The organism is Sunxiuqinia sp. A32 (assembly GCF_052690465.1).
Window position 1 is genome coordinate 173,014 of the sequence record NZ_JBQYLI010000002.1, and the last position, 190,013, is coordinate 363,026.

The 190,013-nt window shown below is 37.5% G+C and carries 131 protein-coding genes and 2 tRNA genes (1 of these 133 running past the window's edge); 44 read left to right on the forward strand and 89 right to left on the reverse strand.

Translation table 11 applies throughout. The annotated features are described in order from the left end of the window. The 7 genes from ACUNWD_RS02675 to ACUNWD_RS02705 form a co-directional block, all read left to right on the forward strand. Positions 1-1,027 carry the 3' portion of an N-acetylmuramoyl-L-alanine amidase family protein gene (locus tag ACUNWD_RS02675; RefSeq protein ID WP_445586218.1) on the forward strand. 110 nt of this gene lie to the left of the window's left edge, so only the last 1,027 of its 1,137 coding nucleotides appear in the window; the start codon falls outside the window, past its left edge; its stop codon occupies positions 1,025-1,027. A gap of 78 nt (positions 1,028-1,105) precedes the next feature. Further along, a complete protein-coding gene (locus tag ACUNWD_RS02680) occupies positions 1,106-2,374 on the forward strand; it encodes an MlaD family protein (RefSeq protein WP_445586219.1) in 1,269 nt (422 codons plus the stop codon). Between the two features lie 269 nt (positions 2,375-2,643). Then, positions 2,644-4,074 (forward strand): chromosomal replication initiator protein DnaA, encoded by a 1,431-nt coding sequence (gene dnaA, locus ACUNWD_RS02685; RefSeq protein ID WP_445586220.1) that lies wholly within the window; start codon positions 2,644-2,646, stop codon positions 4,072-4,074. A 41-nt stretch (positions 4,075-4,115) separates the two neighbouring features. Then, positions 4,116-4,718, forward strand: a complete 603-nt coding sequence (locus tag ACUNWD_RS02690) for a YigZ family protein (RefSeq protein WP_445586221.1) — start codon at positions 4,116-4,118, stop codon at positions 4,716-4,718. A gap of 303 nt (positions 4,719-5,021) precedes the next feature. Then, complete coding sequence (pyrB, locus tag ACUNWD_RS02695) at positions 5,022-5,933, forward strand: aspartate carbamoyltransferase (protein ID WP_445586222.1); 912 nt, start codon at positions 5,022-5,024, stop codon at positions 5,931-5,933. A gap of 6 nt (positions 5,934-5,939) precedes the next feature. Continuing rightward, positions 5,940-6,410, forward strand: coding sequence for an aspartate carbamoyltransferase regulatory subunit (gene pyrI / locus ACUNWD_RS02700; protein ID WP_445586223.1), 471 nt, complete (start codon positions 5,940-5,942; stop codon positions 6,408-6,410). Positions 6,411-6,472: 62 nt separating this feature from the next. Further along, positions 6,473-6,922: a GAF domain-containing protein gene (locus ACUNWD_RS02705; RefSeq protein WP_445586224.1), complete on the forward strand. Its 450-nt coding sequence runs from the start codon at positions 6,473-6,475 to the stop codon at positions 6,920-6,922. Between the two features lie 64 nt (positions 6,923-6,986). Here ACUNWD_RS02705 and ACUNWD_RS02710 read toward each other — a convergent pair whose 3' ends face one another. From ACUNWD_RS02710 to ACUNWD_RS02730, 5 genes are all read right to left on the reverse strand, one after another. Next, positions 6,987-7,271, reverse strand: a complete 285-nt coding sequence (locus ACUNWD_RS02710; RefSeq protein ID WP_445586225.1) for an RNA recognition motif domain-containing protein — start codon at positions 7,269-7,271, stop codon at positions 6,987-6,989. 291 nt (positions 7,272-7,562) lie between these two features. Beyond that, positions 7,563-8,756 (reverse strand): class I SAM-dependent rRNA methyltransferase, encoded by a 1,194-nt coding sequence (locus ACUNWD_RS02715; protein ID WP_445586226.1) that lies wholly within the window; start codon positions 8,754-8,756, stop codon positions 7,563-7,565. Next, complete coding sequence (locus tag ACUNWD_RS02720; protein WP_445586227.1) at positions 8,753-9,328, reverse strand: 3'-5' exonuclease; 576 nt, start codon at positions 9,326-9,328, stop codon at positions 8,753-8,755. The genes ACUNWD_RS02715 and ACUNWD_RS02720 overlap by 4 nt, the downstream gene beginning before the upstream one ends. A 7-nt stretch (positions 9,329-9,335) precedes the next feature. Next, the gene (locus tag ACUNWD_RS02725) at positions 9,336-9,959 is read right to left on the reverse strand and encodes a DUF5063 domain-containing protein (RefSeq protein WP_445586228.1); all 624 of its coding nucleotides are present in this window, start codon (positions 9,957-9,959) and stop codon (positions 9,336-9,338) included. A 67-nt stretch (positions 9,960-10,026) separates the two neighbouring features. Further along, the gene (locus tag ACUNWD_RS02730) at positions 10,027-11,934 is read right to left on the reverse strand and encodes a RecQ family ATP-dependent DNA helicase (RefSeq protein ID WP_445586229.1); all 1,908 of its coding nucleotides are present in this window, start codon (positions 11,932-11,934) and stop codon (positions 10,027-10,029) included. A 159-nt stretch (positions 11,935-12,093) separates the two neighbouring features. Here ACUNWD_RS02730 and guaB point away from each other — a divergent pair, with 159 nt between their 5' ends. The 6 genes from guaB (at position 12,094) to ACUNWD_RS02760 (ending at position 20,360) form a co-directional block, all read left to right on the forward strand. Beyond that, positions 12,094-13,566 (forward strand): IMP dehydrogenase, encoded by a 1,473-nt coding sequence (guaB, locus tag ACUNWD_RS02735; RefSeq protein WP_445586230.1) that lies wholly within the window; start codon positions 12,094-12,096, stop codon positions 13,564-13,566. Between the two features lie 42 nt (positions 13,567-13,608). Beyond that, complete coding sequence (locus tag ACUNWD_RS02740; protein ID WP_445586231.1) at positions 13,609-15,537, forward strand: peptidylprolyl isomerase; 1,929 nt, start codon at positions 13,609-13,611, stop codon at positions 15,535-15,537. After that, entirely contained in the window at positions 15,537-16,388 is an 852-nt protein-coding gene (locus ACUNWD_RS02745; protein WP_445586232.1) for a hypothetical protein, read from the forward strand. Before ACUNWD_RS02740 ends, ACUNWD_RS02745 begins: the two co-directional genes overlap by 1 nt. A 6-nt stretch (positions 16,389-16,394) precedes the next feature. Further along, positions 16,395-17,744 (forward strand): peptidylprolyl isomerase, encoded by a 1,350-nt coding sequence (locus ACUNWD_RS02750; protein WP_445586233.1) that lies wholly within the window; start codon positions 16,395-16,397, stop codon positions 17,742-17,744. 69 nt (positions 17,745-17,813) lie between these two features. Next, a complete protein-coding gene (locus tag ACUNWD_RS02755; protein WP_445586234.1) occupies positions 17,814-18,776 on the forward strand; it encodes an AAA family ATPase in 963 nt (320 codons plus the stop codon). A gap of 9 nt (positions 18,777-18,785) precedes the next feature. Next, a complete protein-coding gene (locus ACUNWD_RS02760) occupies positions 18,786-20,360 on the forward strand; it encodes an OstA-like protein (protein WP_445586235.1) in 1,575 nt (524 codons plus the stop codon). On the opposite strand, the gene ACUNWD_RS02765 is transcribed toward ACUNWD_RS02760, so the two are convergent. The 4 genes from ACUNWD_RS02765 to ACUNWD_RS02780 all read right to left on the reverse strand — a co-directional run bounded on the left by ACUNWD_RS02765 (position 20,346) and on the right by ACUNWD_RS02780 (position 23,580). Next, complete coding sequence (locus ACUNWD_RS02765; protein ID WP_445586236.1) at positions 20,346-21,407, reverse strand: NUDIX domain-containing protein; 1,062 nt, start codon at positions 21,405-21,407, stop codon at positions 20,346-20,348. The genes ACUNWD_RS02760 and ACUNWD_RS02765 overlap by 15 nt on opposite strands. 33 nt (positions 21,408-21,440) lie before the next feature. Then, complete coding sequence (locus ACUNWD_RS02770) at positions 21,441-21,959, reverse strand: FKBP-type peptidyl-prolyl cis-trans isomerase (protein ID WP_445586237.1); 519 nt, start codon at positions 21,957-21,959, stop codon at positions 21,441-21,443. Positions 21,960-22,023: 64 nt separating this feature from the next. Continuing rightward, the gene (locus tag ACUNWD_RS02775) at positions 22,024-22,536 is read right to left on the reverse strand and encodes an FKBP-type peptidyl-prolyl cis-trans isomerase (RefSeq protein ID WP_445586238.1); all 513 of its coding nucleotides are present in this window, start codon (positions 22,534-22,536) and stop codon (positions 22,024-22,026) included. Between the two features lie 3 nt (positions 22,537-22,539). After that, positions 22,540-23,580: a DHH family phosphoesterase gene (locus ACUNWD_RS02780; RefSeq protein WP_445586239.1), complete on the reverse strand. Its 1,041-nt coding sequence runs from the start codon at positions 23,578-23,580 to the stop codon at positions 22,540-22,542. 115 nt (positions 23,581-23,695) lie between these two features. Here ACUNWD_RS02780 and ndk point away from each other — a divergent pair, with 115 nt between their 5' ends. Further along, positions 23,696-24,115 (forward strand): nucleoside-diphosphate kinase, encoded by a 420-nt coding sequence (ndk, locus tag ACUNWD_RS02785; protein WP_445586240.1) that lies wholly within the window; start codon positions 23,696-23,698, stop codon positions 24,113-24,115. Between the two features lie 4 nt (positions 24,116-24,119). On the opposite strand, the gene ACUNWD_RS02790 is transcribed toward ndk, so the two are convergent. Both ACUNWD_RS02790 and recF read right to left on the reverse strand, forming a co-directional pair. Beyond that, on the reverse strand, positions 24,120-24,410 hold the full coding sequence (locus ACUNWD_RS02790) for a DUF721 domain-containing protein (RefSeq protein WP_445586241.1): 291 nt from the start codon (positions 24,408-24,410) through the stop codon (positions 24,120-24,122). Continuing rightward, the gene (gene recF / locus ACUNWD_RS02795) at positions 24,397-25,515 is read right to left on the reverse strand and encodes a DNA replication/repair protein RecF (protein ID WP_445586242.1); all 1,119 of its coding nucleotides are present in this window, start codon (positions 25,513-25,515) and stop codon (positions 24,397-24,399) included. Before recF ends, ACUNWD_RS02790 begins: the two co-directional genes overlap by 14 nt. A gap of 186 nt (positions 25,516-25,701) precedes the next feature. Between recF and ACUNWD_RS02800 the strand changes: the two genes are divergently transcribed. The 3 genes from ACUNWD_RS02800 (at position 25,702) to ACUNWD_RS02810 (ending at position 28,544) form a co-directional block, all read left to right on the forward strand. Next, positions 25,702-26,394 carry a tetratricopeptide repeat protein gene (locus tag ACUNWD_RS02800; RefSeq protein ID WP_445586243.1) on the forward strand — a complete coding sequence of 231 codons (693 nt, stop codon included), beginning with the start codon at positions 25,702-25,704 and terminating at the stop codon, positions 26,392-26,394. Between the two features lie 71 nt (positions 26,395-26,465). Further along, positions 26,466-26,954: a 6,7-dimethyl-8-ribityllumazine synthase gene (gene ribH, locus ACUNWD_RS02805; protein WP_445586244.1), complete on the forward strand. Its 489-nt coding sequence runs from the start codon at positions 26,466-26,468 to the stop codon at positions 26,952-26,954. A 360-nt stretch (positions 26,955-27,314) separates the two neighbouring features. Further along, positions 27,315-28,544 carry a hypothetical protein gene (locus ACUNWD_RS02810; protein ID WP_445586245.1) on the forward strand — a complete coding sequence of 410 codons (1,230 nt, stop codon included), beginning with the start codon at positions 27,315-27,317 and terminating at the stop codon, positions 28,542-28,544. Between the two features lie 32 nt (positions 28,545-28,576). On the opposite strand, the gene ACUNWD_RS02815 is transcribed toward ACUNWD_RS02810, so the two are convergent. The 9 genes from ACUNWD_RS02815 to ACUNWD_RS02855 all read right to left on the reverse strand — a co-directional run bounded on the left by ACUNWD_RS02815 (position 28,577) and on the right by ACUNWD_RS02855 (position 42,132). Next, positions 28,577-32,356, reverse strand: coding sequence for a hydantoinase B/oxoprolinase family protein (locus tag ACUNWD_RS02815; protein WP_445586246.1), 3,780 nt, complete (start codon positions 32,354-32,356; stop codon positions 28,577-28,579). A gap of 103 nt (positions 32,357-32,459) precedes the next feature. Continuing rightward, on the reverse strand, positions 32,460-33,176 hold the full coding sequence (locus tag ACUNWD_RS02820; protein WP_445586247.1) for a 7-carboxy-7-deazaguanine synthase QueE: 717 nt from the start codon (positions 33,174-33,176) through the stop codon (positions 32,460-32,462). A 195-nt stretch (positions 33,177-33,371) separates the two neighbouring features. Continuing rightward, positions 33,372-34,763, reverse strand: a complete 1,392-nt coding sequence (locus tag ACUNWD_RS02825; protein WP_445586248.1) for an FAD-binding oxidoreductase — start codon at positions 34,761-34,763, stop codon at positions 33,372-33,374. Positions 34,764-34,789: 26 nt separating this feature from the next. Further along, the gene (locus ACUNWD_RS02830) at positions 34,790-35,164 is read right to left on the reverse strand and encodes a group I truncated hemoglobin (protein WP_445586249.1); all 375 of its coding nucleotides are present in this window, start codon (positions 35,162-35,164) and stop codon (positions 34,790-34,792) included. 205 nt (positions 35,165-35,369) lie between these two features. Further along, positions 35,370-36,479, reverse strand: a complete 1,110-nt coding sequence (locus tag ACUNWD_RS02835; RefSeq protein ID WP_445586250.1) for a nickel-binding protein — start codon at positions 36,477-36,479, stop codon at positions 35,370-35,372. 261 nt (positions 36,480-36,740) lie between these two features. Next, entirely contained in the window at positions 36,741-38,354 is a 1,614-nt protein-coding gene (locus ACUNWD_RS02840) for an ABC-F family ATP-binding cassette domain-containing protein (protein WP_445586251.1), read from the reverse strand. Between the two features lie 152 nt (positions 38,355-38,506). Beyond that, on the reverse strand, positions 38,507-39,862 hold the full coding sequence (locus tag ACUNWD_RS02845) for a GntP family permease (RefSeq protein ID WP_445586252.1): 1,356 nt from the start codon (positions 39,860-39,862) through the stop codon (positions 38,507-38,509). An 83-nt stretch (positions 39,863-39,945) separates the two neighbouring features. Next, a complete protein-coding gene (locus ACUNWD_RS02850; protein ID WP_445586253.1) occupies positions 39,946-41,076 on the reverse strand; it encodes a Gfo/Idh/MocA family protein in 1,131 nt (376 codons plus the stop codon). Positions 41,077-41,100: 24 nt separating this feature from the next. Then, complete coding sequence (locus ACUNWD_RS02855) at positions 41,101-42,132, reverse strand: galactitol-1-phosphate 5-dehydrogenase (protein ID WP_445586254.1); 1,032 nt, start codon at positions 42,130-42,132, stop codon at positions 41,101-41,103. A gap of 111 nt (positions 42,133-42,243) precedes the next feature. On the opposite strand from ACUNWD_RS02855, the gene ACUNWD_RS02860 reads away from it, so the two are divergent. Continuing rightward, positions 42,244-43,116 carry a DUF72 domain-containing protein gene (locus ACUNWD_RS02860; protein WP_445586255.1) on the forward strand — a complete coding sequence of 291 codons (873 nt, stop codon included), beginning with the start codon at positions 42,244-42,246 and terminating at the stop codon, positions 43,114-43,116. A gap of 13 nt (positions 43,117-43,129) precedes the next feature. Here ACUNWD_RS02860 and ACUNWD_RS02865 read toward each other — a convergent pair whose 3' ends face one another. Continuing rightward, positions 43,130-44,290, reverse strand: coding sequence for a hypothetical protein (locus ACUNWD_RS02865; protein WP_445586256.1), 1,161 nt, complete (start codon positions 44,288-44,290; stop codon positions 43,130-43,132). Between the two features lie 87 nt (positions 44,291-44,377). Here ACUNWD_RS02865 and ACUNWD_RS02870 point away from each other — a divergent pair, with 87 nt between their 5' ends. Together ACUNWD_RS02870 and ACUNWD_RS02875 are read left to right on the forward strand one after the other, a co-directional pair. Beyond that, positions 44,378-44,710 (forward strand): hypothetical protein, encoded by a 333-nt coding sequence (locus ACUNWD_RS02870; RefSeq protein ID WP_445586257.1) that lies wholly within the window; start codon positions 44,378-44,380, stop codon positions 44,708-44,710. Between the two features lie 67 nt (positions 44,711-44,777). Next, a tRNA-Leu gene (locus ACUNWD_RS02875) sits at positions 44,778-44,861 on the forward strand. A gap of 139 nt (positions 44,862-45,000) precedes the next feature. Here ACUNWD_RS02875 and ACUNWD_RS02880 read toward each other — a convergent pair. From ACUNWD_RS02880 to ACUNWD_RS02930, 11 genes are all read right to left on the reverse strand, one after another. Continuing rightward, on the reverse strand, positions 45,001-45,561 hold the full coding sequence (locus ACUNWD_RS02880; RefSeq protein ID WP_445586258.1) for an RNA polymerase sigma factor: 561 nt from the start codon (positions 45,559-45,561) through the stop codon (positions 45,001-45,003). 98 nt (positions 45,562-45,659) lie between these two features. Next, positions 45,660-47,735 (reverse strand): arylsulfatase, encoded by a 2,076-nt coding sequence (locus tag ACUNWD_RS02885; RefSeq protein ID WP_445586259.1) that lies wholly within the window; start codon positions 47,733-47,735, stop codon positions 45,660-45,662. Between the two features lie 22 nt (positions 47,736-47,757). Further along, positions 47,758-49,182, reverse strand: a complete 1,425-nt coding sequence (locus ACUNWD_RS02890; protein WP_445586260.1) for a sulfatase — start codon at positions 49,180-49,182, stop codon at positions 47,758-47,760. 42 nt (positions 49,183-49,224) lie between these two features. Continuing rightward, entirely contained in the window at positions 49,225-51,459 is a 2,235-nt protein-coding gene (locus tag ACUNWD_RS02895) for a sugar-binding domain-containing protein (protein WP_445586261.1), read from the reverse strand. Between the two features lie 48 nt (positions 51,460-51,507). Further along, positions 51,508-52,413, reverse strand: a complete 906-nt coding sequence (locus ACUNWD_RS02900; protein ID WP_445586262.1) for a BT_3987 domain-containing protein — start codon at positions 52,411-52,413, stop codon at positions 51,508-51,510. A gap of 24 nt (positions 52,414-52,437) precedes the next feature. Further along, on the reverse strand, positions 52,438-54,207 hold the full coding sequence (locus ACUNWD_RS02905) for a RagB/SusD family nutrient uptake outer membrane protein (RefSeq protein ID WP_445586263.1): 1,770 nt from the start codon (positions 54,205-54,207) through the stop codon (positions 52,438-52,440). Between the two features lie 27 nt (positions 54,208-54,234). Then, the gene (locus ACUNWD_RS02910) at positions 54,235-57,276 is read right to left on the reverse strand and encodes a SusC/RagA family TonB-linked outer membrane protein (RefSeq protein ID WP_445586264.1); all 3,042 of its coding nucleotides are present in this window, start codon (positions 57,274-57,276) and stop codon (positions 54,235-54,237) included. 27 nt (positions 57,277-57,303) lie between these two features. Next, positions 57,304-59,052 (reverse strand): RagB/SusD family nutrient uptake outer membrane protein, encoded by a 1,749-nt coding sequence (locus ACUNWD_RS02915; protein WP_445586265.1) that lies wholly within the window; start codon positions 59,050-59,052, stop codon positions 57,304-57,306. Positions 59,053-59,072: 20 nt separating this feature from the next. Further along, on the reverse strand, positions 59,073-62,201 hold the full coding sequence (locus ACUNWD_RS02920) for a SusC/RagA family TonB-linked outer membrane protein (protein ID WP_445586266.1): 3,129 nt from the start codon (positions 62,199-62,201) through the stop codon (positions 59,073-59,075). 522 nt (positions 62,202-62,723) lie between these two features. Next, a complete protein-coding gene (locus ACUNWD_RS02925) occupies positions 62,724-64,133 on the reverse strand; it encodes a sulfatase family protein (protein WP_445586267.1) in 1,410 nt (469 codons plus the stop codon). A gap of 17 nt (positions 64,134-64,150) precedes the next feature. Then, positions 64,151-65,581, reverse strand: coding sequence for a sulfatase-like hydrolase/transferase (locus ACUNWD_RS02930; RefSeq protein ID WP_445586268.1), 1,431 nt, complete (start codon positions 65,579-65,581; stop codon positions 64,151-64,153). Between the two features lie 270 nt (positions 65,582-65,851). Between ACUNWD_RS02930 and ACUNWD_RS02935 the strand changes: the two genes are divergently transcribed. Further along, positions 65,852-69,913 carry a hybrid sensor histidine kinase/response regulator transcription factor gene (locus tag ACUNWD_RS02935; protein WP_445586269.1) on the forward strand — a complete coding sequence of 1,354 codons (4,062 nt, stop codon included), beginning with the start codon at positions 65,852-65,854 and terminating at the stop codon, positions 69,911-69,913. Between the two features lie 131 nt (positions 69,914-70,044). After that, complete coding sequence (locus ACUNWD_RS02940) at positions 70,045-71,448, forward strand: sulfatase-like hydrolase/transferase (protein WP_445586270.1); 1,404 nt, start codon at positions 70,045-70,047, stop codon at positions 71,446-71,448. A gap of 130 nt (positions 71,449-71,578) precedes the next feature. On the opposite strand, the gene ACUNWD_RS02945 is transcribed toward ACUNWD_RS02940, so the two are convergent. From ACUNWD_RS02945 to ACUNWD_RS02965, 5 genes are all read right to left on the reverse strand, one after another. Beyond that, positions 71,579-73,111: an alpha-L-arabinofuranosidase C-terminal domain-containing protein gene (locus tag ACUNWD_RS02945; RefSeq protein ID WP_445586271.1), complete on the reverse strand. Its 1,533-nt coding sequence runs from the start codon at positions 73,109-73,111 to the stop codon at positions 71,579-71,581. Positions 73,112-73,320: 209 nt separating this feature from the next. Further along, the gene (locus ACUNWD_RS02950; protein WP_445586272.1) at positions 73,321-74,052 is read right to left on the reverse strand and encodes a 3-keto-disaccharide hydrolase; all 732 of its coding nucleotides are present in this window, start codon (positions 74,050-74,052) and stop codon (positions 73,321-73,323) included. Positions 74,053-74,191: 139 nt separating this feature from the next. Then, positions 74,192-76,696 (reverse strand): DUF3604 domain-containing protein, encoded by a 2,505-nt coding sequence (locus ACUNWD_RS02955; protein ID WP_445586273.1) that lies wholly within the window; start codon positions 76,694-76,696, stop codon positions 74,192-74,194. Positions 76,697-76,890: 194 nt separating this feature from the next. Beyond that, positions 76,891-79,248 (reverse strand): GH92 family glycosyl hydrolase, encoded by a 2,358-nt coding sequence (locus ACUNWD_RS02960; RefSeq protein WP_445586274.1) that lies wholly within the window; start codon positions 79,246-79,248, stop codon positions 76,891-76,893. A 34-nt stretch (positions 79,249-79,282) separates the two neighbouring features. Further along, complete coding sequence (locus tag ACUNWD_RS02965; RefSeq protein ID WP_445586275.1) at positions 79,283-82,414, reverse strand: GH92 family glycosyl hydrolase; 3,132 nt, start codon at positions 82,412-82,414, stop codon at positions 79,283-79,285. 359 nt (positions 82,415-82,773) lie between these two features. Here ACUNWD_RS02965 and nspC point away from each other — a divergent pair, with 359 nt between their 5' ends. From nspC to ACUNWD_RS02980, 3 genes are all read left to right on the forward strand, one after another. After that, the gene (gene nspC / locus ACUNWD_RS02970) at positions 82,774-83,919 is read left to right on the forward strand and encodes a carboxynorspermidine decarboxylase (protein ID WP_445586276.1); all 1,146 of its coding nucleotides are present in this window, start codon (positions 82,774-82,776) and stop codon (positions 83,917-83,919) included. A 170-nt stretch (positions 83,920-84,089) separates the two neighbouring features. Continuing rightward, complete coding sequence (locus ACUNWD_RS02975; protein ID WP_445586277.1) at positions 84,090-85,865, forward strand: ABC transporter ATP-binding protein; 1,776 nt, start codon at positions 84,090-84,092, stop codon at positions 85,863-85,865. 443 nt (positions 85,866-86,308) lie between these two features. Further along, positions 86,309-86,809 carry a hypothetical protein gene (locus ACUNWD_RS02980; protein ID WP_445586278.1) on the forward strand — a complete coding sequence of 167 codons (501 nt, stop codon included), beginning with the start codon at positions 86,309-86,311 and terminating at the stop codon, positions 86,807-86,809. Between the two features lie 55 nt (positions 86,810-86,864). On the opposite strand, the gene ACUNWD_RS02985 is transcribed toward ACUNWD_RS02980, so the two are convergent. Both ACUNWD_RS02985 and truA read right to left on the reverse strand, forming a co-directional pair. Continuing rightward, positions 86,865-87,704, reverse strand: coding sequence for a class I SAM-dependent methyltransferase (locus tag ACUNWD_RS02985; RefSeq protein ID WP_445586279.1), 840 nt, complete (start codon positions 87,702-87,704; stop codon positions 86,865-86,867). Between the two features lie 258 nt (positions 87,705-87,962). After that, entirely contained in the window at positions 87,963-88,733 is a 771-nt protein-coding gene (gene truA, locus ACUNWD_RS02990) for a tRNA pseudouridine(38-40) synthase TruA (protein ID WP_445586280.1), read from the reverse strand. 183 nt (positions 88,734-88,916) lie between these two features. Between truA and ACUNWD_RS02995 the strand changes: the two genes are divergently transcribed. From ACUNWD_RS02995 to ACUNWD_RS03035, 9 genes are all read left to right on the forward strand, one after another. Further along, a complete protein-coding gene (locus ACUNWD_RS02995; protein WP_445586281.1) occupies positions 88,917-89,912 on the forward strand; it encodes an AAA family ATPase in 996 nt (331 codons plus the stop codon). Between the two features lie 109 nt (positions 89,913-90,021). Then, complete coding sequence (locus ACUNWD_RS03000) at positions 90,022-90,903, forward strand: DUF58 domain-containing protein (protein ID WP_445586282.1); 882 nt, start codon at positions 90,022-90,024, stop codon at positions 90,901-90,903. A 2-nt stretch (positions 90,904-90,905) separates the two neighbouring features. Beyond that, a complete protein-coding gene (locus tag ACUNWD_RS03005; protein WP_445586283.1) occupies positions 90,906-91,901 on the forward strand; it encodes a hypothetical protein in 996 nt (331 codons plus the stop codon). Between the two features lie 7 nt (positions 91,902-91,908). Next, complete coding sequence (locus tag ACUNWD_RS03010; RefSeq protein ID WP_445586284.1) at positions 91,909-92,901, forward strand: vWA domain-containing protein; 993 nt, start codon at positions 91,909-91,911, stop codon at positions 92,899-92,901. Between the two features lie 12 nt (positions 92,902-92,913). After that, on the forward strand, positions 92,914-93,948 hold the full coding sequence (locus tag ACUNWD_RS03015) for a vWA domain-containing protein (protein ID WP_445586285.1): 1,035 nt from the start codon (positions 92,914-92,916) through the stop codon (positions 93,946-93,948). Beyond that, complete coding sequence (locus tag ACUNWD_RS03020; protein ID WP_445586286.1) at positions 93,945-94,766, forward strand: tetratricopeptide repeat protein; 822 nt, start codon at positions 93,945-93,947, stop codon at positions 94,764-94,766. Before ACUNWD_RS03015 ends, ACUNWD_RS03020 begins: the two co-directional genes overlap by 4 nt. Before the next feature lie 106 nt (positions 94,767-94,872). Further along, a complete protein-coding gene (locus ACUNWD_RS03025) occupies positions 94,873-96,684 on the forward strand; it encodes a BatD family protein (RefSeq protein WP_445586287.1) in 1,812 nt (603 codons plus the stop codon). A 17-nt stretch (positions 96,685-96,701) separates the two neighbouring features. Further along, positions 96,702-97,451, forward strand: coding sequence for a tetratricopeptide repeat protein (locus tag ACUNWD_RS03030; RefSeq protein ID WP_445586288.1), 750 nt, complete (start codon positions 96,702-96,704; stop codon positions 97,449-97,451). Positions 97,452-97,545: 94 nt separating this feature from the next. Then, on the forward strand, positions 97,546-98,421 hold the full coding sequence (locus tag ACUNWD_RS03035) for an enoyl-ACP reductase FabI (RefSeq protein WP_445586289.1): 876 nt from the start codon (positions 97,546-97,548) through the stop codon (positions 98,419-98,421). Positions 98,422-98,504: 83 nt separating this feature from the next. Here ACUNWD_RS03035 and rplT read toward each other — a convergent pair whose 3' ends face one another. The 5 genes from rplT to ACUNWD_RS03060 all read right to left on the reverse strand — a co-directional run bounded on the left by rplT (position 98,505) and on the right by ACUNWD_RS03060 (position 102,931). Beyond that, positions 98,505-98,849 carry a 50S ribosomal protein L20 gene (gene rplT, locus ACUNWD_RS03040; protein ID WP_445586290.1) on the reverse strand — a complete coding sequence of 115 codons (345 nt, stop codon included), beginning with the start codon at positions 98,847-98,849 and terminating at the stop codon, positions 98,505-98,507. A gap of 105 nt (positions 98,850-98,954) precedes the next feature. After that, positions 98,955-99,152, reverse strand: coding sequence for a 50S ribosomal protein L35 (gene rpmI, locus ACUNWD_RS03045; protein WP_445586291.1), 198 nt, complete (start codon positions 99,150-99,152; stop codon positions 98,955-98,957). Between the two features lie 28 nt (positions 99,153-99,180). After that, a complete protein-coding gene (infC, locus tag ACUNWD_RS03050) occupies positions 99,181-99,738 on the reverse strand; it encodes a translation initiation factor IF-3 (protein ID WP_445586350.1) in 558 nt (185 codons plus the stop codon). Between the two features lie 21 nt (positions 99,739-99,759). Then, positions 99,760-101,709, reverse strand: coding sequence for a threonine--tRNA ligase (thrS, locus tag ACUNWD_RS03055; protein ID WP_445586292.1), 1,950 nt, complete (start codon positions 101,707-101,709; stop codon positions 99,760-99,762). A 154-nt stretch (positions 101,710-101,863) separates the two neighbouring features. Beyond that, positions 101,864-102,931, reverse strand: coding sequence for a DUF6588 family protein (locus tag ACUNWD_RS03060; RefSeq protein WP_445586293.1), 1,068 nt, complete (start codon positions 102,929-102,931; stop codon positions 101,864-101,866). A gap of 215 nt (positions 102,932-103,146) precedes the next feature. Between ACUNWD_RS03060 and ACUNWD_RS03065 the strand changes: the two genes are divergently transcribed. Then, on the forward strand, positions 103,147-105,339 hold the full coding sequence (locus ACUNWD_RS03065) for a S9 family peptidase (RefSeq protein ID WP_445586294.1): 2,193 nt from the start codon (positions 103,147-103,149) through the stop codon (positions 105,337-105,339). 16 nt (positions 105,340-105,355) lie between these two features. On the opposite strand, the gene ACUNWD_RS03070 is transcribed toward ACUNWD_RS03065, so the two are convergent. After that, positions 105,356-106,624 (reverse strand): class 1 isoprenoid biosynthesis enzyme, encoded by a 1,269-nt coding sequence (locus tag ACUNWD_RS03070; protein ID WP_445586295.1) that lies wholly within the window; start codon positions 106,622-106,624, stop codon positions 105,356-105,358. Positions 106,625-106,870: 246 nt separating this feature from the next. On the opposite strand from ACUNWD_RS03070, the gene ACUNWD_RS03075 reads away from it, so the two are divergent. Continuing rightward, positions 106,871-106,956: transfer RNA gene (locus ACUNWD_RS03075), tRNA-Leu, on the forward strand. A gap of 569 nt (positions 106,957-107,525) precedes the next feature. Here ACUNWD_RS03075 and ACUNWD_RS03080 read toward each other — a convergent pair. From ACUNWD_RS03080 to ACUNWD_RS03205, 26 genes are all read right to left on the reverse strand, one after another. Beyond that, positions 107,526-110,684, reverse strand: coding sequence for a carbohydrate-binding protein (locus ACUNWD_RS03080; protein WP_445586296.1), 3,159 nt, complete (start codon positions 110,682-110,684; stop codon positions 107,526-107,528). 51 nt (positions 110,685-110,735) lie between these two features. Further along, positions 110,736-111,953 (reverse strand): AGE family epimerase/isomerase, encoded by a 1,218-nt coding sequence (locus ACUNWD_RS03085; RefSeq protein WP_445586297.1) that lies wholly within the window; start codon positions 111,951-111,953, stop codon positions 110,736-110,738. After that, on the reverse strand, positions 111,953-113,329 hold the full coding sequence (locus ACUNWD_RS03090; RefSeq protein ID WP_445586298.1) for an MFS transporter: 1,377 nt from the start codon (positions 113,327-113,329) through the stop codon (positions 111,953-111,955). The genes ACUNWD_RS03085 and ACUNWD_RS03090 overlap by 1 nt, the downstream gene beginning before the upstream one ends. Before the next feature lie 68 nt (positions 113,330-113,397). Further along, positions 113,398-114,582, reverse strand: a complete 1,185-nt coding sequence (locus ACUNWD_RS03095) for a glycoside hydrolase family 130 protein (protein ID WP_445586299.1) — start codon at positions 114,580-114,582, stop codon at positions 113,398-113,400. A 232-nt stretch (positions 114,583-114,814) separates the two neighbouring features. Then, positions 114,815-117,604, reverse strand: coding sequence for a glycoside hydrolase family 2 protein (locus tag ACUNWD_RS03100; protein WP_445586300.1), 2,790 nt, complete (start codon positions 117,602-117,604; stop codon positions 114,815-114,817). A gap of 69 nt (positions 117,605-117,673) precedes the next feature. After that, on the reverse strand, positions 117,674-119,326 hold the full coding sequence (locus tag ACUNWD_RS03105) for a DUF5060 domain-containing protein (protein WP_445586301.1): 1,653 nt from the start codon (positions 119,324-119,326) through the stop codon (positions 117,674-117,676). A gap of 161 nt (positions 119,327-119,487) precedes the next feature. Then, positions 119,488-120,033, reverse strand: coding sequence for a hypothetical protein (locus ACUNWD_RS03110; RefSeq protein ID WP_445586302.1), 546 nt, complete (start codon positions 120,031-120,033; stop codon positions 119,488-119,490). A gap of 24 nt (positions 120,034-120,057) precedes the next feature. Beyond that, a complete protein-coding gene (locus tag ACUNWD_RS03115; protein ID WP_445586303.1) occupies positions 120,058-121,731 on the reverse strand; it encodes a RagB/SusD family nutrient uptake outer membrane protein in 1,674 nt (557 codons plus the stop codon). 20 nt (positions 121,732-121,751) lie between these two features. Then, positions 121,752-124,622 (reverse strand): SusC/RagA family TonB-linked outer membrane protein, encoded by a 2,871-nt coding sequence (locus tag ACUNWD_RS03120; RefSeq protein WP_445586304.1) that lies wholly within the window; start codon positions 124,620-124,622, stop codon positions 121,752-121,754. A gap of 41 nt (positions 124,623-124,663) precedes the next feature. Next, complete coding sequence (locus ACUNWD_RS03125; protein WP_445586305.1) at positions 124,664-126,499, reverse strand: RagB/SusD family nutrient uptake outer membrane protein; 1,836 nt, start codon at positions 126,497-126,499, stop codon at positions 124,664-124,666. A 28-nt stretch (positions 126,500-126,527) separates the two neighbouring features. Continuing rightward, positions 126,528-129,812: a SusC/RagA family TonB-linked outer membrane protein gene (locus ACUNWD_RS03130; protein WP_445586306.1), complete on the reverse strand. Its 3,285-nt coding sequence runs from the start codon at positions 129,810-129,812 to the stop codon at positions 126,528-126,530. A gap of 264 nt (positions 129,813-130,076) precedes the next feature. After that, positions 130,077-131,036 carry a hypothetical protein gene (locus tag ACUNWD_RS03135; RefSeq protein WP_445586307.1) on the reverse strand — a complete coding sequence of 320 codons (960 nt, stop codon included), beginning with the start codon at positions 131,034-131,036 and terminating at the stop codon, positions 130,077-130,079. 555 nt (positions 131,037-131,591) lie between these two features. Next, positions 131,592-133,145, reverse strand: a complete 1,554-nt coding sequence (locus tag ACUNWD_RS03140) for a DoxX family membrane protein (RefSeq protein ID WP_445586308.1) — start codon at positions 133,143-133,145, stop codon at positions 131,592-131,594. Between the two features lie 26 nt (positions 133,146-133,171). After that, positions 133,172-133,909, reverse strand: a complete 738-nt coding sequence (locus ACUNWD_RS03145) for a ThuA domain-containing protein (protein WP_445586309.1) — start codon at positions 133,907-133,909, stop codon at positions 133,172-133,174. Positions 133,910-133,933: 24 nt separating this feature from the next. Next, positions 133,934-135,184, reverse strand: a complete 1,251-nt coding sequence (locus ACUNWD_RS03150; protein WP_445586310.1) for an aldo/keto reductase — start codon at positions 135,182-135,184, stop codon at positions 133,934-133,936. 38 nt (positions 135,185-135,222) lie between these two features. Beyond that, positions 135,223-136,401 (reverse strand): glycoside hydrolase family 5 protein, encoded by a 1,179-nt coding sequence (locus ACUNWD_RS03155; RefSeq protein ID WP_445586311.1) that lies wholly within the window; start codon positions 136,399-136,401, stop codon positions 135,223-135,225. A gap of 10 nt (positions 136,402-136,411) precedes the next feature. After that, positions 136,412-137,557, reverse strand: a complete 1,146-nt coding sequence (locus ACUNWD_RS03160; RefSeq protein ID WP_445586312.1) for a glycosyl hydrolase — start codon at positions 137,555-137,557, stop codon at positions 136,412-136,414. 14 nt (positions 137,558-137,571) lie between these two features. Next, complete coding sequence (locus tag ACUNWD_RS03165) at positions 137,572-139,761, reverse strand: glycosyl hydrolase (protein WP_445586313.1); 2,190 nt, start codon at positions 139,759-139,761, stop codon at positions 137,572-137,574. 29 nt (positions 139,762-139,790) lie between these two features. Beyond that, a complete protein-coding gene (locus ACUNWD_RS03170) occupies positions 139,791-141,281 on the reverse strand; it encodes a glycoside hydrolase family 30 protein (protein ID WP_445586314.1) in 1,491 nt (496 codons plus the stop codon). A gap of 19 nt (positions 141,282-141,300) precedes the next feature. Next, positions 141,301-142,962, reverse strand: coding sequence for a carboxylesterase/lipase family protein (locus tag ACUNWD_RS03175; RefSeq protein ID WP_445586315.1), 1,662 nt, complete (start codon positions 142,960-142,962; stop codon positions 141,301-141,303). A gap of 336 nt (positions 142,963-143,298) precedes the next feature. Further along, positions 143,299-144,492, reverse strand: a complete 1,194-nt coding sequence (locus ACUNWD_RS03180) for a hypothetical protein (protein WP_445586316.1) — start codon at positions 144,490-144,492, stop codon at positions 143,299-143,301. 10 nt (positions 144,493-144,502) lie between these two features. Then, the gene (locus tag ACUNWD_RS03185) at positions 144,503-146,146 is read right to left on the reverse strand and encodes a RagB/SusD family nutrient uptake outer membrane protein (protein WP_445586317.1); all 1,644 of its coding nucleotides are present in this window, start codon (positions 146,144-146,146) and stop codon (positions 144,503-144,505) included. 11 nt (positions 146,147-146,157) lie between these two features. Beyond that, a complete protein-coding gene (locus ACUNWD_RS03190) occupies positions 146,158-149,553 on the reverse strand; it encodes a SusC/RagA family TonB-linked outer membrane protein (protein ID WP_445586318.1) in 3,396 nt (1,131 codons plus the stop codon). Between the two features lie 101 nt (positions 149,554-149,654). Next, positions 149,655-150,674 carry a FecR family protein gene (locus ACUNWD_RS03195; RefSeq protein ID WP_445586319.1) on the reverse strand — a complete coding sequence of 340 codons (1,020 nt, stop codon included), beginning with the start codon at positions 150,672-150,674 and terminating at the stop codon, positions 149,655-149,657. Positions 150,675-150,732: 58 nt separating this feature from the next. Next, complete coding sequence (locus ACUNWD_RS03200) at positions 150,733-151,335, reverse strand: RNA polymerase sigma factor (RefSeq protein ID WP_445586320.1); 603 nt, start codon at positions 151,333-151,335, stop codon at positions 150,733-150,735. 234 nt (positions 151,336-151,569) lie between these two features. Continuing rightward, positions 151,570-152,559 carry a glycoside hydrolase family 26 protein gene (locus tag ACUNWD_RS03205; protein ID WP_445586321.1) on the reverse strand — a complete coding sequence of 330 codons (990 nt, stop codon included), beginning with the start codon at positions 152,557-152,559 and terminating at the stop codon, positions 151,570-151,572. A gap of 395 nt (positions 152,560-152,954) precedes the next feature. On the opposite strand from ACUNWD_RS03205, the gene ACUNWD_RS03210 reads away from it, so the two are divergent. After that, complete coding sequence (locus ACUNWD_RS03210) at positions 152,955-153,827, forward strand: AraC family transcriptional regulator (RefSeq protein ID WP_445586322.1); 873 nt, start codon at positions 152,955-152,957, stop codon at positions 153,825-153,827. Positions 153,828-154,143: 316 nt separating this feature from the next. Here ACUNWD_RS03210 and ACUNWD_RS03215 read toward each other — a convergent pair whose 3' ends face one another. Then, positions 154,144-155,223 (reverse strand): uroporphyrinogen decarboxylase family protein, encoded by a 1,080-nt coding sequence (locus tag ACUNWD_RS03215; RefSeq protein WP_445586323.1) that lies wholly within the window; start codon positions 155,221-155,223, stop codon positions 154,144-154,146. A 186-nt stretch (positions 155,224-155,409) separates the two neighbouring features. On the opposite strand from ACUNWD_RS03215, the gene ACUNWD_RS03220 reads away from it, so the two are divergent. Continuing rightward, positions 155,410-156,303 (forward strand): helix-turn-helix domain-containing protein, encoded by an 894-nt coding sequence (locus ACUNWD_RS03220; RefSeq protein WP_445586324.1) that lies wholly within the window; start codon positions 155,410-155,412, stop codon positions 156,301-156,303. A 53-nt stretch (positions 156,304-156,356) separates the two neighbouring features. Here the strand turns inward: ACUNWD_RS03220 and ACUNWD_RS03225 are convergent, their stop codons facing one another. From ACUNWD_RS03225 to ACUNWD_RS03270, 10 genes are all read right to left on the reverse strand, one after another. Further along, positions 156,357-158,804 carry a family 78 glycoside hydrolase catalytic domain gene (locus tag ACUNWD_RS03225; protein WP_445586325.1) on the reverse strand — a complete coding sequence of 816 codons (2,448 nt, stop codon included), beginning with the start codon at positions 158,802-158,804 and terminating at the stop codon, positions 156,357-156,359. 114 nt (positions 158,805-158,918) lie between these two features. Then, complete coding sequence (locus ACUNWD_RS03230; protein ID WP_445586326.1) at positions 158,919-159,737, reverse strand: hypothetical protein; 819 nt, start codon at positions 159,735-159,737, stop codon at positions 158,919-158,921. Positions 159,738-159,750: 13 nt separating this feature from the next. Next, positions 159,751-160,317 (reverse strand): hypothetical protein, encoded by a 567-nt coding sequence (locus tag ACUNWD_RS03235; protein WP_445586327.1) that lies wholly within the window; start codon positions 160,315-160,317, stop codon positions 159,751-159,753. A 69-nt stretch (positions 160,318-160,386) separates the two neighbouring features. Next, positions 160,387-161,301, reverse strand: coding sequence for a hypothetical protein (locus ACUNWD_RS03240; protein WP_445586328.1), 915 nt, complete (start codon positions 161,299-161,301; stop codon positions 160,387-160,389). A gap of 119 nt (positions 161,302-161,420) precedes the next feature. Then, a complete protein-coding gene (locus ACUNWD_RS03245; RefSeq protein ID WP_445586329.1) occupies positions 161,421-164,261 on the reverse strand; it encodes a glycosyl hydrolase in 2,841 nt (946 codons plus the stop codon). A gap of 364 nt (positions 164,262-164,625) precedes the next feature. Then, positions 164,626-167,730 carry a glycosyl hydrolase gene (locus ACUNWD_RS03250; protein WP_445586330.1) on the reverse strand — a complete coding sequence of 1,035 codons (3,105 nt, stop codon included), beginning with the start codon at positions 167,728-167,730 and terminating at the stop codon, positions 164,626-164,628. A gap of 268 nt (positions 167,731-167,998) precedes the next feature. After that, on the reverse strand, positions 167,999-169,777 hold the full coding sequence (locus ACUNWD_RS03255; protein ID WP_445586331.1) for a RagB/SusD family nutrient uptake outer membrane protein: 1,779 nt from the start codon (positions 169,775-169,777) through the stop codon (positions 167,999-168,001). Positions 169,778-169,787: 10 nt separating this feature from the next. Then, positions 169,788-173,147, reverse strand: a complete 3,360-nt coding sequence (locus ACUNWD_RS03260) for a TonB-dependent receptor (RefSeq protein ID WP_445586332.1) — start codon at positions 173,145-173,147, stop codon at positions 169,788-169,790. A 221-nt stretch (positions 173,148-173,368) separates the two neighbouring features. After that, complete coding sequence (locus tag ACUNWD_RS03265; protein WP_445586333.1) at positions 173,369-174,355, reverse strand: FecR family protein; 987 nt, start codon at positions 174,353-174,355, stop codon at positions 173,369-173,371. Positions 174,356-174,490: 135 nt separating this feature from the next. After that, positions 174,491-175,072, reverse strand: a complete 582-nt coding sequence (locus tag ACUNWD_RS03270; protein ID WP_445586334.1) for an RNA polymerase sigma-70 factor — start codon at positions 175,070-175,072, stop codon at positions 174,491-174,493. A gap of 1,108 nt (positions 175,073-176,180) precedes the next feature. Between ACUNWD_RS03270 and trhA the strand changes: the two genes are divergently transcribed. Next, positions 176,181-176,825, forward strand: coding sequence for a PAQR family membrane homeostasis protein TrhA (gene trhA / locus ACUNWD_RS03275; RefSeq protein ID WP_445586335.1), 645 nt, complete (start codon positions 176,181-176,183; stop codon positions 176,823-176,825). Here the strand turns inward: trhA and ACUNWD_RS03280 are convergent. Then, entirely contained in the window at positions 176,818-177,507 is a 690-nt protein-coding gene (locus tag ACUNWD_RS03280) for an RluA family pseudouridine synthase (protein ID WP_445586336.1), read from the reverse strand. The genes trhA and ACUNWD_RS03280 overlap by 8 nt on opposite strands. A gap of 151 nt (positions 177,508-177,658) precedes the next feature. Between ACUNWD_RS03280 and ACUNWD_RS03285 the strand changes: the two genes are divergently transcribed. Beyond that, on the forward strand, positions 177,659-178,024 hold the full coding sequence (locus ACUNWD_RS03285; RefSeq protein ID WP_445586337.1) for a methionine-R-sulfoxide reductase: 366 nt from the start codon (positions 177,659-177,661) through the stop codon (positions 178,022-178,024). A 21-nt stretch (positions 178,025-178,045) separates the two neighbouring features. Here ACUNWD_RS03285 and ACUNWD_RS03290 read toward each other — a convergent pair whose 3' ends face one another. Beyond that, a complete protein-coding gene (locus ACUNWD_RS03290) occupies positions 178,046-178,606 on the reverse strand; it encodes a hypothetical protein (protein ID WP_445586338.1) in 561 nt (186 codons plus the stop codon). Between the two features lie 15 nt (positions 178,607-178,621). Further along, positions 178,622-179,176, reverse strand: coding sequence for a PepSY-associated TM helix domain-containing protein (locus tag ACUNWD_RS03295; RefSeq protein ID WP_445586339.1), 555 nt, complete (start codon positions 179,174-179,176; stop codon positions 178,622-178,624). 86 nt (positions 179,177-179,262) lie between these two features. Here ACUNWD_RS03295 and ACUNWD_RS03300 point away from each other — a divergent pair, with 86 nt between their 5' ends. Beyond that, complete coding sequence (locus ACUNWD_RS03300) at positions 179,263-179,622, forward strand: NifB/NifX family molybdenum-iron cluster-binding protein (RefSeq protein WP_445586340.1); 360 nt, start codon at positions 179,263-179,265, stop codon at positions 179,620-179,622. Here ACUNWD_RS03300 and ACUNWD_RS03305 read toward each other — a convergent pair. The 4 genes from ACUNWD_RS03305 to ACUNWD_RS03320 form a co-directional block, all read right to left on the reverse strand. Next, complete coding sequence (locus ACUNWD_RS03305) at positions 179,619-180,623, reverse strand: tRNA dihydrouridine synthase (protein WP_445586341.1); 1,005 nt, start codon at positions 180,621-180,623, stop codon at positions 179,619-179,621. The genes ACUNWD_RS03300 and ACUNWD_RS03305 overlap by 4 nt on opposite strands. Further along, positions 180,623-181,672 carry an oxygen-dependent tRNA uridine(34) hydroxylase TrhO gene (gene trhO / locus ACUNWD_RS03310; protein WP_445586342.1) on the reverse strand — a complete coding sequence of 350 codons (1,050 nt, stop codon included), beginning with the start codon at positions 181,670-181,672 and terminating at the stop codon, positions 180,623-180,625. The genes ACUNWD_RS03305 and trhO overlap by 1 nt, the downstream gene beginning before the upstream one ends. A gap of 421 nt (positions 181,673-182,093) precedes the next feature. Further along, positions 182,094-183,431: an MATE family efflux transporter gene (locus tag ACUNWD_RS03315; protein ID WP_445586343.1), complete on the reverse strand. Its 1,338-nt coding sequence runs from the start codon at positions 183,429-183,431 to the stop codon at positions 182,094-182,096. Between the two features lie 99 nt (positions 183,432-183,530). Beyond that, a complete protein-coding gene (locus ACUNWD_RS03320) occupies positions 183,531-186,152 on the reverse strand; it encodes a DUF5916 domain-containing protein (RefSeq protein ID WP_445586344.1) in 2,622 nt (873 codons plus the stop codon). Between the two features lie 198 nt (positions 186,153-186,350). Between ACUNWD_RS03320 and accC the strand changes: the two genes are divergently transcribed. From accC to ACUNWD_RS03335, 3 genes are read left to right on the forward strand one after another with little or no spacing between them, the layout of a single operon-like run. After that, positions 186,351-187,865: an acetyl-CoA carboxylase biotin carboxylase subunit gene (gene accC / locus ACUNWD_RS03325; protein ID WP_445586345.1), complete on the forward strand. Its 1,515-nt coding sequence runs from the start codon at positions 186,351-186,353 to the stop codon at positions 187,863-187,865. An 11-nt stretch (positions 187,866-187,876) separates the two neighbouring features. Beyond that, on the forward strand, positions 187,877-188,386 hold the full coding sequence (locus tag ACUNWD_RS03330; RefSeq protein WP_445586346.1) for an acetyl-CoA carboxylase biotin carboxyl carrier protein subunit: 510 nt from the start codon (positions 187,877-187,879) through the stop codon (positions 188,384-188,386). Between the two features lie 12 nt (positions 188,387-188,398). After that, positions 188,399-189,934 carry an acyl-CoA carboxylase subunit beta gene (locus ACUNWD_RS03335; RefSeq protein ID WP_445586347.1) on the forward strand — a complete coding sequence of 512 codons (1,536 nt, stop codon included), beginning with the start codon at positions 188,399-188,401 and terminating at the stop codon, positions 189,932-189,934. Positions 189,935-190,013 lie beyond the last annotated feature (79 nt).

The window sequence follows — 190,013 nt, forward strand, 5'->3', positions numbered from 1 at the left end:
CCCGGGACATGGAGGGAAAGATCCTGGAGCAGTTTTTAAAAATATTCGAGAAAAAGATGTCGTTTTAAGCATCGGATTGAAACTGGGAAGCTATATAAAGCAAAATATTCCGGATGCGAACATAATTTTCACGCGTCAATCAGATGTATTTGTCCCGTTGCATGAACGTGCTGAAATTGCCAATAAAAATAAAGCTGATTTATTTATTTCGCTGCATGCAAATTATTGCGGAACACCATCGATTACCGGAACAGAAACATTTGTTCTTGGACTGCACCGTTCGGAGGAAAACCTGGAAGTCGCAAAAAAAGAGAATGCGGTTATTTTATTGGAAGACGACTACAACAATCGATACGAAGGTTTTGATCCAAACTCACCTGAATCATATATCATGTTCGAAATTGTTCAGGATGATTATATAGAGCAGAGTATTAATCTGGCATCATCCATTCAAGATCAATTCAAAAACAGGGCTGGAAGAAAAGATCGAAGTGTAAAGCAAGCAGGTTTTTTGGTTTTAAGAAGAACCAGTATGCCAAGTGTACTTGTTGAAGCTGGATTTTTGAGCAATGCAACTGAAGCAAAATACATGGATAGTGAAAATGGGCAAGCTATTCTGGCATCAGCGATCTATCGGGCTGTTAAAGATTACAAGTTAGGGATCGATGCCAAAAGCGATTATAAAATCACAAACACAATCAGCAATGAAACTGTGGAAGAAGTTGCTTCTCCCGCACCAAAGCCGAAACAACCAGTACAGGAATCAAAAAGGATTCATTTTAGCATTCAGGTAGCGGCATCATCAACATTAATCGATCTTAATCCTGCTAATTTTGGAGGATTAAGCCCATTATTCATTCAATCAACAGGGAAAACTCACAAATACCTTTTTGGAAAAGAATATACTTTAGAGAAAATTCAGGCCTTAAAAGCGAAAGCGCAAAAAATCTACCCCGATGCATTTATCGTTGCATTTGAAAATGGGGAGCAAATAGCTTTAAAAAAGGCAATTAAAAAATTGGAATAACAGAATGGCCTTTATAGCTTGCTTTGTAACGGAATGCTTCTTAATATTGCAAAAGAAAGCGTAACGAAAACATCACCTATGAAACTGTCCAGATATACCAAATTAGGAATACTCGTTGTTTTAAGCATTGCCATCTTTATATGGGGGCTTAACTACTTAAAGGGCATAGACTTTTTCAACAACAACACTAGTTATGTAGTCGTGTACGATCATGTTGACGGTTTGTTGGAATCAAGTGCAGTAACATTGAATGGCTATCAGGTAGGACAAGTGAAAGATATTGATTTCTCTGAAAAAAAAGACGGCAGCCTTGCTGTTGTATTTTCACTTGAGGGAGATTTTAGAATTCCGAGAGGAAGTACCGCTAGAATTGTTTCCAGTGATATCATGGGGACAAAATCAATCAAATTACAAATTGAACAGTCAGACCAATACTATGAATCATATGACACCATACCTGGAAGTATTGAAAGTGACTTAAAGGAACAAGTGAGCATGCAGGTTTTACCGCTAAAAAATAAAGCGGAACAATTATTGGCATCACTCGACTCAGCAATTACTGTTGTTACCTATGTTTTCAATGCTGAAGCACGTAAAAATCTCTCGGAAAGTTTTGAACGTATTAATAATACCATCTTAAATTTAGAATTGACCTCCAATGAACTCAAAGATATCTTGAGCTCCGAAAATGGCAATATCAAATCAACGATTGGTAATTTAAATGCCATTACAACTAACCTCGCTGATAATTCAGATGAAATATCAACGGTAATTGAAAACTTTGCATCCGTTAGTGACAGCATTGCCGCCATCAATTTTAAAACGATGTTGGAACAAATTGCAGAGTCTGCTGAAGGCATGAATAACATTATTACAAAACTCACCAATGGTGAAGGTTCTGCAGGTTTATTGCTCAATGACGAAGAATTGTATAATAATTTAAATAGTCTTAGCGCCAGTTTAGATAACCTGATGAAAGATATCAGACAGAATCCAAAGAGATATGTGCAGTTTTCGGCATTTGACCTTGGAAAAGATATCTATATTACCTCTCGGGAACCAGTGGCACCATCAAAAGATGATCAATACAAATTCAAAGTGCATCTAATCTCAAGTCCTACTCGCCTTGATACTTCAAATATCATTTTTGACGGATTGGATGAAATTGAAGAAGTATCCGTTGGTGGACTATATAATTATATGGTTGGTAGCACTTCAGACTTTCAAGAGATAACAAAAATTCATAGCGTCGCAAAATTGAAATTTCCTGAAGCAAGCATCGTAGCTTTCAAAAATGACAGAAAGATTAAGCTGGAAAAGGCTTTGAGAAGAATTTCAAATAATTAGACACTATAATAATATTATTGATCAACAATCTCAATTAGCTTTGTTTTCGGGGGTTACAGCCGCTCTGTATTTCATCTATCTGATTTACAAGTAATTACACAACACAAAAAAATATATTTTTTTAATGTCCTGACTTCTAAATACGTTAGAATTATTTTTAAAAAGTCAATAGCATTTCAATTTTTTTTATACTTTTTTTTTCGACAAATTTGTTTTCGGGAAAAAAAATAAGGGAAATTTTTGTCGAATATATAATCCTACTTGTCAAAATGAGTAATAGTCATCTTGCTGTATGGAACCGCTGTCTTTCTGTGATAAAGGATAACGTTCCTACGATAAGTTTTAAAACCTGGTTTGAACCAATTGTACCACTAAGAATTGAAGAGCAAGTGCTAACTATTCAGGTACCAAGTCCGTTTTTTTACGAGTACCTGGAAGAACAATACATTGATTTATTAAGGAAAACACTTCGGAAAGAAGTTGGTGTGGAAGCAAAACTGGAGTATGTTGTTGTAATGGGAAACAACCAAAACAACTCACAACCTTACACCGTTAAGTATCCAACCAACAACAATGGCAAATTGCAAAATAAGCCATTAAATATTCCATTAAAAACAGAGGCTAAGGCAAGTATTAAAAACCCTTTCATTATTCCAGGGATTCAAAAGCTTCAGGTTGATCCACAGCTTAAAGCGGATAATACGTTTGAAAACTTTGTTGAAGGTGAATGTAACCGTCTGGCTCGCAGCGCTGGTTATGCTGTGGCGCAAAATCCTGGAGGAACGGCATTTAATCCTTTGATGATTTACGGAAACTCCGGGTTAGGAAAAACACATTTAGCTCACGCTATCGGCATCGAGGTAAAGGAAAAATTTCCGGACAAGATTGTCCTCTATGTCAATGCTAATAAATTTCAGACTCAATATACCGAGGCGATAAGAAATAATAACCGGAATGACTTTTTGCATTTCTACCAAATGATTGATGTCTTAATTCTGGATGATGTTCATGAGTTTGCTGGCAAAGAAAAAACACAGGAAACATTCTTCCACATTTTCAATCACTTACACCAAAGCGGAAAGCAACTGATTTTAACATCAGATAAGCCACCTATCGAATTGAAAGGAATGGAGCAACGCTTACTTTCCCGCTTTAAATGGGGACTTACAGCTGATCTTCAAGTACCTGATTTCGAAACCAGAATGGAAATTCTGAAAAGAAAGACTTACAAAGATGGTATTGAAATTAGCAACGAAGTTCTTGAATATATTGCTTCGCACATTGGTAATAATGTAAGAGAGCTTGAAGGCGCATTGGTCTCCTTGCTTGCTCAATCTACATTGAACCGTAAAGAAGTCACACTGGAGCTGGCGAGCGACATGGTCAACAAATTGGTAAAAAGCGCTCGTCGTGAATTATCTATTGACTACATTTCAAAAGTAGTTTGTGATTACTTCAACATGCCTGTTGATTCACTACAGGCAAAAACACGGAAACGTGAAATAGTACAGGCACGCCAGTTAGCGATGTATTTTTCCAAAAGCTTGACAAAATCATCACTAGCATCGATTGGAGCACAAATAGGTAACAAGGATCACGCAACTGTGCTACACGCTTGCAAAACGGTTAATAATTTGAAAGATACCGATAAAAATTTCCGCCATTTTGTGGATGAAATAGAAAAAAAATTAAAAATGTAATATTGAAAAGCAGGTCATACGATCTGCTTTTTTATTGACCTATGAATGATTCTTATCTAACCATTGTAAATCCGGTAGAAGGCCTCTTTAAGGACAAAGGCAGTAAATTTATTGCTTATGCATTTCCTGTTTCCAATGAAGAAGAAATCAAAGAACACATTCAACTTTTAAAAAAAGAACATTACTCCGCACGCCATCACTGCTATGCGTGGCGGTTGGGAGCCAGCAAAGACCGTTTCCGTGCAAATGATGATGGAGAGCCCTCCTCCACTGCAGGAAAACCAATTCTTGGGCAAATTCAAAAATTTGATCTCACCAATGTTTTAATTGTTGTTGTTCGATATTTTGGTGGAACGTTATTGGGAGTTAGTGGATTAATCAATGCTTACCGGGAGGCAGCAGCAGATAGTATTGCTAATGCCACCATTGTTGAACGATTAGTTGAAACAACCTTTTGGGTAGAGTATGAATATGCACTAATGAACGATGTAATGAAACTTTTCAAAGACAATGAGCTTCCTCAATTGGAAACTCATTTCGACTTGAATTGCAAAATAAAAACTGCAATCAGACTAACTGATAGCGAACGAATAATTAGCTCTTTTAAAGAAATAGAAGGTTTAAAGATCGTAATTGTTGAATAGTGACTATTCTTGTTAATAAGTAGCTAATAAAACATGTATTATATCATAAGATACGCATTCAAAGAACTATTAACTTTGTATTTTGATGAGACGTTTTACCGTTCTATATTACTTTTCGGATGGTGACCAGGTTCACCCGACAAAATTTTTCCCAAAGATTGAATGTTTCATCAAACAATTAAAAAATAATATTCACTCTTTATTTTTTAACCGGTATTTATTCCGGATAAAAAGGCCAACAGAAAATACAATTCCTGTTGGCTTTTTTTTGCAAACTATTGAATTCAAAAACAACGCATACCTATGAAAAAGAAAGATCTTATCTCCATTATGGATTATTCGAAGGAAGAATACCTCCGAATAATGGATTTGGCAGCTGACTTTGAAAAGAATCCCAACCAAAAGCTGCTGGAGGGAAAAGTTGTAGCTTCGCTTTTCTTTGAGCCTTCCACCAGGACCCGGTTAAGTTTTGAAACAGCAATTAATCGTATGGGAGGACGCATTATTGGTTTTTCTGATGCTGGATCTTCGAGTGTTACCAAAGGCGAAACCTTACACGACACAATTAGGATGGTCTCTCAGTATGCTGATTTGATTGTTATGAGACACCCACTGGAAGGAAGTGCCCGGTATGCCGCTGAAGTATCAAACGTTCCGATAATCAATGCCGGCGATGGTGCAAATCAACATCCAACTCAGACATTGCTTGACATGTACTCAATTATAAAGACACAAAAATCTTTTGACGACCTAAATATTTTCATGGTTGGAGACTTGAAATATGGACGGACGGTGCATTCCCTTCTCATGGCTATGTCTCAATTTAATAACCCCATCTTCAATTTTATTGCACCTGAAGATCTCCAAATGCCCGAAGAGTATAAAATCTATCTCCGCGAAAAAGGCATCCGCTACTTCGAACATGATGAATTTACTGATATTATCTCAGAGGCGGACATCGTTTATATGACCCGTGTTCAAAAAGAACGCTTTTCTGATCCGATTGAATACGAGCGGGTGAAAAACGTCTATATTTTGCGAAATAGCATGCTAAAAAATACGAAAGACAACATGCGCATCCTACACCCTCTTCCAAGAGTAAATGAGATCCATACTGATGTTGATAAAAATGAGAAAGCATATTACTTTACGCAAGCTTTAAATGGAGTATTTGCCCGTGAAGCAATTATTGCCCATACATTAAATTTAAAATAAGACACCATGAGTGACTCGATAAAAAAGAAATTAAAACTAAAAGTTAGTGCCATTAGTGAAGGTACTGTAATCGACCATATTCCATCTGAGAATCTATTTAATGTCATTTCGATCCTAGAACTTGATAAAGTCACTGAAATGATCACGTTTGGTGCAAACCTAGACAGCGGGAAGCTGGGGAGCAAAGCGATCATAAAAATTTCGAAGCACTTTTTTGAAAATGATGATATTAATCGAATTGCACTAATTGCACCACACGCAAAGCTCAATATTATTCGCGATTATGAAGTGGTTGAAAAGAAAGTTGTTGAAGTTCCTGACAATGTAGTTGGAATTGTAAAGTGTTTCAATCCCAAATGCATAACCAATAACGAAGCAATAACGACAAAATTCGCGGTTATTTCAAAAGAGCCCATTACTTTAAAATGCCAATATTGCGAGAAAATAACCAGCGAAGAGCAGATGGTTATAAAATAAGTTGGAACACCTGTAACTGATTTACTTGCTATATTTGAATAAATTTTTCAAACATATACTGAATGATGAAGCCAGATTATGAAGGACTGCTGATTGAGTTGAATCAACTAATTGAAAAGAATGAAGATGATGTTCTTCTAAAGATTTGTCAGTTTTTAAAGGAACAAGTCTATCATTACGACTGGGTTGGATTTTATATTTTCAAAAACGATCAGCTCGAATTAGGCCCTTACATAGGGAAACATACAGATCACACTCAGATAGCCATTGGAAAGGGTGTTTGCGGACAAGTTGCAGAGAGTGGTAAAACGATCGTAGTTCAGGATGTAAGTCAAGAAGACAACTACATTGCATGTAGCCTCGATGTGCAGTCAGAAATAGTAGTCCCTGTACTAAAGGAAGGTAAGTTTATCGCTGAACTGGATATTGATAGTCATTCTCCAGCCCCATTCACGAATGAAGACATCAAATTTCTGGAAAAAATTTGCAACTCAATCATTCATCTTTTCTAAAAAAAAATGGTTCGCCCGAGAATTCAGACGAACCAGTCCTGTAATCAGTTATCGGCTTTACTTCTTAATGACGATCCCTGCTTTGAAATCTTCGGTCCGGTCTTTCAGGTCTTGGACGGGCTTTGTTAACTTTCATGTTGCGGCCACGAACCTCTGCTCCATCAAGTTCTTCAACAGCAGTTTCGCCTTCATTATCATTTGCCATTTCAACAAAAGCAAATCCTTTTGCTCTTCCAGTCTCTCTGTCTTTTACGATTTTAACGGAAACTACTTCTCCGTATTCACTGAAAACCTCATTTAACTCTGCCTCAGTAAGATTGTAATCTAAATTACCTACGTAAATGTTCATAATAAAAAGATAAAAATTAAAATTAAAAACACACCTGGCAGGATGCCAAAAAATACGGACCGGAAAAATTACTCAGGAAATGAAATAATCTCAGAAATCTATAAACCTAGCCCCTACCGAATAAAACATTAAATTCAAAGAATAGTGACCCGAAAATGATTTCACATGAAAGGTAGGTTTCTCAACGTGAAAAAGTTTTACAGATCAACACTATACAAAAATAAGTATTGTTTTGAATCTGCAAATTAATTAATGATTTTTTTTGTGTGAAGAAAACGTGCTCAGCGTCTGTTAATCAACATATAAGACCAACCCTTTCAAATACTCTCCCTCTGGATGATATATATCTATAGGATGATCTGCTGGCTGCGTGAGTTGATGCAGAATCTTAACCTGCCTTCCGGAAATAGCAGCTCCAGAAAAGACAGCCTCTCTGAATTGATCTTTACTCACCACCTGTGAACAGCTGAAAGTAAACACGATACCTCCTGAACGTATCTGCTCAAAAGCCTTTGCATTCAACCTTTTATACGCTTGCAAAGCTGGTCTTAACGCACCTCGATGTTTTGCGAAGGCTGGCGGATCCAATATAATTAGATCATAGCGATTTTTAATATCCCGCATAAAATCAAATGCATCAGCAACATATGCTTCGTGCCTCGAATCATTTTTAAAATTGAGCTCTACATTTTGTCGGGTTAACTCAATTGCTTTGGATGATGCATCAACCGAGTGTACTAATCGTGCATTTCCCTGCATAGCGCAAAAAGAAAATCCACCGCTGTAACAAAACATGTTTAAAACATCCCGATTATTGGAAAAATCGCTTACAAGCTTTCTGTTCTCTCGCTGATCAACAAAGAAACCAGTTTTTTGACCTTCAACCCAATCAACCTTAAATTGATTGCCATGCTCTCGAACAACTTTCTCAATGGATTTTCCCCACAGATATCCATTCTGAGGTTCAATATCAGCCTTAAAAGGCAGTGTTTTATCACTTTTATCGTAAACAGCTACTAATCCTTTTCCAAGAACATCATGCAGTAATCTTGCTAATTTCTCGCGAATTAGATACATGCCAATTGAATGGGCCTGATAAACAGCCGTTCCATTGTAATAATCGATGATTAATCCGGGCAATCCATCTCCTTCTCCGTGCACCAGACGATAGACATTCGTTTGAGGATCATCCAACAAACCAATATTTTTTCGCAAAATAACTGCCGATTGAAGCTTCCTGAACCAGAAATCATCATCAATCTCAATATCTTGAAAGGATACAATCCTTATTGCAATAGAGCCAATCTGAAAATGTCCTATTCCTAAAAATTCATTTTGCGATGAAATAACTCTAACTAACTCCCCTTCCTCAGGTTCCTTGTCAAATGAATGTATGGCACCGGAAAACACCCAGGGATGGAATCGTTTTAACGACTGTTCCTTTTTAGGCTTCAGCCAGACAATTGGAAATAGTTGATTGTTCATGATTGTGCAGCCACTAATGATTGATAAATTTCAAGAGCTACCCAGGCATCTGTTGCTGCATAATTTTGTTGGGCTTCCGAAAGAGTAGCTTCCCAGTTTGTCAGACGCTGTGATTTCGATATTCTCACACCCAAAACGATACCGGCCATTTTTTTCAAACTGAAATTTTGAATACCAAAGTCTTTAACTTCATCTTGTAATTCAACAAAACCTCCAGCTTCAAAATAATTCAGTTTTTGCAATGCTTTAACATCATCGCGAATGGCAACGCCAACTTTCTGAATGGAAGAATCAACCATCAATTCTTTTAGTTCATTTGGCAAACCAAGCTTTTTAAGCCTAAACAAAAAGGCTTTATCATTAGTAGAGAGTTGCAACAATGCTACCTGGTTAACTTGCCCCCGCTTAAACGATGGTTTTGTTTCTGTATCAAAACCAATCGCTGAAAAAGTTCTTAAATACTTCACAGCGTCCATCATTACATCGTAATCTTCAACTAAAATGATCTCTCCCTCAAAAGAACTCAATGGTAGTTCTGCTAAATCTTCTTTACTAATATTTTCTTTAAACATCTTTAAATCAGTCGTCCTCGTTATTAAATAAATGTGTCAACCAATCTGGCTTATTACTTTGGATTTCATCATCTTTTATGTCCTCTAAATTCACTTGATCTTCAAAATCAATATCACTAAAGACTAAAGAATGTACAGCACGCAAACAATTTACAAGTTTCTGTCCCCAAAAGCTTTTAAAGTTATTTATACATTCCCACAAGGCTTCCTGCATAATCAACTCATTGCCAATTTGGTATGACATTATAAAATCTTTCAAATCCTGGTAGATATCCGCTAAACCTTCTGATATACTTTCAGTTAATGGTTGCTCACTAAACTGCATTCCTTGATCGAACACTTCTTTATAATCGTCATGCTCACCCAGTAAATTTCTTATTTTTTCTTGCAAAAAATTGTAATCAACCTCACTAACATATTTCTCAAGTGTCATCTCTTCCTCACTATCAAACTCAGGAAGTACGCTTGTCTTAAGATACAAAAGTGGAAGTATCTTTTGAGTTTTTGCCAAAAAATCACGAGTAGCTTCTCCCCCTGCAGTTTCAACAAACCGACAAAACTCATTGGCAACGGTAACAAACTCAATGGTATTTTTTGAAAAAACAATCGGATTTATTTGCTCCTCTTCCATCGTTATAAAAAGATTTTGATGCAAAAGTAATAAGATTTTTGTTTATGAATAATTTGAGAGGCATTGATTACTTTCCATCTGCCCATTCGAGACGGTTGTCTATGCGGTAGATAATTTTATGGTTGTCAATTAACCATCGAATAACTTTCATTTTGTCATCTTCCGGAGCATCAACCTTTTCAACCAGTTCTTCCAGGAAACAAGGCTCCAGTAATTCGTCCTTTATCTGACTGGCAACCTGATCAAATTCCAACTTGCTCAAAGCCAATTCATTTCGTTCAATACAAACATCGCATTTTCCACAACGCACTGGTTCTTTTTCACCAAAGTATTGCAATAGCGACTGACTTCTGCATTTCAAATTATTAGTGGTATAATGAATCATTGCATCAATTCGCTCCTGATATTCCTTTTTGCGATCTCCATAGTTTTCCTTCGTTATCTTCAATCGCTCAATTTCAACTCGTTCTCTCGTAAAAATTACGTAGGGAGCTTTTTTTCTGGGAATATAGTGAATGACCTTAAAGGAATTCAAATGATTTAAAAAGCGATAAACGACTTCGATATTCACCCCTGCACGATTGGCCAGCATTTCTTCATCAATTCCAATATAGTTGGTGAATAAGCCGGAATACGAACGAAGCAGTAATTTGATAAATCCATCAAAAGATGAGTTCGCAACTTGAAAGCGATACAATTCATCTCTTTTTACAATAAAATGAACCCGTGATGGATTATCTACTTCTTCAGTCAACTCCAAATACCCTTCTCGCTGCAGAATCTTTAAACTGTTAAAAACGGTTGTGATTGCTATTTTATACTTTGATGCAAAATCGCCAATATGAAAATCATAACTTTGATTCTTACCATATCCAATAGCCAACTGAAGCGAGTTGCAAAGTGCCTGGTAAACTCTTTTTATCACATCTACGGTTGGAAATGATTTTTCCACCTGATTTTTTAAAGCAAGAACGTCTGCCTTGGAATAGATCAAAACGGCAAAAGCTTTTTTCTCATCCCTGCCGGCCCGGCCCGCCTCCTGAAAATATGCTTCCGGAGAATCGGGTATTCCAAAGTGAACAACAAATCGAACATCAGACTTGTCAATCCCCATTCCAAAAGCATTTGTTGAAACAATCACCCTTGTTTTTCCCTGCTTCCAATCTTCCTGCTTTTTCGATCGGTTCACTCCACTTAATCCTGCATGATAGTAATCAGCAGATATTTTATTCTTTCTTAAAAAATCGCACAATTCACGGGTCTTCTTTCTACTGCGCACATATATTATTCCACTACCTTTCACCTTTTGCACCGACTGCAATAAATAATTAAGCTTGTCTTCCCGCTCTCGAACAACATAGACCAGGTTATCCCGATAAAAACTCTTTTGGATAACATTTTCCTTCTTGAATTGAAGTCTTTGCTGGATATCTTTTACAACTTTTGTCGTTGCTGTAGCTGTGAGTGCAAGCAATGGCACATCAGGTAAAAGTTCCCTTAACTCAACAATTCGCAAATACGATGGACGGAAATCATATCCCCATTGAGAAATACAGTGAGCTTCATCGATGGCAATTAAATTAATATTCATTTGCAGCAAACGCTCCCGAAAACGTTCAGTTGCTATGCGTTCAGGTGAAATATATAAAAATTTGTAGTCACCCCAGGTTGCACTATTAAATGTGACATTTACTTCCTGCATGGTCATTCCTGAGTGAATTGCTAACGCTTTAATTCCTTTCCTTGAAAGATTTTCAACCTGGTCTTTCATCAATGAAATGAGTGGAGTAATTACTATACACATCCCCGGCTTGGAAAGAGAATAAACTTGAAAAGTAATTGACTTGCCACCACCAGTTGGCATCAATCCAAGTGTGTCATTCCCTTCTGCAACAGAATTAATGATTTCCTCCTGCATCGATCGAAATTCAGGATATCCCCAGTATCTGGTCAATATGGATTTAAATTCACTCAAATCATCAATAAAACTTAGACATTAAACTATCAGATTCAACTTAACAAATTTTAATGAAAATTATATTTTTTAATGGAGACTTGCAATGCAAAAGTAAAACCTTAATCCGGTTATTTTTTGTAGTTTTGGCATTTAAGTAATTGAATAAATACATCTGCAATGAGTTTTTATCATGACAAGGTAGTATCTGAAGGTTTGACATTTGACGATGTCCTTCTAATCCCTTCTTATTCAGAAGTATTGCCACGCAGTGTGGATCTCAGCTCCTATTTCACCCGAAATATTAAAATAAATACGCCAGTTGTTACTGCCGCAATGGATACAGTTACCGAATCCACGATGGCAATTGCAATAGCCAGGGAAGGTGGCATTGGAGTTATTCACAAAAATATGTCCATCGAAGAACAGGCCAAGCAAGTTACGATGGTAAAAAGGGCTGAAAATGGAATGATATACGATCCAATTACGATTCTGAGAGAAAAAAATGTTGGTGATGCCCTTGAAATTATGCAGAGTTACAAAATTGGTGGAATCCCTGTCGTAGATGACAATCGGAAGTTAGTGGGAATCGTAACAAACCGGGATCTACGTTTTGAGCACAATATGGACAAACCAATTTCGGAAGTGATGACTTCTGAAAATCTCGTGTATACCACAGAATCAACCAATTTAGAAAAAGCAGCCGAAATATTACAAATTCACAAAATAGAGAAACTTCCAGTGGTTGACAAATTCAATCAACTAATTGGATTGGTTACTTATAAGGACATCACTAAGGCAAAAGATAAGCCACACGCCTGTAAAGATGAAAAAGGACGATTACGCGTTGCTGCGGGAGTTGGCGTCTCTTCTGATACGTTCGACAGAATTGATGAACTTGTAAAAGCACAAGTCGATGCAATTGTTATTGATACGGCCCATGGACACTCAAAAGGAGTTCTGGAAACCTTGAGAAAAGCAAAATCCAAATATCCTGAAATGGAATTTGTGGTTGGTAATATTGCAACTGCTGAAGCAGCAACAGACCTAGTATTAGCAGGTGCTGATGCTGTAAAAGTAGGTATCGGCCCAGGTTCTATATGTACAACTCGAGTTGTGGCAGGAGTAGGAATTCCTCAATTATCTGCCATCTATGCTGTTGCAAAAGCATTGAAAGACTCAGACGTACCAATAATTGCTGATGGTGGAATCCGTTACTCAGGAGACATTGTAAAAGCGATCGCAGCAGGAGCAAATTCAATTATGGCAGGTTCACTTTTTGCCGGAGTTGAAGAATCGCCGGGAGAAACGATCATCTTTCAGGGAAGAAAATTCAAGTCTTACAGAGGAATGGGTTCTGTAGAAGCGATGCAAGCTGGATCTAAAGACCGATATTTCCAGGATATTGAAGATGATATTAAAAAGTTGGTTCCGGAAGGTATCGCAGCTCGTGTTCCATATAAAGGAAGTCTTTATGAAGTACTCTATCAAATGATTGGAGGACTGCGAGCCGGAATGGGATATTGCGGAGCAAAAAACATAGAAGAATTAATGCATGCCAAGTTTACCCGCATAACAGCATCCGGGGTCCAGGAAAGCCATCCTCATGATGTTTCCATAACCCGTGAGGCGCCAAACTACAGCACACGTTAAATCGATTTTTATTTTTTAAACAGATTATTGAGCTATAGAGATATGTTTCGAAGTGCTATTTTATTGCTGGTAACAGCTATTTCATTAAATACATATAGTCAGAACAAAAACGAAGTTGTTGCTTCGATTGATGGCAACAAGATTCTTATGGACGAATTCGTTCGACTGTATCAAAAAAACAATCAAAACTTATTAAATGAAGATGAGAAAAAAACTCCTCTTGAGTATATTGATCTTTTTATAAACTACAAATTGAAAGTTCATGAAGCTGAGCAATTGGGACTTGACACCGTTGCCTCATTTGTGAATGAACTAAAAACATACCGACAAGAATTAGCCCGTCCTTATCTTACAGATGTGCAATTTTCTGATCAAATGGTAAAAGAAGCTTATGAACGCACAAAAATAGAAGTTAAGGCAAGTCACATATTGCTTAGATTGAATGAAAATGCCAGCCCTGCTGATACATTGGCAAGATATAATGAAATACTAAAATTGAGAGACCAGGTACTGCAAGGTGCCAACTTTGAAGATTTAGCTTTTCAATATTCAGAAGATCCATCAGCTAAAAACAATAAAGGAGTGTTGGGATATTTTACGGCTTTTCAAATGGTTTTTCCTTTCGAGAATGCTGCATACAAAATTCCGGTTGGCGAAGTCTCAATGCCTGTCCGAACACGCTTTGGTTACCATTTAATTCATGTAATGGATAAACGCCCAGCCTCGGGTCAAATTAAAGTTGCCCACATCATGAAAAGAATACCGGCCAATGCAAGCGAAGAGACCGCCAGTCAACTAAAACAGCAAATGGACAGTATTGCCGAATTGATAAAAAAAGGCGGTGATTTTGCAAAACTCGCTAAAGAATTTTCGGATGACAGGCGCTCCGCTGCGCAAGGAGGTGAAATGCCTTGGTTCTCGTCTGCGGGGATGCTCCCAGAGTTTGCACAACCTGCTTTTGATTTAAAAAATAATGGTGATTACTCGCCAGTAATAAAAACGCCCTATGGATGGCATATTATTAAGCGAATTGCGTTTAAACCAATTCCAACTTTTGACGAGATTGAACAACAGCTAATCGATAAAATCAGGAAGAACCCGGAGATTAGCAAACATAGCAAACAGCAATTCATTAAAAAGCTAAAAGACGAGTATCACTTCAAACTCAATGAAGAAGCACTTAGTAAATATTTCAATTTCATTTCCGAAAATGATCAGGATCAAATAAATGCCAATTCAGAAGTATGCCTTTTTAATTATGCGGAAAATGAAGTAACATTTAGTGATTTTAATAAGTATCTGCAAAAAGTAACAACAGATAAGCATAATCTTAAAAATTCATTAGAGACTCATTTTCAAGATTTTGTTGAACAGACACTTGTGAATTACGAGGACAGCCAATTGGAGCAAAAACATCCGGATTTTAAATATTTAATGAAAGAATACCATGATGGTATCTTGCTTTTCAATATTTCGGAGGATAAAATATGGTCTGCTGCCTCAAATGACACCCTTGGACTGGAAGCATTTTATCAAAAAAATAAGGGCAAATACCTTTGGGAAGACAGATTTAAAGGGTGGGTTATTAAATGTCCAAATCAAGAGATAAAAGATTTTGTTGACGAAATTTTATCAGCTGACAGCCAAATTTCTATTGAAGAGCTGACAGATCAAATTTCTCAGCATTCGGAAGATCGCATTCAAGTGGAGAAAGGAGCTTTTGAACAAGGAGACAATCCGCTCGTGGATTATCTGGTATGGAATGATATTGAACCCAAAGGCTATAAAGATGGCTTACATTTTGTTCGGGGAAATAAAATAGCTCCTGAAGCAAAAACGCTGGAGGAAGCTCGTGGTCTTTACATTTCAGACTATCAAAATTATCTGGAAGAATTGTGGATAAAAGATCTTCGAAAAAAATACAAAGTGAAAATCAATAAGAAACTTATAAAATCAGTCGACCCGGTTTAATGCATAAAAACGCATTCTATATTGTCATTTTATTGCTCATTCTTGTTGGTTGTAATCAGCAGGAAGAAAGAACACCAATTGCTCAAGTTCATGATGAGATCCTTTATTTAGATGAAGTTGATCTTGTCATTCCAAATGAGCTTGGAGAGGCTGACAGCACGCTGTGGGCAGATGATTTTATAAAAAATTGGGTGCGAAGAAAATTACTTATTTGGGCGGCAGAACAAAACCTGAATGCTGACCAGAAAAACGTGGAAAAGGAACTGGAAGAATATCGAAATTCATTGATTACCTATCGATATAAAAAAGAATTGATGGCTCAAAAAATGGACACTATTGTGTCTGATAGAGAAGCGGAACAATATTATCAGCAGCATGAGCAGCAATTTATTTTGTCGAAGAATATTGTGAAGGCTATCTATCTTAAAACCCCATTAGAAGTATCAGATCCCGAAACCATCAAGAATTTATCTACGGATGAATCTCCTGAGAAACTAGCTGAATTAGATGATTACGGTATTCGTTATGCTAAAACATATGACCGTTTTAACGATAAATGGATTGAAATGGAGAATATCCTGAATCAAATTCCGTCAGATATTCCCGACCAGGAAAGATTTTTAAGGAGAAACAAGTTTGTTGAAAGCGACGATACAGATTATTATTACTTTATTTGTATTCGCGATTTTCGACTGGCTGGAGAACCAGCACCTTTGGAATATGTAGAGTCTCAAATTAAGAACCTCTTGCTTAATCAACGAAAAGTAAAGTTTCTGAAACAAGTAGAAGATGATATTTACAAAGAGGGCACAGTCAGTAATAAATATAAAATATTCAATGTTCAAAAATAGAATGATATGCTTAAGAAAGTATTAGCAGGTTTAATGTTTTGTGTGATGTTTGTAAATGTAAACATCCTGTTTGCACAAGATAAAATTATCGATCAGGTGGTTGCTGTTGTTGGAGGAAACATCATCATGAAATCTGATATAGAAAACATGTATATTCAGCAACAGGCACAAGGGATAACTTCAGATGGAGATATGAAATGTGAAATCCTTGAGAATTTTCTGGTTGAAAAGTTATTGCTTGCTGAAGCAGAGTTAGATACAACAATAGAAGTTACTGATAGTCAGATCAACCAAAGTCTTGATCAGCGAATTCAATACTTTGTACAACATTTGGGATCTGAAAAAGCAGTTGAAGATTATTTCAAAAAGCCAATTATTCAGATTAAGTCTGAATTGGAAGAAGTAATTCGGAATCAATCGTTAACCGGGCAAATGCAGGGAAAGATTGTTGATGAAGCAACAGTTACTCCTGCTGAAGTTAGATACCACTTCAGAAATCTGGGAAAGGATGAAATTCCAATGATTGAGCCGCAAGTAGAATACGCTCAAATTACAGTGTACCCAACAATTTCACTTGAGGAAGAGAATCGAATTAAATCAACGCTGCGTGATTTCAAAAAGCGGGTTGAAGATGGTGAAAACTTCTCAATGCTCGCGGTAATGTATTCAGAAGGACCTTCTGCCGGACAAGGTGGAGAACTTGGATACATGGGACGTGCAGAATTGGACCCTACGTATGCTGCTGCAGCTTTTAACTTAAAAGGAGATCGTGTTTCCAATGTTGTAAAAAGTGAATTTGGATATCACATCATTCAATTGGTTGATCGCAAAGGTGAGAAAGTAAATACTCGTCATATTATCCTGAAACCAAAACCAACTCCCGAATCAATGCAATTAGCATTTGACCGATTGGATAGTTTGGCAAATTTCATCAGAACTGGAGACATTACGTTTGACGGGGCTGCAATGCATTATTCAGGAGATAAAAACTCAAGAAATAGCGGTGGTATTGCAATTAACCCTATGACAATGTCTTCAAAATGGAAGAAAGAGGATTTAGATCCAGATGTAAGTAAAGTACTGGACGGGTTGAAAATAAACGAAATCTCTGATCCATTCAAAACCTTAGATGATAAGCAAAGAACGGTTTATAAAGTCGTCAAATTAATCAGCCGTACAGAGCAACATCGTGCCAATATGCAAGAAGACTATCAAACACTAAGTGAAATGTATCTTGCATCCAAAAAAGAAAAGCTGATGGATGAATGGATCTCTAAACAACAATCAAGAACCTATATTTCGATTGATGATTCGTATGTGAATTGTAATTTCAAATATGGTGGTTGGATAAAATAAGACACTCTCTTTTGAATTCGATTGTTATCGTTTTCTTCAAAAAAAATAAAACGTACAAAAACTGAGCGTGTGGATTTTAAAAATGATGTTGAAGCAGTTGATGCTCTAAAAAATAGAATTGAACTTCTGCATGCGGAGATCGCTAAAAAGATCTACGGGCAGGATGAAATTATTAAACAGGTTTTAATTTCATTATTTAGCCGGGGACATTGTTTATTAATTGGCGTTCCTGGATTGGCTAAAACATTGCTGGTTAACACCATTGCAGAAGTGCTGGGATTGAAGTACAATCGAATTCAGTTTACACCGGATTTGATGCCTTCAGATATTATTGGAACAGAGATATTAGATAAGGATCGGGAATTCAAGTTCGTTAAAGGTCCTTTATTTGCAAATATCATATTAGCTGACGAGATTAACCGTACTCCTCCAAAAACCCAGGCAGCATTGCTTGAAGCTATGCAGGAAAGAGCGGTAACTGCTGCAGGAGAGCGCCATCAGCTGGATAAACCTTTTTTTGTATTGGCAACACAAAACCCAATAGAACAAGAAGGAACCTATCCCCTGCCTGAAGCACAGCTCGACCGATTTATGTTTTCAATTTGGCTGGACTACCCGCAATTTGAGGATGAATTGACAATAGTAAGAAACACAACATCAGATCATCAAGTACAATTGCAGGAAATCATATCTGCCAAAGAAATCATCTATTTTCAAGATCTGGTTCTTAAGATACCTATAAACGATAATGTTTTGAGATATGCAGTGAACTTGTCATCAAAGACACGCCCTGATACTGAATTGGCAGCTTCTGTAACGAATAAGTACCTTAAATGGGGTGCAGGTCCACGGGCTTCACAATATCTTGTTCTTGGAGCTAAAGCACATGCGGCTTTATCTGGCAAATATTCGCCCGATATCGAAGATGTAAAAGCAGTTGCAAAAACGATTCTTCGGCACAGGATTATTAAAAACTACAAAGCAGAAGCTGAAAACATTTCAGTTGATCAATTAATTGACGAAATTTTATAATTCTTTTCAATGAAGGATTTTAAATTCAAATTACTCCTTATTTTATTGTTTGTTCATTCTGGAATAATTTATGGACAATCCCAGAAAAAGGTCGACATTGAACAAGCTAAATTCCTGGAATTTAATGAACAGATTGTAGCCAATGCACAGCGCCTTATTGGCGATGTGATCCTTCGACATAACAATGTTCGAATGTGGTGCGACAGTGCCTATTCTTACACCAATGCCAATATTGTTGATGCGTTTGGTAACGTACACATTTTAAAGGATGACACCCTCCATTTATATGCTGATTTTATAAACTATGATGGAGATTTAAAATGGGCAAAAGCACGGGGACATGTCAAGCTGATCAATAAAACGACTACGTTAACGACCGACTCCATGGACTTCGATATGGAGCAAAGTATCGGTTACTATGATAATCATGGAACAATTGTAGATAGCACAAATACGCTTACTAGTTTAATTGGCGAATATTATTCCGATTTAGACAAGGCTTATTTTAAAACGGATGTTAAAGCAGTTACTGAAGATTACACACTTACTTCTGACACGTTAATTTATTATACTGAAACAGGTATTGCTTCAATTGTTGGTCCTACCATGATAAATGATGAAGAAAATACATTGTATGCCGAAGATGGATTTTATAATAGTCGTAACGGAGAAGTTGAATTGTATAAGAATCCATTAATAAACACACCCGAACAAAATATCAAAGCAGATTCCATTTTTTACAATCGTGAAACTGGTGACGGATTAGCTATTGGGAATGCCGATATTCATGACATTGAAAACAAAATGATTGTCCGGGGGAACAAAATTGAATACAACGACCAAACCGAAACAGCACTGGTTACGGACTCTGCGCACTTTTTGCTATATAGTGAGAAAGACACATTGTTTCTTCATGCCGACACGTTAAAAACAATTCCAGACACCATTCTGGACGAAAAGTTGATCCTTGCCTACTACAAAGTGAAATTTTTCAGAGAGAGCATGCAAGGCAAATGTGACTCTATGGTTTACTGGTCAAAAGATTCAACAGTTCAATTGTATAAATCGCCGGTCATCTGGTCGGGGAATAATCAAATGACTGCTGATTACATAGAAATGATCACACAAAGCGATGGTCCTGATTTAGTAAAAATGGAGAGCCAGGCTTTTATTGTTGCGATGGAAGATTCTACAAAATTCAACCAAATCAAGGGACGAGACATGCTTGGCTACATCAGAAACAATGAGCTGTTTAAAATTGATGTGGATGGAAATGGACAATCTATATATTATGCTCGCGATAAAAAGGGAATTATTGGTTTAAATAAGGCTGAGAGTAGCAATATTCAGATTTTTCTTGAAGAAAGTAAGGTGAAAAAGATCGCGTTTATAACTTCACCAGAGGGGCAACTTTTACCCTTATTCAGTGTGCTGGATGATGAAACGACATTGCCTGGATTTGTATGGTACGATCAAATAAGACCCAAAAGAGTCGAAGATATATTCAGAGAAATTTCGTTGCCGGTTGAAAAGAAAGCTGAAAATGAACTAACAAAACCTGAAATAAAATCAGAACTTCAATAGTTTTAGTTCGTGTTCCAGGTTTGGAGTAAAAACTCCTTTCCCTATATTTTTTTTAATCTGTGCACTAGTCCAAAAACGCCCCTCCTCCACTTCTTCAGAATGAAGATTGATAGATTGGTAATCATAGCTCACAAAAGTGTAAACAAGCTCCTTTTCCAGCTCGGTTTCCCATACATATTTGCCAAGTAATTTTGCGGAGAAATTCTTTAGCCCAATTTCCTCCCAGGCTTCTCTTTTCAATGAAGTTTCAAGCTCTTCACCAAACGAGATATGGCCACCAACTGCTGTATCCCATTTGCCCGGTTGCACCAGTTTATTCATGGGTCTTTTCTGAAGAAAAATTGCTTTCTTATTGTTAAAAACGTGAAGATGTACGACTGGATGTAAAATCTTTTCTCCCTGATGACAGGCCGAGCGAGCAGCTTTACCAATCACTTTTCCGGTTTCATCAACAACAGGTAGTTGTTCTTCGGGTTCCAAATTCTTTTGAGTTCTTTTTTGCTTAATGAATTCAAAGAGAAACACGACACCAAACAAAATATAAAACAAACCGCCACTAATGAAAGCCCATGCAGCATCGCTCATAAAAAAGGCCGAGTAAAAGACGAGTACGGTATGAAAAAGGAATACAAAAAACATCAGCTTCATACTCCTTCGGAAATGATTCATTTGTGCCTCGGACAAACTCATCCCTTTCATGTATCGTTGAGTCATTGCGCCAATAATATTCAATTTGGAGAATGAAGACATGCCAAGGATTGCACATAAAATAAGTCCTATGAGTCCAGGTTTGAGTTTAAAAAAGATATCATTGTCAAGAAAAATAGAAATGCCACCCAACGCAACCAGTAAAAGGGTATCAAATACCACGAAACGATCGAATCTCTTTTCACGAAGGTAAATCCATACCAATTCAACTGAACCTATAGCAATCGCTGCATACAGTCCAGCCTGGGTTCCCCAGATTTCATCAATTGCAATAAAAACAAACAGGGGAATAAAACCCGGCAATAGTTTCTTTAATAGCTCTATTCGTTGATTTTGCATATAAAAAAAGCCCGCAATCAGCGGGCAATTATTTTATTGATTATCGTATCTTTTATGCTTATATATTTCGACATCAAATATTAAGGTAGAAAACCTTGGAAGGCCAGTCGTACTGGAACTGGATGCACCGTAACCCAAATTTGATGGGATAATAAATCTGGCTTTGCCTCCAAGCCTCATATGAGTAACACCTTCACTCATTCCAGTAATTACCTCATCAGTTCCTACAACAAATTTAAGTGGTTCAAATTGATGACCTAAAGTATCCGAAGTACTATCAAATACTTCTCCCGAAGACAATAAGGTTCCTGTATACCAAATCTGAACTTCGTCTCCTGCTTTAATCAGACTATCACCATAACCTTCTTCTGTTTCAATATAATATAAACCCGATGAAGTGGGCTCTACATCTGCATAATTCTCAGCAATATACTCCTCCAGCAGTCGAACTTCTTCTGCTCTTAATTCATCCAGATTATTATCTTCCTTACAAGATGAAATCGCTGCTATAATTCCGGCAATTGCCAATAAAAAAACTAGGTACCTTTTCATTTTTATTTTTTTAAGCTCAAAACACTTACGTGCTATTTTCTACTTTATTGCTAAAACGTGTTAACTAATTCGCTGGCTGACTATTATAAATATCAACCAGTTCTATTTCAAAAATAAGTGGTGTATATGGAGGTATTGAATAGAAACCACTACTGCCATAAGCTAGAGAAGATGGCAGTAAAAATGCTCCCTTAGCACCTACATTTAACAGAGAAATAGCATCATCAAATCCAGTAACATGGTTTGCTACGCCATATGTAAACTTATACGGCTCTGTTGATGCATCAAAAACTCCACCAGTTAGAAAATATCCGATATAATTAACACCTATTGAATCTCCAACTTGAACGGTAGCCCCTTCTCCCATCTCCAATTCCATAATAAAAACTCCCACTTCAGTGGTATCAATATCGTAACCTCGGTTCACCATTGTATCGATATATTCATCGATCAGTTCGGCCTCATTCTCTGGTGAATAAGTTACTTCGTTCGGGTTTTCCTTATCCAAACAAGATGCAAGGCCTAAAACCAAGCCTACTACTGCAGCAAATTTTATTGATGTAACTAATCTTATCATGGCTTAATAATCTAAATTTGTTTTCACTAATTTATCTTGATATGCAGGTAACAGGGACCTGTATAAATCAAGCGTTTCTTTTAAGGATGTTTTAACCTCTCCTCCGGCTGCGTTTCGATGTCCGCCTCCATTAAAATTTTCTCCGGCAAACTCATTCACAGCAAACTCTCCTTTGGAACGAAATGATGCTTTCACCTGATCATCCTTTTCCGTAAACAATGTGCTAAAATGTACACCTTTGATTGAAAGCGGAAGGTTAACAAAACTTTCACTGTCACCGGGCACAAAGTTAAACTTTTTTTGCACTTCTTTGGTGAGATAAATCATCGCTGCATGATACTCAGGATAAACCTCCATGCATTCACTCAGGCAATATCCCATCAACCTCATTCTATCAGCTGAATAATTGTCATAAACCCTTGAATGAATTGCTTCCTGGTTAATACCAAGTTCAAGCAATTCGCTAATCGTTTGGAATGTTTGAGGATCTGAAACGTTGTAATCAAAAGATCCGGTGTCGGTCATTATTCCACAGAAAAATGCTTCAGCGGCATCCTTATCAACAAATTGCTGTAGCCCAAGCAATTTAACAACCTGAAAAACTAATTCTGCAGTGGAAGAACATTCAGGATGCGAAATCATTAACTCGGTAAAAGCCTGCGGATTCGGATGATGATCAATTAAAACCGAAGGTCCTTTGTAACTTTCAACACTTTCTTTCAAATCACCAGCTCTTGAAAGATGATTAAAATCCAAACAAATTAATAACTTGGTATTCTCTACCGCACTTTTCGCTTTTTTCTTGTGTGAAGAATGAACAATAACATCCTCATTTCCAACTATCCAATTATAAAAATTCGGATAATTTGTCGGTGAAACCACCTGCACATTTGCTCCTGAATTTTTAAGAACTCTTGCCAAACCAAGCGCCGAACCTATTGCATCACCATCGGGATTTACGTGAGGGACAATAACTATTTGTCCGTCAGCCTTCAACAAATGGCTCTTAAGCTTGTTAATTATTTCTGTGTCAATTACTTTCAATACTACTAATTTTTATGAAAGTACAAATATAAAAATAATGCTTCCCGGATTTAATTTTCGGGATTTAATTTTTTAAATTGTTAAGAATTTCAACCCACAAACTAAAACTCCGCTTATGACTGGAAGACAAACACTTACAATGATTAAGCCTAATGCTGTAAAACGTAATCTTATCGGAGCAATTCTCCATAAAATATCCGAAGCTGGCTATGTAATAAAAGCCATGAAATACATGCATCTATCTAAAGCACAGGCTGGTGAGTTTTACGAAATTCATCGTGGAAAGTCTTTTTATGAAGATTTAACAACTTTTATGAGTTCCGGGCCAATTGTCGCAGTCATTCTTGAAAAAGACAATGCAGTAAACGACTATCGTAAATTAATAGGTGCTACCGACCCCAAAGATGCAGAAGAAGGAACCATTCGCAAGTTGTATGCAGAATCAAAATCACATAATGCAGTTCATGGTTCCGACAGTGATGAGAATGCAAAAATAGAATGCGATTTTTTCTTCTCAAAAGTTGAGCGGTTTTAACCACTTACTTAAAAATAATCTGGCGAATTATTTCTGATCCGGCTTTTTGATTTAATCGAGAACGAATTTCCTCTTTCATCATGATTAGTTCATTACGAAAAACCGGTGAACTGGTTTTTACAAATAAAGTACCATTCGATATTCTTAATGAAAGAGTATACCGGGCAGCGGTTGGGCCCAGCAATTCTTCCCAGAAACTAATGATATCCATTTCGCTCAGCTTCCTCTCAAGGCTATTTTCCTTGATATAATCTTTCAGAACATCACTTATTTTCTGTGTATTACTTTTTCTCATAACTAGTCTCACTTACTTTTCCGTCACTCACCTGAAAAATTCTGTAATCAGCTTCCACTTCAGTAATTATCTGATCTAAATGCTCACGATTAGTATCTGTAATAAAAATTTGTCCAAAATGGTCATCTGCGACCAATTTGACAATTTGTTCTACCCTATTTTTATCCAGCTTATCAAAAATATCGTCCAACAATAATATTGGAGTCATTCCTGCCATTTGCTTGATAAAATCAAACTGGGCGAGTTTTAATGCAACCAAATAAGTTTTCTTTTGCCCTTGAGATCCCAACTTTCTAATTGGATAATCCCCCAGCATAAATAGAATATCATCTTTATGGATTCCTGTCGATGTATATTGAAGCGCCCGATCCTTTGCAATCGAATTCTTTAATAAGCTGGAAAAATCATCATCATATAATTGCGACTGGTGCTGAAGCTGAATAGGCTCTTTACCCGAAGAAATCAATTCATAGTATTGCTGAAAAACAGGCTGCAATTTTTGAATATACTCCACTCGCTTTTGATGAATCTGCTCTGCATACAAAACTAGCTGGTCATTCCAAACCTCCAGACTTTCCTCTTGAAAATACCTATTGACAGCAAATTCCTTTAACAGTTTATTCCGCTGCAACAAAGCCCTGTTATACCTTAATAATTGATCAAGATATACCTGATCATATTGAGCAATCAAACCATCCAGAAATTTCCGGCGTTCGTCACTTCCTCCCATTATTAGATCAATATCAGATGGAGTGATTATTATTAATGGCAACAAACCAATGTGTTCAGCGAGCTTCTTATATTCTTTTTTATTACGCTTGAAATGCTTTTTCTGGTTCCGTTTTAAGCCGCAATAAATGTTTTCCTCACTTTCAAGTCGATGATATTTCCCCTGAACAACAAAAAAATCTTCTCCGTGACTAATGTTTAATCCATCAATAGAATTCAAAAAACTCTTGCAAAACGATAAATAATAGATGGCGTCCATCAAATTAGTTTTGCCGGCACCATTGTTTCCAATAAAGCAATTCAAGTTCGCTGAGAACTGTAAATCAACCTCCTGCAAGTTTTTATAATTGACTAGTGATAATTGTTCGATGTACATGAATAGTGATTCTTTGATTGAACAAAGCTAAAAATAAAAAAATGCCTGAAGAACCTTTTTCTGTCGAAAGCACAACAATGAACAGCAATGTGTTGATTAATATTTAATTTTATAGGTAATTTCTAACAGTTGTTTTATAAAAAACTATATTTTTGCGTCACAAATTTGGAATAACCTTATTTAAAAATGGCAAAGAATAAAAATATCAAAAACGAAGACAGTTTTTCAGAAGTTGAAAGCGCGTTGACGAAAACAGAACAGTTTATCGAGGACAACCAGAAAGTAATTACGATTGTTGTTGGAGTGGCTGTTGCAATTGTCGCAGCTTATTTGGGATTTACCAAGTTATACATTCAGCCACGCGAAGTAGATGCACAAGAACAAATGTTCATGGCTGAAACGTATTTTGAAAAAGATTCGTTTAACCTGGCCATCAATGGAGATGGAAACTACCTGGGTTTTCTAGACATTATTGAAGACTATGGCATGACAAAAGCAGGAAACCTTGCATTGTATTACACAGGAGTTTCTTACTTAAAAATGGGTCAATACGAAGATGCCATTGAATACTTGAATAGTTTTGAAACAGAAGATATCCTATTAGCTCCCGTTGCTTATGGAGCTATTGGTGATGCATATACTGAACTTGGTGAAACCGATGATGCACTTTCTGCATACCAAAAAGCTTATAGTTATTCTAACAACGATTTTACTACCCCAATTTACATGATGAAAGCCGCAACCTTGCTTGAGGCAGATGGTAAAACAGAAGATGCTTTAGAACTATACAATACGATAAAGGAAGATTATCCTACCACGGCTGAAGGGAGAACAATTGACAAGTACATTGCCCGTGCGGAAATGAAACTTGAAAAGTAGGATTTTGACAAATCATAAATTAAATCCCCTCTTTCGAGGGGATTTTTTATTTTTACAAAAAAATAGATACGATGGCTACAAAAAATTTATCAGCATATGATATTGATTCTGTACCAGCAGCAACTGGGATGAGAGTTGGGATTGTTGTTGCAGAATGGAATTATGAAATTACCGGTGCACTGGCACAGGGAGCTTCTGACACGCTAAAAAAGCATGGCGTAAAAGATGAAGACATCATTGTTAAACATGTTCCAGGAACGTTTGAATTACCATTGGGCGGACAGTTTTTAGCAGAATATTCAAAAGTAGATGCTATTATATTAATTGGTTGCGTTATTCAAGGAGATACCCGTCATTTCGATTTTATTTGTGATGGAGTAACTCAGGGAACTACTGATTTAAACCTGAAATACAATAAGCCTTTTATTTTTGGTGTTTTAACCACAAACAACGAACAGCAAGCTTTGGATCGTGCAGGTGGCAAATTAGGCAATAAAGGTGATGAAGCTGCCATTACTGCCATTAAAATGATTGCTCTTCAGAATGAGCTGAAAAGCTAAAAACAGAATCAAAAATATATTGAAGGTCATTTGTCAGCAGACAGATGACCTTTTTTTTAATCTTTTATTCTACTCCACCCACTTCCGGTTTTTTCTGATTTACCAACTGTACAATAAATTGTCTTTTTTGGAGGCTCATCCCTCCATGCTACCAGTTTATCATGAAATTGATGGTCTTCATAAAATTTTGTATAAATCGTTTTATAGTTAATTATATATAATATATATTGCGTATTTTTTAATTACCCGTAACAAGATGTAAGATTGAGATGACTTACAATGAATGAATATATAATACGGTAAATTACAACAGATAAATTCAGTCATATAATTAACTCTACTTTAACGGACTAAAACGCCATGAACAGAAAGCTGAACTTTTTATTAGCAACATATTTACTTCTATCAATTGTAAGCTATGGACAAAAAGTTAATGGATACATTATTAATAATGATGGTGCAAGAACAGAGTGTATTGTAACCAACACAGGCGTATGGGAAGCTGTAGATAGTTATGAATACCGCATTCCAGATGAAAAAACGTTCAACGCAATGGACCTGGCAAAAATTAAAGAGTTTGGTATTTATAATGAAGTGAAGTGCGTGCGCGAGCTTATTCAAATAGATCGATCTGATGAACGTATTAAAAGAGCAGAAGATGCTCAAAAGGAACCAAAATGGGATGAGGGGCATGCATATCTAAATGTATTGTATGAAGGGGAATTGGCTTCATTATATTCGTTTTATGAGGAAGGGAAAACTTATTTTTATTATCGTACTGGTCCGTCAACCATCGAATTATTATATCATAAAAAATATTTGGTGGAAGTAACTCCAGGGTTGGTTGAGAATACCATTGAAAACAATACATATAAACAACAGTTGATCCAGGCATTTAAGATTGAAGACGAAAGTAAGCTGCGAAAATTAACATACACAAAAAATAGCCTTGTACGTTTTTTCGACAATTATCACAAAGAGCACTTCCAGGTTGGAGAAAATATGGTGGCAAGTAATCCGAAACCTAGAATTACTGTCCGTGCTCTCTTGAATAGAAATAGTTTCAGTTCCAGTATTCAAGATTTTAATGATTCTGAATTAGTTTATTTTAAAGAAGAGAAATCATTGGGGTATGGACTTGAAGTGGAATATAATTTTGCATTTAATCATAATAGACTAGCTGTATTTGCAGGGGCTAATTATGCTTCATATTATAGTGATTATACTGATTACTTGTTAAGAACAACACATGATGGGTACATTTGGGATTATTACTCTATTGATATTCCCTTTGGGGTAAGGTATTACCTGCAACTGTTTCCTAAGGGTCGGATATATGCAGAAATGGGAGCTTCTCCAAATTTCATTCTGGATAAATCAGAATTAATTCTTAATTCAGACTTTTCATATAGCTTCGACTCGGCTATAAAAACTTTTTTTGGAATCGGCCTTAGCTATGGGCGTCTAGCTATAGAAACCCGCCTATTCTCCGATAATAATATTACACAAAATTTGTATAAAAGAGGCTCTAAACAAAAACAATGGACGGTTAGTGTTCAGTACGATATTTTTCGACACACCTTTAAATAGTAAAATAAAGACGCTTATTTAAAACTGTCAAATCATTTAAGATTATCGTTTTGTTTATTCTGACTACTGAAACCTCCACCTCCTGGTGTTTCGATTATAAACTGATCACCAGCTTGCAGGTCTATATTTTGAATAGAATCCAACGTAATTTCATCTCCATTGTAACGAATAACTTTCTGAATCCCTGTCTTTCCGTCTTCAGCACCATTAAGACCATATGGACCAGTCTTTCTCCGCTGAGTTAAAACGGATAAATTCACAGGCTCCAAAAAAGTAATTTTACGCCTGACTCCGTCTCCCCCATTCCATTTTCCTGCACCTCCTGATCCATTCCGAATGCTAAATTCACCAAGGCGAACGGGATAGCGATGTTCCATTATTTCCGGGTCTGTTATTCGTGTATTTGTCATATGATGATGAACAGCGCTGGCGCCATTAAAGCCATTTCCCGCGCCGCAACCTCCACAAACGGTTTCATAGTAGCCAAACTTATCATTACCAAATAAGGTGTTGTTCATTGTTCCCTGACTGGCTCCCATCACACCAAAAGCCTTGAGCAAAGTATCAGTTAATCGCATGCTTATTTCAACATTACCTCCAACAACTGCAGGGCACATGGCAGGATCATCATCAAACTCCGGATTTAACAAACCCGTTGGTATATCAATGGTCACGGGTTCAAGCAGTCCATCATTTAAAGGGATATTTTCTTGTAAAAGAAGCCTTAACACGTATATGGTCACACTGTGAACGATTGCTTTAGTGGCATTCATATTGCCCGAATGTACATCGCTGCTTCCTGAAAAATCAATCTTGCATTTCCCATCGCGCAATTGAATGGAAACTTGTAATTGCGAACCATCATCCAAGGATTCCAAAGCTGAATAATCCCCATTTGGAAAACCTTTGAGTGTCGCCTGCATTTTCGCTGAAGCATGTTTTCGCAACAGATCAAAATAGTTGCACACAGTAATTACGCCATGCTGTTCTACCAAACTGATTACTGCATCGTAACCATTTTTATTGGCAGCAATGGCCGCATTGAGATCCGCCAAGTTCTCTTCAATTGATCGGGTCGGAAAAGGTGCATTCAAAAGTATTGATTTCATCCCATCCCAATCAACTTTTCCCTGTCGAATCAGGTAAAAAGGAGAAATGACAACTCCCTCCTCACTTAAGTTTTGAGCATTTGGCGGCATTGACCCCGGACTGATTCCTCCAATTTCGCTGTGATGAGCACGATTGACAACAAAAGCTATTCTTTGCCCATTATAAAATACGGGTGTAACCAAAGTAACATCAGGTAAATGCGAACCACCATATTTAGGATGATTGGTAACAATTGTATCCCCTTCTTCAAACGTAAAATGTTGCAGTAAACTTCTAACGCATACACCCAATCCGCCCAGGTGAACCGGAATATGCGGGGCATTCGCAACCAAACCACCATTGGCATCTAACAAAGCACAAGAAAAATCCAAACGTTCTTTAATGTTCACGGAAAGAGCTGTTCGTTGAAGCAGTGCTCCCATATTTTCAGCGATTGCCATAAAACGGTTGGCAAATAATTCTAATTCCGTTTCTCTTGTTTGTGATTGGTTTTCTGTTTCGCCAAAAGCTACCTTGGATATAATTGCGGTACCACTGGAATCAATTTTCAAATTCCATCCTGATTTTAGAAATGTGGTTGCATAGTGATCCAGAAAAAGCGCTTCCCCTAAAAATTCAGCGCCCTCATTTAAATCCTCCCGAATATATACAGGAATATCCTTGTTGAGATATGCTGGATCCGGCTTGTACGTTTCTGTTTCTATTTTTTTGCATGGTCCGTCATTTGAATCAACACAGGCAATCACTCGAATTGCTTCAACTTCAATAGAACGATTTTCAACTTGATGTCCATATAACTTTTGGTATTGCTCATGAAAGTTTGAAGCTATGTCTTCTTTGTCTGAATAAGGAATTTCCAGGCTACTATCCTGCCCATTAAAACGCAAAAATGCCATTCGCTGACGAATAGAGATTTGATTTTCAGAAAAACCTTCCTGTAAAAGGAGCGACTTTGCATTCGCTTCAATTTCTACAAAATGATCTTTCAACTTTAAATTGATTTCAGCCAGTCCGGTGAGAATTTGTTTCTCAGCAAACCGCTCAATTCTAGCATTGCCAATTCCAAAAGCACTTAGCAAACCAGCGTCTTTGGGAAGCAAGATCGTTTTCATTCCAAGTATTTCTGCAATATCACAGGCATGCAATCCACCAGCGCCCCCAAAAGCTACCAATGAAAAATTCTTCGGATCGTATCCTTTTGAAATGGAAATTTTACGAATGGCTCCAGCCATTATTTCATTGGCAATATCGATAAAACCATAAAGGATCTGCTCTCGCGATTGTTTTGTGCCAGATTTGTCCTCAATTTGAATCATCAAATCTGTCAAGCACTGCTCTGCTTTTTCCGGAAAAACCGGAATTGAAAATCGGGATGCATCCAACCTACCCAAAAGCAAATTGACATCAGTAATTGTAAGCGGCCCTCCTGCACCATAGCAAGCAGGCCCGGGAAAAGCACTTGCACTTTCTGGCCCAACGAATAATTTGTATCCATCAAATCCGCAAATAGAACCTCCACCTGCAGCAACCGTCTCAATAGAAATCGATGAACTATTAATTTGCGAATCTCCAACCTCCAGCTCAAAACGATAGTCAAAATCCTTGCTATACCGAGAAACATCTGTACTTGTACCTCCCATATCAAAGGTGATCAACTGATCATATCCGCTCTGTTTCCCAATAATTGACGCACCCACAACTCCGCCAGCCGGTCCACTCAATAAACTATCCTTTGGCTGAAAATGACTCGCCGCCAAAACACTTCCGGCGCTGGTCATCACCTGGAATGGACAGTTGCCAATACTTTTGCTGATATTATTGATATAGTTATGAATAATTGGGGCCAAATAGGCATTTGCCACTGTGGTTTCTGCGCGGGGAACGATCTTGATTAGCGGGGACAATTCGGCGGAAACAGAAACATATTTAAATCCTATTGATCGGACAATTTCGCTAACTTGCTTCTCATGCTTGGGATTAATATAGGCATTCATCAATGTGATAGCCACCGAATCAATTTCTTTTTCTGAAATCTCACCTAGTTGATTTTTCAGATCTTCAACATCCAAATCCTCTAGAATCTGCCCTTTTGCATCAATTCGTTCTCTAAGCTCGAGAACTTGCGAAGTCAGTTGCTTTCGCTTGATTACATTCATGGCAAATATATCAGCACGTGCCTGGTTGCCGATTTTCAATAAATCTTTAAAGCCTTTTGTGGCTATAAAAAGCGTTTTCGCTCCTTTGCGTTCCAATAATGCATTGGTGCCTTTGGTTGAGCCCAGTTTCAATATCAAATCCGGGAAAGTTTCATTTAAAGCGGTTTCTGTAATTAAACGGGCTCCTAACACAGGTGCTTCTTCAAATGAAGTGATTTCAAAACTTTGTCCCTTTGTTAATCCTTCGAACGTTAACGAACCTGACAATTGAAGGAGCTTACTTTTTATATCAAAACGTTCAATGGTATAAATGCTTTCAGAACCATCCAGCATTCGAAATGAGAACCCCTGCAATATGTCCCGTTTAAGTTCCCAAGATTCCTCTATTTTGAGGGAATTTTCAGATACTTGGTCGATGATTTTTCCTCGCAGGCTACTACTGCTCAAAACCTTTCTACGATGTTCATTACCATCCTGATCAATGGCAATACAGTCTGTGAACGTTCCTCCGGTATCAACAAATAGCTGAAAATATCTTTTAGTCATTTCAAGAATCAAATAAACTCGTTTGTCGTAATCTGACTAAAATACAACAAATAGCGTTGAAGTGAGGTTCTAGGGGTTATATTGGAATGTCTTTTAGCAAAAATTAAACACCACGCTTTCGTCCGAAAATATGGATATGCAATCGATCTGTGTAGTTAAATCCATACTTTTTACAGATCTCAACCAACCATAGTTGCTTGCTAATTAATTGATCTCTGCTAATCCCCTGAGACATTAAATAAATCCGGTCTGAAGAAATCTTATATTTTTCTGCTAATGACAAAACCTCGTCTAAATCGGATTGCTGGTCAATTACAAATTTAAAATTTGATTTATTGGTGTCAGAATAAAAAGAAATCGCATTATTTACGATTCTTCGCTCCAAATTAACCCCAGAGTTGGCTAGTTTTATTGAAACGTTGTACTGATCCACAAATTCATCAAAATCTTTTGGAGGAATTATTGTCCCGTTAGTTTCAATTTCAATATGAGAATCTGGTGAGCTTGTCTTCAAACTTTTAAATAAGCTTTTTAATTGTTTATGCTGCACCATAGGTTCGCCACCTGTAATGACAATATTTTTGCATCTACAGCTTTTAATCAAATCGACGATTGACTGAACCTGCAAACTAATCTGAAATTCCGATTTGGTGTAGGCCGGATTTTTCCAATCCCAGGTATAGGCAGTATCACACCAGACACAATCCAGGTTACAATTCGAAAGGCGCACAAATACAGAGGGTTTCCCTATATTCTTGCCTTCCCCCTGAATAGAATAGAAAATTTCAGGCTTATTATTAAGTTTTGCAAGCGTAAGCATACTATCTATAAAAACTGAATTCGATTAGTTTCAGCTGCGAAAATACAACTTAATAATTGTAACCCATTGTGTGAAACTATCCAGATTGGTGAAAAATTCTGAATTTATTGATTCTCACACAATGGGCATTTTCTGAATTCTAACTAAAGCCTATTTCTATTTTACAATACTAATTGTGTTTAAATGCAGTGTTATCTAGTTACTTGGAACAATGTTCTGGTTGACTCTGAAAAAGTTATTCGGATCATACTTCTTTTTAATCTTCGCAAGTTTTTCGTAGTTATAACGGTAACTGGCTTTCACCCGCTCCTGTCCTTCATCCATCATGAAATTTGAATAGGCGCCACCTAATGAATAGGGATGCAAAGCATCAAAATAATCTTTACTCCATTTTGTTATAACCTCAGCATTAGCCGGATCCGGATCAATACCAACAATTACTCCGGCATAATTAGCATCTCGGTACGCCCATGGGGTTTCGTCCTTACCCACTCTTGAAGCAGCACCACTTATTGGATATAAATGCATTTGAGACAGAGGTGTAGGAATGCTGGAACCAAATTCCAAATGCTTTTTTCTTGCTTCGGGCCCTAAATCTTTAAAGAAATCAGCTCGCCAATACCATTGCATGCCGGGAGGCAATAAACCGTCAAATAAAGTTTGAATGGCTGGATACGGCATCTCACCAACATGCTCAAAAAGTGGATCCATTTCATGAATCGGTTCAAAAACGTCTTTTGCCTTGTCCATGTCACCTGCAAAACACCATACGATTCCACAAAATTGTTTTCCATGCAGAAAATCTGGGAATGGTGGGCCGGGAATGATGAGTGTTGCAACAAATCCATTCAATTCATCAGGAGCCTGATGGATAAATTCATGGTACCATTGCATGATTTCTTCCGTTTTTTCAATTGGCCACAATGTTGGGCCTCCAAAAACAGTTTTTACAGGATGAGCCTGAAACTTAAAAGACGTAACGATGCCAAAGTTTCCGCCACCACCGCGAATGGCCCAAAACAAGTCTGCATGTTGATTTGCATTTACTGTTACGCACGAACCATCTGCTAAAACCATATCTGCCTCAAGCAGGTTATCGATCGTCAATCCATATTTGCGTGATAAGTGTCCTACTCCTCCACCGAGGGTTAAGCCACCGACTCCGGTAGTTGAAATGATTCCAGCAGGAACAGCCAGACCGAACGGATGGGTAGCATGATCTACTTCACCCCAAACATTTCCGCCTCCAACCCGAACTGTGTTATCATCCGTATTAACACGAACAGACTTCAACCCAGACAAATCTATGACAAATCCATCATCACATAGGCCTAATCCGCCAGCATTGTGACCGCCACCTCTAACGGCTACCAACAAATTGTTTTCTCTGGCAAAATTCACTGAATATATTACATCAGCAACATCAACGCATTTCACAAACATTCCAGGACGTTTATCGATCATCCCATTAAACACTTTTCGTGTTTCATCGTACGTTGGATCGTCGGGAAGAACGATTGCACCTCTTATCCCTGAGGCAAATTCATCAATAGATGAACTATCCAAATCTTTTACATAAGCTACCATTTTGATTGTTTTAAAAATTTAAGGGACTATTGCTCAATGATCATTCCTTTTAATGACCATAAAATTGCCAGCACGTCTTTTTTAGTATCCTCATCAATCTGATGTTTGTCAAGAACTAAAAAGATATCATCCACAACGTGCATATATTCCGTAGGATTTATATTCATTCCACGATGCGTTGTCGGCATATCTCTACCTGCGTATTTTACAGGGCCACCACTTCCTTCGCTGAAAAAATCAACCGTATGGCTTTTAATCTGTGCTAATTTCTCTGGTGTTTCGCTGTAAGGGATGAACCGAGCATTGATAGCAGGATTATTCATATGAGCTTCAACTACATCGTCTACAATTTTGGTAATACCTTCTTTACCACCCAGTCGTTCATAAAGTGATTTTGTCATGATTGATTTATTTGAATTAATAATTATATCAACTTATTTATTATGTATTCGTTACAGAACAATTTCAATTTATCACAGATTAATAGATATTAATATGCGTATTTATTAATTCAAAGTTACGACATATAAATAGCCATGTACTAGCATTTTTAATTCAAACACTAGTAAAAATGGGTCATTTTAGCAGATGTATATCGATTGTTGACTACTCAGTAAGTAAATGCAAATAGTCTGATGGTGTTAATCCAAATTTTTTATGAAAACATTTCGCAAAGTATGATGGGCTATTAAACCCTGTTTCGTAAGCAATTTCAGAAATATTGGAAGTTTGTTTATTAATCAGGGTTAAAGCTTTGTTTAACCTGTATTCTTTGATGAAATTATTGGGTGACAATCCTGTTAAAGAAACCATATTTCTATACAGCTGTGATTTACTATATCCCAAAAACCTACCAAAATCATCAACATGCAGATCCGGATTCTGCCATGTTTCTTCAATGTAGTTCATCATGTTATCTAAAAAATGTTCTTCAGATGGATGTAATGCAACAAATAAGTTATCATCCAGAAATACATCCAAATTATCGTGTTTATATATTTTCTTAACTTCTGCAGAAACCAAAATTTTATCTGTAGCAATATAAAATAATCTTTCAGCCAACTTCTTAGCATCCTCGAAGAATGATTTATTTTCAGTAACCGGATCCCCAGTACTGATACCTGTTTTCAACCTTGTTTTCTTGCAATGTACAGCGTTGCTCCAATCTTCAAATTTGGTATATACCTCCATTGCACACCAAACTGCCTGTGAGACTGATTCAAAAGAAACAATAAAATCATTTCGATGTCTTTGAGCAATTTTACCTTTAAATTGATGAAAAATATTTTCAAGAGAATTCAGGCAATCAGACGGGTTAATATTCTCTCCATTTATTGCCACTTCTTTGAAAGAGGCATTACTAAAACCCGTATACATTATTGCTCTAAAGGCGGGCTCGGTAATAATATTCATTTGGTTGTTATCTTCATTTTCAGGATCTTCAATACGGCCTAAGAAGGATTCCACAACGTCTGCATCAACTTCTATTACCTGATGAGGCACTTCACCATGAGCATTATTGTGCATATCAATAATATGTTGCTCACTGGGAGCTTCAATCAGACAAAATGCAGTTTTCCGGTTTTCATCAAACCAATAGGTTAGTCCTTTGCATCCAAATTTATCCTGGATTTTCAAATCTTGTTGATGTAACTGAGCAACATTTTCTGCAGTTACCATTTCAGAGACATCGTGTCGATCCATATAGATAGGCATAGGACTAAATTTCAGATTAGCGCAAAGTATAAAAGAACTAACGAATAGTCGCCTAAAAGGTTCTATGTCATAGAAATTGGAAAGAATAGGTTTTACTTATCAAACTACTCCTTCATGCTTTTTACAATCATTTATACCCATTTATATACAAAATGGTTTTATTAACGAGCCAAAACCCATTAACAAAAAAACAAGAAGAGGTTCTCTGTTTCAACAAATAAAGAAATGAATATTAAAATCTTGGGGAAATTTCAAAGTAATTTATTGATACATTTTATCTCTTAACGCTGCAATATTTTCGTCAGAAATATAATCATCATAATCCATCAGTTTATCAATCATACCATTTGGAGTGAGTTCAATAATCCTGTTACAAACTGATTGAATAAACTCGTGGTCATGCGACGACATGAATATATTGCCGGGATATTTCTCCAGGTTATTATTAAACGCCTGAATGGATTCCAAATCCAAGTGATTGGTAGGTGTATCCAATACCAAAGCATTCGCGTTAGCCAACATCATTCTTGAAATCATACAACGCATTTTTTCACCACCGGATAATACACTTACTTTCTTGTAAATTTCATCACCGGCAAATAGCATTTTCCCCAAATACCCCCGAATATAAAGCTCTGTAGTATCTGTTGTGAACTGGCATAACCAGTCAAACAAACTCAAATCGCTATTGAAGTATTCTGCATTATCCAACGGCAAATATGCTGAAGTAATCGTCTGTCCCCATTGATATGTACCGGTATCTGCCTGTTTTCTACCATTGATGATTTCAAAGAAGGCAGTCATTGCCCGTGGATCCCTGGAAAGGAACACTATTTTATCACCATTTTGAGTATCAAAGCTTATATCCTTAAATAAAGTATGTCCGTCAACACTGGCACTTAAATCCTCTACATCAAGAATCTTATCACCAGCTTTTCGTTCAGGCTTAAAAATAATTCCAGGATACTTACGTGTTGAAGGCTGAATATCTTCTACATTAAGCTTTTCAATCATCTTCTTACGGCTGGTAGTTTGCTTCGATTTAGATACGTTAGCGCTAAAACGAGCAATAAATTCCTGCAACTCCTTTTTCTTTTCTTCTGCTTTCTTATTCTGTGCCAATTGCTGCCTTAAGGCCAGCTGACTACTTTGATACCAAAAGCTGTAGTTTCCTGCAAAGAGTTGCACTTTTCCAAAATCAATATCAACAGTGTGCGTACTTATTGAATCTAAAAAGTGGCGGTCGTGAGAAACTACTAAAACAGTATTTTCATAATTGGAAAGGTAATTTTCCAGCCACTGCACAGTTTCCAGGTCAAGATCATTGGTCGGCTCATCCAACAGCAAGTTATCAGGTTTACCAAAAAGAGCACGGGCAAGTAACACACGAACCTTTTCCTTTCCACTCATATCCTTCATCAGGGTGTAATGAAACTGCTCCTTGATTCCCAAACCACTTAAAAGTGTAGCCGCATCACTCTCAGCATTCCATCCATCCATGTCAGCAAATTGCTCTTCCAATTCTGCAGCACGAATTCCATCTTTATCAGAGAAATCTGCTTTCGCGTACAACTCATTTTTTTCTTGTATGATGTCCCAAAGCTGTGCGTGACCTTTGAGTACAGTATCAATTACCGTAAATTCATCAAATGCAAAGTGATCCTGACTTAACACGGAAAGACGCTCTCCTGGCTCCATGCGAATATTTCCAGCAGTTGCATCAATTTCACCAGAAATAGTCCTCAGGAAGGTTGATTTTCCTGCGCCATTTGCACCAATTACTCCATAACAATTTCCGGCTGTAAACTTCATGTTTACATCCTGAAACAAGACTCTTTTACCAAATTGAATTCGTAGATTTGAAACTGTAATCATCTTTTTTACGCACTTAAAATTTTTAAAGCCCGCAAACGTAGTTATAAAAATAGATTTTTGTGGGAAATACTTTTTTTATAACTCAATGATAACAGTATTGTAATACTGCAATATTTTAATTGAAATCTAAAGCCGACTTTAATTGTGATTCGTTAAACAAACATACTTACTAATAAAATAAGTGTAAATCCAACAACAGAAATTATTGTTTCCATAACTGTCCAGGAACGAAGTGTATCTTTTTCATCCATTCCCAAATATTTTCCTACCAGCCAAAAACCACTATCATTTACGTGAGATAAAATAGTTGCTCCTGCAGCAATAGAAAGAACCACAAGTGCTTTATCAATTTGAGTAAGATCAAAAACAGTAAGTAGTGGCGCCATAATTCCTGCGGCTGTAATCATTGAAACGGTTGCCGAACCTTGAATCACCCGAACAACTACAGCGATAATATAGGCTAACACAATTGGTGGCATTGACGAATCTGCCAACTTCTCAGCAAGCATAGCACCTACTCCACTATCAATTAGTATTTGTTTGAAAACGCCACCAGCACCGGTTACTAAAATAATTAATCCGGCAGGACCAAGTGCTTTCCCTGAAAGCTTCATTAACTGATCTTTGCTAAATCCCCTTCTGGTTCCCAATACATACAGAGCTAAAAGTGTAGAAATTATCAATGCTGTAAAGGGATGTCCGAACAGCCCAATAACATCATAGACAACTTTATTCGTATAAATTCCCTTATCGAATAAGACTTCGGATACGGAGTTTAAAACAATTAAAAATAATGGTAATGCAATAATTAAAATAATCGTTCTGAAAGAAGGTAAATTATTCTGATCAATATTAGCGTCCTGTTCATCAAAAAAATCAGGAGCCTTTAATTGAATCTTTTTACTAATGTATTTTCCAAATACCGGCCCTGCAATTATAGCTGTTGGAAGTCCAACTATGAAACCCATCATAATTATCCATCCCAATTGCGCATCCAATATTTCAGCAACGGCAACTGGCCCCGGAGTTGGAGGAATAAATGAATGTGTAACTGCCAATCCAGCAAGCAAAGGAATCGCATAGTATAGCATGGACCTTTTTGCTTGTTTCGTCAGCTCATAAATAATTGGAATTAATATGATAAAACCAACATCCAGAAATACCGGGATTGCCACAATAAAACCAGTAATTACCAATGCCCACGATGCACGTTTCTCTCCAAAATGTTTTAGCAAATAATGAGCAATAGATTGTGCACCACCTGAAGACTCCAGCATTTGCCCAAAAATTGCCCCCAAACCTACAACTGTTGCCACAAAGCCAAGCGTATTACCCATTCCGTTTTTCATGCTTTCCATGATGAGCTTGAAATCCATTCCAGTGACAATACCGACCACAATACTAACAATCAACAGAGAAATGAAAGCGTGAATCTTCAACTTCAAGACCAAAAACAACAATAACAAAATGGCAAATCCAATTCCGGCAAGTAATAGAATTTCATTCATGATCGCACAGTTAGGTAATCAATTTAGTTATGCAGTTGCCTAAATTAATACATATCAGCTAAATGCCAAACGGTAGAAGTAAATTACTTATTCATTTTCATAGAAAGTCTGCCGTCAAGGTCTGCCGTATCTTCAGGCTTTAAAGGAAATTGAACTGGCGCATTATCACGGTTTGAACGATAAATAGCAGTAAATAATTCAACTGTTTTTCGCCCTTCTTCGCCTGTTACAAAAGGCTCTCTATTTTCAATAATTGACAAACAGAAATCATCAATCTGCAAACCAATATAATACTCTGCCGCGTCAATAGTATTGAAAAAATCGGAGTCTTCCTTTTTCCAAATTTCCACGGAACTCTCTTCTCCGGGAACCGTCCACAAATCATTTACCGGAGGTTCAAGTACCGACGATTGGCCGGCAATAAACATTGCTCCACCTTCGGTCTGTGCTCCAACAGAAGCGCCATTCGCACCATGGATATGTATTTTACCGTAGATTCCAGGCTTTTGTGAATTGCTTAATAAAATATTCCCAATCGCTTTATCTTTAAATTGTACCACAGCAACAGCAGTATCTTCCACTTCAATGTATGGATGATTCAAATTTCGAGTTAGCGCATAAACCTGTTCAATAGGTCCCATTAACCATTGGAACAAATCAAGTTGATGCGGAGCCTGGTTTACAAGAACTCCTCCTCCTTCAGTATCCCATTTCCCTCGCCACGGATCGCTTTTATAATAATTTTCATCGCGCCATCCGAGCATAATTACATGTCCCAAGGCAGGCTTTCCAATTTTTCCATCCTCAATTGCCTTTTTCATGCGAACTATCGGTTCGTAAAACCGGCGTTGACTAATTACTCCCAAACTTACATTATTCTCAGAAGCTGCTTGTAACATGGCATCACAATCTTCCAACGTGCTGGCCATGGGCTTTTCTATCAAAGAGTGAACCCCTAAGTTTGCCGCGACTACAACCGGATCACGATGATATGGATGCGGAGTACAGACAATCAATGCCTGCACATTCTCCTCTTTTATCATCTGCTCCAGATCAACGTAAGCATTTATCCCATATGTATCTGCGAATTGCTGTGTTCGTTCTTTTGATCGTCCACAGACAGCAACAAACTCTGCATTTTCTGACTCTACGATTCCTTTCGCGTGAAGATGAGCAACCTTACCAGGTCCTATAATAGCAGTACGTATTTTCATTGAAGTTTATTTAGACAACTATTTTTAAGGTTGAAGAATAACCTTAATTAATCCTTTTTCTTTTTTATAAAGACGTTGAAACCAGTCATTCCCTTCAGAAAGTGGAACTTTCGCACTGATTAGTGCCTCCACATTGATTTTACCGGCAGCAATCAGGTCAAGCACTGCAGGATATTCTCCGGCAATAGCACAACTCCCCTGAACTTTAATCTGACGAGTAACAACCGATTGCAAAGGAAAATCTATCTCAGGTGATAAATTTCCAAGCAATGTGACAGTCCCACCCTTTCTAACATTCTGTATAGATAGCTTTACAGTCGGAGCAATGCCAACTGCTTCAAATGCATGATCCGCTCCCCTGTTTTCAGTTAGTGCTTGAATTATATCATACAATTTTTCATCATTGCTATTTATACAATGAGTCGCTCCAAGTTCCTCTGCCAATTTCAATTTATCGTCGTCTAAATCAACGGCGATAATTTTACTACAACCAGCCACTTTTAATAACTGAACTATAAAAAGTCCAATCATCCCCACTCCAACCACAATTGCGCTTTCACCAACTTCAGGCTTGGTTAAATTTAAAGCATGCATTGCTACTGCAACAGGTTCCACCATGGCCGCTTGTTCAAAGCTAACCTCATCTGGAATTTTGTATAGAATATGCTGCGGAATTGTGACATAATCAGCGAATGCCCCATGCCTTCTATAATCTCCACAGGAAACACCTAATACTACTCGATCATCACTTAGATTATACTGCCCTTTTCTGGTGTACCAATCATCCAATTTATAAATAGTGGAATCAAAGGTGACACGATCACCAACTTGCCAATTAGACACGCTACTACCTATTGCAACAATCATACCTGCAGCCTCATGCCCCATAATAAGTGGTGGAATTCGCCTGCCAGTACTTCCATCCATCCCATGCACATCACTACCACAAATTCCAACTGCTTTCACCTCAACCAACACTTCACCGTCAAGGGGTTTCGGCTTTTCAAATTCTGTATACTTAAAATGATTATATTCTTCAAGAACCAGTGCTTTCATATTCGAATTAAGTTTGATGCAATTTCAACATTTTTACAAGGATAATCAACAAAAACTATAAGAATAAGGTTATTTTTAAGCAGATAATTTAGACGTTATAAATTAACGCATATGAAATTTGGACAAGTACAGAATCCTGAAAACATAGATTTCAATCTACCGGATGACCATAAAAGAACGGAAGAAATATTAAAGAACAAAGCAACCAATCATGATCTAAACGTTTATGTTGGATGTGCTAAATGGAATAGACAAGATTTGAAGAATTTTTATCCACGAGGCACAAAAGATGAATTAGCATATTATTCTAATCAATTTAACTCGATTGAGCTAAATGCTACTTTCTATAGAATGTTCAATGCTGATCAAATCATCAGTTGGAGAAACAAAACGCCGGACAACTTCAAATTCTTTCCCAAAATCAACCAAACTATTAGCCATTATCGCCGACTAATTAATGTCAAAGATCTAACCGAGGAGTATTGCGATTACATCAGCAATTTTGAATACAAATTAGGGATGGCGTTTTTGCAGCTCCATGATAATTTTGGTTATAAAAACATTGACCGATTAGTTTCTTATATTGAAGAATTCCCAAAAGCAATTCCCTTGGCTGTTGAAATGCGCAATACAGAATGGTTTAATGATGAAAAAATAGCTGACCAAGTGTGCAATTTGTTGGAAAAACACGATAAAACAAACATAATTGTTGATACAGCAGGCAGAAGAGATTTGCTTCATATGAGATTAACAACTTCAGTCGCCTTCATCAGATATGTTGGAGCAAATAATGCTGAAAGTGACAGATCAAGGCTCGATGACTGGATTAAAAGATTGAAAAAATGGGTTGAACTTGGCCTTCGGGATATCTACTTTTTTGTTCATCAAAATATTGAAAGGGAATCTCCTTTATTATCATCTTATTTTATTGATAATATCAATAGAGAATTAAGTACAAACTTGAAAAAGCCTCAATTGCTTTAAGCTGGAATTTGAATTAATTTCCTTGCGGAATCCATGTGGTAAAACAGTTATTATCCGTATTCTCCCTAATAGCAAAAGAGGGTTGAAAAACCAAGGTTGTATCATTTATTCCGTCAAAAGTAAAAGTAGGAACGTCTCCAGGTGGCGAAACAAATCGAAGATACGGATATGGATCTTTCCCATTAAATGCATTATTTGAAGTAAAAAGGGAATCACACATTGATGTCGCTAAATTCAGTGTTCCATACTTCAGCCCAAAATATTTGTGCCATGCTCCTGAATCGGTTTGTTTTTCGATAACAATTGGACGCATTGGCAAAATTATTTCCACGATATCACCCGTTTTCCATTTTTTCGTTATCTGGGCATATTCTCCGGGAACCGCTTTATATTTTACGCCACCAACTGTCACAGTGGCCCTTTCAGCCCACTCAGGAATGCGAATATGTAGATCAACATAGCGTTTATCATCCACCTCAAATTTCAATTTTACTAATCCATCATATGGAAATTCAGTATCTTGAACAATCCTCACTGAACCTCCCGTTGTATGGTTATACTGCATTGAAGATCGACCAAAAACATTGACATATATTTCATCCAAATACCGGGTATATATAATCGGCACAAGCTCACTTCGTGTTTCAAAATGGCCTTTATCAGTGAGTACCACATTATAGGCAAGGTCCTCGATTTCTGAAGCATATTTGGGGGCTCCTGTAATCTTCAGAAGAATTGAGTTCAACTGAATCCAATCTTTTAATTCACTTTCATTGGAAAATGAATGATTGAATATCGATGATGTTTCACTGCCGACTGTAACATTTTCTTTAATAATATTCCAACCGTTTTCTGCTTTATCCAACAATTCTTCCTGACCTGAATTGGCATACAACTCCGCGAGTTGAATAAGTTGAGTCATCGATTTATCAATGTTATTCTGGTTAATTGTAGAAATATCAAATCCGATGACCGCGCTACTATCCATTATTTCAATATCCGAATTGGAAACTTCACTATTACTATTATGGAAATATTCTCCCAAGATTCCCTCAACCTGCACTTGATCCATAGTTAAACCATCAACCCTAAATAAGGGGAAATCCTTTTTAGAATTACATGAAAAAAGGAGGATGCCACTCATTAAAGCAAGGTAAAATGCATTTATACGCATATCTGTAAAATTTTAATAGAGAGAACAGCGTTTATGGTCTGATGTTCAAATAACTTTTCTACTTTTAAACAAACAAAGCAATATTTCATGAAAAAAATACTTCCACTACTTCTAATTGTTCTATTCTCGTGCAGTGTTCACTCTCAATTAAACAGAACCTTTATGGGAAAAGATATTCAGTATATTGAGAAAAACTTAAAAATGAAGGCAAACAAGGTTCAGAACCTTGACAATGGACTTTCGAGAGTGATTTTTATAAAAGAAAAAGATTTAGGGTCTTCGACAATCGCCAAGGGAGAAGGAACCCTTGATCCGATGACCACTCCTCCTGTAAGCAAAAAAGAATATTATACATTTATATTAGATAATGAAGGCAAAGTAATTCGAACGGATTACCAAAAAGAATACGAAAAGAAATAACTTCTCATAATTTTCAGAATATCATGTCGCCATTTTCATATTTTTTATAAATTCGCACTCACTTTTAGCCCAGTTGGCGGAATTGGTAGACGCGCTAGTTTCAGGGACTAGTGTCCTTTTGGACGTGAAGGTTCGAGTCCTTTACTGGGCACAGATTAAAAACAACAAGCAATAAAAAAGCGCTTAAATCCTGAATTTAAGTGCTTTTTCTATTTTTAGTCACCCGTATTATATCTAAGGTTTCATTTTCTCATTGTTAGCGAAATGCGTTGCTTTTCTCTAAGTTCAAATTAATTTTGAGACAACACCTCTTTCATCTTCATCTTTGCTCGATACAATTGATTATCAACTGTCCTTACGGACAATCCTTTTTCTTTTGCAATTTGTTGCCGGGATAAGCCTTCTTCAATGTGCATTTTATAAATATCCTGCTGCTTTTTCGGAAGCCTGTTTATGATCGTCTTTATGATGGAATCAGTCTCCTTAAATATTAAAATCGAATCGGAAGAATTAAAACCAAGTGACAGGTTAGTTGCCAAATAATTTTCATTTCTTTTTATTACATCGAGATGACTATTATAGCTATACACTGCATTTAATGATATTCGATACAATAGGTTTTTTATTGGTCTGTTTTCATCAATTTCCCTTCTATATTCCCATATCTTCATGAAAACATCCTGAACCAAATCCTCAGCATCACAAGGTTTCTTTATTCTCGACCGAATTAAATAATCGATGTTCTTTCTGTATTTCTGGTAAATATTTTGAAAAGCTTCATCGCTACCTTTTTTCAATCTTTTGTATAAAGATGAACTCTCATATATTTTCAAATCACTTTCAGCTATCATCTCACCCATTTTTTACATTCACAGCTCGAAAGTCTGCATAACAGCTGTGAAATCTTAAAATTTATCCGCTCTTCGAATGATTAATAAATTATTGCTTCCTACATCAGCTCGACAGGCGTTAGCTCAATATTGTCTAACCAAACTTTTTCATTAACAGGAACATTATCCACTTCAAAAATCAAACGATATCTCCCGGGCTGATCGATTGAATTCGAAATAAATGAAAACGTTGATTCTTTTGCTGATAATGGAAATTCGTATTTCAACCCCTCACTATTTGATTTACCCATTTTCTCAAATCGAACGACAAGTTTTGTATCACAGCTGGCAACTGATTTAAATGATACTTCAAATTGATTATAATCTCCAGATGGGAACCCCCAAATAAGAGAAGCTTTCCCTTTTTCTTTTGAAATCTTGATAAATGCTGAATTTTTTCCTGATATTTTTGAATTCTGATCAATCAAGAATTCTGCTTTTCCATCTGGATTGTTGATATCCCAATCGCCATAATTCAAATCAAACTCTCCGTTAATTTTTTGTTGGTAGGCTCTTGAGCGTTCGCCGTAATCCCTGGTATCCATTGGGTATACACCTACTTTTTCTGCCCAAATTTTCCATTCCGCATACATTTCCCCTAGCTTTTCTGGATACTTTCCTGCCAGGTTATTTAATTCAGTTGGATCTTCTTCTATATTATAAAGCTCCAGACGTTTAGTATTGAATGTTTTATTTTCAGGAGTTTTAGCAACCAGTTTCCAAACACCGTCGCGCATGCCAATATTGGCTTCATGCTCCCAAAAAATTGGACCTCTGCCATTTTTCTGACCTGTAAAATGAGGAACAAGGCTGCTTCCCTGCATTGGCACAATTGGATTTCCGTTTATAGTATCGGGAAAATGTGCTCCTGAAAGTTCAACACATGTAGCCATAATATCAGTTAGGTGTCCATAATTCCGAACAAATCCATCTTCCATTGATGCGCTTATTCCTTCTGGCCAGTGCACAATTAGAGGTGTGCGGACACCGCCTTCGTGAACCCAATGCTTATATTCCCTAAAAGGAGTGTTACTTGCATTTGCCCAATTGATACGATAGCTTTCAAATGTAGCCTCTAAGTTTCCTTCTAAATCTTTACTTTTCCCACTTGAAATATATTCAGCACAACCACCATTATCTGCTAAAAAGAAAATGATCGTATTATCCAACTGTCCTAGTTCCCTAAGTTTCGAAACAATACGTCCAATCCCCTGATCCATCGCATCGACCTGAGCTGCATAAATCGCCATGCGACGTGCAAAATCCTTTTTCTCTACAGGTTTTAACGCATCCCAAGATGGAACGACTCCATCACGAGGTGATAAATCAGGCTGATCATCCCAAAATCCTAATTCCACCTGTTTTTTCAAACGCCTCTCTCTAATTTCATCCCAACCAACATTGTAAACATTCTTGTACTTTTCAATATCTTTCTCCAGCGCATGCAGGGGCCAGTGAGGAGACGTATAAGCAACGTACATAAACATGGGAGAATCAGGATTAGTTTTAAAGTGTTCACCGATAAACATGGCAGAACTATCACTAATCGCATTCGTTAGATAAAAGTTATCAGGCGACTGGTATTTTTCATTGTTCGAATAGATCGGTAGTTTGAAATAATTCCCGGCTCCACCAACAAGACCGAAATAATGCTCAAATCCTCGCTGAACCGGCCAATTATCTTTGACCATTCCTTTATCTTTTCGGGTATTGGACAAATGCCATTTCCCCGTCATATATGTATTATAACCAGCAGTTTTTAAAACTTCTGCAATTGTAGCTGCATTTTTGCTTAGGTCTCCCTGGTATGCAGGTGTGCCCATATCGCAATTAGTCATCCAGCCCATACCAGCCTGATGTGGATAAACACCTGTCATTAAAGAAGCACGTGTTGGGCAACAACGGGCTGCATTATAAAACTGTGAATAACGAACTCCTGTTTTTGCCAGACCATCCAGGTTTGGAGTTTGAATTTCTCCACCATAACAACCAATATCCGAAAATCCCATATCATCTGCCATAATCAAAATGATATTGGGCCGCTCGGCCTTATTCGAATTTTGATGAGTTGTGCAAGAACTCAAAGTTGTTGTCAAAGCAAATGCCGCTAAACCAATATTGTGTATGTGTTTCATAATATTCTGTAATATATCGTGGTTAATTTTTTCGACCTCCAGGAACTGCTTTCATATAAGTTTTAGGTAAATATTTTTGATGTTCCTTAATAACAGGAGCATATTTTTTTTCTTCAGCCAAATTATGCCATTCATATGGATCCTTTTTAAAATCATACAACTCTGATGTTCCATCGGGATACATGACGTATCTGTATTGTTTGCTTTGTACTGAAATCAAGTTTTCGCCAAGGTTGGTTAATGCAGGACGATCCCAGCTAACACCAGGCTCTTCCAGAAATGGTCGCAAGCTAACTCCATCAAGTTTTTGCGTTGGAGAATCCAATTTGCAATAATCAACGATTGTTGGATAGAGGTCAATCAAACCGACAGGAGAATTCACAACACCTCCACTGACAGGAGATTTAGGTAATTTAATTATTAAAGGAACAACTGCGGACGAATTCCAGAGCGTATTTTTCTCCCAATGGTTCTTGATTCCAACATGGAATCCGTTATCAGAAAAAATGACAACAATCGTATTTTCAGCGTATTCACTTTTCTCCAAAGTATCCATCAATCGCCCAATATTCCAATCAACAAATGATGTACAGGCATAATAACCATGGATAAAATGTTTCCATCGGTCCACATTGTTTGCACCGGTAACTTCAAACCGACCAAATGGATCCAGCAAACTTTTTCCATATTCCGGCACATCATCTAAATCATTCTCCAAATATCCTTTTGGAATTTCAATTTTATCAGGATCATAAATGTCAAAAAATCGTTGAGGGGCAGTAAACGGAGTATGAGGACGCCAAAAACCAAGCGTAACAAAAAAAGGTTTTTCATGCTCTTCATTCAAAAATTCAATTGCTGCATCTGTATTTATCACATCAGGGAATATACTATCCGGAAAAGCCTGAACTCCCCAGAATTTTTTAAACCGATCTTTTTCAGATAACACCCTGTGTTTCGGATCAGGAAAAGGACCAAAACCGCCCTCATAAATAGGGCGGTTGTCAAAATTGCGTTCTATCCGTCCGTCTGTCAACTTTGCGTGATACACCTTTCCTCTGCCAAATGTATAATATCCGTTGCGCCGAAATAATTCGGGCAATGTTTCTGCTTGTCTTAATGCTTCTGAATCATTCCATGGATCACCGCCATTTACATACACACCTGAATGATGCGGATAAATGCCGGTATACAGAGAAGCCCGTGAAGGCATACAGAGTGGAGCCGAACAATTTGCCATTGAAAATGTGACGGATGACTCCCGTAATTTATCCAAATTCGGTGTCAGTACATCTTCCGTTTTGGTGATGCCATAATCATTCATGTCATCGCAAACCAGAAATATCACATTCCATTTTTCATCCTTTTTCGCATCTCCCCCAAAAGCTAAAATTGAGGAAGATAAAAGAACTCCAGCCAGTATCACTTTGTACGCACCTTTCTTCACTGCTTTTCTAATTATGATCTACTAATTAATTGCTTCAAAATTTTAGTATCCGAAAAAACCATAGTCAAATGGAGCTTTTGATTCAGCATCGGGCGCTTCAATTGTCAATAAGTTTTCTCCTTTTTTAAGGTATCCAACATAATCGCTAATATTGAAATATTCGTAATGTCTTTTACCTATGATTCGTTTGTCAAGTACTAGTTTGCCATTTAGATAAACTTTCACTTGTCCAAATGCTGATATTTTCAATGATATACCCTCAGGAATTTCACTCAAATTGAATGCTTTTACTGACCAGATTGATTCACTCTTTGCCTGTTCAATTGGTCCTTTTAAACTCTTAAATTCTTTTAGTTCAGGCGCAGTTTTCCAATCTGCTGACGGTTTGCTTTTTGTGTAAAGAATGTCATTTGCCACAACTTCTGAATCGGTGATGATACCAACAACCTTTTTATTGTCTTTCCCATATAAAGGCGCATGAAGGATGCGTAACAACTCAGGATCTATTTTTACAACTTCCCGATCGTATGTCATCAAACCATTCACTTCACCTTCAACATCGGTTGTTTGTGTGTACACAGCAGCTGATAGTCCTTTATACTTCAAAGGAACAAGACTATACATTAGTTTTGCATATTCCTTTATTAGCTCTGGAGTTGAAGAATAAGTGCGATACCCCCAGTTTCTCATCTCTGGATTCCACAGGTGGTCTTTAAGTGGAAGACCAAGACCTCCAAATTCACCAAGAACCATCACTCTACCAGGATTTTGAGCAGCTGGTTCCATTCCTGGTCCCGGATACTGGTGCACATCATACATATTTCCGCAGTTTCTGTCGGTCCAGCCACTAACGCCATCAATAATTCTCGTTGGATCATATTCCATGCTCCAATCAACCACTTTTTTAGTTTCAAACTGTCCCCAGCCTTCATTAAAGATAACCCATGTAACGATGCTTGGGAAAAACTTCAACTGGTCAATTTCCTCTTTCATTTCATACAATACCTGATCAGCAGACTCTTTTGGACGACTCCAATCACTTTCTGCATCCCATTTTACATGTTGCTCGTTTCTTTCAGCAGTTTTAAAGCCAGAGACCATGTCCTGCCAGATCAACAATCCCAATGAATCAGCATAATAGTAATATGTCCATGGCTCAACCTTAATGTGTTTACGCAACATATTAAATCCCATATCTTTCAGCACTTCCATGTCGTAGCGCATCGCTTCAGCTGAAGGAGGAGTTAATAGTCCGTCAGGCCACCATCCCTGATCAAGGGTTCCGTATTGAAAGATTGTTTCATTATTTAGCTGAATTCGTTGAAATCCATTCTCATCTTTTACCATTGAAATTTTTCGCATAGCGAAATAAGAATCAACTTCATCCAGTAAAGCACCATTCTTTGTTAATGACACAGTCATTTGATACAATTCTGGAGTTTCCGGACTCCAAAGCTTTGGAGACGGAATATCCAAAACAATCTTATCTGCTGCTTTAAAAATCTTCTCAGTAACAACTTCACTGTCTTTAAATACGGATACTTTAATTTCCTCGTTGCCTTTCAGCACGGAAATTTTAGTATCGAGAATTAGTTGGCTATTATCGATATCCGCAACCGGATTAACAGTTTGAATGGTTACCTTATTCACAGGTTCCATCCAGACTGTTTGCCAAATACCAGTAACAGGAGTGTACCAAATACCTCTTGGTTTTAGTACTTGTTTCCCGCGAGGTTGCATTCCGTCATCTGTTGGGTCCCAAACAGAAACAATCAATTCCTGCTCTCCCTTTTTTAGATATTTTGTAATATCAAAAGAAAATGCAGTTGATCCACCTTTATGTGTCCCAATCAATTTGCCGTTTAACCATACTGTGCTCTCCCAATCCACTGCCTGAAAATGAAGAACAATATTTTTACCTTTCCACTCAGGATTAACCTGAAATGTTTTACGGTACCATACTTTATCTTCAGGAAGTACAGACTTCCCTACACCTGATAAAGCTGATTCCACAGCAAAAGGTACTAATATATTTCCCTGAAAATTTTCAGGCTTTTTATCATCCTTTGAAATAATAGCATATTCCCACAATCCATTTAAGTTTTGCCAATTTTCCCGCTTTAACTGGGGCCGGGGATATTCCTTCCAGGCATTTTCCGGAGTAACTTCCTTACCCCAACGAGTCATTAACTTTCCTTTAATAGCTTCATAGGTTTGAGCATTTGCCGCAATCCCAAAGCTAACACACAGTACAATTACAATAATAATTCGATTCATAGCTAACTAATTCCCAATTTTAAAACCAATATCAATTTTCTATTTAAACTATCTCCATTCGTTAACTCCCTGTCCATCAGGCTGCATATCCCTTACTCTGTTTCGAAAGATCAAGGTATCAACAGCCTCACACTCAAAGTCACCATCGGTATATTTATAACTCAGGTAAAATGTGCGAGAAGCAGCATCATATGTTGAACTGCCATTTCCGCTCACCTGAATAGCAGCACCTTCATCGCTACTTAGAGTTACATCGCCACTACCAACTGATGGTGCTTCAATGTTGAAGACGACACCCGGATCTTTACTTCCGGCTGTATTATCTGCTTTCACCATCATTGAATTAGGCCCTATGGTTACCAGCTCTTTTATGCTTTCGTTGATTGTCGGAGAATTCTCATAGGTCAGCGTGTCTGTTTCAGTAGCAGATTTTCTAATGGTTTGACCGGAATAGTAATAATTTCCATGTTGTTTTGCCCAATAGCTAATTGAAGCCACCATATAATTTTTCGCGGAATTTATTGAGTCAACATCATTTGATCCGGTTAAAACAAATGGAATTACATATTCCCCTGTCAATGACTTCGGATCAGCCAAAAAAGCTGCTGAATCAATTTCAATACCAACATATCCCTGTTCCTCGTTTACCGGAACAACAATTTCAGAATTACTTGAAAGCGTATAATAACTTTCAGGCATAACTGTTTTTGATTCGTCAGTAATTACAGATGGATCGATAACAAACTGAACTTTACGTTCCTGATCATTATTTAATAAACCTGAAAACATGATTCCTGCTTTCAATTCCAATCCCTCGCCTACTACAATGTTGCGGTTGTATTCCTGATTATAAAAATACACCGATGTAGTTCCGAAAGAAATCACTTCCTCGTCAAACCCGCATGAACTAAGGATTGCCGACAAGATCAGTAATATGAATATATTTCTTTTCATCTCTATTTCATTTAATGTTATTAATTATTCCCACCCTTTATTTTGAACTAAAGCAGGTGAATTGTATAGTTCATCATAAGGAAGTGGCATATAAATGGAATTGAACAATCTTTTTTCCAGTTCAACATTCATATCGTAACTCAAATCCCCAACTGGATCTTGAGTAATTGTAGCACCAGTTACAACTGTATTAATCTCAGTTAGATCTTCAGAACTTTCCCATCTGCGAATATCCCAGAAATAGTGGCCTTCGAAGCTAAGCTCCAACCGTCTTTCATTATGGATCAGTTCACGGAATAATCCTTCATCATTTACAGCCACTGTATTCATGTATTCATTTCCTGCACCATAACGTTTATGGATTCTTGTAATGATAGAAACAGCATCAAAACCATATCCCATTGGATCACCAGTAGCTCCCCATGCCTCGAAAGCTGCTTCAGCAAAATTCAAATACAACTCAGGAGATCCAAGATGAACTGCAGCTCTTGCAGTACCGGTTAACTGACCAGGTATCAAGCTTACATTGTTGTATTTTAGCAACTTCTTTAAGTAATATCCTGAACGGGAAGTATTTGTTGATGGATTATAGGCATCTATACCACCTTCAAAAGTTTCAATCGTGTGGTAGCCTGATTGCCCCAATGATGTTCCATTCAACGCAACAAATTTATCCAAGCGTGGGTCGCGGCTTGCATATGGATTCTCAACATCGTAAGTAGCACTTTCGCTAACTGGATATCCTGCTGCATCGGGGAATGCATCTACGAAATTTTGAGATGGATTCACTCTTCCGTTTCCATACATAGATGGTGGATAATTCGTACTTTCCAAGCCACGATTACCACTCTGTACATTACCACGCAAGAAAATATCACGAATGTTATATGCTTTATTATTCAGTTTATTGAAATAATAATCATCAATAGAAGGTAAGTCTTTCAACCCTCCAATAGCAACAAGAGCATCTCCGGCTGCAACTGCAGCCTGTTCCCACTTGACCTGATCATTCGCAGGATTAAACTCAGGACTGGCCGCATATAACAATACCCTTGCTTTTAAAGCCATGGCAGCAATACCAGTTGCCCTACCATTCATAGTTGCTCCTAATACAGCATTGGTTCCCGTATATTCAACCGGCAAATATTTGATCGCACTGTCACAATCATTGCTGATTTGGTCAACACATTCCTGATAGGTATTGCGAGGTAGATTCAAATCCTCATCAATAGTCAACACTTTGGTTACGATTGGCACTCCAAGAAATTCACCAGTAGTGGTCATCCCTCCAAAAGTTCTCAACAAATCAGCCTCATAAAAAGCTCTGAGGCAATATGCTTCACCAAGCATTCTATAAAATGTATTGATATTATCAATGCTATCGGCTTCTGTTCCTAATCGTACAAACCGAACTGGGGTTAAAAATGGTTTTGTCCCAGTTGTATCAAGTACCATTTTTTCAAGGAACTGGTTGATCCTTCTAATTTGATGAAATCCATTTACCCAGTTAGATTCTGGATTCATGTTTGGACGCAATGCACCAGTTCCCATTTTGAAATAGTCGGAACTATAATCATTGGTAACTGCATTATCTGTCGCACAATCCAGCATATAGTTATACACATCAGGCAAACTATTATAAACGGTATTCAAAACACCATTAAAATATGCCTCGTTGGTAAAAACCTGCTCTTCAGTCAATGATCCGTCCAATGAAGGATCCAGGTATTCAGAACACCCAAACCCCATCGCAAGTATCAGGAATAATATATTGTATTTGAACAATCTTTTCATTTTTGATAATTTTAAATGGTTCATGATTTAGAATGAAACTGAAATTCCTGCTGAAAGTGTAGAACACAGTGGGAAGTTTTCAATCCCTGCATTTATATTCTCAGGATCCAAATCTTTAATTTTCGACAATGTCAACAGATTATATCCTCTCGTAAATACTTTGATGTCATTCACTCCAAAACGCTGAGTCAGTTTATGAGGCAACGTGTAACCCAATTCAACATTTCTCAGTTTTAGGAAGCTACCATCAATAATCCAGTAGTTAGAGTTTACAAAGTTATTTTGCGTTGCTAAAGCAGATAATTGAGGGTGTGCATTACCATTAGGCAGACCATCCACAACAACTTGTGAATATTTTCTGTTTCCGTAGATTTGATAATACTGATTCCCCAATAAGTGCTCATATTTGCCATATCCAACAGCGAGTACATTCAAATTGAATCCTTTGTATTTGAGATCAATATTTAATCCAAACTGAAGGCGTGGACTTGAATTACCAATCTCGTCCCTATCACGTTCATCTACATAGCCGTCATTGTTTGCGTCTTCGTATTTTATATCGCCAGGACGAACCGGACCAAACATTTGTAGCGGTGATTGATCAATATCTGCCTGATCTGCAAAAACACCAATTGCATTAAGTCCCATGATTGCATCAACCGGACGCCCCTGTGTAATCAAACCATTGAAAGTATCAGCAGGATAATCCGGTTCGCCATCAGCAATACGATTCGAGATACCATAAGTAAAATTGGCACCTAAATTAAATTCAAGTTCACCAATAAATCGGTTGTACCATATTTCACCTTCAATTCCCTGCAGTCCAAACTTTTTAAAGTTCCACATAGGAAGTGCCTCATTTTTACCGATGACCCCTGGTGTAATATTTCCACGGTCACCGATAAAACCATCATTAATATTATTAAAATATCCTAAGCTGATACGAGTTGAGCGGTCAAACAATACAGCGTCAACACCTACGTTGAATTCATAACTCTTTTGGAAACCAATATTTGGATTACCAGTTTTATCCATCGATACCAGGTAATTTTCACCATCCAGCGAAATTGTTCCGTTTTGTCTCCAGATATCCTGGTACAAGTGAGTTGAAAAAGCGCCTTCGGCAGTATAGGTTGTTGATCCCAAAATACCATAAGAAGCACGAAGCTTCAACATATCAATTGCTTTTGAATCAGAAAGGAAATCTTCCTCTGACAAAATCCATCCTGCTCCAAAAGAAGGGAAATAACCGTAACGATTGTCTTCTGAAAATGAAGTAACTCCCACCCTATTAATATTGGCCTCGAGGATATATTTATCAGCAATCATATCACTTACATGTATACCAAGGTTTTGTCTACGTGGATCCTCATCTACATTACGGATCTCGTTTCGAGACTGGAAAAAATTCAGAATCCCATGAATATCATGATTTCCAAAAGTCCTGTCATAAGTGGATGTCAGGTTAAGTGCATAATTTCTTCGCACATTTGCTTCGGAACGAGATTGGCTGGTTGCCTCAGTAGTATTACCCCATTGGTTAAATGTAACTTCCCCGGAAGCTGCATCATAAACAGGTTCGTAAACTGTAAATGTTGCACCTTTTGTTGCGGTTTCAACATTATACACATCAAATGAAACGAAAGGCTTTACTTTCAAACCTTTTACCCATTGGTCCAAGTCAAATGTCAATCCAAAATCAGACTGAATATACGTGTAACGACGTTCAGCATACCCGCGTCCTGTTAATAAGCCATAAGGGTTGTTTTGCTTTTCAGCAGTACCACCAATCACATATTCTTCATTAGGATCACCAACCATTTCACCAGGTATCAATATTGGGTAATCATTTGGATGATGTGCAGCCAGTGGATCAAAAAAGGCCTGAGTTGAAATATTTGGCCATTCTTTTATTTGCGAAGCTGCATTAAATCCAGCACTTACAGTAATGAAATCCACTACGTCCATGTCAACAGATGTACGCACTGTCAAAATATCATCCGAATTGGGATAATTGGTGTGCTTTTCCAAACCACCATTTCCCTGGTAACCAATGTGCGCAAAATACCTCGACTTCTCATTTCCACCGCTCAACTGAGTATTGATTCTGGTCATTGTAAAGTTCTTATTTAAGAACTCATCGTAATAATCAACATCCGGATACAAAATTGGATCGGTATGATTTTGATACGCATTTAGCGCTGTTTGATCATACATAGGACCATATCCATCATTTGCAAGCGCTTGATTGTAGTAGGTAGCATAATCGTAAGAATCGAGAAACTTAGGCAACCTTGTTGGCGTTTGAACACCATGCTCAACATTGATACGAACACTATTTTCATATGCTTTCCCTCGTTTTGTGGTGACTAACAAAATACCATTTGACTGCAAGCCACCATACAATGATTTCATTGTTGCGTCTTTTAACAGCTCAACACTCTCAATCACTTCTGGCTCGATATAATCCAAAGTACGCTCTACTCCGTCTACAATAACAGTGTAGTCACCCCATCCGCCTCGAACAAACATATTATGGTTTGTCCATCCAGGTACCAGGGTATTTTGCAATTGGAATAATCCATTTAATCTTCCACCCAATGCACTTTGAAGCGACATGGTTGGAGTATGCTCTAATTCGTCACCTTTTACTACTGAATAAGCACCGACACTCCTGCGCTCGGTTGTTGTTCCAAATGGCAACATTATCTGGTTATTTTCACCCTCTAATGCTTTTGCCATATCCATAACTATTTTTCTACTTTTTAAAGCTTCATCAGTCGATGCAACAATCTTTGATTCAAAGCCATCAGCCTTGATTACCAACATGTCATCTGTGAAAGTTTTGAATTCAAACTTCCCCTCAGCAGTTGCTTTAGTATACATCCTGGACTTGGAAGAATATATTGAAGCTCCCTTCACTGGATTACCATCTTGATCCACGATCATTGATTCCAGGGAAACTTTTATATTCTTTGCCTTCTTATTCGAGTTCTGTGCAGATATATCTACCGCACTGAACAGGAATAATAAACTAAATACGACAAGTATATTTTTGTATAAATTCATATCTTTTAATTTGTATGGTTTAGAAAATTACCACCCTGGGTTTTGTAAAAAGTTAGGTCCAATATTGGTATCATCTAACTTGATGACAAACAGGTAATGTTTTTCTTCAAAAACCCTTTGTTGGTAAAGTCTTGGCGTATACCTGAATCCTGTTGGATACTCTTCACTGACTCCTACTTTTGCAATTTCCATTTTCCACATGTCCCTGTTTTCAGGCAAATGTGCAATGTGCCACCTGCGTATATCAAACAACCTGTTATCTTCGAAACATAGCTCAATACGACGTTCGTTGCGAACTCTTTCTCTAAATGCGTCTTTTGCTAAATATTTGGAAGCAACATCAGGCATCTCAGCGCGATTGCGGACGATATTTAAAGCAGCCTCGGCAGAATATTTACAAGAGGAATTAATTTGTGTCGGATTGCTCCATGCTTCATTGGCAGCTTCAGCAAACAACAAATACAAATCAGACATTCTCAGCTCTGGATAGTGCATATTCAAATTGGCTTTAAATGTCTTACCCATCCATTTGTTGTTATAATATCCGGTCTTTGTATAACCCATATTAACCGTACCATCCGAATAGCCTAAATCTTTAGACCCAAGTGTTGCAGGCGTTTTGGTTTCATCCTTATCCCAGATTTGCATGGTTTTTCCCATCACCTTTTGCTGATTTGTTATAATAGTCTCAGCAAAGCGTGGATCTCTTCCCACATAAGGATCCTGAGGATTATAGCCCGAAGCCGGATCACTAATTGGAAGACCTGTTTCCTGCATTTCGAAACAATCTACCAACAACTGGTTTGGGGCAGTTCCATACTGGCCTGAAAGTTGGCCTGGCGGACGATAGCGACGTTTATATGAGTTAGATCCCCATGTATGATCATAGCGGCGTCCATATAATATTTCTTTGGTATATACTTCTTCTTCATCTTCTTTAAAGATGTAGTAGTACTTGTCCATCGGAACCAAACCGTAGCCATTGGATTCTGCTAACCTAATTGCTGCATCAACTGCAAGAGCTGCATCATCCCATAAATCTCCCTGTGCTCCAGGTTGCATGGTGGCATATTCACTGGCAGCATAAACCAAAGCCTTTGCTTTCATTCCTAAAGCCGCAACTTGTGTTGGCCTTCCCCAATCACTTTCTTCAATTACTGGTTTTAGGTACATTGCTGCACTATCTAAATCAGCAACAGCCAACAATATTGATTCCTGGTAAGGTAAACGTGGAAGGTCCATTTCTGCATCAGCTGCAAGCGCTTTGTACATATATGGCATTCCTCCCCAACGACGTATTAGCTCAAAATAGCCATAGCCTCTGAAAAAGTAGCTAGTTCCAAGGATAACATCGCGAGAAGATACATCTCCAGGATAATAGTCAATATTTTCAATACAAATATTAGCAATTCGTATCTGGTTCCAAATTCGAGACCAAGTACCATTATTACACATCAAAGCAGCTCCGTTGGTCCTCATTGGATAGAAATCGCCATTAGCTGCTTGCACAGATGGAACACCTGTCCAGTTTGGACCGGAAATAGAGTTGTCGGAAATATCATCATAATCACCAAGTGGATCTTGATTTGCATGATGACGTTTTAGCATTGGGGTCACAATCAGTTTGTCATTGAAATTCTTAAAATTGACAGAATCTTCAAACACATCACTAAAATCGTACCCTTCAGATTCTTCCATTTTATCCAGGTAATCACTTTCGCATGATACGAAAAAGGCTCCCAGCAAAATGAGAAATGTTATAATATGTATTTTCATAATTTACAGGTTTTTAGTGATTAAAATGTTACTTGTAAGCCCAAGGTTACTCTGCGAATCAATGGGTAATAACCAAAGGTCAGGTTTCCATTACCAGCATCAGTTCCTTCGGGGTCACCAATCGGGTAATCCGGAGACCAGGTAAACAAGTTATTCCCCTGCAGGTAAATCCGGCATTTTCCAATTCTATATTTTGATAAGAAATCTTCAGGAATTGTATACCCCATTTGGGCAGTTTTTAATCGCACATATGAAGCATCACGTATACTGGTTGTAGTTACTTTTCCATCGCTGGTATTATTTTGAGCGCGATTACTGTCCATATGTAGCGCAGGGTACCTGGCATCCATATTATCTGGTGTCCAGTAATCACTCTGGTAATCGAAATATTGGTTAGCTAACCGGTGCAAAGGCCAAAGGAAAGCATCAATCATATTTCTGGAAGTTTTTGATGCTCCCTGGAAAGTAAAATCAAAATCAAAACCTTTATAATTCAAGCCTCCGGAAAAAGTATAGAAATACAATGGATAGGTTCCGGCATAGCCTATAGGCACTTCATCATTGGTGTCAATATTTCCATCACCGTTAAAATCAATGTAGGTAACATCACCTAGACCAACAATGCCACTACCATATCGAGGCATAGCAGCCCTTTCATCAACATTATCAATATAGCCGGTAGTTACATACCCAAATAGTTGATCGATACGACGGCCAGCCATTTTCTGGTATTCCGGTTTATAATAAGGTTCATCTCTAAAGATAATCCGGTTATCACTAAAGCTAACACCAGCCTTTGCCCAATAACTCAAACCTTGAAGTTGACCGCCGGTATATTTTAATTCTACTTCATAGCCTTTAGTCTCGGTTGCACCCAGGTTCTGTTGTTTTGCATTCACACCAAACCAATCAGGAAGAGATAAACGACTCAAAAGAATCTGGTCCCTATTTTCCGAGAAAAAGTCCATCGTTAAGAGGAACATGTTATTCTTTAAAAAACCAAGTTCAATACCAAGGTCTTTCTTGATAGCGCGTTCCCATGTCGCATTGAGGTTGGCAACATCGCCTTCCACGATCGGAGTTATATTAGTTCCTGGATTATCTGCAGTTCCTGGATGGAATTCATCTTGATTAGTCGCACTATTAGAATACGATGAAGTATACAACCAACGCTGGCCACCAGCATTGTCACTACCAACTTCACCATACGAATACTTAATTTTCGCACGGTTAATTATTGGTTGCAGTGCCTCCATAAATTTTTCCTGATGCAGGTTCCAACCTACGGCATAGGAAGGGAAAAAACCATATCGATTTTTTGGAGCAAATTGCTCAGAACCATTTAATCCGAGGTTTACTTCTGCCAGATACCTTGTTTTATAATCGTATGTAACACGACCTACAACACCCTCTTCATAGTGAGGGAAAGCTACATTGCTCTGCCAGGTACGTCTTTGTCCCAAAAACAAAGCAGATACATTATGTTCTTTAAATTTTCGGGCATAACTAATTGAAGCTTCATAATACCAACTTCTAAAAGGATCACTGGTAATATTTTCATCTCCTGGAGTAATGGGCAATTCGGCTCCTTCCGCATCAGTATTATCACGCCCCTTATATCTCATCCAGGTACCGTCTGATAATAACTTATAAGTTACTTTGTCGAAATTATAGTTCTTCAAATACGCTTCGTCATGGTTAAAAGCCACCTTACCTTTTACAGACAAACCTTTCGTAATGAAATCCAAATCTTGCTTTAATACAAAAGTTGTTGTCAGTCCAGTCTTTTTGGTTTCTTTATAACCACTGTAGTTAATGGCGTTGTATGGATTATTAGCATTAATAACACCAGTACTTGCCGCCCTCGCTCCTGATTCTTCAGGGTGCGCAGGATCAGGATATTGTTCAAGTATCGATGCAGGATATTCATTCGGAATCACCATAGGCCCCAACATAAAGATCGGACGATAGGTCCGAATCGAAGCCGACTCATTTGGTTGGTTTTTAATTCCAATAAATCCACCAGCATTCATAGATAATACCGTTGATGGAGTAATATCAAAATCCATATTTACACGATAATTGTAGCGGTTATATTTATAGGATGGGTCATATTCGGGTTGCTCAACCGTTTTTAAAATATCACCATCATACAAATAAGAAAAGGAAGCATAAATTCTGGCATGCTTTGAACCGCCGGAAACACTAACGTTCTGCTTTTGACTAATACCAAAATCTCTCACACAAATATCTGCCCAATCCGTATTTGGATACATATAAGGCATATCCTGTGTACGGTAATGTTCAATGATATCATCAGAAAGTAGCAGGTTCCAACTACCATCATTTTTGAATGCTTCATTCATAATCAGAGCAGTTTCATAACTGTCATACATATTCCGACGAAGCAATGGGTTCTTTAGCCCAACTTCAGAATTGAATGTAAGTTTAATACCGCCTTCCTGTCCACGTTTGGTGGTAATCAGGATTACACCATTTGCACCTTTCACACCGAATACTGCAGTTGCCGAGGCATCTTTCAATACAGACAAGGTTTCAATCTCGTTAGGATCGATATCATTAAAGTTACCTTCAACACCATCGACCAATACAAGTGGATTATTACTCACCCATGAAGATTTACCACGAATAAAAACATTCGCAGCGTCGCTTCCTGGCTCACCATCCGTTTGAACCGTAAAAACACCTTGAACCTGTCCGGTAAGAGCATTGGACAATGAAGTAGTACTTGCTCTTTTTAAAGTCTCGCCTTCAACTTGTGAAATAGCTGCAACCGAACTCTCTTTCTTCTGCACTCCATAACCAACTACCACGACTTCATCCATGGTAACATCGTCGGAAACAAGCACAACATCAATCACATCCTGGTTTCCCACAAGAATTTCTTGTGTTTTAAACCCAATAAAGCTAAACAGGATTACATCTGTCGATTCTACATTTTTTAATGTATAGGAGCCATCAAAGTCACTAATGGTCCCGTTAGTAGTACCCTTTAGAACAATAGTCGCTCCGGGGATAAACTGCCCATCAGAATCCTTGACGATTCCGGAAACAGTAACCGAATGGGATTGTCCATAGGATACAAAATAAGAAAAGAACATTAATAAAATGATCAGATTTTTTCTCATAATTGAAAATTTAGGATTTGTTAGAAGCTCAAAAATAGAATCTCAACTTCCCAATAATTAGGAATTATTTTCAACCTAGGGGATTATTGTTCTTTATGCTTCTTCAAACATGACCAAACAATACGGGTAGAACATAAGTACAGACTGCAGAACATTTGTCCTGCTGCTTGAATAATAAAAACTATTAAGCACTGAAAATGAACAACAACTATTGTCTTTTTAACAGTTAATTACCGGGAAATAACAAATGATTATAGTGATCTAAAAGCTTATCAACAGGTTTTAACAGATGACTGGTGGAAAATGAGAAATGACCTCAGGATTTTGATAGAATACCGCTAAAAAATAACAGATGACCAATAAAAAATATGAGTTTACTGATCATCTGTTATTTTTTTGCAGGAGTCCCTCATTTTTTGAACGGAACGGATGAGAATAGTAAGGCCAATCCTCCTTTATTTTTGATGTAATTTAAGGCGAATAGAAGGTCCCCCAGAGCAAAGCCCCGAGGAATTCTCTCGATTAAGACTTTCTAGGCACTTCCACATCCAGTTCCTTACCAGGGTCGCCTTGCTTTTTCATCCAATTATATAGTTCCTTCTCCATTTTTCGAATTATTGGCTGTAAATTTTCTTCTGAAGCCAAATTATTCAATTCCCATGGATCATTTTCTATATCGTAGAATTCAATAGCTGGTCGGCTAATATAACGATCAACCCAATGTTTTGCTTCTACACTTGTTTCTGCATCTCGAACCCAACTGTCCCAATAACTTTCTTTGTTTGGATTCATTAAATGCTTTTCAAAATATTTGAGCTCTGGTGAAAGATTGACAATCAATTTATACTGATTATTTCGAATACTCCTTATCGGATATGGAGTTCCTTCAGGGAAATTATTATGAATACCATATGCCCATTCCCGATGATTGGTTTTTTCTCCGTTTAAAACAGGCAGAAAACTTTCACCATCCATTTCCTTCGAAACTTTTCCGCCAACATAAGAGATTAAAGTTGGAAGCACATCTTCGTATTGCAATAAAGCATCAGAAACTTTACCATTCATGGCGCCTTTCGGAGTCCGAACAATAAATGCACTCTTCTGGCCGTAATCCCAACTTGTCCATTTACCACCTGGAAACTGTGGTCCTTGCTCGCCACAAAACATTACAATCGTATTTGATTCATCACTTGTAGATTTAAGTGCCGAAAGAACATCACCAAACTGCTTATCTAAATAGGCTATTTCTGCTAAATATTTGATAAAAGCCTGACGAGTCTCTTTATTGTCTACAAAATGAGGAGGAAGTTTCAGTTTTTCGGCATCGAATACTGAAGGATCGCCTGCTGTCCATGGTGCATGTGGTAGTGTACTGCACACGATGAGGCAAAATGGCTGATCCTCTCGCCTATTCATGAATTCAACAATTCCATCCGTCTTGTAATTTGCGGTTTTACTCACCGATCGTTTCTCAAATCCATCAATGATCTCAAACGGATAAACCAACTCAGGTTTAAAATGAGTTTTACCGGTAAGTCCGACCCGATAACCTAGATTTCCTATATACTGGACAATACTTATCACATCGGTCTTTGTTGCTGCATGATTCTTATAAACACCATGTTTAACCGGATATAATCCGGTATAAATTGAAGCTCGTGTTGGAGCGCACATGGCTTCGGATGCATACATCTGGTTAAACCGAACGCCTTCTTTCGCAAAGCGGTCGATGTTTGGTGTTTTAACATTTTGTCCGCCATAACAGCCCAGCTCATTGCGAGCCAAATCGTCAGCGATAAAAACCAGAATATTTTTATTTGTTTTTTCTTCAGAAACAGTATTTCCACTCTTACCAACTCCCGGCAAAAGCAATAGTAACGAAGACGCAAACAGACTCAACTTCTTACTTAACACGTAATGAGTTAGCTTCATAATTATCAGTTTAAAAATCATTTTTCTATGAATATGTTCCATTCTTTGGGTGCAACAAAGTTCTCACGCCCAGCACCAAAAGGAAGTACTTCCTTTGCGGGTTTTATTGTATCAAATTTTTCGGCCAGATCAACAAGTTCTTTTACCACACCAGGATATTTTGACGCCAAATCTGTCTCTTCCGTTGGATCATCTTTCAGCTCATATAAAACATCCTCTTGCAATTGCATTTTTGGATTATAATTTGGTCGAATCACTTTCCATTCATCTTGTATAACCGCTCCGAACCCCAGATAAAACGTGCGTGAATCAATGGTTTTATTGTCGGTTAAAGCGCTCAAAATACTAATCCCATCAAAGGATTCGTTTCGGCTGCTTCCTGGATCAACAATCTCGCATATCGTTGGAAATACGTCCACAAAACCTGTCAATTGGTCAATCTGCTTTGTTTTCGTTAATCCATGGGGCCAGCGAATAATTGCCGGGGACCGAACGCCACCATCATATTCAAGAAATTTATGTCCGCGTAATTCACCGCTCGAACCACCACCGGAGCCTTCGTCAGCACCATTATCACTAAAAAATAGCACGAGTGTATTTTCTTCAATCTGAAGATCATCCAAAGCCTGTAAAATATTTCCAATTCCGCGATCCATGCAGGTCACCATAGCACCATATGTTTGTTTGCGCGTGTTTCCCTGTCCTTCTGCATTTTTGCCTTCCTTCTTTGAATATAATGGTTGAGATTCGTCAAATCCATACATTTTCAGATCTTCAGTTTTTGCCTGAAGTGGAGAATGAGGAGCGTTAAAAGCAACATACAAAAAGAAAGGGCCTTCTTTTGAATAATTTTGAATTGAACGCACAGCCTCTTCTGCTATTAAATCTGTAGAATACCCTTTGTCATAACTTGATTCATAGTCATTGTGCCAATCCAATTCACCTTCACGTTCGTGCGTAAAATAATCAATAGCACCGTTTAGATGTCCATAGAAATGAGTGAATCCATTATTTAATGGATAATATTCGGGACGAGAATGCCCAAGGTGCCACTTCCCGATGATTGCCCTGTTTTTATAACCGTGCTCCCCAAGAAATTCAGGAAGAAAGGTAGTTGATGGATCGATTCCGAAATCTCGCCATGGTGGAATAACTGTTTCTCGCAATCCGAAACGATTTGGATACATTCCAGTTAGCAGACCAGCTCGCGTCGGAGAACACACTGGTGCGGTATAAAACCTTGATAACTGGACACCCTCTTCTGATAATTTGTCTAAGTGAGGAGTCTTAATCCAACTTCCGTGGAATCCGACGTCACCCCATCCTAAATCATCTGCAACGATGATAACGATATTCGGATTTTGGTGTTTTGCTTTCACATCCTTTGCATAAACAGATATAAAAGAGGTCATGAACAAAACCACTGAATATAAATTCCTGATATTCATTTTTAATTTTTATAGTATTTAAGCTTATTCAAAATAGTTATTACTTATTGAGAAAAAATGTTCTTCGATTAACTACTGATAATGAAAAGATTAAATTTAGACAAATCTATCATCTCCGGTAAGTAGTTTTATTCCGAATTAAATGACGATTGTTCCATATTGAACCGTTGCTAAAAAAATGAACAATATTGCTGAATATAAAACATTGGTGCTAATCAATTCCATATGTCAGCTTTTTATGGTATTTTTCCTCGAAGTAATTTTAGGGGCATGAAGTATCTGGGTCTTTTCATCGTTGTAGCATTGTTTCTGTCGAACTCTAATACGCTTTTCTCACAAGAAAAAACATTCCGACATATTACGGTAAGCGAAGGATTATCGTACAATACTGTAAATGATATTGAACAAGACAAAGAGGGATTTATTTGGATAGCAAGTGGAGATGGCTTAAACAGATATGACAGCTACGGTTTTAAAACCTACTATACTGACAATACAGAAAATTCAATTCCCTCTAATGAAATACTTTCTTTACTTGTTACTAAAAAAGGAACTTTATTTGTAGGTACACCAAATGGCCTTTGCATATACAACCCTCAAGAAGAAAACTTTACCCGAATTTATTTTAATAATCAGCCAGTTGGATTGGTTCGTAGTCTTATGCAATCCAGTAAGGGAAAAATTATTGCCTGCGGGGTTAAAGGAGCTTTTGTTGTTTCAGAAAAAGGAAAAATTGTTTCTCAATTTCCATTCGGTGCAAACATCAGTAAAGTTGTTGAAGCCAATGATGGAAGTTTATGGGCTCATAAACGCCAGCAAATTTTACATTTTAATGAAAATGGAAAAATTTTAAAAACTTATACCGGAAATGTTAGAGGATTACCTCATTATATTCCTTCTCCTATTTCAGATTTAATGATAGACTCCAAGAATCGGGTTTGGGTTGGGACCTTTAAACATGGGCCGCTAATTTTAGATTTGGAAACTGAATCTTTTAAGCCTATTCCATTAAAAGAACAAAAGACTGATGTGCATCCCATGTACTTTGTGCGTGATATGTATGAAGATACTGATGGACGTTTCTGGATTGGAACAGAAAAAGGATTATTCATCTACGACCTTGAAGCTCATGAGTATGAGCACTATCTTCAATCTTTTGATCACACTGTTAACTCGCTTAATGATAATGCTGTCTATAAGATCTTTAAAAGTCGTGAAAATATCATGTGGATAGGCACTTATTTTGGAGGACTAAATATTTACAACCCAAATAACGCTGGCTTTTCAACCATAAAACCAGGGATTAAGCCTAATGATTTAAAGGGGAAAGCACTTAGTCAAATAATAAAAGGTCCGGACAACAAATTATGGCTTGCTACCGAAGATGCAGGAATTGCAATTTATGATCTCAATAAAAAATCGTTCTCTCATATTTTAAATACTCCTCAAGATGGAGCTATTCAAATAAGCAGTAACGTACATGCGCTAACAATTGATCGGGATAATAACGTATGGTCGGGAAACTTCTTTGGAGGAATAAATTGTATTAATCCTAAAACCCTTGAGACTAAAAATTACTCACATATACCAGGGAATCCGCAAAGTTTGACGCATAATTTTGTTTTCTCTCTGTATTGTGATTCAGCTGATATTATTTGGGTTGGCACCATGGTTGGTGTGGATTGTTACGATAAAACAAAGAACATCTTCACACGCTTTAAACCGAAAATTTTCCGTGGAAAATTTATTTATGACATTTTTCAGGACAATAAAAAAAATTACTGGTTCAGCACGTATAACAACCAGGGATTATTCAGATACAATCCACAAAATGATAAAGTAACCCAGTTTCAAAAGGACAGCACAAATGACCTGCAAAGCAATACTTTCATATGTCATTGCATTGCCTCGGATGGTAAAATTTGGTTTGGAACCAAAGGTGGTGGCATTTCTCACTTTAATCCTGAAGATGAAACGTTTAAAACCTACACAACAGAAGACGGACTGCCCAATAATGTTGTTTATGGAATCTTGGAAGACTCGGAGAATAACTTTTGGATAAGCACAAACAAAGGCATTTGTAAATTTAACTTTGAGACAGGTGAAATACGAAATTTCACCGTTGATAATGGCTTAGTTGGAAACCAATTCAACTTCAAGTCCTACTACAAAGCGGATGACGGTACCATGTATTTTGGAGCTGTCAATGGATTAACTTATTTCAATCCTAAAAACATCCAGTTTACCAACAATAAGCCGGTTGTCCATTTTACCGATTTCAAACTGTTCAATCAATCTGTCGAGCCAGGTGAAAATTCAGCCCTTGAAAAAGATATTGATATTACCAGCGAAATAACTTTAAAGCATAATCAAAATGTAATAGGCTTTGATTTTATTGCTTTAGATTTTTATTCAAAAGGCAAAAACAATTTCTTCTACTACATGGAAGGTTTTGATTCGGACTGGCAATCAGTAAAGAATAGCCAAAGTGCAACATACACCAACCTTTCGCCAGGTGAGTATACCTTTAAAATAAAGGCTACAAACAGCTACAATTTTCCAAATGACCGTCAACGAAGTATTAAATTAATCATACTTCCACCGTTCACTCAAACTATTTGGGCATACATGATTTATGCCTTAATATTAGCTGGCATTGTGTTCCTGCTTTATCACGCCAATGAAGTAAGGCATAAAGAAAAAATGGTATTAAAAATTGAAAAGATTGAAAAAGCCAAGCTTCGTGAAATTCATAAACACAAGATCAATTTTTTCACATACATATCCCATGAATTTAAAACACCACTTACCATTATATTAGCCACTCTGGATGGCTTTTTCAATCAAGACAACATACCAGATGACATAAAAAACAAGACCAATACACTAAGGAGAAATGCCTTGCGGCTTCAATTCCTTATCAATCAGTTGATGGATTTTCGCAAAATTGAAACAGATCATGCTCAGCCAAACCTACAATCGGGTGATATTATTCAATATTTGAAAGAAGTATTTGAAGCCTACAATACCTTATTCAACCGAAAAGGTATCGACTATATTTTCATTTCTGAAAGAGATAGCCTAAATGTTAGTTTTGATCCAGATAAAATTGAGAAAATTGTTTCCAACCTACTAAGTAACGCTTTCAAATTCACGCCCAGAAATGGTGTAATTACCTTGAAGATTGCAACAACAACCGAAGAAGAGAATTCAATGTTAAAAATCTCAGTGTCCGATACCGGGCCTGGAATGAATAAAAAACAATTAGATCAGATTTTCAACTTATTCTATAAATCAGAAGATGAAAATAACGAGTATCATGGTAGTGGAATAGGTCTGACTTTAACCCAGAGCCTGGTCAAATTTTTAAATGGTACAATATCAGTGGAAAGCAAACTGGATGAAGGAACCACATTCACGGTGAAACTTCCATATACTGAAATTGCCCAAGATGCTGAACTAAACAGTCATATTCAATTCAACAAAAGCATGGTTGAAAATTTGGCAAGCCAGACAATTGAAGAAAATGGAAGCACTTCTGAAACAAATGCCAAACAAAAATTTGAAATTCTTTTTGTAGAGGATAATAAAGAACTTCTAACGTTTTTATACGACCATTTTTGTAAATCCTATAAAGTCCACACTGCATCAAATGGAGAGGAAGCTCTTAAGACAATAAAAAAACATGTTCCTGATTTAATTGTGACAGATTTAATGATGCCCAAAATGGATGGAATTACACTTTGCAAAGAAATCAAAACAAACTTTGAATTTTGCCACATCCCAATACTAATGCTTACATCAAAATCGGATGTAGAAACACGAATTGAAAGCTTTGAGGTTGGTGCAGACCACTATGTTCCAAAACCTTTTATTCTTTCTGAATTGGAACTTCGGATTCGAAATATTTTGCTGGCCAAATCCAATCTAAAAAAGCATTTCATCAAATTCGGGAACTTAAATGTCGACTATCCGATCAAAAACCGCGATCAGCATTTTATTGAGAAGATTACTTCGATTGTACTGGAAAATATTGAAAATACTGAATTTGGAGTTAGCTCATTAACAAAAGAACTAGGCATCGGACGAACGTTATTGCACAACAAACTTAAACAGATACTGGATTTAAGTACAACTGAGTTTATTAATACGATCAGAATAAAGGAAGCACAAAAGCTATTAATTGAAGAACCAGAGCTTACAATGTCTGAAGTTGCCTACAAAGTTGGATTCAACGATCCCAATTATTTCAGCAGAACTTTCAAAAAAATATTTGAAGTTTCACCATCCAGCTTCCGAACAAAACAAGCAACAGATGGGGCATCAGAGTAAATCCCTGCCCCCATTATCAAATTTTTCATTGTTCAAACAATAATGCTACACTTAGAACATTATTGCCAATATTACCATGCTAAAATTCTCATATTTGGTTAATATTTTAACCTATTATATCTATAACCAATATGACAAAATCATTTATTAGTGGTATTCTATTATTTTTCCTTAGTACCATTACCGTTTTTAGTAAGGAAAAACCGAATGTATTGTTTGTTTTTATTGACGACATGGGGTATGGTGATTTAGCTTGTTTTGGGAACACCACACATGAGACTCCTAATATTGACAGACTAGCCGATGAAGGCATCAGATTTACACAATTCTACGTAAATGCACCGATATGCTCACCTTCTCGTGTCGCTGTTACCACCGGGCAATATCCGTCAAGATGGGAAATTACCTCATTTATCAACGATCATAAAGCCAATGTAAAAAGAGGAATGAAGGATTATTTAAACCTTCAAGCACCTTCCCTTGCGCGAAACATGAAAGATGCCGGCTATTACACTGCTCACATTGGGAAATGGCACATGGGCGGCGGTCGTGATGTTGGTGACGTCCCGTACATTACAGAATATGGATTTGATGAATCCGTCACTCAGTTCGAAGGAATTGGAGAACGCTACCTTGCAACTTATGAAACACTCAACTTACCAGACAGCACGCGTGGGCTGGAAAAGATGTCTGCAGCTTTGGGCAAAGGTGAAATACATTGGATAAAACGGGAAGATTGCACAGAGACTTACGTCACCAGAGCAATTCAGGCAATAAAAAATGCTCAGGCAGCAGGTAAGCCGTTTTACGTTAACCTTTGGCCAGATGATATGCATACTCCTAATGAACCGCCTAAACATCTTAGGGGCGACTTAAGCACACAAGCACGTTATTCAGGTGTAATCAAAGAAATGGACAACCAGCTGGAACGACTCTTCAGTTTTATTCGAAACAGTCCAGAACTTAGGGATAATACGCTAATCATTTTTACGGCCGACAATGGACCTGCTAAAAATGTAGGTTCTCCTGGCCCGCTTAGCGGCCATAAAGGGAACCTGTATGAAGGTGGTATAAGAGAACCCCTCATAATTTGGGGACCTTCGTTTATTTCATCTGAGCAGGTTGGAAAAACCAATTCAACAACAGTAATGGCCGGAATTGATCTTGCTCCCTCTATTATCCAATTTGTTGGTGCGAAAAAATATAAAAAGGATACATATGATGGAGTTGACATGAGTAAAAGCATGCTGGGAATTGAAACATCCAAACGAACTAAGCCAATTATGTGGCAACGACCATCCGGAATTACAAAAATGAATAAGAATACGGACAATCCCGATCTTGCAATCCGCGACGGTGATTATAAACTCCTCATCAATATTGACGGATCAAACCCACAACTTTATAATATTGTTTCAGACGAAGAAGAGTCTGAAAATATTACAGATCAACACCCTGACATCACAAAAAAACTAAAAAAGAAAGTGTTGGATTGGTATGCAGAAATGCCTCAAATAATTAGTGCGGATAATTGATATCTGCGTTTTCCAAAAAAGAATTCTGAAAAATAACCAATAAGAAACCCCGGGATGTTTTATCCTGGGGTTTTCATATTTTATGTGCTTAATTAAATAATTATCAATCAAGCTTTACTGATCCAATTCATTATACAACATCCAACTCGACAGCAGTTACTGAAGCTGCAGGAAACTCATGTAAGTCGTTTATATCTAACACTTTTTCTTTTGGAATTAGTGGATCATTTGATGCCCTCATAATCTCAAATTCAGGATCAGCAGCTATTTCATATGCTTTCCCCGACTTGATTTCCATATTAGCAATACCAACCGAAGTTTTTACTGATTTAGTTCGATTAACATTCACAACATGCAAATAAATCTTATTTCCCGTGCGACTGGCAGTAATATCCAAACCTTCCGGAACATCAGTAACTTGAATGTATTCTTTTCCACTGTACTTTTTATAAAGGCTCATAATCTTGGCTACAGGCATCATAAAAGACTTCCCTCCCGGAACAGGAATCATAATCGCATTTACCTGCCAACGGTTTCCACAGAAATCAGCTAAGGTTGCTATTTTCAATAAATCACCGTGTCTTTCATGCAAATTCATCATACGCGCATAAGAAACTCCGGCTGCCCACGACGACAATATTTCACATCTGTTCCTTCCCCTGATTGAGTAATGGCATTCTGTTAACGCCATTTGTTTTCCAAATGGCTCAGCTTGCTCTCTTATTTCGAGAATTTTCCGCTCATGAATTTTATATCCGTTCATCAAAATATCCCATGTAGCATCCGGATCATAACGGTATTGATTATCAACAATTACTGAATCTTTGATATCCTGACCAGGATCAAACATATGATGGAAAGCGACATAATCCATTTGATCACCAGCGTATTCAATCATTTTTTTTGTCCAACCACTATCTCCCCATCCAATTATTTTAATTGATGAATCAGCACCACGCATGGCTTTTGCAAACTCAATTGTCTTTTTTGCAGCAGTTTCCAGATTAAATCGATCTTTCGCGTAGGAAGTCTCATTTCCAATCTGCCAAACATTTACGTTATAGGGATCTTTTGCGCCATGTGAGATTCGTTTCGCATTTGATGGATTGTTACAATAATCAACCCACTCGGCAGCCTCCTTTGCATCAGCAAAACGCACTTCGCCTTTTGGAGTTTTTGCCCAGTTTGCATAACCCTCCGACTCAAAATTGACACAGATTAACGGATCAGCTTTCACTTGTTTGCAAAAATCCACGAATTCGGCTGTTCCTACTTGATTTGATTCGATACCACCCCAAACCAGATTTCGCATTGGGATTCTTTCATTTCTGGGCCCTACAGCCTCTTTCCATTTATAATATGCGCTCAATAGTCCTCCCCAGCGCATCATTCCTGGCGCCAGCTCTGCTGTAACATCGACAACGTCTTTTCTCCATGAATCAGCTTCATGGTTCCAAGCAGCTTCCACAGAGCTATCGGTTACGCCCAGGGGTTCCATAAATTGCATATATAACCATGGAGATAATTCAAACTTTGGAGACGGATCAACCTTGATCATTGAACTACTAAAAACATCACTTGCAAACATTCTATTTCCAGAACTAGCTATAGCAATTGTCGTTCCCGCAATTCCTGTCTTTCTTAAAAAATCTCTTCTTTTCATATTAGTTTAGTTTTATTGATTGGCTGATAGTACTATCTCATACATCGTAGGGCAGAATACTACTCATATGTTCGTGGAATGTTCAAAATGAAATGATAATTTCTGTTCGTTCAATTAGTAAGGTAAATTTCATGCCTATTTAATCAAGCCTGTGGCTGCAATATGGACAAATTAAACCCCTTTGAGGTGATTGTAATTATATCTGAAAATTACAACTTCTTAATCTTTATATTTCGAAACCACGCACCTCCTCCATGATCTTGCAATCCTATGAAACCATCTTTCGACATATATAAAAATTCAGGATAATCTTTGAATTTACTTTCCATTACCATTGCTTCCCACTCAGGAGTCCAAAGGGTATATTCGGCAACCTTAGCACCGTTCTGCCATTGTTCTACATGCCCATTGTCAACAATAATTTCAATTTGATTCCATTCACCAAAAGGTTTAACATTATCAGGATTTGCAGCAACAAGATCGTACGCAGAACCTGAAAGCTGAGCTGGCTTCAATTCCATTGGAAAATCAACAGCATCCAGAATTTGCATTTCAATAGCTCCATGCCATGCAGGTTCATCTGGAATTTCAGTCACTAAATACAAAATGCCACTATTTCCTGCTTTATTGATTTTCCACTCTAGCTTCAAATCAAAATTTGAATACATTTCACGTGTAATAAGGTCGCCACCAGAACCGGCTTCGCCCATATCAGAAGCACCGCAGAAAATGGCATTATCTTGTATCCCCCAGCCAATTTCAGGGAGATCGGATTTATGATAGCCACGCCATTGGTCCATGGAATGTCCATCAAACAATAGCTCCCAACCATCTTTAATCTCACTTTTTGAAAGTGTGTTTACAGGAACCTCTTTTTCCTGGCATCCAAAAAAAATTGAAATTAAAAATAAGGCAAGTAGAAATTTAGAAATCGTTTTCATCAAGGTTAGTTTAGTTTAAATATTTATACCCTTAAAAATAATCTATTTTTATCAGCATAGGAACACGCGTTGCAAGTAACAGATATCTTTGCTATCAATGAGTGATTCTAGCTTTTCCTGAAAATACACGTTTTTCGAATTAAGCTTTATTCAAATCGATCCATATTGGACTTGACCATCCTATTTCATTATTCTTCTGAGTAACACGGACGTAATAATACAAAACATCCGATTCATCCTGATAAAGTTCATCGACAAACTGCTCATTAAATTCCAACGAACCACCAGCGACAGTATACTCTTTAATTACCTTGCTGTTTTTAAGGATTTCCACCTTCGAAAGTTCTCGTTGTCCTTTAACATTTACACTTATTTTTGGCGCGTTTGCACTTTTCACCACCGATCCGGAAGTTTCTCCGTTCATCCTAAAATCAATGATCATTTTATCACCTGTTGTTGCAAAACAGCGTTTGCTCCTCAAGCCTTCCAAAATGCCTTCACGATTCAGTTCTTTTACCCAAATTGCAGCGACTCCAACTCCCATCCCATTATGGTCACCACTGGCAATAAATCCCATTTGTTGTTTCTTCTCCTTTAGTGCATAGTTTACAAAGGCCCTTTTATATTTGGTTGTAAAATGTCTCTCCAAATTATGCTCACGTGGACAACCGGGATATTCGTTATTCCCTCTGCATTGAAAAAGTTCGACCACTGGGACATAATAATCATCGTGCACATCCCAGTCAAGCGGATGCATTTCATCTGCCGGATGATGTGGAATGCTTATACAATCAATATTCTTTTCATGCAGAAATTTCCATAGCGCCACTGAATTATTGGTTTCCGGAGTATAAACCGAATAAATTTCCTGCTCATTACGAATAAACTTCCTGCCTTCTTCAACCGATGAAAAAATTACATTGTAATGCCCGGCTCCGTACTCGATATCATTCAATTCTTTATTCGAAGATAATGTCCACTCCATAGCAGGCAGTGCAACAAATGTTTCTGGCTGATTATAAAACTCAGCCACACGCATATTTTTTCGCCAGTATACCTCAGTCATGGAATAACCATGGTCCGTAATAGCTACAAAATCGTAGTTTTCGGTAAACATGCCAAATCGGTAATCTTCATGTAAAGTACCATCGGTTCCAGCGGGCCAGCATGGTGACTTTTCTGAATGCTCGTGCAAATTTCCATAAACCAATTTGTAAACTTCACCATTCACTTCAATCTGCTCCCCCACAATATCTGGATGGCCACTCATCGTGGAAATCTCGTTATCCCCTGGAAGGAATTCCGTTACAGTCGTGTCTATAAATGAGAGATCAGCATAAAGCCCTTCCAGCTTTGGAATATGATACTGTTGCACTGACAACTGAGTCAATAGCGAACGTACAACCTCATTCGTATTGCTTGATTCTTGGTTGGCAAATCGCTTCTCCAACATAGTCGATAACCACAACTGGTTATTTTCATCAAATGCGATTGCCGGTGGTATTAATACTCCTTTTTGATCAGTTTGTAAAAGAGTAACTGGTTGGCTCCACCCCTTTTGTGGATCAAGCCATGATATGCGGTATTGCCAGAAAGGATTACCAACAAAATCACCACCACAGTTCGTAACCAAGTATAAATGATTGCTATTATCTTTTATAAACGTTGGCTTATGGTCATTCTTTCCTGTAAATAACCATTTCCCTGTATTTTCAACTTCAACAATTTTTCCATCTTTATATGAGAGAATTGCACAACAAAGATCTCCCGTATAATTATCTCCATCTTCTAACCGATGATTGTTGCGGTTATTCTCATAAGTAATCCATAAACGATCTTCTTCATCAAATGCCAGGGCGGGCTTCGAATTTATATTTGCTCTGTTTTTCAATCCTCCACCAACAGCCACGGGAATGGTCTTCGTAACTCGTAATGAATTTCCATCAATTATCAACATTTCAATATTCTGATGGTATCCCTGATTATAGCCATAGGCCAGATACAGCTTACCATCTTTATCTTCAGCAATTGCAGGATCAAAACAACTTCCCCCATTTTTTTCTACGATGAAGGAATCTGACCATTTTCCATTTTCGTATTTGCTTAGATAAATAGTGAATCTTCCATCATGCAAATTCTCCCAGGCAATCCAGTTTCTATTTTCGCCGGCAATAAGCACAGGATTGATGGATTTGCCAGATTTTACAGGAAAAGAATGAACGTCACCATATCCGCTTGCAGTTAACATTGATGTATTTATCACCCAATCTTCATCTTTTATTTCTGTCCATGCAACCACTGGTTTTCCGCCTGATGCGCAAGCAGAAACAGGAGATTCATATTGACCTGGTGAGGAAGTTACTGGTGCGGTTTCTTTCCATTCAATTCCATTGTAATGAAATGATGATATTAGCTCAGCATTAGCAGGGTAAGACATTCTTCGAAGTGCATGTATCCATATATTCCCCTTGCCGTCGGTCACTAATGATGGATACTCCTCCTGTTCATCCTCAAAACCTTTCAACAGAAAATTCTGTTTCAAATTAACCGATGACTCACTAATCATTCTGGGGAATCCAACAAGGGGTATTGCTGAAGACAATGCAGCAGTTGATGATATTTTTATAAATTCTCTACGTTTCATGTGTTTGTGAATTAGTTATAAAATATCCTGTATCCTATCTGTTCTTCTCAATATCAAATCATATCAATGATCCCCATATTTCCCTATTACAGCGTGCAACTTAGCTTTTCCACTGGCCGTCCTTTACCCGTAGAACTATCGAATAATCACCTCATAATAACATTTAAACTTCACCGATGGTTGCAAAAACACAATTATGGAGTATTTCCCAGTTCAATAATCATTTGTCCCCCATTCGTTATTGTCGAAAATGGTATAAAATTGGTGTTAACTATTTCTCCGTTCAACTCAATAGACTGAATGTAATCATTAGTTGATGAGTTGTTCTTTGTTTTGATGGTAAAGGTTCGTCCTTCGTAATAATCACGATTTAACTTGATCGTAATTTTATCAAATAATGGACTTCCAATTTGAAATTCAGGATTAATCTCGGTTAACCCCTTAGCATCAAATAGTCCCATAGCCGACATTACATACCAAGCACCTAATTGTCCCTGATCTTCATCTTGACCAAAGCCATAACCATGAATACCTTCGGTACCATAAAATTCATTACATATTGCGCGTACCCATTTCTGAGACAAATATGGCTTTCCAGAAAAGTTGAACAACCAGGAAATATGCAAATTAGGCTGATTACCATGATTATAAAGTGTCTTTAACCCAGAAAATGCATCGACTTCTTTTCCACCACCAAAGATGTTTTTTCGTGATTCAATAAAGATGCTATCGAGCCTATTATTGAAGGTATCTGCTCCTATTGTTTCTACTAATTCTTCAATATCGTGAGGCACATAAAAGGTATATTGTACGGCATTCCCCTCCTGGAAACCACGCCACGGCTCTAAAGGATTAAATTCTGAAATAAAATTGCCCCCCGTATCTTTCGGTCTAATCAGGTTCGTTTTCGAATCATATATCAACTTCCATCCTTTTGATAACGCAGAAAGCTTTTCATAGTCGCTCGTTTTACCCAGCTGTTTTGCAAATTGAGCAACAGCATAACTACTAAAAGAATATTCCAGGGTATGAGAAGCAGCAAAGCCACTTCCCTCTTCTGAAGTGCCCATTCCAAATCGATCTTCAAAAGGAACATATCCTTTTTCAACGAATTGCTTCAGATCGGTCTTACCAGCTCCTTCAATTCTACCCTGCCATCCAATCTCATTTTTCAAAGCCGCTTCATATCCTAAATCCACATCAAAATCGCGAATGCCACAATTATATGCTGAAGCGATTGCCAGACTAACAAAATTAGTTCCTACACCAGACACGTATTTACTGCAAGCTATTCCATCACCTAACCAACCAGCATCTTTATAAACAAGCAATTGACTTTGAATCCAGTCTGAAAAATATTCAGGATAAGCAACTGCCCATAATTGGGTTAGATTCCAAAAAGCCCCCCAAATAGCATCCGTATTATAATGTTGATGAATTGGTTCGTTATTTTCATCCAGTTCAATTTGCCCAACTCCTCCATCATTTTTTGGATAGGCTCCAGTAACATCACTCGCTAATCCTCGTCCCAACAAAGCATGAAACAATCCGGTGTAAAACTTCATTTTATCCTCTTCTTTACCTCCCTCCACTTTAATCCTTCCCAAATAATCAGACCAGGTTTTGGTGGCTCTTTCCAGCGCTAAATCAAAATCAACATCGGTTGCTTCACTAATTAAATTATTGCGGGCATTGTCAATTGAAGTATAAGAAAGTCCTACTTTAATCTCAATAGCTTCATCAGCCACTGTACTAAACGTAAAATACATTCCTGCACCTACTCCTTTTATTTCATTTTGAAACGCTTTAATAGAATCTTGCCTAAAACCACCATATGATTCTGGCTTCTTATTTATTTGAGCGGAAAAAAACATCCTCACATCGGCCCCCTTCTGATACTTATTCACATAAACAGGTGAGGTGATAACATATCCCTCAATTCGGTTATCTGCCGTATATATCATATATGCATCTTTCACTTCTCCGCTTTCCCCTTGTTTGTTTCCAATATCAAACAATATATGTGCTTGCTCTGTCTCCGGGAAAGTATATCGGTGAAAACCAACCCTTTTTGTAGCTGTTAATTCAGCTTTAACGACATAATCTTTTAATAGAACGGAATAATATCCCGGCCGTGCTAATTCATCACTTTTTTCAAAACGGGAACGGTATCCCTGATTTGGATTATCCAATTCCCCAGGAACTGTCTTCAGTTCGCCAATCGACGGAGCAATAACAACACCGCCAACTTGAAACTCATGAAAATTTGCAAATCCCTCTATTGAATGATGTCGAAAATCGTAGCCTACAGCCTGCCAACCGCTTTTATTTCCCAAGTGTGCATCCGTTGATGGCGCCAATTTTGCCATTCCAAATGGAACAGCAGCCGGAGTATAGAAAAACCAGCGACAGTGGGCTGTACCAATATTTGGATCGACATAATCAATTGGATCTAGCCCCTTAGCGTTTATTGATAAAATGGAACCTCCAAATACCAGAAATGCAAATATTGTTTTAATAAAATTGGAGTTAACTATCTTTTTCAGGTTCATAGTTTGTTCGATTTTAAGTCGTTGAATAATCACTTTATTTTTTAGCTGGGGTTCCAATTCCCCAATCCTTGTTGGGCTGGTCTCCCATCAACAAAGTTAACTTTCCTCCTTGTAATAATTCAATAGCAGGAAACCAAAAAGTATTTAAATCTTTACCATTCAGTTTGGCAGATTGCACATATTTATTTGCTCGTGATGCATTTTCTGCTTCAATGACAAATTGGTTACCTCTCCCATATTTCTCACCCAAATCAATAACAATTTTAGAATAAAGTGGACTCGCGATTTCATAAATTGGCTCTTGCCGACAACCTCCATCCATTTGAAACAAGCCAATTGAAGCCATAACGAACCAAGCACTCATTTGACCTTGATCCTCATCTCCTAAATAAGCATTTGCTTCACCAGTTCCATAATATTTTTCGATAATTGAACGGCTCCATTTTTGTGTTAGCCATGGGTGATCAACCCAGTTAAAAAGAAATGCAAAGTGCATGGATTGTTGATTTCCCTGAACTACCGGATAATCCCAGTACTGATCATTTGGAGCATTATATCTCCACGGTTCACTAACAACAAATCCCCATTTTAAGCGATCAACAAAAGCTTTCTCGCCGATTATTTTGGCTAATTCAGCAACATCCTGCGGCACGAAATAACTTAACTGCCATGAATTTCCTTCCACATAATGATGATTCCTGCCTGTTTGAAATGGATCAAATGGTTCCACAAACTGACCATTACTCTCCCTTAACTGGGCAAAACCAGTTTCAGAATTAAATGCATTTTTCCACCAGGTACCTCTTTCACTAAAGGTTTTAAAATCTTCCATCTTTCCTAGTGATTTTGCAAACTGAGAAACCGTCCAGTCATCATACGAATATTCCAGGGTGTTTGAAAAACGTCCTAAATCCGACGGCACATAATGATATTTCAAATATGAAGTTAAATCGCGGTTTCCAGCAAATCCACCAGCAACGGGAGATGCCGGAGTTGTTTGCATTTTTTTCACTGCTTCATAAGCTTTTTCAACATCAAAATCACGAATTCCCATTTGGTAGGTAGATACAATTTGTGGAATTTCATGCTCAGCGACCATCACTGGAATGTATTCCATGCCTGCGGGACCTTTTGCAAGCCATCCATTAACATCATATAACGCCAACTGCGAATTCACCCACTTTGATGACCATTCAGGTGTAACCAAGTTCCAAAACTGATTCAAATTCCAAAATGTATTCCAAAATGCATCACAGCCTAACGCTAAATGATCTGGATTGGTAAAAGTTTGTTTCGTCTCATCCGGAGCAATCCAATCGCCATTCACATCGCTCCAGGTATTTCTGCAAAGCGAGCGATAAAAATTGCTGTAAAATCGCACTTTTTCCATACGATTATCTGTAGTTATCTCTATTCGTGATAAGTAACTATTCCAAACTTCTTTTTGATTTTCGACAACTGCATCATAATCCCAACCAAATGGCTTAGTAATTTCTTCATTTAGATTCATCGAGGCATTCTCAACACTTACCAGCGAGATGCCAGAACGAAGCTGAACAATTGGTGATTTCTTTGTATCAAACTCAACATAAATTCCTGCATCTTTAAAATCTGCCCCCTCGATCTCATCAATATCAACCAATCTTTCATTCAACCAACCTCCTGCTGCTTTTATGGGTTGGTCAAATTCAATAACAAAATGAACCGTATATTCCTGATCTGCATCATTACTCCAGACCCTGGGTCGAGGAGATAGTTGGTGACTGACTCCCTCAATACGGTAGTCACTAACTTTTTCAATTTCAATATCTTTTAGTAAATAATCATACTCAGCTTGTATATGAAGATCAATCATTATTCGCCCATCCTGATCTTTGAGAAATGTATATCGCTGTAATGAACACCGGGTAGTTGCAGTAATCTCAGCCCAAATCTTAGTATCTGGCATATAAATTTTGTAATACCCCAATGGTGCTTCTTCTGTTGATTTATCAATTCTGGCTCTATATCCAGAATCTGGCTCAAACTGATCTCCAACAACAGTTTCCAGCATTCCATTTGTCGGCATAATTCCTAGTCCTCCCATGGTCCATTCATGAATATGGCTAAAACATCCAATTGTTTCAAAAGTAGGCTGGTATCCAGCTTGCCAACCAATATTCTGATTATCGGGGCTCATCTTAACCATGCTGAAAGGCATCCATGGTCCAGGAGCAATCATCCACCTTGAATGCGCCGTTCCTATCCGGGTATCCACATAATCTGCTAATGTTTGTTCAGCCATTGGTGACCGATCAACAGAACCTTTTTCAAGTTCCTTCCCATCAACGAAAATTCGATAGGTGCTTTTTTTCGCTTTTTTTACTGCCGGCATTGGTACTTCAAGCTGGTATCTACCCGTATCTAATGTGGCCTGATAAATTTGCTTCTTATCCAGCTCAACCGCTAACACCGGACTTCCATCAAGATGTTCAACATCTACTATCAAAGGCTGAACTTTGCGTCCCTTGCTTTCAATTTCATACGATGCCGCTTCAACTGACCGAATAAAAGCCTGATCATTTTTAATTAATTGATTTCCTGATGGGCCTTCCAATTTTACCTGATCAAATACCACCCAAGATCCTTCCAATATTGAAATTTTCACACAATTTCCGCCTTTATTAAAATCGGAGGCCTGTAACGATATATCAATAATTTTCTCCACTGAATGATCTGAATCTTCATTTATAGATTCCTCATTCACTCCTTTTAACAGAAATTTCTGGCTTTTTGAATTGACACTCACTTTCATTAATGACCGATTTGGATTGGAGTCTACCAAATCAATAATTAAGTGGTACTCCCCATTTACTGGTTCATTTTCCAAACCAAATAATATGTTTACCTCATGAGTCCTCCACCCAGAAGTTCCCCAGGTTCCACCCCATGTATCTGCAGGGCCTGGTAATACATAAGGAAAATCCGAAATAGCCATTGAATGTCCAACCAAGAAATACCGATCCTCAAACCCAAAGTCTCTACTTAAAAACTTTTTGTATTCCGAAGGTCCCAATGCCAAATCGGACGATGAATTATCATTTTCACCGATAGACCAAATATTGCCAGCTTGAGACACATAACTGAGCAAAAGTATTAGCAGAGTAGCACACGATATACTTTTCATGGAAGTTAGGTTTTGAAAAAGGTTAAGTTACTAATAAAGTATCAATTGCACTTATATGTTCATACATTTAATATATGTACAAACATATAAGAGAATCACGACATTTCAAAATATTAATTAATGATTTAACTTCTATATTTCTCTGCTTCCGAAAACCTCTCTAAGTATCAACAAAATAACACGAGTATATTTGAATTATAGTCTGACATTAATTAAGTTAAAAACCAACTTTTCAGATGTGCAGTAAAAACCAATGTTGTTAATCAGTATTCACTAAAAAAACAATAGTTGTTTTCAAGATTGAAAAGGAATCGTGAACTAAAATTAGTTTCTTTGTTGTATTCAATATTTGAAATTTCATGATGAACGATTTTTATAAAATACCATCTCCTTGTTTTGTTTTAGAGGAAAACTTATTGCGTAAAAACCTTCGATTAATTCGCTCGGTTGCTGACGAAGCTAGCATCGAAATTATATTGGCATTTAAAGGATTTGCCATGTGGAGTGCATTTCCAATTGTACGTGAATACTTTGGTGGCGCCACTGCCAGTTCATTAAGTGAAGCTCGATTGTGTACAGATGAAATGAAAACTAAAGCGCATACCTACGCTCCGGTTTACGATCCAGTTGAATTTAATCAATTAATGAAATGCTCAAGCCACATTACCTTTAATTCTGTCAGTCAGTTTGAGAGGTTTTCTTCAAAATTATCAACTTCAGATCACAAAATTTCAGCAGGAATTCGGATAAATCCTGAATTCTCGGAAGTTGAGACCGAATTGTACAACCCTTGCGCCCCGGGTTCACGCTTGGGTGTAATAGCTGAGCAACTTGGCGACAAACTTCCCGAAGGAATTGAAGGATTGCATTTTCACACCCTGTGCGAATCCTATTCAACCGATTTAGAAAAGACACTGACAGCTGTAGAAGCGAAATTCGGAAAGTTCTTCGGTCAAATCAAATGGGTGAATATGGGTGGCGGGCATTTAATGACCAGAAAAGGCTACGATACTGAGCATTTAATTCGTCTTTTACAGGAGTTTAAAAGCAGGCATCCACACATAAAAATTATACTTGAACCAGGTAGTGCTTTTGCTTGGGAGACTGGATTCTTAAAGGCTAGCATTCTTGATATTGTTGAGAACAAGGGAATAAAGACTGCCATGCTAAATGTGTCGTTTTCGGCACATATGCCGGATTGCCTGGAAATGCCCTATCAACCTCGTATTCGTCATGCACATTCAAGTCCGATTGATGGTAAACCAACCTATCGCATGGGGGGAAACTCATGCCTAAGTGGCGATTACATGGGCTATTGGTCCTTTGATCAGGAATTGCAAATTGGAGATACGATTATCCTTGAAGATATGATTCACTACACCATGGTAAAAACAACCTTTTTCAATGGTGTTCAACATCCTTCAATCGGCATTTTAAAATCTGATGGTAATTTTGAATTAGTACGGAAATTTGGTTATGAGGACTATAAAGGGAAATTAAGCTAATTTCTTCTAGCCTTAACGGCGTTTTCCCAATTCTAAATTTCAAGCGTTTACACATAACCTTTTAGAAAAGCCATTTTGGTTGATTATCTCGTTTAAATACGAATTTAAACCAATCCAACCATTAGCTGTTTTCCAAAATTGGAGATATTATCAAAGCCATTTTAAAACACATGGAAAGAGACAAGCAAAAAAAGAAAATAAATAAGGCCTCATTGCAAAAAACATTGCGTTTATACTCGTTTTTAAAACCTTTTAAATATGAATTTTTCGCTGGCCTTTTCTTCCTATTGCTAACGAGTGGTGCAACTTTGGCATTTCCAAAACTTCTAGGTATTCTGGTTGACTATGGCAACCAGGGGAAACCTCAATCAGAAATTAATAAAGTTGTTTTGATATTGGCAGGATTGCTTGTTTTACAGGCCATATTTAGTTTTATGCGAACCAATCTTTTTGTCCGCGTAACTTCAAAAACCCTTGCTTCACTAAGACAACATACATACAAACACATGATTCGCCTGCCGATGGGCTTCTTTTTAAAACGTCGGGTTGGAGAATTAACCAGTCGAATTTCATCGGATATTTCGTTATTACAAGATACTTTAACATCAACAGTTGCTGACCTTCTACGAGAATTATTGATTATTACTGGAGGAATCATTCTACTCATTTTCATCTCTCCGAAGCTTACACTGTTCATGTTGTTGGTACTTCCATTAATTGTTATTTTAGCAATAGTATTTGGCCGTTTTATCAGGAGATATTCCAAACAAATGCAAAGCCAGGTCGCCGATTCAAACACCATTGTAGAAGAAACACTTCAGGGAGTTCAGAATGTGAAAGCGTATGCAAACGAATTTTTTGAAATTGATCGGTACAACGAAATGACCGATAAAGTAGCGCAAACTGGAATTACCGGAGGAATTTATCGCGGCGCTTTCTCAGCTTTTATGATTATTGGGATGTTTGGTTCAATGGTAGCAGTAATCTGGAGAGGAACTATTCTGATTTCGAATGGTCAGATGGCCGCCGGAGAATTATTTTCATTTGTTTTATACAGTGCTTTTATTGCCGGAATGATGGGGGGACTCGCGGATGTATATGCCAGGTTACAGAAAGCCATTGGTGCCACTGAAAATTTGTTGGAGATTTTAGATGAGCCGGTTGAGGTTGTAATGCCACAAAGCCAAATTAAAAAGGAAGATATTCTAAACGGTAATATTCAGTTTAAAGATGTCTCTTTTCATTATCCGTCAAGAAAGGAAACAGATGTAATTAAAAACATATCTTTTCATATAAAAACAAATGAACAAGTTGCATTGGTTGGGCCGAGTGGTGCCGGAAAATCAACAATTGTAAACCTATTGCTTCGCTTTTATGAACTGAAAGACGGAACAATTTACTTCAATGATAGGGATAGCGGGAAGATTCCGCTTACCGTTTTACGTTCTCAAATAGCAGTTGTCCCTCAAGATGTTTTCCTTTTTGGGGGAACGATCCGCGAAAATATTGCATATGGGAAACAAGATGCTTCTGACGATGAAATTATTGAAGCTGCAAAACAAGCCAATGCATGGTCATTTATAAAAGAGTGCAAAAATGGTCTGGAAAGCATTGTTGGAGAGCGCGGGGTTCAGCTATCAGGTGGACAAAGACAGCGAATAGCCATTGCCAGAGCAGTATTAAAAAATCCACGTATTTTAATTTTGGACGAAGCTACCAGCTCGCTTGATTCAGAATCGGAAAGATTGGTTCAGGAAGCGTTGGAAAAGCTTATGAAAGGAAGAACCTCTGTAGTTATTGCTCATAGACTCTCAACCATAAGAAAAGCGGACAAAATAATCGTTCTTGACAAAGGGCAAATTGTTCAGCAAGGTACACATAACGAGTTGGTACAAGACCAATCCGGATTGTATTATACACTAAGCGAATTGCAATTTGCAGGTTAATAAATCAAACACTTGCTCTGGGCTACACATGTTCAAATAATAAGCGATAATTTTATTCAAAACGTACCACTGGCACTCTAGCATTTTTTTAACATTCGTGTAAAACCACCGAGCTGTCTACAAGAGCTGCCTTCACTCCTATTTTGACGCAACAGGGTGAAAGATTGAACGTACTAATTTATTAGGTATGCGTTTAGTCTAGATGGACAATTATATTTAACATATAGCGTCATAAAGACCCCCTTATTTTCTCACAATCTAACTAAACAATGATCAGTATTATTAATACTATTCCGGAAATGGATTCGGAAAATATGATTTAGGAATTGGGCAACCGAAAGTGGAATGATAAAAGTTTTCTGGTTATTTAAATACCATAACGACTGTACAAAGACGAAAATTAATCGATTCCACTTATCGGCGAATCAGAAAAAACAGTTAACATGAAAACAAAATTAATTCTGACAATAGCAATGATTTTACTCGCGTGCTTTTCATTAGAAGCCCAGCAGAGTGTACTCGAAGATGAGGTAATAAGTGGAGCTTCCCTAACAGATCTTGGAGATTATACAATTAAAACGGCACGGGAACCAATATCTTTAAAAGGGAAAGTACTTACTACCTACGAATTATCATATGAATTTGCTAATTATCCTGTTTATATCGGAATAGATCCGGTTAGTGAAGAATGCAGAAACTTTGTTGTTAAAACTCAGGCTTTCACTCTTGTGTATCGATGCGAAAATCACGTATTTGGATCTTGTACTATTGCCAGCATTTACAATAGCAACGGAGAAGAACTCGATCTCTCTATTATTGATAAACGGCAAAAATTTGCTCAACGCATTATTACCCAGAATATTAAATCTGAAGATGAGCTCCTAGGCTTAATTGCTTGTTATTTCCCTGATCTCATCAAGGAAAGTTATCGGAAACTAATTTAAAATGTAGAAATAGTAGCCTACCAATCTTTGGTAAGCTACTATTTATTGCATTATCCTAAGGCTTTTTTGCAACACAAAAAGTTAGATATTCTCCACTCCATAGATCATTTCCCCGAAATACATTTTCAAAGAAACGAGGCTTCTCAAATCCCTGACCTTCTAATATCAATGCCAAGTCTTGGTGAGAGAAAAAATGGGTCCAAAATCGATAAACATCAATATTTTCTTGTTCATCTATAACCTTGTGTTGGTAAAGAATTACCTTTTCTTTTTCATAGAAAAATGATTCCGACAAAGTTAAATAAGGATGATCTCTCCAAAAACCACCATCTGACGCCTCCCAACTCTTTGGATTGAGCTTCCTTTGAAGTTCGACATCATTTAATACATCAAAAACCAATGTTCCTCCTGGCTTAAGAACCTGCTTTATCTTCGACAGGAGCTTTTCTCGTTCAATAGGCCTAAGTACGCCAAAATCAGTATAAACGAGAATTACTAAATCGAAAGTATCTGGATTGATATCCAAATTAAGATAATCATCACAAACATATTCAATATCCAAATCTCTCTCCTTTGCTTTACACACTGCATAATCAATTGAGCTTTTTGAGAAATCTACTCCAGTAACTTTATGTCCTTTTTCTGCAAACTTTTCAGCATACAATCCGGGTCCACATCCTAAATCAAGAATGTTCAGTTGTTTTCCGCTGACCTGTGATAATATCCAGCTAACTGTTAATTCAATTGTTGATTGTTTTCTACTAGCCAAATCAACGTTTTCATTTAAGTGAATTTCCAGAAGTTGTTTCGAAATATGGTCATCAGTCCACATTACAGCAGTACCGTTTGTATATAGTTTTGGCCGCTTCAAATTTGTTAAGATATTTTGTATCATAATATTCAATGATTTTATTCTGAATTTATGCTTTGCATTAATTCAAGTAAAAAATTATAAAAATGTAAACATGAAATAACTACTCACTTATGATCTAATCGGTGAGATGCTATTTTCTTCAGAATGAAGAATAAATGATATTTAGCTTAACTTTTGAAAGTAATGCGAAATTACAAAAAAAATGGATGGAGAAAATTAAAAAGCAAAAAAATCCCCGGGAGATTTTTCCCGAGGATCTTATATTAATAGAAATATTATTTACTCAAAGATGGAAGTTCCAGCAAATATTTCCTCAGGATACGCAATATGGGATAAAAACAAACCTTGAGCCGGCACAGAGACACCTGCAACAGATCTATCTTTAGCTTCGATAATATCTCGTAAATCTTGAACAGAAATCTTTCCCTGTCCGATGTCAACCATGGTGCCAACAATTGCACGAACCATGTTTCGAAGAAAACGATCAGCCTTAATTTTAAAAATCACGCGATTATCATCTTGTTTCCACTTCGCATAATAGATTTTGCAATTATTGGTCTTTACATCGGTATGTAATTTACTGAAACTGGTGAAATCAATATAATCAAACAAAACCGCACAGGCTTCATTCATTTTATCCACATTCAGCGGGTATCGTAAATACCAGGAAGTTTCCTGAGTAAATGGATCTTTCTGTACATTAATAAAGTAATGATAGGTTCTTGAGCTTGCATCAAAACGAGCATGTGCGTCTTCTTGTACTTTATGAACACTGAAAATTACGATATCACTATTCAAAAAACTATTTAGTTTATATGTAAAATTAGGATGATCTAAATTCGATTTTTCTGAATCAAAATGTGCTACAAAATAACTTGCATGTACGCCGGTATCTGTCCGCCCGGCCCCAGTAACTGCAATGGTCTCTCTGCAAATAGTCGATAATCCATTTTCAATAAATTCCTGAACAGTTTTCGCATTTGGCTGAATTTGCCAACCATGAAAATTAGTTCCCTTGTAGGCCAGTTCTATAAAGTAGCGTTGTCTCAAAATTTTTGAATTTAATTCAAAAGTAAAAAAATAAAAATATCTTGTTCATAAACCGCCAGAATTATTAATTTTACAGCTCTTTCAGCGGGTGTATGCTTAACAATTTTTAACAAAAATACACCTTTTTTTATGCAATGATGAATTAATTTCGTCGACCTTAACTGAGAATAATAATTAAACAATATGGATCAATCAGTAGATATTCGTGAATTGAATGAACGAATCCAAAAAGAAAGTTCTTTTGTGGATTTGGTCAGTATGGAAATGAATAAAGTTATTGTTGGCCAAAAGCATTTGGTCGAAAGTTTGTTGATTGGCTTACTATCCGGTGGCCATATTCTTTTGGAAGGTGTTCCCGGACTGGCAAAAACACTCGCCATTAACACTCTTTCTACAACTATTGACGCAAAATTTGCGCGTATCCAGTTCACACCGGACTTGCTTCCTGCCGACTTGCTTGGAACCATGATTTACAGTCAGAAAAACGAAGAGTTTGTGGTAAAAAAAGGCCCCATATTTACCAATTTTGTATTGGCGGATGAGATTAACAGGGCGCCGGCAAAAGTGCAATCAGCTTTACTGGAAGCAATGCAGGAACGTCAAATAACCATTGGAGAAAACACCTATAAACTTGAAGAACCATTCCTGGTAATGGCCACTCAAAACCCGATTGAGCAAGAAGGTACCTATCCTCTTCCCGAAGCGCAAGTTGACCGTTTCATGCTGAAAGTGGTTATAGACTATCCTCAAAAAGAGGAAGAAAAGTTGATTATCCAACAAAACTTATTGAAGGAATTTCCAACGGCGACTAAAATTCTGAAACCAGAAGACATCATTAAAGCGCGTGACGTAGTTAAGGATGTTTACCTGGATGAAAAAATTAGCAAGTACATTGTTGACATCGTATTTGCAACACGTAATCCACAAGACTATAAATTGGATCAATTCACCGACATGATTTCTTATGGAGGTTCTCCAAGGGCAAGTATTAGTTTGGCACAAGCTGCAAAAGCATACGCATTTATTAAGCGTCGTGGATATGTAATTCCAGAAGATGTTCGGGCAGTATGCCCTGATGTGATGCGCCACCGTATCGGATTAAGTTATGAAGCTGAAGCCAATAACATTACATCGGAAGATATCATCACCGAAATTCTAAATACTGTTGAAGTACCATAGAAAGTTGCAGGTTTCGAAAAAGAATTTTCGTTAATCGATCAAAACTTGGAACATGGAATTTGTGTTTTGTGATGTGGAATTTGAATTTTAAACTAGAAACTTCTTTGAAGTGGAACATACTGATCTATTAAAAAAAGTACGGAAGATCGAGATTAAGACGAGAGGCCTGAGCCGGAATATATTTGCCGGTGAATACCACTCTGCTTTCAAAGGTCGAGGCATGGCTTTTAGCGAGGTGCGAGAATACCAGTTTGGAGATGATGTTCGCAGTATTGACTGGAATGTTACTGCTCGTTATAACAAACCATACATCAAGATTTTTGAGGAAGAACGTGAACTAACCGTCATGCTATTAATCGACGTGAGCGGCTCCCGTGATTTTGGATCTTTCAATAAGTTTAAGAAAAATGTAATCACCGAAATATCAGCTATCCTCTCATTTTCGGCTATTCAAAATAATGATAAGATTGGGGTTATTTTCTTTTCTGAGAAAATTGAGAAGTTTATTCCCCCCAAGAAAGGCAAATCTCATATTTTGCATATCATTCGTGAATTAATTGATTTTGAACCTGATAACAAGGGAACAAACATCACCGAAGCAATTCGCTACATGACCAATGCAATTAAGAAGCGATGCACGAGTTTCATTATTTCGGACTTTATTCAGAATGAAGAAGATTTTGAAAAATCATTGACTATCGCCAATAATAAGCATGATGTAGTGGCTCTTCGAATTTATGATAAACGGGAAACTAAACTGCCGCCAATTGGCATGATTAAACTGAAAGATGCAGAGTCCGGCGAATATGTTTGGGTTGATACCAGTAGCAAGAAAGTAAGGGATACATATGAAAACTGGTGGAAGCAAAGCAATGCGAAGCTAGATTATATATTCAAAAAAAGTGGTGTTGATTATACCGACATCAATACCAATGATGACTATGTAAAAGCCCTGGTGACTTTGTTTAAAAAGCGGGGGTTAAAAGCATAACTATGAAGCATATAAAAATCATAGCAATATTAATTGTATCGCTGATCGGAATTAATGGATCCGTTTCGGCACAAAAGATACAAGCGAAAGCAGTGTTGGATTCCACTCAAATTTTAATTGGAGATCAGGTAAAGCTTAGGCTTGAATTGGATCAACCGAACAATGTGGACATTATATTTCCTGAAATAGGTGATTCTTTGTCTTCAACGGTTGAGGTAATTGAACGTTCACCTTTAGATACTTTCGAATTAGAAGAAAGTGAACAAATCAAAATCATACAAAACCTGACAATTACTTCTTTTGACAGTGGTCAACAGGTAATACCACCATTCTATTTTGAGTTGAAGTATAACGATCTATCAGACACCATTGAAACAGTACCCGTTGAGTTTTTTGTCCACAGCATGCCCATTGATACAACAATGGGACCTACTGATATTAAAAAACCATATGGTGCTCCAATTACTTTAGCAGAAGTATCGCCTTATATTTTGGGAATTATTTTAATAGGTGCACTGTTATTTTTCATTTTCTATTATATCAGAAGACGGAAGAATAATAAGCCCGTATTTGGAAAAGCCTCGAAACCCAAAGAAGCGCCTCATATTATTGCATTGAGAAGACTCGATAAAGTAAAAAATGAAAAACCTTGGCAACACGGAGAAATTAAACTTTTCTATAGTGAGGTTGCTGATACATTGAGAACCTACATCGAAGATAGATTTGACATTCGGGCAATGGAATATACTACAGATGAGACGATCAAGGCTTTCGAAGAACAAAAAGGATTGGTTGCTGAAAAATCATTTAGTGAACTGAAAAATATCCTTCGCTTATCTGATTTAGTCAAATTTGCGAAATACACTCCAGGTCCTGATGATCACAACCTAAGCTTAATGAATGCTTATTTCTTTGTGGATCAAACAAAAATTGAAGTAAAGAAAACTGGGAAGCCTGAACAGGAAGATCTGGAAGGTGAAGAAGTTGAGCTAAAATAATGGAAGAATGAACGGAATAGAATTTAGAAATCCGGAGTATTTTTACGTTTTGCTGGTACTTGTACCCATGTTGGCATGGTATATTTTCAGGTATCGAAAAGCAGGAGCCAGTATCCGCTATTCATCAATAATGGGGTTTCGTAATATTGGCAAAGGTTGGAAATACTATCTGCGCCATTTACCATTTGTTTTGCAAATGGCTGGAATTGGCTTATTAAGTATCGCTCTTGCTCGCCCGCAAACATCGAATAGCTGGGAAGACGTTACCACGGAAGGGATTGATATTGTAATTGCGCTAGACATTTCGAGTTCCATGCTTGCCAGGGACTTTCAACCAAACAGATTGGAAGCAGCTAAAAATGTAGCAACAGAGTTTATATCTGGTCGTCGCAATGATAAAATGGGCCTGGTCGTTTTCTCTGGTGAAAGTTTTACGCAATGTCCACTTACAACTGATCATGCAGTTTTAATCAATCTTTTTAAGGATATTGAAAGCGGCATGATAGAAGATGGAACTGCAATTGGGAATGGTTTAGCAACAGCAGTTACTCGATTAAAAGAAAGTGATGCCATTAGTAAAGTAATTATTCTGCTTACTGATGGTGAAAACAATCGTGGTGAGATTGCTCCAGTAACTGCTGCTGAAGTGGCTAAAACATTCGGTATTCGTGTGTACACGATAGGTGTTGGAACCATTGGAACCGCCCCCTACCCGATGCAAACTCCATTTGGCACGCAAATTCGTGATGTTGAGGTAAAAATTGATGAAGAAACCTTGCAGGAAATTGCCAACATAACTGATGGACAATATTTCCGTGCAACAAGCAATAGTACACTAGTCGATATTTACGAACAAATTGATCAACTGGAAAAATCTAAAATTGAAGTAAAAGAATACAGCAAAAAAGATGAAGTATTTGAAAAATATGCTCTTGGAGCAATTCTAATTCTTTTGCTTGGATTATTATTAAAAACAACATTATTCAGGAATATTCCCTAAAAAAGACAGAAAATGGAGATGTTTAGGTTCGCACATCCTGATTATTTATATGCATTGGTAATCATTCCAATCTTAGTAATTCTATTCTGGCTCTCACGTCGCAGTAGAAGAAAAGCTCTGGAACGCTTTGGACAAATGGAAACTTTAGAATACCTCATGCCGAATGTGAGTAAATCCAGGCCGGTATTCAAATTTATCATTTGGCTGTTTACTCTTTCGTCTATAATTTTTGCCTTGTCGCGTCCACAGTTTGGCAGCAAGTTAAAAACTATAAAACGCGAAGGAGTTGAGTTAATCATAGCTTTAGATGTTTCCAACTCGATGATGGCTGAAGACATTCAACCAAATCGTTTGGAACGTGCGAAGAGGGCGATATCACGGCTGGTTGACAACTTGAGCGACGATAAAATTGGATTAATAGTTTTTGCTGGTGATGCGTATACACAATTACCAATCACAACAGACTATCCATCTGCAAAGCTGTTCTTAAATGCGGTTAATACTGAAATTGTCCCAAGACAAGGAACTGCAATTGGTGCAGCAATAGAATTGGCAACCAACTCGTTTAGTCCTCAGTTTGAAGGCAACAAAGCAATAGTAGTTATTACCGATGGTGAAAACCATGAAGATGATGCAATTGGAGCGGCAACAGCTGCAGCTGAAAAAGGTATTATTGTGCATACCATTGGGATGGGATTACCTCAGGGAGGTCCAATTCCAATCTACAGAAACGGACAAAAAGATTACCGGAAAGATAAGGAAGGTAACGTGGTAATTACCAAATTGAATGAAACGATGCTTCAACAGGTGTCTGCCGCTGGTAAAGGAATCTATGTACGTGCAAACAATGCGCAGGTTGGGCTGAATACGTTGTTTAATGAAATTGACAAAATGGAAGAGGCTGAAATGGAATCGCTGGTTTATTCGGAATATGAAGAGCAGTATCAGTGGTTCATTGCATTGGCACTGCTATTGATATTAGTTGATTTCATGACTTTAGAACGGAAAAACAAATATTTGAAAAACATCAAATTATTTGGAAGATGAGAAAGATTTTAATGAAATATTACAGCATTCTTATTATTCTGCTAACTGTTTTCACGCTAAACAGTCAGGCTCAAAATGAACGCAAATTTGTCCGTGAAGGAAATAGCTTGTTTGAGCAAGCGCTCTCTGATACTACAAAATTGGATACAACCACTTTTAGTCTTTCAGAAACCGCTTATCGAAAAGCATTGGATAAGCGCCCTGATGACTTAAAATGGAAATTCAATTTGGGAGACGCAATGTACAAGCAAATGAAGTTTGAAGAAGCAGCGGCTGGCTTTGGCGAAATTGCCGATAAAAGCTCTGATAAAATTGAAAAAGCCCGCTCCTATCACAACATGGGAAATTCGCTTTTAATGCAAAACAAATTGGATGAAAGTATCGAAGCGTATAAAGATGCTTTAAGAAATAATCCGAATGATCTGGATAGTAAATATAATTTGGTGTACGCGATGAACCTGAAAAAGAAACAGGAACAACAGCAGAAACAAAATAAAGATCAAAATAAGGATCAGGATAAAGACAACAAGGATCAAAATAAGGACCAGAATAAAGACCAACAGCAAAATCAGGATCAAAATAAAGATCAGAACAAAGACCAGCAGGATCAACAGCAAAAGCAAGACCAGAATAAACAGAATCAGGACCAGGATCAGAATAAACAACAACAGCAGCAACCGCAGCAACAAAAAATATCGAAAGAAAACGCTGAACGATTGTTGCAGGCTTTGCAAAATGATGAGGAAAAAATTCAGGAGAAGGTAAAAAAGGCAAAAGCTGCAAAAGCGAAACAACGACAAACAGATAAAGATTGGTAATAATTGGAGTCAAAAATGACTCAGCAATATAGATAGTCGATCAGAAATTAACGCTTTGTACGGTTATTTTATATTTTTGCAACGAATTTAAAGCATGGACAAAACAATGATTAGAAAAATCGTTTTTACCATATTATTCATAGCAACCGCATTACTTTCGAATGCTGACAATGTGAAATTCACCATGTCGGGACCAAATGTTGTATCGGTTGGAGAACAATTCAGACTTTCATTTACGCTAAACGAGCGTGGAACTGATTTGCAATTACCGGATATGTCAAACTTTGAAGTCTTGATGGGACCATCTACCTCTACCAGTTTCAGCAGTCAAATTATTAACGGAAAAGTCACCCAGTCAAACTCTTATTCTTATACGTTCATTCTAAGAGCAAAAAAAGAAGGTTCTTTTACCATTCGCCCGGGCTCTATAAAAGTTGATGGTAAAGTTTATGAATCCAATGAACTTGACATTCAGGTAGTCAAAGCAAAAGCTTCTTCCGGATCTCAGCAATCAACGCAGCAGCAGCAATCGACATCCACAGCAAGCCTCGACAAAGACGACCTTTTTGTGAAAGTTGATCTTGATAAAAGAAATGTATTTAAAGGAGAACAAATAATTGCCACAGTAAAAATATATGTTGCTCCTACGGTACCAATTACCAGTTTTGATGATGTAAAACTTCCTTCTTACGAAGGTTTCTGGACGCAGGAAATTGATATACCAAGTCAGATCAGTTTTTCTCGTGAAGTGTATGATAATAAAATTTACCAGGTTGGTATTCTTAAAAAAACCATCCTTTTCCCACAGCAAACAGGAAAAATCAAAATAGATCCGTTTGAAATTACCTGTCTGGTGCGTCAACGAGTACGTCAACAAAGAAGTTTCTTTGATGATTTCTTTGATAACTACCGGACAATTCCAGCGAAAGTTGTTAGTGACCCTGTAAATATTAGTGTGAAAGAATTACCATCTCCTCCTGCCAGTTTCTATGGTGCGGTTGGTAATTTCGACTTCTCAGCTTCTATGGATAAAACCAATTTAAAAGCAAACGAAGCGGTTACACTTTCGGTCAAAATTTCAGGCAATGGAAATCTTAGGTTAATTGAAGCTCCAAAATTAGAACTACCGAGTGACTTTGAAGTTTATGACCCAAAGACAACTGATAACTTAAATGCATCAGACAATGGATTGAGAGGAAGCAAAACATTTGAATATTTATTCATTCCTCGTTTTGCTGGTGAATACACGATTCCTGCTGTTCAATTTGCCTACTTTAATCCTGCTACCGGGAAATATGTATATAAAAAGTCTTCGGAATTCACTATCAACGTAGCAAAAGGAGACGATGAGCAAACTGCTACCGTTACCAGCGCATTCTCGAAAGAAGATGTCCGCTACATTGGAAAAGATATCCGATACATCAAGCAAAATCAATATAAACTTAAATCAAAAGCCACAACATTTTATGGAAGCTTGGCTTTCTACTTAAGCTACCTTGGCAGTGCACTTTTGTTTTTAATTGTTACATTGGTTTATCGTAAAAAACTGAAGGAAAATGCCAATCTACAATTGGTAAGAAATAAACAGGCTAATAAAGTAGCCAGGAAACGTTTAAAAACTGCATCAGTCTTCTTGAAACAGCAAAAAGCTGAAGAATTCTACGAAGCTATTCTGAAAGCTTTCTGGGGTTATTTGAGTGATAAGCTTAATATTCCTGTTGCTGATTTAAATCGTGAAAATGCGGTTAGTTCTTTACAGAAAAGACAAGTAACTATCGAACTTACTGATGAGTTGAATAGTTTAATTGACTCCTGCGAATTTGCTCGCTACGCACCAAGTGCCAGCGGGGTTACCATGGATGAAGTGTATAATAAATCGGCCTCATTAATGGGCAAATTGGAAAAACAAATTCGTTAACCTTAAAAGTTGAATAGATGAAATTTTTCATTCAAACCATATTAGCTATTTTGATCACAACAGGAGCATTTGCACAGCAAGCCCTGGTGGACAAAGCTAACCAACATTACGCTGCAGAAGAATACCAAGAAGCAGCAGAGAGTTACGAAGAGCTCTTGGATAGTGGACTTGAGTCTGCTGAAGTATATTACAACTTGGGAAACTCGTATTTTAAAAGTGGCCAGGCAACAAAAGCCATCATCAATTACGAAAGAGCAAAGTTGCTTGCTCCTTCCGATGAAGACATTAAATTCAACCTTGAACTGGCAAATCAACATGTGGTAGATGCCATTGAGCCACTTCCACAGGTTTTCTTTATTAGATGGTGGAATAGCCTTAGCAATAGTTTTTCAATTGATCATTGGGCGCGTATTAGTGTGATCTGTTTTATACTTGCTTTAATCTTAACCGGAATCTTTGCATTTAGTCGTTCTGTTGCGTCTAAGCGTTTGAGTTTTTGGTTTGGTATTTTACTGGTCGTGGTTGCTGTTTTTAGTTTCAATTTTGCATCGCATCAAAAGAAACGTTTAACACAGCATGAATTTGCTATTGTTGTGCAACCAAGTATTACCGTCAAAAGCTCACCTTCAGAAACAGGAACTGATATTTTTGTTATTCACGAGGGATTGAAAGTTCAGATTAAAGATAGTTTAGGTAGCTGGAGAGAAATCCGTTTGGCAGACGGAAACCAGGGATGGTTACCGGCGAATAGCATAGAAAGAATTTAACCCATATACCGGCAAACCAGCCGGTTTTTTTATTCATTATAAAATTATTACAACCATTTTAAGTTGAAGTTGTTTTACTCATAAATTTTAAATCATGACTTATAATTTATTGAAAGGCAAACGAGGAATTATTTTCGGTGCATTAAACGCTGATTCCATTGCCTGGAAAGTTGCAGAACGTGCCTATGAAGAAGGCGCAACTTTCACATTAACCAATACCTCCGTTGCCCTGCGTATGGGTGATACTGCTAAACTTGCAGAAAAATGTAATGCTGAACTAATCGGTGCAGATGCTACCAATGTTGAAGATCTTGAAAATCTGTTCAAGAAATCAATGGAAGTATTAGGGGGTAAAATTGACTTTGTACTCCATTCTATTGGAATGTCTCCAAATGTTCGTAAAGAAAGGCACTACAGTGATTTGGACTACGGTTATTTGCAAAAAACACTGGATATTTCAGCTGTTTCATTTCACAAAGTATTACAAGTTGCACGTAAGTTAGATGCAATTAAACCTTGGGGTTCTGTAGTGGCACTTTCATACGTTGCTGCGCAGCGCACCTTCTATGGGTATAATGACATGGCTGATGCCAAAGCCCTATTGGAATCTATAGCTCGCAGTTTTGGCTATATTTACGGTCGTGAACGCAATGTTCGTATTAATACAATCTCACAATCTCCAACTCCTACTACTGCTGGTAATGGTGTAAAAGGAATGGGCAAACTACTTGATTTTGGTGAACGAATGTCACCACTGGGAAATGCAACTGGAGACGAATGTGCAGATTACTGTATCACTTTATTTTCCGATTTAACCAGAAAGGTCACCATGCAAAACCTTTTCCATGATGGAGGATTCTCTTCCATGGGAATGAGTTTAAGAGCGCTTGTACAATATGAAAAAGGATTGGGTTGCGATTGCGAATGTGGGGACGCAGAAACAGATGCAGATGATCATCGATTCGATTAAAACAAAATCAAATCACAGATACAAAAAAAGGACTTCCAAATGGAAGTCCTTTTCTATGTTTAATTTCACCGTATTTTCAATTGTTATTTCACCTTTTCAACAATCGCTTTAAAAGCTTCTGGTTGATTGGTAGCTAAATCGGCTAAAACCTTACGATTAATTTCGATGTTTTTCTTCTTCATCAAACCGATAAGCTGAGAATAGCTTAAACCTTCTTGACGTGCAGCAGCATTAATACGCTGAATCCATAATGCACGGAAGTTTCTCTTTTTTGTTTTACGGTCACGATATGCATATTGCAAACCTTTTTCATAGGTATTCTTTGCAACCGTCCACACATTTTTACGGGCACCAAAGTTTCCTCTGGTTTGCTTTAGGATCTTTTTCCTACGAGCCCGAGATGCTACAGAATTTACTGATCTTGGCATAACTTTCAATTTTTGAGCGGTTAGCGTCCGTCTTCTGACGAATCTTTCTGCTAATTCACCCTGTTTTTAACTCTTTTTACTTAATTCTTTTTTGAAAAGGAAATCTTACTTCATGTTCAGCATTAGCTTCACATTTTTCTCGTCAGCTTTGTCAACCAATCCCCAATAGGTTAGGTTTCTCTTTTGCTTCGTGCTTTTTTTAGTCAAAATGTGACTTTTAAAAGCATGCTTCCTTTTCAGTTTTCCGGATCCGGTTAATTTAAACCTTTTCTTGGCTCCGGATTTAGTCTTCATTTTTGGCATCTGTGCTAAAATTTAATGTTCAAAGAACTTATTTCTTTTTTGGTGAAATAAACATGGTCATTCTCTTCCCTTCTAATCTTGGCAATTGTTCTACTTTACCAAGCTCTTCAAGTTCGGTTGCAAAACGTAGCAGCAAAATCTCACCTTTTTCTTTAAATAATATAGATCTTCCTTTAAAGAAAACGTATGCTTTTACTTTTGCACCTTCCTTTAGAAATTTTTCTGCATGCCGCAGCTTAAACTGAAAGTCATGGTCATCAGTATTGGGACCGAAACGGATCTCCTTGACAACTACTTTCACAGCTTTGGCTTTCATTTCCTTTTGTTTCTTTTTTTGCTGATAAAGAAACTTCTGATAATCGATCACTTTACATACTGGAGGATCAGCGTTTGGCGAAATTTCAACCAAGTCAAGTTCTTGTTCCCTAGCCATTCTTAAGGCCTCTGCTAACGGGTACACTCCTTGGTTTTCAACGTTTTCACCAACAACTCGAACCTGATGAGCACGTATTCGCTCATTAATTTTGTGTAGAGGAGTTGTATCAACTCGTCTTCCTCCTCGATATGGGCGTTTTTTGATAGCGATAAGAAAAACCTCCTATTCTTTTTAGTTATAAAATGATGATAATTGCTCTTTAACTTCTTTGTTAACAAAATCAGCAAATTCCTGCAAACTCATTACTCCTTGATCTCCTTCTCCTTGTTTGCGAACCGCAACTTGCTCTGATTCAGCTTCCTTTTCACCTACTATTAATAAAAACGGGATCCGTTTTAATTCGTTATCCCTGATTTTTCGACCGATCTTTTCATTCCGGTCGTCAATTAAGGTGCGAATATCGCAATTATTTAGAAAATTTGAAACATTTTGTGCATAATCATTATACTTTTCACTAATTGGCAACACAACAACTTGCTCCGGAGTCAACCAAAGTGGAAATTTTCCAGCAGTATGCTCAATTAACACAGCAACAAATCGTTCCATTGATCCAAATGGTGCGCGATGAATCATAACCGGACGATGACGCTTATCATCTGCTCCAATATATTCAAGATCAAATCGTTCAGGCAAGTTATAGTCAACCTGAATCGTTCCAAGCTGCCATTTCCTTCCAAGCGCATCTTTAATCATAAAGTCTAATTTAGGACCATAGAATGCAGCCTCACCCAATTCTGTAACTGTATTCAATCCTTTTTCAGCTGCAGCTTCAATAATAGCTTGCTCTGCCTTATCCCAATTATCGGGTGATCCGATATATTTTTCGGGCTTTTCCGGATCTCTCAATGAAATCTGAGCAGTGTAATCTTTAAACTCAAGTGCTTCAAAAATGATAAAGATAATATCTATAACTTTTTTGAACTCATCCTTTAACTGGTCCGGACGACAATAAATATGTGCATCATCCTGTGTAAATCCTCTAACTCTTGTTAAACCGTGTAACTCACCACTTTGTTCGTAACGGTAAACAGTACCAAACTCAGCCATTCTTACTGGCAAATCTTTATAAGATCTTGGTTTAAACTTGTACAATTCACAATGATGAGGACAGTTCATTGGTTTAAGCATATACTCCTCTCCTTCTGCCGGAGTTTTAATGGTCTGAAAAGAATCAGCACCATACTTGGCATAGTGTCCAGAAGTTTTATACAAGTTAATATCTCCAATATGAGGAGTAATTACCTGCTCGTAACCGAATTTCTTTTGAACTTTCTTCAAAAAGTTTTCCAATTGCTCGCGTAGCATGGCTCCTTTTGGCAACCATAATGGTAACCCCTGACCAACCTGCTGAGAAAATGTAAACAACTCCATTTCCTTACCAATTTTTCGGTGGTCACGTTTTTTGGCTTCTTCCAATAATACCAAGTATTCGTCCAAAAGCTTTTGCTTTGGAAAAGTTACACCGTATACACGGGTTAGCATTTGGTTCTTTTCATCACCACGCCAATATGCCCCAGCAATCGAAGTAAGCTTTACAGCTTTTATATAACTTGTATTGGGAAGATGAGGTCCTCTACACAAATCAGTGAAATTACCCTGATTGTATAATGTGATCGTTCCATCTTCCAGTTCACTTATCAATTCCTCTTTTAGATTGTCGTTCTTCTTGGCAAACATCTCAAGAGCGTCCGTCTTGCTGATATCACTTCTGACAATCTCATTCTTCTGGCGAGCCAACTCAATCATCTTCTTCTCTATCTTCTCAAGATCTTTCTCTGTCAGCTGTTTTCCTTCCGGAAGATCAACATCATAATAAAATCCGGTATCAATTGTTGGCCCAATACCAAATTTTGTCCCAGGATAAAAGAATTCAATCACTTCAGCCATTAAATGAGCTGATGAATGCCAAAAAGTTTCTTGTCCTTCCCGATCACTCCAAGTATGAAGTTTGATCGACGAGTCCTTAGTAATAGGTCGGTTTAAATCCCAAACTTCACCATTAACCGTTATGGACAATACTTCCTTAACAAGTCTGTTACTAATGGAAGCAGCAATCCCTAATCCGGTAATTCCACTTTCATATTCCCTGATACTATTGTCTGGTAAAGTAATTTTTATCATCATGCTCTTATTGAGGGTTCTAAATTCAGGCTGCAAAGATAAATATTATTAGCTCATTGACACAACCTGAATTATATTTTTTAAAACCTTTAAACAAAAGAAAAGGCACCATGCAAGTGCCTTTTCTCAGTATAACCATTTAAATAAAAAAGTGCTATCTATAACCAAGGGCTATTCCAGCATTATAAGATGTATAATGTGATTTATTAACTGAAGCAAATATTTTGAAAAAAGCCAGCTTCAACCGGAATCCAGCGTTCATACTTACATTCTTTGATTCAATCTCAAGACTAAGTGGATCTTCATAACTTTCAATAACTACATAATCCGTTTCGTCTTCCAATATTGGATAGTTACCCAACAAGTCAATTGTCGATTTTAGCTTAGTATTTCCGATACTACCAAATACCGTAAATATTCCAACTTTTTTTGAAAGAATTAATCCATATTTGAATGACTGAGTATTAAAATCCAGCCGTTGATCATCTTTGTGTACATAGTTGTCTTCGTATGGAATTCCGCCTAAATCATAGTCAGATGATGTATATTGCAATTCACTCTCAGCATTTATTTTTGCATAGGCCATGAATAAGGAAGCATCAAATGGTAAATGTTTCAAAAAAGGAATCCATTCTTTAAAGTTATGCTTCACACCAATCCCCTTTAATCCAACTTTTACGTCATCCCCGTCTGCATTTAATGATAACTCAGGCACATAACGTCCCACAATATCAGTATGAGGTAGTAGTCCAAAACTAACTTGAGCCATCGGAACCGGCACCATGTCTAAACCAGCACCATTGGGTGAATGAAAAGAAAATAAATTCTGACGCTGACCGTCAATTTGTCTGAAAGCCTGAAGTTCCGGTCTATTATCCATTGAACCGGCAATTGTTGGAGTTAAACTACCAGCTGACGGATTAATCACTTCCAAACTTGAAAACTGAAGTGAATTCAAATCAAAATATTGATCGCTTTCCGGAATGCTGATGGCACTTACACTCAAAGCTACATCGAATCCAAGTAAATGATGAGTTTCGGCAGAATAAAACCAACCGTTATTTAATCCTTCACCTAATGCCATTGCATAAGGATTCAAATAAGCTTCAAACAATTTTTCTGCATCACCAGATCCAGCTTTAATAAAATCAATCACATCTCCCTGAGTAAATGCGAACTTAAAAACGAGTACGAACAGAATTAGAATAGATGTTTTTTTCATCTTTTTAGTAAATTTTTGTAGTGAATTATGATTTTATGGAGTTAATACCCCTTTACTAACCGATACCCTATCCAAATGTTTTATTTTTTGCTACAATATTTTTGTAATTTTTTAGCTTAATAATTTACTTATTGAAAATAGTTTTTCAATGAATCCGTTTTATTATTGAAAAAAAAGTTGAAGTTTTGATCCTTTCAAATTTAATCTGTAGAACAATGCGTTTATTCAATCTTTCATTATTACTTTTTTTAAGTTGCACACTCACTCTTCAAGCACAAAAGAAAATTACCTTAGAAGATGTTCAACAGCTGGGAGCATTTCATCAAAAATCTATTTCCGGACTTCAATCGATGAAGGATGGTGAGTACTACTCAAGCTTGGAGAATGGTAACCAGATTGTAAAGTACAGTTTTAAAGATGGGAAAAAGGCAGGTGTAGTTTTTGACCTGAATACGGTTGAAGACGCGCCAATTAAATCTTTTAGTAAATATTTTTTTAGTGATGATGAAACTAAAATATTGCTAACAACAAATATCGAAAGACTTTACCGCCATTCATACACAGCAAATTACTATGTTTGGAATTCAGTAACCCAAGAATTAAAAGAATTGTCAAGCAAAGGGAAACAGGAACTAGCTTCATTTTCTCCTGATGGTGAACGAGTTGCTTTCGTTCGTGACAACAACATTTTTGTGAAAAGTTTAAAATTTGGAACTGAAAGTCAGGTTACTACCGATGGTAAGCTTAACGAAATAATTAATGGAAAACCAGACTGGGTATACGAAGAGGAGTTCTCATTCAACAAAGCTTTCGCGTGGTCGCCAGATAGTAAATTCATTGGATATATTCGTTTTGATGAGCGTGAAGTTCCTGAATTTGATATGATGATGTTTAAAGGAGAACACCCTTCTCTTAAAGAGAATTCTCTTTACCCTTCCCCATACGTTTATCGATATCCAAAAGCAGGCGAAAAAAATTCAACAGTTAGCGTTCATGTTTATGAAATAAAGTCAAAAACAACAATGAATGTTGAGCTTGGTGAAGAAACAGACATTTACATACCTCGCTTAAAATGGACTCCTGATGCAAATGAGATGGCTGTCTTCAGATTGAACCGCAGGCAAAATCAGATTGACGTTCTAATGGCCAATCCGTTTACCGGTGACTCAAGACCTTTCTTTACAGAGAAAAATGATCGATATGTTTCTGAAGACTTCTTGGATGATTTTATCTTTTTGCCGGATAACAACTATTTTGTTGTCAATAGCGAACGAAATGGATTCTCGCATTTATACTTATACGATCGTCAAGGCTTTGAAGTAAAACAGCTTACTGACGGAGAATTTGACGTAACCGATTTCTATGGATTTGATTCAAAACGAAAAATTTTCTACTACCAGGCAGCAAAAGAATCTCCGATGAAACGAGAAGTTTATTTTACGAGTCTGGATGGAAAAAAAGCTGGAAAACTTTCAACTCAAGAAGGTACCAATAAAGCTATCTTTAGTGGAGATTTCAGATATTACATTAACTATTTTACAGATTTAAATACTCCTAATTTTATCACTCTAAATGATTACAAAGGCGAGCAAATCCGGGTTCTTGAAGATAATGCTGGATTGAAAGATAAACTAGATCAATACGAAATAGCTGAAAAATCATTTTTCAATTTTAAAAATTCGGAGGGAACTGACTTAAATGGCTGGATGATAAAGCCCACAAACTTCGATAAAAGTAAAAAATACCCGGTTTTAATGACCCAGTACAGTGGTCCAAATTCACAGGAAGTTGTTGATCGATGGAGCGTTGACTGGAACAACTATTTAGCACAGGAAGGATTTATCGTAGTTTGTGTTGATCCGAGGGGAACTGCTGCGCGTGGCGAAGATTTCAGAAAGGTAACCTATATGCAACTTGGCAAAAACGAATCAAACGATCAGATTGATGCTGCGAAATATTTACAAACACTACCTTATGTTGATGGCGATAATATTGCTATCTGGGGTTGGAGCTATGGCGGTTTTATGACAACCCTTTGTATGGGAAAAGGAGATGGTGTTTTTAAAGCCGGAATTGCGGTTGCACCTGTAACCAACTGGCGTTTTTACGATAGTGTTTATACGGAACGTTTTATGCGTACGCCAAATGAAAACCCTGATGGATATGATGACAACTCACCCTTATCTTATGCACAAAATGTAAAAGGAAGATTGTTAATCATCCATGGATCAGCTGATGACAATGTACATTATCAAAATACAATGGAATATACTGAAAAGCTGGTACAGGCAGGTGTTCAGTTTGACATGGCAATATATACTAATAGAAATCACAGCATCTATGGTGGAAATACTCGATTACATTTGTACCAAAGAATGACAAACTTTCTAATTGATCAACTGAAATAATTACTGAAAAGACATATTAATCAGCCTGTTGAAGATTATTCGACAGGCTTTCTTTTTTTAAGAACCAGAAATCTGCAGTATCATCCTGCATCGCAAAACGTTCAATATTTTCAAAAAACTGATCCTGAAATGGAGTAAAACTTCCACTACGCTTTTTTACAAATGAAAAACTGAAAGGCGAATACTTCTCAAACTTCTGGCTGTAATCTTCTGAAAAATATTGACCATTTGCAATAACTGCTTCAATTAAAAACAGATCAATACTTTTTGACATCAGTGATTTAAAAACTTCACCTCGCTCAATATTCAAATCATTAACTCTATTTAGAACCATTTGTCCGCTAGCCCAGGTTTTATTGAGGGCATATTCCATATGTTCATATTGTGCTTGAAATCCATGCCATGTATGTAATCCATCCTTCAAGTCATCTCCAACATCCTGAATATCATCCAACAATTGAAGATAAGCGCCATAATCATAGAAAAAACTCTCTTGCTGATTTGACAGAGTACCAAATATCAAATAACCATCAGCAACTACAGATGCTCCCCCTTTGTCAATACAAATTTTAAAAGCTTCTTGTGGTGAAAGATTATCATTACCTGCAATTAATTTTGCGCTAGTTGTCTGCGCTCTGTGAATCTCAAGCAAACTGTCATAAACTGTAGGATATACTTGTCGATCCCATTCCGCCTCAATGATCTCAACCATTCTAAATATTTTGACTTCCTGCTCGTTAATAGCTTGAATATTAGCACCCGCCAATCGATCTGCAAATCGAATACTAAATTGATATTTTTCAAACGACGAAACTGATGGGTCATCAATATAATTATCCGTATAAGGATACAGCATACTGTATGCAAAAATTGAAGGAGTAAGCTCAATCGGCGCTCCAAATAAGAACTGGAGTCCATTCATAATCCACACATTGCGACATGCCTGAAAAACATCATGAAAGTTAATTTTGGGATCAAATTTTCTTGCCGCTTGTATAAAATGATAAGTTGCTTTTACCATTTCTTCTGAAAAAATAACTTCTAACTGCTCCTGTGAATAATCAAGTCCTCGCGAGAAAAAATACCGAAGTTCCTCAAATATCTGCTGCTCTGAATCATTATCCATTTCACGTTTTCTTTTTTCCCATTGCCTCAGGGATAAAACCAACTTGCTCAGCATTCCCTCTCTGTCCATCTGCTCAGATTCAGTAAAGGTCCTTTCAATGATCGGAAATTTTGATTCGCATTGATTCCACAATTTTTCAAAACTCAGAGAATGATCCATAGAACTTATTTTAAAAATTACACATTTTTGGCCTTTTCATACAAATAGACATATTTTCTTAAAATAAAATGATTAAAAACCGATCAACATTCACTTTTTCTCGACGAGTTGATAGAATTGGGCACTACAAATTACACAGATCATTTTTTTAAATTTATTCATGAACGGGCATAAAAATTTTCTATATTTGCAACACTTTCCAAGAAAAAGAAGAGTTCTATAACTTTTACAATTCTTGACTTAAAAGCCCAGATGGCGGAATTGGTAGACGCGCCAGGTTGAGGGCCTGGTGGGAGATTTTTCCCGTGCAAGTTCGAGTCTTGTTCTGGGCACAAAAGGAGTTGATTATCAACTCCTTTTTTATTTCCGCACCCATATCCCTAAGAGATGGTAATTTTTAATTTAAATCCCCAACAACCAATCTATTTATCAAAAAACTGAAAAGCGTGCTTACTTTTGGCATTTTTGAGGTCGCTCTGAATAAAAATATGTATGCTCAACATGTTTTTGAGGTCGCTCCGGCCATTTGAAAGGTCGCTTCGGGCAATTCTTATGTTGCTTAGCATAGAAACAGGGTCGCTCTAGGCAAATGGGTGTGTGCTTGCGTAAACTTAAAAAGATCGTCCTCTCCATTTTGAGTGAAACGGGAACGAAGAATAAGAAGTCAATGCCTTTTTCTTAACTATAGTCCGTTAAAACCGTCCAGGTATCAAGTCGCCCCTGCTTGACATTCCTTCTATTTTTGAGGATGTACAATCAATGCCCCGGAATTTTGGTAATCAAAAATCAAGACCATTACTCCCCCCGGCAAAGATTATTTATCAGAGAATAAAAGAGGTCATAATTTCACACTTTGCCTCCCTGAAAATAAAGACTCTTAGATTTAACAATATCCTTCGGTTTAGTATTTCACAAACCTCAATAAGTTTAATAGATTATTTTCTTTTGAAAGAATTAATAGGTTATAAATCCCAGGAGATAGATTGATTACATCAATGTTTTTCTCAAACTTCCCAATGTATCTTACAGGAATACCTTGATTATTAAGAATGGTCATTTTACCGGCATCTTTTGGAAGTTCCGAAATAAATAAAGTTGAGGTTACAGGATTAGGAAAACAATAAATCTCACTCTTTTTAATTTCCTTGACTGTCGTAACATTACTGAACATCATATTATTCACGTTGACGTATTCCGAAACAGATCCTAACTCTATTACATGCTGACCTTCTTCCAGTTGAATCCCATCTACAGAGATTGTTTCCCAGATTTGCCAGCCGCCAGTGTTTGGAATAGTAATGGAGTTATTTATAGTTTGTCCATCTACAGAAATTGATAATTTTCCTCCATCCATATTTGTAGCTACTCTAAAGTCAACCCGATATCTTCCAGATTCTTCAACTTGAACCGTATAATTAAGCCATTCACCGGTTTGAAAGTCGCCTAAAGAAAAACCACCTCCTTCATCAGAACAACTTTCAATATCGATATCCTCAGTTCTATATTTTGCAAATTTATTTCCACTTGTTAGATCATAATAACTTTCACCATTTGAACCGACATCATAGTTCTCAGCCTCAATAACACCAGGAATTAAATGCGAAACCTGAACCTTTCCGAAAATTGTATCTGAAGTTGCAGTTAATCCGCTATTATCAGTTGCAATTGCAAAAACCTGATAAGCTCCAACACTTGGAGCCCAATTCCATTCATATGGCAAAGCAGTAACCTCCCCCAACAAAACTGCCCCATTATAAAATGCCACTTTCGCTATCTCTCCATCTTCATCTGAAACTTCGGATTGAATATTGATTTGAGCGGGATAATCATACGATGAATCATTGTTCGGGGCCGTCAATTGAATAGCTGGTGCCTTATTCTCAAGGTTAAACTCAATTTTATCAATTGATAAATCAGAACCTAAAAATTCAATTTTCAACGTGCTATTACCCCTTCTAAACAAATTATTTTTTAATGGGACATCAATTATCTGCCAGCTCTCAAGATTCCCCGCTTGCGGAACTTCAATCTCATCCGTAACAGGCTGTCCATCTAATAATAACCTGAATGCTGTTCCAATCGCATTTGATGAAGCGACAGCAGACACAGAATATACTCCAGATTCCTGAAAATTAACACTATAATTTAACCATTCGCCTTTTACAATATCACTTACATAAAAGTCAACTATCTTCTCATAAATATCTACATCTGAATTTTCCCGATAAAATCCACCTGAGTTACCCTTATCAAAATCGTGAAAAGCTAATCCATCCGAACCAATATCAAATTCCTCTGCCTCAATTATTCCAGGCAAACTGATCACTGAACCAGAATATGGATTTGAGATTCCTGTTAACGATTGATCTGGAGATACAATAAAAACGATCTCCTCTTTCGTTTTTAACGACACCTCGCCAAGATCAATAGTCCCAGAATTAGCTAAAATATGGGGTACTGTCGAATCTTTATTTGTTGATGGATGAACGCTGGAAATATAATAGGTAACGTCACTTTCAACATTCAATCTAACTTCACTTTCAATATTATTTGCCGAATTATTCAATAAATATATAAAATAGCTCGAACCACACTGCACAGCGTATTTTTCAATACCACTGGCAGAAACTGTTGCTGGTTTAAAATCGCCATTACCAGCTGACAGCATTTTTTGAGAAACGGTCGTAACACTTTTGTAGTAAGAGGTCATGTCCCTTTCATCAAAAAATTCCCACCACCAGGACATCGGAACAATCGGAGTGGAAGAAAATAAACCGTACCAAAGCCCACGTTTCAAGTCGAAATCAAAGTCAGGGCCATTTTCAGTTGAAACATTATTCCAATCCCAATCCCAACCAAATTCGCCAACAACGAATGGCTTATCATAAGCCTCTTTGTATTGATTAATTTTACCGGGAATACCACCTGTATTCCGATAGATGTGTATTTGATTAAAGTCGATATCTGGCACATTATACAGGCCTTGTAATTCGCGATGCGAAATACTTGTTGATATTGGATGATCATAAATATCAATTTCAGTAAGATACTCACTCATTTCAGCATGCCAATTGGTAATAGCAGCTTCCGGAATAAATAAAGTATTACCCCCATCATATGCTGCATTATCAATTTCATTACAAAATTCCCAAACACCAATTCCCGGGCTATATCCCCATCTGGCAACTAAATATCGCAGGGTATTTTTAAACTTTTTCTGAGATTTCTCTAAGGTGAAAAACTCAGTAGGTGTTGAAGCCGGGCCACCATTTACAATGTTGTATGGATTATTTTTCCATTCACCGCTTGTTATAAGGGCACCGTGAGGAACCAAAGCCAGCATCATGTGCATATCCAACGAATCAATCAATTCAATGAGTTCATCCATTCGCTGAATACCCTCTGGATTGAAGTATTCCGTCGTACTATTGTAAAATCGAGTATCTTGAACAATTTGCCATTCAATAGGAAGGTTCCATATACATGTCCAGGTTCTAAAAAAGTTCACACCGTTACTTGCTAACTTGGGAAGAAAATAATCATAGGTATAATTTTGATTTTCCCAATCACGAGCCTCCCAACCAATATTCTCACCAATTCCGCGAAATGACATCCCTGAATCAAATGTAAATGTCCAATCATCATTTACATGAAAAACACCATTTTTAGCAGATGGCAGAACAGTGAATTCTTCAGTATTCGTTAGTGCTACTACTTCATTGCTTTTTGACAACTGAAAGTGATATGAATAATCACCGATTTCTTGTGGCAAAAAACGGGCATTCCAAACTGAATGATCATCATCACCACTTATATAAAAACAAGGCAAGGACAACTCTTTGAACGATGGGCTGGTAATAATCATATCCAATGCTATCTCATTGGCATCAAACGGATTTTCAAATGATACAGCTAACTGGATTTCAAAATCAGTTCGCTCGTACAAGTAGAATGCACTTGATATTTGCTGATTAGATATGATATCTCCCTGTCCAAATGCAATTTGAAAAGTCAAAAAATAGAGAAATAGAGTGATTGTTTTTAGAGTTGCATCTTTCATTACTAATATTTTAGCAGGTGACCGGGAGGAAAATTGGAATCAATGAGATTATCAAGACGCTATTTTACAAAGCATATTAACTCTTCTTATCGTTTCTAAACAAGCACGCGAATTGTGATACGGACACTTCCAGAAGCCAGCTTTGTCTTCTTTCCGATTGACGTTCCCATCTTCGAGAATACTCCAAAACCACTCCCCATTTGCATGATCAACCAGCTTGCTCTGAATATACTCCCAACATTTCAATGCATGGTCAATGTATCTATCTTCCCGGGTCATTTCAAAAGCATTTAGGAAACCAACAACAGCTTCGGCTTGTGGCCACCAATGTCGTTCATAATCAATATGACCACTCTCCAAATCCTTTTCATAAATTAGGCTACCATCTTCTTGCAATCCTTCCATCGACGACTGAACTATTTTTATGCAAGTCAATCTAGCTTTTTCAAGCAACTCTTTATTTCCTAATACTTCAGCAGCTTCATAAATCAGCCACGAAGCTTCTATATCATGTCCATAAGAAATAATGCTTGATTTACATTCCCAATCATCATTAAAAAATAAATTCAAATGAAAATTTTGCTGGTCAGTAATCTGATCTAAGAATAACTCTATTAGATTATCCAGTTGAAACTTCACTTGCTCATCTTTCCAAACACGATACAAATTGGTGTATGCCTCAAGAATGTGCAAATGAGTGTTCATTGTTTTGTTTTCATTCGCATCTTTTTCACTCAATCTCAAATCTTCCAGCAATTCCCAATTCTGGCTAAAAGCTTCCATATATCCATTCCTGGATTTGTCGAAACTGTGTTTTTCAATCAAATAAAATAGCTCAATTGCTTTGTCAAGACTCTGCTGCAGCTCCGTTGCTTTATAATATTCTGTTAATGCATAAATGAAAAAAGCCTGCGAATAGATCTGCTTTTTTGTATCCTGAGGTTGCCCATCAAACTGAAGACTCCAAAAAGTGCCTCCATTTCTTTCATCAAAAAAATGATCAATAATATAATTGTAAGCAAGAGTTGCTTTCTCAAGATAGTTCTTATCTTTTAAATCATTGTATGCACTCGAAAAGGTCCAAAGGATTCTGGCATTCAAAATTCCCCCCTTGTCAGCTTTTGGAACCAATTCATCATCTCCATTTATTTGTCCGTAAAATCCGCCATTTGTCTCATCTCTCATGGTATTCATCCAATAAGGAAGAATATTCTCAATAAGATCAGACTTCATCTCACCACTTAACTTCTTTAACTTCAATTCAGACATTATTCAGCAATATTTAAAGATTGGTTTTCATTTCTTCTCAATGCTAACTTCTCACTAATTTCCACCATCTTTTTCTCACTCAATGGATAGATATAAATAAAAATTACAGATAAGATTGTCCCTATTGCTGGGAAAATACTGAGCATCATTCTAATTCCAGATTGTACTTCCTCTGTTTGAACAACATTGGCTTTAAAACCATAAATAGCTAGTAACCAACCCGTAAGAGCTCCACCAAGAGTCCACCCAAATTTTTGGGACATCGATGAAGAAGAAAAGATAAGGCCTGTTGCACGCCTACCTGTCTTGAGTTCTGAATAATCAGCAATATCAGCATACATAGACCATAGAAGAGGGAAAATACTTCCCGCACAAATGCTTATCAAACATTGCAGCACAATAATCAGCACAATATTACCGGCGTTCAACCAATAAAAGGCGATACTTAATACAGTAGCCATAACCATCGCATATAGGTAGATACGCTTTTTCCCAAATCGATTAGCCAATGGAGTAACGAATATGATTCCAACAATATTAAAGGCTTGCCCAAGTACCAAGTACAATGAAACTAAACTCTGATTTTGCACAAAATATTTAAAGTAGTAAATGGCTGCCCCATCCCGTATGGAATTAAAAATTAATGCTGCAATTCCTGATCCAAGCAATATCCACCAAGGTCGGTTTGCCAATAAATCTTTAACATCACTTTTCAGACTTACTTTCTCAGCTTTGATTGGTTTTACCCTTTCGTTCGTCCATGAGAATGTGAAGTAGAATAATACAGCAGCAATGACAGCAAAAACAATGACTGCTAATTGCCACGCTTTTTGTTCATGCCCAGCCTGAGTCCCGCCAAAAAGTTCAACTAGTGGATTTACTAAAGCCAAAGCCAGAATACTTCCAGCAAACGCAAATACCATTCGAAATGATGACAAAGTAGTTCGCTCCCTGCCATCAGACGACATTACTCCCAGTAACGATGCGTATGGAACATTTACTAAAGAATACAACATCATCATGACGGAATAGGTGACATATGCATAGATAATTTTACCTGTCATTCCGAACGAAGGAGTCGTAAATGTTAATATACCTGCAATCCCAAAGGGAAACGCCCCCCACAATAAAAAAGGACGAAATTTTCCCCATCGGGATTTTGTGCGATCGGCAATCACTCCTACTACCGGATCAAATGCCGCATCCCATATTCTGGTAACCAAAAACATGGTTCCAACTACTGCTGCAGAAATTCCGAAAATATCAGTATAAAAGAACATCAAATACATTGAAAATAACTTCCAGAACATAGATGATGCCGCATCGCCAAATCCATACCCAATTTTCTCTTTCAACTTAAGTTTTTCGGTCTTCATATTTCAAATCAGTTACTTACAAATAATTTATCTTTCAAAAAACACCATAATTGCTAACACAATTATAATCAATTTTTTACGGTCATCAACTCCAGGTTTCTTTCAATTTGTCTTTTCAACGTTTCAACAGATGTTGCTGAACGTAATCCATCGGCAGGAGTATTTAAACAATAATCAACTAATCGATCAATCGTAGATGTTGCCACATGCATTCTGGTATCGGAAGACGCATAATAAATAAAAACAGTACCGTCTTCATCTAAAATCCAACCATTTGAGAATAAGACATTCGACACATCACCGATACGCTCTTCATCCCTTGGTGCCATAAAAAATCCTGCTGGTTCAGCTATTTGCTTTGATGGATCTTTCAAATCAGTCATGTATAAATAGAGTACATACCTTAAACCTGCAGCACATCCTCTAACTCCATGAGCTAGATGTAACCATCCTTTATCTGTTTTTATTGGTGCAGGTCCTTCCCCATTTTTTAATTCTTTAATTGTATGATATTCACGCAAGTTTACAATTTTCTCATCCTTAACCTCCGCTTTCGTAATATCATCAATTAAAGCCCAACCGATTCCACCACCACTACCGGCATTAATAAATCCATCCTGGGGACGAGTGTACAGTGCATATTTTCCATCATGAAATTCAGGATGCAACACAACATTTCGTTGTTGGCTTTTTGATTTTAGGTCAGATAAACGTTCCCACTTTCTCAAATCTTTTGTACGAACAATACCTGCATCTGCAACTGCAGAAGACATATCACCAACCGGAGCATTTGGATCTTTTCTTTCAGTACAGAAAATTCCATATATCCAACCGTCTTCATGCTCAGTCAGTCGCATATCATAAACATTTACATCCGGATCTTCGTTTTCAGGAAGTATTATCGGAAAATCCCAAAATTTGAAATTATCAATCCCATTGGAACTTTCCGCAACTGCAAAAAATGATTTCCGGTCATTACCTTCAACACGGACAACCATCACATATTTACCATCAAATTTAATTGCTCCAGCATTAAAAGTCCCATTTATACCAATGCGCTCAAGTAACATTGGATTTGTTTCTGGATTTAAATCATAGCGCCAAAAAAGAGGAGTATGCTCATCAGTCAAAATAGCATTTTCGTACCTCTGTATAATACCATTTGATATTGCAATCGGGTTATTTTTTCTTGTGATAATTGCCTGATGATTATCCTCCAACTTTTGCAGTCTCTTCTTAAATTCACTATTCATTATCATATATTTTACAAGCACTTGCTTATCCTCATTTTCAACTAAAAGTAAGTTCTTTTCCTTTTTTCAAAAATACAATACTCACGTGCCTCTTCTGTAATACTTTTTTATCATTTCTAAATACATTTCATGCCAAAATGATGGATCAGAAATGTATAGACACTCTCTGCAATACTAACAGATTCGTATCATTCCACTCTTTCTAAACACCTATTATCCATTTGCCATTCTATTATAATATTTTATTCAATTTCAGGTTATATCCTTCTGCAGCAACATTAAATGAATCATTTCTTAAATGCTCAATTTCAATAGTCCGACTCTCGCCAGGTAACAAATTGAAATATCCTTCTGAGAAATAAGCAGGTAATATTTGCTTGTTTGTGTTTTCATTATTTAAACTGAGTTTAATTGATAAGGCAATTGTATTTCCTGTATTTTTCAATCGAACTTTAATCAAGTCTGGAGATTCGCTTTCTTTAACTATTTTGGCTTTTATTTTGGCCTCGTGCAATTCATTAAAATCTTCAAAATCATCTTTCCCAAAACCTTTTTCCCAATAATCATTTAATGATATGATTTGGCCTCTATTATCTTTAAGTATAAGTCTAACCAAATAATTTCCAACCAGTTTCTTAGGAAAAACTGGAGTAAAGCATTCTGTCAATTGATTCGAAAATACATCAACAATCGTTGATTTAGAAAACAACTTTTCACCCTGCAAATCATAAACTTCGCAACTCACAGAAGCATTCTCTACATTTTGAATACTTGTATTTATTACGACAACTTTTCCATCATTGAGATTTCGCTGAACATGAATAGGTTCACAAGCTTTTTGACACCCATAATAGGAGCCAAAAGTTTCATAATCCCATGAGTAAACTTGCCAAACCATGCTTGGCCATGCTGGATGCGTCATCCAAAGGAGTAATCCAGTCGTATTATTCCAAAGTTTACTGTTCCATGACTCAAACATCGCCCGATGACTATCATAATTCACCATCTGAGCTTTTTTACAGAAGTCATCCAGATTTTCAGAATCACCATATAAGTGATCAATTGCCGAGCAATACTCTTGTTGTCCATAATGCAAATCGTGATAGTACCATACATCACTAATTGGCCAGGTATCTTCTTCAGCCATCATTTTTCGAACTGAAGCTGCCGTTGGCACAGACGGTGTTCCCTGCTCTGTATTGAACCCTTTTGCATTATTTCTGTAATAATCTGCCGGATCTTTGAAATAATGCCAGGGACCACTTGGACGAAGATTCAAATAACGAGAGTTCGGTTGATAGTGTCTTGTACCATCTTCTTCCACAATTAACTCGGCCAATCTATCTTCAAGAGTTTCCGGTGCATAGCCTTCGTTTCGAGGACACCATATAGCAATCGATGGATGATTTCTGAAGCGACGAACCACATCTCTGGCATTTCGCATAAATAATTCATCATCATTTACATTTAAGTTGTATCCTTCTGTTGAAAGCCAGAAGTCGTTCCAAACCAAAAGACCGTATTCATCGCATAGTTCATAAAATACTTCTTCAGTACTTTCACCGGTCCAATTTCGGACCATGTTAAAATTTGCTTCTTGATGAAGTTTGAAATAAGGCTCAAGATGGTCCCGTGATACATTTTTCATTGCATCATCCATTCCCCAATTTCCACCTTTACAAAAAATGGGTATTCCATTAACCTTTATAATCAAATATGGAGCTGCTTTTTCGTCGTCCACTGGTACTAAAACCGATTCATCAGCACCTTCTCTTAGTGTCGGAATACTTACACCATCCCCAACATCTCTTCTTTTTCTATTATCAAAAAGCGGCTTTTTTTGTCCCAGCAAATTGAGAGGCGAAAACTGAACACGCCATGCTGGTTTGTCAGGTGCATCTATAGTAAGTTCATAGCTCAATTCACGAATTCCAAATTGGAGAGATTTGCGATCAGATTCCTTCCCAATCGAATTTTCAACTATCAGGTTTAGTTTGTATAAGTTTGGCTCACCATAACCATTTGGCCACCATAACTTCGGATTGTTTAAACTCAGTTCCCAATATTGATTCGGTGAAAATTTTACTTGTTTATGCTCGTTTGGTTTTAAGACAACCGATTTCACCAAAGAAATATCGTCAAACCGGCAATGCACTTTCACTCGCTGCAAACTATCGGAATGATTAATTAACTCCGTTTGAATAGTAACGTCAGCAGATGTTGTATCTGGCAGTGGTAGATCCGTTATCACCAGGGGATCTCCCAAAGTAACCTGATCTGTGTATTTGATCTTTACGTCCTGCCAGATTCCAATATTGCGATCTCTGATTCCTGGTACCCAATCCCATCCTTCGGATGAGATGAAAGTCGGCCCATCCAAACATAACTGCCCTCCATTTGGACCACGTCCAGCGGTTGGCGATTGCTCATGAGGAATGCCGGGATTATCCGGTGGAAAAATATGCACTGCCAGAATATTCGATTCGGAAGTATTGACAAAATCAGTAACATCAAATTTTCCGCGGACAAAAGCCCCGTGTATTGAGCCCAACAGATTTCCATTCAGCCACACGTCTGCCTTATAATTAATTCCTTCAAAAAGCAACCAAATCAGCTTATCTTCATTTCCTACTGGAAGTTCAAACGTTGTTCGATACCACCAGTCTATTCTGCAAAGTGAGTCTGGAATAGACAAATTATTCACGCCATAGTATGGATCAGGATAAATTCCCTGCTCAACGAATGTAGTTAAAACAGTTCCGGGAACTATCGCATTGTACCATGCTGAAGTATTCAAATCTTTATTGAATAAAGATTGGTCTGATGCAATAACTTTCGAAGCCTCAGCTAATTCCCACCCATCAATGATTTTCCATTCATTTTCTCCAATGTTGTCAATTCTTGTAGCCTTTTGCTCTTTCTGTTTTCGTTGTGGCAACACAACTTGAACAGCCGATTTTGGTAACGTAACCTGATCCTGAGGACTCGTCAATCCAAAATTTTGTGCTTCAACATTTATCATTTGAACAACAGCTAAAAACAAACAGATATATTTCCAACACTTTATCATCAACTCAACTCTTCTTTATTCCTATTTGTTGGTTAAAATCAATACCAACTCATCCTTTGCATTCAATTCAACATTGTCTATAATAGTTGCTCCGTCACTATAAGCGACACTTTTTTTCTTACTATAATTTAATGATGTTGGATGATATACTTTCAAATTCGATAGCTGATTCTTTTCTTCAATTTTGACTTTCGAATAAACTTTTTGATCGGTTTTATTGAGTAAATAAACAAATGTCTTTTGTCCACATTTCACGCCAAATGCTTCCAACCCCTCAACGTCTACATCAATTTTTTCAAAATCGCCGTTTCCAGCTTGCAGCATTTGATTATTTATTTCGCTTACACCACGGAAATAGCCCATCATATCGCGATCTTCGAAATACTCCCACCACCAACTCATTGGAGTGATTGGCGTAGAGGTAAATAATCCATACCAAAGTCCTCTTTTAAAATCGAAGTCCATTCCATCACTGAAATCATCAAAATTCTTCGACCAATCCCACTCATAACCAAATTCACCAATCACATATGGTTTCCCAAATTCTTTCTCATACTTTTCGATCTCCCTTGGAAGAACATCCGTGTTATTGTAAATATGTTTTTGATTGATGTCTAGATCTGCAACTGAATTTAAACCTTCTAAATCCCTGTGCGAGATTGAAGTAGTACGAATATGATTATATGGATCAAGTTCCTTCAGGTAGGTACTCATTTCAGCATGCCACGCTACAATATCTTTTGCAGGAATAGGCCCACCTTGGTTCCGATGCTGGATATTATCAATCTCATTAAAAAATTCCCACATTCCGATATTTGGACTGTACCCCCACCGGGCCACAATGTAACGCAAACGATTTTTGTATTTAGCCTTAGCTTCATCCGATATAAAAAAGTTGTGGTCTGCACGAACGTCTCCTTGCCCCATGCAAAGCATCACATAAACATTATTATCCTTGCACAAATCAACAAACTGATCCAGTTTCTTCACCGCACTAGGATTGAAATACTCATTTGAAGCTTCATATCGATGATTATTGAAATGATTTTGCCTGTCAATTGGGAAATTCCACGAACACATCCAAACACGACAGAAATTCCCACCATTCTTAGAAAATAATGGAATTAGATAATCGTAATTATACTTCTCGTGTTTTTCGTGCAACGCTTTAAAGAATTTCGAATCATCATTTGTGCGTGATTCCCAACACAAGTTTTCCGCTACTCCTCTAAAAGGCTCACCATTATCAAATTGAAGTATCCAGTTGCTTTTAGTGTGAAGAAATCCCCTTAACCTGGAGGGCTTTGAATCGAAGTTGAATTTTTCGGATGTAGCTTTAAAATCCCCTTTTTCACTAAGCAGAAACTGATATTCATACTTCCCTGCTTGCTGTGGTGTAAACCTGGCTTCCCAACTGGAATTGCTTCCACTTTCGCCTGAAACGTAATAACAAGGTAAAGTCAACTTTTGTCCATTCGGGGCAGTTAAAAGCATATCTAGAGAAACGTCTTCTTGAAAATATGGATTTGTCCAATTAGCAGCTAATTGAATTGAAAAGTCTGCGCGATCATATTGTAAAACCTTTTTTGTAATTAATTGCACATCGCTAATTTGAGCTTTTACAATAATTGCTGTAACCGCCAAAAAGAAAATAATTAAACCAGTTTTTTTCATTTAATACCTATTTTGCTTCGATCTAAGAGAACTATTCATCGCCTGGATGAAAATCGTTCACTCTCAATTATCTTTATTTTAAATAAAATCCCTAAAAGGCGTTGGCATTATTAGGTTTTCACCATTACCAATAGCCTTTTAGGAAAATTCCAGATCATTTACTACAAATGCGATTTAATACTATCTACATCTACGATAACGACCACTGAAGTCCCAACGTCAGCCAATTCAAAATTGGATGGATTGCTAATTTCCACCACTAGCACCAATTTTTGACCGTCGTAATTGCCTGTGCTTAATTCATTGGCATCAATGGAGAGATAAAAAGCTTCACCACTCTGATCTGCAGAGACACTAACAGACTGAGGTAACGAATAAATTGCTGGCATTACAACTCCTCCAACTTCTGACAATACATCAGAAGAAGGGGCAGACGAATTTACGTCCACGCTGTAAGCTTCATCTGATAATTTGCCTGAATGTAGAACTCCAAGGATAACCTTCACCTTTCCATCTTCGACCTTAAAGTTTTGCGTATATTCTGCGCCACCGGCAGGAACATTGTAATAGTTGTCCAGCCCGCCTGAAACCATCGCCTGAGGCATATAGATATATGCAAATCCATAATCTTGATCCCCGTCGCCCTCCTGACAACTGTATACAATTGGAAGGATCAATAATAACATTAAGACTATTCTAAGTTTCATAGTTTATTCTTTTATATTCTCAGATTAATAACCGTCATTTTGCACAAGTGTACCTTGTGAATTTTCTATCTCGGAGCGCAAGAATGGCAAGTAATAGTTCCTTGCTTCAAATTTACGGGTAGCAACTGTAATCTCCTGGTAGCTTAGACTTTCTCCATCAGCAGTTACTTTTACGCCTTTAATTGGTTGATTAAGTACTTGCTCAGCATCTTTCCATCTTAGCAAATCCCAGTAACGGTGGTCTTCAAATGCCAATTCTACGCGGCGTTCATGTTTTACCACTGCGCGAAAATCTACTTTTGTATCTGCAGTAATTGCTGGAAGAGCGGCACTGGCACGATCACGAACCATTTGCAATGCATCCGTTGCAGACATGGTAAAGCCGGCAGGAATGTCAGTTGGTCCATATGCTTCGTTCATTGCTTCAGCATAATTAAGAAGGATCTCGGCATACCGATAAGTTACCCAGTTATGTTGAGCAGTTTGTCCCTGAACCAAGTTCAATCCATCAGTCAGGAATTTTTTCAAATAGTAACCGGTGCGACTGGCATTGGAATTAGCCATATCATCGGTTCCACCTGCAGTCTCATCAATTTCACGTCCATTCCAGGTACTTCCATTGGTAACAATTGATGCAGCTAACCTTGGATCACGGTTCGCATAAGGATCAGCTGGATCGGGTTCTCCAATATATTCGTATGCCGAAACCAGATTTTCAGAGGGAGTTACTCCACTATATCCTCCTGCCGTAGCAATTGGATAGTTGCTAACTTCCATTGAATTTGAATTTCCACGACGTACGGCATAAATAGTTTCTGAGCTTGTTAGAGGATTTCCTCCTACAAAATAGTTTCGGTAATCACCATCCAAAGCATAACTCAAATCCGTATTGCTAATCAAATCATGAGCGGCCTCAGCGGCCTTTTCCCATTTAGAAACGTCTCCTGTTGTATTATGCAACGGACTAGCAGCATAAAGTAAAACACGGGCTTTAATAGCTAACGCTACTCCAAGAGTAAATCGACCGTTTCTATCAGAGAAATCATCCCAGTTAACAGCCAACTGATCTTTGTAAGTATCAATCTCATTTACGATATAATTTACAACTGCATCGTAATCAGATTTAGCGACTTTCTCATTATTCGACTCCTCTATTGTTTTCTCAATAATCGGCACTCCTCCATACATTTTTATTAACTCTGAGTAATAAAATGCGCGAGCAATATGTGCTTCTGCAATAAACCAATTTAATGATGCTACATCCCTTTGGTAGGAATAAATATCATTCTCAATATTTCTATTTAGAGCAAGTAATTCTTCACCTTTCCCGTCTTTAACGTAATCAAGGAAATAGTTAGCAGCCCTGATACCTTCATAGTAATTCTGGTACAAATAGAACAGCGGATTAATGCTCTCGTTAATGATACCTTTGTTGAAATATACAACATTTGAAGAAACATTGGTTTGTTGGGCTTCATCAGATGCAGATGCAAAAATATTTCCATCAACAACCGAAAATCCGTATTGAATTGGCGAATAAAATGCATTGCCAAAGTTCCACAAGGTACTGCGATTGGTTGCAATAGTTTCAGAAGTTTGGTTTCTATCCAAACTTGTATCAAGAAACTCTTCACAACCCGACAATAAAAACAGCCCTGTCAAGATGAACAATGATCTCTTTATATATCTTAAATTCATAATTCTGTCAGTTTTAAATATTAGAAAGTTAAGGATACACCAGCATTAACCGATTTAACAGATGGATAACCGCCGTATATATTTTCCGGATCCATGTTGTAATCATCAAGCAGCTTACTCCAGGTAAATGGATTTACTACATTTACATAAATACGAAGGTTATCAACTCCCTGAATTTTGAATTTTGAATTTTCTGAGAAGTTATATCCCAATTCGATGTTGCGAACTTTCAGATAATCACGACTCTTAATCCAGAAAGAACTGGTTCTGTAGTTATTATCGTTACTTTGAGTGGTCAATCTGGGATACGTTGCAGTAGCACGTGTATCAATATTTTGACCAGGATAATAAGCCCAGGCTCCTTCAGCAATTGGGAAAGCATTTCCGTTATCCACAAATGCTACTGTTTGTTGCCAGTTAGAAAGTAAGTTTGCCGATGCTCCTGCGATTCCCTGGAACATGATACTAATATCAAATCCTTTGTATTCTGCAGAACCACCAAAACTATATGTCCACTCAGGTACAATCGATTTTCCGACAGCAGTCACATCATTTTGATCGACAATTCCGTTATTATCTAAATCTTTGTATCTGATATCCCCCGGCAGAACAGCACCAAATGCAGGAACAGAAACTCCACTAACCAATGATCCATCAGGATTAAAATCTGAAATATCATAGAAACCGTCCGCTTCCAAGCCAATAATAGTTCCAACAGGACGGCCAGTCATTGCATTGTAGTCATGAGCTGTTGCAACTTCTGCCATATAGTCGATAGTGTTGGTATTGTACGAAATCATACCATTTAAAGAGTAGGAAAAATCACCAAGTTGTTTTTGCCAGATCGCAGTTAATTCAAACCCTTTGCTGGTCATCTCCCCAATATTTGACAAATAGTAATTCTTACCGTAATAGTTCATCAATGAATTATCCAAAGTCAAAATATCAGTTCTTTTATCTAAATATGCATCAGCAATAATGTTTAAACCTCCAAATAAAGCTGCATCAACACCGAGGTTGTACTTGGTGCTTTTTTCTGCATGAGCATCTGGATTTGAGATAAACATAGGAACTAAAGTACTTTGCCACGAACCAGAGGAAGCTCCGGTGTAGAATGCTCCAACATAGCTGGATGTGAAATACTCCTTAAACAGAAAACGACCATTTGAAGAGAACGATGCCAATGAACTTGTAGAACCTGAGTCTGAAGAACCAGTCTGGCCAACAGAAGCTCTCAATTTCAAATAATCAACATTTTTTGAATTGTTCATGAAATCTTCATTGGATATAATCCATGCACCAGAAAGTGCTGGATAAAGTGCCCATTGATTGCCAGGTGCATATGAATCATTTCCAAAATATGAAAACGATAGTTCACCAACATACCTGTTATCGAAACTGTAGTTAAATTTTCCATTTAAATTCACGTAATGATATTTATAGGAAAAATACCCATCTCCATTATATGCAGAAGAATGAAAATTTACAGCGGTACTCACAGCGTGCTTTCCAAATTGTTGATCATATCCTAATGTGATCTTCCCTTGCTTCCAGTCTTCCATGCCCGCAGAACCCCATCCACTCGCCGTAATTGAAGTAGTCTCATCAGTAGTAGTTGGTTCACCGTTATAATAACGGGCATAATTCTTTGTTTTGCTGTATGAACTTAAAGTATAAGCATTAAAAGAAAATGACTCTTTCATATATAGTCCGGGCGTTATGAAATCCAGCTTTTCCTTCAAAGTAAAGTTACCCTGAAGAATACGCGTTTGATTGGATGCCCAACCCAAAGATTGAACAGAAGCCACCGGGTTGTTACTGTAAATTGCTGTTCCAGAATAGTAATTCATCGCTTCATCATCGAATACATTGTAAATATTCGAAGGATAACGGGATAAAATAGACATCATATCTGAAGTCCCGATATTTGGTCTTTTACGGCGTTCAATACGGCCACCAATATCAACACGAGCTTCAAAAATATCCAACAATTTAAAATCTAAATTTGCACGGACATTATACCGGGAATAATTCAAATTTGAAGTTGTGTCTGTTTGACTTACATCATAAAGCCCCAATTGATTAATATAACCCATTGTTACATTATATCTTGCTTGCTCAGTACCGCCATTAAATGTTACATCACCATCAACCACTGACCCAGAGTTTTTCAATACTTCGTCATACCAATCAACATTCACACCTTGTCCATTCTGATAATTTGAAAGTTGAGCATCTGAGTAAACTGGAGACCACGCCCCCATATCATTACTTACTGCCTGATTGTATAATGAAGCATAACCATAAGAGTCTAAAGGCTTATTCACAGCAATTGGTGTTTGTGATCCATATCTCACTTGAGCTGTAACCGTTGAAGTTCCAATTTTTCCGCGCTTTGTTTCAATCCAGATTATACCATTCGCACCTCTTTCACCGAATGAAGTAAGTGCACCAGCATCTTTCAAAATAGAAACAGTTTCTATTTCTGTTGGTGACAGGTAAACCATGTAATTTGAATTCACCTCGAAACCATCCACGAAGATTTTTGCAGCATTTAATCCAACACCATAGGTTCCCATCCCACGGATCAACCAATTTGCATTATTGTTTCCAACTTCACCCGCCCCCCCTATCACAGTCAATCCAGACAACATACCTGGAAAGGTATTGGATAAGTTTGATGAATTGATCTTATAAAGTTCAGTTCCACTTACCGTCGAAATGGCAGAGGAATTAGTCTGTTGATCAGTAGGTATCACGATATCAGAAACAGCAGAGTTCGAAGCAATAGAATCGGATGCAGAATTTACTTCCTGAGCCCATCCAAATCCAGCTATCACAGAGAACACTCCTGCCATAAGGATTTCTCGAAATATATTTAGTTTTTTCATATTCATTACTTTCATCTTATGTGATAAACTTTTTTAGTGGTTTAATAACCAGGATTCTGAACAGTAACTCCCTTGTTCACTTCCGATTGAGGAATTGGTTCCAAATACATTCTTGGACTCCAGAACGCCACAAATGATTCTGCATCCCAATATGACTCAAGGTTTACCGCTAGGTTGTTACTACCACTGGCATCAGCCTTAATTTTGAATTGCAGCTCGCGCATAGAACCACCAATAATGCCATTGGCAATATCTTTGTGCTTCCAGTGTTTAACATCGTAATAGCGCTGATTTTCATTATAAAACTCTATTGCCTTTTCTCGTTGTATAATCTCTCTAAGCGCTTCTGTGTTGGTTTCAGTCACTGCTGGCAAACCAGCACGGTTATGTACCTTATTCAAATTTTCAAGTGCTTTTGAAGAATTACCTGATTCATTGTATGCTTCGGCAAGATTCAGATATGTTTCTGCTAAACGGAACAATGGTGGTTCAAACCAAACTCGAGATTCTGCATGGTAGTAGAATTTGACAGGAAATCCGCAACCTCTACCTGAACCAATAGCCTGAGGGAATTCACCCTCTTTACCCATATTTGCAGTTGAACGTCCCCAGCCTTCAGCGCTGTAATTATAAACTCCAGGGTTATTATATGAATCAAATCCTGGAAAGATATTATCAGCCAAACAACGAGCTTCCATCTGAGGAATTTTTTCCAACCAGTCGCTGGCATCCCTTGGTGTAGACTCACCGATTTCAGGCCATTCCTGATCTGTTCCATCATTTTTATAGTACAACTCAAGGAAATTAGTTAACAAACCAACCAAATCGGTATCCCATCGATTATTCCCCCAGTTTCTTGATGTATTTAAATAGTAGAAAATTGTACTTCCAGGCCATTCCCACATGTTTGTGGTATTACATTTATAAGCTAATATCGTTTCTCTGTTAGCTGGAGTTGAAGTAGCCGTTCCATAGTCATCCAATGCATTCGGATTTGGCTGGCCCTCACCTGCACCTCCGGTATTAATTAATCCATAGCCATTTGAATTAGCCCATGTCAGTACGGCCTCGTTTGCAGTGATCGCATCTTGCCATCTTCCTACATCTTCGCTACCAAAACATACCAAATCATTATTTTCACCATTGTCCAAATATGGAGTACTGCTATTAAATAAAGGGCGCGCTGCATATGTCAATGCCCTGGCTTTAATTGCCAAAACCGCACCTCGTGTTAAACGGCCAGTTTTATCAGCGCTCCAGTCTCCAGCAGGAAGTCCCATGTAAGCTGAATCGCACAATTCAATAATATAGTCAAGTGTGGTTTCAAGGCTTTCTCTACCAGTGTTCAAGTCATCTGTCGCTTCAAAAGATTTACGCACAATTGGAAGTCCACCATAACGATAAAACATCCCCATGTATCGATAAGCAACCAAACCAGTAACTTCCGCTTTAATGTATCCTTTTGTCTCTTCGCTCATATCAGGAACCTTGTCAATATTTTCCTTTACCAAAAAACATTTCCTGATATTACTCCAGTTATTTCCAAAATGATCTGCACCACCATCAGAACCGTCAGTTCCGTTAACAGATAAACCAGTTAGTGCAATCGTATTGGTACCATGCCAGGAATAACCTTTTGAACGCTCACCGCTAATTGAAGCCAGTGCACCGTGACCAACTCCCCAACCTCCTGGCCAACCATGTATCAAAATGTTCCGGTAGCATGAAAAAAGAGCAGCTTCCGCATTCTTCGATGAACTATATACTTCGTTCAAATCGACTGTTCCTGTAGTATCCGGTTTCTCAAGAAAGACATCTTCACATGACATCAGACCCACAGATCCTAGTATTAATAGTATTATTGCTAATTTTTTCATAAATATTATCTTCTTAATTTATTACCTGTTAAAACTGCATGCTAAGGCCGACTGTAACAACACTTGTCAATGGGTATATATAAGTGCGACCATCAGTAGTTTCCGGATCAATTCCAATATCAGTAAGATCATTTTTGAATGTGTAAACATTATTGGCATTTGCATACACCCTAAATGCTTCAATTCTGTTGAAGAAATGAGATCCTTCAGTTTGGAAAGTATAGCCCAGCTCAACATTCTTAAGTTTGACGAAATTGCTGGACTTCATCCAGTAATCACTTTGACGATAATTGTTGTGGGTTCCATTAGCATCGAACGTAGAACGAGGAAATGTAATTTCTTCCCCGGCAAGATATTTTTCTTGCGTCCATCTTCCATCATACATCCATTGCCATGCATTTCCTGCACGTTTAAAGAAAGGAATAGTATAACCACTGTTCAGGTAATAGGAACCATTGGCTGTTCCTACAAACAATAAATTCAAATCAAACCCTTTGTAAGCTACCTTAAATTTGGTATTAAAGTGGTATTGAGGATAATTTGGGAAGCCAATTGGAGCGATATCCTTATTATCAATCAAACCATCACCGTTCAGGTCTTTGTATCTGATATCTCCAAGAGTGGCTTTATTGGAAGTGAAGGTATTGTAAGGACGATTATTAAGTTCTTCTAGAGTGTTATATAAACCGTCACTAACCAGACCAAAACGTTGCCCGATTGCAAATCCTGTCTGATTCATCCAGGGATATGGATTATTGGCTTCGGCTTTGTAAATAATTTTATTTCGCGCATAGCTTAAATCGCCTTCAATAGAATAACTCCAATCTCCTTTATGATCTTCCCACCTGGCCATAATTTCGTAACCTTCGTTTTTAGTAATTCCAACATTTGCAGGAGGAACAGAACTGGAAGACACACCATAAATAGCAGGAATGGTACCTAAAGTTGTAAGGATGTTATTTCTATCTTCTTTAAACCAATCTGCAATTAATGATAGTTTATTCTTAAAGAAATGCACTTCTAAACCAACATCATATTTTTTTGCTCTTTCCCATGTGATTGCAGGATTACCGAGCGCACCTTCATTTGCCCCACTGAAGTATGTGTTTTGTGAAGATCCGTTGCTGTTACCGAACCAGTAACCTCCTTGTCCTAAGTTATAGGTATTTGGCAAATAATAATATCTTCTGCTTCCTCCAAGCTGATCATTACCAACTTCACCATATGATCCCCTGATTTTAAGAAACGAAAGAAAGTCACTTTTCCTGAAAAAGGTTTCACTGGTTGGCACCCAACCTAAAGAATAGGCAGGAAAGAATCCAAAGCGCTTGCCTTCTGCAAATTGCTCCGTTCCGTTATAACCGACATTAAATTCAGCCATGTAACGATCTTTATAATTGTAAGTTACACGACCAACCAATCCCATCACACCCGAAGGAACATTATAAGAATCACTTGGCATGGTATACTTAGAGCCTTTGCCAAGCAATAAACCAGATACGTTATGATCTCCAAAACTTCCAGCCCAGTTTAAACCGGCATCTACATATAATTTATTCCAGTTGCTGTACCCATAGGAATTAAATGAACCTGCTCCCATGGCTCCTCCAAAAAATTGATATTCATTTGGATTATCAAGGCTTCTTTGAATCGAATAGGAAGGAATGGATGGAGAATAAGTTACGTAACGATTATAATTGTCCTGATAACTTAAGGTTGCATGAGCCTTCAATCCTTTTACCAGGTAATCCATTTCATGATTAACTTTTACCAAGTTATCCAACAGGCTATTATAGATGGTTCCACGACCACTAATAAGCAAGTTATAAACTGCATTTTGAGAACCAATCTGACTTCCCGTTTTAACTCCTAATGGATTTTGGATAGATCCGGGAACACCAGCAAAATTATTAATCAATTTGCCATCGATAATACCTGGAGTAATGAATGGGTTACCATCATAGATATATTGCATGATAACTTTGTAACGTCCATTCAAATCATAAGGACCGGAGTTAATACCAGGCCCCTGTGTTTGTCCGAATTGACCAGCAGTATTAACAGTTATACGCCAGTTTTTGGCAATGTCAATATCAAAATTACCCCTAAAGTTGTACCTATTAAAATTTGACCCTGTTTCAGATCCAAAATATTTGGTCGAATTTGTAATCCCTTCTTGACTAAAGTAACCAAAGGATACAAAATATTTAACTTTTTGTGTTCCGCCAGAAATGTTAAGGTTAGATTGAAACTGAGGAGCAATCTTATCAAATTGTTCCTTATACAAATCATGGCTTGCATAGTACAATGCAGGTGAATTTTTAAGAATTTCTTTTTGCTCACTTGAAAGGTTGGACATCGCATCAACTTCAACCGGTGTGAAATCACGATTATTCTTAAATTTCCACAAATCATAATCATTGTAGATATACGCTGACAAACTTCCAGTTCCATCATATGCACGTTGCTCATTGCGAATTCCTTCGTTTCTTAAAAGTGCATACTCGTATGCAGTTGTTCCCTTCTGCAAATTAGAAGCTTTGGTTAAACCATAGTTTGAAGAGAAGCTGATTTTTGCTTTACCGGAACGTCCTCGTTTGGTAGTAACAATAATAACCCCATTTGCTCCTCTAATACCATAAACGGCAGTAGATGCAGCATCTTTCAACACACTAATGCCGGCAATTTCATTGGCATCCATAGCATTCAATTCCTCAAATGCTTGTTCAGCAGCCTGCTCAACTCCATCAATTACAATTAGAGGAGCGGCAGAACCATACGTCGAAATACCCCGAATATAAATATTTGCAGCATTCCTTCCTGGCTCACCAGATGTTTGCAAACCGCTAACACCAGGAGTATTACCGATAAGCGCATTGGAAATATTTGCGACTGGTGTAGCAACAAGTTCATCTCCATTTACAGCGGATATAGCTCCTGTAACATTTACTTTTTTCTGAGTAGCAAATGCAGTTACTACCACTTCATCAATAGCAGCAATATCTTCGATCATCTTTACCACCAATGAACCACTAATAGTAGATGCATCTATTTCCTGCAATTGATAACCAATAAATGAAAATTGTAAAATAGCATTATCCTGAGACGTCGATAAAGAAAAGCTTCCATCGGGCATAGTGATCGTACCATTTGTAGTTCCTTTTACTACAATTGTTACTCCCGGTAACGCTTCTCCTTCCTCATCCTGAACTATACCGCTAATCGATTTCTGCTGTCCATACAGCATGTCCGAAATTCCTCCATAAAAGAAAAGAATTGCGCACAATAGAAAAGTTTTTAGAAAATTAAACATAAGTTTAGCGAATTTGATTAATATTTAGCTTATTAAATTCGATTACAAGTGACTAATAATATGCGTATTATATATTTCAATACATTTTTAATCACTATATATTCGGCAGATTCGGAATCAAATGATTGAAATGCCTTACTCCTCTGATGATTTTAGACTTCTGCCAGTGAAGACCCTTAAAAACAATTATTTAGCCGGATCATTGAATATTTCTAATCACGCAATATCTAAATAAAAGATATTAGCGGTGATTATGAGAGCATACTATTGCTTGGTAGCTTTTACAATAAAATTCCTTGGATGCCATAGATATTTTGCATCATCTTCCCAGATAACATCCCAATTATCTGAAACACCTTCCGTGATAGGAAAATTGAAGCCGAGATTCTCAATGCTGATACTTTTATATTCATCCAAATCATGATCTCCTGCGTCCAAAATAGTACAAGATCTCTGAACACCTTCAGAGGAAATGAATGTGATCACACCAGTTTCCGAATCTTTTTCCCAGGTACTTTCCCCCTCTGGAATACAGCGGTAGAAATGTTTCAAATCGTGCTTTACCCAGTCTCTATCGTCATAAATAAAACTAGCATACATTCCATCTGGCCCGGCATCGTTTAAACAAGTTCCATAAGTATCACCTGTTTCTTCATCCACTCCTTTTAATACAAGAGTAATAGTATTATCTTCTTCAGCAGTTGGTTTTCCATCAACATTCCAGCGCCAGCTTTTCTCCATCAAATTCCAAACTGCCCCACCGCCATATTCAGGACCAGTACCTCCATACAACCAAAGTTGATCAATTTCATATACACCAACTATTGGTTCCTGGAATTCTTCAAATGATACTTCATAAGTACGGGTTTCTCCATTCTCTGCAGTAATTATAAAGGAATCAGACCCTTCAGTCATATCCAGTACGCTACCAACAGAAACTGAAGAGGTAGCATTATACTGTAGATCAAGATCTAACACTTCTACGTTATGCAAGTCTTCAACGGCAGTAGAAATCATTGTAATCGTAATTGTTCCCTCGCCATCATTTCTCCAATCATCCACTATTGTAGCCTCTCCAACCTGCCCTTGCAGTTTAAAGCTAATTGGCGTTCTTTCTCGTAACCAGGGATCAATAAGTTCCTCCGTATTTCTGGGATCATCTTTGCAGGCGGATCCCAAGAGAATCAGCACTGAAAAAGTCATTACATACTTCAAGATCTTCATAATTAGGTTAAATTAAGTTTTATAAAATTTAGCTCGTAATATTAAATAAGGCTTTCTACACCTTTACCATGGTAAAATTAAACGTCTGTATTCTAACCATTTATACATTCCCAACCAACTACAATACTAAATAGATCATTCGCATTCATATTTTGTATCGATAGTTAATTTACAGGATACAATATTAACTGATGATTAAGCAAATTTTTAATACAATTTTCACAATGTATGGTATAAATCAGACACAACGAGAAAGCAGACATACTTAAAAGGGAGGTATTTCAATTGTAGTAAAATAAAGATAAACACTGAAAAAACAGCTAACTAACAACTCATTTCCAACATGATACGTGATACAAAAGATACAAAATCGTTAAATAACAATTAATTCGTCCTTCTTTCAAAAAATGCAAATCGGTATTATATATTCATATCATGGTATTATATTATCATGACCTTTTTTGCATCAGAAATTTAAAAAAAAGCCTGTCTAGCTATGCTAAACAGGCCTCTCAACCTAATACCAATTATTAAAAACAAGCAAAATTTTTACTACTAAATATTCATGTAGGCTCTTTTTAAAGATCGAATACTGTCACCAATCTCAAAATCGTACATGCTACAACAAACAAAATCGGCACCTCCCCGAATAGCATACTCAAATCCCTCCTGAGTTGGTAACGCTCCTGCTGCATTCGTTTTAAAAGCAATCCATGGTATATCACTTTGTTTCATCAATTTGGAAAATTCGTTGGGGTTATTGTACCAGAAGTTGTCATGATAGTGACCGTGTTTTTCTGTCACATCCTGATATATTTCCATGTACCTACGATTACTCTCAGGATGGGCTGACCAATATGTATCTTTATGGTACGATTTGAAAAAGAAATCTGGTTGCAAATTTTGATCCATTACAAATTGGAAAGTTTCATTGTAATAACCACCTATTCCAACGGGCACATCAAATTTTTGCGCAATTTCCAATGCTTTGGGCAAATGATCAAATTCACCATTAGCAATCCATTTGTCACAAACTTCACGCGACAAACACAATGCTGATGCACCTATCAACAGGTTTCTCTCAATAATCTCAGGTAACTTATCCAGATTTGAGGTCTGCAACTCCGAGATCCATTGCAAACTTCCTCCCCATTCCTTCCAGTAGTTCAAAAGCTGGTAATCCTGAAAATTGCGAAAGGTCAAAAACACGGTATTAATACCTTGTGACTCGATATTTTTAAGTGTCATCAGAATACGATCTTCCGTATTATAAATACTTACCAGCTTTGAAACATACCTCAAATCCCGCGCACAATAATCTTTAGAGATGATACGATTACCGCCAATAAGCCGGCTTATTTTCAAATTTCCAATCATCCCGTATGGCATTCCTTTTCGGGCTCCGGCAACGCCATCACTTAGAGATAAATTCAGCTTCTTCAAACGGTCATACTCCATCCGAAAGACATTTGCTTTCCCTAGTGCAGTGGCACCAGTAGTTCCATCTACCTGCTGAATCGATTTCCTATTAAAAAAAGGAATGGAAAAAACGGCAAGAAAGGGAACCGTAGCTAACGATTTTACAACCTCTCTTCTTGACTTTGCGCCTTTTATCAAGTCTTCCTCATTTATACTCTCGGACTCTTCCTTTAACTTTACTTTTTTTAGCCTGCTGACTCCAATGAATTTTCCTGTTGGGTTAAGAAATAGAACAATCAAAGCCACGACTTCTATCAGCAATGGATTAACCAAATAAGTTGGTCCATTTCCGACAGATGCTGATAAAGCCGGATCCAATGGAATATATGCCAAATAATAAAGGCCTAACAATAGAATACCGGCAAGTGCTGCAATGCGTTCAAGCCATCCAATAATCAGCGCCACACCTGCAAGAATAAGTACCCAAACATTTAGAATATCAACAACATTCACTATGTGAGATTGAACTGCCATCCATTTAAAAATGCCATAAGAACCTTCAAGAAATGACTTGGCTGTCCAGTTTGGATTAAACAGTTTCACAAGTCCGCTAAAAAACAAGTGCCCTCCAATAACTATTCTTAGAATAACAAGGATGATATTCATTTTAACTCCAGCTTGATCTTTCATAAGTACTAATTCTTTAAATGAAAATACTATTTGGAAACTCCCTTACCTGTAGCAGCCCAATAAATACCTCCAAGTATATGATCTAAAAAAAACTTATCTGCGTAAGCTTCTTGCATATGACCGAGCGCGGTGAAAAATGATCGACCACCATCATATTCCTGGTACCAGGAAATTGGATGAAATTTTCCCATTCCTACTTCAGTAAAATAAGTGTTTTCGTCCACTGTTAATACAACATGTTGGTTTTCCGTCAACGCTTCTCCAAACTCATACCATTCATCTGTCCACATCCACTTTCCAGGCAAATGAAAGGTCGCGGGGAAACTCTCATCCGTGACTTGCATAACAGCTGTTTGTTTTTCCGGATGCCTCAAAAATGTTCTTCCAACTAGCTTTCTGAACCATTCACTTCCACGAACTGAAGCCGCATGAATTCCAACAAATCCTTTTCCACTTTGAATGAATCGCTGCAAACTTTGTAGCTGTTCATTATTCAATTTATTGTCATTTGCATGGAGAAAAACAACCGCAGAATAGTTGCTTAAAACGGAGTCGTTAAAATTGGATTCCAACTGAGTCCAATCCAAATCCATGAAATTTTTTGCAGCCATTTCTTTTAAAGAAGTAACTGCAGCGGGCACTGAAGGATTGTGATAAACATCCGGTGAAGTATAAACCAGAACTGAAATCTTTTGATACTGAGAAAAAGTACATCCCCAAAAAAGAAGGACAAAAATCACTGTGAAGATTGATTTAATTTTCATGTTTTTTAGTCTGAGTATTATCGCTTAAGCCATTAAATCCGCTGCCTCTTTTATCAACTCGCCTATCGCTATCTTTTGAGGACAAACTGCTTCTGCTTTACGATAGTCGAAATTCTTAATGTTCTTCCTGATATCAATGGGCAAGCGGTGATAATTTTGTTTAGCCATTTGATGATGACAATGACCATGATGATAAACCATATACCTTAATACATCTGCAACATAGGGCATTTCAGGCATTGCTTTTTTACAAATATGTGAGCATCCAAGACAGGACAAATGAGAGGTAGCTTTTTTGTATTCCTCCATCATCTGAACATCAGCCTGAGATAGCTTCGATTGATCAAGAATTGCAGCCACATTTTGCATCAAAATTCCTACATCTTCCATTCCTACTGAAGCTGCGCTAATTCTTTTATCATCAAGAACCAGTTTCAGTTTAGCTTGCCCTTCTGTAAACCCCTGCTCCAAAAAATGAGTAACCATGTTTTCCAAAGCATCAGATTCAAAAGGACCGTTTAGTGTCAAAGTCTTTGAAAGTGTCCGCTGAGTTTTTATCGCTACAATCCCTTTACCTGCGTTGTAGCATGCATCCAATGCATTCTGCAATTCCTCATCATTGAAAAGCTCAAAATTATATTTTGTGTAAACAAAATCTATCCAATCTGTTTCTGCAGCTTTCATCAGAATTGGAGCCATATTGCTATGGGTACTCAGCCCCACAAACCGAAACTTTCCCTTTTCTTTTTGCTTTCTGGCCCACTCCCCTACTTCAGGTGTTATTTGACTGGGATGCTCAGTTGCATGTAAAGGTACATATCCATCCAATTGATTAAGTCCCATTCGATGCAAGGAAGTTTCCAAATCTTTGCTTATCCGCTTTATATCGGGACTATTATCCCATATATCATCTGCCTTTGTAACGGTGAAAACTTTCTCTTTTGCTCCGGGATTTTGCTTAAAATAATCTCCCAATCCCGCCTCTGCCATTCCACCACTATACAATGCCGAAGTATCCCAATAATTCACTCCATATTGTACACAATTAGTCAACAGTGGGTGTTTTTTTCTCATATCCCTTGCTGCTCCCAAAATTAATTCAGGAACTTCTATTCCTGTATTTCCAAATTTACGTTTAGGGATTTCAGGAAATTGGGTTCTTTTATCGTCACTGGAAGATGTACATGACTGTGTAGCCGAATACAATGAGCCCATTGCCAGGGATCCAATACTTCCTAAAAATTGTTTTCTGTTGAGACTATTCTTTTTAGTCATATTAGTTAGCTATTCTGAATAAATTCAAGCGTTTATATCTAGTATTTTTGAAGCAAATCCAACATCTTACGATCCAGCTTGTGACCATGCCAGTCCTCGTAATCAACATCTTTTCTTCCAGAATCCATAATACCAAAGTCTCCTCTAAAATTCCAGAATGCATAGCCAATATTGTTCTCTGTCAACACGCTAAGAACATCATTTAACCATGCCAGAAAAACTTCATACGGTGTTTCCCTATAACAGCCACACTCTCCGCAGTGTACTCCAACACCTTGTTTTACACCTTCAATCCATGGAGCATAAAAATCCTCAATACTTTTGCGATCATAATAGGTTCCATCAATCTCTCCCGGCCAGACAGTTTTTGGAGAGTCATCCGGATTTTTCCATACCCATGGTGCCCGGTAATGCGAAACTTCTCCGGGGAAATACCCTCTGCAACTTTGTCCAACTTTCAAATCATTTAATGCAGGAGTTATGTCGCCACCACTGTTATTTCCGTCCGCGACAACCAATCGATCCGGATTGTACTTATGAATGACATCCAAACATCCCAAAACAATTTTACGGTAGAGTTCACCAGGCAATGGACTTTTTTTACTGAACTGATCATTCATATCTTCACGATAACATGGTTCATTGATTAGGTCAAAACTTAAGTTTTTAGCCGAAACATGCTGAAATCTTTTTGCCCACATTTCCCAATGGGCATACAGTGCCTGCTGTGCTTCTTCATCTTTCCATAAATTGTAGGGTTCATGAAATCCTGAATTCACACAAAAACCAGGAACGCGATGCAGGTTTAAACTAACATGCATGTTGTGCTTTATAGCCAGGTAAACTAACTTTTCGATTTCCTCAATAACTGATTCGTTGAAATTTAAAACATCCTCGGGTGTCGCCCGTTTGGTACGATGATTTCCCGGATCAAAATTGATATAAGAAGGATATTGAACTGGTATCCGTACAAAATCAAAACCCCAATCTGACATCCACTTAAAGTCATCTTCTTTTGTTAATCTTGGATTCACTGGACGGGGAATCTGGATTGGTCTGGATGTATAAAAATCCAATAAATTGAAACCTTTCCAACGAGGCAATTTGTTCGAAACAGGTTCAGCTAATGCATTAGCAAATGTGCTCGCAGAAAGGCCAAGCAAAGCAGCTCCGGCACCTGCAGTTTTTATAAATGATCTTCTATTTAAATCTTTCACTTTTTTGACTTTAGTTAAGGTTTTCTTTTAGCTTGTAATTTTTCCCAGAAAAATCGATTTCATCCAAGGTTATACAAGAAGGATGCTCATACATTGCTCGAACAGACTCTCCATCGTCCCTCCGATTAATAAAATATCCCCAAACCATAAACCACGACCAATTTGTCTGATTATTAAACTGTTCAACAGATGGCAAAGAACCAACTTCACCTAATGTTACTAGCTTTCCTCCGCCCAGTGTATAGAGGTCGTCGTGGTGTGATTGCTGATAATCCCCATGATACACATCTGCGGCCAAAACATCTACATATTCAACCCCCGGGAAAAAGTCTTTGTAAGGACCTGCTTCATCACCAGGAATATTTCTGGGAGCATTGGTGTTCCATACCCAAAGCAAGTTATTTAATTCATGATGTTCGGTTAAATAATCGTAGGTCATGATCCAAAGCTTTTTAAAACCATTATCTCCAGGCTTATTACACCACCAAAACCAAACGCCATTCATTTCATGATAAGGACGCCACAGCACCGGAACGTTTGCATCTTTTAACTGCTTCAAATATTTGGCGACCCCGTCCATTTGATGTTTCCATTGGTTATTCAATTCGGTCCCTTCTGTAACCAATTCATTCCAAACAGAATCTGAAGGTGCATTTTGCCAGGTCCAGATAGAGTTTCCGATGCAATCGTCTCCTTCTGTGGGAAAACAACAATGCCACATTAATGTGATAATTCGTCCTTTATCATATTGCTCAATAGCCTCATCAACCAATCCCTGACGAAGCTCTTCCGTTGATAATCCGTTTACATAGCAACTATCAAAGGGAACCGACAGGTTCATTGGTCCACAGTGTTGAAACTTTCGAATATTATCGCCAAGAGCATTGAAACTGAAATCACTTCCCCATACAACCGAATATTTTCCGGTAATTTCGTGCACTCTGCTATTGTAGCGATCAAAATCACTCACAAAATTATGCTGCCCAGTAAGCGTGTATTTTCCTTGAATTGAATACAAAAATCCAAGTAGCTGCCTGGCTTCAATTGAAGCTTCGGAATTTACAGGAGCAAAACCGTGATAAGATTCTTTTTTATTGCAACCAGATAGTGTGATACTCATATAAAGCATCACAATAAATATCTTATAAACTTTCATGCGTTCTATTTAAATTATTCAAAAATCTGATATAAATCCGGCAGATCACTCTCAAACAATGTGACCGGACTTTGATAAAAAACGTTAAAATCATTTGCAGAAGCATCCCCCGGATACGGGCCAAAAGCATGACTCGTTTTTTCATTTCTCCAGGCAACGACCATACTGCAATTCTGACCTACTAAAGCTGGTAGAACATCTTTTGTCCAATAATCTGAAGTGTGATTTTTTTCCAATCCTGTTTCTGTCACTCCTACTGGTTTTCCAAGTTTCATAGACAAGCCAGACAAAACCTTCACATTGGAAACAAAAGCTTCAGATTTCAATCCATGGTAGCAATCCATGCCCAGAAAATCAACATATTCATTACCCGGCCAGCGATAGAGCAAACGTCCTTCGGTATCTTCATAAACATCATCCATTTGTGGAGAGATAGCATAAATTACATTGTGTACATCTTTTTCGTCGCGCAAGTATGTTACAATAAAGCGCCAAAAAGCGATAAATTCTTCTTTTGTTGTAGCCTTTGATCCCCACCAGTTCCAGCTTTGAGTATGTTCGTGCAGAGGGCGAAAAATAACCGGAATAAGTTTTCCATTTTCGTCTTTTAACGAGTGAAAAACTTCAGCAACATCATCCAATCGCTTTTTATATTTTAGGTTCATTTCGCTGCCTTCCTGCAAAATTTGGTCAACAACTTTGGTATTATCCCATGCAGTACCAACCGGATATTTTGCATCAGGTGATTCAGTTAATGGATTACTTTGATGCCAGACCAACATGCTTACCCCTCCACGATTATAAACCTGCTTTATAAGCTCAATTTTCTTTCCGTAAATACGATTCATATCCAAACTATAAACCGCAGGATGTTCGCCGACCAAATCTTTCACATCACTTCGCCCATCTTCTCCACGCCAGCCAATCCCATAGGAAGGATAATCATGATGTCCAAACATCACCCCTTTCTTCTGAATCGCCATTAAATTAGCATAAAGAGCCTGGGTTTCGGACGTAGCATCTTTATCAACCATAGTTAATTTTTGGGTCTCCGTTTTGAAAATCCGTTTTGCAAAGTCATGCAATTGCAATCTCCAAAAGTGCCATTCGTGCCCATAGGGTAATTTGTGAAACTCGTAATTGATTCCACTATCTTTCAGGCCTTCAACAAAATTTAAATGTCCCTTAAAACGAGGATCTTTCGAACCACAGCTAATCCATAAAAGTTGAAGTTGCTTGTTAATATCCTCTGTGTTCTCTAATACGTCAGGCAAATAATTATTGCAATCAAAATTTCCATCACTTAAAATTCCTGCGCTGAATTCTCCAATTGCTGAAAATTTATCACGATTTCTCATTCCAATTACAAAAGCCTGGCCACCCCCCATTGATAAACCAGCAATAGCACGATTCTCTTTTCCTTTGGCTACCCGATATTTTTTTTCAACTAAAGGAATTACATCAGTAAATAATTCATCCTGCAATAGCTTCATCCCTTCAACGGTGCTTCCACCAGCCCACGAACCATCGGTTAAGCCATTGGTCATCACAATCATCATCGGCTCAGCTTCACTGTTTGCAATCAAGTTATCAAGTATAACTGCAGCCCTTCCGTCATTCACCCAGCTGCTTTCATTATCGCCACCGCCATGCCGAAGATAAAGAACCGGAAACTTTTGCTCAGGATTATAAAAATACACTGATGGGACATAAACATACATCCTCCTTAGTTTCTGCAGCGAAGTTGACAAATACGAAAGAACATGAATATCTCCATGAGGCACTGGCTGTTCTTCATCAAAACGAGGTTCATTGCCAGGAACCTCGACCACACTGCCATAAACCTGAGTTCCTGCTTTCACATCAGGATTGATCAGATCAATCATCTTCAGTCCATCAACTAAAAAGTTATACTGATATAATCGGGGTTCCACCGGATCAATGGTAATGCTCCAATCTCCATTTTCATTTTTGCTCATCGGCTGTGGAAATACATCCCATTCGTCAAAAAGCAAAGAAACTTTTTTGGCATCAGGAGCCTTTAACCTGAACGTGATACTATTATCATCATTCACAACTGGTGAGAATTTAGGCCCGGCAGGTTTCCACCATCCTTTTGTACTGAAAGGTTTTCCAGTTTGTGCGTTAGTATATACTATATTAAATATTAAGATAGTTAATATAAATATTACTTTCTTCTTCATCCAATATGATTTTAACAAGATGTTCCTATTTATTTATCCCAAACGTAAGTTCCAACAGCACCAGCAGGCAAAGGAATATTAGCAAATTCCCCTTTATATTGAACTTTAAAGCTGTTGCTATTCCATGTGTCGTTTACTACAATCAGGACAATTTTTCCTTCGGGGGTTGAGAACGCGACGTTGGGAAGAACCTGTGTATCTTCAACCACTCCCGTTCTATAAACCTGGGGACGTTGTTCATCTTCATATAAATGAACCGTTTTGTCCCCCCTGTTCGTAGATACAATGCGTGCAGAACCCGGACGAACAAACTTGGAAGCGTGAGCAATTGTGTAATAGGCAATGTTACGGATCACCTCGTTGCCATCAATTGTAATTGCTCCCTGGCACATTGAACACCCTCCATTATCGGTATGTGGATCATTTAGCGGATCAGCCGCAAGGTTCCATAAAATCAGGTTTCTACTCCAATTTAAAGATGCCCCCAACACCAAACGTTTTACCGGATTGATGATATTGATTTCGGGACTTTCAGGACGCTCTGTCACCATCTGTTCTGTGAAGTAAATATTCTTATCTGGTCTTGCCAGATGCACCAAGCTCATCGCTTCCATGTCCCCACGGTAGTTGTGAAACCCCGAACCATCAATATATTGAGCTGCTTCAGGGTCACTTAAAATGCCCAACGGATAGTCCGGGCGATCGCAATTATGATCGAAAATGACAATCTTGGTTTTTATTCCTGCAGACTTAAAAGCAGGTCCTAAATTATTCTTCACAAAATTAGCTTGCTCATAAACAAACCATGACATACTTGGGGTATTGCGCGAATTCATTGGTTCATTCTGCACAGTAATAGCGTCAATAGTAATTCCCTGCTTTGCCATTTCCTGAACATATTTCACAAAATAACGGGCATAAACATCGAAGCATTCTTCTTTCAATTTTCCACCGCGCACATTATTGTTGGTCTTCATCCAAGCTGGAGCAGACCAGGGAGAGCCCATGATCTTTATTGTCGGATTGATTTCAAGAATCTCCTTCATCACTGGAACCACATCTTTCAAATCTTGTAAGAGACTAAATTTCGTCAGATCAAAGTCTGTCTCACCATCCTTCAAATCATCATATGAAAAAACGAAACTATTTAAATCCGATGCTCCAATGCTCAAACGAATGTAACTAATCCCAATATTGTCTGCATCTGTCGCAAACAATTCATTCAGAATTTTTGCCCTCGCATCGGCATCCATTTTTATCAAATGCTCTGCACTTCCTCCGGTCAACGCAAAACCAAAACCGTCCATGGTCTGTAATTCTTGTCTTTCATCAATAACTATTGGTGTTCCCCACCCTTGTTCACGACTTGAAAAGCTAATCATTTCACCCTGTTTTTCAAAAAGAGAAGAACGATCATTTGTTGTTAACCAGGCTTCTATTTTACGACCAGGCTCACTTTGTGCATACAGGCTGGTTATACAAACAAGAAAACTTAAAACTGGTACTATAATTTTTTTCATGATTTCAACTTTTAACGATTTAAGAAAGATGTTTTCGCGCTTCCCCATCCGGGTTATTTTTAACTGCACATGTATCATCAAGAACCATTGTCTCTCCACTTTCTGATGTGTATTTGGGCCACTCTGGCAACTTTTCGCAATTAGGATCACCAGTGCGTAAGAAATTAAGCAGTGCATCAGCCATTTTAGCAGAAAGCGTTCTTGGACGAGCTCCACCTCCAGTATGAGTAATCATTAGGTCTGTATTCAAAAACCAGAAACTAATATCAATGCAATGGAAAGCCCTGTGACGACCGTCAAACAATGGAGATTCCCATCCAAACCAAGCCATATAAACCGGAGACTTCTGCTGTAATTTAGTATCTGCAGCGTTTACAATTCCCCTCCTGTTTGATGCAATTAATGCCCATATCTCAATAGGCCTTGCTTCTGGAAACTGTTTTGCATACGCACTCACAATCTCTTTTGATTTATCGCCGTACGAACCTTTTATCTTTTCGGCAACCTCATCCATCGTGATATTTTCCAATTCAGGATTGTCACGATCGGGATTCCACTCATGGAAAGTGGAACAAAATATCATTGGAATATCCGGCAACGAGCTATCTTCGGCATTGAAATAATCCCCTTTTGGAATATTGATTCCATCAGCAATTGGGCCAAAACCACCTCTACGAATATTTAAACCTTCTTTCTGCAATCTAGATGAAGCCTTATAAGCAATATCCATATACTTTTCCCAAGGCATTTCCTGCAGTTTATTAATTTGAGATGAACTTAACCCAGCCTCTTTCAAAATATATTCTCCTAACTTTTGGGTGTATTCCTGATTTCCTCCACGCACTGACTCCCCACTTAACGCTACTCCTTTATGGACCAAGCCCTTCGCAGCAGGCATTGTAGCAACATTACAAACTTTAGAACCACCGCCAGATTGTCCCATTACTGTTACATTCCCAGGGTCACCACCAAAGTTTTGAATATTAGCATTCACCCACTCCAGAGCTGAAATAATATCCAACATACCCACATTACCAGAACTTTTAAACTTTTCGCCACCAACGGAAGACAAATCAGTAAACCCAAGGGGTCCCAGCCGGTGATTAATGGACACATAAACAACATCCCCGGAACGCGAAATATTTTCACCATTATATCCATCCTGTTCAATGCCATTTCCACGTGAAAAACCTCCACCATGCAGCCATACTAAAACTGGTCGTTTCTTTCCATCCAATGCGGGAGACCATACATTTAGACGCAAACAATCTTCACTTAAGACGTCATAATTCCAGTGGTCGACAAAAACCCCATAGGATTCAGGACTACGGTCATAAATATCTTGAGGGGAAGAGCTTCCATAAAAAACAGCTGGCCGAACATTCGTCCAGGGTTCAGGCTTTTGAGGAGGCAGAAACCGGTTTTTACCAGATGTATCTGCTCCGTAAGGAATACCACGAAAGTTATATATTCCTCTCAATAAAAATCCTTTTACCTTACCATAAACAGTATCGGCAACAGCAATATTTTCGCCTATAAATAATTGCTGATCATCCAACTTTTCGTCAGACACACTTATTGAAGAGGTTGAGCAAGCAGTTAAAGGCGCAACGGCACCGAAACTACAGGCTGCTATTCCAACGCCTGCTTTTCCGAAAAAATTTCTACGATTAATAGTCATTGGTTTATTCGATTAGGTTAATTACATATTTAATGTGAGGAAAGTGATGATTATAAATACTATAAAATTGTATATATACCAGCTTAAGCATTCATTATTCCACAAATGAAAACTGAATCATAATTTCCAAATGCAATTTAAAGGTATTTTAGGTATATTTTTTATACTAAAATATTGATTCATGATACTATTAGGTATTTAGCCAATTTTAGTTTAAATCTTCCAAAAATCCGAAATAACTCATTGATTAATTGACGTTTTCATCCAGACATTAAGAAATAGGTCATTACCCACAAACTGGCAACGACCTACTTTCTATAAAAAACTTATTTAACACTACTTATTAGAGTCAACAAACTTGCCATCTGTGATCTGAATATTATCCAGGTTTAATTCAAATGGTCCACTACTAACATTACCTGAACAAATTTTAAGTTGCAATGAAAATGGTTTCATCCAATCAAAACCTTGTTTTTTCCATTCCCCGGCATCTTCACTCTTTGGATCTAAAGGATAACTTCTCCACTCCCATCCATTTGTATCAAAGGCATAATCGTCGTTGTACTGACTATTGAAATGAGCTTCGTAGCTGACACCGTCCTGAACAAACCACATATACATATAGCCGCGAGTATCATTTGAATTAACCTGGAACGTTAGATACGGTTGATGCATATCAGAAATGTTCATCACTGGTGATTCCAAAATACCAAATGTTTTCCAACCTCCGCCAGTTTCTGCAATATAGGAATGCCAATAATAATCACCTAGAGGAGGTGCTATTACAGGATTTCCATTAAGCAATGAAGTAATAGAAACACTTCCTGGTTGATATGGATTTACATTATTTTCGAAATCCCACATAACTACTGGAGGAAGCGGTTCCCAAACGGAATCGTCAACTACTGGAACATCGGTAACTTTAGCAGCCCCAATAACATCTCCGAGTACTGATACAATTTCAATATTTACGAGATCCCCTATAGCGATATTCAAAGCAGCTGTTGGAATCGAAATCTCGTCTGTAACACTAGGCTGTAAAACAGATACTGTTTCACTTCCAATTTTTATTGCTGTTATAAGATCAACATTTGCACCTTTAATTTTGAGATTTCTTCCAAACTTTACGTTAGATGGCCATTCTGTAACTTCAACATCAGGGTAGGTAATTACTAAAGTTGAATCACTCTCGGTAACTCTTCTGTAAAGATTTTTTAATACTACCGGACCGGAAATAGCTCTGCGAGGGACAATAAAACTAAGATCTCCGCTATTTTGCGATCCATCGACAATTTTACATTCAACTTTTCCTATCCATACATTGCTGACTTTGTCAAGAACAGTTCCGGTAAGCGAAACTTGATCGCTGACCATAGCTGATTTTGTTGAGATTGAATTCACAACAGATAATGGCAGATTGATATCATAATCCTCGCTCCACTGATGGTCTTCACATCCCAGCGAGAATAACAGGATGAGCAATAATAACCAACTGGTATTTAAAATATTTTTTGTTTTCATTGTAATCATCGTATTGCAATTAATAATTAGGATTTTGCTCAAGACTCCAACTTTGCACCTCGTCGTATGGAATTGGTAACAGTGGAATCTTATGCCCATCAGGACCGTCAATTGAATGAGATAAACAATTAGCCCGTAAATCGACGTTTGCATATCTATATGCCCCACTGTTTGTTACAGAAGTTGCTTTTTTGACATCCAAATCATCCAAATACCTTCCTGTTCTAACTAAATCAAAAAAGCGGTGCGATTCCATCGCAAACTCCAACCTTCGTTCCTTTAGAATTGCATCTAAAAGTGCTGCTCCCGAAGCGGTTACTTCAGGCAAGTTGCCAGTAAAGCCTGTTGGAGTATAATCCAAACTTCCTTCAACATACCCTTTACAGAAAGTACTATTTCTTGCACGGGCCCTAACCATTTCCAAGTACTGCCTTGCACCTGATTCATCTCCTTTGTGGTATAAAGCCTCAGCCTGGGTCAGTAATACCTCAGCATATCTTATCATACGCCAGTTATAACCACTACTTTTACTGATTGCAGGACGCTGAGCTGGCTCCAATGCAACTTTACGACTTAAATAGGGAGAACATTGTTGTGTTAAATCATAATCAGGAATACGACCATGAACAACGCCGTTATTATAACTTGGTCCATAAATTACACAACTTAAACGAGGGTCATCATCGTCGAAAGACTCAACCAATTCCTGAGTTGGATTGAAAAATCCCCACCCCCAATCTTTTCTGTTTCCACAAAATTGATTGATGTTTGTCCCCGTTTTTTGAGGAGGTGTCTCTGAAGTTCCTTCAGTCATTTGCAGTTCCCATATTGATTCAGAACTATTTTCCCCATCCATCTCAAATATGGTTGCATAATTTGAAACCAACGAATATTCTCCGGATTGGATAACTGCATTTGTTTGAGTGTAAACGTCATCCCAATTGGTATCTGAATTTTCTGCATCCATGCCAATCTGGTACATATAGACTCTAGCTAGCAATGCTCTCGCAGCTCCTTTAGTTATTCTGCCTAAATCCGATGCGTCGTAACCACTTTTCTCCGGAAGTAGTTCAATAGAACTCTTCAAGTCGTCAATAACCTGCATAAATGTTTCGTGATAGGTATTTCTTTCCTTTACCCCGAAATCAGAGGGAGAAACCGGTTCTGTAAAAACAGGAACACCACCAAATAAAATAACTAATTTATAGTACCAATATCCTCTGATAAACAGAACTTCACCCTGTAACCTTGTTCTTAACTTTTCTTCAAGAGAACTTACACTAAGTCTTTTTAAAACCTCGTTACACCGGGCAATTCCGTTATAAGGCAATCCATAAAAAGTTCTTAAAACACCATCAGATGGATTCTTTCTCCATTCGAAAAATTCAATCAAAGAAGTAAAGTCGGTTTCAGTACTCCCTTTATCACTATCAGAAGTACACATATCTGCAATCATCCCGAGGTAATTGTGACTAAATCCTTCACCTTCGTCTAGTCCGATAGGGTCGTAACAAGCAGTAACAGCATATATTGCATTTTCCGGAGTTTCAAAAAAGTTCACTTGGGTTTCATTCCCAATTGGATTAACATCCAAAAACGAATCGCAGCCAGCAAACAAGATACTTACCAGCAAAACTATTATATATTTATTATATATTTTCATCTTGTTAAATATTAAAAAGTTACATTTATACCGGCAGAAATAATAGAAGGTATTGGATAGGTTGCATAATCCACGCCACCATTTAAACCACCACCTGCAATTTCAGGGTTCCAGCCACTATATTTTGTAAGAGTAACTAAATTGTCTCCCGATATATAAATCCTTGCTTTTGAAAGACCGATATGTTGTATCAACGATGAGTTAAACGTATAACCTATCTGAACATTTCTCAGTCTCAAATAACTTCCGTCCTCAATTGCCAGATCAGAAAATTTCCTGTTCTCATTTGCGTCTACTGCAGTCATTCTGGGCTCATTTCGTTCAGGTTGATCATCCGTCCATCTATTCATTCTCGATGCAGCATAATTGGTAAGTATTGATGATGACTGTAGGTTGTAATTCATTCCATTCACAATCTCACTTCCAAATACGCCAAACACAAAAGCCTGGATATCAAACTCCTTATACGTTAAACTTAAATTCAATGAACCCGAGATATTGGGGAATGCACTACCTAAATAGGTTTTGTCTAAGTCATCAATTACTCCATCGTCATTCCTATCCACAAACTTCACGTCACCAGGAAAAGCTTTCGGTTGAACAAGTTTTGTTTCATTTGTTTCCGGATTAGTCCATGTATAACTTGACAATTCTTCTTCGCTATTAAAAACACCATCTGTCTCCAATCCATAAAAATAGGCAAACTCCTGACCTTCAATAGTCCTTGTAGAACTCCCCTGGCGAAAAATACCACCACCATAAATTGGATCGCCACCAGCTAAATCAACGACTTTATTCTTTATCATAGTCGCTGTAGCATTCACGGTATAGCTAAAATCGCCACGTTTGTCTTTCCATCCAAGGGCAAGTTCAAAACCATAGTTTTTCATGGTACCTGCATTTACTGTTGGCGAGTTCATCCCTACATAAGTAGGTATTGGCTTATTTAGCTGCAGATCCTTTGTTTTTTTATCAAAATAATCCAGCGTTACGTTAAGCTTTTGGTTAAATATCAACGCATCCACTCCAAAATTTAGTTGTTCAGAAGTTTCCCACCTAATCTCTTCATTACTCAATTTTACAGCTTTAGCTCCATCTACGATTGTTTCATTTTCGCCAAAAACGTAGTTATAGCCTGTCGTCATTGTTGTTGCATAATCAAAATTTCCAACAGAAGCAGCATTACCAACCTGCCCCCAACCAAGCCTGACTTTCAATTGGTCAAAGAAATTCACAGTATCCATAAAACCTTCTTCTTTAATATTCCATGCCAATGATGTAGACGGAAAATATCCCCAACGATTATCACCTAGAAATTTTGAAGAGCCGTCGGCGCGAACTGTAGCAGTTATCATGTACCTATTCTTGTAACTGTAATTTAGTCTCGTGAAAAATGATTCCAGCCTACTAATTGTCGCGCTTCCTCCAATGCTTTTTGTTTCCTGGTTACGTGCATTATTTAGGTATATCAATTCTTCGATGTATGGAACATCATAACCTGTTGCACTCATCCATTCGGAATTAAATTCTTGGATTTCTGCCCCTATCATTGCATTTACAGAGTGATCTTCAGCAATTACTTTGTTATAGTTGAAGTAACCATTTAACTGCCAGTTATAAGACTGATACCTGTAATTATAAATACTACTTTGGTCTCTTTTTTGGTCAGATGCAAGCCAATACTCCGGAACAATATTTTCGTTGTTGTTGAAATTTAGATCAGCTCCATACATCGCATTAAAAGTTAATCCATCAAAAAGAAAGTCAGATACATTCAATGTCACATTACTTAGTAACTTGTTCCCGTTTTTTACGTTGTACTTTGACTCATCGACAGCCAAAGATGGTGAAACAATAACAACACCTCCCATAAAACGTGCACCATAATTATTGGTATAAGAATCCCATGCTGGTGTTACCGGATCCATTCTCAAGGCCACAGGTAAAGAGCCAAAATATGAATCTCCATTATGATTTTGTTTGGTATAATGCGTATATGAAATGTTCAGATCTAATTTGACTTTTTCAGATAAAGAATAGGAATTGTTTGCCCAGGTGAATAACTTATCAATTCCACTATTTTTTACTAACCCATCCTGACTAAATAATGTAGCTCCAACATTATAAGTTGAATTCTCACTGCCACCTCTAATCGAAACATTGTAATTCTGAACAGAGGCTTTATTGATTAATTCATCCTGCCAATCTGTTCCCTTCAGTTTATTTGCTATAACATAATCAAGTATAGCTTTCTCATCCTGCGGAATCAAACCGATATTACCATCATTTTTATAGGCTTCAATCCTTAGTTTAGCATACTCTGTAGCATCACACATATCAATTAACGAATTGGTATATTCCAGGCCGCCGTAAGCATTAACTTCAATATTTGATTTGCCCTTTAAGCCATTTTTTGTAGTTATTAAAACAACGCCATTCGCTCCTCTAGAGCCATAAATTGCTGTTGCTGAAGCATCTTTCAAAATTTCAATACTCTTGATATTAGAAGGCTCAACAGATGAAGCATCATTAACAGCAAAACCGTCTATAATGTAAATAGGATTGCTGTTGGTCCACGATCCGATACCCCTTACCCTTATTCTAACGCCAGACCCCGGCTCACCAGAGTTGGCAGTAATATCAACACCTGAAACTTTTCCTTGCAAACTTTGAATCGCATCAACTGTTGCCACTTTTTGAAGATCTTCTCCTCCAACTCTTGCAACAGCTCCAGTTAAATCGCTTTTTCGCATGGTTCCATATCCAACCGCAACGATTTCATCCAGTCCAATGGACTCTTCCGATAAAACAATATTAATTTCAGTCTTTCCAATGACTGTAACCTCCTCTGATTTCATTCCAACAAATGAAAAGACCAAGGTGGCATCTGACGAAACATCTTGAAGATGATATACTCCGCTAGCATCAGTAATGGCACCTTTCGTTGTTCCTTTAACAACCACAGTCACTCCGGGCAATGGCATGCCGGTTTCATCTATAACTTTGCCCGAAACAGATTGATTTGACTGAAATAATGTTTCACCCTTATTAGTCAAAATAATCTGTTCACCGTAAAAATTATAATCAACTTTTTCATCTTGAAATAAAACATCCAGTGCTTCAACAATCGATTTATTGTTAAGATGAATACTCACTAATGCCTCCACATCAAGATTTTGCTTATTATAGATAAACTTGTAGGAGGAACTATTTTCTATCTCCAACAAGGCTTTCTCGATGGTTGTATTTTCAAGATTAACAGACACTTTTGTTTTTTGAGCATAAGAACTGCCTGCAAATACCTGTATAATACTTACCAATGAAATAAACACAGATAACTTCATAATCAGTAAAAATTTTTTGATGGGACCATACAATTCCTTGTATCCCATTCGATTTTTTTTCATAAATTTGATTTTTAGTTGAGTTAATAGAAATGCTTGAAAACTCGCTAATTAGAGGGAAGTGTTGCTGCACTTCCCTTTTTGATTTTAATTAAACCATATTCTTATTTTTTAATGATTACTTGTATTTTTGAAAGATTCCCGTCACCATCAGTTTTTCGATCTATCACGCTGTAGTTTAGATTCATAGTCAGACTCATATAGCGTAAAACCTCTTCCAGATTTTCATCTGCCATGATGGCCCGGAATAATTGTTCCCTATTCACATCCTTTTCGACAATGAAATCCACATTAAAATATCGTGAAAGCTTTCTTATTACTTCATCGAGATTATCATTGTAAAAAATTAACCTCCCGCTTTTCCAGGAAGTATAATTTTCAACATTGACATGATATTTTGTAAGTCGGCTGTCTATTTGGTTGATCACTAGCCGTTCGGATGGCAGAAGTACAACTTTTTGTTTTTTTGTTGTGTTAGTATATACCTTGACTTTTCCGGTTTCCACAACCACTTCAGCAATTGAATCAGCGTCATATGAAACAACATTAAAAGAAGTACCCAGAACTTTAACAGTTATGTCATTAGCATCTACAGAAAAAGGAAGTTGTGGATTTTTCACTACATCAAAAAAAGCCTCCCCTGTAAGAACAACATCTCGATGTCGGCTAAAACTAACGGGATATTTAATTACAGAACCTCCATTCAACCATACAGTTGAGCCATCTGGTAATGAAAATTGTGTTCTCGTCCCGTATGGTGAGTGCACAGATATCCACGTCTCATTTGAATAGTTACTGGTTGATTGGATGTAAAAATAAATTGATACTAATAAAATTGGGATCATCAGAACAGCAGCATATCTAAAAAAAACACTGATGAACTGTTCAATTTTCAGCTTCTTTGTTTGTTTGGATAAAAGGATTTGATGGCTAAGCTTATATCTGACAGAATCAGGTATCTTCGCTACTGAATTATACTCTGAATCGGAAATTAATTCAAGTAATAGATTATTTACTTGACTTGAATATTCATCCTTTGTAAAATAATTATCTACAACTTCTTTTTCAGCTAGAGTAAAGTTCCCTAATAAATACTTCTTTACTATCTTTTTGTCTATTGCCATTTATTATTCTTGCGTTTACTATACTACTGTCAAGAATAAAAAAAGTACCATACTTACCTTAAAAATTATATTTCATAAAAAAAGAAATAAGAAGAAATTTCAATTCACTTCTTTCTTTTTTTGCTTCTTCTCGTAGGTATTTCGTTGCTGAAACCAACTGATTTTTCACCGTTTGAACCGACAAATTCAAGTCTTTCGAAATTTCCTGAATTGATAATCCGTTTTTCTTATTTAAAATAAATATTTCACGTTTTGCAGGTGATAATTTATTAATCAACGAATCTACATAAACCAATAGGTCTTTATACTCAAGAACTGTCATCTGGTAAGTTCTATCGAAATTCAATTCCAGAGCAATATCCTGCTTATATTTTTCACTCAGAAGCTTTTTTTGATACAAGTCTTTTGAAGTATTAACTGCAATTCGATACAAGTAAGCATTAAACGAATGGTCAGGTTTCAAATTCTTCCTCTTTACCCATATTTTGAAAAAGATATTCTGAACCACTTCTTCAGCTTCTACCTGATCCTTTATAATGCTCAGCACAAATGAATACAAATTTGATCCATATCGTATGAAAAGTTCGTTAAATGCACGATGATCTCCGTTTTTCACCATGTAAACGAGTTCTCCATCTGTTGATTTTGAATAGATTCTCAACCTTATTTTAAGATTTTTATAAAATAATATAGATCAATCTCACATAATAAATAGAGGACTGCTGGCTCCTATTAATTTAGAGGAAAAAAAATGACATTATTATTTTTAAAATTTCCTGAAATTTTTGCGTACTCTAAATTTCCTTTTTAATGCTGACCGCTTTGATTCTAATACACCACTAAAATTACTTATCTCTAGCCTTAAAAATGATCGGAAATTTATTTCCATAATAGGCTACTCCCAACCGGGCATTTCATCCAACGTTAGTACATTTTCGGCATCATGAACTTTCTTGATTTGTTCTTCCGTGTTCCTTTCAACTTCCAGCTCCGACCATCCCATAAAAAATGTCCACTTAGGCTGATCTTTCAGTTGTTCGACAGTTGGAATTTTCTGACACTCTCCGATTGCAATAGGTTTACCTTTAGCAGCTTCAACAATGATATTATATTTTTCCTCACTATAACCAGATTTATCATCATAGACATCAAGCGCTAATACATCCCAATATTCATCCCCAGGATTATATGAAATCGCATCAGCTGCCAACGTGCCAAAGTCTTGAATATCCCAAACCCAGATTAAGTTTGTCAGGCCTTTCTCATTGGTCATGTAATCATGAAGCATCTGAAACAATTTCAGTGTTCCCTCGGGTCCAGGACGACCTCCCCACCAAAACACTCCCTGATTCATTTCATGCATCGGACGCCAAAGCACTTCCACTCCTTTGTTTTGCAAGTACTCCAAATAGCCACTTATTTCATCAACTCGAGATTTCCATTCCTTATTTAATGGAGTTCCGTCAGTTGTCAATTCTTTCCACTGCTCATCTGACAAATGACTTAACACACCTTCTTTATTCCAGCCACAAGGCTCATTTAACGCAGGGCTACAGGTATGCCACATAATATTAATAACAGCACCTTTTTCCCATTGCGTAACTGCCTCGTCAATCATCGTTTGACGATTTTCAATATTCTCTTCCTGAAAAAGAAAATCTCCACTCCATAGTCCTGGATATTTACCAGTAAGTCTATGAATTTCATTGGTCCACTGATCTGGATTTGCATTGGGCTCTCTATTGTGAATTCCGGCAATTGTCTTTGAACCAGAAATCTCATACAAAAAGTCAAGGGTTTTAAAGCTTCTCTCCTTTTTGGCCTGACAAGCACCTAATGAAGGCATTAAAATGATGGCAACAAGGACGATAAAATTATTTTTCATGAAATGAATGTTTAGGTTTAATAAAAGGTATTTACACATCATTTTACCTACACGCCGAGTTTAAACTTTTAGCATTTAGTCAGTGTAAATCACAGTAATCAATATAACAATCAAAAATAAATACTCAATTCTTATATCCTTAATGTTATTTTATCAATTCTTAGTACTAATCAGTATTTTTTAAATATCATTATGAAACTATTCTATCACATAATGATACTTTTTTATCATTTACAACAACCACTAAACAAAATAAATCACTAACAAATTAATTTATTATAACTTAGGACCTATATATATTTAACATGTTTTCTATTCAAATTCAACATTTTTATTGAATTCGCACTTAAATATCTGAGGGAAAGCAAATAAAATATTCACTAAAACGGGAAGCGATGAATGTACTTAGAGAAATTACTCCTTTAACGCAATATGATTGTTTTACCATCTTTTCCAGAGAAAAGGATGAGTTTGATTTTCCACTCCATGCCCATGAAGACATAGAAATAAACCTAATCTTAGACGGAGAAGGTGCTCAGCGAATTGTAGGTGATCACATCAGCGAGATAACAAACAAGGAGCTGGTGTGCATTGGCTCAAATTTAGCTCATGGCTGGTTTACTCATAAATGTACCAATAAGAAAATTAGAGAGGTAACCATTCAATTCCACACAGACCTTTTTGACGAGCGTTTCCTAAAAAGAAACCAAATGGTCAACATTCGAAACATGTTTGAAAATGCAAAGCGGGGAATTGCTTTCCACCCATCTACCATAGAAACAATTGCACCAAGAATAATTGCTCTTTATAAGAAAGGTGGGTTTGATTCGACGCTTGAACTGCTATCCATTTTGCACGACCTTTCAATTTCCAGAGATATAAAAATACTCTCAAACGCCACATTCTCCCCAGAGCAATACGGAACATACAATAGTAGACGCATTGAAAAGGTATTTGAGTACATGAATAATAACTTTCATAAGCAAATTACACTTTCCGAAGTTTCAAAAATCGCTAATATGTCAGAAGCGTCTTTTAGTCGTTTTATTAAAAAGCATACTGGATTTAGTTTTGTCGATAGTTTGAATGAAATTAGATTAGGACATGTTTCAAGAATGCTTCTAGACACGACTCAGTCTATTGCTGAAATCGCTTTTAAATGTGGCTTTAACAACATGGCAAACTTCAACAGAACTTTTAAAAATAAGAAAGGATTTACCCCAAAAGAATTTCGAAACAAATATGTCGGGGAGAGGATATTCATTTAAGCACTTGACACAAAAGAGTTATTCTTGATACAATTGATGTGTCTATTAAAATTAAGATTAAGCTTTATTGTATTTATATTCGCAAATAGGGTAAGTATACAAAATCAGTAAATTACCTATATCCGAAAGGAATGGTAAAATACTGATTTTGCAAAAAAATATTCCCTATTTATCAAAAACTGAAAAGCGTGCTTGCTTTTGCCAATCTAAAGGTTGCTCTAAGCAATTAATGTGTACTAAAGTAAGCTATAGAAAATCATCCTGCCCTCGTTTGACTATAACAGAAACAAGGAAGGAGTCAAAGAACTTTTCTTAACTATAGCCTCTTAACCGTCTCAAATAGTGCAAGTATATTTTCTTTCGAAGTATCTTCCTGAATATTGTGTGCAGGAGCGATGATATAGCCCCCACCTTTCCCAAGGATACCTGCCCTGCGGGTTACTTCAGTTTTAATTTCTTCAGGAGTGCCATTGGGCAACAAGTCCTGAACACAAATACCACCAAAAAAACATAGTTCCCCGCCAAAACTATCTTTAAGGCTTTGTGGCTCCATGCCTGTTGCAAGCGGCTGAATGGGATTTAAAACATCCAACCCAATTTCTATAAAATCAGGTATTAAAGGTTTGATTGCACCACAGGAATGCCAGGCCAGTTTGATGTTTGGATTCACTTTTCGAAATTCAGCAAACATCTCCTTTATTCTCGGTTTAAAAACCCTTCTGAATGTATCCTCATCCATCATTAAACTGGTTTGTGATCCGAAATCATCGCCGCACCATAAAAGATCTGCTCCCAACTCGATCATTTTCTTCCCGTATTCAGTATGAATTGCCTGAATTTTATCAAGTAGCGGATTAATATATTCAGTCTCCATCATCAGGTCAATCAGGAACTTTTCCAGGCCAGTCAGATACCAGGCTGTTTCAAAAAGGGTAGTTTCCAGGTCCGCAATAATACCGTGTGTTTTTCCATATTTTTCAACTGTTTTTATTGCTGCTTCCCATCGTCCAGGTGCAAATGGATCAGGAAAATTGAAATCTTCAATATCTTTCGCAGTTTCTGCATGCGCCAAGGGGAACTCGTAAAACTCGTTGTATTGTCCTGTATCTTTCAAAACCATTCCCCACTCATTTTTTATTAAGCCATTTTCGAGTGTGATTGTCGGATTGTTTTCAGGGACACATGTCGCTATTCCCACGGCATCAGCGCCAAGATACGCCATCAAATCCATGTGCGACGCACGTGTCGACAACATGGAATCAAGTGGCTCTTCAAAAGGTTGTCCTGTGTGTTTACATAACTTTTTAGCTACCTGGGGTGTAACAGAAACAAATAGCGGTGGCCTGTCCGGGGTTTCTCCACCTAATGTTTTTAAAAACCTTTCTCTCGAATTCATTATATGCTAATTTTTGTTGTTTTTTTTGCTTACAGGGATAAGACAAAAAAAATTATTATCGATCAATTTTTCAATTCAAAATACAACACAACATTATTTGACTTAGAAATACTATCTTAGCCTCAGCAAAATAACTCTACAAATCAGCAAGTATCAATGCACGTTTTGCCAAAAGCACATCACAAAATGACAAACACAAATATCGGAATCAAAAAATACCTTCCGGTTTCTGAAACCGATAAAAGTTGGGGATTTGTAGTTCATGATGTCGGACAAGCTATAATTTCCCCAAACACTGAATACCCCCCGGCTGGTCATCCAGGAAGTCACAGATTTTGTTGGGAACATGGCAGGATTCTTCATGAACATCATTTTGTTCTAATTACAGAAGGAAAAGGAATTTTTGAAAGTCATTCAGCCGGAGTTATAAACTTAAATGCTGGTGATGGTTTTATTCTTTTCCCAAATGAATGGCACCGATACAAACCCGGACCTAAAATTGGCTGGACAGAATATTGGATTGGCTTTTCCGGACCTATTACTGATTTGGTTATGAAAGACATCTTTTTTACCCCTAAAAAACCGGTTGTGCCGAATTGTGCCAACATGGTCGTGCAAAACCTTTTCAAATCCTTGTTTCAATTGATACTGGAAGAACCATTTGGTTTTCAGCGTTCTGCTTCCGGTATTTGTATCCAATTAATTGCTGAGATCTGTAATATAAAAAAAAATCCTGATTCCAACAGCGACACACAATCGTTCATATCAAAAGCCAAGCTCCTCATGAATCAAAAAATAAATGAAGACTTTGATCTTCATTTATTTTGCAAACATCATGGGATTACCTATTCAAAATTCAGGAAAGACTTTAAAAACCAAACGGGCTTAGCCCCTCTTCAATACTTTCTCCTTATTAAAATCGAAAAAGCCAAGGAACTGCTAAATACAACAGACCTGAGAACCAAACAAATTGCTTTCAGCCTGGGATTTAGTTCCGATCATTATTTTTCCAGGCTTTTTCGAGCAAAGACAGGTTTTTCTCCCCAACACTTCAGATCGAAGTCTGGAAAATGCATTTAATCTTAAATCCCGGTTTCACAACCTATTTTCTAATTCAGCTTTTTTTCTACCGGTTAATTCACTATAATTTCACATTCAATTTGATACTCCCCTGCTTTTAAAAGGATTTTTTCCCATTGTTCTTCATTATCAGAAAAAACTAACGGTTGCTTTTCGTCTAGTGTTTTCCCATTTACTTTTACTGATTTCTGATTTGTAGTCGGTAGATAAACAGAAGCAGTGGTACCTTGCGGCACGTTCAATTTGAGTACAAAATTGCTCCCCTTCGATTTCTCCCAGCTAACCGAAATATCGCCGGCCACTGTCGATACCTTTCCTTTCGCCCACATTAAGTCGCATCTGTTGGGTTTTACAGCAAAGCTCTTCCATCCATAACCAGTTGGTTCAACTCCAAGGACTTTCTGGGGTAACAAAGCAGTGGGACCAGATGACCATGCATGCGAAGTTGCCCCCCAAGAAAGATCCCATCCTTCATGCCAGGCACCATTGAATGAACTCAGTTGCATCTGTTCGCCCCAGTTTTTGCGCAAATAATCGAGTGCCCACTGTGCATTACCTTGCGTAAACATTGCGTAAAGCGTCCAATAGGCGTATGACTGTTCGCTGGATTTTCCCCGTTCCATCATTAGTTTTAGTATATCCTCTTTTCGACTTTCATCAGGCAGTCCGTAATTTAGTGCATAAACCTGGGTCTGTTGTCCAATCTGGGTGCCCTCATAACTATCCAGATAGGCTCTATCTTTTTCAGACCAAAGTTCTCTGTTTATATTTTCCTTAAGCCGACGGGCTTGCTCTAACCATCTTTCTGCCTGATCGTTATCGTTAGCAAAATCGGAAGCAATAGCAGCAGCGGCATTTAGTGCTCCGTAATAAAGGCAGTTAAGTCCAGTAACGATATTCTTTTTCTCAATTGAATAACTACTCGGCCAGTCAAGTACAATCCAGCCAGGGAGATCAGTAAGCAAACCCGTTTTTTCATCCACAAATGACAGGTAGTAATCAACAGCCTTTTTCATATTGGGGTACAAGTTCTCAATCAATTCATCCTTTCCAAAATACATAAAATATTCTCGCATCATTAAAACCCATTCCAGCTGATAATCTGCCAAGTAGGTTGAACTGCCCGGTTGCATGAAATAATCGGTCGGATACCGGCTTCTTACTGCCCCATCCTCTCTCCAGCGTTGTGACTGTGCACCGCAGAGTAGGTTGTAAGCTGATAAAAACCGTGCACTTTCACCAAAGGCATAATTCCCATAAATCTGCATATAGCGAGAGTCTCCGGCGATATATTGCGTGTGCTCACGCCAAGGATCCTGGTAGGTATCGATGGAGTTGATGCGCATGGTATGCTTACCAACTTCCCATTTCTCGTTCAACTGCGGATCGGAACATTCAAAGGAGCTGACCATTTCATAATTATAACAGGAGAATTCCGCACTGACATCCTGAATTTGAATATCCAAATCGGTTTCCATCGAAAAATAGCGAAATCCTGACCAGGTGTAAGGACGCCAGCTTTGAAGACCTTTTTTTGTGGTATATTTCTCTGAATGATCGCTGCTCACTCGCAGCTTGGGGGCTTTAAGTGAATCCAGCCGTTCGCCCGTGCCAACTTCTATTTGAATACCCTCTCTAGCAGAATTAATACTGAATTGCGGATAGCCGGTAATCTCAGTACCAAAATCGTACACCATCAGATTCCCGGTTTTCCACTTGCGAATAGGCCGAACGATTTTTCGATCTAACTGAGGACGTTCAGTCACCACCATACTGTTCCAAGGAGAAACCGGGGGAATTCCAATAACAGTTGCCTTTTCCCATTTTGAGTCATTGAAGCCTGCATCATGCCATCCGTCCGGCCAGAGCCTTGCATCAAATTCTTCAATAAATCCAATTAGGCGGGCATTTGGATCCCTATAGGGTGTTTCCGTTTTCCAAGCTTTGGCATGCGTAACTTTCCAGCTGTCATCACTCAACAGACTGGTTGACGAGCCATCAGCAAAATCCAACTTAGACTGAAAGAAAAATCCGCCCCGGGCATTTATCTGAGAGTGAAGCCCAACGCCAAAATTCTGAACCACCCCCGAAATGCAGTTTTCCCCTTCTTGCAGGTAACTTGCAATATTGAATTTGTCGTAACATTGATATTCAGGGTCACAATTCATCGGGCAACGTTCAACAAGCTTACCATTAATATACACATCGGCATAAGCATAAGCGGAAATGTAAGTGATGGCTTCCTTGGGAAGCTTTTTCAACTTGAACGTTTTACGAACAAGCAAATAATAGTTTTTCGGATTTTCTTCACCTGAATCCCAAATCCAGCTGGCCAGAGGCTTTACACCATTTAGTGTTGATGACGCCTCGGAAATTGAAGAATGCTTCCCCCATCGGTCAGACGCATTCGATGTCTGTGCGTTAAGGTTAAGTACGATCGTCATTCCAACGAGCAAGGTTAGGATAAATGGTTTTGTCCACTCGTTTCTTTCTTTCTTCATTTTTGGTTTGTTTTTTTATATTCTTTCTCAATTCAATTTCGCTGTTAATTGATGTTTTTCAGAGATAATCTTGTTATTCTCGTTATCAATCAAAAGCACTTCACTATGAGTTTGTTAATCTATAAATAAGCCGCAGAGGGAAGCGTTGCTACCCCGAACTTGGTTTACCCGAATTCGTATGCTACTGCTGGCGTTGAATTTCACATATTTCCCATCCCCATAATCCTTGATAATTTTTACGGGCATCAACAATGCTTTGCTATCCAGATCGAAAACCTCAATTGCCGAACGCCTTCCGTCATTCTCGTAATCCAACAGGTATAAAGAAACATGGTACGGTTGATCTTTCAGGCAACGAATATCAATTATCATAGTCTGCATGCAGGGCGCAGGGTCTTTCGTAATAATTGCTCCAAGCTTCCGTCCGGCAGCATTATCTTGAACCGGAGCTAACACCCGCTGATCATTTTTTATATTCTCCAAATGCATATTGCCATTTTGCGCGAGATCGATTGAACCAATAAAATCAGGTAGTTTTTTCAGATGCTTGTCCGAACCTTCAATATTAAACAACATGAATCCTTTTTCTCCACATTTCCCAATCCATTTCCCATGCGTGTTCTTATCATCTTTTAAGAACCTAGATTCATAATTGAGAGATTCTTTGGCAGTGATATTATCTTTCTCTACTTGACAAAATTTTATGTTGTATTGACCAGCTTCCAGTTCCCCAATGTAAACGAAATTATTGTCCACACTATCCGGTTTCATTTTATTTCCATTTATACTGATATAAGAATAATCTTTAAAATTTTTAGGAACAGCAACATTTGCCCTAGTATTGCGAGGAACGACCAGGTTCATTTCTCCAACTTTCGTGTTACAAGATAATTTAACATCTCGGGGGGAGTTGGCATAACTCCTTTTACCCATTCCAATCTGCCGCTTAAATGAGGCCTGATATTGAAGGTTCGAAAGCCTGTGTAACAGGAGTAATACCCAAAATTTTCTCGGAGAGCCAATTTGTGACCCCTGCGCTCCATGGATGACAAAGACTTGTATACCCGCATTGGTTATTTACTGGTGCATCATTTGTGGCAAGCAGTTGATTCCAGGATGGCCGATACACTTCAAAAAAAGAAGTCCCCCCATAGCGTAATTGACCTCCCCAACAATCATCGATAGTAGTGAGTGCTTCTGCATCTTTTCCCATATTCTCCATTGCCTGAATAATAAAAAACTGATTGAACGGCGAATAAGACAATCTTTGTAAGCGATCTGAATAATTATTATTCCATATAATTGATTCCTCTTCAGGATGTAGAACTCCGGCATTTATAATATTCGAAGAAGAATGAATCCCTAAATAACCAGGCCAATTTTTTGTCGCCCTTAATCCCTTCATTTTTTCATCTGTATAACCGGCATATTTTTCTGAAAGATCATCTTTTCCCAACCATGTCATCAATTTGCCAAATTCATTCCATGCCTGAACAGAAAGAGTACGGACCACATTCTGTGACTCTATACAATCCGCATTTTCAAAACCCGCACCTAACCTTTCATCCCAACCATTAAATCCTCAGTTTGAACTGCTATCAAAGTTTTTATAGGCATTATCCAATATTTCGCAGGCTTTTGGAAGCAATTCGTTTAGAGTGCTTATATCTCCAGTAAAATTACAGTAATCGACTAAACTCAATACCCAATATATTGGATAGCTGACAATACCATTGGACTCAGTAGAGGTCCGAAACAAATTTTTTCTAATAAAATCATAATTTCCAAAAGCAACCAATGATGCAGCCTGAGCAGGATAGGCATCTCCTGTCCATGAAAAACGATCGCTTCGCTCCATCAATATCGCTCCAAAGAAATCCTTCTGAAAGTTTAATTTTACAGTATAAGCACCGGTATACCAAATACGGGTTAAAGTCGTGTCACTGCACGAAAAGCTCCCCTCATAGTTTGTGGGTTTTACCTGACATACCAATCGAACCTCCTTAATGGTGCATGGTTTATTCAGCTTCCTAATATGTATCCACCCAAAACGAACGCCTTCATATAACTCTTTATTTAATTCCAAACGATAGGTTGATCCGTATTTAACTGGAGTTAAAGTCTTTCTGGGATTTTGCGCACCAACATTCAAAACAGCAGGTTCATTATATTCGCTAATACTCATTTCAACTTCTCCGTCAAAATCATCTGAATCAAATTCCAACCAGCCGGCACTCTCTGTTCCAAAATCGAACATCAGATTACATGATTCCTTTATTTTAATGGGAAATAGACCTTCTTTTTTCGAAAAAGTATCATCCGAAACCTTAAATGATGCAGACAATGGATGCAAGACATAGGTCTCCAATTCATCATCAGCAGTGGTTTTCTCCCATTTATATCCAACCAATGGGTCCGGTGACTCAGGTACATCTACACGTGTAAACTTGCCGGAACATAGCGAGTATGGCTCGGCTATCTTTAAATTAAAAGACAAATTACACCCCTGATTTTGAGGTATAACTGTCTTTGTTAAAAAGATTGCAAAAAATAAAAAGGGATATTTTAGGAATCTTAGGTTTAGGAAGTTAGGCATTGTCTTTTGCGTCTAAATATTTAGGAATTATTCTCTAGTATTAACCGAACCGGGCCTATGATTCCCATTGGATAATATTCCTGATAGCCAGTCCAGTTTTGTGCAACTTTGTTTTCTTTCAGACCCTTCATGTAGTTACCCACAACGGTTGTTAACTTTATTGAAACCTTGTTTTCACCTTCCTTAATTGCCTCTTTAATGTTATAAACATGGGCCCCGTACCACCTGGTTCCTATTAATTTTCCGTTAACGGTCAACTCTGAAACACCTTGTACATCGCCCAAATCAATACAATTGAATTCCAATGAATCAACATTAATTGACTTTTCATAGATTACCTGGCCAGCAAAATTCCTTATTCGATCGTCTTTTGTCAAATCGATCAAAGAATCAAGATCAAGCAGCTGCTTTTCACCATTTATATGATTTAACTGAAGATGCCATGCTACTGAAATTTCTTTTCCCGTAAGGTTCGATGGCATAGGATAAAATTTTTCTCCTTTTGAATGCTTTTCGAAAACAAGCAGTATTGATGTAGCTCGTGGTAAATACAACTCCAAAGTTTTCCTGCTTCCTTTCGTTGGAAACAGACTTCTTCCTCCTGTTTCCGGGTTCCAAACGCAGGGATACAAATCATCGTCTACCTGAAATTCAGCAGTTACCGAAATATCTTCAGCCAAACCGGTATTTGCTAGGAAAAATACAGGACTATCACCCAAACGATAATTCGACTGGGATAAATATTTATGAGTCTTGTCAAATTTGACATAGGGATTAAACTGCATGCTATCCTGCATTTTTCCATACCAACTTATCAAATTGCCGTCAGGAGCAGGATAAACAACCACGTTCGCCGGTTTATCGTCCAGTAATTTGCCAATGATTCGTTTCACATCAGCATCTTCGGTTTCACCACCTGTAAAAGACGGTGATTTGAATGGAACTTTTTCAATAAAAACTATTTTCCCTCCGACGTTTGCAAACTCAACCAAAGCTTTGGCGGTACCAATATCCAGTGTTTCAATTTCAGGTAATAGGATGGACGAATAACACCGCTCGTTGTGTATCATTTGTCCATCTTTAAATGTAGATCGTTTGATGATGTTTTCACTAACAACATCACATCCGCCACCGTTCTGATTTATAGCTTCCCATAAATTATGCTGATATTCAGGATAACACTTTTGCGGGAACGGATCTCGCTGAGGTCCATATTTCAGCCATAAATCAATCAATGGTTGAAGAATAGCAACGTTCGCCTGAGGAACAGCATTCTGGAAAATATAAGATACACGAGCCTTATAATCTGACCATTTGTTGAAATAGGGCCACCAGGTATTCCTTTCATTAAAATAGGCGCCATAGCGAATCCACCCGGGAAAAATAGCTTCCGGCGGTGAATAATTGAATCCGTGTAAAATAGAATGGTTCACACCGGAAATATTACTTTGATCCCCGATAATTTTTATATTCTCAAGCGTGGCCATGAAAGCCATGGCTGTATTTGTGATTTCCTCACAACTAACGATCGTTTTACCTGCAAGAGCAGCTCCCGAAGCTACATATTTGTTGCACATTCGTGGCCCTCTGCCAGTCAAACCTGTGTCAGGATATTCTCTGCCTACATCTTTAAATGCCCAGGTTTCGCATTCCGGGATATCAATTTCCATACTCGCTTCCACCGGATGCATTCCACGTCCATAGGCCTGCATTCTGGATTTTACATTATTTCGATGACACCATGCATTGAACGTGTCAATGAAACGTTCTTTAAAAAGCTCGATCCGTGTTTGGTAATAATCGAGGTCAACACGTTTAATTTGGTCAACTACTTCTTCTGAAAACTTGATGCCATACTCTTCATCAAGAGGATTTCCCATATGTCCAACTTTTTTCAGCACAAAAGGAAGGTATGGCACCAGCGAATAGCCCCGTCTCTTTTCAAACTCAGCAGGTAAATCATCGTTCCAGTTCGCACCTTCCAGCTCCATACTATCGCAAAACATGGCCCGGATGTAATTTCCCATGTTTCCGATTTTGCTGGTAATAAAGCCGGATATTCTGTCCAGATATAATTCCGTTGCTTCTTTGCTATAGTGATTTAAAACTGGTCCGGCTGCCCCCGGAGCACCGTTAATCACTGCCATATATCCTGTGAGCTTCACTACATAATACAGCACATGATCCCCTTCAGTAACATCAATTTCAATGGTATCTTCTTTTATCGTTCCGATGAACTCTGTTCCTTCTGTAAACTGATCAGATTCCTTAGGTAGTAAACGGACCATCAACAGGTCTTTATAAACCAACTCGTTCTTTGAATGTACATTCGGGTTTACTTTTTCTAAAAGCTCACTTACTGCAAACCGGTATTTTTTTCCACCACTTAAATCAATCGTTTCAATAGTAACCATCTGCGACCGCTCATCCTTTTTTAGGAACTCACCACCAAATGGCCAACCAGATCCAACAATCATATCGCAAACCAGACCGCGTTCTTTGGCTCCTTCAAGAGCAACCTGCAACATCTCAAGCCACTCATCATCAAAGATCGTTAAGGCTTTATATCCAACCGGATCTGTATCTCCGGGGAAGGCAATGGGGTTGATCTCTGCACCGCCAATTCCCGCAGCTTTCATGACATCCAGCTCTCGTAATATTTCTTTTTTATCGAGTCTATTCCCATTCCACCACCAACGGACAAAAAGTCTGGAACTAACCGGAGGATTCTGAAATCCTTCAAAATAATTATCAAGCTGGTTATTCTTAAATAAAGGATTGACGCACCCCAAAAGTGAGTCTATGAATAATATGCTGGATGAAGCCAGCATACCCGTCTTAATAAAATTTCTTCTTTCCATTTATTGATTGGTTTAGTTTATTGATTAGTAGCTTTTTTAAATTAAAATAAATTGATTACTAAAGATGTACGTATCTCAATCTTCAAATAAACGACAACTATCGATTAATTTAAATACAGAAATTGAGAAAAACGTTACACAATTTGAGACAAAAAAGAATGAGCCATAATATTTTATTTTTAGTAGAGGTTGCTGATCAAGAAAATAACCTTGATCAGTAGCTCTATCCCATTCTCATTTGTGTCTCATACTGCAATTCAGAAATATTTTGCAAACTTAAATTTAGTAAACGCTTACCAATACAAAACTATCTCGCTGAATATATACACAGTAACAAATCAAACGAATTCGTCTCAAAATTCTATTACTGATTCACTAACGTTATTGGGCCAAAAAGTCCTGCATTATATTTGTTAAAATCAGGGTTTCCAATCCACCCCCAGGTTCGAAGGGTACCCATATCTTCATTTTTCCACATCTCATTTACCATCAAATTACCAATGCGAATTCTTATTTTATTATCTCCTGTTCTTAATTGACTGGAAATATCGAATTTGAAAGGAGGCCACAAACGAGCACCAACTGACTGATCATTGATAAAAACCTCTGCCATATATTTCACCTTTCCTAAATCAACGTAAACCTTCTCATCTTGCTTTTCTATGTTTACATTGGTTTCATAATCAACATAGCCGGTGTATTGCTCCAATCCGTATTCATACCACGATCTTAACGTGCAATTTTTTGTATACTCTACAACGAATTTCAATGGGCAAGTAGGAAGCGTATCTTCTTCAAAAAGCCTAGCAAATGCCGCCAAATGAGCATTATCAGGCAATTTAACAGACGAGACGGACAGTTTTTCTTTTTTTCCATCAATCCAAATTTCAGTTCCATTCATACTCCCAGGAAAAATCATCGTTTTTGCTCCCACGGGGACATTTATTCTCCAATAAACATAACTATCAGCATCAGATTGATCTGCACCTTCATCGCCCATCTTCGCCTTTTTCGCTAATGACTTTTTCCCGGAAATAAATGAGCTATACTCCCAACTTGAATCATTAAATCCAAGTTTCAACTTTGATTCATTTATTTCTTTATCTGTTGAAGACTGAGACCGTGCAGATGTCCGGTAAATTGTATCCACTCCCGGATAACTCACTGTCCATTTGTCATTTAAAATAATTTCTTCGGTTGAATGCCCTCCAGTAACTTTATTATTTTCAAACTCCATTCCATCAGGATTAAATACAAGCCAGTAGCCCTCGTAGGGCTGTAATGTTAAGGACACCCTATTGTATCCATTATCTTTTCCTGAATGAACAGTTGTAATTTCTCCCGTTTCGCAGTTCCAAATTTCTGCAACACCTTCACCATCCTTCAACCAAGCTGAGAAATTTCGCACCGTATCAGTATTATTTGCCAACCAGTAGAAATCAGTCGTGGCTATTTTCCGATGAGCAGTGTAAAGCCTTCCGGAATTCTCGAGTCGTATCTGCGGTTCAAGCCTTTCATTTAATACAGTTACCATTCTAGCTAGTTTATTCTTATCAACTGACAAATCAATAACGTTTGGAAGTTGCATTAAAGCTTTCATTTGATTGATGATTACGTTATCCGTCAACCCTTCTTCAGGTGATCCCTGAGGTAATTCACCAAGAATAATAACTACACCTCCATTTTCTGCAAATTCAAGAATTTTAGTTGAGGCAACATGAGAAATTACGCAAACAGGGGGTAGTACCAGTGCCGAAAATTCATGATCGTTTATGTTAATCTTAGTTAACTTATCTATTGACTCTACCTTACCATCGTTGAGGTAATACTTATCGGCAATTAAAAAATCAATATTGTTTTTATTCATCTCCCGCATGGCATCCGAATAGATTTGATTCGTTTCAATCGAAAGCTTATCCCATACCTCGGAACTTTCGCTCATCGTATAACCTTCATCATGTGAAAAAATACCTTCGGAGTTGGCCCAAATACTCTCTTGTGGATTATATAATAATACGTCGGCAACCAACTTACTTTGTCTCGTTATAAATGAAGCACGTCTGGAAAAATCCGTCCAATAGCGCAGATAAGGCCAATATGGATTTTCTATAAACCAATCAGGAGGGAAAGGATCTGTTTCCACTTTTCGGTTAAGGTTAATACCATGAGGAACAACATGATTAACGCCGAATGCAGTAATAGAATTAATGGTCATTTTCATCATCTCAGGTGTTTGCTCCCACCCTGCAACACCCATGATTTCACTCATAAACGGACGATCTTCCAATTCCGCGATTGTTTGTACTTCTTTAAAATCATGGACATCCTGAGATTTCATCAACAAGCAATCTGTGCCGGGCATCGTTGTTTTTCTGGTTACGCGCATAAAATCGCCCATTGCTGCCGCCTGCAACAACAGGGACTCTTCCCATAAATTTGAAATATAATACATGTTGTGATTACTCAACCAATCGACCATAGGTGTGAAGTAACAATTTTCGTACACATCTGAAACCACTTCAAACCAGTCACAGCGGGCTTTGGCGTATAGTCCCTCACTATCTTTCTCTGTCAATAGCGGTAACCATAATCGGATGTCTTGCCCCTTCATTTCCTGATATCTTTTCGGAAGATATTCAGACCATGCCATTCTCCATCCATAATCGCCTTCGTTATCGACAAAAACTCCAGGAATAGAGTTTCCCATTTCATCTCCAAATCGTTTGGCATATTGTTCGTGTACCAGCGGAATAAATGCCTCCATCAATTTGGGGTCTAGATAATTCACTTTTCCACCATCTAGTCCAGCATGAAATTTTTTTGTGTAGGTGTATACCACCCATTCACCTTCAGGTACACTCCATGTTAGATTTTTTCCTTCACCTACCAATTGTAGTGAACTAGCATCAATTTTTTGATTGATGAGCCTGGCTGCAACGGCAAAGTCAATCGAATCGAATTGTATTGTTGAGCTTGCTTCAACTTCGTGGCGTTGCCAATCAAGATATTTTGCTTCGAGTTCCGGATGTTGTTTTAGAACACGACCAGCAGCCTGACCACTTGGCCAATCATATTCATCACAGTATCCAAGGGTTAATCCGTAATCTTTGGCTTTTTGAAGTGCATTGCCAAAACTGTTAAACCATGGTTCTTCCAGGTATTGCTCGTAGGGTAAAGATGAAAATTTAGGATTTAACCGATCCATTGAGCTGCGCGGATGAGCATAACCGGGGTTCAATCTCTGTTTAGCCATTTCATCAATCATGGATGCAGCAAAATTTTCATCCCTGATGGTATCATCCCAAAACCAAAAAGCATGGGGGGCATAGAACATAGGTGGATTGGCAAACATTTCACGAACTGTTTCTGTATCCGTGTATTTCTTTTGCCACTCTGGTTGATCGTTATTCTTTTCACAACCAATAAGCAATAGCATCAAGATAATGACAAAAACGTTTATAAATCTCATAGTTAATGGTTTAATAAATTGATTTGGTTATTTTACAACAAGGCTTAAACTAATTTCATTCTCTGAAGGCAAGTTTTACACATCTCAAAATGCTTGAGCTACTCTTTTGATAAAACATTAATTGCGATTAAACATCAATCAATCCAGATTAAAAAATTCATCACAATTTCCAACAAATTTTTATTAAATAATTGAGCATCGAGGGGTAAACCCTCGATGCAATCAATAAAACATATTCAGTTAATTATACTTTTATGAAGATAATAAACTAGTTGTACCCTGGGTTCTGAATCAGGTCTGGATTTTTGTTAATTTCATCCCTCGATATTGGGAAGAAATAGGCTTTATCCTCCCAACTACCTGTCATAATTTGAACTGGTGTAATGGTCGGAATAGTTGCAGTCGTTTTATCCGGATTTAACTCATATACAACTTCTACTCCATGAACCGGATGGTACGCCTCTTCTCCAATCATCCATCGACGCACATCGAAAATCCGATGATTTTCAAATACCAACTCCACACGCCTTTCATTTTGATAACGCTTGATTAAAGCTTCTCCAGAATCTGTGATGTCTGGCATTCCTGCTCTTTTCCGGATCATATTTATGTAAGTTCGGGCTTCCTCTTCCTGCCCCAAACCAATACATGCTTCCGCGTAATTTAACACGATTTCACTATAACGTATAAAACGCCAGGTTAAATCCATGGCATGATTTACATCCAAATCAACCTTTCGATCAATAAATTTCAACATTGAAGTTCCAGTATTATTATATCCTCCCGGATAGACAGCGCTATTACGCCCGTCTAAACCATAAACATAATCAATCGAATTTGTTGCGCTATTCCACACTTCCCAAGTACCAACTTGCAAAACACCAACCGGATCATATGCAAGTAAGTTTGAAGAACGTGATCTAAATTTTGCTCCTTCATATAGAATCGAAGCATAAAAACGAGGATCTCTGTTTTTATAGGGTTCTAAATTTTGTTCAGGATTAGACCTTGAAAAAATGGTTCCATCGGCCATCTCATATGCGTCGACCAATTCACTAATAGCTCCAATATATTCAATGCCTCCAAATCCATTAGGAAAAACTACCCAGGCATCAACTCCCATATCTGCAGAAGCGGTGTAATAACGTACAAAAATATCTTCAACACTACGTCTTGACACAAAAAGATCTTCATAGTTTTGAGTTGCTTCATCCGGAGATGATGGATTCGGTTTATATAAATCATAGATTCCTAAATCCATAACAGCTTTCGCAGCATCCTTCGCAGCTTGCCAGCGCGATGCACGATCACCACCGACATACCCAAGAACTTCCGGATTAGAAAAGCCTGAGAACTTGTCTGTATTATGCAAGTCACTTGCGGCATAAAGCAGCATCCTTGATTTTAAGGCTAATGCAGCCCCTTTGGCTATTCTTCCATCGTTATCACCAGTGTTCTCTAAAGGTAATAACGTTGCTGCTACTTCACATTCATCTGCTATGAATTTAATACAATCTGCATAGCTGTCACGAGGAGCATTAAACTCATCTGTTAATTCATATGACTTGGTAATTAAAGGTACACCTCCAAAATAATTGACCAGCAAGCTATAATACCATGCCCTAAGAAAAGTTGCTTCACCTTTCAATCTGTCTTTTAATTTAACTCCATCAACCAAATCTGAGCTTTCAGGTAAGTTATCAATATTTTCCAAGAAAATATTACATGAACGAATAGTCCTGTAACGTGCATTCCAATCACCCCAACCTGCATTATCAGGGGTCATAATCATATTATTGGCATTAAAATCATTACCACTAGCATAACAACGGGCTTCGTCAACACTTATGGCAGTCATATAGAACCACCATGGATTCTCTTGATATAGATTATTAAGATATAACTGAATCAAATTAGGGTCTGACCATACATCTTGTTCTGCAAATTCTGTTGCTGGTTTTGTATCAAGAACACTTTCATCACATGATGATAACAGGATAAAAGAGAATACAAAAACCATATAGAATATAATTGATATTTTTTTCATCTTCTTATATTTAGAAAGTTAATGTTAATCCGATAGTCGTTGTTTTATTTAAGGGATAGACCTGACTGTTTACCCAAATAGAACCAGGAGCATCATCGGGAGATTCAGGATCAAAATCCTTCATCTTTGTAAAAGTCAAGAAGTTCTGACCACTGACATAAAAACGAAGAGCCTCCATCCCCATCTTCTTAACGATAGTGCCTGGAACATTATAACCAATTTCTATGTTTTTGAGTCTTAAATAATCACTGCTTCGAACATAGTATGTATTGTTGGGTTCACCATCTGTCATCCAATATTCCAAACTTCGGTTATTCGCTCTTGGATGAGTCGAACTGGGGTTTTCGGGCGTCCAACGATCTTTAACTTCGTTGTACAAGAAATTTCCATTTCCTGGTGCGCCAGAGAAAATTCGGTAAGACCTTTCAGCACCAGCAGCCCCTTGAAACAATGCATTTGCATAAAAATTCTTATACTGAAAATCTACATTAAACCCTCCTGTAAATGTCGGTATAGTAGTTTTATCACTCCGAACTCTGTCCAATCCATTTATTTCACCATCTTTGTTAACATCCTCAAAAATTATATCCCCGGGACGAGCACCTGGCCAGTGTGGATATGCATCTACAGCAGCCTGATCCACAAAGACCCCTATTGCTTGATAATATAACCTGGCATTCATTGGATTACCTGTTGATTTCTGGTAGTCTGGAACGCCAGGAGTTTCGTCCCAAAATTTGATGTGGTTCTTCGAAAATGCGCCATTGGCAGATACCTGATATTTGAAATCGCCAATATTATTATGATATGACAGTTGAAATTCATAACCTTTATTGACAACTTCTCCAATATTTTCGCGTGGCAGACTTAATCCTGTAGAGGCTGGTACTGATGCATTACGATACCACAAAATATTGGTTCGCAGGTTGTAGAAATATTCAAAACTTGCCATCAGTTTATTGTCCAAAAGTTGCGCGTCAAATCCAATGTTTGATTGATTGGCAACCTCCCATGTGATGTCTTTATTTGGAATTCGTAAGGCCGCCAGCGTTTTCTGTTTATTTGTTTCATTGAATAGATAAGCACTGTTATAACCATAAGTTGTCATGAACTGATAAGGATCTATCCTGTCGTTACCGGTTTTGCCCCATGAACCGCGGATTTTCATATCATTAATAAAAGCAAAATTATCTTTCCAAAAGTTTTCCTCAGAAATCCGATATCCCAAAGAAATACCTGGGAAAAATCCATATCTTTTCCCAGGGGCAAAGATGTAGGAGCCATCATACCTCCACACAAACTCAGCCAAGTACTTTGAATCAAAGGCATAGTTCACCCTTCCAAAATAATTTTGACGGATAGTCTCCCTTCCAGCACCACCATTATCTTTCGATAAATCACCACCAGCAGACATCTGATCGAGAATATCACTTGTATAATACCTTCTGAAAGCCCAAAAATCCATTAAATCCCCAGTAATGCGCTCTGCTCCCAAAAGGATTTTGATATCATGTTTCAATCCAAAAGTCCGCTCATAATTAATCAGTCCGTTAATGGTTGTTTTCGCTTCGTCACTCATCCACTGCTGTAGTCGAGGATCAGTGAATCCTCGTTTTACTCCTGCTAAAAGTGGCTCATTGTTTTCATCCATCGATGTTCCGTCCCATGTATAAAGGGTCCATGGCTTTTGAAAACGTTTACGGTTTTTGAAGGTCTTGTCAATAGCGACATTACCTGTTAGCGACAGTCCCTCAACCCAAGGAATGTCAATAACCAATTTCATATTACTTTCCATGACATACGTTTTTTCCTTGTCATAACCAGTAATATCAGTTACTAGTACCGCTGGATTTGCGCCATATTCAATATCTGGACCTGGCAGTCCATTAGGCCAGTAAGCATTCATGTATGGAAAAGCCCTGTTTAATGCCCAGAAAATATTCTGTGCTCCTTCTCCTCCATTTCCTCCAACTCCGGAATAGTTTCTGTTCTCCTGACGACCAGCGACATCAAAGCTTATGCGGATATTATCATTGATTTTTGCGTCAAGATTACTACGAAAGTCTGTTTGAGAGTAATATATAGCACTGTTCTTGTACAAGCCGTCTTGAAAATTTGAACCAACAGACACAAAATACTTGATTCTATCTGCTCCTCCAGACAACGTTAAATTTCCATAACGCTGGGGAGAATTATCTTTAATTACCTCTTTAAACCAATCAGTATTAGGGTGTCCCCACGGGTCAGATCCATCCTTAAATAATTGAATATCTTCCTCCGTAAAAAATCGTTGGTATCCTCCTGCATCTGCAATTTCATTTGCTATCTCTGCATACAGAGGAGATCCAGTCATTTTTGGAAGAACGGTCGGGTTATTCCATCCCTGACTTAAATTAAGCTGGATGGTTGGTTTCCCTGAAGCTCCCCGCTTAGTTGTTACAAGAATTACACCATTGGCAGCTTGTGCCCCATAAATAGCTGCAGATGCATCTTTCAGGACAGTGACAGACTCAATAGTCGCAGGATCTAAACGTTCCAAACTTCTGTTTGCAATGCCATCAACCACTACAAGTGGAGAATTATCCCCTAAAGTATTTGCCCCACGTATTCTTAAAGTTGAACCGTCATTACCAGGCTCACCGGTCCTTGTAATTGCAACAAGTCCTGGCAATTGACCAGCTAGAGCATTTGAAAAATTGACTGACGTCGATCTTTGAAGGGTTTCTCCTTTTATCGCAGCGATAGAGCCTGTTAAAGACTCCTTTTTCTGAATACCATATCCAACTGCAACAACCTCTTCGATCCCAATTGCATCTTCTGTCATTACCACATCAATTGTATTTCTTCCGTCAACAGGGATTTCCTGTGTTTTCATACCCACAAAAGACAACACAAGCGTGGCGTCTCTTTGGACATTATTCAAATTATACCTCCCATCAACATCAGTAATTGTACCGTTCGTTGTACCCTTTATTACTACAGTCACACCAGGCAGAGAAGTACCAGAAGAATCGGTAATTTTGCCAGAGATAGAGCTTCGCTGGTCGTTATCAGTTAGAGTATTCTCATTTCCAGCATTTTTTATAACAACAATGTTCTTCCCAACCATTTCGAAGCTTAAGTTTTCTCCTAATACTTTTTCCAATATTTTTTCCAAGTCCGAATCTTTTGATTCTACACTAACAGTCTTTGTAAGATCAACTGCCTTGCTATCGTAGAAGAATCTATAATCGCTTGTCTCTTCTATTCGGTCAAGTAGACTAGAGAGCTTAACATTTTCCATATTTAAATTCAACTTCGCTGACTGGGAAAATGATGTTGCTGAAACTTGAACAAAAGCAATTAAGAGAAGAAAAAAAGTAATTTTCATAACTCTGATAATTTTTTTTGCATGGCATAGCTTGTACTTACCATGGTACACATTTGTTTTTTTCATAAATTTGCAGTGTTAATAATTGATTATTTAAGCTGTAGAGGCTTAATGATTAGTTTAAATGAGGAAACACAGCAATGTTTCCTGAATAAACGGGGTTGCTTCGGAGGCACCCCGTTTAGATTTCAAAGAATTTAACCATAGGCATTTTTAAAAAGTTATTTTTTATTTACTATTATAATTTGATTCCCCTGGCTATAATATTCGAATGATTCTGATGATGCTCTTCTAAACGCTTCCATCATCGTATAAATATTATCATCAATGCTTAACGAGCCAGTGAAATACCTCTTTTTTAACAATTCATCTTTAAAAATCAGCTTAATATTATATATCCGCTCAATTCTCTTTGCCAACCGTTCAAAAGTCTCATCTTTGAACTCATAAACTCCATTAATCCAATAGTCGTAAAAATTGTCAGATACGTTAGACTCAAGTAGTTTTTTTGAATCTTTATTGAAAACTAAACTTTGCGAAGGTTTCATCAAATATGAATGAAATCTGTCGTCTCTATCTTCTTCTTTAATGTCAAACTGAATTTGACCGGAAATTAAGTCAGCCTTAACAAAATTATCTTCTGGATATGCTACGATCGCAAACTTTGTTCCCAGAACACGGATCCTGTTCTCTCCAATCTTTACAATAAAAGGTTTTCTCTTATTTTTTGAAACGTCAAAGAAACCTTCACCTTCTAATTCGACTTCTCTTTTTCCACCACTAAATTTTTCAGGATAAATAAACTTTGTACCGTTACTCAACCAAACTTTTGATCCATCAGGTAAAACAATAGAGGATCTACTCCCATTTGAAACGTAAATCGTATTTTTAGATTCGGTATTAAAATTGATTTCGTTAATAAAATATCCGCATAACACCGCAATTAGAACAATTGCAGCATATTTTAGATAATTAATCATCGGCAGGGCTGGCTTTTCCTTCAATCTATGTTTCTTAATCTTCAAAAGTCCTTCTTTTATTTGCCTTGCGGACATTTCATTGCCTGTTTGCAATAATGCCCATAAATTTTTGTATTGAATATAATCTTGTCTATACTCATCATTTTGACTGATCCATTTATGAACTTTCGAATCAGTTGCAGCTGAAGAACTCTCAGTAATAAGTTTTATAAGTTTTTCTTCTTTCATTTGATAATTTCTAATACTAGAATGTTTATAAAACCATTACCCCTAACTCTAAACTTGAAAAAAAATAATATTGTAATACTATCAGTCATTTTAATGACAAAGACGCAATTACATATTGATGATTAATGGTGAAATTTAAAACAAGGATATTTGAACAATTAGATAGTCCTTTAAGGCGATCCTGAAGATTTTTAACGCTTTGGTTATGTGAGCCTCAACAGCTTTTTCTGTGATTTCCAGCAATTCTGCCACTTCAAGATTACGTTTATCTTCATTGCGACTCAATAAAAATACTTGCTGACACTTAGGTGGAAGTTTTTTTATCGTATCGACGATGATTTGTTCTATTTCTTTAAATACAATTTCAGAAGTATCTAGTTTTTCAAGAGATAGCACATTTATATCTCTTATGCCATTTACTGATAAGATACCATCTGAGTATTTCTGCTTTATATTTTGATGACGTAGAAACATCAAACAATTATTCTTCACACATGTGTATAAATAACTTTTAAGCTGGTTTTCGTTATTGAATGATGGAGTTTTTTCTAACAAATTGACAAATGCATCATGCACATGATCCAGAGCTTCTTCCTCAGGGACATATTGCTTCGCAAAGGCAACCAGTCTCGGATAAAAAGTACTGAATACTAATTCAAAAGCAGTTTCATTCTTTTGGTTTAAAAGAGCAATAACATTGTTGGAAAGTATATTCATCTTTAACGAACCAAGTTGGATTATTATAGTGACTAATCAGGACAAAAAACACCTACTAACACCCCTCTTGAGTTTTAGGCAGGTTATGAAATAGATGGAATATTCTTTCTTTTTAACCTCCCTTATTGCACTAATCTCTTTAATTATTTCTCACAGCAATTTCATTCGTAGTAAAATAGTTAGCGGTCCATCAATTGTTACTGGAATGGAAGACATATTTTTTTGACGATTTTGAAGTAATTTTTTCATATTCCGTTTCTAAAGATGTTTTAAGTCAACTATGTTAATCCTGCTTTAAATATTCGAACTCTCGAATTCGTTATCGCATTCCCTTGCAACGCCCTATCCCTTCAACATACGACACTTACACTTCATTTCCACCAATTCAATTAGCCATATATTGTTGCAATCTTAATCGCTTTTTCAGAATGATATTTAGCGTTGTGAAGTTAAATCGAATCCTTGCATGATATCAATACACAATTTGACAGAAAAACACCACAAAATGACAATAACAGGGAATTTGAATTAACACAAGTTATTCGATAGTAATCTTTAGAATTGAAATCGCTGTATCTACGTATCGAGGTGGGGCGGGTGTATGTTATTTGACTGAGGGTATCCCTAAGAGATGGTAATTTTTAATTTAAATCCCCAACAACCAATCTATTTATCAAAAAACTGAAAAGCGTGCTTGCTTTTGGCATTTTTGAGGTCGCTCTGAATAAAAATATGTATGCTCAACATGTTTTTGAGGGCTCCGGCCATTTGAAAGGTCGCTTCGGGCTTTTCTTATGTTGCTTAGCATAGAAACAGGGTCGCTTTAAGCAAATGGGCGTGTGCTTATCAATACCATACCACTACCAATTAAGTAGAAGTTTTCTCGAAATTCTTGTAAAAACTCAAAGCAACTACTTGTATATCGACATTAGAAATACGGGTATTGGAAAACTAATGGATTACCATAAAAATATAGTTGAACGCTTTCATCGGAAATACTATACTTCGCAATGGTTATACATTTATTCTACTGCTCCCTCTCAAATAAATCAGTTCCATATTTTAAAAGCTAGCAGAACTATGTATCTTCACCAATCAATTTTCAAATATGGTGAAGCAAAAGAAATTGAAACGTGCCGAAGAAATTGCCAATAGCATTTCTCACGGAATTGGAATAGCACTTTCAGTGGCAGGAGTCACGCTATTGGTGGTATTTGGTGCGATTTATGGAACGGCATGGCATGTTGTGAGCTTCGCGGTATTTGGAATCAGCATGATTGTTTTATATCTGGCCTCCACCCTATTTCATAGTGCTAAAAAGCCACGTTTAAAATTCAAGCTAAATAAATTCGACCATTCAGCAATTTACATTCTTATTGCTGGTTCATACACTCCACTTTCCCTAATATCACTTAGAGGTTGGGTTGGGTGGACTATCTTTGGATTGATCTGGACGTTTGCTATCGGAGGTATTGTTTTTAAGATCTGGTTCTACTCATCAAAATTGAAATTCCTCTCAACATTCTTGTATGTAGCAATGGGCTGGCTGGTTATTTTCGCCATAGTTCCTATGATCCAGAACGTACCAGCAACCTCCTTGTGGTTCTTTTTAGCAGGCGGGTTGAGCTATACTGGAGGAGTTGTATTTTACCTGATTCCAAAAGTTCCATTCTTTCATCTGGTATTTCACTTATTTATACTTGGAGGGTCAGTTTGTCACTTTTTTGGCTTTCTGTATCTGCTTCCTATCTAATTGAAACATCTTTTAAAAGTTGCTCAAACTCGGTGGGCATTTCGGCAAAGAACTCCATTCGTTCATTTGTTATGGGGTGATTTATTGTCAATTTCGAAGCATGAAGCATTAACCGGTTATGGCCCCACTCCGCCCTTATCAACTTATTTAAAGTAAAATCGCCATGATGTGAATCACCAACAATATCGTGCCTGTTTTTCGCAAAGTGCTGCCTAATTTGATGCCAACGACCAGTCTCCGGAAGAACCTTCACCAAGCTTAAGGTAACATCTGTGTGTTCTTTGTACGATATATTTGTATTAACAACTTTTATCAGTTCATAATTTGTTACGGCATCTTTTTTAAACTTGCTCTTCTTCTTCACCAATACTTTCTCATTAAAAGTGCCTGCTGTGTTTAATTCACCTAAAACTATTGCCAGGTATTCTTTCCCAACAGATTTTTGCTCAAACTGAATTGTTAATGCATGAGCCACCTCACTCGAAAATGCCAAAACAATTACTCCAGAAGTTTTTGAATCCAAACGGTGAACATTGTAAACCCAATTTCCTGTAATGTCACCAACCATTTTAGTCAGGTAAGCTGCATCATGAGGCATAAAATCATTTTTATGAACCGGTAAGTCTACAGGTTTATTTACAACAACAATATGTTCATCTTTATATAAAATCGGTAATTCCATTTTTCAACTTTCATTATTCGCTGCAAGATAGCTTACTTTTAACATTTATTGCCAAACAAATTTGCCATTATGAATGTCTTTGATTTATGAACGCATAATCAGGCTGCAAATATCAATTGAAACAATTTAGCCGACTAATGAATAGAAAAGAATGAATTATAATAAACTCAATCAATTTGAAGAATACGTGATCCTGAAAAAAGGAACAGAACCACCTTTTACCGGGAAATTTTATAAGTACAAGGAAAAAGGAACATACATTTGCAAGCAGTGCAATGCCCCCTTGTACCATTCATCTGACAAATTTGACTCAGGATGTGGATGGCCCAGTTTTGATGATGAGATCGATGGAGCTGTTAAAAAGATGATTGACGCAGACGGAAGAAGAACTGAAATAATTTGCGCCAATTGTAATGGTCACCTTGGTCATGTATTTTTTGGTGAAGAATTTACAGAGAAAAACACCCGCCATTGTGTGAATTCAGTCTCCTTAGAATTTATCCCATCTGAAAAATAAAAACCGCAAAAGCGGCTTTTTTTATTCTTGCTCTTCAATGGACTTACCATCCAAATAGTAAATAGATAAATATCCCTTTTCACTATTTGCAATTTCTTCGCGCATTTCTGCAATACGCGTCATTTGGTTATTTTCATGATTTCCACCATCAACCTCATGATTACCTTCTCCGGCATGCCCCATTGCATGTCCCTTGTTTGCTGACTCACCTTCCGTTGCTGATGCTTCCATTTCATCAATATAGGCATCATCAATTCTTATCTCATTCAGTACTCCACTTACCACTAAATCACTTCCCATTTGATCCTGCGTGAAAGAACCTATCTTACTACCAGCTTCAACGCGAATTGTAACATCCTCGCTACTCCCCATTAAAAAGCATCGTTGTCCACTTTGTTTGCAAACATGAGATACGGTTCCTTTAACCAAAACCACTTTTCCAAGTAAATCATCTCCCTGGTTTTGTAATTCATCAACCGTTAAAACAACTGTTTCTTCATTTGATGATGATGCTTTTTTAGCCTGATTTTGACAAGCAACAAAAGCCAATAATCCAATTAAAATTAAGCTTAGTTTTTTCATTTTTTTGTCAGTAGATTATGAAATATAAAATAACAGGAAAATTCCAGGGATTGCAAATCCGATCAACGTCAACCACCATCCTCTTCCTAAAAGTCCATTTTTCCCTTTCAGAAGAAATAACCCAGAGATTGTAACAAAAATTAAAACAACACTCAATATATCAGAAACCCAGATCCAGGCTCTTTTTGTGCCAGCTAAATGAAGCTTGTTAATTGCATAAAAAACGGGCCTCTTCTCCAATATCTCCAGCTCAGCTATCTTTCGATATGGATAGTAAATAACCATACCGTTTTCTACAAATATCTTCAGTATTCCCGATGCAGTCGTGTAGTGCTTTTTATATTTTGGTTGATATTCAAAACCTTCCAGCAATCTGTCTATTTCGTGCTGATCAGGACTATCTGCAGTTATATCATCTATCTGTATTTCTTCATGAACAATGATATGATGAGGATTCCAATCTTTCCGATGGTTTAGTGCAATTCCGGACACGGCATATATTATTACCATACCTGTAATTAAATATCCAAAATCCCGATGCAGAACTCTCAGTAGTTTTCTAATTTTCATTACAAGTAAATTTTATATCGAACATATGTTTGCTATATTTGTACAGTAATATAGATTCAAAAATAGATAAATAAACGTAAATAAGAATGAAAATAGCAATACCAACAAAAGGAAATGATATTGATAATCACTTCGGCCATTGTGATTATTTTACAATAATTGATATAAACGATCGAGACCAAGTATTTGAAAAGGAATTAATGGATAGTACGGTGGAATGTGGCTGCAAGTCGGGATTGGCCGGAGAGTTAGCAAAAAAAGGAGTAAAGTTATTACTTGCAGGAGGTATTGGCGGAGGCGCCATTAATAAGTTGAGGGAATATCAAATTGAAGTTATTCCGGGATTTACCGGAACAATTGATGAGGTCTTGGAAAAATGGAAATTGAAAGAATATGGCAATGAGATGATAATCTGTACTGATCATCAACACAACTGTTCGCACTAACCAACAAGCGAATTTTTAGGCAAAAGGGCATTGACAAGTTGATACACTTCATCAAAATTGTTGGTGCCCATTAATTTTGCACGCAATCCAGCCGCACCCGTAAAATCATTTGCATAAATTTTGTAAAATCGTTTTAAAATATTGAAGTTCTTCACTCCTCCCCAATTTTCTTCAAACAACTTTGTGTGATTTATAAGCTGTGTCAGTTTTTCTTCCTTTGAAACCTCAATCATTGCTGGATTAAAAAACCAGGGACTTTTAAATATCCCGCGTCCAACCATCACACCGTCAACACCAAATTCATCAATTCTATCAATTGCTTGTTCGTATGAAAAAACATCTCCATTTCCAAGAATAGGAATATCAACTCCTTTCTGATTTCTTAGATTAACAGCTTTTGCAATTTCAGTCCAATCCGCTTCTCCTTCGGATTGTTGCTTCTGTATTCGACCATGAAGCGTAATAGCAGCGGGTTTAACTTCCAAAAGTTGCTGTATCCAACGCTCCGTTTCATGCTTCTTTATCCCCGTACGGGTTTTTACAGAAACTGGTAGATCAGTTGCCTCCTTAGTAGCCAAAATAATTTCCTGCGCTAATTGTGGCTGATCTATTAATGCACTGCAAGAACCTTGTTTTATCACATTTTTAACCGGACAGCCCATATTAATATCCAATCCGTCAAAATCATATACCTCTGTAATGTCTTTGGCTATCTTATGAAATACTTCAGGCTTGTTTCCCCATATTTGAGCAACCAGTCTAATTTCTTTTTCTTTAAGCAACAGTCTTTCTGATTTGGAAACAATTAAGCGTTCAGAAACGCGCTTTTTTCCAATAGGATGATTCATTCCATCAACTGCTGTAAATTCAGTGAAAAGAACATTCAAACAACCTGGCTTCGCCAACCTGGCGACCAATTCACGAAAAGATGTATCAGTCACATCCTCCATGGGTGCAAGTGCTAAAATCGGTTTTTCTATTGTATTCCAAAAATTTTCCATTACTCTTTTTCTGTAGCAATAAGCGCTACTTTGTGTTCAATACCTTTTCGAAAACTTTTTCGGTTGCCAAATTTACGTTTGAAAGCCTGAACGTGCAAATCCCTGTCACTTTCGGACGTTAAAAGAACCGATTCACATTCATTGCTGCAACACCCATTGAATTGTGTTGCACACTCCTTACATTGAATAAATAATATGTGACACAAATTATTTGCGCAATTGGTATGAGAATCGCATTTGCGACCACATTGATGACAATGTGCAATTACCTCACCATTTACAGATTCTCCCAAACGATCATCAAAGACAAAGTTTTTACCAATAAATTTTGATTCCAGCTCAAGACTTTTTATTTGCCTGGCATACTCAAGAATTCCACCATAAAGCTGGTTCACATCATTAAACCCATGATGCTTAAAATAAGCACTAGCTTTTTCGCACCGTATCCCACCAGTACAATAAAGTAATAGTTTCTTTTCTTTTTGATCTTTTAGCTGATCCACTACCATCTCAATTTCTTCACGAAAAGTATCAGCATCCGGACAAAGAGCCCCACTAAAGTGACCAATTTCACTTTCATAATGATTCCGCATATCAACGACCAAAGTGTCCTGCTGGTCTACCAGCTCATGAAACTCCAATGCAGTTAAATGCTTACCCACATTTGAAACATCGAAACTATCATCAGCCAATCCATCTGCAACGATTTTTGGCCTTACTTTAATAGTTAGCTTGTAGAATGATTTTCCATCATCTTCAATGGCATATTTTACAGGAATGCCGCATAAATATTCATTTTGATTTGCCTGCTCTATAAAATCATCCAGATTGTGCTCTGGAACGCTCATTTGGGCGTTAATACCTTCTCGAGCAACATAAATCCGTCCTAAACAGTCTAATTTGTTCCATTGCCTGTACAAAAAATCCCGAAACTCACCTGGCTCTTCAATCCGTACATAACGGTAAAAAGAAATAGTTATGCGTTTAAACTTTTCTGACTTAAGTATCTCTTTTAATTCGTCCTTACTCTTTCTGTTGTATAATTGCATCCTTCTTTTTTTTTAGCTGCAAATATAAAAATTTATCATTTATAGATATACAGATATTAATATGCCATTGATAATTTTACCACCTATCCTATTTTACAAAAAAAGTAATTACTTATTTAGCTACGAATATTGTATAAATATTCAAAGTTTATATTATAAAACATGTTTGATTTTCTTAATCTCTGAAATACAATTTCTTACAAACACTCCCAAATAGCGCATTTACTAATCATTAATAAATTTTAAGATTTTTTTAATGATCGTCTAAAATATATGCTATATTAGCAAAGCATTTTTAACCAAATGCTTTAAAATGAAATCTTTATAGATACCTTTTCTCTTTAAACCAATATCTATTTTCTGATCTAACTAAGCTAAATTATGGACAACGGGTTATCATGACGATGATAACCCTATTTTTTTATATATACCTGACAGACAATCTCCTAAGGCGATAATAAAACAATATTGAGGCAAGTCCCAAGCCCAGTAAAAATCCTATCCAGATTCCCACTGCTCCAAAATTAAAAACAAAGGCAAAGAGGTAACTAATCGGTAACCCTACAATTGTATATGATAAAAAAGCAAGGAACATCGGTACTGACACATCTGATATTCCCCTTAATGCACCAAGTAAAACAATCTGGATGCCATCAAAGATCTGAAACAATGCTGCAACAACTAATAATTGAGCAGCAATAACGATCACGTTCACATCATTTGAAAACAAAAATGGCAACTGGTTTCTTAACAACACAAATCCCAAGCCCATAATAGCCATAAATGAAACGACAAGATGCAAAGAGGCATAAATTGAACGTTTCAGCGTTATGTAGTTCTTTAAACCATATTCGTGACTCACCTGAATAGTAGTACCTGAACCAATACCCAGGCTAATCATATATGTTACTGTTGCCAATGACAATGCTACCTGATGCCCCGCAAGCGCTTCTTTTCCTATCCATCCCATCATAACAGCACCGGCAGCAAAAGTTGTTACTTCAACAACCAATTGTAACCCGATGGGGATTCCAACAGACAAAATTTCTTTCATCTTCTGAAAATTAAGTACTGACCGATATGCAGATAAAAACATTTTTAGAAAGACCTTATTATTGTATATAAATACAAATAACAACAATGGCATACAAAAACGTGCTATCAATGTTGCCCAGCCCGCCCCCATCAGGCCCATTGCCGGAAAACCTAATTTACCGAATATTAATATATAATTTAAAAGAATGTTGATTGCATTTGAGAGTAAGGTGATATACATTGAAATACTGGTATTGCCAACTCCTTCTAAAAACTGTTTGAATGAATAGAAAAACAACAAAGGCAGTAAGGAAATTACAAGCAATAAATAATAAGGAAAAGCTTTTTCAACGACTTCAGCAGGTTGCCCCATCTTGTTTAGAAAAATGCTCACTCCACCCATTAAAATTACTATAAGCAGTGAAGAAATAAAATGTATGAAAACTCCATTTTTAAAATACTCCCCCAGTTCTGCTTCCTTTTTTTGACTGAATACCTTTCCAACCAAGGGTGTGAGTCCTATACAAATTCCCATTCCAAATAAAAGTCCTAAATGAAATACATTTGAAGCAAATGAAGCAGCGGCAAGTTCTGTAGTACCAACATGTCCAACCATCATATTATCGACCAAAGAAACGGTCACAATCCCAATCTGAGACAGAATCACAGGACCTGCATGAATCAAATTCTTCTTATATAGTGGTTTGTAGTTAAGAATATTCATTTTAAATTATCAATAGCTACCTATTAAACAAGCAGCAGGATACCATCATGTTCAAATTTTAAAAAAGAAACTTTGACAAAAATAGCTGTAGTGAATTGATTATAAAGAAAACCAGTAATTAAATTTTATCATGAAAACGTTCTGAGATTTGAGCCCAAAGATATCACCAAAACTTTCGATAACAGAAGATTCATATTCACGGCTATTTTTTAATGAAGATGAGTTCCACACTAAATATAAAGTTGATCCGGGTCTGAATTCCCATCGGGCAACGAGATTTGATCTTAATTCGCGGTAGTTAAAATTCGGAATTGGAATTGAATATTGTTCCCCGTCGTTTTCCACAAACGTATAAGCCCCATTGACAGATGTCATATTTGTCAGAGATAGATATCTACGATCAATATTCCTATCACTTGCATCAATAACTCTTCGAAACGAATCGTAACTTCCAACTGACGCATACGGGTTGGCATAATATTGCAAAGACAATTCCGGAGTGATGAAGTACTCTAACCGGATTGTTGTTTGCAAGGTTTTTCGATCCAAAGTTCCAACAAGATAACCAGTATCATCCGATGATAAACCAACCTTTTGAACATATTGATGATGATCTGTTAGTAATTCAACCTTGGTTCTCGAACTAAGACTTACATGATCATTTAAATGCCATCTGACAAAGAAAGTATGCAAATCTCTTTTTGAAATATTATCGTCATATGAAACACGGCGAGTGCCTACAGCAAACATTAAATCCTTTGAACTATTGGACTGAATATAAATCTCCCGATCCCAACTGTCATCGATATAAAGTTTAGGCCCGCCTCGTAATTCGCGCGTATCAAATACATTAAAATCACGTTCCAGGTTTAAATGCATTTGCCACAAATTCGTAAAACGCAGAAACGAGTGAATCCCTAATTCATCTTTAGTATTTTCACCTCCATAACTCCACGAGTGTAGTTGCTGAAAACGGCACCAGTAATCGCGTAATATTCCGTTGGGTTTATTTACTTTATATAACAACTCGACATTTTCCTGAATAAAATCAGCCTGCCTCAAATAGCCAACATCATTTAAATCAATCCCAGGCGAACGCCAGCTAATGGCTCCAGTTGCTCTAAACTTACCACTTCTTTTTCCACCTTCTATTTCACCGCCATGCCCCCACAAACCTGTTCTTGTCGGATCATAATTTAAATGTTCTGCATCCGCTCGCTGATAATAATGCTGTGGCGACAACTGAAGTCGATTAATCGCATTTTCACTTCCTTTCATCTGGCTGAAAAATGTCTTAACATCAACAAAATATTTACGTTTCATCCAATTGTGCTGAAAATCCAGCCCCCCGGCAAAAGAAGAACCCGGCAAAAAATCTAATTGATCATTGTTGATATCTCGAATCACAGAAGTTAACATACCGCCTAACACTGTATTGCCTTCATTATAATCTTGCTTTATCCTACCTATAAAATAGTTTGTAAATGGTTCAATTGCTTCCTTCCTATCTGTGCTGCCAGAATAAATAATCGCATTTTCCTTAGCAGTAAAACTTTGAATAGCACCTATCGACAAACCATTTTTACTTTTCCCGGTCACTTTTAGCGCACTTAAAATTGAAGTATTATCAGGCATAGCAACTGTTTCTTCACCTTCAATTTCAGGAAAATACTCAGGTGCTTTTCCTATTCTTCTTGAATAAAAAAGCAAATCCCTGCCCATGTTATAATCTAAGATATTATTTCCTTCCAAAAAAAATGGACGTTTTTCATCGTAGAAAACTTCGTACGATGAAAGGCTTAAGATCGACGGATCAGCTTCAACTTGTCCAAAATCAGGATTTACCGTGTAATCCAAAGTAAAATCTGAACTCAGTCCAATTTTTCCATCCACCCCTAGAGCAAATGACGATTTATTTTCATATTCAGAATTCGGTGAAAATTTGGCACTTGTATACGGCATGATTTCAAGCTTTCGTTTCGGATTGATTCCTTTTATTCCTCTAAGCTCACCAAATAAATAAACCATTTCAGGTGCATCAACAGGAATTAGTTTCCATTGATCTTCTTCCATTAATCGATCAATCCATCGCCAAATATGCATTCCCCATATTTGTTCGTCAGCTTTTGCAAAACGTAATTGGCTAAATGGAATTCTCAACTCTGCTATCCACAACGAATCTGTAATCGACGTTTTTCCATCCCATACAGCATCCCAATTATAATCCCATTGATATGCATCCAAATGAACAAGATCCACTTTCTGTCCAGCAGCTGACACATTAAATTCAAATGCTGATCGATTATCATTGTACGAATCCAAGGCAATACCAACAATATCTCCATTAAATTCATCTCTTCTGCTTAAAATGGAATGAATTGATTCAGGTTCATTGTCATAGCACTTTATTCCAACATAGAGGTTTCTATCATCGTAATAAATGCAAACTTCTGTATCTTGCGAAGGACTTTTTGCCTGCAAAGGTTGCTGCTGAATAAACCCACCACTCCAGGTACCATCAATCCAACAAAATTCATCAAGTTTTCCGTCAATCTTAATTTTTCCATTTAACCGTAATGCATGGTATACTTTCTTCTGGCTGGCATGAAAATTCACCAGTGAATCAGTTGACAAACTGTATGTTTCGGGATGCTGAGCTCGCAATATTGTAGAAATGCTTAAAAGCGCTACTAACAATAGCAGGGATGGTTGCTTAAACATAATATTTGATTTTGGGTTGACAAATATAAAATAATTTAACAAAAGAGCTAATGACTTAACCTTTAATTAGGAATAAATTAATTTTTCACAAATGAAAAAACAAATCAAACATTTTCGGACTTACATGGTTTTTAATAGAAATTTTAATAGTTTAGTCATTTTAATATATATAGATATTTATATTATTAAAATATAATTATGAGAAAAATCAACAAAATCCTGGTTGCTAACCGGGGTGAAATTGCAATCCGTATTATGCGTACGTGCAGAGAGATGGATATTGCAACTGTTGCTGTTTTTTCTGATGCTGACCGGACATCGATGCATGTCCGATATGCTGATGAAGCCTATTATATAGGCGCAGCGCCTTCCAAAGAGAGTTATTTAAAAGCCGAAAAAATCATTGAAGTAGCCCTAGAATCGAAAGCAGATGCGATTCATCCGGGCTATGGATTCTTATCTGAGAATGCTGATTTTGCGAAGCTATGTAAAAAAAACAAGATTATTTTCATTGGTCCTTCTCCCGAAGTAATTGAAAAAATGGGAGATAAAATTCAAGCCAGAAAAGCTATGATCAGTGCAGGAGTCCCAGTTGTACCGGGAACAACTGAGCCAATTCTGGATGAAGGGAAGGCTATTGAAACGATTCGGGAAATTGGCTTACCGGTTATGATAAAAGCTTCAGCTGGTGGTGGTGGCAAAGGGATGCGATTGGTTAAGGAAGAAAGCGAAATTATTTCATCTGTTCGGGCAGCTCGCTCAGAGGCATTAAGTTCATTTGGAGACGATGCAGTATACATAGAGAAATACGTAAGTTCTCCACACCATATTGAATTTCAAGTTTTGGGTGATTCGCATGGCAATGTGATTCATCTTTTTGAACGAGAGTGTTCAATCCAACGCAGGCATCAAAAAATGGTTGAAGAAACTCCTTCTCCCTTAATGACACCTGAGCTAAGAACACAAATGGGGAAACATGCTGTTGAAGCGGCAAAAGCTGTCAACTATGTTGGCGCCGGCACCATAGAATTTCTGGTAGACAATAATCTCAATTATTATTTCCTTGAAATGAATACCAGGCTACAGGTAGAACATCCAATTACAGAACGTGTAACCGGAGTTGATCTTGTTAAGCAACAAATAATTGTCGCTGAAGGAGAAGAACTCAGCTGGAATCAAGATAACTTAAAGCAACAAGGTCATGCTATTGAATGTCGTATCTACGCAGAAGATTCTGATAATAACTTTATGCCAAGTCCGGGACGAATTCATAGTATAACACAACCGTTAGGCTTAGGTGTCCGTACTGATGGGTATGTTTATGAAGGATATGAAATACCGATTCACTACGACCCAATGATTTCTAAGCTAATTGTCTGGGCACAAAACAGATCAGAGGCAATCAAAAGGATGAAAAGAGCTCTCTATGAGTATAAAATTACCGGTGTAAAAACGTCTCTCAAGTTTCTCGAACGAATAATGGATTCAGAAGATTTTGTGGAAGGAAATTACGACACCAATTTTATTGAAAAAAATAGAGAAACCTTGATCACCAACGACACCTGCGAAATGGAATGTCAAGATATGGTAATTATTGCTACTTATTTTGATTTTATGAACAGGGTTAATAAAGTTATTCCAACAAAGGGATTAAATCCTGCAAAAAATCGTTGGAAAAAATACACTTATCAGAAAAATTTCGATCGCTTATAAATTATATAATTATGCCAATTGAAATTAAATTGAATGATCGCATTGCTAAAGTATCGGTACTCAACCAAAATGAGAACCTACTTGAAATAAAAGTTGACGATCAAATTTACAAAGTAGACCTGATGCATAACGATGATGGTCAATTTTCTATCATAGAAAATAATCGTTCACACAATATTTCATTAGTTCCATCTGTAAAACCAAAAAACTATACGGCCTATACACTTTACAATTCATACGATCTGGAAGTAATTGATTCGGAATCTCGTTATATCCGAAATCGTGGTGAAGGCAGCGTTGCAAAAAGTGATAAAAAAATTACTGCACCAATGCCTGGAAAAATTGTAAAAGTATTGGTTGATATCGGCCAGGAAGTAAAAAAAGGTGAAACTGCAGTTATCATTTCTGCAATGAAAATGGAAAGTGAATATAAAGCAGCCGCAGACGGTCAGATTAAAACAATACATGTGAAAGACGGAGATACCGTTGAAGCAAACCAAGTATTGATTGAAATCGAATAAATCGAAAAAAATATGGACTTAAAGAGCAAATTCGAACATTTTGAACGAATCAACAAAGAAGCGGAACTGGGCGGAGGTCAGGAGAGAATTGAAAAACAGCACGCTTCTAAGAAAAAAACTGCCAGAGAACGAATCCTTGAATTACTTGATACTGGTACGTTCAATGAAATTGACAAATTAGTAACCCACAGGGCGACTGATTTTGGCATTGATAAAAATAAAATTCCAGGTGATGGTGTAGTTACCGGATATGGAAAAATACATGATAGGCTTGTATATGTTTTTGCACAGGATTTTACGGTTTTTGGAGGCACAATGAGTCGCGCAAACGCCGATAAGATTGTAAAAATACAAGAGATGGCCGTTAAAATGGGCACTCCTCTTATTGGGCTAAATGATTCTGGTGGAGCGCGCATCCAGGAAGGTGTTCAAAGTTTGGCTGGATATGCTGATATCTTTTACAACAATGTACTATCGTCAGGTGTAATACCACAAATAAGCACAATACTTGGCCCATGTGCTGGTGGTGCTGTTTACTCCCCTGCCCTTACCGACTTCATTTTCATGGTCAACGAGACTAGTCATATGTTTGTTACCGGGCCAGATGTTATACGAACAGTAACTCACGAAGATGTCAGTAAAGAAGACTTGGGTGGAGCTCACACACATAGTTCCAGAAGTGGTGTTGCACATTTTACAGGAGACAGTGAAGAACAAACGTTAATGATGGTGAGGGAGCTGATCAGTTTTATACCATCGAACAATATGGAAGATCCACCGGCTAAATTGTCAACAGATCCGATTGATCGTATTGAGGAATCTTTAAATGGAGTAATACCTGAAGATCCGAATAAACCGTATGACATGAAAGACATCATCTTTAAAATCATTGATGATGAACACTTTCTGGAAGTACAGCCTGACTATGCGGCAAACATTATCATTGGGTTTGCCCGATTTGGTGGAAAATCAGTAGGAATTGTAGCCAACCAACCAGCTCATCTCGCCGGAGTATTAGATATCAATTCGGCAGCAAAAGCCGCACGCTTTGTTCGGTTCTGTGATGCGTTTAATATTCCATTGGTAACGCTGGTAGATGTCCCAGGATTTTTACCCGGCACGCAACAAGAGTTTGGTGGAATTATTAAACATGGTGCAAAACTGCTTTATGCATTTGCAGAGGCAACGGTCCCAAAAATTACAGTAATTACAAGAAAAGCATATGGTGGTGCATACGACGTCATGTCAAGTAAGCACATTGGTGGAGATATCAATTATGCCTATCCAACAGCTGAAATTGCTGTCATGGGGCCAGATGGTGCTATTAATATATTGCACCGGAATAAATTAAATGACGAAGAAAAAGTAAAAGCTGTTGATGATTACCGTGAGACTTTTGCTAATCCATATCGGGCGGCTGCATTAGGGTACATCGATGAAATAATCTATCCCAAGGATACCCGCGTAAAAATTATTAATGCATTGGAAATGACCCAAAATAAACGAAAGTCAAATCTTCCCCGAAAACATGGTAATATTCCATTATAATACAACAAAGAGGCTGTCTCAAAAGAGATGGCCTCTTTTTATTTTCAGCGAAGAGTGGGAAAAAGATTGAAAGTTATCA

What these genes read in the sequence shown, in the direction of transcription:
- ACUNWD_RS02680 (WP_445586219.1), top strand. Translation starts at nt 1,106, where the DNA reads ATGAAACTGTCCAGATATACCAAATTAGGAATACTCGTTGTTTTAAGC.
- dnaA (WP_445586220.1), top strand. Translation starts at nt 2,644, where the DNA reads ATGAGTAATAGTCATCTTGCTGTATGGAACCGCTGTCTTTCTGTGATA.
- ACUNWD_RS02690 (WP_445586221.1), top strand. Translation starts at nt 4,116, where the DNA reads ATGAATGATTCTTATCTAACCATTGTAAATCCGGTAGAAGGCCTCTTT.
- pyrB (WP_445586222.1), top strand. Translation starts at nt 5,022, where the DNA reads ATGAAAAAGAAAGATCTTATCTCCATTATGGATTATTCGAAGGAAGAA.
- pyrI (WP_445586223.1), top strand. Translation starts at nt 5,940, where the DNA reads ATGAGTGACTCGATAAAAAAGAAATTAAAACTAAAAGTTAGTGCCATT.
- ACUNWD_RS02705 (WP_445586224.1), top strand. Translation starts at nt 6,473, where the DNA reads ATGATGAAGCCAGATTATGAAGGACTGCTGATTGAGTTGAATCAACTA.
- ACUNWD_RS02710 (WP_445586225.1), bottom strand. Translation starts at nt 7,271, where the DNA reads ATGAACATTTACGTAGGTAATTTAGATTACAATCTTACTGAGGCAGAG.
- ACUNWD_RS02715 (WP_445586226.1), bottom strand. Translation starts at nt 8,756, where the DNA reads ATGAACAATCAACTATTTCCAATTGTCTGGCTGAAGCCTAAAAAGGAA.
- ACUNWD_RS02720 (WP_445586227.1), bottom strand. Translation starts at nt 9,328, where the DNA reads ATGTTTAAAGAAAATATTAGTAAAGAAGATTTAGCAGAACTACCATTG.
- ACUNWD_RS02725 (WP_445586228.1), bottom strand. Translation starts at nt 9,959, where the DNA reads ATGGAAGAGGAGCAAATAAATCCGATTGTTTTTTCAAAAAATACCATT.
- guaB (WP_445586230.1), top strand. Translation starts at nt 12,094, where the DNA reads ATGAGTTTTTATCATGACAAGGTAGTATCTGAAGGTTTGACATTTGAC.
- ACUNWD_RS02740 (WP_445586231.1), top strand. Translation starts at nt 13,609, where the DNA reads ATGTTTCGAAGTGCTATTTTATTGCTGGTAACAGCTATTTCATTAAAT.
- ACUNWD_RS02745 (WP_445586232.1), top strand. Translation starts at nt 15,537, where the DNA reads ATGCATAAAAACGCATTCTATATTGTCATTTTATTGCTCATTCTTGTT.
- ACUNWD_RS02750 (WP_445586233.1), top strand. Translation starts at nt 16,395, where the DNA reads ATGCTTAAGAAAGTATTAGCAGGTTTAATGTTTTGTGTGATGTTTGTA.
- ACUNWD_RS02760 (WP_445586235.1), top strand. Translation starts at nt 18,786, where the DNA reads ATGAAGGATTTTAAATTCAAATTACTCCTTATTTTATTGTTTGTTCAT.
- ACUNWD_RS02765 (WP_445586236.1), bottom strand. Translation starts at nt 21,407, where the DNA reads ATGCAAAATCAACGAATAGAGCTATTAAAGAAACTATTGCCGGGTTTT.
- ACUNWD_RS02770 (WP_445586237.1), bottom strand. Translation starts at nt 21,959, where the DNA reads ATGAAAAGGTACCTAGTTTTTTTATTGGCAATTGCCGGAATTATAGCA.
- ACUNWD_RS02775 (WP_445586238.1), bottom strand. Translation starts at nt 22,536, where the DNA reads ATGATAAGATTAGTTACATCAATAAAATTTGCTGCAGTAGTAGGCTTG.
- ndk (WP_445586240.1), top strand. Translation starts at nt 23,696, where the DNA reads ATGACTGGAAGACAAACACTTACAATGATTAAGCCTAATGCTGTAAAA.
- ACUNWD_RS02790 (WP_445586241.1), bottom strand. Translation starts at nt 24,410, where the DNA reads ATGAGAAAAAGTAATACACAGAAAATAAGTGATGTTCTGAAAGATTAT.
- recF (WP_445586242.1), bottom strand. Translation starts at nt 25,515, where the DNA reads ATGTACATCGAACAATTATCACTAGTCAATTATAAAAACTTGCAGGAG.
- ACUNWD_RS02800 (WP_445586243.1), top strand. Translation starts at nt 25,702, where the DNA reads ATGGCAAAGAATAAAAATATCAAAAACGAAGACAGTTTTTCAGAAGTT.
- ribH (WP_445586244.1), top strand. Translation starts at nt 26,466, where the DNA reads ATGGCTACAAAAAATTTATCAGCATATGATATTGATTCTGTACCAGCA.
- ACUNWD_RS02810 (WP_445586245.1), top strand. Translation starts at nt 27,315, where the DNA reads ATGAACAGAAAGCTGAACTTTTTATTAGCAACATATTTACTTCTATCA.
- ACUNWD_RS02815 (WP_445586246.1), bottom strand. Translation starts at nt 32,356, where the DNA reads ATGACTAAAAGATATTTTCAGCTATTTGTTGATACCGGAGGAACGTTC.
- ACUNWD_RS02820 (WP_445586247.1), bottom strand. Translation starts at nt 33,176, where the DNA reads ATGCTTACGCTTGCAAAACTTAATAATAAGCCTGAAATTTTCTATTCT.
- ACUNWD_RS02825 (WP_445586248.1), bottom strand. Translation starts at nt 34,763, where the DNA reads ATGGTAGCTTATGTAAAAGATTTGGATAGTTCATCTATTGATGAATTT.
- ACUNWD_RS02830 (WP_445586249.1), bottom strand. Translation starts at nt 35,164, where the DNA reads ATGACAAAATCACTTTATGAACGACTGGGTGGTAAAGAAGGTATTACC.
- ACUNWD_RS02835 (WP_445586250.1), bottom strand. Translation starts at nt 36,479, where the DNA reads ATGCCTATCTATATGGATCGACACGATGTCTCTGAAATGGTAACTGCA.
- ACUNWD_RS02840 (WP_445586251.1), bottom strand. Translation starts at nt 38,354, where the DNA reads ATGATTACAGTTTCAAATCTACGAATTCAATTTGGTAAAAGAGTCTTG.
- ACUNWD_RS02845 (WP_445586252.1), bottom strand. Translation starts at nt 39,862, where the DNA reads ATGAATGAAATTCTATTACTTGCCGGAATTGGATTTGCCATTTTGTTA.
- ACUNWD_RS02850 (WP_445586253.1), bottom strand. Translation starts at nt 41,076, where the DNA reads ATGAAAATACGTACTGCTATTATAGGACCTGGTAAGGTTGCTCATCTT.
- ACUNWD_RS02855 (WP_445586254.1), bottom strand. Translation starts at nt 42,132, where the DNA reads ATGAAAGCACTGGTTCTTGAAGAATATAATCATTTTAAGTATACAGAA.
- ACUNWD_RS02860 (WP_445586255.1), top strand. Translation starts at nt 42,244, where the DNA reads ATGAAATTTGGACAAGTACAGAATCCTGAAAACATAGATTTCAATCTA.
- ACUNWD_RS02865 (WP_445586256.1), bottom strand. Translation starts at nt 44,290, where the DNA reads ATGCGTATAAATGCATTTTACCTTGCTTTAATGAGTGGCATCCTCCTT.
- ACUNWD_RS02870 (WP_445586257.1), top strand. Translation starts at nt 44,378, where the DNA reads ATGAAAAAAATACTTCCACTACTTCTAATTGTTCTATTCTCGTGCAGT.
- ACUNWD_RS02880 (WP_445586258.1), bottom strand. Translation starts at nt 45,561, where the DNA reads ATGATAGCTGAAAGTGATTTGAAAATATATGAGAGTTCATCTTTATAC.
- ACUNWD_RS02885 (WP_445586259.1), bottom strand. Translation starts at nt 47,735, where the DNA reads ATGAAACACATACACAATATTGGTTTAGCGGCATTTGCTTTGACAACA.
- ACUNWD_RS02895 (WP_445586261.1), bottom strand. Translation starts at nt 51,459, where the DNA reads ATGAATCGAATTATTATTGTAATTGTACTGTGTGTTAGCTTTGGGATT.
- ACUNWD_RS02900 (WP_445586262.1), bottom strand. Translation starts at nt 52,413, where the DNA reads ATGAAAAGAAATATATTCATATTACTGATCTTGTCGGCAATCCTTAGT.
- ACUNWD_RS02905 (WP_445586263.1), bottom strand. Translation starts at nt 54,207, where the DNA reads ATGAAAAGATTGTTCAAATACAATATATTATTCCTGATACTTGCGATG.
- ACUNWD_RS02910 (WP_445586264.1), bottom strand. Translation starts at nt 57,276, where the DNA reads ATGAATTTATACAAAAATATACTTGTCGTATTTAGTTTATTATTCCTG.
- ACUNWD_RS02915 (WP_445586265.1), bottom strand. Translation starts at nt 59,052, where the DNA reads ATGAAAATACATATTATAACATTTCTCATTTTGCTGGGAGCCTTTTTC.
- ACUNWD_RS02920 (WP_445586266.1), bottom strand. Translation starts at nt 62,201, where the DNA reads ATGAGAAAAAATCTGATCATTTTATTAATGTTCTTTTCTTATTTTGTA.
- ACUNWD_RS02925 (WP_445586267.1), bottom strand. Translation starts at nt 64,133, where the DNA reads ATGAAGCTAACTCATTACGTGTTAAGTAAGAAGTTGAGTCTGTTTGCG.
- ACUNWD_RS02930 (WP_445586268.1), bottom strand. Translation starts at nt 65,581, where the DNA reads ATGAATATCAGGAATTTATATTCAGTGGTTTTGTTCATGACCTCTTTT.
- ACUNWD_RS02935 (WP_445586269.1), top strand. Translation starts at nt 65,852, where the DNA reads ATGAAGTATCTGGGTCTTTTCATCGTTGTAGCATTGTTTCTGTCGAAC.
- ACUNWD_RS02940 (WP_445586270.1), top strand. Translation starts at nt 70,045, where the DNA reads ATGACAAAATCATTTATTAGTGGTATTCTATTATTTTTCCTTAGTACC.
- ACUNWD_RS02945 (WP_445586271.1), bottom strand. Translation starts at nt 73,111, where the DNA reads ATGAAAAGAAGAGATTTTTTAAGAAAGACAGGAATTGCGGGAACGACA.
- ACUNWD_RS02950 (WP_445586272.1), bottom strand. Translation starts at nt 74,052, where the DNA reads ATGAAAACGATTTCTAAATTTCTACTTGCCTTATTTTTAATTTCAATT.
- ACUNWD_RS02955 (WP_445586273.1), bottom strand. Translation starts at nt 76,696, where the DNA reads ATGAAACGTAGAGAATTTATAAAAATATCATCAACTGCTGCATTGTCT.
- ACUNWD_RS02960 (WP_445586274.1), bottom strand. Translation starts at nt 79,248, where the DNA reads ATGAACCTGAAAAAGATAGTTAACTCCAATTTTATTAAAACAATATTT.
- ACUNWD_RS02965 (WP_445586275.1), bottom strand. Translation starts at nt 82,414, where the DNA reads ATGAAAAGTATATCGTGTGCTACTCTGCTAATACTTTTGCTCAGTTAT.
- nspC (WP_445586276.1), top strand. Translation starts at nt 82,774, where the DNA reads ATGATGAACGATTTTTATAAAATACCATCTCCTTGTTTTGTTTTAGAG.
- ACUNWD_RS02975 (WP_445586277.1), top strand. Translation starts at nt 84,090, where the DNA reads ATGGAAAGAGACAAGCAAAAAAAGAAAATAAATAAGGCCTCATTGCAA.
- ACUNWD_RS02980 (WP_445586278.1), top strand. Translation starts at nt 86,309, where the DNA reads ATGAAAACAAAATTAATTCTGACAATAGCAATGATTTTACTCGCGTGC.
- ACUNWD_RS02985 (WP_445586279.1), bottom strand. Translation starts at nt 87,704, where the DNA reads ATGATACAAAATATCTTAACAAATTTGAAGCGGCCAAAACTATATACA.
- ACUNWD_RS02995 (WP_445586281.1), top strand. Translation starts at nt 88,917, where the DNA reads ATGGATCAATCAGTAGATATTCGTGAATTGAATGAACGAATCCAAAAA.
- ACUNWD_RS03005 (WP_445586283.1), top strand. Translation starts at nt 90,906, where the DNA reads ATGAAGCATATAAAAATCATAGCAATATTAATTGTATCGCTGATCGGA.
- ACUNWD_RS03010 (WP_445586284.1), top strand. Translation starts at nt 91,909, where the DNA reads ATGAACGGAATAGAATTTAGAAATCCGGAGTATTTTTACGTTTTGCTG.
- ACUNWD_RS03015 (WP_445586285.1), top strand. Translation starts at nt 92,914, where the DNA reads ATGGAGATGTTTAGGTTCGCACATCCTGATTATTTATATGCATTGGTA.
- ACUNWD_RS03020 (WP_445586286.1), top strand. Translation starts at nt 93,945, where the DNA reads ATGAGAAAGATTTTAATGAAATATTACAGCATTCTTATTATTCTGCTA.
- ACUNWD_RS03025 (WP_445586287.1), top strand. Translation starts at nt 94,873, where the DNA reads ATGATTAGAAAAATCGTTTTTACCATATTATTCATAGCAACCGCATTA.
- ACUNWD_RS03030 (WP_445586288.1), top strand. Translation starts at nt 96,702, where the DNA reads ATGAAATTTTTCATTCAAACCATATTAGCTATTTTGATCACAACAGGA.
- ACUNWD_RS03035 (WP_445586289.1), top strand. Translation starts at nt 97,546, where the DNA reads ATGACTTATAATTTATTGAAAGGCAAACGAGGAATTATTTTCGGTGCA.
- rplT (WP_445586290.1), bottom strand. Translation starts at nt 98,849, where the DNA reads ATGCCAAGATCAGTAAATTCTGTAGCATCTCGGGCTCGTAGGAAAAAG.
- rpmI (WP_445586291.1), bottom strand. Translation starts at nt 99,152, where the DNA reads ATGCCAAAAATGAAGACTAAATCCGGAGCCAAGAAAAGGTTTAAATTA.
- thrS (WP_445586292.1), bottom strand. Translation starts at nt 101,709, where the DNA reads ATGATAAAAATTACTTTACCAGACAATAGTATCAGGGAATATGAAAGT.
- ACUNWD_RS03060 (WP_445586293.1), bottom strand. Translation starts at nt 102,931, where the DNA reads ATGAAAAAAACATCTATTCTAATTCTGTTCGTACTCGTTTTTAAGTTC.
- ACUNWD_RS03065 (WP_445586294.1), top strand. Translation starts at nt 103,147, where the DNA reads ATGCGTTTATTCAATCTTTCATTATTACTTTTTTTAAGTTGCACACTC.
- ACUNWD_RS03070 (WP_445586295.1), bottom strand. Translation starts at nt 106,624, where the DNA reads ATGGATCATTCTCTGAGTTTTGAAAAATTGTGGAATCAATGCGAATCA.
- ACUNWD_RS03080 (WP_445586296.1), bottom strand. Translation starts at nt 110,684, where the DNA reads ATGAAAGATGCAACTCTAAAAACAATCACTCTATTTCTCTATTTTTTG.
- ACUNWD_RS03085 (WP_445586297.1), bottom strand. Translation starts at nt 111,953, where the DNA reads ATGTCTGAATTGAAGTTAAAGAAGTTAAGTGGTGAGATGAAGTCTGAT.
- ACUNWD_RS03090 (WP_445586298.1), bottom strand. Translation starts at nt 113,329, where the DNA reads ATGAAGACCGAAAAACTTAAGTTGAAAGAGAAAATTGGGTATGGATTT.
- ACUNWD_RS03095 (WP_445586299.1), bottom strand. Translation starts at nt 114,582, where the DNA reads ATGAATAGTGAATTTAAGAAGAGACTGCAAAAGTTGGAGGATAATCAT.
- ACUNWD_RS03100 (WP_445586300.1), bottom strand. Translation starts at nt 117,604, where the DNA reads ATGATAAATGTTGAAGCACAAAATTTTGGATTGACGAGTCCTCAGGAT.
- ACUNWD_RS03105 (WP_445586301.1), bottom strand. Translation starts at nt 119,326, where the DNA reads ATGAAAAAAACTGGTTTAATTATTTTCTTTTTGGCGGTTACAGCAATT.
- ACUNWD_RS03110 (WP_445586302.1), bottom strand. Translation starts at nt 120,033, where the DNA reads ATGAAACTTAGAATAGTCTTAATGTTATTATTGATCCTTCCAATTGTA.
- ACUNWD_RS03115 (WP_445586303.1), bottom strand. Translation starts at nt 121,731, where the DNA reads ATGAATTTAAGATATATAAAGAGATCATTGTTCATCTTGACAGGGCTG.
- ACUNWD_RS03120 (WP_445586304.1), bottom strand. Translation starts at nt 124,622, where the DNA reads ATGAAAAAACTAAATATATTTCGAGAAATCCTTATGGCAGGAGTGTTC.
- ACUNWD_RS03125 (WP_445586305.1), bottom strand. Translation starts at nt 126,499, where the DNA reads ATGAAAAAATTAGCAATAATACTATTAATACTAGGATCTGTGGGTCTG.
- ACUNWD_RS03130 (WP_445586306.1), bottom strand. Translation starts at nt 129,812, where the DNA reads ATGTTTAATTTTCTAAAAACTTTTCTATTGTGCGCAATTCTTTTCTTT.
- ACUNWD_RS03135 (WP_445586307.1), bottom strand. Translation starts at nt 131,036, where the DNA reads ATGAAGATCTTGAAGTATGTAATGACTTTTTCAGTGCTGATTCTCTTG.
- ACUNWD_RS03140 (WP_445586308.1), bottom strand. Translation starts at nt 133,145, where the DNA reads ATGAAAGATCAAGCTGGAGTTAAAATGAATATCATCCTTGTTATTCTA.
- ACUNWD_RS03145 (WP_445586309.1), bottom strand. Translation starts at nt 133,909, where the DNA reads ATGAAAATTAAATCAATCTTCACAGTGATTTTTGTCCTTCTTTTTTGG.
- ACUNWD_RS03150 (WP_445586310.1), bottom strand. Translation starts at nt 135,184, where the DNA reads ATGACTAAAAAGAATAGTCTCAACAGAAAACAATTTTTAGGAAGTATT.
- ACUNWD_RS03160 (WP_445586312.1), bottom strand. Translation starts at nt 137,557, where the DNA reads ATGAAAGTTTATAAGATATTTATTGTGATGCTTTATATGAGTATCACA.
- ACUNWD_RS03165 (WP_445586313.1), bottom strand. Translation starts at nt 139,761, where the DNA reads ATGAAGAAGAAAGTAATATTTATATTAACTATCTTAATATTTAATATA.
- ACUNWD_RS03170 (WP_445586314.1), bottom strand. Translation starts at nt 141,281, where the DNA reads ATGAAAAAAATTATAGTACCAGTTTTAAGTTTTCTTGTTTGTATAACC.
- ACUNWD_RS03175 (WP_445586315.1), bottom strand. Translation starts at nt 142,962, where the DNA reads ATGACTATTAATCGTAGAAATTTTTTCGGAAAAGCAGGCGTTGGAATA.
- ACUNWD_RS03180 (WP_445586316.1), bottom strand. Translation starts at nt 144,492, where the DNA reads ATGATTACAATGAAAACAAAAAATATTTTAAATACCAGTTGGTTATTA.
- ACUNWD_RS03185 (WP_445586317.1), bottom strand. Translation starts at nt 146,146, where the DNA reads ATGAAAATATATAATAAATATATAATAGTTTTGCTGGTAAGTATCTTG.
- ACUNWD_RS03190 (WP_445586318.1), bottom strand. Translation starts at nt 149,553, where the DNA reads ATGAAAAAAAATCGAATGGGATACAAGGAATTGTATGGTCCCATCAAA.
- ACUNWD_RS03195 (WP_445586319.1), bottom strand. Translation starts at nt 150,674, where the DNA reads ATGGCAATAGACAAAAAGATAGTAAAGAAGTATTTATTAGGGAACTTT.
- ACUNWD_RS03205 (WP_445586321.1), bottom strand. Translation starts at nt 152,559, where the DNA reads ATGAAAAATAATTTTATCGTCCTTGTTGCCATCATTTTAATGCCTTCA.
- ACUNWD_RS03210 (WP_445586322.1), top strand. Translation starts at nt 152,955, where the DNA reads ATGAATGTACTTAGAGAAATTACTCCTTTAACGCAATATGATTGTTTT.
- ACUNWD_RS03215 (WP_445586323.1), bottom strand. Translation starts at nt 155,223, where the DNA reads ATGAATTCGAGAGAAAGGTTTTTAAAAACATTAGGTGGAGAAACCCCG.
- ACUNWD_RS03220 (WP_445586324.1), top strand. Translation starts at nt 155,410, where the DNA reads ATGACAAACACAAATATCGGAATCAAAAAATACCTTCCGGTTTCTGAA.
- ACUNWD_RS03225 (WP_445586325.1), bottom strand. Translation starts at nt 158,804, where the DNA reads ATGAAGAAAGAAAGAAACGAGTGGACAAAACCATTTATCCTAACCTTG.
- ACUNWD_RS03230 (WP_445586326.1), bottom strand. Translation starts at nt 159,737, where the DNA reads ATGGGTAAAAGGAGTTATGCCAACTCCCCCCGAGATGTTAAATTATCT.
- ACUNWD_RS03245 (WP_445586329.1), bottom strand. Translation starts at nt 164,261, where the DNA reads ATGGAAAGAAGAAATTTTATTAAGACGGGTATGCTGGCTTCATCCAGC.
- ACUNWD_RS03250 (WP_445586330.1), bottom strand. Translation starts at nt 167,730, where the DNA reads ATGAGATTTATAAACGTTTTTGTCATTATCTTGATGCTATTGCTTATT.
- ACUNWD_RS03255 (WP_445586331.1), bottom strand. Translation starts at nt 169,777, where the DNA reads ATGAAAAAAATATCAATTATATTCTATATGGTTTTTGTATTCTCTTTT.
- ACUNWD_RS03260 (WP_445586332.1), bottom strand. Translation starts at nt 173,147, where the DNA reads ATGAAAATTACTTTTTTTCTTCTCTTAATTGCTTTTGTTCAAGTTTCA.
- ACUNWD_RS03265 (WP_445586333.1), bottom strand. Translation starts at nt 174,355, where the DNA reads ATGAAAGAAGAAAAACTTATAAAACTTATTACTGAGAGTTCTTCAGCT.
- ACUNWD_RS03270 (WP_445586334.1), bottom strand. Translation starts at nt 175,072, where the DNA reads ATGAATATACTTTCCAACAATGTTATTGCTCTTTTAAACCAAAAGAAT.
- trhA (WP_445586335.1), top strand. Translation starts at nt 176,181, where the DNA reads ATGGTGAAGCAAAAGAAATTGAAACGTGCCGAAGAAATTGCCAATAGC.
- ACUNWD_RS03280 (WP_445586336.1), bottom strand. Translation starts at nt 177,507, where the DNA reads ATGGAATTACCGATTTTATATAAAGATGAACATATTGTTGTTGTAAAT.
- ACUNWD_RS03285 (WP_445586337.1), top strand. Translation starts at nt 177,659, where the DNA reads ATGAATTATAATAAACTCAATCAATTTGAAGAATACGTGATCCTGAAA.
- ACUNWD_RS03290 (WP_445586338.1), bottom strand. Translation starts at nt 178,606, where the DNA reads ATGAAAAAACTAAGCTTAATTTTAATTGGATTATTGGCTTTTGTTGCT.
- ACUNWD_RS03295 (WP_445586339.1), bottom strand. Translation starts at nt 179,176, where the DNA reads ATGAAAATTAGAAAACTACTGAGAGTTCTGCATCGGGATTTTGGATAT.
- ACUNWD_RS03300 (WP_445586340.1), top strand. Translation starts at nt 179,263, where the DNA reads ATGAAAATAGCAATACCAACAAAAGGAAATGATATTGATAATCACTTC.
- ACUNWD_RS03305 (WP_445586341.1), bottom strand. Translation starts at nt 180,623, where the DNA reads ATGGAAAATTTTTGGAATACAATAGAAAAACCGATTTTAGCACTTGCA.
- trhO (WP_445586342.1), bottom strand. Translation starts at nt 181,672, where the DNA reads ATGCAATTATACAACAGAAAGAGTAAGGACGAATTAAAAGAGATACTT.
- ACUNWD_RS03315 (WP_445586343.1), bottom strand. Translation starts at nt 183,431, where the DNA reads ATGAATATTCTTAACTACAAACCACTATATAAGAAGAATTTGATTCAT.
- ACUNWD_RS03320 (WP_445586344.1), bottom strand. Translation starts at nt 186,152, where the DNA reads ATGTTTAAGCAACCATCCCTGCTATTGTTAGTAGCGCTTTTAAGCATT.
- accC (WP_445586345.1), top strand. Translation starts at nt 186,351, where the DNA reads ATGAGAAAAATCAACAAAATCCTGGTTGCTAACCGGGGTGAAATTGCA.
- ACUNWD_RS03330 (WP_445586346.1), top strand. Translation starts at nt 187,877, where the DNA reads ATGCCAATTGAAATTAAATTGAATGATCGCATTGCTAAAGTATCGGTA.
- ACUNWD_RS03335 (WP_445586347.1), top strand. Translation starts at nt 188,399, where the DNA reads ATGGACTTAAAGAGCAAATTCGAACATTTTGAACGAATCAACAAAGAA.